The 227928-nt window shown below is 62.1% G+C and carries 215 protein-coding genes, 8 tRNA genes, 3 rRNA genes and 3 pseudogenes (2 of these 229 running past the window's edge); 86 read left to right on the plus strand and 143 right to left on the minus strand.

Going from position 1 to position 227928, the window contains the following annotated elements:
- The 3 genes from LOY33_RS22715 to LOY33_RS22725 all read left to right on the plus strand — a co-directional run.
- Positions 1–296: the final stretch of an XRE family transcriptional regulator gene (locus tag LOY33_RS22715; protein ID WP_054916333.1), read on the plus strand. The gene continues 415 nt to the left of window position 1, outside the view; only the last 296 of its 711 coding nucleotides appear in the window; its start codon lies beyond the left edge, outside the window; the stop codon is at positions 294–296.
- Between the two features lie 1366 nt (positions 297–1662).
- Positions 1663–2277 carry a hypothetical protein gene (locus LOY33_RS22720; protein WP_258660175.1) on the plus strand — a complete coding sequence of 205 codons (615 nt, stop codon included), beginning with the start codon at positions 1663–1665 and terminating at the stop codon, positions 2275–2277.
- Positions 2274–3767, plus strand: a complete 1494-nt coding sequence (locus LOY33_RS22725) for a hypothetical protein (protein ID WP_258660176.1) — start codon at positions 2274–2276, stop codon at positions 3765–3767. Before LOY33_RS22720 ends, LOY33_RS22725 begins: the two co-directional genes overlap by 4 nt.
- On the opposite strand, the gene LOY33_RS22730 is transcribed toward LOY33_RS22725, so the two are convergent.
- On the minus strand, positions 3753–4334 hold the full coding sequence (locus LOY33_RS22730) for a hypothetical protein (protein WP_258660177.1): 582 nt from the start codon (positions 4332–4334) through the stop codon (positions 3753–3755). The genes LOY33_RS22725 and LOY33_RS22730 overlap by 15 nt on opposite strands.
- Before the next feature lie 173 nt (positions 4335–4507).
- Between LOY33_RS22730 and LOY33_RS22735 the strand changes: the two genes are divergently transcribed.
- From LOY33_RS22735 to LOY33_RS22745, 3 genes are all read left to right on the plus strand, one after another.
- A complete protein-coding gene (locus LOY33_RS22735; RefSeq protein ID WP_258660179.1) occupies positions 4508–5224 on the plus strand; it encodes a hypothetical protein in 717 nt (238 codons plus the stop codon).
- Positions 5225–5275: 51 nt separating this feature from the next.
- Positions 5276–5701, plus strand: coding sequence for a hypothetical protein (locus tag LOY33_RS22740; RefSeq protein WP_258660181.1), 426 nt, complete (start codon positions 5276–5278; stop codon positions 5699–5701).
- Between the two features lie 148 nt (positions 5702–5849).
- Positions 5850–7000 (plus strand): IS3 family transposase gene (locus LOY33_RS22745; RefSeq protein ID WP_102063847.1). Its coding sequence is split into 2 segments (ribosomal slippage): positions 5850–6093 and positions 6093–7000, totalling 1152 coding nucleotides; the frame shifts between segments, so codons are not numbered across the junction.
- Between the two features lie 224 nt (positions 7001–7224).
- On the opposite strand, the gene LOY33_RS22750 is transcribed toward LOY33_RS22745, so the two are convergent.
- The 3 genes from LOY33_RS22750 to LOY33_RS22760 form a co-directional block, all read right to left on the minus strand.
- Complete coding sequence (locus LOY33_RS22750; protein ID WP_258660184.1) at positions 7225–9654, minus strand: TonB-dependent receptor; 2430 nt, start codon at positions 9652–9654, stop codon at positions 7225–7227.
- Positions 9655–9767: 113 nt separating this feature from the next.
- Positions 9768–10715, minus strand: coding sequence for a FecR domain-containing protein (locus LOY33_RS22755; protein WP_258660186.1), 948 nt, complete (start codon positions 10713–10715; stop codon positions 9768–9770).
- The gene (locus LOY33_RS22760; protein ID WP_043863930.1) at positions 10715–11215 is read right to left on the minus strand and encodes a sigma-70 family RNA polymerase sigma factor; all 501 of its coding nucleotides are present in this window, start codon (positions 11213–11215) and stop codon (positions 10715–10717) included. Before LOY33_RS22760 ends, LOY33_RS22755 begins: the two co-directional genes overlap by 1 nt.
- A 236-nt stretch (positions 11216–11451) precedes the next feature.
- Here LOY33_RS22760 and LOY33_RS22765 point away from each other — a divergent pair, with 236 nt between their 5' ends.
- The 6 genes from LOY33_RS22765 (at position 11452) to LOY33_RS22790 (ending at position 16678) form a co-directional block, all read left to right on the plus strand.
- On the plus strand, positions 11452–12030 hold the full coding sequence (locus LOY33_RS22765) for a TetR/AcrR family transcriptional regulator (protein WP_258660187.1): 579 nt from the start codon (positions 11452–11454) through the stop codon (positions 12028–12030).
- Between the two features lie 156 nt (positions 12031–12186).
- The gene (locus tag LOY33_RS22770) at positions 12187–13263 is read left to right on the plus strand and encodes an ABC transporter substrate-binding protein (RefSeq protein WP_052504310.1); all 1077 of its coding nucleotides are present in this window, start codon (positions 12187–12189) and stop codon (positions 13261–13263) included.
- Positions 13260–14093 carry an ABC transporter permease gene (locus tag LOY33_RS22775; protein ID WP_078481402.1) on the plus strand — a complete coding sequence of 278 codons (834 nt, stop codon included), beginning with the start codon at positions 13260–13262 and terminating at the stop codon, positions 14091–14093. Before LOY33_RS22770 ends, LOY33_RS22775 begins: the two co-directional genes overlap by 4 nt.
- Positions 14090–14857, plus strand: a complete 768-nt coding sequence (locus LOY33_RS22780) for an ABC transporter ATP-binding protein (RefSeq protein ID WP_043863934.1) — start codon at positions 14090–14092, stop codon at positions 14855–14857. The genes LOY33_RS22775 and LOY33_RS22780 overlap by 4 nt, the downstream gene beginning before the upstream one ends.
- 77 nt (positions 14858–14934) lie before the next feature.
- Entirely contained in the window at positions 14935–15489 is a 555-nt protein-coding gene (locus LOY33_RS22785) for an OsmC family protein (RefSeq protein ID WP_258660189.1), read from the plus strand.
- Positions 15482–16678 (plus strand): NAD(P)/FAD-dependent oxidoreductase, encoded by a 1197-nt coding sequence (locus LOY33_RS22790; protein ID WP_258660191.1) that lies wholly within the window; start codon positions 15482–15484, stop codon positions 16676–16678. The genes LOY33_RS22785 and LOY33_RS22790 overlap by 8 nt, the downstream gene beginning before the upstream one ends.
- Here the strand turns inward: LOY33_RS22790 and LOY33_RS22795 are convergent.
- Entirely contained in the window at positions 16621–17685 is a 1065-nt protein-coding gene (locus LOY33_RS22795; protein WP_116052311.1) for a D-cysteine desulfhydrase family protein, read from the minus strand. The genes LOY33_RS22790 and LOY33_RS22795 overlap by 58 nt on opposite strands.
- Before the next feature lie 126 nt (positions 17686–17811).
- On the opposite strand from LOY33_RS22795, the gene LOY33_RS22800 reads away from it, so the two are divergent.
- Complete coding sequence (locus tag LOY33_RS22800) at positions 17812–18708, plus strand: LysR substrate-binding domain-containing protein (RefSeq protein WP_258660193.1); 897 nt, start codon at positions 17812–17814, stop codon at positions 18706–18708.
- Between the two features lie 18 nt (positions 18709–18726).
- Here LOY33_RS22800 and LOY33_RS22805 read toward each other — a convergent pair whose 3' ends face one another.
- From LOY33_RS22805 to LOY33_RS22840, 8 genes are all read right to left on the minus strand, one after another.
- Positions 18727–19278, minus strand: a complete 552-nt coding sequence (locus LOY33_RS22805) for an NADAR family protein (protein WP_258660195.1) — start codon at positions 19276–19278, stop codon at positions 18727–18729.
- A gap of 105 nt (positions 19279–19383) precedes the next feature.
- Positions 19384–20484, minus strand: coding sequence for a cytochrome-c peroxidase (locus tag LOY33_RS22810; protein WP_043861868.1), 1101 nt, complete (start codon positions 20482–20484; stop codon positions 19384–19386).
- 1 nt (position 20485) lies between these two features.
- Positions 20486–23281 carry a TonB-dependent receptor gene (locus LOY33_RS22815; RefSeq protein WP_082405794.1) on the minus strand — a complete coding sequence of 932 codons (2796 nt, stop codon included), beginning with the start codon at positions 23279–23281 and terminating at the stop codon, positions 20486–20488.
- Positions 23282–23399: 118 nt separating this feature from the next.
- Complete coding sequence (locus LOY33_RS22820) at positions 23400–24407, minus strand: FecR domain-containing protein (protein ID WP_231390680.1); 1008 nt, start codon at positions 24405–24407, stop codon at positions 23400–23402.
- The gene (locus LOY33_RS22825; RefSeq protein ID WP_043861871.1) at positions 24400–24918 is read right to left on the minus strand and encodes a sigma-70 family RNA polymerase sigma factor; all 519 of its coding nucleotides are present in this window, start codon (positions 24916–24918) and stop codon (positions 24400–24402) included. The genes LOY33_RS22820 and LOY33_RS22825 overlap by 8 nt, the downstream gene beginning before the upstream one ends.
- Positions 24919–25015: 97 nt before the next feature.
- On the minus strand, positions 25016–25987 hold the full coding sequence (locus tag LOY33_RS22830) for a sensor domain-containing diguanylate cyclase (protein ID WP_258660202.1): 972 nt from the start codon (positions 25985–25987) through the stop codon (positions 25016–25018).
- Between the two features lie 4 nt (positions 25988–25991).
- Positions 25992–26999 carry a response regulator gene (locus LOY33_RS22835; protein ID WP_043861873.1) on the minus strand — a complete coding sequence of 336 codons (1008 nt, stop codon included), beginning with the start codon at positions 26997–26999 and terminating at the stop codon, positions 25992–25994.
- Between the two features lie 56 nt (positions 27000–27055).
- Complete coding sequence (locus LOY33_RS22840) at positions 27056–27967, minus strand: LysR family transcriptional regulator (protein WP_054916414.1); 912 nt, start codon at positions 27965–27967, stop codon at positions 27056–27058.
- 98 nt (positions 27968–28065) lie between these two features.
- Between LOY33_RS22840 and LOY33_RS22845 the strand changes: the two genes are divergently transcribed.
- On the plus strand, positions 28066–28971 hold the full coding sequence (locus LOY33_RS22845) for a DMT family transporter (RefSeq protein WP_210014654.1): 906 nt from the start codon (positions 28066–28068) through the stop codon (positions 28969–28971).
- On the opposite strand, the gene LOY33_RS22850 is transcribed toward LOY33_RS22845, so the two are convergent.
- Genes LOY33_RS22850 through LOY33_RS22870 form a run of 5 tightly spaced genes read right to left on the minus strand, consistent with a single transcriptional unit; the run spans position 28901 to position 33572 of the window.
- Positions 28901–29974, minus strand: a complete 1074-nt coding sequence (locus tag LOY33_RS22850) for a DUF6708 domain-containing protein (RefSeq protein WP_058541910.1) — start codon at positions 29972–29974, stop codon at positions 28901–28903. The genes LOY33_RS22845 and LOY33_RS22850 overlap by 71 nt on opposite strands.
- A gap of 4 nt (positions 29975–29978) precedes the next feature.
- Positions 29979–30290, minus strand: a complete 312-nt coding sequence (locus tag LOY33_RS22855) for a hypothetical protein (protein ID WP_043861876.1) — start codon at positions 30288–30290, stop codon at positions 29979–29981.
- A gap of 28 nt (positions 30291–30318) precedes the next feature.
- A complete protein-coding gene (locus LOY33_RS22860) occupies positions 30319–31116 on the minus strand; it encodes a nucleotidyltransferase domain-containing protein (RefSeq protein ID WP_043861877.1) in 798 nt (265 codons plus the stop codon).
- A gap of 50 nt (positions 31117–31166) precedes the next feature.
- Complete coding sequence (locus tag LOY33_RS22865) at positions 31167–32381, minus strand: RtcB family protein (protein ID WP_100634145.1); 1215 nt, start codon at positions 32379–32381, stop codon at positions 31167–31169.
- A 45-nt stretch (positions 32382–32426) separates the two neighbouring features.
- Positions 32427–33572 (minus strand): slipin family protein, encoded by a 1146-nt coding sequence (locus LOY33_RS22870; RefSeq protein WP_058541911.1) that lies wholly within the window; start codon positions 33570–33572, stop codon positions 32427–32429.
- Between the two features lie 611 nt (positions 33573–34183).
- On the opposite strand from LOY33_RS22870, the gene rtcR reads away from it, so the two are divergent.
- Together rtcR and LOY33_RS22880 are read left to right on the plus strand one after the other, a co-directional pair.
- Positions 34184–35767 (plus strand): RNA repair transcriptional activator RtcR, encoded by a 1584-nt coding sequence (gene rtcR, locus LOY33_RS22875; protein ID WP_123753517.1) that lies wholly within the window; start codon positions 34184–34186, stop codon positions 35765–35767.
- An 85-nt stretch (positions 35768–35852) separates the two neighbouring features.
- Entirely contained in the window at positions 35853–36938 is a 1086-nt protein-coding gene (locus LOY33_RS22880; protein ID WP_177346343.1) for a dienelactone hydrolase family protein, read from the plus strand.
- 244 nt (positions 36939–37182) lie between these two features.
- Here LOY33_RS22880 and LOY33_RS22885 read toward each other — a convergent pair whose 3' ends face one another.
- The 3 genes from LOY33_RS22885 to LOY33_RS22895 are packed head-to-tail and all read right to left on the minus strand — an operon-like array spanning position 37183 to position 40962.
- Positions 37183–38391: an SGNH/GDSL hydrolase family protein gene (locus LOY33_RS22885; protein WP_043861881.1), complete on the minus strand. Its 1209-nt coding sequence runs from the start codon at positions 38389–38391 to the stop codon at positions 37183–37185.
- 2 nt (positions 38392–38393) lie between these two features.
- A complete protein-coding gene (locus LOY33_RS22890) occupies positions 38394–39572 on the minus strand; it encodes an SGNH family hydrolase (RefSeq protein ID WP_258660205.1) in 1179 nt (392 codons plus the stop codon).
- Positions 39559–40962 carry an MBOAT family protein gene (locus tag LOY33_RS22895; RefSeq protein WP_258660207.1) on the minus strand — a complete coding sequence of 468 codons (1404 nt, stop codon included), beginning with the start codon at positions 40960–40962 and terminating at the stop codon, positions 39559–39561. The genes LOY33_RS22890 and LOY33_RS22895 overlap by 14 nt, the downstream gene beginning before the upstream one ends.
- Before the next feature lie 244 nt (positions 40963–41206).
- Here LOY33_RS22895 and LOY33_RS22900 point away from each other — a divergent pair, with 244 nt between their 5' ends.
- The 3 genes from LOY33_RS22900 to dxs all read left to right on the plus strand — a co-directional run bounded on the left by LOY33_RS22900 (position 41207) and on the right by dxs (position 44384).
- On the plus strand, positions 41207–41449 hold the full coding sequence (locus LOY33_RS22900) for an exodeoxyribonuclease VII small subunit (RefSeq protein WP_043861884.1): 243 nt from the start codon (positions 41207–41209) through the stop codon (positions 41447–41449).
- Positions 41446–42333 (plus strand): (2E,6E)-farnesyl diphosphate synthase, encoded by an 888-nt coding sequence (gene ispA, locus LOY33_RS22905; protein ID WP_043861885.1) that lies wholly within the window; start codon positions 41446–41448, stop codon positions 42331–42333. The genes LOY33_RS22900 and ispA overlap by 4 nt, the downstream gene beginning before the upstream one ends.
- A 152-nt stretch (positions 42334–42485) precedes the next feature.
- A complete protein-coding gene (dxs, locus tag LOY33_RS22910; protein ID WP_100634155.1) occupies positions 42486–44384 on the plus strand; it encodes a 1-deoxy-D-xylulose-5-phosphate synthase in 1899 nt (632 codons plus the stop codon).
- 62 nt (positions 44385–44446) lie between these two features.
- On the opposite strand, the gene LOY33_RS22915 is transcribed toward dxs, so the two are convergent.
- From LOY33_RS22915 to nrdR, 11 genes are all read right to left on the minus strand, one after another.
- Entirely contained in the window at positions 44447–44866 is a 420-nt protein-coding gene (locus tag LOY33_RS22915) for a hypothetical protein (RefSeq protein ID WP_043861887.1), read from the minus strand.
- Positions 44863–45480, minus strand: coding sequence for a GTP cyclohydrolase II (ribA, locus tag LOY33_RS22920; RefSeq protein WP_043861888.1), 618 nt, complete (start codon positions 45478–45480; stop codon positions 44863–44865). Before ribA ends, LOY33_RS22915 begins: the two co-directional genes overlap by 4 nt.
- A gap of 68 nt (positions 45481–45548) precedes the next feature.
- Positions 45549–46343, minus strand: coding sequence for an ABC transporter substrate-binding protein (locus tag LOY33_RS22925; protein WP_258660210.1), 795 nt, complete (start codon positions 46341–46343; stop codon positions 45549–45551).
- 13 nt (positions 46344–46356) lie between these two features.
- Complete coding sequence (locus tag LOY33_RS22930) at positions 46357–46860, minus strand: phosphatidylglycerophosphatase A (protein WP_043861890.1); 504 nt, start codon at positions 46858–46860, stop codon at positions 46357–46359.
- A 9-nt stretch (positions 46861–46869) separates the two neighbouring features.
- Positions 46870–47823 (minus strand): thiamine-phosphate kinase, encoded by a 954-nt coding sequence (thiL, locus tag LOY33_RS22935; protein WP_058541918.1) that lies wholly within the window; start codon positions 47821–47823, stop codon positions 46870–46872.
- A gap of 18 nt (positions 47824–47841) precedes the next feature.
- On the minus strand, positions 47842–48342 hold the full coding sequence (nusB, locus tag LOY33_RS22940) for a transcription antitermination factor NusB (protein WP_043861892.1): 501 nt from the start codon (positions 48340–48342) through the stop codon (positions 47842–47844).
- Positions 48339–48815, minus strand: a complete 477-nt coding sequence (ribE, locus tag LOY33_RS22945) for a 6,7-dimethyl-8-ribityllumazine synthase (protein WP_043861893.1) — start codon at positions 48813–48815, stop codon at positions 48339–48341. Before ribE ends, nusB begins: the two co-directional genes overlap by 4 nt.
- 90 nt (positions 48816–48905) lie before the next feature.
- A complete protein-coding gene (gene ribBA / locus LOY33_RS22950; RefSeq protein ID WP_043861894.1) occupies positions 48906–49997 on the minus strand; it encodes a bifunctional 3,4-dihydroxy-2-butanone-4-phosphate synthase/GTP cyclohydrolase II in 1092 nt (363 codons plus the stop codon).
- Between the two features lie 18 nt (positions 49998–50015).
- Positions 50016–50678, minus strand: a complete 663-nt coding sequence (locus LOY33_RS22955) for a riboflavin synthase (protein ID WP_043861895.1) — start codon at positions 50676–50678, stop codon at positions 50016–50018.
- Between the two features lie 43 nt (positions 50679–50721).
- Positions 50722–51858: a bifunctional diaminohydroxyphosphoribosylaminopyrimidine deaminase/5-amino-6-(5-phosphoribosylamino)uracil reductase RibD gene (gene ribD, locus LOY33_RS22960; RefSeq protein WP_043861896.1), complete on the minus strand. Its 1137-nt coding sequence runs from the start codon at positions 51856–51858 to the stop codon at positions 50722–50724.
- On the minus strand, positions 51855–52319 hold the full coding sequence (gene nrdR / locus LOY33_RS22965; RefSeq protein ID WP_043861897.1) for a transcriptional regulator NrdR: 465 nt from the start codon (positions 52317–52319) through the stop codon (positions 51855–51857). Before nrdR ends, ribD begins: the two co-directional genes overlap by 4 nt.
- Positions 52320–52426: 107 nt before the next feature.
- On the opposite strand from nrdR, the gene LOY33_RS22970 reads away from it, so the two are divergent.
- Genes LOY33_RS22970 through trxA form a run of 3 tightly spaced genes read left to right on the plus strand, consistent with a single transcriptional unit; the run spans position 52427 to position 54436 of the window.
- Positions 52427–52873, plus strand: a complete 447-nt coding sequence (locus LOY33_RS22970; protein ID WP_043861898.1) for a YbaY family lipoprotein — start codon at positions 52427–52429, stop codon at positions 52871–52873.
- The gene (locus LOY33_RS22975; protein ID WP_054916423.1) at positions 52870–53532 is read left to right on the plus strand and encodes a methyltransferase; all 663 of its coding nucleotides are present in this window, start codon (positions 52870–52872) and stop codon (positions 53530–53532) included. The genes LOY33_RS22970 and LOY33_RS22975 overlap by 4 nt, the downstream gene beginning before the upstream one ends.
- Positions 53533–53563: 31 nt before the next feature.
- A complete protein-coding gene (trxA, locus tag LOY33_RS22980; protein ID WP_100634159.1) occupies positions 53564–54436 on the plus strand; it encodes a thioredoxin in 873 nt (290 codons plus the stop codon).
- A gap of 79 nt (positions 54437–54515) precedes the next feature.
- Here trxA and LOY33_RS22985 read toward each other — a convergent pair whose 3' ends face one another.
- Positions 54516–54860 carry a hypothetical protein gene (locus LOY33_RS22985; RefSeq protein ID WP_054916440.1) on the minus strand — a complete coding sequence of 115 codons (345 nt, stop codon included), beginning with the start codon at positions 54858–54860 and terminating at the stop codon, positions 54516–54518.
- A 125-nt stretch (positions 54861–54985) separates the two neighbouring features.
- Between LOY33_RS22985 and LOY33_RS22990 the strand changes: the two genes are divergently transcribed.
- The 6 genes from LOY33_RS22990 (at position 54986) to LOY33_RS23015 (ending at position 60169) form a co-directional block, all read left to right on the plus strand.
- Positions 54986–55549 carry a DUF2796 domain-containing protein gene (locus tag LOY33_RS22990; protein ID WP_088514366.1) on the plus strand — a complete coding sequence of 188 codons (564 nt, stop codon included), beginning with the start codon at positions 54986–54988 and terminating at the stop codon, positions 55547–55549.
- Position 55550: 1 nt separating this feature from the next.
- Positions 55551–56270 (plus strand): ABC transporter ATP-binding protein, encoded by a 720-nt coding sequence (locus tag LOY33_RS22995; RefSeq protein WP_043861902.1) that lies wholly within the window; start codon positions 55551–55553, stop codon positions 56268–56270.
- Complete coding sequence (locus LOY33_RS23000; RefSeq protein WP_258660213.1) at positions 56270–57535, plus strand: ABC transporter permease; 1266 nt, start codon at positions 56270–56272, stop codon at positions 57533–57535. The genes LOY33_RS22995 and LOY33_RS23000 overlap by 1 nt, the downstream gene beginning before the upstream one ends.
- 11 nt (positions 57536–57546) lie before the next feature.
- Positions 57547–58059, plus strand: coding sequence for a DUF3299 domain-containing protein (locus LOY33_RS23005; protein WP_043861948.1), 513 nt, complete (start codon positions 57547–57549; stop codon positions 58057–58059).
- Positions 58060–58169: 110 nt separating this feature from the next.
- The gene (locus LOY33_RS23010; protein WP_043861904.1) at positions 58170–58853 is read left to right on the plus strand and encodes an OmpW family protein; all 684 of its coding nucleotides are present in this window, start codon (positions 58170–58172) and stop codon (positions 58851–58853) included.
- 96 nt (positions 58854–58949) lie between these two features.
- Positions 58950–60169 (plus strand): IS3 family transposase gene (locus tag LOY33_RS23015; protein WP_152644058.1). Its coding sequence is split into 2 segments (ribosomal slippage): positions 58950–59298 and positions 59298–60169, totalling 1221 coding nucleotides; the frame shifts between segments, so codons are not numbered across the junction.
- Between the two features lie 112 nt (positions 60170–60281).
- On the opposite strand, the gene LOY33_RS23020 is transcribed toward LOY33_RS23015, so the two are convergent.
- Both LOY33_RS23020 and LOY33_RS23025 read right to left on the minus strand, forming a co-directional pair.
- Positions 60282–61211 (minus strand): NAD-dependent epimerase/dehydratase family protein, encoded by a 930-nt coding sequence (locus tag LOY33_RS23020; RefSeq protein WP_054916426.1) that lies wholly within the window; start codon positions 61209–61211, stop codon positions 60282–60284.
- The gene (locus LOY33_RS23025) at positions 61204–62088 is read right to left on the minus strand and encodes a sugar nucleotide-binding protein (RefSeq protein ID WP_043861906.1); all 885 of its coding nucleotides are present in this window, start codon (positions 62086–62088) and stop codon (positions 61204–61206) included. The genes LOY33_RS23020 and LOY33_RS23025 overlap by 8 nt, the downstream gene beginning before the upstream one ends.
- Positions 62089–62342: 254 nt before the next feature.
- Here LOY33_RS23025 and LOY33_RS23030 point away from each other — a divergent pair, with 254 nt between their 5' ends.
- Positions 62343–63185 carry an alpha/beta hydrolase gene (locus LOY33_RS23030; protein WP_258660215.1) on the plus strand — a complete coding sequence of 281 codons (843 nt, stop codon included), beginning with the start codon at positions 62343–62345 and terminating at the stop codon, positions 63183–63185.
- A gap of 12 nt (positions 63186–63197) precedes the next feature.
- Here the strand turns inward: LOY33_RS23030 and LOY33_RS23035 are convergent, their stop codons facing one another.
- Positions 63198–64016: a helix-turn-helix transcriptional regulator gene (locus LOY33_RS23035; RefSeq protein WP_043861908.1), complete on the minus strand. Its 819-nt coding sequence runs from the start codon at positions 64014–64016 to the stop codon at positions 63198–63200.
- Between the two features lie 168 nt (positions 64017–64184).
- Here LOY33_RS23035 and LOY33_RS23040 point away from each other — a divergent pair, with 168 nt between their 5' ends.
- Positions 64185–65633: a sodium:alanine symporter family protein gene (locus tag LOY33_RS23040; RefSeq protein ID WP_078481653.1), complete on the plus strand. Its 1449-nt coding sequence runs from the start codon at positions 64185–64187 to the stop codon at positions 65631–65633.
- 79 nt (positions 65634–65712) lie between these two features.
- Positions 65713–66705 (plus strand): asparaginase, encoded by a 993-nt coding sequence (locus LOY33_RS23045; RefSeq protein ID WP_258660216.1) that lies wholly within the window; start codon positions 65713–65715, stop codon positions 66703–66705.
- Between the two features lie 14 nt (positions 66706–66719).
- Here the strand turns inward: LOY33_RS23045 and LOY33_RS23050 are convergent.
- From LOY33_RS23050 to fdnG, 7 genes are all read right to left on the minus strand, one after another.
- Positions 66720–66815: transfer RNA gene (locus LOY33_RS23050), tRNA-Sec, on the minus strand.
- 6 nt (positions 66816–66821) lie between these two features.
- Entirely contained in the window at positions 66822–68735 is a 1914-nt protein-coding gene (gene selB / locus LOY33_RS23055) for a selenocysteine-specific translation elongation factor (RefSeq protein WP_058541926.1), read from the minus strand.
- Positions 68732–70156 carry an L-seryl-tRNA(Sec) selenium transferase gene (gene selA, locus LOY33_RS23060; RefSeq protein WP_058541927.1) on the minus strand — a complete coding sequence of 475 codons (1425 nt, stop codon included), beginning with the start codon at positions 70154–70156 and terminating at the stop codon, positions 68732–68734. Before selA ends, selB begins: the two co-directional genes overlap by 4 nt.
- Before the next feature lie 102 nt (positions 70157–70258).
- Positions 70259–71179 carry a formate dehydrogenase accessory protein FdhE gene (fdhE, locus tag LOY33_RS23065; protein ID WP_058541928.1) on the minus strand — a complete coding sequence of 307 codons (921 nt, stop codon included), beginning with the start codon at positions 71177–71179 and terminating at the stop codon, positions 70259–70261.
- A complete protein-coding gene (locus LOY33_RS23070) occupies positions 71176–71829 on the minus strand; it encodes a formate dehydrogenase subunit gamma (protein ID WP_058541929.1) in 654 nt (217 codons plus the stop codon). Before LOY33_RS23070 ends, fdhE begins: the two co-directional genes overlap by 4 nt.
- Positions 71826–72773 carry a formate dehydrogenase subunit beta gene (gene fdxH / locus LOY33_RS23075; RefSeq protein ID WP_043861915.1) on the minus strand — a complete coding sequence of 316 codons (948 nt, stop codon included), beginning with the start codon at positions 72771–72773 and terminating at the stop codon, positions 71826–71828. The genes LOY33_RS23070 and fdxH overlap by 4 nt, the downstream gene beginning before the upstream one ends.
- Positions 72773–75838, minus strand: a complete 3066-nt coding sequence (gene fdnG, locus LOY33_RS23080; protein WP_146094976.1) for a formate dehydrogenase-N subunit alpha — start codon at positions 75836–75838, stop codon at positions 72773–72775. Before fdnG ends, fdxH begins: the two co-directional genes overlap by 1 nt.
- Before the next feature lie 193 nt (positions 75839–76031).
- Here fdnG and LOY33_RS23085 point away from each other — a divergent pair, with 193 nt between their 5' ends.
- Positions 76032–76604, plus strand: a complete 573-nt coding sequence (locus LOY33_RS23085) for a hypothetical protein (protein WP_052504272.1) — start codon at positions 76032–76034, stop codon at positions 76602–76604.
- A 174-nt stretch (positions 76605–76778) separates the two neighbouring features.
- Here the strand turns inward: LOY33_RS23085 and LOY33_RS23090 are convergent, their stop codons facing one another.
- Both LOY33_RS23090 and LOY33_RS23095 read right to left on the minus strand, forming a co-directional pair.
- Positions 76779–77294 (minus strand): single-stranded DNA-binding protein, encoded by a 516-nt coding sequence (locus LOY33_RS23090; RefSeq protein WP_043861918.1) that lies wholly within the window; start codon positions 77292–77294, stop codon positions 76779–76781.
- Positions 77295–77303: 9 nt separating this feature from the next.
- Positions 77304–78698 (minus strand): MFS transporter, encoded by a 1395-nt coding sequence (locus tag LOY33_RS23095; protein ID WP_054916437.1) that lies wholly within the window; start codon positions 78696–78698, stop codon positions 77304–77306.
- 129 nt (positions 78699–78827) lie between these two features.
- On the opposite strand from LOY33_RS23095, the gene uvrA reads away from it, so the two are divergent.
- Positions 78828–81662: an excinuclease ABC subunit UvrA gene (gene uvrA, locus LOY33_RS23100; RefSeq protein WP_043861920.1), complete on the plus strand. Its 2835-nt coding sequence runs from the start codon at positions 78828–78830 to the stop codon at positions 81660–81662.
- 99 nt (positions 81663–81761) lie between these two features.
- Here the strand turns inward: uvrA and bfr are convergent, their stop codons facing one another.
- The 56 genes from bfr to tyrS form a co-directional block, all read right to left on the minus strand.
- The gene (bfr, locus tag LOY33_RS23105; protein ID WP_043861921.1) at positions 81762–82226 is read right to left on the minus strand and encodes a bacterioferritin; all 465 of its coding nucleotides are present in this window, start codon (positions 82224–82226) and stop codon (positions 81762–81764) included.
- A gap of 155 nt (positions 82227–82381) precedes the next feature.
- A complete protein-coding gene (locus LOY33_RS23110; protein WP_258660223.1) occupies positions 82382–83830 on the minus strand; it encodes a catalase in 1449 nt (482 codons plus the stop codon).
- Between the two features lie 175 nt (positions 83831–84005).
- Entirely contained in the window at positions 84006–84392 is a 387-nt protein-coding gene (rplQ, locus tag LOY33_RS23115; protein WP_002555463.1) for a 50S ribosomal protein L17, read from the minus strand.
- Between the two features lie 43 nt (positions 84393–84435).
- Positions 84436–85437, minus strand: coding sequence for a DNA-directed RNA polymerase subunit alpha (locus tag LOY33_RS23120; RefSeq protein ID WP_003186012.1), 1002 nt, complete (start codon positions 85435–85437; stop codon positions 84436–84438).
- 22 nt (positions 85438–85459) lie between these two features.
- Positions 85460–86080 carry a 30S ribosomal protein S4 gene (rpsD, locus tag LOY33_RS23125; RefSeq protein ID WP_043861923.1) on the minus strand — a complete coding sequence of 207 codons (621 nt, stop codon included), beginning with the start codon at positions 86078–86080 and terminating at the stop codon, positions 85460–85462.
- Between the two features lie 15 nt (positions 86081–86095).
- Positions 86096–86485: a 30S ribosomal protein S11 gene (gene rpsK, locus LOY33_RS23130; protein WP_002555466.1), complete on the minus strand. Its 390-nt coding sequence runs from the start codon at positions 86483–86485 to the stop codon at positions 86096–86098.
- Between the two features lie 30 nt (positions 86486–86515).
- Positions 86516–86872 (minus strand): 30S ribosomal protein S13, encoded by a 357-nt coding sequence (rpsM, locus tag LOY33_RS23135; RefSeq protein WP_043861924.1) that lies wholly within the window; start codon positions 86870–86872, stop codon positions 86516–86518.
- A 131-nt stretch (positions 86873–87003) separates the two neighbouring features.
- Positions 87004–87120: a 50S ribosomal protein L36 gene (gene rpmJ / locus LOY33_RS23140; RefSeq protein WP_002555468.1), complete on the minus strand. Its 117-nt coding sequence runs from the start codon at positions 87118–87120 to the stop codon at positions 87004–87006.
- A 28-nt stretch (positions 87121–87148) separates the two neighbouring features.
- On the minus strand, positions 87149–88480 hold the full coding sequence (gene secY / locus LOY33_RS23145; protein ID WP_043861925.1) for a preprotein translocase subunit SecY: 1332 nt from the start codon (positions 88478–88480) through the stop codon (positions 87149–87151).
- Positions 88481–88915 carry a 50S ribosomal protein L15 gene (gene rplO / locus LOY33_RS23150; protein ID WP_010220318.1) on the minus strand — a complete coding sequence of 145 codons (435 nt, stop codon included), beginning with the start codon at positions 88913–88915 and terminating at the stop codon, positions 88481–88483. It lies immediately after the preceding gene.
- Positions 88916–88918: 3 nt separating this feature from the next.
- Positions 88919–89095, minus strand: coding sequence for a 50S ribosomal protein L30 (gene rpmD, locus LOY33_RS23155; protein ID WP_010220317.1), 177 nt, complete (start codon positions 89093–89095; stop codon positions 88919–88921).
- Between the two features lie 2 nt (positions 89096–89097).
- Positions 89098–89598 carry a 30S ribosomal protein S5 gene (gene rpsE / locus LOY33_RS23160; protein WP_043861926.1) on the minus strand — a complete coding sequence of 167 codons (501 nt, stop codon included), beginning with the start codon at positions 89596–89598 and terminating at the stop codon, positions 89098–89100.
- 3 nt (positions 89599–89601) lie between these two features.
- The gene (gene rplR / locus LOY33_RS23165) at positions 89602–89952 is read right to left on the minus strand and encodes a 50S ribosomal protein L18 (RefSeq protein WP_043861927.1); all 351 of its coding nucleotides are present in this window, start codon (positions 89950–89952) and stop codon (positions 89602–89604) included.
- Positions 89953–89962: 10 nt separating this feature from the next.
- The gene (gene rplF / locus LOY33_RS23170) at positions 89963–90496 is read right to left on the minus strand and encodes a 50S ribosomal protein L6 (protein WP_043861928.1); all 534 of its coding nucleotides are present in this window, start codon (positions 90494–90496) and stop codon (positions 89963–89965) included.
- A gap of 12 nt (positions 90497–90508) precedes the next feature.
- A complete protein-coding gene (gene rpsH, locus LOY33_RS23175) occupies positions 90509–90901 on the minus strand; it encodes a 30S ribosomal protein S8 (RefSeq protein ID WP_010220313.1) in 393 nt (130 codons plus the stop codon).
- Positions 90902–91109: 208 nt separating this feature from the next.
- A complete protein-coding gene (rpsN, locus tag LOY33_RS23180) occupies positions 91110–91415 on the minus strand; it encodes a 30S ribosomal protein S14 (protein ID WP_043861929.1) in 306 nt (101 codons plus the stop codon).
- 13 nt (positions 91416–91428) lie between these two features.
- Positions 91429–91968 carry a 50S ribosomal protein L5 gene (gene rplE / locus LOY33_RS23185; RefSeq protein ID WP_043861930.1) on the minus strand — a complete coding sequence of 180 codons (540 nt, stop codon included), beginning with the start codon at positions 91966–91968 and terminating at the stop codon, positions 91429–91431.
- Between the two features lie 20 nt (positions 91969–91988).
- Positions 91989–92303 (minus strand): 50S ribosomal protein L24, encoded by a 315-nt coding sequence (gene rplX / locus LOY33_RS23190; protein WP_008374158.1) that lies wholly within the window; start codon positions 92301–92303, stop codon positions 91989–91991.
- Positions 92304–92314: 11 nt separating this feature from the next.
- A complete protein-coding gene (rplN, locus tag LOY33_RS23195) occupies positions 92315–92683 on the minus strand; it encodes a 50S ribosomal protein L14 (RefSeq protein WP_002555479.1) in 369 nt (122 codons plus the stop codon).
- Between the two features lie 23 nt (positions 92684–92706).
- Entirely contained in the window at positions 92707–92973 is a 267-nt protein-coding gene (rpsQ, locus tag LOY33_RS23200; protein ID WP_008374160.1) for a 30S ribosomal protein S17, read from the minus strand.
- A 2-nt stretch (positions 92974–92975) separates the two neighbouring features.
- Entirely contained in the window at positions 92976–93167 is a 192-nt protein-coding gene (gene rpmC, locus LOY33_RS23205; RefSeq protein WP_002555481.1) for a 50S ribosomal protein L29, read from the minus strand.
- Positions 93167–93580: a 50S ribosomal protein L16 gene (gene rplP / locus LOY33_RS23210; RefSeq protein ID WP_003255479.1), complete on the minus strand. Its 414-nt coding sequence runs from the start codon at positions 93578–93580 to the stop codon at positions 93167–93169. The genes rpmC and rplP overlap by 1 nt, the downstream gene beginning before the upstream one ends.
- 12 nt (positions 93581–93592) lie before the next feature.
- Complete coding sequence (gene rpsC / locus LOY33_RS23215) at positions 93593–94279, minus strand: 30S ribosomal protein S3 (protein WP_010220308.1); 687 nt, start codon at positions 94277–94279, stop codon at positions 93593–93595.
- Positions 94280–94292: 13 nt separating this feature from the next.
- Positions 94293–94625 (minus strand): 50S ribosomal protein L22, encoded by a 333-nt coding sequence (gene rplV / locus LOY33_RS23220; protein WP_003103908.1) that lies wholly within the window; start codon positions 94623–94625, stop codon positions 94293–94295.
- Positions 94626–94636: 11 nt separating this feature from the next.
- Positions 94637–94912 (minus strand): 30S ribosomal protein S19, encoded by a 276-nt coding sequence (rpsS, locus tag LOY33_RS23225; RefSeq protein WP_002555486.1) that lies wholly within the window; start codon positions 94910–94912, stop codon positions 94637–94639.
- 16 nt (positions 94913–94928) lie between these two features.
- Entirely contained in the window at positions 94929–95753 is an 825-nt protein-coding gene (gene rplB, locus LOY33_RS23230) for a 50S ribosomal protein L2 (RefSeq protein ID WP_078481646.1), read from the minus strand.
- Between the two features lie 14 nt (positions 95754–95767).
- A complete protein-coding gene (rplW, locus tag LOY33_RS23235; RefSeq protein ID WP_009397515.1) occupies positions 95768–96067 on the minus strand; it encodes a 50S ribosomal protein L23 in 300 nt (99 codons plus the stop codon).
- Entirely contained in the window at positions 96064–96666 is a 603-nt protein-coding gene (gene rplD / locus LOY33_RS23240) for a 50S ribosomal protein L4 (RefSeq protein WP_010220305.1), read from the minus strand. Before rplD ends, rplW begins: the two co-directional genes overlap by 4 nt.
- 12 nt (positions 96667–96678) lie before the next feature.
- Positions 96679–97314: a 50S ribosomal protein L3 gene (rplC, locus tag LOY33_RS23245; RefSeq protein ID WP_043861931.1), complete on the minus strand. Its 636-nt coding sequence runs from the start codon at positions 97312–97314 to the stop codon at positions 96679–96681.
- Between the two features lie 81 nt (positions 97315–97395).
- Entirely contained in the window at positions 97396–97707 is a 312-nt protein-coding gene (rpsJ, locus tag LOY33_RS23250) for a 30S ribosomal protein S10 (RefSeq protein WP_003186070.1), read from the minus strand.
- A 143-nt stretch (positions 97708–97850) separates the two neighbouring features.
- Positions 97851–99044: an elongation factor Tu gene (gene tuf, locus LOY33_RS23255; RefSeq protein ID WP_043861932.1), complete on the minus strand. Its 1194-nt coding sequence runs from the start codon at positions 99042–99044 to the stop codon at positions 97851–97853.
- A gap of 30 nt (positions 99045–99074) precedes the next feature.
- Positions 99075–101222: an elongation factor G gene (gene fusA, locus LOY33_RS23260; protein ID WP_043861933.1), complete on the minus strand. Its 2148-nt coding sequence runs from the start codon at positions 101220–101222 to the stop codon at positions 99075–99077.
- A gap of 30 nt (positions 101223–101252) precedes the next feature.
- Positions 101253–101723: a 30S ribosomal protein S7 gene (gene rpsG, locus LOY33_RS23265; protein ID WP_008089143.1), complete on the minus strand. Its 471-nt coding sequence runs from the start codon at positions 101721–101723 to the stop codon at positions 101253–101255.
- A gap of 120 nt (positions 101724–101843) precedes the next feature.
- Positions 101844–102215 (minus strand): 30S ribosomal protein S12, encoded by a 372-nt coding sequence (gene rpsL, locus LOY33_RS23270; RefSeq protein ID WP_003186084.1) that lies wholly within the window; start codon positions 102213–102215, stop codon positions 101844–101846.
- Between the two features lie 203 nt (positions 102216–102418).
- The gene (gene rpoC, locus LOY33_RS23275) at positions 102419–106618 is read right to left on the minus strand and encodes a DNA-directed RNA polymerase subunit beta' (protein ID WP_054916698.1); all 4200 of its coding nucleotides are present in this window, start codon (positions 106616–106618) and stop codon (positions 102419–102421) included.
- A 64-nt stretch (positions 106619–106682) separates the two neighbouring features.
- On the minus strand, positions 106683–110756 hold the full coding sequence (rpoB, locus tag LOY33_RS23280; RefSeq protein WP_043861935.1) for a DNA-directed RNA polymerase subunit beta: 4074 nt from the start codon (positions 110754–110756) through the stop codon (positions 106683–106685).
- A gap of 219 nt (positions 110757–110975) precedes the next feature.
- A complete protein-coding gene (gene rplL / locus LOY33_RS23285; RefSeq protein ID WP_043861936.1) occupies positions 110976–111341 on the minus strand; it encodes a 50S ribosomal protein L7/L12 in 366 nt (121 codons plus the stop codon).
- A gap of 78 nt (positions 111342–111419) precedes the next feature.
- Positions 111420–111920, minus strand: coding sequence for a 50S ribosomal protein L10 (gene rplJ / locus LOY33_RS23290; RefSeq protein ID WP_043861937.1), 501 nt, complete (start codon positions 111918–111920; stop codon positions 111420–111422).
- A 200-nt stretch (positions 111921–112120) separates the two neighbouring features.
- Positions 112121–112816, minus strand: a complete 696-nt coding sequence (gene rplA / locus LOY33_RS23295; protein ID WP_043861938.1) for a 50S ribosomal protein L1 — start codon at positions 112814–112816, stop codon at positions 112121–112123.
- Positions 112816–113247, minus strand: coding sequence for a 50S ribosomal protein L11 (gene rplK / locus LOY33_RS23300; protein WP_028944937.1), 432 nt, complete (start codon positions 113245–113247; stop codon positions 112816–112818). Before rplK ends, rplA begins: the two co-directional genes overlap by 1 nt.
- Before the next feature lie 119 nt (positions 113248–113366).
- A complete protein-coding gene (nusG, locus tag LOY33_RS23305; RefSeq protein ID WP_043861939.1) occupies positions 113367–113900 on the minus strand; it encodes a transcription termination/antitermination protein NusG in 534 nt (177 codons plus the stop codon).
- A 9-nt stretch (positions 113901–113909) separates the two neighbouring features.
- Positions 113910–114278: a preprotein translocase subunit SecE gene (secE, locus tag LOY33_RS23310; RefSeq protein WP_043861940.1), complete on the minus strand. Its 369-nt coding sequence runs from the start codon at positions 114276–114278 to the stop codon at positions 113910–113912.
- A 45-nt stretch (positions 114279–114323) separates the two neighbouring features.
- Positions 114324–114399 (minus strand) — tRNA-Trp (locus LOY33_RS23315).
- 53 nt (positions 114400–114452) lie between these two features.
- The gene (gene tuf, locus LOY33_RS23320; RefSeq protein WP_100634181.1) at positions 114453–115646 is read right to left on the minus strand and encodes an elongation factor Tu; all 1194 of its coding nucleotides are present in this window, start codon (positions 115644–115646) and stop codon (positions 114453–114455) included.
- An 85-nt stretch (positions 115647–115731) separates the two neighbouring features.
- Positions 115732–115807 (minus strand) — tRNA-Thr (locus LOY33_RS23325).
- Between the two features lie 26 nt (positions 115808–115833).
- A tRNA-Gly gene (locus LOY33_RS23330) sits at positions 115834–115907 on the minus strand.
- A 23-nt stretch (positions 115908–115930) separates the two neighbouring features.
- Positions 115931–116015, minus strand: a tRNA-Tyr gene (locus LOY33_RS23335).
- Positions 116016–116158: 143 nt separating this feature from the next.
- A complete protein-coding gene (locus LOY33_RS23340) occupies positions 116159–116581 on the minus strand; it encodes a hypothetical protein (protein ID WP_043861942.1) in 423 nt (140 codons plus the stop codon).
- 7 nt (positions 116582–116588) lie between these two features.
- Positions 116589–117335, minus strand: a complete 747-nt coding sequence (locus LOY33_RS23345) for a pantothenate kinase (RefSeq protein ID WP_043861943.1) — start codon at positions 117333–117335, stop codon at positions 116589–116591.
- Positions 117325–118284 carry a bifunctional biotin--[acetyl-CoA-carboxylase] ligase/biotin operon repressor BirA gene (gene birA / locus LOY33_RS23350; RefSeq protein ID WP_043861944.1) on the minus strand — a complete coding sequence of 320 codons (960 nt, stop codon included), beginning with the start codon at positions 118282–118284 and terminating at the stop codon, positions 117325–117327. The genes LOY33_RS23345 and birA overlap by 11 nt, the downstream gene beginning before the upstream one ends.
- Positions 118285–118451: 167 nt before the next feature.
- A 5S ribosomal RNA gene (gene rrf / locus LOY33_RS23355) occupies positions 118452–118567 on the minus strand.
- Between the two features lie 138 nt (positions 118568–118705).
- Positions 118706–121595 (minus strand): 23S ribosomal RNA (locus LOY33_RS23360).
- 224 nt (positions 121596–121819) lie between these two features.
- Positions 121820–121895, minus strand: a tRNA-Ala gene (locus LOY33_RS23365).
- Between the two features lie 7 nt (positions 121896–121902).
- Positions 121903–121979: transfer RNA gene (locus LOY33_RS23370), tRNA-Ile, on the minus strand.
- An 84-nt stretch (positions 121980–122063) separates the two neighbouring features.
- Positions 122064–123600, minus strand: a 16S ribosomal RNA gene (locus LOY33_RS23375).
- Together the 16S, 23S and 5S rRNA genes with 2 tRNA genes alongside form the textbook arrangement of a ribosomal RNA operon.
- 558 nt (positions 123601–124158) lie before the next feature.
- On the minus strand, positions 124159–125358 hold the full coding sequence (gene tyrS, locus LOY33_RS23380) for a tyrosine--tRNA ligase (RefSeq protein WP_054915947.1): 1200 nt from the start codon (positions 125356–125358) through the stop codon (positions 124159–124161).
- Between the two features lie 210 nt (positions 125359–125568).
- Between tyrS and LOY33_RS23385 the strand changes: the two genes are divergently transcribed.
- Entirely contained in the window at positions 125569–126981 is a 1413-nt protein-coding gene (locus LOY33_RS23385; RefSeq protein WP_043859836.1) for a peptidoglycan DD-metalloendopeptidase family protein, read from the plus strand.
- 3 nt (positions 126982–126984) lie between these two features.
- Complete coding sequence (locus tag LOY33_RS23390; RefSeq protein ID WP_258660230.1) at positions 126985–128076, plus strand: anhydro-N-acetylmuramic acid kinase; 1092 nt, start codon at positions 126985–126987, stop codon at positions 128074–128076.
- Positions 128077–128131: 55 nt separating this feature from the next.
- Here the strand turns inward: LOY33_RS23390 and erpA are convergent, their stop codons facing one another.
- Both erpA and argC read right to left on the minus strand, forming a co-directional pair.
- A complete protein-coding gene (gene erpA, locus LOY33_RS23395) occupies positions 128132–128482 on the minus strand; it encodes an iron-sulfur cluster insertion protein ErpA (protein WP_043859834.1) in 351 nt (116 codons plus the stop codon).
- Positions 128483–128638: 156 nt separating this feature from the next.
- Positions 128639–129673, minus strand: a complete 1035-nt coding sequence (argC, locus tag LOY33_RS23400) for an N-acetyl-gamma-glutamyl-phosphate reductase (RefSeq protein ID WP_043859833.1) — start codon at positions 129671–129673, stop codon at positions 128639–128641.
- A 139-nt stretch (positions 129674–129812) separates the two neighbouring features.
- On the opposite strand from argC, the gene hemJ reads away from it, so the two are divergent.
- From hemJ to LOY33_RS23440, 8 genes are all read left to right on the plus strand, one after another.
- A complete protein-coding gene (hemJ, locus tag LOY33_RS23405) occupies positions 129813–130238 on the plus strand; it encodes a protoporphyrinogen oxidase HemJ (RefSeq protein ID WP_258660231.1) in 426 nt (141 codons plus the stop codon).
- A 22-nt stretch (positions 130239–130260) separates the two neighbouring features.
- Complete coding sequence (locus LOY33_RS23410; RefSeq protein WP_258660232.1) at positions 130261–131217, plus strand: nitronate monooxygenase family protein; 957 nt, start codon at positions 130261–130263, stop codon at positions 131215–131217.
- A gap of 27 nt (positions 131218–131244) precedes the next feature.
- Positions 131245–131706 (plus strand): DUF805 domain-containing protein, encoded by a 462-nt coding sequence (locus tag LOY33_RS23415; protein WP_058541845.1) that lies wholly within the window; start codon positions 131245–131247, stop codon positions 131704–131706.
- 72 nt (positions 131707–131778) lie between these two features.
- Positions 131779–132552 carry an SDR family oxidoreductase gene (locus LOY33_RS23420; RefSeq protein WP_043859830.1) on the plus strand — a complete coding sequence of 258 codons (774 nt, stop codon included), beginning with the start codon at positions 131779–131781 and terminating at the stop codon, positions 132550–132552.
- A gap of 73 nt (positions 132553–132625) precedes the next feature.
- Positions 132626–132964: a histidine triad nucleotide-binding protein gene (locus LOY33_RS23425; RefSeq protein WP_043859829.1), complete on the plus strand. Its 339-nt coding sequence runs from the start codon at positions 132626–132628 to the stop codon at positions 132962–132964.
- A 65-nt stretch (positions 132965–133029) separates the two neighbouring features.
- Positions 133030–133677, plus strand: coding sequence for a 2-polyprenyl-3-methyl-6-methoxy-1,4-benzoquinone monooxygenase (coq7, locus tag LOY33_RS23430; RefSeq protein WP_054915949.1), 648 nt, complete (start codon positions 133030–133032; stop codon positions 133675–133677).
- A complete protein-coding gene (locus LOY33_RS23435) occupies positions 133674–134714 on the plus strand; it encodes a DUF2157 domain-containing protein (RefSeq protein ID WP_258662923.1) in 1041 nt (346 codons plus the stop codon). The genes coq7 and LOY33_RS23435 overlap by 4 nt, the downstream gene beginning before the upstream one ends.
- Entirely contained in the window at positions 134711–135166 is a 456-nt protein-coding gene (locus tag LOY33_RS23440; protein WP_196931968.1) for a hypothetical protein, read from the plus strand. The genes LOY33_RS23435 and LOY33_RS23440 overlap by 4 nt, the downstream gene beginning before the upstream one ends.
- 34 nt (positions 135167–135200) lie before the next feature.
- Here LOY33_RS23440 and LOY33_RS23445 read toward each other — a convergent pair whose 3' ends face one another.
- Positions 135201–135623, minus strand: coding sequence for an OsmC family protein (locus LOY33_RS23445; RefSeq protein ID WP_043859826.1), 423 nt, complete (start codon positions 135621–135623; stop codon positions 135201–135203).
- A gap of 189 nt (positions 135624–135812) precedes the next feature.
- Here LOY33_RS23445 and crp point away from each other — a divergent pair, with 189 nt between their 5' ends.
- Complete coding sequence (gene crp / locus LOY33_RS23450; RefSeq protein WP_043859825.1) at positions 135813–136457, plus strand: cAMP-activated global transcriptional regulator CRP; 645 nt, start codon at positions 135813–135815, stop codon at positions 136455–136457.
- Here the strand turns inward: crp and LOY33_RS23455 are convergent.
- The 13 genes from LOY33_RS23455 to LOY33_RS23515 form a co-directional block, all read right to left on the minus strand.
- Positions 136454–137158: a lipoyl protein ligase domain-containing protein gene (locus tag LOY33_RS23455; RefSeq protein WP_058541841.1), complete on the minus strand. Its 705-nt coding sequence runs from the start codon at positions 137156–137158 to the stop codon at positions 136454–136456. The genes crp and LOY33_RS23455 overlap by 4 nt on opposite strands.
- Positions 137159–137210: 52 nt before the next feature.
- A complete protein-coding gene (gene trpC / locus LOY33_RS23460; RefSeq protein ID WP_054915953.1) occupies positions 137211–138047 on the minus strand; it encodes an indole-3-glycerol phosphate synthase TrpC in 837 nt (278 codons plus the stop codon).
- Complete coding sequence (gene trpD / locus LOY33_RS23465; protein WP_043863772.1) at positions 138044–139093, minus strand: anthranilate phosphoribosyltransferase; 1050 nt, start codon at positions 139091–139093, stop codon at positions 138044–138046. The genes trpC and trpD overlap by 4 nt, the downstream gene beginning before the upstream one ends.
- 12 nt (positions 139094–139105) lie before the next feature.
- Positions 139106–139699, minus strand: coding sequence for an aminodeoxychorismate/anthranilate synthase component II (locus LOY33_RS23470; RefSeq protein WP_043863771.1), 594 nt, complete (start codon positions 139697–139699; stop codon positions 139106–139108).
- A 62-nt stretch (positions 139700–139761) separates the two neighbouring features.
- Entirely contained in the window at positions 139762–141243 is a 1482-nt protein-coding gene (trpE, locus tag LOY33_RS23475) for an anthranilate synthase component I (RefSeq protein WP_078480903.1), read from the minus strand.
- Between the two features lie 70 nt (positions 141244–141313).
- Positions 141314–142129, minus strand: a complete 816-nt coding sequence (locus LOY33_RS23480) for a phosphoglycolate phosphatase (protein WP_043863769.1) — start codon at positions 142127–142129, stop codon at positions 141314–141316.
- On the minus strand, positions 142126–142800 hold the full coding sequence (gene rpe / locus LOY33_RS23485; RefSeq protein ID WP_043863783.1) for a ribulose-phosphate 3-epimerase: 675 nt from the start codon (positions 142798–142800) through the stop codon (positions 142126–142128). The genes LOY33_RS23480 and rpe overlap by 4 nt, the downstream gene beginning before the upstream one ends.
- Positions 142801–142960: 160 nt before the next feature.
- Entirely contained in the window at positions 142961–143788 is an 828-nt protein-coding gene (locus LOY33_RS23490) for an ABC transporter permease (RefSeq protein WP_043863768.1), read from the minus strand.
- 11 nt (positions 143789–143799) lie between these two features.
- Positions 143800–145047: an ABC transporter permease gene (locus tag LOY33_RS23495; protein WP_043863767.1), complete on the minus strand. Its 1248-nt coding sequence runs from the start codon at positions 145045–145047 to the stop codon at positions 143800–143802.
- A 65-nt stretch (positions 145048–145112) separates the two neighbouring features.
- The gene (locus LOY33_RS23500; RefSeq protein ID WP_054915954.1) at positions 145113–146144 is read right to left on the minus strand and encodes an ABC transporter substrate-binding protein; all 1032 of its coding nucleotides are present in this window, start codon (positions 146142–146144) and stop codon (positions 145113–145115) included.
- Between the two features lie 40 nt (positions 146145–146184).
- Positions 146185–147309, minus strand: coding sequence for an ABC transporter ATP-binding protein (locus LOY33_RS23505; RefSeq protein ID WP_043863765.1), 1125 nt, complete (start codon positions 147307–147309; stop codon positions 146185–146187).
- Positions 147310–147580: 271 nt separating this feature from the next.
- On the minus strand, positions 147581–148210 hold the full coding sequence (locus LOY33_RS23510) for a response regulator transcription factor (protein ID WP_043863764.1): 630 nt from the start codon (positions 148208–148210) through the stop codon (positions 147581–147583).
- A 2-nt stretch (positions 148211–148212) separates the two neighbouring features.
- Positions 148213–150615, minus strand: a complete 2403-nt coding sequence (locus tag LOY33_RS23515) for a PAS domain S-box protein (protein ID WP_210014435.1) — start codon at positions 150613–150615, stop codon at positions 148213–148215.
- Positions 150616–150709: 94 nt separating this feature from the next.
- On the opposite strand from LOY33_RS23515, the gene LOY33_RS23520 reads away from it, so the two are divergent.
- Complete coding sequence (locus tag LOY33_RS23520) at positions 150710–151714, plus strand: alpha/beta hydrolase family protein (RefSeq protein ID WP_258660238.1); 1005 nt, start codon at positions 150710–150712, stop codon at positions 151712–151714.
- Here LOY33_RS23520 and LOY33_RS23525 read toward each other — a convergent pair.
- The 3 genes from LOY33_RS23525 to LOY33_RS23535 are packed head-to-tail and all read right to left on the minus strand — an operon-like array spanning position 151711 to position 154170.
- Positions 151711–152475 (minus strand): TerB family tellurite resistance protein, encoded by a 765-nt coding sequence (locus LOY33_RS23525; RefSeq protein WP_043863761.1) that lies wholly within the window; start codon positions 152473–152475, stop codon positions 151711–151713. The two genes, LOY33_RS23520 and LOY33_RS23525, sit on opposite strands and share 4 nt — an antisense overlap.
- 1 nt (position 152476) lies before the next feature.
- Positions 152477–153148, minus strand: coding sequence for an N-acetylmuramate alpha-1-phosphate uridylyltransferase MurU (murU, locus tag LOY33_RS23530; protein WP_043863760.1), 672 nt, complete (start codon positions 153146–153148; stop codon positions 152477–152479).
- Positions 153145–154170 (minus strand): aminoglycoside phosphotransferase family protein, encoded by a 1026-nt coding sequence (locus tag LOY33_RS23535; RefSeq protein ID WP_196931969.1) that lies wholly within the window; start codon positions 154168–154170, stop codon positions 153145–153147. The genes murU and LOY33_RS23535 overlap by 4 nt, the downstream gene beginning before the upstream one ends.
- Before the next feature lie 130 nt (positions 154171–154300).
- Here LOY33_RS23535 and LOY33_RS23540 point away from each other — a divergent pair, with 130 nt between their 5' ends.
- From LOY33_RS23540 to LOY33_RS23590, 11 genes are all read left to right on the plus strand, one after another.
- A complete protein-coding gene (locus LOY33_RS23540; RefSeq protein ID WP_258660239.1) occupies positions 154301–157081 on the plus strand; it encodes an LPS-assembly protein LptD in 2781 nt (926 codons plus the stop codon).
- Positions 157062–158378: a peptidylprolyl isomerase gene (locus LOY33_RS23545; RefSeq protein ID WP_043863757.1), complete on the plus strand. Its 1317-nt coding sequence runs from the start codon at positions 157062–157064 to the stop codon at positions 158376–158378. Before LOY33_RS23540 ends, LOY33_RS23545 begins: the two co-directional genes overlap by 20 nt.
- The gene (gene pdxA / locus LOY33_RS23550) at positions 158375–159364 is read left to right on the plus strand and encodes a 4-hydroxythreonine-4-phosphate dehydrogenase PdxA (protein WP_054915959.1); all 990 of its coding nucleotides are present in this window, start codon (positions 158375–158377) and stop codon (positions 159362–159364) included. Before LOY33_RS23545 ends, pdxA begins: the two co-directional genes overlap by 4 nt.
- A complete protein-coding gene (gene rsmA, locus LOY33_RS23555) occupies positions 159361–160161 on the plus strand; it encodes a 16S rRNA (adenine(1518)-N(6)/adenine(1519)-N(6))-dimethyltransferase RsmA (protein ID WP_043863755.1) in 801 nt (266 codons plus the stop codon). Before pdxA ends, rsmA begins: the two co-directional genes overlap by 4 nt.
- 105 nt (positions 160162–160266) lie before the next feature.
- Positions 160267–160647 (plus strand): Co2+/Mg2+ efflux protein ApaG, encoded by a 381-nt coding sequence (gene apaG / locus LOY33_RS23560; protein WP_043863754.1) that lies wholly within the window; start codon positions 160267–160269, stop codon positions 160645–160647.
- Positions 160647–161522: a symmetrical bis(5'-nucleosyl)-tetraphosphatase gene (locus LOY33_RS23565; RefSeq protein ID WP_054915960.1), complete on the plus strand. Its 876-nt coding sequence runs from the start codon at positions 160647–160649 to the stop codon at positions 161520–161522. Before apaG ends, LOY33_RS23565 begins: the two co-directional genes overlap by 1 nt.
- 11 nt (positions 161523–161533) lie before the next feature.
- Positions 161534–161863: a thiosulfate sulfurtransferase GlpE gene (gene glpE / locus LOY33_RS23570; RefSeq protein WP_043863752.1), complete on the plus strand. Its 330-nt coding sequence runs from the start codon at positions 161534–161536 to the stop codon at positions 161861–161863.
- A 281-nt stretch (positions 161864–162144) separates the two neighbouring features.
- Entirely contained in the window at positions 162145–164067 is a 1923-nt protein-coding gene (locus LOY33_RS23575) for a PrkA family serine protein kinase (RefSeq protein WP_043863751.1), read from the plus strand.
- 123 nt (positions 164068–164190) lie between these two features.
- Positions 164191–165462: a YeaH/YhbH family protein gene (locus LOY33_RS23580; RefSeq protein ID WP_043863750.1), complete on the plus strand. Its 1272-nt coding sequence runs from the start codon at positions 164191–164193 to the stop codon at positions 165460–165462.
- Positions 165459–167021, plus strand: coding sequence for a SpoVR family protein (locus tag LOY33_RS23585; RefSeq protein ID WP_043863749.1), 1563 nt, complete (start codon positions 165459–165461; stop codon positions 167019–167021). The genes LOY33_RS23580 and LOY33_RS23585 overlap by 4 nt, the downstream gene beginning before the upstream one ends.
- Before the next feature lie 64 nt (positions 167022–167085).
- On the plus strand, positions 167086–168315 hold the full coding sequence (locus LOY33_RS23590; RefSeq protein WP_258660240.1) for a multifunctional CCA addition/repair protein: 1230 nt from the start codon (positions 167086–167088) through the stop codon (positions 168313–168315).
- Between the two features lie 48 nt (positions 168316–168363).
- Here LOY33_RS23590 and folK read toward each other — a convergent pair whose 3' ends face one another.
- Both folK and folB read right to left on the minus strand, forming a co-directional pair.
- Complete coding sequence (gene folK, locus LOY33_RS23595) at positions 168364–168873, minus strand: 2-amino-4-hydroxy-6-hydroxymethyldihydropteridine diphosphokinase (protein WP_043863747.1); 510 nt, start codon at positions 168871–168873, stop codon at positions 168364–168366.
- A complete protein-coding gene (folB, locus tag LOY33_RS23600; protein ID WP_258660241.1) occupies positions 168864–169217 on the minus strand; it encodes a dihydroneopterin aldolase in 354 nt (117 codons plus the stop codon). The genes folK and folB overlap by 10 nt, the downstream gene beginning before the upstream one ends.
- Positions 169218–169291: 74 nt before the next feature.
- Between folB and plsY the strand changes: the two genes are divergently transcribed.
- On the plus strand, positions 169292–169861 hold the full coding sequence (plsY, locus tag LOY33_RS23605; protein WP_043863745.1) for a glycerol-3-phosphate 1-O-acyltransferase PlsY: 570 nt from the start codon (positions 169292–169294) through the stop codon (positions 169859–169861).
- A 26-nt stretch (positions 169862–169887) separates the two neighbouring features.
- Here plsY and tsaD read toward each other — a convergent pair whose 3' ends face one another.
- Positions 169888–170913, minus strand: coding sequence for a tRNA (adenosine(37)-N6)-threonylcarbamoyltransferase complex transferase subunit TsaD (gene tsaD, locus LOY33_RS23610; RefSeq protein WP_054915962.1), 1026 nt, complete (start codon positions 170911–170913; stop codon positions 169888–169890).
- A gap of 202 nt (positions 170914–171115) precedes the next feature.
- Between tsaD and rpsU the strand changes: the two genes are divergently transcribed.
- The 8 genes and pseudogenes from rpsU (at position 171116) to LOY33_RS26155 (ending at position 182304) form a co-directional block, all read left to right on the plus strand.
- On the plus strand, positions 171116–171331 hold the full coding sequence (rpsU, locus tag LOY33_RS23615) for a 30S ribosomal protein S21 (RefSeq protein ID WP_002551877.1): 216 nt from the start codon (positions 171116–171118) through the stop codon (positions 171329–171331).
- A 321-nt stretch (positions 171332–171652) separates the two neighbouring features.
- The gene (dnaG, locus tag LOY33_RS23620; RefSeq protein ID WP_043863743.1) at positions 171653–173632 is read left to right on the plus strand and encodes a DNA primase; all 1980 of its coding nucleotides are present in this window, start codon (positions 171653–171655) and stop codon (positions 173630–173632) included.
- Positions 173633–173699: 67 nt separating this feature from the next.
- On the plus strand, positions 173700–175553 hold the full coding sequence (gene rpoD, locus LOY33_RS23625; protein ID WP_043863742.1) for an RNA polymerase sigma factor RpoD: 1854 nt from the start codon (positions 173700–173702) through the stop codon (positions 175551–175553).
- A 127-nt stretch (positions 175554–175680) separates the two neighbouring features.
- Positions 175681–179421 carry a bifunctional diguanylate cyclase/phosphodiesterase gene (locus LOY33_RS23630; RefSeq protein ID WP_258660244.1) on the plus strand — a complete coding sequence of 1247 codons (3741 nt, stop codon included), beginning with the start codon at positions 175681–175683 and terminating at the stop codon, positions 179419–179421.
- A 13-nt stretch (positions 179422–179434) separates the two neighbouring features.
- A tRNA-Ile gene (locus LOY33_RS23635) sits at positions 179435–179511 on the plus strand.
- Between the two features lie 126 nt (positions 179512–179637).
- Positions 179638–180700, plus strand: a pseudogene (locus tag LOY33_RS23640) (site-specific integrase).
- Between the two features lie 228 nt (positions 180701–180928).
- Positions 180929–181146: pseudogene (locus LOY33_RS23645) on the plus strand (DNA-binding protein).
- Positions 181147–182061: 915 nt separating this feature from the next.
- Positions 182062–182304, plus strand: a complete 243-nt coding sequence (locus tag LOY33_RS26155; protein ID WP_196305291.1) for a TraK family protein — start codon at positions 182062–182064, stop codon at positions 182302–182304.
- A gap of 783 nt (positions 182305–183087) precedes the next feature.
- On the opposite strand, the gene LOY33_RS23650 is transcribed toward LOY33_RS26155, so the two are convergent.
- The 3 genes from LOY33_RS23650 to LOY33_RS23660 are packed head-to-tail and all read right to left on the minus strand — an operon-like array spanning position 183088 to position 187468.
- On the minus strand, positions 183088–184251 hold the full coding sequence (locus LOY33_RS23650) for a hypothetical protein (protein ID WP_258660245.1): 1164 nt from the start codon (positions 184249–184251) through the stop codon (positions 183088–183090).
- Positions 184251–186446 carry an ATP-binding protein gene (locus tag LOY33_RS23655; protein WP_258660246.1) on the minus strand — a complete coding sequence of 732 codons (2196 nt, stop codon included), beginning with the start codon at positions 186444–186446 and terminating at the stop codon, positions 184251–184253. The genes LOY33_RS23650 and LOY33_RS23655 overlap by 1 nt, the downstream gene beginning before the upstream one ends.
- A 47-nt stretch (positions 186447–186493) precedes the next feature.
- Positions 186494–187468 (minus strand): DNA cytosine methyltransferase, encoded by a 975-nt coding sequence (locus tag LOY33_RS23660; protein WP_258660249.1) that lies wholly within the window; start codon positions 187466–187468, stop codon positions 186494–186496.
- Positions 187469–187555: 87 nt separating this feature from the next.
- Here LOY33_RS23660 and LOY33_RS23665 point away from each other — a divergent pair, with 87 nt between their 5' ends.
- Positions 187556–188746 (plus strand): restriction endonuclease, encoded by a 1191-nt coding sequence (locus LOY33_RS23665; RefSeq protein WP_258660252.1) that lies wholly within the window; start codon positions 187556–187558, stop codon positions 188744–188746.
- Between the two features lies 1 nt (position 188747).
- Positions 188748–189158, plus strand: a complete 411-nt coding sequence (locus LOY33_RS23670) for a very short patch repair endonuclease (protein ID WP_019471268.1) — start codon at positions 188748–188750, stop codon at positions 189156–189158.
- Positions 189159–189559: 401 nt separating this feature from the next.
- Here the strand turns inward: LOY33_RS23670 and prfH are convergent, their stop codons facing one another.
- The 3 genes from prfH to LOY33_RS23685 all read right to left on the minus strand — a co-directional run bounded on the left by prfH (position 189560) and on the right by LOY33_RS23685 (position 192518).
- Positions 189560–190180 (minus strand): peptide chain release factor H, encoded by a 621-nt coding sequence (prfH, locus tag LOY33_RS23675; protein ID WP_258660254.1) that lies wholly within the window; start codon positions 190178–190180, stop codon positions 189560–189562.
- A complete protein-coding gene (locus tag LOY33_RS23680; RefSeq protein ID WP_011531823.1) occupies positions 190180–191316 on the minus strand; it encodes an RNA ligase RtcB family protein in 1137 nt (378 codons plus the stop codon). The genes prfH and LOY33_RS23680 overlap by 1 nt, the downstream gene beginning before the upstream one ends.
- Before the next feature lie 410 nt (positions 191317–191726).
- On the minus strand, positions 191727–192518 hold the full coding sequence (locus LOY33_RS23685) for a helix-turn-helix transcriptional regulator (RefSeq protein ID WP_116052342.1): 792 nt from the start codon (positions 192516–192518) through the stop codon (positions 191727–191729).
- An 87-nt stretch (positions 192519–192605) separates the two neighbouring features.
- Here LOY33_RS23685 and panB point away from each other — a divergent pair, with 87 nt between their 5' ends.
- The 11 genes and pseudogenes from panB to LOY33_RS23740 all read left to right on the plus strand — a co-directional run bounded on the left by panB (position 192606) and on the right by LOY33_RS23740 (position 204225).
- Positions 192606–193427, plus strand: coding sequence for a 3-methyl-2-oxobutanoate hydroxymethyltransferase (gene panB, locus LOY33_RS23690; protein ID WP_043863699.1), 822 nt, complete (start codon positions 192606–192608; stop codon positions 193425–193427).
- Between the two features lie 77 nt (positions 193428–193504).
- Complete coding sequence (locus LOY33_RS23695) at positions 193505–193963, plus strand: Lrp/AsnC family transcriptional regulator (protein WP_258660256.1); 459 nt, start codon at positions 193505–193507, stop codon at positions 193961–193963.
- 247 nt (positions 193964–194210) lie between these two features.
- Positions 194211–195893 (plus strand): annotated as a pseudogene (locus LOY33_RS23700) (flavin monoamine oxidase family protein).
- 12 nt (positions 195894–195905) lie between these two features.
- The gene (locus tag LOY33_RS23705) at positions 195906–196706 is read left to right on the plus strand and encodes a carbon-nitrogen hydrolase family protein (RefSeq protein ID WP_043863696.1); all 801 of its coding nucleotides are present in this window, start codon (positions 195906–195908) and stop codon (positions 196704–196706) included.
- Between the two features lie 42 nt (positions 196707–196748).
- Positions 196749–199085: a pyrroloquinoline quinone biosynthesis protein PqqF gene (gene pqqF, locus LOY33_RS23710; protein WP_258660257.1), complete on the plus strand. Its 2337-nt coding sequence runs from the start codon at positions 196749–196751 to the stop codon at positions 199083–199085.
- Positions 199086–199205: 120 nt separating this feature from the next.
- Complete coding sequence (pqqA, locus tag LOY33_RS23715) at positions 199206–199277, plus strand: pyrroloquinoline quinone precursor peptide PqqA (protein ID WP_008365141.1); 72 nt, start codon at positions 199206–199208, stop codon at positions 199275–199277.
- 67 nt (positions 199278–199344) lie between these two features.
- Positions 199345–200256 carry a pyrroloquinoline quinone biosynthesis protein PqqB gene (gene pqqB, locus LOY33_RS23720; RefSeq protein ID WP_054915970.1) on the plus strand — a complete coding sequence of 304 codons (912 nt, stop codon included), beginning with the start codon at positions 199345–199347 and terminating at the stop codon, positions 200254–200256.
- Positions 200257–200264: 8 nt separating this feature from the next.
- Positions 200265–201020 (plus strand): pyrroloquinoline-quinone synthase PqqC, encoded by a 756-nt coding sequence (gene pqqC / locus LOY33_RS23725; protein ID WP_054915971.1) that lies wholly within the window; start codon positions 200265–200267, stop codon positions 201018–201020.
- The gene (pqqD, locus tag LOY33_RS23730) at positions 201017–201292 is read left to right on the plus strand and encodes a pyrroloquinoline quinone biosynthesis peptide chaperone PqqD (RefSeq protein ID WP_043863692.1); all 276 of its coding nucleotides are present in this window, start codon (positions 201017–201019) and stop codon (positions 201290–201292) included. The genes pqqC and pqqD overlap by 4 nt, the downstream gene beginning before the upstream one ends.
- On the plus strand, positions 201264–202424 hold the full coding sequence (gene pqqE, locus LOY33_RS23735; RefSeq protein ID WP_043863691.1) for a pyrroloquinoline quinone biosynthesis protein PqqE: 1161 nt from the start codon (positions 201264–201266) through the stop codon (positions 202422–202424). The genes pqqD and pqqE overlap by 29 nt, the downstream gene beginning before the upstream one ends.
- Positions 202390–204225 (plus strand): S9 family peptidase, encoded by a 1836-nt coding sequence (locus LOY33_RS23740; protein WP_258660259.1) that lies wholly within the window; start codon positions 202390–202392, stop codon positions 204223–204225. Before pqqE ends, LOY33_RS23740 begins: the two co-directional genes overlap by 35 nt.
- Positions 204226–204322: 97 nt before the next feature.
- On the opposite strand, the gene LOY33_RS23745 is transcribed toward LOY33_RS23740, so the two are convergent.
- From LOY33_RS23745 to LOY33_RS23755, 3 genes are all read right to left on the minus strand, one after another.
- A complete protein-coding gene (locus LOY33_RS23745) occupies positions 204323–204481 on the minus strand; it encodes a YqaE/Pmp3 family membrane protein (RefSeq protein ID WP_011063854.1) in 159 nt (52 codons plus the stop codon).
- A 163-nt stretch (positions 204482–204644) separates the two neighbouring features.
- Positions 204645–205916 (minus strand): aspartate aminotransferase family protein, encoded by a 1272-nt coding sequence (locus LOY33_RS23750; RefSeq protein WP_043863689.1) that lies wholly within the window; start codon positions 205914–205916, stop codon positions 204645–204647.
- Complete coding sequence (locus LOY33_RS23755) at positions 205913–206611, minus strand: MOSC domain-containing protein (RefSeq protein ID WP_058541823.1); 699 nt, start codon at positions 206609–206611, stop codon at positions 205913–205915. Before LOY33_RS23755 ends, LOY33_RS23750 begins: the two co-directional genes overlap by 4 nt.
- Positions 206612–206713: 102 nt before the next feature.
- Here LOY33_RS23755 and LOY33_RS23760 point away from each other — a divergent pair, with 102 nt between their 5' ends.
- Positions 206714–207634 carry a LysR family transcriptional regulator gene (locus tag LOY33_RS23760; protein WP_043863687.1) on the plus strand — a complete coding sequence of 307 codons (921 nt, stop codon included), beginning with the start codon at positions 206714–206716 and terminating at the stop codon, positions 207632–207634.
- Positions 207635–207863: 229 nt separating this feature from the next.
- On the opposite strand, the gene LOY33_RS23765 is transcribed toward LOY33_RS23760, so the two are convergent.
- The 9 genes from LOY33_RS23765 to bioB all read right to left on the minus strand — a co-directional run bounded on the left by LOY33_RS23765 (position 207864) and on the right by bioB (position 218198).
- Positions 207864–209642 carry an acyl-CoA dehydrogenase C-terminal domain-containing protein gene (locus LOY33_RS23765; RefSeq protein ID WP_258660261.1) on the minus strand — a complete coding sequence of 593 codons (1779 nt, stop codon included), beginning with the start codon at positions 209640–209642 and terminating at the stop codon, positions 207864–207866.
- A 122-nt stretch (positions 209643–209764) separates the two neighbouring features.
- Positions 209765–211048, minus strand: coding sequence for a GGDEF domain-containing protein (locus LOY33_RS23770; RefSeq protein ID WP_043863685.1), 1284 nt, complete (start codon positions 211046–211048; stop codon positions 209765–209767).
- A gap of 198 nt (positions 211049–211246) precedes the next feature.
- Entirely contained in the window at positions 211247–213052 is a 1806-nt protein-coding gene (locus LOY33_RS23775; protein ID WP_043863684.1) for a phenylacyl-CoA dehydrogenase, read from the minus strand.
- Between the two features lie 268 nt (positions 213053–213320).
- On the minus strand, positions 213321–213617 hold the full coding sequence (locus tag LOY33_RS23780; protein ID WP_258660262.1) for a pyrroloquinoline quinone biosynthesis protein PqqE: 297 nt from the start codon (positions 213615–213617) through the stop codon (positions 213321–213323).
- Between the two features lie 119 nt (positions 213618–213736).
- Positions 213737–214417 carry a dethiobiotin synthase gene (bioD, locus tag LOY33_RS23785; protein ID WP_043863682.1) on the minus strand — a complete coding sequence of 227 codons (681 nt, stop codon included), beginning with the start codon at positions 214415–214417 and terminating at the stop codon, positions 213737–213739.
- A gap of 1 nt (position 214418) precedes the next feature.
- Positions 214419–215243, minus strand: coding sequence for a malonyl-ACP O-methyltransferase BioC (gene bioC / locus LOY33_RS23790; protein WP_078480862.1), 825 nt, complete (start codon positions 215241–215243; stop codon positions 214419–214421).
- Positions 215236–215967, minus strand: coding sequence for an alpha/beta fold hydrolase (locus tag LOY33_RS23795; protein WP_058541820.1), 732 nt, complete (start codon positions 215965–215967; stop codon positions 215236–215238). Before LOY33_RS23795 ends, bioC begins: the two co-directional genes overlap by 8 nt.
- Entirely contained in the window at positions 215960–217132 is a 1173-nt protein-coding gene (gene bioF / locus LOY33_RS23800; RefSeq protein WP_255001554.1) for an 8-amino-7-oxononanoate synthase, read from the minus strand. Before bioF ends, LOY33_RS23795 begins: the two co-directional genes overlap by 8 nt.
- A 7-nt stretch (positions 217133–217139) precedes the next feature.
- Positions 217140–218198 (minus strand): biotin synthase BioB, encoded by a 1059-nt coding sequence (bioB, locus tag LOY33_RS23805; RefSeq protein ID WP_043863678.1) that lies wholly within the window; start codon positions 218196–218198, stop codon positions 217140–217142.
- A gap of 89 nt (positions 218199–218287) precedes the next feature.
- On the opposite strand from bioB, the gene LOY33_RS23810 reads away from it, so the two are divergent.
- The 4 genes from LOY33_RS23810 to rarD all read left to right on the plus strand — a co-directional run bounded on the left by LOY33_RS23810 (position 218288) and on the right by rarD (position 221932).
- On the plus strand, positions 218288–219025 hold the full coding sequence (locus LOY33_RS23810; protein WP_258660264.1) for a ComF family protein: 738 nt from the start codon (positions 218288–218290) through the stop codon (positions 219023–219025).
- A 59-nt stretch (positions 219026–219084) separates the two neighbouring features.
- Positions 219085–219840 (plus strand): TOBE domain-containing protein, encoded by a 756-nt coding sequence (locus LOY33_RS23815; protein WP_043863676.1) that lies wholly within the window; start codon positions 219085–219087, stop codon positions 219838–219840.
- A 166-nt stretch (positions 219841–220006) separates the two neighbouring features.
- The gene (locus tag LOY33_RS23820) at positions 220007–220981 is read left to right on the plus strand and encodes a serine/threonine protein kinase (protein ID WP_088514285.1); all 975 of its coding nucleotides are present in this window, start codon (positions 220007–220009) and stop codon (positions 220979–220981) included.
- 63 nt (positions 220982–221044) lie between these two features.
- Complete coding sequence (gene rarD, locus LOY33_RS23825; protein WP_054915981.1) at positions 221045–221932, plus strand: EamA family transporter RarD; 888 nt, start codon at positions 221045–221047, stop codon at positions 221930–221932.
- 15 nt (positions 221933–221947) lie between these two features.
- Here rarD and LOY33_RS23830 read toward each other — a convergent pair whose 3' ends face one another.
- Entirely contained in the window at positions 221948–222472 is a 525-nt protein-coding gene (locus LOY33_RS23830) for a glycine cleavage system protein R (protein ID WP_043863673.1), read from the minus strand.
- 302 nt (positions 222473–222774) lie between these two features.
- On the opposite strand from LOY33_RS23830, the gene LOY33_RS23835 reads away from it, so the two are divergent.
- Complete coding sequence (locus tag LOY33_RS23835) at positions 222775–224952, plus strand: malate synthase G (RefSeq protein ID WP_258660268.1); 2178 nt, start codon at positions 222775–222777, stop codon at positions 224950–224952.
- Between the two features lie 54 nt (positions 224953–225006).
- Here LOY33_RS23835 and LOY33_RS23840 read toward each other — a convergent pair whose 3' ends face one another.
- A complete protein-coding gene (locus LOY33_RS23840) occupies positions 225007–225459 on the minus strand; it encodes a response regulator (RefSeq protein ID WP_043863671.1) in 453 nt (150 codons plus the stop codon).
- 202 nt (positions 225460–225661) lie between these two features.
- Between LOY33_RS23840 and LOY33_RS23845 the strand changes: the two genes are divergently transcribed.
- Positions 225662–227596 (plus strand): DUF294 nucleotidyltransferase-like domain-containing protein, encoded by a 1935-nt coding sequence (locus tag LOY33_RS23845; protein WP_258660269.1) that lies wholly within the window; start codon positions 225662–225664, stop codon positions 227594–227596.
- A gap of 10 nt (positions 227597–227606) precedes the next feature.
- On the plus strand, positions 227607–227928 hold the 5' end (the start) of the coding sequence (locus tag LOY33_RS23850) for a PolC-type DNA polymerase III (RefSeq protein WP_043863669.1). 389 nt of this gene lie beyond the right edge of the window; 322 of the gene's 711 nt are visible here — the first part of the coding sequence; its start codon is at positions 227607–227609; its stop codon lies off the right edge, out of view.

The following is a 227928-nucleotide window of genomic DNA, read 5'->3' on the forward strand; positions in this document are numbered from 1 at the left end:
GCGTGAGCATGCCCGACTACAACATGAACCCCTTGCTGCAGTACGGCGCGACCTTGGCGATAGACCGCAGCCTGACCCGCGTGATCGAGGGCGAGATATACGCGCTGCTGCACAACGGGCGCTTGCGGGTGCACACCTTGAGCGAACGGGCCAATGGCGCGTTGCGTCTGCACAGCCATGACGGTGACGAATTTCCGAGCGAAACCTACAGCCTGTCGCAAATCCGCAACCAGGGTCTGGAGGTGCTGGGGTGGGTGTTCTGGTGGGCTCACCTGCGGGATGATCGCCCGCGCTAAAGCGGTTGCAGCGTTTTTTTTGCTGGGCATTGCGATCCATTCCCAGTATGCTGTGCCGCACTCAAGCCCCGGTTGCAGCCTTGCATCCTGAGGGCGTGGCGCGGCACACACTGCCCCCGCCACCCCCGGCCCCAGCGCCGGATCACGATTTGAAGGCGGTTGCGGCTTACCAAAAGTCAGCCAAGACTGTCCCCGAGAAGCCGGCCACAAGCCGGCTTTTTAATGCCTGAAAGGCCCGTAACGTGGGACCTTAAACAAAAAAATGTAAGTTTATTCCCCCATTAGTTCCCCCATTCCGCCGTCGCGTGATCACTCCTTCTCTTTTTACAGAAGAGAATATGAGCGCTACTCTCTCCTCAAAACGCACTTCCGACAGCCAAGGGTCTAATCGCGGTCGCAAGGCTAGTCGGAGAATAGCCGGACTGGCTTCGATCCTTTCGCGACTTAGGCCTGACTGACGTCAGACCATCGCCGGTTGCAGGTGAACTGCTCTTACATCGCTGGTGGTTATCGAATTTTTAGTGCGTATTTAGACTGTGGTGAAAAGTCGCTGTCTGCCCTACTACAGTAATGAGAAAGGAGACAGAAAGGGGCATAAAACCTAATGTTTCCCATCGCTGTGAACTTGATGCACGAGGTCAGTGATGAACCCGATTGGCGACACGCAAAGCCTCCCACCTACGCTTTCAACGGTCAGGCCGGTCTGCATCGAAAGAAGTAACCCCTTGTCTGCCCTCTGCGAAGAAAAACCAAAAGGAGCTTGCTGCACCAAGCCTGGCGGCTCTCGGCCGGCTCCCGTCTATCGTCACCGGCAGAGGCCGGCAGAACTGGCGCTCGTCCCAGAAACCCTTGCCTATATAGGTCTTGGGTGCCTGCAAATGAAGTGGGATCGTAAAGCGGGGATATTCTGGACAGAGCATATGCTAATGTGCCATCACGCGTTAGATTGACTAGGGACGATGCGCATGGGGCGGAAGGGAACATTGCGGTCGCTGCAAACGTCAGCAACAAAATCGGAGCGATGCGCCCATCGACGCCAACTTGATGCAGAGCGTCAAATTAGGGAGGACGTGCGCTACTATGGAAAAACTCAAGAAAGCCAAATAGGAAATAGAAAAACCGCATGGACTCGACCATTTCAATTTGTAATTTTTCATTTTAATTTTGATACTACGGACTAAGATTATTTGCACCCAGTGCACTATCTCAACATAAGCGGTTCCAGCAGGCACCTATATCAAACTGATTTTCACAGAGACAGTCCTAATAATCAAAGAAGCTTTATTTTGAGAGCGCATACCAATTGACAACTCACCAACAGTCAACGTTAGACAAACACAATCAACGTTAACATAAGAGGTAATATATGCTCATTGCTTTTGCAGGACTGCCGAGCTCGGGGAAGTCGTCTACAGCCAAAGCTCTAGGACGGCTAATTAACGCAGAGGTGCATCTTGAGCCGGAGGAGTCAGCATGGCCAGAGTTAGTTAAAGAACGAGCTACCGTTGGCGCCTTTACTGCTTTAACTTGGTTTCGAACAATACGAGTCCCTCAGCTATTCAAAGCTAACGACACGAGAAATAGGGGCGCCTTTTCCATTATAGATAGTTATTACGATGTCCTGGTAAATTATTATTTGGGAGAGGAGCCGTTCGAATGGTTGATATCTAAGAGCGATCCTTACTTCCCTACGGCGCAAAAAATGGCTCAAACGGACTGTGAAGAACTTCCGAAGCCAGACCTGCTAATTTTTCTTCGGCTTGATGAGAAGGTTTGGAATGAATTTATGGCACGACGTGATCGTGACTTTGATCGTGCAGCGGAATTATCGAAGCATTTTGCTATGCAAATAAAAATGGAGCAGGCATGCAGGAAGGCAGCAGAAGATCATGGAACACGCCTAGTTGTTATTGACCAGACGTCTTCAACTCCAGAATTTACTGCTCGTCGCGTAGCTGAAGCAATCGGAGTAGCCTTGTGAATACATCAGTAGCTCTAACCCTAGCCCAGACTACGGCAGCTATCCGCGAAGGTAAAGACGTGCCCGTTGCTCTTTCGTTGCCGCTAACTGCTGCTCAATCAGGCTGCGCTTTGAGACTTGGCGAATTCACCAGTCTAACCGTTGAGGGCGCAGCAGAGGATTCGTTACTAAATGCGAAGAGCGTAATCGGAAGGATATTCTGTAAGGGAAGTGAAGCAGCATCGATACTCAACAAAGCAGTACCATTGCATATCTTTGAAAAAGTTGCAGGAAACTGGTTCTCTTCCGGGAAGCGAGAAGAATATCAAGAGATAGCAGCTGGGTATTGGCTAGCAGATGCATTTATACGGGGAGTAGCACCATCAGAAGCAACAGGTCTTACACAGTTTCTAGCGGGCAAACCTCAAGCAGTCCAGCCTCGCAACACAGCATCTGTTAGGCGATATCCCACAGGTGGAATATCAGAAAAACAAGCACTGATTCTGCCTCCGATCATGCGAGCACTTGCTCGGGAATTTCGTTGGTGTTCGCCATTTCTAGTCGCTGGCAAACTGGCTCATACTGGAGGAACTCGAGATAAGCTCGCAATAATTCCAGGATTCAAGCTTGCCAGTATGGCTGATTTTTCCAACTGGAACGGGGCTGACCACCCTGTGCGCTATTTCTCAGCAGGCGCTGATTTATGTCCACGAGATGCGATAATGTACCGTCTTCGCGGCGAAACAGGGACCGTGGCGGATATGGGTTTGATGGCGTCCAGTATCATGTCCAAACAGATTGCTCTTCCAGCCGACGTAATCATTCTAGACATATTATTCGGCCCCACAGCCTTCCTAAAAAATCGCTCAGATGCTGAGAGTTTTGGAGAAATTTGCGCAACTATAGGTGAGTTAAGCAAAGTAAAAATCATTTCAAAGCTGAGGGCTTCAAAAAACATCCTTGGTCGCTCGATTGGATCAAGCACGGAAGTTGTAGAAGCAGCTGAAATTTTAAGAGGGGATATATGTGACACCTCAGGACGCGCAGAGATTTCTACCTCCATAAGTTTCCTTAGATGCTTTGCCGAGGAGCTTGGATTAGATCCAGAAGCTGTGTGTAAAAGGGCAGAAGCAGTGATTGATAACGGCGAAGCCTTCAATGCAATGCTCGGCCTGCTTTCAGATCATGGAGTAGATAATGATTACATCAAATCATTTTCGAGCGATCCAAGAAATACGGTTCTCGGGGGGCTTGAGAAAGCAACTGTACTTGCCTCGAGCTCCGGATCTTTATTGTGGGATGCTATGTCCGTTGCAGACATAGCAAACCATCAAATAAATTCATCCACAGATAGGAAGCTACCAATTGATACTATTAGCCCTGGAGGCATAGAGCTCCTTGCTGGAGACAAAAAACTAGTTAATAAAGGTGATCCGCTGGCTATAATCTACGGTGAGAACAAGACGGCTGTGGTTAGTTCCCTTTTAGCTGCGGCTTCAATCGTTGCTTAGCCGCTGGAGCTCCACTACACTTCCGAGCTTCCATAGCGCTTCAAAGTCCTCCATCTGCCTATCAAACAGCCACCCTCGCCCAAGCTTTAGAGTAAATGCTCTAGCGCTCTTAGCTGAGGCGGGGTACGGTCCAGTGAAAAGAATTCCATCAATTCTGTAAATCATCATTGAGAGATGTCGAGGACATAGCCGCACCTCAACGTCTGGTATATTTCCAAGCGATTTGAGCAACGAGTCTCGCGAACCAGAATATTGTCCTTCGGATTGATTCTCAGCTAATTGCATGATCTTAGACGATTCGGAGTCAGGATCAACCAGCAGAATCCGCACACGAATAGGTTTTTTTTGTTCTGCCCGCCTCCTAAGGACTTCCTCGTTCTGTTCACTGAAAGACTTAAGGGTATAGCCAGTAACATCAATGACCTTAGCATTTGCAACAAGAGCATCGTACTCTTCCGTAAGATTCCTGCGAGAATAAGCTGCGACCAGCCCCGTTTCGACCAGGTCCCTCACCCTAATCTCTTCCCCATTTCTTATCTGATCGATCCACAGCGTTGCGAGCGACATCAGAGCTCCAGCGATCAGCGATGTGCCGATAGAAAGCTGCACTGAGCTGCCGTTTAGGACTAGAATTATTCCTAGCACCATAAATGACAGAAATACCACGACAAGCGTTTTGCGTGATCTGAAAAACAAATGACGCGCATCGGCGTGAGCATATTTATCCGGAGTAGTTTTCAATGGCGTTCCCTTCAGAGGTTCAATCAGGTTTTCTAGTGATAATCGAGGGTGGTGATGGGCTTGGCAAGTCTACGCAGCTCAAAATCCTGAAGAGTCAGTTGGAGTCCCAAGGGCGAAAAACTGTGACTTACGACTTTCCCAACAAATCAGGTACGCCTATAGGACAACTGATTGGAGATTTTTTGAAAGGCGGTTTTGGACAGGTCACGCCGGAGTTCCTAGGCCTCGCATTTGCTGCTGACCGCCTTGTCTCGAGGAAAAGCATCATAGAAGCTCTCGATGCAGGCACAGTCGTGCTCTGTGACAGATATGTAGCATCCAACATCGCATTCCAAGGTGCCAAGATATCTGAAGACCAGCGGCGTGGAGAGTTAGACCTCCTCCTGCGTTGGCTTGAGTATGATATCTATGAGCTACCACGTCCGAACCTTGAGATTGTCTTAACATCTACTGACAGGCACTACGTTGAAGGCACGCATCTTATGCGAGCAAATGACCCGACCCGGGCCTACACCGAAGACCAAGCTGACATCCATGAAGCCTCCTCGGACCTTCAGCGAGCGGTAAATCTGTATTTTAGGCAATTGCCAGACACGGCAACGCTCAGAAAGGTTGACATCGAAGCCCCAAGCGGTGCCAGGCGGACTGTTGAGGAAATGTCAGCACTTATTTTTGGCATAGTAAAGGAAGCAATGGAGTCTAGCCAACAGGGCTGAATCTCCGCACAATGCATCTCCTACGACATCCACGACTATTCGGGAAACGCAATGAATCAGAAAATCGAGGATCTTATCCGCGACATCTGGCAGTCGGGGGATCCAATTCGCAAAGCCGAAGAGCTTGGTCTAGGATTAGGTGAGGATTCCCAAGCGGTCATCGGGGACGTTCTCAGTAAAATTCGCATGCGTGCGGCAGCTCGGGCGAGCCTTGCCTCTGATAGTGAAGGAGATAGCATCAGAGGTGGTGCTATCTCGAGTAACAGCCCGTCGAATTACCAATCGCTGCTCTTACTGTATTTCGCAATTTACGATTCAGACAGCCTAGCGGACTATCCTGTAGATATGAGAGAGCGCTGCCTGATGAGCTGGTCGAAGCAGACAGGATTCCCGATTAGAGTTGTTCGAGAGGCCGTTATTCTCGGCCAAAATGGGATTCAATCACTGATTCAAGCTTCTAGGCCGCCTCATGGATGAGGCATTCCGGCTGCGGTTTTTCCGGTCTTCAAATCTGAATCGCGCCGGATTTCCTAGCCGCCGCAGACTGGCTTCTTTTAGCAGGCTGAATCGCCCCGGGTTTCGTAGACACCTCTTTGCCTTAAACTGAGGCCAATTAGGAGGTGCCATGAGCAACCCGCGTTACCCCGAAGAATTCAAAATCCAAGCAGTCAATCAAGTGACCGAAAAGAAGCTGCCTGTCGCTGAGGTAGCGGCCCGTCTCGGCGTGTCGACGCATAGCCTCTATGCCTGGATAAAGCGCTACAGCAAACCTCAAGAAGAACGGCAGCAGGATGATGATCAGCACGCTGAGCTGCGTCGTCTGCGAGCGGAACTCAAGCGCGTCACTGAAGAGCGAGACATATTAAAAAAGGCCGCCGCGTACTTTGCCAAGGAGTGCGGCTGAAGTACGCCTTTATCAAGCAGCGCGCGGGCGACTATTCGATTCGACGGCTTTGCCTGACGCTGAAAGTCCATCCCAGCGGCTATTACGCCTGGCTGTCTGAGCCGCAATCTGTACGCGCCAAAGACGACCAGCGACTACTGGGTTTGATCAAGCATTCCTGGCTGGAGAGCGGCGGCGTTTATGGCTATCGCAAAATCCACGACGATCTGCGCGAGGTCGGTGAGGATTGTGGTCGTCATCGTGTGGCGAGGCTGATGCGTCTTGAAGGGCTGCGTTCTCAGACAGGTTATCGACGCCGCCCTGGAAAGTACGGCGGTAAGCCAGCGGTCGTCTCACCCAATTTGCTGAAGCGCCAGTTCGATGTTGTGGAACCCAACAAGGTTTGGGTAACCGACATCACGTACATTCGTACGTATGAAGGCTGGTTGTATTTGGCGGTGGTACTAGATCTGTTTTCTCGGCAGGTCGTTGGCTGGTCAATGAAGTCGCAGATGACCAGTGATTTGGCTATTGATGCGTTGTTGATGGCGGTTTGGAGGCGTAAACCGAAGCAAGAGGTGATGGTTCATTCCGACCAAGGCAGCCAGTACAGCAGCTCCGATTGGCGCAGCTTTTTGAAGGCAAACAATTTGGTTGCCAGCATGAGTCGCCGAGGCAACTGTCATGACAACGCCGTGGCCGAGAGCTTTTTCCAGCTTCTGAAACGGGAACGGATCAAGCGAAAAATCTATACCACGCGGGAAGATGCTCGGAGTGATGTGTTCGATTACATCGAGATGTTCTACAACGTAAAGCGCCGCCATGGTTTCAACAATCAGCTGTCACCGGTAGAGTTTGAAAAGCGTTACGCAATGAGCTTGCAAGGTGTCTAGAGAATCCGGGGCGATTCAAAGCCCCGAATCTACTAGCCATTACAGATAGGCACGAAAATCTGCGAACTGATAAAGCGCCGGCCACAAGCCGGCTTTTTAATGCCTAGAAAAAACCCGTCCCAACCCCTGAAGCCATTCCCAAACCTTGCATGGGGGACGGGTAAAGGCCGCCTGGGCATGGCACGCCATCGGGACTCTCCGAAAAGCCACGCCCAGGCCTTGCATCAGTATTGGTAGCGCAGCGTCATCGCAAAATTGCGCGGATCACCGTAGTACAGGCCGCCGAAGTTGTTCGAAGTGGGCAAGGACTGGTAGTAGACCTTGTCCAGAACGTTGTTGAGGTTGTACTGCACGCTGAACTGTTGGTTGATCTGATAGTGCGCATGCAGGTTGAGCAAGGTGTAGCCACCCTGCTTGATGTCGTACCCGGTCACGTCGGCGGCAGTGCGGCTCTGTGCATAGACATCGCCGCCCACACGCCATTGGTCGAGGACACCGGGCAAGCGGTAGTCGGTCGCCACCTTGAGCAGGCGGCGCGGGATCTTGCGATAGTAGTCCGAACCCTTGCTGGCGCCCGCCACATATTCGGGATCGCTATAGGTATAGCCAGCGCTGACATTCCAGTTCTCCAACGGCTCGCCGGACACCTCCAGTTCGAAGCCACGGTTACGTACTTTTGCGCCTGTTTCATAGCACTTGCTCGTCCCCGTCACACCACAGGTGGGTGACACCGGCAATGCCTCGGGCATGTTCTCCAAGCTGGTCTGGAAGATTGCCAGCGAGGTGTTCAGCCGACCATCGAAGTATTCACCCTTGATGCCGGTTTCGTAATTCTCGCCTTCGATCGGGTCAAGCAAGGTATTGCCGACACCGTAGTAACTCTGTGTCTTGTAGATCTCGGTGTAGCTGGCATACCAGGTGTGGTGCTTGTCCAGGTCCAGCACCAGCCCGGCATAGGGCACCAGCCGGCCATTCTCCCGGTATTGGTCATTGGTGTAGGGGCTGGCCACCTTGTAGTCCGACCAGCTCACCCGCGTACCGACGATCAGGCTCAGGTCATCGGTCAGGCTGAAGCGCGAGGCACCATACAGGCCGCGCTCCTTGCGGGTGTAGTTGTAGTCTGCGCCGATAGCATTGAGGATCGGGCTGGGCAGGGCACTGTAGTCGAAGTCGGTGATGTCGATCGTCGGGTTGTTGGTGGCGCTCTTGATCACCGCGTCGAACTCGTCCTTGCGCGTGTTGGCCCCGAGCATCAACTGGTGCTTGCGCCCGAACAGCTCGAAGGGCCCGGTAGCATAGAGGTCCAGGGCGAACTGGGTGTCTTCGTAATCGGCCTGGGAGACGGTCATGCGATAGTTGTCGCCCGCTACCCGGTTCGGGTACGCGGAGAGAAAGTCGGCGTTCGACCAGATCGCATTCATGGCCAGGGTCAACTTCCACTCGTTGTCGAAGGTGTGCGTGAGGTCGCTGAACAGCGTGTAGTTGTTGCGATCCAGATGGGCCCACTTGCCGTTGAGGTTGGTGGAACGCGAAAGCGGATAGAAGGAGCCGTCGCGACGAGTGTTCAAGCCGCCCCAGTCATAGCCGTTCTGGTTGTCTTTCTGGAGAGTGGCGCCCACCGTCAGTACGGTGGAATCGTTCAGATCCGCCTCCCCCACCAGGTACAGCAACTGGTTGTCACGCTCGGAGCCGTCGCGGTAGCTGTTGGCGTTGTTGTAGTAGGCCACTGCACGGCCGCGAACATTGCCCGTAGGGGTCAGTGGCCCGGAAACATCCACCTGGCCACGGTAGTTGTCCCAGGAGCCTGCCCCCAGCTCCGCGCCCAGACGAAAGTCCTGGGTCGGCCGTTTGCGTACCAGGTTGATCGCCGCCGACGGGTTGCCCGTGCCCTGCATCAGGCCATTGGCGCCGCGTACGACCTCGACGCGGTCATAGATGGCCATGTTCGAGGTGGACATGACGTCCATGGAGTAGTTTTCCGAGATGTTGGTCGGAATGCCGTCATATTGCAGGTCGCTGATCTCGAAGCCGCGCGAGTAATAGGTGGAGCGATCAGTGCCGATCTTGGTGAGGGTGATACCGGTCGCCGTGCGCGCGATGTCGTCCAGGCTCTGGATGTTCTGGTCGTCCATCCTCTTGCGGGTGATCACCGTCACCGACTGCGGCGTTTCCCGCAGGCTCAGGGCGAGCTTGGTCGCCGTGTTGGTCGAGCCCGTGGTGTACGAACCGGTGCCCTCGGTCGTGGCGCCCAGGCCCTGCCCGTTGACGGTGGTGGCGCCGAGCACGACCGCGTCCGAGGAACCGTCCTGGACCAGCAGATACCCACCATTGGCCTGGCGCTGAGCGCGCAAGCCGCTGTTGGACAGCAGCAGCGCCAGCCCCTCATCGACCCCATAGGCACCATCAAGGCCCGGGGTGGTCAGCGCGTGGATCTGCCGCGGATCGAAGGAAATCGTCACACCCGCCTGCACGCCGAACTGGGTCAGCGCGCTACCCAGCGGGCCTGCGCCGATGTGGTAGGCGATACGGCTCTGGGCGTGAGCCGCAGCAGGCATCAGCACCACCCCCGGCACACTCGCCATCGTCAGGCCGAACATCGCCAGGCGCACTGCGCGGGGCAATGAGATCGAGGGGGAGAAGCAAAGCTGGGGCATGAAATGATCCTTCTGTTGTCTTGGCAGAAATCCGCTGTCATCGCGGCTCCTGTCATTGACGGATGAGAATCATAATCAGCAAGGTGCTCCGCGTATTTTCTGTCAGTGACGGTTCAGACGGCTTCGACACTGACCCAGTAGCGGGTCAGGTAACGCAGCTTCACCGGCAAGGTCCGGGTCAGGTTTTCCAGGACCGCATCTGTATCGTCGATACGAAACGCTCCGGAAATGCTCAGGTCGCGAATCGCCCCGGCGCAGCGCAGCACGCCCGGGCGATAGCGCCCCAGCTCGTCGATGAACTCCCCGAGGCGCCACTCGTTGACACTCAGCATGCCCTGCACCCACGCGGTCGAACCCTGTGCCAAGACACCGGCAGGATCGGCGCGATCAGGATCGAACGCCGCCTGCTGACCGGCCTCCAGACGCACTGCCCGCTCCGGGTGACGGCGAGGACGGAGCTCGACCGCCGACTGCAGCACACCCACGCGGGTCCGGTCCGTCATCTGGCGCACGCTGAAGCGCGTCCCGAGCGCGTGGATGCGCCCGTCCTGGGTCTCGACGATAAACGGCCGCTGCCCAGGATCCTTGGCGGTTTGCACGAGGATCTCCCCGCGGTAAAGACGGATAAGCCGAAGTTGCCCGTCGAAGCTCGCATCCAGCGCGGTGTTGGCATTGAGTTCCAGCTGCGACCCGTCGTCCAGCCGCAGCGAGCGACGCTCGCGCGCGCCCGTGCTCTGCTGAGCGAACAGGCCATGGTTCGCCAGCGGTTTGCCGATCATCCAGCTGCTGCCCCCGACGGCCAGCAACACGCCGAGGATCTTCAATACCTCGCGGCGTTGCGCCTGGGCCGCATCCAGCCCTGACCGGGCGGCATGTGCGGGTACCGTTGCCCATTGCCGCTGGAACGCCTCGACCCGCGCCCATGCCTCGGCGTGCAAAGGATCTGCCCCCAACCATTGCTGCCAGGCCCGGGTGCAGGCCTCGTCCACCCCTGCATCGTTGAGCTGCACGTACCAGGTCGCAGCAGCTTCGAGGGTCCGACGATCGAGCGCCGCGCTCATCAGTTGTCCGCCAGCAGCAGGCACTCGGTCATGGCTCGCACCAGATGGTTCTTCACCGTGGTGACCGAGACCCCGAGGCGTTCGGCCACCGCCACATAGGTCTGCCCTTCCAGCTGCACCGACAGAAAGATCTCCCGGGTACGCTTGCCCAACCCGTCCAGCAGGCTGTCGACCGCCACCAGCATCTCGAGAATGGACAAGCGCACCTCAGGTGATACCTCGACCGGTTCAGGCTTCTGCGCCAGGGCCACCAGATATGCCTGCTCGATCGCCCGTCGCCTCGACTTGTCGATCAACAGCGAGCGCGCAATTGCAGTCAGGTAGCCCCGCGGCTCTCGGATCGGCGCGGCGTTGCGTGCCGTCATGACCCGCACGAAGGTGTCCTGGGCCAGATCCGCCGCATCGGCCGAATTGCCCAGGCGCATGCGCAACCAGCCTTTCAGCCAACCGTTGTGTTCGGAATAAAGCTGGTGAAGTGCCAAAGGCTCGAGTGCGGACATAAGGGGGCCATTAAATATGCAAATGGTAATTGATCGCATTATTTAGGGCGAGCGCCGTTCGTGCAAGGGGCAATCCGCCCGCCAGGTGTGCATCTGGCCTGATGATGCCCAGGGCAAACTACGCACCTGCCCCCTCCCCCTGCCCGCGAAAACCCAACCTCCAGCACTTTCCCTGATGACACCCCACCCATTAAGTTGCACTCTGCACCAAACTGATTCAGCCGGAACCGATTTTGATGGAAAGCACACCCCCGACCGTTGCCGCCGAGCGCCTGCTGGAAAGCGCGCGACGGCTGTTCTGCCGTGAAGGCATTCATGCAACGGGCGTTTCGCGCCTGCTCAGCGATGCCAAGGTCGCGCGGCGCACGCTGTACGAGACCTATGGCTCCAAGGAGAACCTGCTGCGTGCCGTGTTCGATCGCGAGGCAGCGATGTGGTTTGGCTGGTTTGACCAGGCACTGCCTCAGCGTACCGACGACCCGGAGCAACGCCTGATCCTTCTGTTCGACCTGCTCGAGGAATGGTTCGCCAGCGGGCGCTTCTTCGGCTGCCTGTTCACCAACGCCGTCGCCGAACACGACAAGTCTTCCAGCTGGGTACGTGACCTGGCCCAGGCACACTTCGATCGGGTGCATGACCGCATCGAGCAACTGGCCGCGGCCTGCGGGCTGCCGGAACCGGCCTGGGTCGCGCAGCAGATCTCGCTGCTGATCGACGGTGCCATCGCCACCGCGATGGTTTCGCGCAACGCCAGAAGCGCACAGGTTGCGCGCTCGATCCTGCTGACCCTGCTGCGCGAAGCGAAAGCCGCCTAGCCCGCCCCCTGCACCGCTGCCGGTGCAGGCCTCGGCGCCTATATGCTAATTAGGCATAAGCTAATCTTAAAATATTAGTTCTGCTTATATCGCAGATCTCACATACTTCACGCGCCTGCCGAGAACGATCGGTCTACCTGTTTTGGGATGCGTGTGATGAGAGATTTTTTCCAGCGATTGTTCTCCACCAGTGGCGCGCAAGCGACGCCCGCACTCCAGTCCAACCTGAGCCGCCGCTCGTTCATGTGCGCCTGTGGCTGCGGCATGCTGGCGCTGAGCGCCGCCGGCACCGCGCTGCTGGCAGCGGCCAGCAAGGTCGAAGCTGCCACCGGCGGGCCGCTGCTGCGTGTGGGGCACATGCCCGCCGGCTGCGTGTCGCACCTGCTGCTGGCAAAGCTGCGCGGCGATTTTGCGGCGGCCGGCCTGCAGGTGGAGCTGACGCAATTCAACAGCCCAAGCGATGCCCTGCAGGCCTTGTTGGCAGGTCGGCTGGAACTGATGCACGGGCCCTGGACCATGACCGCAGCCGCCTACGCCAAGGGCACCCAGGAGCTGCGCATCATCGGTGGCTCGGGGCAAGGCGGCATCGAACTGGTGGCGCGCAACGGCTCGGTGGCCAGCCTGGATGAATTCATCGCCGCCGCAGGCAGCGGGCTGCGCGTCGGCACCCTGCGCCTGGATACCCTGGAACTGGTGGGCTACGGCTCGATGGCGCGCCACGGCAAATCCTACAACGACTATCAGATGACCTTCTTCCCGAGCATGGCCGGGATGGGCGAAGCCATCGCCAACGGCCGCCTCGACGTGTGCACCCTGGCACAGCCCTATGCCCAGAACGTGGTCAGCACCACCGGCGCACGCTACCTGAGCGACTCCAACGCGGTGTGGGGCCCGGAGGCCGCCGACTGCGTGATCACCACGCAGGTGCGCACCAGCCAGGAACAGGGGCCGCTGCTCAAACGCTACCTGGAACTGCTGCAGGCATCGGCCACTGCGATGAAAGCCGACTTCGACAACGCCATCCAGCAATTGCAGCCGATCTACGGGGTATCCAACGAGGTGCTCAAGGTGGCCCTGGCACGCCAGGCGCCCAACCCGGTCATCAGCCCGGTAGGCGTGGCCGGCCTCAAGCGCGGCGCCGGCTACCTGGTCGAACTGGGCTACTTCACCGACAACCCGATCGATGCGGTTCTCGACCTGCGCCATCAACCTGCTGCCCAGGTGACGGGATGAACCAGGCCGTTCTGACCCTGAGCCGGCAGCCCGACGCACGCCGTGCCCCGCGTTATCTGGACGCGCTGCGCGACACGCTGTGGTTCCTGCTGGCGTGGGCATTGCTGATCGGCGCATGGGAGCTGGCGGTGCAGTCTGGCTGGCTGGATGGCCGCGTGCTCCCGCCCCCTAGCGTGACCCTGCCGTATGCGTTTTCCGGCGAAGCGGTGGTGGGTTTCGGGCAGCAGCGCAGCGGCTTGCTGGAGGCCTTGCTGGTGACCCTGCTGCGGGTCAGCGGCGGGTTGCTGGCTGGCAGCCTGGTGGCGCTGCTGCTGGCGGTGATCACCACCGAGGTTAAGCTGCTACGCCGCCTGATCCTGCCGCTGGTGCAGACCCTGGCGCCGATCTCACCGGTGGCCTGGGTCCCCTTCACCATCGCGGTGATCGGCATCGGCGGACAGGCCGCAGTGTTCGTGGTGTTCCTGGCCGTGCTGGGCACCATGACGCTGTCGCTGGTCGCCGCGCTGGATGCCATCGACCCGCAGTACCTGAACATCGCCCGCAACCTGAGGTGCACGCGCCAGCAGATCTGGCTGCGCGTGCGACTGCCGGCAATCGCCCCCAGCGCGATGACCAGCCTGCGCATGGCGTTCTTCGGCGCATGGATGGCGGTGCTGGCCGGGGAGATGGCGGGAATCAATTCCGGGTTGGGCTACATGATCATCATGGCCCAGCAGATGTACAACATGCCGTTGGTGATGGTGGGTGTGATGACCATTGGTGTCGTGGGTTTCGTGGTGGATCGCCTGATGCTGTTGCTCGGACGCCGCCTCACCGGGTGGGCGTCATGAGCCGGGGCGCCACGCTGAGTTTTCGTGGCCTGAGCAAGCAGTTCGAAGGCGGCACACGGGTCGAGGTGGGTGACCTGGATATCAAGGCCGCCAGTTTCACCGTGCTGCTGGGGCGCAGCGGGTGCGGCAAGAGCACCCTGCTCAACATCGCCGCGGGCCTGCAGCAACCCAGCACCGGGCACCTGCTGTACGACGGCCAGGCAGTGAGCGGCAACCAGCCCGACAGTGCGCTGATCTTCCAGCAGAACAACCTGTTCCCGTGGATGAGTGCGGTGGAAAACATTGCCATCGCCCTGCTCAACCGCGGGCTGGACCGTGAAGCGGCCACCCGGCGCGCCGAGCAGTTGCTTGCCGACGTGGGCCTGGCCGAATTCGCCCGGCACCGGCCGGCGGCATTGTCCGGCGGCATGTGCCAGCGCATCGCCCTGGCCAGGGCACTGGCCCTGGAGCCACGCCTGCTGCTGCTCGACGAGCCGTTTTCGGCACTGGACGCACAGACCCGGCGCCTGATGCAGGACCAGTTGCTGCGCGCCTGGAACACCAGCGGCGCCACGGTGCTGATGGTGACCCACGACCTGCAGGAGGCGCTGCTGCTGGCCGACCGTATCGTGCTGATGGCCAGCACGCCCCACGGCCGCATCGCCCAGATCCTGGAAATCGACCTGCCGCGCCCGCGCCAGGTGCGCTCGGCGCAACTGCTTGACCTGCAAGAACGGCTGGACGCGTTTCTGACCCACGAAACCCGGCTGGCCGAGCATTTCTAGTCGACACGGGACCTCCCGATTAACTGAATGGCACACGGTCATTCGACCGCCATGCCGCCCCTTGAAGAGCACAGACCATGAGTGAAACCACCCACCGCTTCACCATCAACGGCCTCCAGGCCAACGCCGGCCGAGCAGTTCGCGAACGCATCCGGGCCGATGGCGAGGGTGACATCGCACGCCCGCTCTACCACACCAGTGTGCAGTGGACCGAGGGCTACCAGACCCTCACCAAGGTCAAGTCCGGTGCCGTGCTGCACGGCGACGAGCCCTGCGCCTACGGTGGCGCCGGCCTGGGCGCCACGCCCCAGGAACTGTTGTTGGCGAGTATCGGCAACTGCCTGGCGGCCACCTACATCGGCGGCCTGTCGGCATCCGGGGTCAAGGTCAACAGCCTGGTGCTGGACGTGAGCGGCCGCGTGGATTTTCGCGCCGCATTTGGCGTGACCAGCGGCAACCCGGGCTTTGAAAGCATCCAGGTGCAGGTGTCGATCGATACCGAGGAATCACCCGAGCGCGTGGACGCATTGCTGGCCAAGCTGCTGCCGACCGCGCCGATCCCCGACACCATCATGCGTCCCGTGCCCCTGACGGTGGAGGTGCAACACACCGGCGGCGCCACCCATGGCTGACAACGCGCACAGGGTGCTGGTGGTGGGTGGCGGGCCGGCGGGGCTGTCCTGCGCCTACGAGCTGGTACGCGCCGGCCTGCGCCCGCTGGTGCTGGAGCGCACGCAGGCCGTGGGCGACGTGTGGCGCAACCACTATGACGGCCTGCGCCTGAACACCGGGCGCTGGTTTTCCGGGTTGCCGGGCGGGCGCTTTCCATGGGCGGCAGGCCGCTGGCCGAGCCGCGATGACCTGGCCCGGGTGCTGGCGTCACTGCCGGCCCGGGGCGGCTTCGAGGTGCTGACCGGGTGCGACGTGGAATCGGTCGGCTACCTTCAGGCGCAATCGATGTGGCAGGTGCGCTGTCGTGATGGCCGCGAGTGGCGCGCACCGGCGCTGGTGGTCGCCACCGGTACCTCGTGCGTACCGTCGATCCCGCAGTGGCCGGGGGCACAGCGCTTTGCCGGGCAGATCGTGCATGCTGCGCACTTCGGCAATGCACGTGCCTACGCCGGCAAGCACGTGGTGGTGGTCGGCAGCGGCAATTCGTCCTGCGAGATAGCCAGCCGCCTGGTACCCCATGCCGCGTCGGTCACGCTGTCGGTGCGGCGCGCGCCGCACTTTCTGCCCAAGAGCCTGTTCGGCGTGCCGCTGGCGGCACTGGGTACGTTGATCCGTCGGCTACCGCCCCGCGCGAGCGACGCGGTGCTGAGCTGGTTGTCGCGGCGCTGGGTCGGCGACCTGTCGGCCTACGGCCTGCCACCACCGGCACAGGGCGTGTCCGGGCTGGGCAGTGTCACGCCGACGCTGTTCATGCCGGTGATCGACGACCTGAAACAGCGCCGCATCAAGGTGGTCGGCCCGCTGCTGGAACTGAACGAGCAAGGCGCCGTGGCCCACACCGGCATCGACCGCACCGAGCGCTGCACGCTGCGCATGGACGTGATCGTTGCGGGCACCGGCTACACCACCGGCCTGGAGGCGCTGATCCAGTACCCCGAGGCGCTCACGGCGGACGGCAAGCCGACCATGGATGACGACGGCCAGTCGAGCGTTGCGCGGGGCCTGTTCTTCATCGGCTACCGCAACCCCCTGAGCGGGCAGCTGCGCGAAATCGGCCTGCAGGCGCCTGGCGTGGCAAGGGCGGTCAAGGGCTATCTCGACGCCACGCAACTGGCGCCTTGCACCGGCTCGGCGAAGGTTTCCCTGTAGGCGTAAAGCCCCGGGGTACCACCGGTCATGATGAACAGCACGTTATCGCCGCGGCGATAGCGGCCCTGTCGCAGGTCGGCCAGCAGCCCGGCGAAGGCCTTGCCCGAGTACACCGGGTCCACCAGCACACCTTCGCAGCGCGCCATCAGGCGCACCGCTTCGAGCATGGCCTGGGTCGGCAGCCCGTAGCCTTCGCCCAACTGGCTGCCATCGATGTTGATCGCACTCGCATCGAGGCTTGCAGCATGGCCCAGCAAGGCCAGCGCCTGGCGAGTCAGCTGCAGGGTCGTGGCCGCCGCGGCCTGCTGGTCGGCCAGCACCGACCAGGACCTGACGCTCGCCGCACCCCGCCCCAGTACCTCGAACCCCGCCGCAAGCCCGGCATGGGTGCCGGCGCTGCCATTGGGAACCACGACCTCGTCGAATCGCACGCCCATCGCGGTTTCCTGCTGCACAATCTCTTCGGCGCAACGGGCGTAGCCCAGGCTGCCAAGCGGCGTGGAACCGCCGGTGGGAATGACCAGCACCTTGCGACCTGCCGCACGTAACTGCTGCGCCCGCGCCTCGGCCGCTGCCAGTGCATCGGCGCCCCTGTCCAGCACCTGCACCCTGGCCCCGAACAGCTGGTCGAGCAGCACATTGCCATTGAGCTCGTAATCGCGATCGGCCCTGGGCACCGCACGGCTGAGGATCAGTTCGCATTCAAGCCCCAGCCGGGCGCACACGGCGGCCGTCAACCGCGCGTGGTTGGACTGAATGCCGCCCACGGTGATCAGGGTGTCGACGCCGTTCTTCAGCGCCTCGCCCAGGTGGAACTCCAGTTTGCGCAGCTTGTTGCCGCCACCGCCGACAAGCATGTGGTCATCGCGCTTGAGGTACAGGCCGACACCCATGGCCGGCAGGCCCAGATGGTGCTCGATACGCTCGGCGCGTTGTATGCCGGTGGCGCCCTGCAGCAGATCGGCGCGCGCGAATGCGCCCAGCGCCTGGCTCAGTACATGTCGCATGGGATGACACCTCGTGCTCTGGTTCAATGCCACGGACTATAGGGATAAACTAAAGCGCAATAAACGCACGCCAGGTTAGCAATTGGCTCACTCAACGTTAGTAATCATCACCTCTCGGATCACTCGATGAGCAAGCTCAGGCAGATGGAAGTATTTGTTGCCGTGGTCGAAGCCGGCAGCTTTGCCGGGGCGGCTGCCGCGCTGGGGATGTCGGCGGTGATGGTGGGGCGGCATGTCCAGAGCCTTGAGAAAACCCTGAACACCCGGCTGGTTCAACGCACCACACGCCGGCAGACCATAACCGGCGAAGGCCGCATCTTCTATGCCGAGGCCAGGACCGCCCTGGAGCAGGTCGCCTACGCCTACAACCGGGTAGAAGCCTCCAGCGACGCACCCAGTGGCCTGCTGCAGGTGACCGCGCCGATGACACTGGGGGTATCGCTGGTCGGCCCGCTGGTGACCGAGTTCATGCAGCGCTACCCGCAGGTTCAGGTCGAGCTGATCCTGAGCAACGAGGTGGTGGACCTCTACGAGAGTGCCTTCGACCTGGGCTTCAGGATCGCCGAGCTGGTTGACGCCAACCTGGTCTCGCAGCCCCTGCCGCCCTATCAGATGGTGATCTGCGCCGCCCCGAAATACCTCGAGAAGGCCGGCGAGCCGACAACACCGGAGGCGCTCCACGCCCACCGAATCCTCACCCACACCTCCTGGAACAACCGCTTTGCCTGGCCACTCAAGCAGGCTGGCAAAGAGGTGTTCTGGCCCGAGCAGGCGGTGCTTCGCAGCAACGATGGCCAGGTACTGCTGCAGGCCGCCATTGCCGGCAGCGGGATCCTGATGCAGCCGGACTTTCTGGTGGCCGCCGCGCTGGCGAACAAGGAGCTGGTGAGCATTCTGGGGGCGTATGTACCGGCCCACAAACCGGTGCAGATGGTGTATCCACGCTCGAAGAAGTCACTGCCCAAGCTCACTGCCTTCGTCGCGTTCATCCAGGCGCGGCTCGGCTTGCCGAGCCAGCCCTGAGCGCGGGCCGGCGGGCCCTCAGGCCTGCGCCGCGTCGCGCACCTGCATCAGCGCGAAGCCCAGCAGGTTCAGGCCGCGCCAGCGGTCCGGCCGGTGGGCGTTCTGGTCATCCTGTGCCAGGCCGATCCCCCACACCCGGTCCACCGGGCTGGCCTCCACGATCACCCGCGTGCCGGTGCCCTGCAGGAAGGCCCCCAGTTCCGCGTTCTGGGAAAACTTGGCCTGGTTGGCCCGCACCACGATCGCGAAGCGCTCCTGTGCCCACCGCGCCTCGTCGAACCCGCGCACCTGGCGTCCGAGTGCCTTGGCCGCATTGGGATCGGTCGCCTTGATGATCCGTGCCCGCGTCTGTTCATCACCAAACAGCGCCGCCTTCTCGGCCATCATGTAGTGCTCGGCCGACTGGTACGACTGCCCGTCCACCTCGAACGGCGCCACGTACCACTGGCTGAAACACGAGGCGGTGACACCCTTGCGGCTCACCTGATGGCCCCAGAAGAATACGAACTCGGGCCTTTCGCCGGCCAGGTAGCGGGACACCAGGTCCTCGAGCATCTGTGAATCGTTCACGCTGATTGCCTCTCCAATAACACCATTGCAACGGTCATCCGGCCGCAGCACCGAACGGTGCCTGCCGGCCAGGACGGTGATACTACCGCGTAATGCAGCACCCGCTCACAGCGCCTCCAGAAATGCCTTCAACGCCTTCAACTCCACCCGGTCCAGCCCCAGCGCCTCGAACTGTGCGGAGGTGACAGGAAACAGCGGATCGCCCTGCTGCCCAGCCTTCGGCACCGGCCGCGGCATGCCCACGTTGTAGAACGCCAGCACCTGATCGAGGCTGCTGGCGAAACCGTTGTGGAACCACGGGCCGGTGCGGCTCACCAGGCGCAGCGAAGGGGTGCGAAAACGCCCCACGTCCGCGGCCAGGCCGGTGACTTCATGGCGACCCAGGTCCTCGCGGCTGCGCCCGTAGAACGTCAGGCCGGCATTGTGAAAACGCTGGTCGCTCATTCCCGGCCCGAAGTGGCAGTTCATGCAGCGCGCCTTGGTGCGAAACAGGTGCAGCCCATGTAGCTGCTGGTCACTCAGCGCAGCAGTGCGGCCGCGCAGGAAGCGCTCGAACGGCGTGCGCTGCGCGACCCGCAACAGATCGCGCTGATAGGTCGCCAGGGCTGCGGCAATCTGCTCGGCACCCAGCGCCTGCCCGGGAAACGCCACGGCAAACAGTGCCGGGTAATCGGCGCTGGCACGCAACCGGGCCACCAGTTCGTCGACGCTGAAGGCCATTTCCGCCGGATCGACGACCGGCATCAGCGCCTGGGTTTCCAGGCTGTCGGCGCGGCCATCCCAGAACAGCTGTGGGGCCAGGCCACTGGTGACCACGCTCGGCGCATTGCGCCGGCCTGGCGCACGCCCATGCCCGAACGACACCCGGCGCCCATCGGCGAACGCCAGGTCCGGCTCGTGGCACGAGGCACAGGCGATCTGCCCCGACCGCGACAGGCGCGGGTCGAAGAACAGCGTGCGCCCCAGCGCTGCCTTCTGTTCGGTGTAGGGGTTGTGCGCAGGCGAGGGTGCACGCTCGGGCAGTGGCCCCAGCTCCTGCCAGGCCACGCCGGCGTCCACCTGCGGCGCCGGCCAGTGTGCCGGCGGGCGGCTGTAGGCCTCGCGCAGGCAGGCCGCATCAGCCGATGCACACAGGGGTGCGTGGTGCTGCGCCCACAGGGCCGGGCTGGCCAGCATGAGTGCGATGCCAATCAGGAACAGGCGCATCTCAGAAGGTGTACCCCACTTCCAGCCAGTACTGGCGACCCACTTCATAGGTCGACACCGAATTGCTGTTGACCGTGGCGTTGGCATTGACCGACTTCTTGTCGAGCACGTTGAACACGTCGACGTTGACGAAGATGGCCTGGTCCCGTGCGGTGGGGATACGCCAGCCCAGCCGCGTGTCCCAGGTCAGCGCCGCGTCGAATTTCTGCTCTTCCCACACATCCACCGAGGTGCCCCTGTAATCGACGTTGCGCCCGGTGTCGCCGATGCGCTTGTAGCCGGCCCGGTAGCGCCAGAAGTTGCTCCACTGCAGGTTGGCCTGGGGGATGTCGGTGATGGTGGTCAGGCGCGCCGTCCACGGTCGGTTGTAGTTGGTCGCCGGGCGGTCCTGGTAGTTGATGAAGCTGCCCTGGTACTGGATCACGTCATTCTGGTAGTAGGTGTCGTCGGCCTGCACGTAGCTGGGCGAGGAAGCCTTGCTGTCGGTCCAGTTAAGCGCCAGCTGGCCGCCGGTCTGCGTGCCCAGCAGCGTCCAGCGCTGCATCGGCGTCACGGTCAGGGTGTAGGTGTCGGTCTCGCTCTTGCCGTCGTTGGTGTAGGTGGTGTAGTTGCTGGCCAGGTCAGGGTCGGTGGACGGCTGCCCCAGGGTGCGCCCGGACACCTGTACCACCTGGTCACGGCCCTTGCGGTTGACGTACTTGAGGCCGTACTCGATGCCGGCCCACTGCTGCACCACGCCCAGCATCAGCTCGTCGTCATAGGGGATGTCGAGCTGATTGAACAGCGTCTGGTTGCTGCCGTTGGACTTGGTCACCCAGGGTTTGTCGAGGCTCGCGCGGGTTTCGTTGAAGCGCAGGCGGTTGCGCCCGTCCTGCAACTGCCAGCTGGTGACGCTGCGGCCGTAGTAGCGGTTGGCACCGGCACTGAGCAAGGTGGTGCGGTCACCGAACACGTCGTACTCCAGGGAGAAGCGCGGTGCCCAGGTGGTCTTGTCCATGTAGTCGTCACTGTCCACGCGCACGCCGGGGCGCAGGGTCAGCTTGCCCAGGGTGATCTCGTCCTGCACCCAGCTGCCCCAGGTGGTGGTGGTGAAATCGAATTCGCCGGGGGCATAGCGGGTGCGGCTCTTCATGTACTGGCCGGCCCAGCCACTGACGGTCTCGCCCATGTTGCAGGCAACGGTATCGGTCACCCCCGCGCTGTTGGTACAGCTGTTGGTGGCGGCCGGGGCCACATAGGTACTGCTGTCGGTGAGGCGCTCGTAGCGCACGTACTGGCGGGAGAACTCCAGGCCGGTCTGCGGGCGGTGAATGGCGCCCAGCCAGTCGAAGCTGCGCCAGTCGGCATTGAGCTTGTACTGCCAGGTGCGCTGCTGCTGTTCGATATCGCCCCAGCCCCCCTCCAGGGTGTTGGCGGTGGTCTTGCTGCCGATGCCCCAGTCCTTGGTGGTCGACTTGCGCCAGGTCCAGTAGTCGGCCGAGTCCGAGGTGCGGCTCTGTTCCTGGCGGCTCCAGGCCAGGGTCTGTTCGACGCGGGCCAGGTCGCCGTCCCACACGGTGCGCAGGTTCAACTGGGTACCGCCAACCTTGTTGTCATAGCCGGAGTTGGCGACGTTGGCCCGGAAGTAATGGCTCTCCTCGGGCGCGTGGGTCACGCTGGTCTCGACGGTGAGCCGGTCGCTGGCCTGCCACACCGACTTGAGGAAGTAGTTGTCGATGCGCCGCTCCTGCTTCTCCTTGTGATAGCCCATCTCTTCGACGTTGTTGTAGGAGTAGAGGCTCAGCGGAATGGTCGAGCGCTTCTGGCTGAAGTTGCCGATCAGGCCGAAGGTGTCGGTCAGGTGGCCTTGCAAGGTACCGCGCACGATGACCTTGTCGAACTCGGGCTGCTCGTCGGGCGAGCCGGAGTTCTCCATGCGCTGCTCTTCCGTCTCGTCGATGTGGTATTTGGTCCAGGCCGAGCGCGTGGTCTGTACCGAGAACTTGCCGTGCAGGGCCTTGGTCGGGGCGCGGGTCTGGGCGTCGATCACCCCACCGTTGAAGCCGCCATAGGCGGCCGGCACGTTGCTGTCCAGAACCGTGATGTTCTCCAGCAGGTCGGTGTCCAGCGCCAGGCCCTGGCTGCGCCCCGGCACCCTGTCCAGCAACTGCACGCGGTCTTCGGCCGGGTCGATGTCGTTGTTCATGTTGATACCGTCGACCAGGAAGGCGTTCTGGTAGAACGCCGCGCCGTTGATGCTGATGTTGGCCGGAGCGATTTCTCCGGGTGTCTTGCTGCTGAGCTGGTTGTCGTCGAACTGAACGTTGGGATGGCTGCGCAGCAGGCTGGTGATGTCGCCGTTGCCGGCCGGCATTGCCTCGATAAGCTCGCGATCGATATGGGTTTCACCCTGTGGCAGCAGCGCCCGTTCGCGGACCTTGGTGTTTTCCAGCTGGATCTGGTCGGCACGCGGACGCACCACCCGTTGCAGCAGCAGCGCGTCGTCGCCGATATGCACCCATTCCAGGTCGCTGCCCTTGAGCAGGATCGCCAGCGCCTGATCGGCGCTCAGCTCGCCACGCACCGGCGGGGCACTGAGGTTGCCCAGCAACTGGCTTTCGACACTGATCTGCAGGCCGGTCTGCTGCCCCAGCGCCATCAGCGCAGAGCCCAGCGGCTGGCGCGCGATATCGATGCTGTGGCGCGCCGGCTCGTCATCGGCCAGCACCGGCAGCGACACTGCCAGCCCCACTGACAGCAACAGCAGGCGCGCACTGCGCCGACGACCCTGCAACGACTCTTGGGTGCGAATGGACATGCTCTGGTGAACTCCCCGTGCGGCGCGAACTATACGCGCCTGTAAATGAGAATCTGTACGATTAACTCAGCGGGGCAATAAACGAACGGCGATGGGGAATTTCCAGAACTTCGTGAATTTATTTTTTCCCAGGCGGCGAAGCGCGCTCACGGATGACCGTGATGTACGGCCCCCATTGCGTCAGCTGCCCGCCCAGCGGGGCAATGGCCAGTTGCAGCGCGCTACCTGGCGACCGCAGGTTCAGCGACGCGGTGATGCGCCGCTGGCCCAGGGCACGGTCCTGCAGCAGCAACACGCCGGGGTAATACGCACGCAGTTGCTCGATGACTTCGGCCAATGGACGGTCGTTGACCAGCAACTGCCATTGGCGCCATGCCGCAACCTGCTCCAGCTGCACCCGGCTGCGCTGCGCCGGGCCCTGGTTCAGCCCCACGCGCAGGCTGTCGCCCGCACCCAGCGCCGGCACTGCCAGTTCGCCGCGCCTGTCACGCACCTGCACCGAGCCGCTCTGCACTGCTACCGACACCGCGCTGCGGCTCAGGTCCACATCGAACGCCGTGCCGGTGACGGTCACCTTCACGTCTTCGGCCTGCACCGTGAAGGGCCGCGCGGCGTCATGGCTGACCTCGAAGAATGCCTGGCCCTTGAGCAGCGTGACCGCACGCGCACCCGGCTCGAACGCCACGCGGATGGCGCTGTCGCTGCCCAGTTCGATGTGGCTGCCGTCGCTCAGGCGCACCTGCCGGTGCTCGCCCGCCGTGCTGCTGTAGTCGGCCGGCGGTGCACGCCCCACCAGCAACAGCACACAGGCCGCCAGCGCGCTCGCCGCCAGCGCCCGGCGTGGCCAACTGCGCCGGCGGGCTGCCATGCGCGGTGCGGCGGGCACCTGATGCGCCGTTGGTGGCTCCAGCGGGTCGATGCCGGCGCTCAGCATCCAGACCTTTTGCACCTTGCGCCAGGCCGCCGCATGGCGTTCGTCAGCGGCCAGCCAGCGCGCATGGGCCTGGTGCAGCAGCACGTTGTCCGGTTCGGCATTGCATTGCAGCAGCCAGTCCATGGCGGCCTGCCACACCGGGTCGTCCTTCAGCGAGCCGGGCGTTCGGCAAGACGGGGTGGTATCAGTCATCGGCCAGATGCTCCGCACAGTGGGTCAGTGCGTCACGCACCAGTTGGTGCGCCAGACTAGTCGAAATATTCAAGCGGGCGGCAATTTCCTGAAAAGTCATGTGCTGCAAGCGGTGCATGTGAAAGGCCTGCCGCGCCCGCTCCGGCAGCAGCGCCAGGGCGTCCTGCAGCACACGCAACTGATCGCGGTGCAGGGCCTGATGCTCCGGCGACGGTGCGCTCGACGGCAGCTCATCGAGCCGTTCGCCGCCATCGGGCTGGCGGTTTTCCAGGGTCGTGCGGCGCAGCAGGTCGAACGACAGGTTGCGCACGATGCGGTACAGGTACCCCACCGGATTGCCCAACTGCGCACCGGCGTCGGCCTGCCCGCAGAAACGCAGCCAGGCCTCCTGCACCACGTCCTCGGCCTGCGCACGGCAGCCGACGATGGGTGCCGAATAGTCGACCAGCGCAGCACGGTGGGAAAGGTACAACTGGAGTTTATCGCTGGGGCAGGACACGGCGACGACCATTGAAGGCAGGAGCGGGTTGGGAGGGCCGCTATTCTGCATTCAATTGCGAATGATTATCAACTGAAATATCAGGCCTGCTCCTGCGCCTTGAGGTGAGCTAGCCCGCCACCACCGCGGGTTCATGCACCGTCACCCGGTTGCGCCCGCCGTGCTTGGACAGGTACAGCGCATGGTCGGCCCAGGCGATCAGTTCGGCGTGGCTGCTGGAGGGATGGCTCAGATCGGCCACGCCCAGGCTGATGGTGAAACGGATGTCCTGCCCCTCATGGCTGACGCTCAGGCGTTCGACCGCCTTGCGCAGGCGCTCGGCAAAGATCAGCGCGCCGGCCTTGTCGGTGTCCGTCAGCACCACGCCGAACTCTTCGCCACCGTAACGGCCGGCCAAGTCGCTGTCGCGGATCTGCTCGCGAACCACCCTGGCCACCTGGCGAATGACGGCATCGCCCGCCGGGTGGCCATAGGTGTCGTTGACCCGCTTGAAATGGTCGATGTCGAACATCACCAGGCTGGTGGCGTTGCCATAGCGCTGATTGCGCGCATGCGCCAGTTGCAGGCACTCCTCCCAATGCCCGCGGTTGTACAGGCCGGTCAGGCAATCGGTGCTGGACAGCTTCTGCAACTGAGCGTTGGCGGCCTGCAACTGGTGGCGGTTGGTGGCCACATCGGTCACGTCGTAGATCACCAGGCAGATCTGGCGGATCTCGCTGTCGGTGGAGCGCAACGGCAGCAGCGTGGTGTTCTGGTACATGAAATCCACCTGGCCGGTGATCGGCTGGTAGTTCTTGAACCGCACCAGGTACGGGCGCTGCTCCCAGATGGTGAAAGCCGGGGTGCCCAGGGTCGCGACGCTGTCCACCTTGTGGCTGAACCATTGCCGGTCGACCTCGGGGAACAGGCTGAAGAAGCACTGGTTGTAGGCATCCCTGGGCTGCACCCCCGAGCGGTTTTCCATGAAGGTGTTCCACACCTGCACCCGATGTTCGCGGTCGAGCACCACCACGCCCACATCGATGCTCTGCACGATGCTCAGCAGCCAGTGAAATTCCTTCAGGTCGATAGGATCGCGCATGGGCTCAGTTCATCAGGTAGGCAAGTTTATGGGTCAAGCGCTCGATGGAGTCTTCGGTGAACAGCAACAGCAGGTCGAAACGGATATCGTGCCCTTCCAGGCTGTAGCTGATCTCGACCGCCAGGGTTTTCTGCCAGCGTTGGCCGTTGACCTGGATAAGCTCGTCGATGGTGCCGTGCTGCCCGAGGATCTGCGGGTGGCCCTGGGAGAACACCACGTCGATCTGCTCGGCAATGCTGCTCAGGCACGCACCGATCAATACGCTGGAGAAGTCCAGCAACAGCTCCATGTCGGAATACTCGATGCTCTGGTGGCGCATCAGCTTGGCCATGTCGGCGATTTCCGAATCGTGGAACATCAGCAGGGCCTCGCCGGCGATGCCGCTGCCGATGAAGCCCTGGCAGATTGCCGTGAGCCGCTGGCTGCTGCCCGCGTCGGCCAGCGCCATGTGCAACTCGCCCACCTCGAAGAGGTTGACGCTGGGCACCGGCAACTGCACGAACACGCCCAGCACCTTGGCGATCAGGGCCGCGGCGCGGCCGATGGCGACGTTGACCGTTTCGCTGAACACCTCGCGAAAGCCGATGACGGCAGTCGCCGCGCCGGCCAGCGGTGTCGCCGAGCGCTCACCCAGCAGCCCCAGCTGGGCCAGCAGGCGGCGCAGCTCGTCCTGGTCGAAGGGTTTTTTCAGAAACGCCAGCGCGCCCAGGTCCAGCACCCGGCGCACGGCCTCTTCCTGCACATCGCCCGAGATCACGATGACCTTGGGGCTCAGGCCTTCGTCACGCAGCGCAGCCAGCACCTGGTAGCCATCCATGGTGGGCATGGTCAGGTCCAGCAGCACCACCTGGCCCAGGCCGCGGCGTATGGCGTCCATGGCCTGGCGCCCGTCGCTGGCCTCGGTAACCGTTACCGGCCAGTTGGCGGGCAGCGCGCGCAGCACCTGCTTGCGGGCCACCATGGAGTCATCGCACACCAGCAAGGACATCGTTGACACAGACGGGGCGCTCATCGAGTGAATATCAATATAAAAAGTAATGGCATCATGCCATGATCCGACGCCAGGTTCTACGTACCCGCGGCGTCAGCGGTGCTGAGCGAATCCACTTGCACATTCCCTGCCAGGCCATCGCGCAGCATCTGCACGAATGCCTCCCGCGCCGGATGTCGCCCCGCCCCCTCGTGCCAGTAGAACAGGTTGTCGACCGCCTTCAGGTCGGCGAACTCGTGCCCGATCCACCCTGCGCCCTGGCGGTACTGCTCGTAGATGCCGCGCGGCACCAGTGACACCCCGGTGCCGGCGCTGACGCAGCTGACTATCGCACCGTAGCTGCCGATGCCCACGATGGGCAGCTTGTGCCCCTGGGCCTGCAGCCAGTGCTCCAGTGCCGCCCGATACGGACAGCCTTCAGGCCACATGAACACGGCCTTGCCCACCAGGTCCGCGGCGCTGCGCAGCGGCCCCAGTGACGGTGCGCCGATCAGCAGCAGGTCTTCCTGGTACATCAGGGTGCGGCGCAGGTGCGGGCGCTCGACATCCACCGCCACGATCGCACCATCGAGGCGGTGGTTGAGCACATCGTCGAGCATCTGCGACCAGGTGCCGGTGCTCAGCTCCAGCGTCACCTCGGGATAGCGCGCATGGTACTGCGCCAGAAACCGCGGCAGACGCCCGCTGGCCGAGGACTCGATGGCGCCGATGCGCAAGCGTCCGGATGGTTTGGCGGACGGCGCCAGCGCCTGCCTGGAGGCCTCGGCCAGGGCCAGCATCTGCGTGGCATAGGGCAAGAAGGTTTCCCCCGCCGGACTGATCACCAGCCCGCGCCCGCGGCGATGGAACAACGGCACGCCCAGCTCGGCCTCCAGCGCCTTGATCCGCGCCGTGATGTTGGACGGCACGTAGTGCAGCACCTCGGCCGCACGGGCAATGCTGCCGGTGTCGTGGACGGTCTTGAACATGCGGATCTGCATCAGCTCCATACATCACCCAAAGTGAACGATTGGCTCAGTATAAGTCGATTGTAGTGAGCAGTAGGCGTTCCGATACTGAGCGCACCCGCCCTTCGGAAGCCCACCCCATGACCCGCCCCAGCTCACTGAAAATTGCCTGCGCCGTACTCTTCGTGCTGCTGTGCTGGGCCTACTCGCCCACCGGCATCCGCCTGGGCTTGCAGGGCTATGCGCCCACGCATCTGGCGCTGGCGCGCTTTATCGTGGCGTCGCTGTTCATGGCGGTCATCGCGCTGCTGCGCGGCATCGCCCTGCCCCGGCTCAGGGACGTGCCCACCCTGCTGTTGCTTGGCCTGTTCGCGGTCAGCCTGCACCATGTGGCCATCAACTACGGCCAGCGTGGGGTCAGCGCCGGGGCGGCCAGTGTGCTGGCGCAGTCCACGCCGCTGTTCAGCCTGCTGATCGCGCACTGGGTGTTCAAGCAGGTGGCCGGGGCCTGGCATTGGGGCTGCCTGCTGCTGGGCATGGCCGGCGCGGTGATCGTGGTGGCCGGCGATCGCGGGCTCGGTCAGTTCGACCCGCACGGGTTGCTGATTCTGGTGGCGGCATTGTCGTGGAGCATCTATTTCGCCCTGCAGAAACACCACGGCCACCGCTACGACGCGCTGACCATCACCTGCTACACCGTATGGTCGGGCACTGCATTGCTGATGGTGTACCTGCCGGGGCTGCTCGACGACCTGGGCCACGCGCCGTCCCAGGCCAACACTGCGGTGCTGGTGCTGGGGGTATTTCCCAGCGCGCTGGCCTACCTGGCGTGGGCCTGGGTACTGCGCCACTGCGAGGTCACCCGGGTGACCCTGGCGCTGTACCTGATACCCGCCTTCGCCATGCTGATCGCCGCAGCGCTGCTGGGCGAGCGGCCCTCGGCTTCGGTGATGCTGGGCGGGCCGTTGGTGCTGATCAGCGTGCTGGCGCTGAACCTGAGGCCGCCTCGGCTGCCGGTTCAGCCGGGTCGCCAAACTTCACATTGAAGTAGTCGAGCAGGGTCTGGCCACGACGCAAGGTACTGCGCACCTCTTCGCTCTGCGCCAGCAGTTCGGCGCTGGGCCTGGCATGCTGTTCAGCCGGCAGCGGCGTCGACCACGCCTTCACCTCAGGAGGTATGCCCGCCTTGGGCCGGTTGTTGACCCAGTGCGAGATATGGCACGGCAAGGTCCAGCCGCCGAAGGCCTGCACAAACAGAAAGCCAAACCAGTGCTGCCACCACGGGAAGTTGTCGCGATAGCCCTGGCGGGCCATGTGGAAGAACGCCACGGTGCCCTCCTCGAACTCTTCATCGGGCGCTGGCGGCAGGCTCGCCGGGCCCTCTTCCATGTACACCCGGATCGCTTCCCATTCGGCAATCGCCGCGCCCAGGTGGCCGCTGGGCACGTTGATCCACAGCACATTGCCGGTGTCGGCCTGACGCAGGCAGAACATCAGGTTGAAGGCGGGCAGCACGGCGTACTCGGTGACGGTGCGCCCCGCGCTGACGCAGGCGATCACCGACTCCCACGGCACGAAGATCGGCGCCGCGCCCCGAGTGGGCACGAACGCCACCTCGCGGCGCTGGCGGTTGAAGCGTATCGGCGGGTGAATCGTCACCTCGCGCATCACCCGCCAGAACATCCCCGCATACAGCAACGACAGGCAGGCGATGAAGCCCCAGATGAACCCGTTGGCCATGAAGTCGGAGAAGGTGCTCCAGAACGGCTCCACATGGCGGCGTGCCCAGGAGCCGAGCAAGGCAGTGAGCATGAAGCAGGTAACCACGCCCATCACCGAGGCGATGCCGCAGCGCGCCATGAACTCGAAGTTGCCCTGGCCGATGGCAAAGTCCAGGTACACCTCGTTGGATTCGCGGTGCAGGTTGCGGCTGCTGTAGGCCGGCATGCCGGTGGGGATCGGCAGGGGCGAGAGGTAGACAATCTCGGTGCCGGCCACCCGCTCGAAGTCACCGGCGTGGGGCAGGCGTTCGTATTTGCTGTCGGTCATCGAGCTATTCCTCTTCCAGCGTCAATGGCCGCGCCATGTCTTTGATCCAGTGCCACAGGATGTAGAAGATGGGGCTTGCGCAGCAGACACCGATCAACAGCAGCCCGACAGCATTGTTGAGCAGCTGGCGCGGGTTGCACTCCAGGGGGCCGCTGTTGCCCTTGCCCATGCGCACACAGCCATGCTCCGGATAGGCCATGACATAGGCGCCCCAGGCAAACAGCGCGGCCAGCAGGGCGAACAGCAGCATCAGGCCCACCTCGGTATCGCGATTGCCCAGGCGCTCCCAGCGTTGCGCCAGCCGCAGGTTCAGCATGCGTCGACATCCTTGTTCATACAGGCTCCTATGAAAAACGGCGCACAGTATCACGCAAATAGTCGTCGAGCAGTTTTACATCGCCGTGGGGCCTGGGCAGTGCCGGGGCGGCTCCCCCTCGTGCCAGCTCGCTCTCGATGAACTGGTGCAGCAGTACGCGGCGAGGCCCGTAATCGGCTTCGCTGGCGATGCGCTTGACGCGAAGCAGCTCGTCCAGGTCGGCCAGCAGCAGCGGGTCGTGCAGGGTCGCCTCCACCAGTTGGGCGAACGCGGTGGGCGGCATGCCCAGGCCCTGTTCGATCCAGCGCACCGCCAGCAACGGGCGCAATACGTAGAGGTACTTCTTCAGGCGCACCTCTTCGCCCTGCAGGTAGATGCGAAAGTTCTTGGTGGCCATGGACAGGTAGTGGTGAAACGCCGCCTGCGGCGAATGGAACTGCCTGGCCAGGCCGCGCAAGGCTTGCAGCGCCCCCGGCTCGGCGCGGTACACCAGCGGCGAGTCGAGCCATTCGAGCAGGGTCGGGTTGGCATTGCGCAGCAGGCGCAGGGTCTTGCGCAGCTCCCAGCCACTGATGTCGAGTTCGTCGGTGAGCGGGCGCTCGATCACGTCGCGTGGCTCGTCGATGCGCAGGTACCAGTCCTGGCGGTGCACGTAGATGAAGCGCACGTCGAAGTCGCTGTCGGTGGAGGCAAAACCCCAGGCGCGGCTGCCGGATTCGCAGGCGTAGAGCACGCGCACGTCATGCTCGCGCTCGATGCGTTGCAGTTCTTCGAGTACCCAGCTGCGCATCGCACTGGGCAGGGGGTGACGGTCTTCCATGTTCATGTTCGAATCCTCGTTGTACCCCTTCGCCGGCACGGCCGGCGAAGAGGCCATCAGCCTTTCACACACACCACCTGACGCAACGTGTGCACCACTTCCACCAGCTCGCGCTGCGCCGCCATCACCGCATCGATGTCCTTGTAGGCCATCGGGATCTCGTCGATCACGTCCTTGTCCTTGCGGCACTCCACGTGCGCGGTGGCGCGTACCTGGTCCTCAAGGGTGAAGGCCTGTTTGGCCCGGGTACGGCTCATGATCCGCCCGGCACCGTGGCTGCAGGAGCAGAACGATTCCTCGTTGCCCAGGCCGCGCACGATGAAACTCTTGGCGCCCATCGAGCCCGGAATGATCCCCAACTGGCCCTTCTGCGCCGACACCGCGCCCTTGCGCGTCACCAGGATCTCCTGGCCGAAGTGCTGCTCTTTCTGCACGTAGTTGTGGTGGCAGTTGACCCCCTGCAGGTTGGCCTCGAACGGCTTGCGGATGACCTGGCGCGTTGCCTCGATCACCGCGTGCATCATCAGCGCACGGTTCTGCCGGGCAAAGTCCTGGGCCCACTCCACCGCCTGGACGTAGTCGTCGAAATGTCGGCTGCCTTCCTCGAAATACGCCAGTTCCTTGTCCGGCAGGTTGGCGATGTGCTGGCGCATGTCGGCCTTGGCCAGCTCGATGAACAGGTTGCCGATGGCATTGCCCACGCCCCGCGAGCCGCTGTGCAGCATGAACCACACGCGGTCGGCCTCATCCAGGCACACCTCGATGAAGTGGTTGCCGCCGCCCAGGGTGCCCAGGTGCTGGCGATTGTTGGTCTTCTGCAGTTGCGGGTACTTGTCGGTGATCGCCTTGAAACGCCCGGCCAGGGCCGACCACGCCTGATCGGCGGCGGTCGGTACGTGGTTCCACGCGCCCTGGTCGCGCCGGCCGAAGGTCTTGCCGTGGGGCACTGCCTTCTCGATGGCGCTGCGCAGCCCTTGCAGGTTGTCGGGCAGGTCGGCCGCCACCAGCGAGGTGCGCGCCGCGATCATGCCGCAGCCGATGTCCACGCCCACCGCCGCCGGGATGATCGCGCCCAGGGTAGGGATCACGCTGCCAATGGTCGAGCCCTTGCCCACGTGCACATCGGGCATCACGGCCAGGTGCTTGAAGATGAACGGCAGGCGCGCGGTGTTCATCAGTTGCTGGCGTGCGTCCTCGTCCACCGGCACGCCCTGGGTCCAGAGCTTGATCGGTTTGCCGTTGGCCACTTCGAGGATGTTCATGTGTTTCATCTCAATTGTCCTTGTAGCCCGCCAGGCCCGAAGGCCTGGCAGGTGTCATGCGGTTTTCAGGCTGACCAGCCCATTCAACACCTGATCCAGCCCGCCGAATACCGAAATCCGGTCGATGCGCTCGGCCACCCGCTCCAGGGTTTCCAGCTCCTTCAGGCGCAGGGCCGTCGGGTTGTCTTCCATGACCTTGGCGGTGTTGAGCAGCGAACGGGTCGCCGAGGTTTCCTCGCGGCGCCGGATCACGTTGGCCTGGGCCGCCTTCTCAGCCTCCACCACCTGCGCCAGCAGGGTCTTCATTTCACCCGGCAGGATGATGTCGCGCACGCCCAGGCCGCTGACCTCGATGCCGCTGCCCACCAGTTTCTCGGCCAGGTACTGGCTGACGGTGTCGTCGATCAGTTGCTTGTTCTCCAGCAGCTCGTCGAGGGTACGCGTGCCCACGGCCGCACGCAGGCCGAACTGCACCTCGCGGTACAGGTGCTCCAGCGGTTTGCTGAGGCTGGCGAAGGCCATCAGCACGTCGCTGTAGCGCCAGTTGGCCGCCAGGTTCAGGCGCAGGCTGACCTTGTCGCGGGTGAGGATCTCCTGGCCGCTGACCTCCAGCGACTGGATGCGCATGTCGACCATGTCGACGCTCACCTGGCGGTTGAAGCGCCAGAAGCCGTACTGACCGGCCGGCAGCAGCTCGACCACTGCGCCATCGACCTTGAGCACGCCCACATGGAAGGCCGGCACCGGCGCCAGCAGCACCGCATCCAGCCCGGCCAGGGTGCGACCGCGCAGCTTGGGCTGGCCGAGCTGGCCGAGCAGGGTCGGCTCCAGGCGATAGCTGTGGGTCAGGTCGATGCGCTGCAGGGTCTGCGCGCTCTGGCCCTTCCAGTACAACTGGCGGCTGCCCGGTGGCAGCAGTTCCGCCAGTGCGCCATCCTCGAAACGCAGGCCCACTTCGTGTTCGGCCAGGTCCATGCGCTCGAAGTACTGATCCACCACCGCCGGCTCGCTCTGGCGCAGGTAGCCGGCCAGGCGGTGCTCGAAGCGCGGGGTGTTGAGACTGAAGGTTTCCACCGTCAGCCGGTTATGCAGGTCAAGGCGCTGATGCACGCCCGGTTCCAGGATCGACACGAAGTCGCCCTCGCAGAACAGCAGGCCGCGTTCGTTCTTTTTCACGATGAAGCGCTTGAGCAGTTTCATTCTGTATTTCCCTTTCAATGAATTCCGTGGTGCCGGTGCTGCCGGTACGCCGAGCGCTGCAGGTGGGGCCCGGGGGGAGGTGCACGCGTCGGGACATCAGAGTCCTTTGCCGACCGAGTCCTTCGGTCCGACGTTGCGCCTTGCCCCGGGCCCGGCCAGCAGGCCGGGCGTACCAGCGGTGGCGGGGGCGTCCTTCGCGACAGTCAGCCATCCTGGCTGCAAGTGCGTTGCCCTCGCCTCACCGGCGGGTGTTACGGGTACAGCTACCGTGGAGGGTATGTAACGAGTTCTAGGCTCGTTGGCGGCCCCATCCGGGGTTGCGCCAGCGACCGGTCGTTGCGGCGGCGGCATGCACGACACCAACACCAGGGGTGGGCTCGTGCACCGGTGGGGTTGTGAACCCCGACCCGTTGGCCTGCTTGGCGATGCGGTCGAAAGAGTTATTGCGAGGGGCGTGCCAGGTTTCGTAAAAGCGCTAGAATTTATCTTCAACTCATTGATTTATAAGTGTTTTATTTTAATCTTCGTTAAATGAACCTGCGCACCGGGCAAATGCTTGAGGGCTTTTATGTATACTTTTATCTCTTCATTTATCCAAAAAGATAAACAGCATGCACAAGCGCAGCGTTGCCATCGGCTTCATCGGTACCACCCTCGACCGCAACGGAAAGGGTGCCGCGCGCTGGAACAAGTGGCGGCCCACCGTCGCGCTGTGCCAGCAGCCTGATCTTTCGATCGACCGCCTGGAGCTGATTCACGGCAAGAGCGAACGTGATCTGGGCCTGGCCGAGCGCCTGCGCGAGGATGTACTCAGCGTGTCGCCCCACACCGAGGTGCGCCTGCACCGCTTGGCACTGCACAACCCGTGGGATTTCGAAGAGATGTACGGCGCGCTGCATGACTTCGCCAGCAGCTACCACTTCGACACCGAGCACGAGGACTACCTGGTGCACATCACCACCGGCACCCACGTTGCGCAGATCTGCTGGTTTCTGCTGACCGAGGCGCGCTACCTGCCGGCGCGACTGGTACAGACCTCGCCGGCGCGCGGCAAGGAAGAAGAGCGTGACCCGGCCGGCACCAGCACGCTGATCGACCTCGACCTGTCGCGCTATGACCACATCGCTTCGCGCTTTCAGCGCGAGCAGGCGCACAGCCTGGCGTTTCTCAAGGCCGGCATCGCCACGCGCAACGTGGCGTTCAACCACTCCATCGAGCAGATCGAGCGCGTCGCCCTGCGCTCAACCGCCCCGATGCTGCTGGTGGGGCCGACCGGTGCCGGCAAGTCGTTCCTGGCCCGGCGCATCCATGAACTCAAGCGCACGCGCCACCAGCTGGAGGGCCGCTTCGTCGAAGTGAACTGCGCCACGCTGCGCGGCGACGGCGCCATGTCGAGCCTGTTCGGGCATATCAAGGGCGCCTTCACGGGTGCACAGAACGCCCGCGACGGCCTGCTGCGCGCCGCCGACGGCGGCATGCTGTTTCTCGACGAAATCGGCGAGCTGGGCGCCGACGAACAGGCCATGCTGCTCAAGGCCATCGAAGAGAAGCGCTTCTTCCCGATGGGCGCAGACAGCGAGGTGCAAAGCGACTTCCAGCTGATCGCCGGCACCCACCGTGACCTGCGCAAGCAGGTGGCCGAAGGGCTGTTTCGCGAAGACCTGTATGCGCGCATCAACCTGTGGACCTTCGAACTGCCGGGGCTGGCCGGGCGGCGCGAAGACATCGAGCCGAACATCGATTTCGAACTGCAGCGCCACGCCCGCGAACAGGGCCGCAACGTGCGCTTCAACCTTGAAGCCAAGCGCCAGTACCTGGCGTTCGCCCATTCACCGCAAGCACGCTGGGCCGGCAACTTTCGCGAGCTGTCGGCCTCGATCACGCGCATGGCGACCCTGGCCGACAGCGGACGCATCGACGAGCCCTTGGTCAGCGAAGAGATCACCCGGCTGCAACGGGCCTGGGGGGTTGCCGCGCCCACCGAGCCGTTGCTTGAAGGGCGTGAGCTGGACCTGTTCGACCGCCTGCAACTGGAGGCCGTGCTGCGGGTGTGTCGCGATGCCCGCTCGCTGTCCGACGCAGGGCGCCAGCTGTTTGCGGTGTCGCGCCAGGACAAGGAAAAACCCAACGATGCCGACCGCCTGCGCAAATACCTGGCGCGCTTCGAACTGGACTGGAACCAGCTGCGCAGCTGAGCTGCCATGCTAGAATCCGCGCCCCGGCCGTATTGGCCGGCACACTTTCCCTTCCACCGAAAAAGGACTCTCGGTCTTGTCGTTCATGACATCTCCTCGTCTGCACTTTGCCACCCTCAGCCTGTTCACCGCCCTGAGCCTTACCGCCACCGCCAGCTTCGCCGACGAAGACGAGGCCGTTGCCAAGGGCCGCTGGCAGGGCCTGGCCGGCATGGCCAACCTCTACCTGAACGATGCCGACGCACAGGAATTCATCGATGCCGGCGACAAGGAGAAAAGCGAGCACGACAACATGGCTGGCGCCCTGGCCTATTACCTGACGGCCGCACGCCTGGACCCGAAGAACGCCTATGCGTCCTACCAGGCCGGCGCCGCCCTGGCCTCGATGGAGAAGTTCGATCTGGCTGGCGACCTGCTCGACCAGGCCCGCGAGCGAGGCTTCTGGCAGGCCGTGATCCTGCGTGACGACGACGAGCTGGAGGGCATGAAGGACGCACCGGCCTACAAGAAACTACTGCAGAGCGCCGAGGCCAACTACGCCAAACAGGCCAAGGATGCCGGTGCGGCGGCGTTCAGCATCCCCGAAGGCAAGGCCCCGGCCGGCGGCTGGCCGGTGGTGGTGTGGCTGTCCGGCTACGGCACCGAAGGCAGCAAGGGCATTCGCATGCGTGAAGAGCTGGTGGGCGAACGCGCCGTACTGGTGGGCGTGAACGGCACGCTCAAGCGCGACGAGGGCCAGTTCATGTGGCAGCAACACACGGTCGAGCCGACCGAGAAAGCCGTGGCGGCCGCGCTCAAGGCCCTGGAAAAGCAGACCCGCATCGACCGCTCGAACGTGGCGCTGATCGGCTTTTCCCAGGGCGCCGAACATGCGGCGCACCTGATCGCCGAATACCCGCAACATTACAGCGGCGCAGTACTGCTGTCGCCAGGCGGCTTTCGCATTCCATTCGCCGTGCAGAAGGCCAAGGACAAGCGCATCGTGATCGTGCACGGCGCCAAGGAGCATTCGAGCAACCTGGAACTGACCGCAACCACGCAGAAGGCATTCGAAGGCAGCAACCCGGTGCAAAGCCACGAACACCCGGCCGGGCACACCTTCCAGGATGACTGGGAAACGGCGTATCGCGGGTACCTCGATTACGCGTTGGGGCTGACCCCGGCGGGCTGACTACAGCGCGGCTTTCGCCAGCAAGGCTGGCTCCTGCAGAGTGGGGATAAACGGCAGGAGTCAGCCTTGCTGACGAAGAACCCTTCGAGATCTGTCCAAAAGTCCTACAGCAGGCCCCAAAAAACCATTCTATGCTTGCACCTGAGTTCGACGCCCCTGTGGCTCGAAGCTGGGGGGCTGTTATCGATGCACCGGGGCGCCGCAAGCCAATCCCGACACCGATACAGCCCCTCTTTTTTTTGCCTCAGCGCAGCCCCAACTGCCCCCGCAGGTAGTCATACAGCCCCGACGCACTCTTGCGATAGCCATCGGCCGTCAGGTGCACCAGGTCGCCTCGCGCCAGCCCCTCTGCCTGCCACCGCGCAATCGAGCACTCCCCGCCCATGTAGGCCTGCCAGTCCCAGAACAGCACGTTGGCCTGGCGTGCCACCTGGCGCTGGATCTGCACCACCTGCGGCAACGACTGCGGGCGCCGCGTCGCGCAGGTGCGCGCGCCACGCTGCTTGATCGAGTCCGAAGGCCCCACCAGCAGGATCACCGCCCGTGGCTGCACCCGCTTGAGCTGGGCCACGGTACGGCGCAACTGGTCACGGTACTTGGCCATGTCCAGGGTGTTGTCGAACGCCTCGTTGGTGCCATAGGCCAGAATGATCAGGTCCGGGCGCAGGGCCTTGAGGTTTTCCTGCCAGCCAGCCTGCCATTTGTCCTGCACCTCCAGCCGCGCACCATTGATGCCCAGGGCCGAATAGGTCACCCCGGCGTTCTTCTGGCCCTGGATGTACCAGCCACCCAGCACCGTGCCCGGGTGGGCATTCAGGCTCATGTCCACCGGCAGGCTGATGCTGTTGAGCGGCGGGCTGAAGCGCCACTGCCCGTTGCTTGCGGCCAGCATCACGCGGCGCGCCGCGTTCTGCCCGCCACGGGCGGTAAGGCTGCTGTTCTCCCGCGCCTGGTACAGGGCCGAGATACGGTAGCGCTGGGCACTGGGTTCGCGCGCCTCCAGGCGCACGCTCGGGTTTGCTGCCAGCGGTACCGACAGGTAGCCCCCCAGCGGGAACTGGGTGCTTTGCTGGTTGCGCGCCGACACCAGCTCCCACTGGCGCCTGGCCGTCTTGAGGATCAGGTTGTCGTAGCGCGTGCCAGGTACCGGTGTCGCCGCCACAAAGCCTATGCCGCCATCGCCGTACTGCGACTGCAGCAAGCGACGCATCTCGCCGCTGAACAGGTCGGCGGCAGTGTGCGAATCTCCGAATTGCACGATATTGACCGGTGTGCGACTGGAGGTGCGCAGCTTGCCGGCCAGCACCGCAAGGTTGCCGTCACGGCTGCCGGTCGCCTTCTGCTGCACGGCGAGGGGGCGCGCGGCCGGCGCGTTGACCGCCGCCACCGGGCTGCAGCCCGGCAGCGCGCAGATAAGCGCCGCCAGCACCAGGATGTTGTGCGCTCGGCGCATGCTCAGTGTCCCGTTACGGTCAGGCCCGGGAAGACGATCATCGACAGTACCTGCTCGGCGATCAGCTTCTGGCCCGTGGTGGTGAAGTGGATGCCGTCGTCGACACGGGTCTTGACCCGTTTGCCCTGGCTATTCTGCAGGGTATAGGAGAACTCGTCGGCCTGGTAACCGAGCACGCCGTTGGCCGACACGTAATGCTGCTGGTACAGCTGCGCCTGGCTTTCATACAGCCCGCTGAGATAGGCCATGGCCGTCGACAACTTGGGCTTTTGCATGTTGGGCGGGCCGACCCAGATCACCTGCACATTGTGCGCACGGGCCTCGTCCAGGATCCGGTCGATGCGCTTGCGGTACAGCGCCTCCCACTCAGGCGATTTGAAACGCAGGAACGGCTTGCCCTTGGACTCGGGCATGTCCCACGGGTCGTTCGGACCCAGGAACACCACCATCAGGCGGATGTTGGGGTGATTCTGCAGCGTGTCGGACACCGTCTGCGGCCAGTTGAAAAAACCGGGGTACGCCAGGCCCGTGCTCTGGCGGCTGAGGTTGACGCTCTTGATCTGGTAGCGCTTGAGCAAGGTGTTGGCCAGGTGCGGCGCCACGCCCTGCATCAGCGAGTCGCCCACCAGGAACACTTCGTCGCCAGCCGCCAGGCTCACGGCCTTGGGCGGCTGCCCCGGCACCAGCGGTTGCGCCGCCACCTTGACCGGTTGCACGGCGGGCTGCGCGGCGGGCGCCTGTGCCACAACCGGCTGCACTGCCGCTGGCTGCACTGCAGGGGGCCTGGCCGCAGGTGTCGGCGCCACCACCGGTACCTTGGCAGGCGCCGGCGCCTTGGCATGCGGCTGCGCCAGGTCGACCAGCACCACCGGCATACTGGGCGGCAGCTCGACCGTCGGCATGCCCTCGGCCTGGGCCAGCAGCGTCTGGCGCTCCAGGCTGTCGATGAAGCTGCTGCGCGCATCCCCCAGGGCCTGGGTCAGGTTGCCGCCCAGGCGCCACGCCTGGCTCTGCCCTACCCAGGGCAGCTCGCAGCTCTGGTGGTACTTCTGCTGGCAGTACAGGCTGATGGAGTTCTGGTTCAGCCAGAACAGCAGCAAGGTGGTGACCAGGATCGCGTACAGCACCTTGGCCGCGCCCATTTGCGCCTTGAACAGCTGACCGGTACTAGAAGCTTGCATAGATGAACCCCGGCACGCCCGATTGCGAAGCGAAGATGACCAACGACACGAACAACCCCAGCGGGATCGGGTAGAGCTGCCAGGGCAGCCGGCTGCTGGCGGCAAAACCCTGGCGCAGCAGCGCCAGCACCTGCGGGTACACCGCGATGTACAGCACGCAGCCCAGCAACAGCAGGCCGGTGGTGCTCAACAGCCCGCCCAGGCTCAGGCCGGCGATGCCGCCGAGCATGTCCAGCGCATCATCCAGGCTCGCGCAGCGAAAGAAGATCCAGGCGAAGGCGACGTAGTGGAAGGTCAGCAGGCGCGCCAGCACATCCGCGCCCGGCCAGCGCATCGGTTGTGGCAGCACGTAGGTGGAGGCCTTGTACAGCGCCAGCCCCACGCCGTGCAGCGCACCCCAGATGATGAAGTTGAGGCTCGCGCCGTGCCACAAGCCGGAAACCAGCATCGCCAGCAGCATGTTCAGGTTGCCGCGCCACACGCCCTGGCGGTTGCCGCCCAGCGGGATGTACACGTAGTCGCGAATGAAGGTCGACAGGCTGATGTGCCAGCGCCCCCAGAACTCCTTGAGGTTGCGGGCCGCGTAGGGCGCATTGAAGTTGGCCGGCAGGCGAAAGCCCAGCAGCAGCGCCACGCCGGTCACCAGGTTTGTGTAGCCGCTGAAGTTCAGGTAGATCAGCAGGCTGTAGCCGTACACGCTCAGCAGCAGTTGCTCGGCGCTGAAGCCGCTTGGGGTCTCGAACACCGGGTCGACCCACTCGCTGCCCAGCCAGGCACTGAAGAAGAACAGCTTGACCACCGCCAGCGCAATCAGCCCCAGCGCCCGCTGCGGCTCCAGCACCTGGCGGATCTGCGCCGGGCGAATCTGCGGCAGCATGTGCGCGGCGCGGTTGACCGGGCCGGCCACCAGGCTGGGGAAGAAGGCCAGGTACAGGGCCAGGTCCAGCGGCGCGGCCGAGGCCATTTCACCGCGGTTGATCGACACCAGGTAGCTGACCGAATGGAAGGTATAGAACGACAGCCCGATCGGCAGCAGCACCTCCAGCACCGGCAGCGAGACGTCCAGGCCCAGGTCGGCCAGCGCGGCCTGCACGCCCCCCACGAAGAATTCCTGGTACTTGAAGACATAGAAGCAGCCCAGCACCAGCAGCAACACCATCAGGTAGGTGAAGCGCCGTCCGGGATATCGCGCGCTGAACAGCCCCAGCAGGTAGACCAGCAGGGTGTAGCCGAGCAGGATGTACAGCGAATCGAGGCTGAAGCTTGCGACCAGCGCATAGCTGCCCGCCAGCAGCAGGACGTTCTGCAGGCGAACGCTCCAGCAAAGGCTCCAGTAGACCGCGAAAAACAGAGTGAAGCAGAGGCCGAACTCGATCGAAAGAAAGCTCACAACGTAGTCCATTACGCGACATGGAAGGGGGGGCCCTGACCCGGATACAACCCGCGGCGCAGAGCGGGCGCGATTATGGCAGACAGCAGTGAGCCCCCACAATGCAAGCGGTGCAGGAAAATCAAGCCTGCTCCCACGGCATTTATGCAACAGAATGCGACGAAAGATCACAGGCGCTGATTTGCTCCCCCTGCCCTGCTCTGCTAGTGTCGCGCCGTTCAAACCGCCACCAGAGACAGCCGCCATGGCCCGAAAAAAAGCTGCCATTGACTTCGAGCAATCCCTTGCCGACCTGCAAGCGCTGGTCGAACGCCTGGAGAACGGCGAACTGTCGCTGGAAGACTCGCTGACCGCCTTCGAGCAAGGCATCGGCCTGACCCGCGATTGCCAGAGCGCCCTGACCCAGGCCGAGCAGAAGGTCCAGGTGCTGCTGGAGCGCGACGGCGAGTTGCGCGCCGAGCCGTTCGACGCGGAACAGCCGGAATGATCGCCGCCTACCAGGCCCGTTGCCAGGCCCAGGTGGATGCCGCGCTGGAAACCCTGTTCCACGCCCCCTCGAGCGAACTCGAGCGCCTGTATGCCGCCATGCGCTACAGCGTGATGAACGGCGGCAAGCGGGTACGCCCGCTGCTGGCCTATGCCGCCTGCGAGGCGTTGGGTGGCGCCAGCAGCGATGCCGACGGCGCCGCCTGCGCAGTCGAGCTGATCCACGCCTATTCGCTGGTGCATGACGACCTGCCGGCAATGGACGACGACGACCTGCGTCGCGGCCAGCCCACCACCCACAAGAAATTCGACGAGGCCTGCGCGATCCTGGCCGGCGACGGCTTGCAGAGCCTGGCCTTCAGCGCCCTGCTCGACCCGCGCCTGAGCCCGCAGAGCGATGCCATTCGTCTGGCCATGGTGCAGGCCGTGGCCCAGGGCGCCGGCCCCGCCGGCATGGTCGGTGGCCAGGCCATCGACCTGGGCTCGGTGGGGCTCAAGCTCGATCAGACCGCGCTCGAATACATGCACCGGCACAAGACCGGCGCGCTGATCGAAACCAGCGTCAAGGTCGGCGCCCTGGCCAGCGCGCGGGCTGATGCCCAGACGCTTGCGGCCTTGCAGCAGTATGCCCAGGCCATCGGCCTGGCGTTCCAGGTGCAGGACGACATCCTGGATGTCGAGAGCGATACCGCGACCCTGGGCAAGCGCCAGGGCGCAGATATCGCCCGCGACAAGCCGACCTACCCGGCATTGCTGGGGCTCGAAGCCGCCAAGGCCTACGCGCTGGAACTGCGCGACCAGGCGCTGGCAGCGCTGGCTGGGTTCGATGACAAGGCCGAGCCGCTGCGGGCGCTGGCGCGGTACATCGTCGAACGCCGCAGCTGACCGCAGCGGCCCTTCGCCGGCAATGCCGGCTCCTGCATCGAACCCTGTAGGAGCCGGCATTGCCGGCGAAACGCACACCACATACCTCAATGGGCAGCCTTCACCGCAATAAGGTAAACTGCCGCCTCATCACACCTATAACGATTCGCCTGATGCCCACGACGTTTCAAGAGATCCCCCGCGAACGCCCGGTCACGCCGCTGCTTGACCGTGCCGATACGCCAGCCGGCCTGCGTCGTCTGGCCGAAGCCGACCTGGAGAAACTGGCCGACGAACTGCGCCAGGAGCTGCTCTATAGCGTCGGCCAGACCGGCGGGCACTTCGGTGCCGGCCTGGGCGTCATCGAACTGACGATCGCCCTGCACTACGTCTTCGACACTCCGGACGACCGGCTGGTGTGGGACGTGGGCCACCAGGCGTATCCGCACAAGATCCTCACGGGTCGGCGCGAACGCATGCACAGCCTGCGTCAGAAGGACGGCCTGGCCGCCTTCCCGCGCCGCGTCGAGAGCGAGTACGACACCTTTGGCGTCGGGCACTCCAGCACCTCGATCAGCGCCGCGCTGGGCATGGCCATCGCCGCCCGCCTGCAGAACCAGGCACGCAAGTCGATTGCAGTGATCGGTGACGGCGCGCTCACCGCCGGCATGGCCTTCGAGGCGTTGAACCACGCCCAGGAAGTCAACGCCGACATGCTGGTGATCCTCAACGACAACGACATGTCGATTTCGCGCAATGTCGGCGGCCTGTCCAACTACCTGGCCAAGATCCTCTCCAGCCGCACCTATGCAAGCATGCGCGAGGGCAGCAAGAAGGTGCTGTCGCGCCTGCCCGGCGCCTGGGAGATCGCCCGCCGCACCGAAGAGTATGCCAAGGGCATGCTGGTGCCCGGCACCCTGTTCGAAGAGCTGGGCTGGAACTACATCGGCCCCATCGACGGCCACGACCTGCCTACCCTGATCGCCACCCTGCGCAACATGCGCGACCTCAAGGGGCCGCAGTTCCTGCACGTGGTGACCAAGAAGGGCAAGGGTTTCGCCCCGGCCGAGGTCGACCCGATCGGCTACCACGCGATCACCAAGCTCGAACCGCTGGACGCCCCGGCCACCGCGCCGAAAAAGGCCGCCGGGCCGAAGTACTCGGCGGTGTTCGGCCAGTGGCTGTGCGACATGGCCGCCGCCGACCAGCGCCTGGTGGGCATCACCCCTGCCATGAAGGAAGGCTCGGACCTGGTGGCGTTCAGCGAACGCTACCCCGAGCGCTACTTCGACGTGGCGATTGCCGAGCAGCACGCGGTGACGCTGGCGGCGGGCATGGCCTGCGAGGGCGCCAAGCCGGTGGTGGCGATCTATTCGACCTTCCTGCAGCGCGCCTACGACCAGCTGATCCATGACGTGGCGGTGCAGAACCTCGACGTGCTGTTCGCCATCGACCGCGCCGGCCTGGTGGGCGAAGACGGCCCGACCCACGCCGGCAGCTTCGACCTGTCGTTCCTGCGCTGCATCCCCGGCATGCTGGTGATGACCCCCAGCGACGAGAACGAGCTGCGCAAGATGCTCAGCACCGGGCACCTGTACAACGGCCCTGCCGCCGTGCGCTACCCGCGTGGCAGCGGGCCGAACGCGACGATCGACGGCGACCTTGAGCCGCTGGAGATCGGCAAGGGCGTGATTCGCCGCCAGGGCAGCAAGGTCGCCCTGCTGGTGTTCGGTGTGCAACTGGCCGAAGCGCTGAAGGTGGCCGAAAACCTGGATGCCACCGTGGTCGACATGCGTTTCGTCAAGCCGCTGGATGAAGCGCTGGTGCGCGAGCTGGCCGGCAGCCATGACCTGCTGGTGACCATCGAAGAGAACGCCATCATGGGCGGCGCCGGCTCTGCGGTCAGCGAGTTCCTGAGCGCTGAAGGCGTGCTCAAGCCGATGCTGCACCTGGGCTTGCCGGATGTGTACGTCGAGCATGCCAAGCCGGCGCAGATGCTGGCCGAATGCGGGCTGGATGCTGCCGGGATCGAGGCTTCGGTGCGTCAGCGGATGCAACTGCTGGGTCTTTAGACCCTTTCGCCAGCCAGGCTTGCTCCTGCCTGCAGGAGCCAGCCTGGCTGGCGAAGGGCGCATCAGCCCAGCTGACGCGGTACCCGGTACAGGTAAAGGATCACCACGCTGGCGATGGCCAGCAGAATCTGCGGCACTCCCTCCAGGCCCACGAACACCGACAGTGCGGCCACCCACGCCGGCAGGCAGGCAAACAGCATCGACACACGGCGAACCCGCGCCAGCTCTATCCAGGCCGCCGGCTCTTCAGCGCTGTTCAGCGCCTTTTCAGTGGCAATCAAGGCACGCTTGTAGGCGCTGAAACGCGGCAGGCTGAAGAACATCGAGGCCAGCCCGGCCAGAAACACCGGCATCACCAGCAGCGGGACACGCGCCACACTGCCTCCGAACGCCCAGCCGAACACCAGCAGCGGCGCCAGGGCAATCGCGAAGAACTGCCACCAGGCGAACGCCAGCCGCCGCTTGACCTGGCCGCGGGTCACGCCCGACCGGCCTCGCCCTGGTGCTCGTTGCCCATCATGTGGCCGAGCTTGCCGGCCTTGGTGGCCAGGTAGTGCTTGTTGTGCGGATTGTGCCCGGTGTGCAGCGGCACGCGCTCGGCTACCGCAATGCCCATGGCGGTGAGGGCTTTTACCTTGCGCGGGTTGTTGGTCATCAGGCGCAATGACGTGACACCCAGGTGCTCGAGCATCGGCTGGCACATGGCGTAGTCACGCTGGTCGGCGGCAAAGCCCAGGCGCTCGTTGGCCTCGACGGTGTCGGCGCCGCCGTCCTGCAGTTCGTAGGCGCGAATCTTGTTCAGCAGGCCGATGCCACGACCCTCCTGACGCAGATACAGCAGCACGCCACGGCCTTCGCGGGCGATGGCCTGCAGAGCGGCCTCCAGCTGCGAACCACAGTCGCAGCGCTGGCTGAACAGCGCATCGCCGGTCAGGCATTCGGAATGCAGGCGCCCCAGTACCGGCTCGCCATCGGCTACATCACCCAGGCTGAGCACAACGTGCTCGCGGCCGGTGGCTTCGTCGAGAAAACCATGCATGGTGAACGTGGCAAAGGGGGTGGGCAGCTTGGAAGCGGCAACAAAGACGACGGGCACCTTGTGCTCCTGATCAATAACGTGAAATTTGATGTGCGCCGATTGTAACAGCAGCGTAAGGCAGGTGCTTAGGCTGAATTCTTGGGCAAACAGATCGAGAAGTTAGATGCTGGCACGCGCGCCCTGCCCGGAATCGGGAACGGATACGGCTGCTGCCAGCGCTCGAAGATCTCGCGCAATTCGCCGCTGGCGATCAGTTCGTCCATGCGCCGATCGAACAGCGCCCGGAGCGCACAGGCCTGCTCGGTCCTGGCAAAGGCCAGGTACAACGGTAACTCGGCGATGTGGGTGCGGCGGAACCGGGCCTTGTCACGGGCCTGGTTGTACACGTAGTCCACCTCGGTCTGGGCATCGATGTAGAAGTCCACGCGCTTGAGTTCGAGCATCGGCAGGATGCCGTCGCGCCGCTGCACCTCGCGAAACTCCTTCACATCGGGCAGGTAGCGCTGGTACTCGTAGCCACGCACCCAGGAGAGCTTGTAGCGGCCGATGGTGGCGGCGCTCGGCACCGGCAGGCTGGCCAGGCCCAGGGCGTAGATATGGTCCTGGTCGAAGGCGTTGCGCGGGTAAAGGTAGTCGTTGCTTTCCTGCTCGTAGGAGCCGACCCAGGCATCGGCCTCGGCGCGTTTGACCAGGCCCACTGCGCGGCTGTAGGGCACGCTGATGGCGAGCACCTTGACCCCCGCCGGCTCGAACACCTTGCGCAACACGTCCCAGGCCATGCCGCGCCCTTCGACGTCGGTGTAGTCCGGCCAGATCTCGCTGGCCAGGCGCACCTCCTGCGGCAACGCGGTCGGCTCGCCAGCCCAGGCGATGCCGCCACCCAGCGCCAACACCAGCAGCAACACTCGCCATGCGCGCATCAGGCCACTCCCTTCAGGTGAAACTCCACACCAGCGCCTGCATGCCCAACCAGGCGAACACGCCGGCCAGCACGTCATCGAACATGATGCCGAAACCGCCATGCACATGCCGGTCGATCCAGCGGATCGGCCACGGCTTGAGTATGTCGAAGAAGCGGAACATCAGAAAGCCTGCCAACAACCATAGCCAACCTTCCGGTACCAGCCAGAGGGTTATCCACATGCCGACCATCTCGTCCCAGACGATGCCCTCGTGGTCATGCACGCCCAGGTCGTCGGCGACCTTGCCGCACAACCATACGCCGAACAGCATGGTCAGCCCCAGCATCAGCCAGTAGCCCCAGTCGGGCAGCATCTGCCACAGCGGGATGAACGGCACGGCCACCAGCGAACCCCAGGTGCCCGGCGCCTTGGGCAGGGTGCCGGAGCCGAAGCCGAAGGCCAGAAAATGCCAGGGGTTGCGCCAGACTGAAGGCGGCACGTTTTCTGCCGGCACCTGATTGGGGTGATCGGTCACGGTGTCTCCCTAAAAATGTTGATAACCCCGCGTGCGCGGGGTGATGTCCGCCCCGGCGTGGTCACGCAGGCTGACGCCGCTGCCCGCCTCCACCCGACCGACCACGTGCACCGGCCAGCCGGCAGCCTGCAGGCCGGCCAGGTGCGCGGGGGGCAAGGTGAAGGCAATCACGTAGTCGTCGCCACCGGTGAGCGCGGCCTGTCGCGCACCTTCCAGGCCCAGCAGGCCCTGCAGCGCCGCACCCAGCGGCAGCTGTTCGAGCGACAGCACAATCGACACGCCCGAGGCCGTGGCAATGTGTCCGCAATCGGCCAGCAGGCCATCGGAGATATCCAGCGCCGCGCTGGCCTTGCCTCGCAGCGCCTGACCCAGCGCCAGTTGCGGTGGCGGCGACCAGTAGTGCGCCAGCAGCGGCTCGGCCAGCGCCACCGCCGCCTCGCGTTCGCCAAGCACCAGCGGCAAGGCCCCGGCAGCGTTGCCCAGCTCACCGCCGACACACACCAGGTCACCAGGCTGCGCACCGCTGCGCGTCAGGGCCTGGCCGGCAGGCACGCGGCCGAACACGGTCATGGTCAGGCTCAGCGGCCCATGGGTGGTGTCCCCGCCTACCAGGCTCAGGCCGCATTGTCGGGCCATCAGGTTCAGACCCTGGGCATAGGCCTTCAGCCAATCGGCGTGAACCGTCGGCAGAGTCAGGGCAAGGGTAAAGGCCACGGGGGTGGCGCCCATGGCTGCCAGGTCACTGGCAGCCACCGCCAGCGAGCGCTGGCCGAGCAGGAACGGGTCGCACACAGCCGGGAAATGCACCCCGGCCACTAGCGTGTCGGTGGACACGGCCAGTTGCTCGCCGGCCGGCAGCGCCAGCAGGGCGCAATCGTCGCCGATCCCCAGGGCGACCCCGTCGCCGGCCTGCGCACAGGGCGCGGCGGCGAAGTAGTGGCGGATCAGCTCGAATTCACCCATGGGCAGGCAGCGCCGCAATCAGCGCTTGAACGCCTTCACTTCGGCTTCGCGCAGCCGCGGTGCGAGCTTGTCGAGCACACCGTTGACGAACTTGTGCCCGTCAGTGGCGCCGTACACCTTGGCCAGCTCGATACCTTCGTTGATGACCACGCGATAAGGCACGTCGACCCGCTTGATCAGCTCCCAGGTGGACAGGCGCAGCACCGACAGCTCGACCGGATCGAGCTCTTCGAGCACGGTGTCCAGGCAAGGCGCAAGGGCCTTGTCGATTTCTTCCTTGATCGCCGGCACGCCGTGCAGGATCTCGCGGAAGTAGGCACCGTCGACATCGGTGAAATCGTTATCGACCCGGAACTGCGCTTCGATCTCGTTCAGCGAGTGCTTGGCCATGTGCCACTGGTACAGCGCCTGGGTCGCGAGCTTGCGGGCTTCGCGACGCTTGGCACTCTTGGAGGGCTTGCCAGCATCCGCAGGTTTTGGATCGCGCGGGTTGAAACGATCGCTTTCGTCGCTAATCACTTGGCCTCCAACTGCGCCAGCAGGCTGACCATTTCCAGGGCGGACAGGGCCGCTTCGGCGCCCTTGTTGCCGGCCTTGGTGCCGGAACGCTCGATGGCCTGTTCGATCGAATCGACGGTCAGGACACCGAAGGCAACCGGCACGCCGAACTCCATGGACACCTGGGCCAGGCCCTTGGTGCATTCGCCCGCCACGTATTCGAAGTGCGGGGTGCCACCACGGATCACGGCGCCCAGGGCGATGATCGCGGCGTATTCGCTCTGCTGGGCGACCTTCTGTGCCACCAGCGGAATCTCGAACGCACCCGGTGCACGGATGATGGTGATGTCGCTTTCGCTCACGCCGTGGCGAACCAGGGCATCAACGGCACCGCTTACCAGGCTTTCGACGACGAAGCTGTTGAAGCGGCCAACCACCAAAGCATAGCGACCTTTGGGGGCAATGAAGGTACCTTCGATGGTCTTCAGGGACATTGCGGGGTTCTCATCTTAAAGAGCCAGGCCGCAACGGTGCGGCCTGTGGGAGTTTTGTTCCGGATCAACAGCGGGAAACCAGCCCCTGCTTTATTCGGAGGGCACGTATTCTACAACTTCCAGATCGAATCCGGATATCGCATTGAACTTCATTGGCGAACTCATCAGGCGCATCTTGCGTACGCCCAGGTCGCGCAGAATCTGCGAACCGGCACCCACGGTGCTGTAGGTGGTGGGTGTCTTGACCTGGCTGCTGTCGGCGCTTTCGCGGATATGCGCCAGCAGCACGTCGCCGTCCAGCGGGTGTCCGAGCAGCAGCACCACGCCGCTGCCGGCCTCTGCCACGGCGCTCATCGCGGCGCGCAGGCTCCAGCGGCCGGGCTGCTTGACCAGCAGCAGGTCGCGCAGCGGGTCCATGTTGTGCACCCGCACCAGGGTCGGTTCCTCGGCGCAGATCTTGCCCAGGGTCAGGGCCATGTGCACGTCGCCTTCGACCGAATCGCGGTAGGTCACCAGGTTGAACTGACCCAGTTCGCTGTCCAGCGGCTGCTCGGAAATCCGCTGAATGGTACGTTCGTGGATCATGCGGTAGTGGATCAGGTCGGCGATGGTGCCGATCTTGATGTTGTGCTCGGCGGCGAACACTTCCAGCTCGGCGCGACGCGACATGGTGCCGTCGTCGTTCATCACCTCGCAGATCACCCCGCTCGGCTCGAAACCGGCCATGCGCGCCAGGTCGCAGGCCGCCTCGGTGTGGCCGGCACGGGCCAGGGTACCGCCGGGCTGGGCCATCAGCGGGAAGATGTGGCCCGGGCTGACGATGTCTTCGGCCTTGGCGTCCCGGGCGGCGGCGGCCTGCACGGTGCGCGCGCGGTCGGCGGCGGAGATGCCGGTGGTGACGCCTTCGGCAGCTTCGATCGAAACGGTGAACTTGGTGCCGAAGCCCGAGCCGTTGCGCGGGGCCATCAGCGGCAGCTTGAGCAGCTCGCAGCGCTCGCGCGACATCGGCATGCAGATCAGGCCACGGGCGTGCTTGGCCATGAAGTTGATGTGTTCGGCCTTGCAGCACTCGGCGGCCATGATCAGGTCGCCTTCGTTCTCGCGGTCTTCGTCATCCATCAGGATGACCATTTTGCCCTGGCGAATGTCTTCGACCAGTTCTTCGATGCTGTTGAGCGCCACGCGGCACCCCCTTCTAAATCAGGATTTCAGGTAGCCGTTGGCGGCCAGGAAACTTTCGGTGATGCCACCCTTGCCCGGCTCGGCGGCCTTGTCGCCCAGCAGCAGACGCTCCAGGTAACGGGCCAGCAGGTCGACCTCAAGGTTAACCCGACGCCCGGTGCGGTAGTCGGCCATGATGGTTTCAGCGAGGGTGTGCGGCACGATGGTCAGCTCGAACTCGGCGCCATCGACCTGGTTGACCGTGAGGCTGGTGCCATCGACGGTGATCGAGCCCTTGTGGGCGATGTACTTGGCCAGCTCGGCCGGCGCGCGCAGGCGGAACTGGATGGCGCGGGCGTTATCGCTGCGCGAGATGACTTCGCCGACACCGTCGACGTGGCCGCTGACCAGGTGGCCGCCCAGGCGGCTGCTGGGGGTCAGGGCCTTTTCCAGGTTGACCCGGCTGCCTACCTTGAAGTCGGCAAAGGCGGTGCAGTCGAGGGTTTCGCGGCTGACGTCAGCCCAGAAACCGTCGCCAGGCAGTTCGACGGCGGTCAGGCACACGCCGTTGACGGCGATGCTGTCGCCCAGTTTCACGTCGCCCAGGTCGAGCTTGCCGGTTTCGACATACACGCGTACGTCGCCGCCTTTGGGGGTCAGTGAACGGATGCTGCCGATGGATTCGATGATGCCGGTGAACATGAGTCCTCCTTCAGAACGGGTCGCGCAAGGCGCAGGCCGCGAATTATACGCCGGGCGCAGGCACAGGAATGGCAGTGACTCGCCAGTCATCGCCTACGGCGCGCATGTCGGTGATTTTGAGGGCCTGCGCTTCGCTCATTCTGGCCAGGGGCCAATCGAGCAATGGGCGGGCACTGGAGCCGAGAAACTTGGCAGCGATGAAGAGCTGGTATTCGTCCACCAGGCCCTGTTGCGCGAAGGCACCGGCCAGGCCCGGGCCGGCCTCCACCAGCACCTCGCTGGCACCACGCCGGGCCAGTTCGCGCAGCAGCGCGGGCAGGTCGACGTGCCCGTCGGTGCCGGGCAGGCTCAGCAGGTCATGGCCGGCCTGGGCGTACTGCGCAACTGGCGCGGCGGCCGTCACCACCAGCACCGGGCCGGCCTGGAAGAACGGCGCCGTCAGCGGCAGGCGCAGGCGCCCGTCGATGAGCACGCGCAACGGTGGGCGGGCCATCGCCAGGGCGGTGCTGTCGGCGTCCAGCCCAAGCTCGTCAGCGCGCACGGTCATGCGCGCGTTGTCGGCGAGCACGCTCTGGGCGCTGGTCAGCACCACGCTGGAGCGCGCGCGCAGACGCTGCACCGCCGAGCGTGCGGCCGGGCCGGTGATCCACTGGCTCTCGCCACTGGCCATGGCGGTGCGCCCGTCCAGGCTCATCGCCAGTTTGACCCGCACAAAGGGCAGGCCGTGTTCCATGCGTTTCAGAAAGCCCGGGTTGAGTGCGCGGGCCTCGGCCTCCAGCACACCGCTGGCAACCTCGATACCGACGTCGGCCAGGCGCTTGAGCCCCTGCCCCGCCACTTGCGGGTTGGGGTCCTGCATGGCCGCCACCACCCGCGCCACACCGGCCTTGACCAGCGCCTCGGCACACGGCGGCGTGCGCCCGTGGTGGCTGCACGGCTCCAGGGTCACATAGGCACAGGCGCCACGGGCCAGCTCGCCGGCCTGGCGCAGCGCGTGCACCTCGGCATGCGGTTCGCCGGCGCGTACGTGCCAGCCTTCGCCGACCACCTGCCCGTCACGCACGATCACGCAACCGACCCGCGGGTTGGGATGGGTGGAATAGAGACCCTTGCGCGCCAGTTCCAGCGCACGGGCCATGTAGTGGGCGTCGAGCACGTCGCGTTCGCTGGGCAGGCTCATTGCTTGGAAGGCTCGCGCGCCAGGCGGTCGATTTCTTCACGAAATTCGTCCAGGTCCTGGAAGCGGCGGTACACCGAGGCGAAGCGGATGTAGGCCACTTCGTCGAGCTTTTGCAGCTCGGCCATCACCAGTTCGCCGACGACCAGCGACTTGACCTCGCGCTCGCCGGTGGCGCGCAGCTTGTGCTTGATGTGGGCCAGCGCCGCTTCGAGGCGCTCGACGCTCACCGGGCGTTTTTCCAGCGCGCGCTGCATGCCGGCGCGCAGTTTTTCTTCGTCGAAGGGCTGGCGGCTGCCGTCGGTCTTGATCAGGCGCGGCAGCACCAGTTCGGCGGTTTCGAAGGTGGTGAAGCGCTCACCGCAGGCCACGCATTCGCGGCGACGGCGCACTTGTTCGCCCTCGGCAACCAGTCGCGAGTCGATGACCTTGGTGTCGTTGGCACCGCAGAAGGGACAGTGCATGGTGGCAGGCAACAAAAAAAGGGAGGGTCATGGTAGCGCATCCCACTGGCAAGACAAGCCAAAGCAGTTACCATCCAGTGAGGAAATATCCCCCGAAGGAATTGATCATGCCCTTTAGAGCGCTCGTTGTGCTCAGTTTTGCCGCCCTGCTGGCCGCCTGCAGCAGCGATGAACCCAAGCCGGTGCTGGCCCCCAAGGCCCCGGTAGCGGCCAAGCAACCTGTGGCCCTGGGCCCGCTGCCGGCCTACCAGCGTGAAATCAGCGGCACCCTGCTTGGCATCCCGTCGGGCGCCGAGGTCGAGCTGGCGCTGCTGGTGGTCGACCCGCGCGGCCGCCCGCAACGCCTGCTGGCCAGCAGCAACCTGGACGCCAACGGCCAGGACCTGCCGTTCCAGCTGCGTTTCAACCCCGAGGCGTTCCCTGCCGGTGCGCGGGTGGAGCTGCGCGGGCGTGCCAGCCAGTCCGGGCAGTTGATCCTGCACCTGCAACCTGTGGCGGTCAGCAGCCCGCAAACCCAGGCCACCGGCCCGCTGCGCCTCGAAAAAGCGCCGTGACCGCGCCGATCCACCTGCAACAGGCGTTGAGCGGGCTGCTGGGGGACGCACGGCTGGTGGTCAGCGAGCTGCCGGCCTGCGACCTCAAGCTGTGGCTGATCGATGCGCACAACATGGACCGCGCGTTCAGCCCCGAAGAAACCCGGCGCATCCTGCACGAGCCGCCCTACTGGGCCTTCTGCTGGGCCAGCGGTCTGGCCATGGCGCGCTACCTGGCCGCCCGCCCCGAGTGGGTGGCCGGCAAACGCGTGCTGGACTTCGGCGCAGGCTCGGGCATTGCCGGCATCGCCGCCGCCCGCGCCGGGGCGCTTGAAGTGGTGGCCTGCGACCTCGACCCGCTGGCGCTGCAGGCAAGCCGCGCGAATGCCGCGCTCAACCAGGTGCAGTTGGGCTACTCCAGCGATTTCTTCGCCGAGGCCGACCGCTTCGACCTGGTGCTGGTGGCCGATGTGCTCTACGACCGCGCCAACCTGCCGCTGCTCGATGCGTTTCTCAGCCGCGGGCACCAGGCGCTGGTGGCCGACTCGCGGGTGCGCGACTTCCGTCACCCCCTGTACCGCCAGCTCGACACCCTGCACGCCCTGACCCTGCCAGACCTGGCCGAACCCCACGAATTCCGCCAGGTGAGCCTGTACCACGCCAGCCGCAGCGCTTTATAGTGTTGCCATTCAAGGATTTGCGAGAGTCGCGATGAGCCAGGAAACCCCGTACATCTTCAATGCCACCAGCGCCGACTTCGACCAGTCGGTGATCCAGAACTCCTACGTCAAACCCGTGCTCGTCGACTTCTGGGCCGACTGGTGCGCGCCGTGCAAGGTGCTGATGCCGCTGCTGGAGAAAATCACCGCCGAATACCGGGGTGAGCTGCTGCTGGCCAAGGTCAACTGCGATGTGGAACAGGACATTGTCGCGCGCTTCGGTATCCGCAGCCTGCCGACGGTGGTGCTGTTCAAGGATGGCCAGCCGGTCGACGGCTTTGCCGAGGCACGCCCGGAATCGGAAATCCGCGCAATGCTCGAACCGCATGTGCAACTGCCGCCACCGGCAGCGGCCGACCCGCTGGTAGTGGCCCAGGGGCTGTTTGCCGAGGGACGCTTCAGCGAGGCCGAGGCGCTGCTCCAGGCCCTGCTGACCGAAGACAACAGCAATGCCGCGGCACTGATCCTGTATGCCCGTTGCCTGGCCGAGCGTGGCGAGCTGGGCGAAGCGCAGACCGTGCTCGATGCGGTCAAGAGCGATGAGCACAAGGCTGCACTGGCCGGTGCCAAGGCGCAGCTGACGTTCCTCAAGCAGGCCGCCAGCCTGCCGGACGTGGCCGACCTGAAGTCACGCCTGGCACAGAACGCCGAGGATGACGAGGCGGCGTATCAGCTGGCAGTGCAGCAGCTGTCGCGCCAGCAGTACGAGGCGGCGCTGGACGGGCTGCTGAAACTGTTCAAGCGCAACCGCGGGTATGAAGGCGGCCTGCCGCACAAGACCCTGCTGCAGGTGTTCGACCTGCTGGGCAACGAGCACCCGCTGGTGCTGGATTACCGCCGCAAGCTGTTTGCTGCGTTGTACTGAGGTCAACCGCCCGCTCCCACAAGGTTACCTACCCGCGCTGTGGGAGCGGGCTTGACCCGCGATGGGATCAACGCGGTGTTCAGCCGACCCAGTGATAGACCGGCGCATCCGCCCCGCTTTCCACCCTCACCTCGCTGCTATGGCGCAAACGCACCAGCAGGCGCTTGCCGGCCGCCGTATTGCCCGCCAGCCCCTCCAGCGCCTCCAGCAACTGGGGCCCGTTCAACTGACCGGCCTTGCGCAACACCTCGCGCGCCGCCTGCCACACTGCATCGTCCGGTCGAACCGGCGCCGTCGGTACAGCAGCGGCAACCGCCGGCACCCCGGCCGCCTGCAACTGCCCGCCCAACTGCGCCCACTCATGGGGCTCCAGCTCCACGCTCAAATCCACCGGCCATTCGCCGATGTGTCCACGAATACGCACGTTCGCACCCTCCACTCGATCAGGCGCCCATGCTCCCACGAAGTTTCATCCAGCGACACTGGTACGCAGCCGACAAGTTGTTATAACATTTCGAAACTCTTTCAGCGCCTTCCGGAGTTCCGCCCATGCGTCGTCTGCTGCTTGCCTTGCCGTTTGCCCTGCTGCCCCTGAGTCTGGTTTACGCCCATGACGACCATGACCATGAACATGGCAGCCTGGGCGCCCATGAACATGGCGTGGCGCACCTGAACGTCGCACTCGACGGCAATGCCCTGGAGCTGGAATTCGACAGCCCGGCGATGAACCTGGTGGGCTTCGAACATGCCGCCACTTCTGCCACCGACAAGGCCAAGGTCGCGGCCGTGCGCGCCCAGCTCGAAACACCCCTGGCGCTGTTCGGCCTGAACAAGGCAGCCGGTTGCAGCGAAACCGACCAGGACCTGCAAAGCCCGCTGTTCGGCGACAAGCCGGTGCATGACGAGGATGGCGACGCCCACGATCACGAACACAGCGACATCAACGCCCATTACAAACTCGAATGCACCACCCCGGCACAGCTCACCCGCCTGGACCTGGCGCCACTGTTCAAGGCCTTCCCCGCCACCCAGAAGATCCAGCTGCAACTGGTGGGCCCCAATGGCCAGAAGGGCGTGGACCTGACCCCGACCCGCAGCGCGATCGACTTCTGACATGGGCCAGGCACTGATCGAACTGTCCCGGCTGGGTTTCGCCTGGCCCGGCCAGCCTGAGCTGCTGGACATCCCGGCGTTGCGCCTGCAGGCCGGCGAGTCGCTGTTCCTCAAGGGCCCCAGCGGCAGTGGCAAGACCACCCTGCTGGGCCTGCTGGGCGGGGTACAGAAGGCCGACCGCGGCAGCATCCGCCTGCTCGGCCAGGAGCTGGGCGCGCTCAGCCAGGGCCAGCGCGACCGTTTTCGCGTCGATCATACCGGCTACATCTTCCAGCAGTTCAACCTGCTGCCGTTTCTGTCGGTGCGCGAAAACGTCGAGCTGCCGTGCCGTTTCTCGCGCAGCCGGGCGCAACGCGCCGGCCAGCGCTACGGCAGTGTGGACAAGGCCGCCGCCAGCCTGCTCGCCCATCTGGGCCTGAAGGACCCGGCACTGCTGGCACGGCGCGCCGACAGCCTGTCGATCGGTCAGCAGCAACGGGTGGCCGCCGCCCGCGCGCTGATCGGCCAACCCGAGCTGGTGATTGCCGACGAGCCGACTTCGGCGCTCGATGCCGACACCCGTGAAGCCTTCATCCGCCTGCTGTTCGCCGAATGCCGCGCAGCCGGCTCCAGCCTGTTGTTCGTCAGCCACGACCAGAGCCTGGCACCGCTGTTCGATCGCCAGCTGTCGCTTGCCGAACTCAACCGCGCCGCGCGCCCTGCCAGCGACCTGGAGGCCTGATGTACCTGCTCCGCCTTGCCCTGGCGAGTCTCGCCAACCGCCGCTTCACTGCCCTGCTCACCGCCTTCGCCATCGCCCTGTCGGTGTGCCTGCTGCTGGCGGTGGAGCGGGTACGCACCGAGGCCCGCGCCAGTTTTGCCAGCACCATCAGTGGCACCGACCTGATTGTCGGTGCGCGCTCGGGCTCGGTGAACCTGCTGCTGTACTCGGTGTTTCGCATCGGCAACGCCACCAACAACATCCGCTGGGACAGCTTCGAGCACTACGCCAGCAACCCGCGGGTGAAGTGGGCCATCCCGATCTCGCTGGGCGACTCGCACCGCGGTTACCGGGTGATGGGCACCACCGAAGCCTACTTCGAGCATTACCAGTACGGGCGCAAGCAGCACCTGCAGCTGGCCAGCGGGCGTGCCTTCGCCAGCGACCCGTTCGAGGTGGTGCTGGGCGCCGAGGTGGCCGACGCGCTGCATTACAAACTCGGCGACAAGCTGGTGCTGGCCCATGGCGTGGCCGCCATCAGCCTGGTCAAGCATGACGACAAGCCGTTCACCGTGGTGGGCGTGCTGCAACGCACCGGCACCCCGGTGGACCGCACCCTGCACATCAGCCTTGGCGGCATGGAGGCGATCCACGTCGACTGGCACAACGGCGTGCCCGCCCGCGGCGCCGGCCGCGTCAGCGCCGAACAGGCCCGAAGCATGGACCTCACACCCAAGGCCATCACCGCGTTCATGCTGGGCCTGAACAACAAGATCAGCACCTTCACCCTGCAACGCGAGATCAACGAGTTTCGCGGCGAGCCGCTGTTGGCGATTCTGCCCGGCGTGGCCCTGCAGGAGCTGTGGAGCCTGATGGGCACCGCCGAACAGGCGCTGTTCGTGGTGTCGCTGTTCGTGGTGCTGACCGGCCTGATCGGCATGCTCACGGCGATCCTCACCAGCCTCAACGAGCGCCGCCGCGAAATGGCCATCCTGCGCTCGGTGGGTGCACGCCCCTGGCATATTGCAGGGCTGCTGGTGATGGAGGCGTTCACCCTGGCGCTGGCGGGGATTGCCGCCGGGCTTGGCCTGCTCTACCTTGGCATCGCCCTGGCCCAGGGCACGGTGCAGGCCAACTACGGCCTGTACCTGCCGCTGGCGCTGCCCAGCGCCCACGAGTGGAGCCTGCTGGGGATCATCCTCGGCGCCGCCGTGCTGATGGGCAGCATTCCGGCCTGGCGGGCCTACCGCCAGTCGCTGGCCGACGGTTTGTCCATTCACCTGTGAGAACGCCCGTGATACGTCGTGCCCTGCTGTTGTTGCTGTTGATTGCCCCGCCCCTGTGGGCGGGTGAGCCGCGCACGCTGGAATGGCCGCAATTGATCCCCGAGGGCGCACCGGTGATCGTGCCGCAGATGACCCCACTGCACGACCTTTCGCAGTTGAGCAACGCGCTGGCCGGCGAAAGCGGCCCGGCGGCGCAGCAGCAGGCGCCCGACGCGCCGGTGGTGAAGGCACTGGATGGCCAGCAGGTGAAGCTGCCGGGCTACATCGTGCCACTGGAAGTCAGCGAGGAAGGCCGTACCACCGAGTTCCTGCTGGTGCCGTACTACGGCGCGTGCATTCACGTGCCGCCCCCACCGTCGAACCAGATCGTGCACGTGTTCAGCGAAATCGGCATCAAGGTCGAGGAGCTGTACCAGCCCTACTGGATCGAGGGGCCGATGCAGGTCAAGGCTTCCAGCAGCGAGCTGGCCGAGGCCGGCTACCAGATGGAAGCCGAGAAGATCTACGCCTATGAACTACAATAGAAGCCCCGCGCCAGGGCGTTTGCGGTTTCATTGAGCTGCGTCAAGAATCACCGCCTGTCAGCTCCTTACCATTGGACACATTAAATTCTAAACGTCCTTTGGGAGCTTCCATGAACAAGTCCTTGCTCAGCGCCTCGCTCATTGCCCTCGCGCTTGCAGCCCCTGTTGCCCACGCCCACCAGGCGGGCGATTTCATTCTGCGTGCCGGTGCGATCACCACCGCACCGAACGAAGACAGCGGCGATATCAAGCTCGACGGCACCAAGGTTGGCGGCACCAAGGCCACCCTGGACAGCGACACCCAGCTGGGCCTGGCCTTTGCCTACATGCTGACCGACCATATCGGCCTGGAACTGCTGGCAGCCACCCCGTTCCAGCACGAAGTGGGCGTCAAGGGCCTGGGCGCGGGCCTGGACGGCAAGCTGGCGAACATCAAGCAACTGCCACCGACCCTGTCGCTGCAGTACTACCCGATGGAGCCGACCTCCAAGTTCCAGCCTTACGCCGGTATCGGTCTTAACTACACCCTGTTCTTCGATGAAGACCTGAGCAGCAGCCGCAAGGCCCAGGGCTTCAGCAACATGAAGCTCAAGGACTCGGTCGGCCTGGCCGGCCAACTGGGCATGGACTACATGCTGACCGACAACCTGCTGGTCAACGCCGCGGTCTGGTACGTGGACATCGACACCAAGGCCACCATCGACGGCCCAAGCGCGCTGGGCGTGGGCAAGACCAAGGTGAGCGTGGATGTGGACCCATGGGTCTACATGGTGGGTGTGGGTTACAAGTTCTGACCATGAAAAAGCCCCGATCATTCGGGGCTTTTTTTTGGCTGCTGTCCCGTCCTGAATAAGGTTTACACCTCCCATCCCGAATTTCCGGAGAGTCAGATGGAGCAAGGTGTAAAGCGCACACAGCGTGATTACTCACTGTCTTTTAAATTGGCGGTGGTTGATCAGATTGAAAAAGGCGAACTGACCTACAAGCAGGCCCAGGTGCGGTATGGCATCCAGGGACGGTCGACGGTTCTGGTATGGTTGCGTAAGCACGGTCGGCAGGATTGGAGCCAGGGGGCCTCGATCCGCGACGAGAGGAGCTGCGCGATGTCTGACCCCAAAACGCTCACTCCAGAGCAGCGGATCAAAGAGCTTGAGCAGCAGCTTGAGCTGATGAGCCAGAAGGCCCAGTTCTTTGAAACGGTCGTTGATGTTCTGAAAAATGACTATGGTGTCTCGGTCGTAAAAAAGCGATCCGGCAAGTCCTCTCGCAAGGTCAAGTCGCAGGACTGAGCATTGCCAGGGCTTGTCAGTTTCTAGGCATCAGTCGACAGGCTTACTACAAGCGCAACCGAGCTGCTGATGGCAAAGAGCGCCAGGCAGATCGGGTGGTTCAGTTTGTTCAGCAAGTCCGGCTGCGCCAGCCCCGTCTGGGTACCCGTAAGCTGCACTATTTGCTGCATTGCCAACCTGACAAACGATTCCAGGTCGGCCGAGATAGACTGTTTCAGGTCTTGGGAGAGCGCCGTTTGCTGGTACTGCCCAAGCGGGCATACCACAAGACAACACAGAGCTTTCATCGCTTCTACCGCCATCCCAACTTAATCAAGCCCGGTCCAAGCCAAGTCGTTCCGACAAGGCCGGAGCACGTCTGGGTTGCCGACATTACTTATCTGCCCGCACGCAACGGCCCGCTGTACCTGAGCCTGGTAACGGACGCGTACTCCAGGAAAATTGTTGGTCACCACGTCCATGAAAGCCTGCATGCCGAGTCAGTAGCGCAAGCCTTCAAGCAGGCCTTACGAAAGCGACGTCGTCGCCAGCCATTAGTCCACCATTCGGATCGAGGCATCCAATATTGCTCGGCGCTATACCAGTCACTGCACCAACGGCACGGCGTTCAGTGCTCCATGACTGATGGGTATGACTGCTACCAGAACGCGCTGGCTGAGCGAATCAACGGAATCCTCAAGATGGAGCTGCTGTTGAGTAGCCCTGAAGATCTGGAGCAAGCGAGGCAGATGGTTGATGAGGCAGTACAGATCTACAACACAGAACGGCCCCATATGGCCCTGAAAAACAAAACGCCCGATGCGGTGCATCGGGCGTTTTGAGGCCTATCGGCCTACCTGAACAGGTGTAAACCTATTTCAGGACTAGACATGCGATTCCCGCCAGGGAGATACCGCCTGCAGGAGCCGGCGTTGCCGGCGAAGCTTTTTACGTTCAGCGCCCCAGCAGGTGCGCCAACCCATCGGCCAGTGGCGTCGGCTCGGGCAGGTCGAAGCGCGCCAGCAGCCGCGCATTGTCGGCCCGCGAATGACGGATATCACCCGCGCGCGCCGGCCCGTGATTGACCTCGGGCAACGGCCCTACCACCTTGCGCAGTGCGTCGAGCAACTGGTTCAGCGTGGTGGCGCGGTTCAGCCCCACGTTCACCGCGCCCTCCTGCACCTGCGCCTGTTCCAGCGCCTGCACCAGCACCGCCACCAGGTCGGCCACATACAGGAAGTCACGGGTCTGCTCGCCATCGCCAAACAGGTTGATCGGCGTGCCGTTGAGGGCGCGCTCGCAGAAGATGCTGATCACTCCCGAATACGGCGACGACGGGTCCTGGCGCGGGCCGAAAATATTGAAGAAGCGGAACACCACCGGCTCCAGCCCATGCTGGCGACGATAGAAGTCCAGGTACTGCTCGCTGGCCAGCTTGTCCACCGCATAGGGGGTCAGCGGCGCCTTGGGCGTGTCCTCGTCGATGGCCTGGCCTTCACCGTTGTTGCCGTACACCGCAGCGCTGGAGGCGAACAGCACGCGCTTGATGCCGGCCACACGCATCGCCTCGCACACGTTCAGCGTGCCGATGAAGTTGCTCTGGTGGGTCCTGACCGGGTCTTCCACAGAGGCCTGCACCGAGGCCACCGCCGCCAGGTGCACCACGGCCTGGCAGCCCTCGGCGGCCCGGGCCACCAGGGCGGCATCGGCCACGTCGCCCTCGATCAGTTGCAGACGCGGGTTGTCCAGCTGCAGGTTAAGACGCCGACCGGTAGACAGGTCGTCGAGCACGCGCACCGCGTACCCCTTGGCCAGCAGCGCGTCGCTCAGGTGGGAGCCGATGAAGCCGGCCCCCCCGGTAATCAGGATAGGAGCATCAGCCATGACGATAGAACCGGTCCAGTAGGGTCGGCAGGCCGGCGCGCCAGGCACGCGGCTTGATGCCGAAGGTGTGGAGGATTTTCTTGCAGGCCAGCACTGCGTGCTGGGGTTCTTCGGCAGCATCCGGGCGGGCGGCGTGGGCCTGCGCAGTGGGCGCTTCGACGGCCAGCTGACGCAGTTGCCCGGCTTCGCTGAGGATCGCCTGACCCAGCGCCAGCGGGGTGGTCGCCTCGTTGCCGGCGTAATGGTAGGTGCCCCACAGTGGCGCGCCACAGTCCAGTTGCTTGAGCACCGCCAGGATCACCCGCGCTGCATCGTCGACCGGGGTCGGGTTGCCACGCCGGTCGTCGGCCAGCAGCAGTTCCTGCGAGTGCTCGGCGCGGGTCAGAAAACGCCCCAGCACGCCGTCGACGCTGTCGTCGAGCACCCAGCCAAAGCGCAGCAGCACGTGCTGCGGGCAGGTCGCGCGCACGCTCTGTTCGATGCGCCACAACGCCTGGCCACGTTGGCCGAGCGGTACCGGCTCGTCCTTTTCGCTGTAGGCCGTGGCCCGCGAACCGTCGAATACCCGGTAGCTGGAGGGTTGCAGCAAGATGATGTTGTGGTGCTGGCACAGTTCGGCCAGGCGCTCGACCGCACGCTCCTGCGAAGCCAGGCGCTGCTCGCTCACCGATTCGGCCTGGAACCAGTCGAAATAGTAGGCCAGATTGATCAGCGCATCGGGGCGGGTGTCATCGAGCAGCTGGGTCAGGCTCGCGGCATCCCAGCCCTGGTCAGGTGGGCGCGGCGCCAGAAAGCCGATATCTTCCTCGGCCCCGAGGCGAATCAGCGCTTGCCCAAGGGCATTTCCACCACCCAACAGCATCAGGCGCATTCGCATAGAGTCAGCAGGTCCGGTCAGATAAATTGAGGGAAAGCGGATATTTTGCGGCTTCCAGCAGGCGAAGTCCAACGCGGGGCCGACTGGCGCCAAAGTCTAGAGTGTGTCAGCGCAAAGTGTGACGGGTTCAACGTAGTTCAAGAAATAACCTGCGCGCCCACCAGAAATGCCCGACTGCATCTACTGTAAAAGCGTCAGCCTCGCTGGTTCATGTCGACTTGTCGACCCTTCACCCCGGGCAAGAGGACCGCTTCATGCCGATCAAGACGGCCGCACACGGACGTGAGCGTTGGCAATTCGACGAACCCAGCCCGGGCCGCGAGTGCCTGGTGGTCGAAACGTTCGACGGCTACAGCCAGGAAGGTCGCCTGCTGATCCCCGATATCGAGCACGCGCCGCCGCTGTTCATGCTCGGCGGCGCACGCAGCGACTTCACCCACCTCAACCCGCTGCTGTACCGCCTGCAGGCCCTGGGCATCGGCTCGCTGACCGGCAACCTGTCGGGGCACAGCCTGGCCAGCCTGCCGGGGGCCCGGGCGCCCTCGCTGCACACCAACCTGGCCGAGGCGCTGCGCTTCTTTCGCCACGTCGAGCATCGCTGTAACACCGTGATCGGCCACAGCCTGGGCGCAGCGCTGGCGCTGAAAGTGGCAGCGCACCATGCACGCCAGGTGAACAAGCTGGTGCTGCTGTGCCCGGCGGTCTATGCCGACAGCGCCTACGATGCACCCTTCGGCCCGGCCTTCACCCGCGCCATCAGCACCCCCCACGGGTTTCTCGACAGCGACAGCTACAAGTTCCTGCGCAGCTATCGCGGCCAGGTGCTGCTGGTGCTGGGACAATACGATGGCCTGCTGGCCGCCCACCACGGGCGAACCCCGGGCACGTCGGCAGGCCATGTGGAAATCGACGGCATGCTGCGCTACAGCCCGATCCCGGCCGAAGTCATCCAGGCGCTGAGCGACACCCTACCCCCCGGGCATTTCGAACAGCTGACCCTGCCCGACTGCGACCACGGCATCGCCGCCCACCTGCGCGCCCATCCCCCACAGGCCGGGGCCCTGGCGCAGCAGATGGCGGCATTCATTCGCCGCTGAGCACGGCGCCCTTCACTCGATCTCGAACAGGCCGTTGCGAATCGGCCCGACGTTGAGCCGTGCGCGCACATCGTCATCGATGCGCGGGTCATCCGGGCGGTACAGCCGGACCTGGCGGTAGGCATTGATGCGGTTGATTTCCGGGCCCAAGTATTCCCACACCACGCGGGTACACGCCGGAGTGCGCCGGTCACCGCTGGAGACGCCGGTCTTGAGGCCGTTGAGCCGGGTGATGCGGCTCTTGAAGCTGGGAATCAGGATGGTCTGGCTCATCTCGTTGACCGTCAGCGATTCGTAGTCGATCAGAAACACCCGGTCCTGCAACTGAAAGGCCGCGCCCAGATAGCGGCAGCGCACCCAGTCTTCGGCCTGCACGTCGGTGCTGCTGGAGCGCTCCTGGCGTTCCTGTCGCTCGAACAGGAACGTGCCGCGTTCTTCGCGCAGGTGCACCAGCGACAGCAGGATGCTGCCCGGCACCGACATGCAGTTGGAATATTCGAAGTAGTAGCCGCAGTAGCGCGACAGATTGCCCTCGTGCTCGCGCAGCGGGCGCAGAAGTTCCAGCAACGGGTCGGCCTGGGCCGGGCTGGCAAGCGCCGAGCTGCGCGCACCGATCAGGCGCGCGAACTGTTCTGGCGGCAGGCCCAGTTCGTAGTCCTCGACGCCGAAGAAGTCGCCGATGCGCTTGAGGTTGTACGCCGTCGGCTGGCTCTGCCCGCTCAGGTACTTGTTGAACTGCGCCCGGTTGATCGACAGCTGCCGGCAAACCTCGGAAATAGAGCGGTAATGGCTGCACGCCAGCTTGAGGTTGGGGCCCAGGTGTTGACTCATTGATCAGGTACCGATTGATGCGATAGGCGCCAGTTTAGCATCAGGTCGCATCAATTCAGAGCAACCCGCGAAATTGTAACGACGTTTGTCATGACCAACCATGCGCCCCCAGGCAAACGGCGCACGCCGTCAGCCACTGTCATTCAGAACAAGAACCGAGGTCACGCCATGCTCGAAGTGCTCAACGATTTCCTTTCGGGGAAGCTCCTTATTGTGCTTATCGTCGGACTGGGAAGCTATTTCACCCTGCGCTCGCGATTTGTGCAGTTTCGCCATTTCATCCATATGTTCGGCGTATTCAAGGAATCGTTGCGCGGCCAGGCGGGCCAGTTGAGTTCGTTCCAGGCACTGATGCTGAGCCTGGCCGGGCGCGTGGGTGCCGGCAACATCGCCGGTGTCGGTATCGCCGTGACCCTGGGCGGCCCGGGCGCGGTGTTCTGGATGTGGGTGACGGCGCTGGTGGGCATGTCCAGCAGCTTCTTCGAATGCACCCTGGCGCAGGTCTACAAGCGCGCCGACGGTGATGGCCTGTACCGCGGCGGCCCGGCCTACTACATCCTGCACGGCCTCAACCTGCGCGCCATGGCAGTGGTGTTCTCGGTGTTGCTGCTGGTGACCTACGGCTTCGCCTTCAACGGCCTGCAGTCGTACACCGTGACCCACTCGCTGCAGAACGCCTTCGGCTTCGCCCCGGAGCACACCGGGATTGCCCTGGCCGTACTGCTGGCCATCGTGTTCCTGGGCGGGATCAAGCGCATCGCCTCGGTGTCCGACCTGCTGGTGCCGGTCAAGACCCTGGCCTACATCGGCGTTACCCTGTACGTGATCGGCAGCCAGATCGAACACGTGCCGGCCATGCTCGAAACCATCTTCAAGAGCGCCTTCGGCCTGGACCCTGCCTTCGGTGGCCTGCTGGGCAGTGCCATCGTGATGGGCGTCAAGCGTGGCGTGTTCGCCAACGAAGCGGGCCTTGGCAGTGCGCCCAACGTGGCCGCCGTGGCGGCAGTGAAACACCCGGGCGCCCAGGGCGTGGTGCAGGCATTCAGCGTGTTCCTCGATACCTTCGTGATCTGCACCTGCACCGCGCTGCTGATTCTGCTGTCGGGCTTCTACACCCCGGGCTTCGAAGGTGACGGCATCGTGCTGACCCAGAACTCGCTGGCTGCCGTGGTCGGTGACTGGGGTCGCCTGTTCGTCAGCGTGGCGCTGTCGCTGTTCGTGTTCACCTGCATCCTCTACAACTACTACCTGGGCGAAAACAGCCTGCAGTTTCTGACCCGCAACCGTGCGGTGCTGATGGTCTACCGTGCCCTGGTGCTGGCGCTGATCGTGTGGGGCTCGGTCCAGAACCTGTCGACCGTGTTCGCCTTCGCCGACATCACCATGACGTGCCTGGCCTTCGTCAACCTGATCGCCCTGGCGCTGCTGTTCAAGATCGGCCTGCGCGTGATGCGCGACTACGACGACCAGCGCAAGGCAGGCATCAAGCAGCCGGTATTCGACTCGGCCAGGTTCCCCGACCTGGACCTGGACACCCAGGCCTGGCCTGCTGTCCAGCCCGCTGAAAGCGCACGCCCTGCCAGCGTGGGCGAAGCTCAAGCTCAAGCGCAACGCTGAGCAACCCTGTGCCGCCGCCCCGTTCGCGGGCGGCAGCCGATTCGCGATGCCCCTTTCTCACCTGCCTGGAATGCTCACCATGCGCGCGGTCAAGAACCTTCTCGTCCTCTACACCGGCGGCACCATCGGCATGCTGCAAACGCCCCATGGCCTGGCGCCGGCCGGTGGCTTCGAGGCACGCATGCGCGCCTGGCTGGACACGCACCCGACGCCACCCCGGGTGCACTGGCGCCTGCAGGAGATGTCACCGCTGCTCGACAGCGCCAACATGCAGCAGGCCAACTGGCTGGCCATGCAGGCGGCCATCGTCACAGCGGTGACGCGTGATGGCCACGACGGCATCCTGCTGCTGCACGGCACCGACACCCTGGCCTACAGCGCAGCAGCGTTGTCGTTCCTGCTGCTGGGGCTGGATGTGCCGGTAGTGCTCACCGGCTCGATGCTGCCGGCCGGCGCACCGCATAGCGACGCCTGGGACAACCTGCACGGCGCCCTGGCCCTGCTCGAAAGCGGCCTGCAAAGCGGCGTGCAGCTGTATTTCGCAGGCCAGCTGCTGCACGGCGCACGGGCCAGCAAACTGCGCAGCGAGGCCTTCGATGCGTTTGCCGCGCCGGCGCGCCACCGCGAAGGCAGCCGCGCCAGCGCGTTGCCCGCGGTACTCGGCTATGCCCAACCGCGGGTGCCGGTGAAACTGGCGGTGCTGCCGGTGTACCCCGGCTTGCAGGCCGAGCAGGTGCAGGCACTGGTGGCGAGCGGCGTGCGCGGCCTGCTGCTTGAATGCTATGGCAGCGGCACCGGCCCATCGGAAGATGCAGCATTGATGCAGGCGTTGCAGGAGGCGCGCCAGGGTGGCGTGCTAATTGCCGCCATCAGCCAGTGCATCGAGGGCAGTGTGCTGTTCGATACCTACGCCGCCGGCAGCCGCCTGCGCGAGACCGGCCTGGTATCGGGCGGCGGCATGACCCGCGAGGCGGCGCTGGGCAAGCTGTTCGCCCTGCTGGGCGCGGGGCTGGACATCGACACCGCCGAGCACTGGTTCGCCCTGGACCTGTGCGGTGAACGGGTGGCCTGAGGCCCCGCGAAAAATGGCGGAAGGCAGCCGGAGTCGAACCTGCCCGGGAACGGCTGCCGTCCCCAACCGGGTTTGAAGCCCGGCCGCGCCACCGGGCGCGATTGCCTTCCTTGAATTCAGTTGTCGCCCGGTTGAGCCAGGGCATTGTCGCGGCGAATGCGGCGCTGGTCGCCCAGGCGCCGGGTCAGGCCGATGCGATCGAAGTATTCCAGCACCTGGATGCTGCGCTTGCGCCCGATACCCAGCGCATCACGAAAAACCGTCACCTGCACCTCATCACCCGCCATGCGCAACAGCATAGCCGCCATTTGCCGCACTGTGGCCTCGGGATAGAACAGATCGCGCACCACCTGGTGCACCTGGCCCAGACGCGCCATCTTGCGCAGCAGCAGCCGTACCTCGGCTTCTTCGCTGCCGGTGGCGCGGGCCAGGTCGCGCACCCAGGGCGGATCGAAACGCGCCGCCAGCAGCAACGGTTGCACCTGTTGCCAGAGCGCCGTGTCGGCCTCGTTCAGGCGCGCCTGGTGCGTGGGCAGGTGCAGCCACGGGCCGCTGCTGGCAATCGCCTGCTCGCCCAGCAACTCGTCCACCAGGCTGATGAACGCCGGCCGCTCCAGTGCCAGGCTGGCGAAACGGCGCAGGCGGTCGCGGTCAGGGCCGAGCTGGTCGGGTTCGAGCTCGTGAAAGCGCGCCAGTTGCGCCAGCACCCGGGCCTTGAGCGCCTGCCATTGCGTCGTGTCGAACAGCAGCGGCCCCTGCCGCGTGGCCACCACCTGCACCTGCGCATCCAGCCGCCAGTGGCTGCGCAAGCGATTGAACTGGCGCTCCAGGCGCTGCGGGTCGAGCCCGCCCGTGCCTTGCGCAAGCAGCGCCGGCAAGGCCTGTTCCAGGCTGTCGGCCGCCGCCAGTGCCTGCAGCTGCGCCAGCCGCTGCGGGCTGCGGCGCTGGCGGGCCGGGGCGAATGGATCGAGTACGCGCCCGCCGCCAAGGGTGCGCTGGGCACTCTGGTCGCGCAGCACCACGGGGTCGCCATGCACCGCCTGCACCGGCGCGTTGACCAGCAACTGCGCGAACATGCGCGCCCCGGGCGCCAGCCGCTCGCCTTCCAGCAATGCGACGCGGGCGGTGACGTCCTGGGTGCCCAGGTGCAGGTGCACCGGGCTGAAATGCTCGAGTGCACGGGCTTCCCCGGCCAGCAGGTGCAGTTCGATATCCAGCCGCTGAGTAGGCGCATGCAGCCACTCGGCCAGCAGCCAGTCGCCGCGGTGGATATGCTCCAGCGCCAGCCGCTCGGCGCTGATGTTCAGGGCCACGCGCTGCCCGGCGAAGGCCTGGGTCGCGACCTGGTTCTGCGCGTGCAAGCCGCGCACCCGCACCGGTTTGCCCGCCTTGCCCAGCAGCAGGCTGTCGCCCACCTGAACCTGCCCGGACAACGCGGTGCCCGTGACCACGATACCGGCCCCGGCCACACTGAAGGCCCGGTCGATGGCCAGGCGAAAAGCGCCACCCTGGCTACGCGGCTGCAGGGCGTGCTGCGCGGCGAGCAATGCCTGACGCAGTGCCTCGATACCCTGGCCGCTGGCACTCGACACCGCGAACTGCGCCGCCCCGGCATACGGTCCCGGCGCAAGCAGCCCGCGCACCTGGGCCTGCACCGCCTGCACCCGCGCCGGCTCGACCCGGTCACATTTGGTGATGGCCACCAGCGCCTGCGCGATGCCCAGCAGTTCGACGATGGCCAGGTGCTCGCGGGTCTGGGGCATCACCCCGTCGTCGGCCGCCACCACCAGCAGCACCAGGTCGATACCCTGGGCGCCGGCCAGCATATTGTGGATAAACCGCTCGTGGCCCGGCACGTCGACAAAGCCGGTCAACGGCGCATCCGCCGCCAGCGCTGCATAACGGTAGCCAAGGTCGATGGTGATGCCGCGTTCACGTTCTTCGCGCCGATGGTCGCCAGCCTGGCCGGTGAGGGCTTCGAGCAGCGCGGTCTTGCCATGGTCGATGTGCCCGGCGGTGCCGACGATCACGTGGGCAGTACCGCCAGTTGCGCCAGCTGCGCCAGCCACGCGGGTTCGTCATCCAGCTGGCGCAGGTCGAGCCACAGCGCGTCGTCGTCCAGGCGCCCGAGCACCGGGATGGGCAACGCGCGCAAGGCCGCTTCCAGCGCCAGCAGGCTGCGCCCGCGCAGGCGCTTGGACACCTGTGGGCGCATGCACAGCGCAGCACTGGGCAGGCGTGCCACCGGCTGGCTGCCGCTGCCGATCATGCCCAGTGCAGGCAGCGCGGCAACGCTCCACGACGCGCCCAACGCCTGTGCCATGCGCGGCGCCAGGCGTTCGGCCTGGGCCAGGATCTCGGCTTGCGGCCGGGTCAGCAGGCGCAGGCTGGGCAGGCGCTCGGCCAGGCGGTCGGGGTCGCGGTACAGGCCCAGCACCGCTTCCAGCGCGGCGAGGGTCAACTTGTCGACCCGCAGGGCACGCTTGAGCGGGTTCTTCTTGATGCGCGCGATCAGCGCCTTGCTGCCCACGATGATCCCGGCCTGCGGACCGCCGAGCAGCTTGTCGCCGCTGAAGGTGACGATATCGGCGCCATCGGCCAGGGCCTGACGCACCGTGGGTTCGGCGGGCAGGCCCCAGCGGGTCAGGTCGATCAGGCTGCCGCTGCCCAGGTCTTCGAGCAGCGGCAGGCCGTGCTGGTGGGCCAGTTGCGCCAGCTCGGCGGTGGGCACATGGCTGGTGAAGCCTTCAATGCTGTAATTGCTGCAATGCACGCGCATCAGCAGGCCGCTGCGCGGGTTGATTGCCGCTTCGTAGTCGCGGGCGTGGGTGCGATTGGTGGTGCCCACCTCGTGCAGCCTGACCCCGGCGCGGGCCATGATGTCGGGGATGCGGAATGCACCACCGATCTCGATCAGTTCGCCGCGCGAAATGATGCCCTCCTTGCGCGCGCCCAGGCTGTTGAGCGCCAGCAGCACGGCGGCGGCATTGTTGTTGACCACGGTCACGGCCTCGGCGCCGGTGAGCTCGCGGATCAGGCCTTCGATCAGGTCGTCACGGTCGCCGCGCTTGCCGCTGTCCAGGTCGAACTCGAGGTTGAGGGGGTGGCGCGCGGCAAGCTGGACGGCCTCGATGGCGGCTTCGGGCAGCAGCGCGCGGCCCAGGTTGGTGTGCAGCACGGTGCCGGTGAGGTTGAACACCCGGCGGATGTGGCTGCGGTGCCGGGCGGCGAGGCGTTCGTTGGTGCGGCCGGCGAGCACCTCGGGCGCCAGTTCGGCAGCGCCGAGCTGGCCGTGGCGGGCGGGCTCGCGCAGGTCATCGAGCAGTTGGCGCAAGGTGGCGAGCACGGCGTCGCGGCCGTAGCGGTCCACCAGGGGAACGCAGGCAGGGCTGCGCAGGAGGGTGTCGATGGAGGGTAGACGGTGGGTGCACTGAGTGACGTTGGAGGACATGCAAAAACGCTCCGGCCTATGTAGGAGCCGGCCTTGCCGGCGAATGGAACACCGCGCAGGGTCGGATCCCACAGTGTAGTGCGCCCTTCGCGCAAGGCCGCCCTACAGGCCCGGGGCCAGCAACAGGTTCGGCGCCAGGCGCTGGTAGCCCTCCTGATCCAGGCGCATGTCCAGTGCCAGGCTGGCCAGGTCTGCCGACAGGGCCTCCGATTGCGCATCGCTTTCAAGGTAGACCAGCTTCAGGTAACTGTGGCATTCGAGGCAGCATTCGGCCCGCAACGGCGCCTGCCCGGCGACATGGCGGTCATCCTCCAGGCTGAAGTACTGCAAGCCCTTGCTTTGCTCGCAATACACGCACTTGACCCGCACCGCATGCCATTCACAGGCACACAACGCACACACCAGGTAGCGCAGGCCGTTGTACTTGCCGCGGTGGCGGATTACCCCGGCCATCGCCGGCGAACCACATGCCGGACACTGCCCCAGGCTGTCGCCGGGCTTGAGTTCGACGCCGGGCATGGCCAGCAGCCAATGGCTCCACGCCGCCTGCAGCGCGGCCCCCAGAAACGGCACCAGCGCCGCCGGCACCGCGCTGTACTGCCCGCCCAGCAGTGCCAGCGCCCACACCATGCGCTGCCCTGCCCCGGCCTCGCGCAATTGCGTCTGGGCCTGATGCGCCAGCGGCGAAGACGCCTCGTAGCGTTGCAACAGGACATCCAGCCAGCCCTGCCAGGCGTCCTCGCGCACCAGGCTGTCGGCGGCCAGTGGCGCCAGGCCGTGGGTCACGCACAGCTGCAGGCGCTGCGGGTCGGGCATGGCCGCTGCCGGCGGGCTGTCCAGCAACCCCTGCTGCACGCGGCACAACCCGGCCACGAAGCGCAGGTAGTCGCCCAGCGCATGCCCCTCGGCCAGCAGGTCGAGGCGTTCGGCACGCAGCGCAAACAGCTGGGGCGGTGGCGGGTGCAGAAACGGCGGCGAACTGGCCGACGCCTGGATCTGATCGGGTTCCATCACGGTACTCAAGGCTTGGCTCCTTTGTGCGTGTCGGGCCGCTCGTCCCGAGTGACCTCCCGGTACCATAGCGCATGGTGCTTGCGCGCCCACGCGCGGCTGACCCAGCCATGCAGCATGGCGCTGACCGAGCCCTTGATCCAGATGCCGGCATAGATGTGCACGATGATGCTCAGCACCAGCACGAAGCCGGCCAGGGCATGCAGCAGGGTGGCCAGGCGAATGGTGTCGATACCGAAGTACGCGCTGAAGTAGGCACGCCAGATCACCACGCCACTCACCAGCAGCACCAGCATGCACGCCAGCAGGGTCCAGAACAGCAGCTTCTGCCCGGCGTTGTACTTGCCCACCGGTGGTACGCCCTCCTCCTCGTTGCGGATCACCCGGTCGACCCGGCGCAGCCACTGCCGGTCGGTGGCGGTGATGAAGTTGGCCCGCCAGAAGCGCAGCACCAGCCCCAGGAACAGCACGAACATCAGCACGCCCATGAACGGGTGCAGGATGCGTGCCCACGGCCCGCCGCCGAACAGGTGGCTGAGCCAGAACAGCGCCGGGTGAAACAGCGCCAGCCCCGACAGTGCCGCCATGAAGAACAGGATCGCCACCAGCCAGTGGTTGGTGCGCTCGTTGGCGGTGTAACGCAGTATCGGCTTGTGCTTCATGGCCGTTGCTCCCCTGGTGCGGTGGGCTTGCCCGGGTCATACACATGCACCGACGGGTCGACCTGATGCACGCTGGTGTCAGGATGCTCGTCATCCTCTTCCTCGACCCGCTGCGGGCCGATGCGCACGTAGTGGAAGAACCCGGCCAGCACCGCCGCCCCCATGGCCAGCAGCGCCAGCGGTTTGCTCACGCCCTTCCATAGCCCGACCAGCGGGCTGATCACCGGGTTGTCGGGCAGCCCCGCGTACACGCGCGGCGTGTCGGCGTGGTGCAGCACGTACATCACATGGGTGCCACCCACGCCGTCCGGGTCGTACAGACCGGCATGCTCGAAGCCCCGCGACTTGAGGTCGACGATGCGTTCGGCGGCGTGCTCCTGCATGTCGGTCTTGCTGCCGAACACGATGGCGCCGGTGGGACAGGTCTTCACGCAGGCCGGCTCCAGCCCCACGGCCACGCGGTCGGAACACAGGGTGCACTTGTAGGCCTTGTGATCCTTCTGCGAGATGCGCGGGATGTTGAACGGGCAGCCGGTGATGCAGTAGCCGCAGCCGATGCAGTGGTCCTGGTTGAAGTCGACGATGCCGTTGGCGTGCTTGATGATCGCCCCCGGGCTGGGACAGGCCTTGAGGCAGCCGGGGTCGGCGCAGTGCATGCAGCCGTCCTTGCGGATCAGCCACTCCAGGTTGCCGTCGGCGGTCTCGTGCTCGGTGAAGCGCATCAGCGTCCAGCTTTCAGCACTGAGGTCCTGCGGGTTGTCATAGGTGCCGTGGTTGTGACCCACCTCGTCGCGCAGCTCGTTCCATTCCGAACACGCCACCTGGCAGGCCTTGCAGCCGATGCACTTGGTGGTGTCGATCAGCTTGGCGACCTGCTCCTGCTGGCGCACCGAGGGGGGCAGCGTGGTGGTGGCCGAACGGGCAATGATGTCTTGGCTGGCCATCAGATTTTCTCCACGTTGACCAGGAACGACTTCGATTCCGGGGTCTGTGTATTGCCATCGCCGAGGAACGGCACCAGGGTGTTGGTCAGGTAGCCATGCCGCGTCAGCCCGGTGAAGCCCCAGTGCAGCGGGATACCGACCTGGTGCACGGTCTGGTTGTTGACCTGCAGCGGACGAATCCGCTTGGTGACGACCGCCACCGCCTCGATATGCCCACGCTTGCAACTCACCCGCACCCGGTCGCCGGCCTGGATACCCTTCTGCTGCGCCAGCACTTCACCGATCTCGACGAACTGCTCGGGCTGGGCGATGGCGTTCAGGCGCGCATGCTTGCTCCAGAAGTGAAAGTGCTCGGTCAGCCGGTAGGTGGTGGCCGCGTAGGGGTAGTCCTTGGCCTGGCCGAGGGTGTCCCACACCGAGTCGAAGATGCGTCCGGCCGGGTTGCTGGTGGCCTTCTTGTTGGTGGGGTGCAGCGGGTTGATCCCGATCGGCGTCTCGAAGGGTTCGTAGTGCTCGGGGAACGGGCCTTCGGCCATCTTGTCGACGGCGAAGAACCGGGCCACCCCTTCGGGGTTCATGATGAACGGGTTCATGCCCGCCTCGGGGGGCACGTCGGCCTTGTAGTCCGGGGTGTCGGTGCCGGTCCAGGCCTTGCCGTTCCACCATACCAGGCGTTTTTTCGGGTCCCAGGGCTGGCCTTGCGGAGTGGCCGAGGCACGGTTGTAGAGGATTCGCCGGTTCATCGGCCAGGCCCAGGCCCAGCCCAGGTTCTGCTTCATGCCATACGGGTCGCTGTTGTCGCGCCGAGCCATCTGGTTGCCCTGCTCGGTCCAGCTGCCGCAGAAGATCCAGCAGCCGGACGCGGTACTGCCATCGTCCTTGAGCTGGGCGAACCCCGACAGTTGCTGGCCGCCCTTGAGCGCGGCGCCGGTGGCATCGACCTGATCGGTCACGGCCACGCCGTTGAGCTCCCTGGCCAGCTCTTCGGGGGAGGGTTCATCGGCGACCTTGTACGGCCAGCTGAGGTTGAGCAGCGGTTCGGCAAACGCGCCACCCTCGGCGCGGTAGCGTTCACGCAGGCGCAGGAACAGGTCGCTCATGATGCGCACGTCGGTACGGGTTTCGCCCGGGCCGTCGGCGCCCTTCCAGTGCCACTGCAGCCAGCGGCTGCTGTTGACCAGCGAACCGTCCTCCTCGGCGAAGCAGGTGGTGGGCAGGCGGATGACCTCGGTGGCGATGTCGGCCGTGCTGACGTCGTTGTACGGCCCTGCGTTGCGCCAGAACTCCGAGGTTTCGGTGGCCAGCGGGTCCATCACCACCAGCCACTTGAGCTTGCTGAGCGCGGCAGTGACGCGGTTCTTGTCGGGCAGCGCAGCAATCGGGTTGAAGCCCTGGCACATGTAGCCGTGCACCTCGCCCCTGCCCATCATGTCGAACATCTTGAGCACGTCGTAGCCTGGGATGTCGAGCTTGGGCAGCCAGTCGTAGCCCCAGTGGTTCTCGGCAGTGGCGTTGGCGCCATACCAGGCCTTCATCAGACTGACGTGGAACTTGCCGTAGTTCTGCCAGTACGACAGCTGCCCTGGGCGCAGCGGCTTGAGGGCGCGCTTGGCGATGTAGCCGTCGTAGTCCTGCTCGGCATCACCGGGCAGGGTCAGGTAGCCCGGCAAGGAGTTGGACAGCAGGCCCAGGTCGGTCAAGCCCTGGATGTTGGAGTGCCCGCGCAGGGCGTTGACCCCGCCACCCGGCATGCCGACGTTGCCCAGCAGCAGTTGCACCATCGCCGCGCTGCGGATGATCTGCGCACCGATCGAATGCTGGGTCCAGCCCAGGGCATAGAGGATGGTCATGGTCTTGCCGGGTGTGGAGCAGGTGGCGATCTCTTCCCAGATCTTCTGCATGCTGGCCTGGGGCATGCCGCAGGTCATGCTGGCGAGCTCCGGGGTGTAGCGGCTGTAGTGCTGCTTCATCAGCTGGTAGACGCAGCGCGGGTCCTGCAGGGTCGGGTCGACCTTGGCGAAACCGTCTTCACCCAGTTCGTAGCCCCAGCCGGACTTGTCGGCATAGGTACGCTTGGCCGCATCGTAGCCACTGAACAGCCCGTCCTCGAAGCCGAAGCCGGCTTTGACGATGAACGACACGTCGGTGTAGTTGCGCACGTACTCGTGCTGGATCTGGTCAGTGCTGAGCAGATAGTTGATCAGGCCGCCCATGAAGGCGATGTCGCTGCCGGTGCGAATCGGCGCGTAGTAATCGGCCACCGAGGCGGTACGGGTAAACCGTGGGTCGACCACGATCAGCCGCGCCTGGTTGTGCGCCTTGGCTTCGGTCACCCATTTGAAACCGCACGGGTGCGCTTCTGCTGCGTTGCCGCCCATCACCAGGATCAGGTTCGCGTTGGCGATATCGGTCCAGTGATTGGTCATGGCACCACGGCCGTACGTCGGGGCAAGACTTGCCACCGTCGGGCCGTGTCAGACACGCGCCTGGTTGTCGAACCCCAGCATGCCCAAACTGCGAATGACCTTGTGGGTCAGGTAGCCGGCTTCGCTGGAAGCCGCCGAGGCCGCGAGGAACCCGGTGCTGAGCCAGCGGTTGACGGTCTGGCCCTGGGCGTTCTTCTCGATGAAGTTGGCGTCGCGGTCGGCCTTGACCAGCTCGGCCACGCGGTCCATGGCCTCATCCCAGCTGACGCGCGTCCACTCGTTGCTGCCCGGCTTGCGCACCTGCGGGTACTGCAGGCGACTGGGGCTGTGGATAAAGTCCAGCAGGCCTGCACCTTTGGGGCACAGGGTGCCGCGGTTGACGGGGTGATCGGCGTCGCCTTCAACGTGGATGATGCTCTGCGCCACGTTCTTGCCCGCATCGCCCTGGCTGTACAGGATCAGGCCGCAGCCGACCGAGCAGTAGGGGCAGGTGTTGCGGGTCTCCTTGGTGCGGGCCAGCTTGAAGTGGCGTATCTGTTCGGCGAAGGCCGGCGTGGGGGCCATGCCCAGCGCCGCCAGGCTCGAACCTCCAAGGCCGATGGCGGCGACCTTGAAAAATTGCCGACGGTTGAGATCCATCGTGCACTCCTGATCAGGTGGTGGACGCGCGGAGCATTGCCGGCGTCTCGTGAACAGTCACGGTGGCGGCCACTGGGTGGTCGTCAATATTCACTCTAGCCAAGATCGGGCCAAGCACCATTAAAACGGATTATCGATGCGCGCAACGGGTGCATAATCGCCAGCCTGACCACCATCGCCAAGGGACTGCATGATGCAATTGGACAAGAACGGGTTGCCGCTGCTGGAGCAGTTTGGCGAAGAAGGTTTTGTGGACTGCGTGTTTCAGGTGCAGCACCTGATGCAGGATGACGTGCACTACCACTTTGACCTGCGTGCCGCGTTCGCCGGGCACTCGGTGGGTGTGCGGGCGCGGCTGCGGCGCGACGTGCAGCCGGGGTTCGATGGCGAGATGAACGTGATACAGGCGCACTTCTACAGCGACGGGCTCGAGATCTCGTCGCTGGGCCTGGAGACCGAGCGGTTCATCGAGGCGCTGGCACAGCTGTATGAAATCGAGCTGGTCGATGGCCCCGGGGCGGTCGGCGAGCGCTTCAGCGTGATTGCGCTGCACCAGGCGGACACCGGGCTTGAAGCGGGTGCGGTGCGCCTGAAGGTGTTCGGCAACGACCGTTCGGATTCGGCGCCAGGCAGCTACTACGAAAGCTTCTTCAATGTCGACCTGCCAGCCGGTCATGTGTACTGGAACGAGAAGGACGTGGAGTATCGCGCACCGATGCTCAATGCACTGGCGGGGCTGGTGGGCCAAGGCGTGGCCGCGGCGTGAGTGCTCACGGGCCGCTTCACCTCCTGGCGGCCCGCTAGAGGTACCGCGAGGCCCGCACGTACGCTGAACATCGCAAGCGTGTCAGGGCCACCGCCCACCGAGGTTTCCCCAGAACGCAAAACGCCCGATGCAGTGCATCGGGCGTTTGTCTTGAAGCGCGGCGTTGGCCAGGGCTCAGAACGGGATGTCGTCATCGAAGCTGTCGAAGTCGGCAGCCGGCTGCGGCGCAGGCTGTTGCGGCGCAGGGCGCTGCTGAGGGGCCTGCTGCGGACGCTGCTGAGGCGCCTGCTGACGCGGGGCCTGGTTGTAGTTGTTGCCACCCTGCTGCGAACCGTCCTGGTTCTGCGGACGACCACCCAGCAGCTGCATGGTGCCCTGCATGTCGACGATGATCTCGGTGGTGTAACGCTTGATGCCGTCCTTTTCCCACTCGCGGGTCTGCAGCTTGCCCTCGATGTACACCTGCGAACCCTTGCGCAGGTACTCGCCGGCAATCTCGGCAACCTTGCCGAACATCGACACACGGTGCCACTCGGTACGCTCGACCTTCTGGCCGGTCTGCTTGTCGGTCCACTGCTCGCTGGTGGCCAGGCTGAGGTTGGTCACCGCGTTGCCGTTGGGCAGGTGGCGAACTTCAGGGTCCTGGCCGCAAGTGCCGACCAAAATGACTTTGTTAACCCCACGGGCCATAACGTTCTCCTAGGCTTGGCACGCCGCGGGCGCCGGGTTTACCAGCAGCTCCAGGGCCGTACGATCCAAAATTTGTGTATCCAGTTTGATATAGATGGCGGCTTCCTCTGCCACCACCACTGCGTCGGTCACACCCGGCACGGCCTTGAGGCGCTCGGTCAAGCCCGCTTCGCGCATCGCTTCTGGCGACAACGGCAAGCGCAGGCTCGTCACGTAAGGTGGTTCGCGCATAGTAACAGCTATGGCCAACCAAAGGGCACAGAGGCCTGCGCACCCCAGGAAAACCACGCTCAAGCCGCCATGCTGGAACAACCAGCCACCCATGATCCCGCCCAGCGCCGCCCCCAGGAACTGGCTGGTGGAATACACCCCCATCGCCGTGCCCTTGCCACCGGCCGGCGACACCTTGCTGATCAGCGAAGGCAACGAGGCTTCGAGCAGGTTGAAGGCGGTGAAGAAGATCACCGTGCCGATCACCAGTGACTGCAGGCTGTTGCCCAGCTCCCAGAAAAACAGCTCTGTGAGCATGAGCACACTGACCGCGCCCAGCAGGACACGTTTCATCTTGCGCTTTTTTTCACCGTAGATGATGAACGGAATCATTGCGAAGAATGAAACCAGCAAGGCGGTGAGGTAGACCCACCAGTGCTCCTCTTTCGGCAACCCGCCACGCTCCACGAACGCCAGCGGCAAGGCGACGAAGCTGGCCATGAGGATGGCGTGCAGCACGAAGATGCCGACGTCCAGGCGCAGCAGGTCGGGGTGACGCAGTGTCGGCCCCAGGGCCTGCTTGGCCACGCCCGACTCGCGGTGCGCCAGCGGGCCGTTGGAGGCCGGCACCACGAAGGCGATCAGGCCGATGCCCACCACCGCCATCGCCGCGGTGGCCAGGAACAACCCCGACAGGCCGAAGGCCCGCGTTACCAGAGGCCCCACGACCATCGCCACGGCGAACGACAGGCCGATGCTCATGCCGATCATGGCCATGGCCTTGGTGCGGTGCTGTTCGCGGGTGAGGTCCGAGAGCAACGCCATGACTGCCGCGGAGATGGCGCCCGCACCCTGCAGGATGCGCCCGGCGATCACGCCCCAGATCGAGTCGGCCTGCGCTGCCAGCACGCTGCCCAGGGCAAAGATCACCAGCCCCAGGTAGATCACCGGCCGACGGCCGATGCGGTCGGAAATGACCCCGAACGGAATCTGCAATACGGCCTGGGTCAGGCCATAGGCACCGATGGCCAGGCCGATGAGCGCCGGCGTGGCGCCCGCCAGGTCCATGCCATAGGTGGCCAGTACCGGCAGCACCATGAACATGCCCAGCATACGGAAGGCGAACACCAGGGCCAGGCCGCCTGCGGCGCGGGTCTCGCTGCCGCTCATGCGTTCGCTGTGGGGATCGTGCATGGATAAACCTCGTGTGAACCGGCGGCGATTCTACCAGTCGGATCGGTTAACGGCATATACGCGACGCTTTGCCGCGTGGTGGCAGCGCGCCGTATACTCCTCCGTTTATGCCCGCCAAGCGAGGCCGCAGTGGACAAGATCCTGATACGTGGGGCACGTACCCACAACCTTAAGAACATCGACCTGACCCTGCCCCGGGACAAACTGATCGTCATCACCGGTCTGTCCGGGTCCGGCAAGTCATCGCTGGCGTTCGACACCCTCTACGCCGAAGGCCAGCGTCGCTACGTGGAATCGCTGTCGGCGTATGCCCGCCAGTTCCTGTCGATGATGGAAAAGCCAGACGTCGACACCATCGAGGGGCTGTCGCCGGCCATCTCGATCGAGCAGAAGTCGACCTCGCACAACCCGCGCTCGACCGTGGGCACCATCACCGAGATCTACGATTACCTGCGCCTGCTGTATGCCCGTGTGGGCACCCCACGCTGCCCCGACCACGACATCCCGCTCGAAGCCCAGACTGTCAGCCAGATGGTCGACCTGGTGCTGGCCCAGCCCGAGGGCAGCAAGCTGATGCTGCTGGCTCCGGTGATTCGCGAGCGCAAGGGCGAGCACCTGGCGGTGTTCGAAGAGCTGCGTGCCCAGGGCTTCGTGCGCGCCCGGGTCAACGGCAAGCTGTACGAGCTGGACGAGTTGCCCAAGCTCGACAAGCAGAAGAAGCACAGCATCGATGTGGTGGTCGACCGCTTCAAGGTGCGCGACGACCTGCAGCAGCGCCTGGCCGAATCGTTCGAGACGGCCCTTAAGCTGGCCGATGGCATCGCCCTGGTGGCGCCGATGGACGACGAGCCGGGTGAAGAGATGATCTTCTCGGCGCGCTTCGCCTGCCCGATCTGCGGCCACGCGATCAGCGAGCTGGAGCCCAAGCTGTTCTCCTTCAACAACCCGGCCGGCGCCTGCCCGACCTGCGACGGCCTGGGCGTGAAGCAGTTCTTCGACATCAAGCGCCTGGTCAACGGCGAGCTGACCCTGGCCGAGGGCGCGATTCGCGGCTGGGACCGGCGCAATGTGTATTACTTCCAGATGCTCGGCTCGCTGGCCGCGCATTACGGGTTCAGCCTGGAGGTGCCGTTCAACGAGCTGCCGGCCGACCAGCAGAAGGTGATCCTGAACGGCAGTGGCAAGCACAACGTCGACTTCAAGTACCTCAACGACCGGGGCGATATCGTCAAGCGCTCGCACCCCTTCGAGGGCATCGTGCCGAACCTGGAGCGGCGCTACCGCGAGACCGAATCGGCCACCGTGCGTGAAGAGCTGGCCAAGTTCCTCAGCACCCAGCCCTGCCCCGACTGCCGCGGCACCCGCCTGCGCCGCGAGGCGCGCCATGTGTGGGTGGGCGAGAAGACCCTGCCGGCGGTTACCAACCTGCCGATCGGCGATGCCAGCGACTACTTCGGCGGCCTCAAGCTGACCGGGCGCCGTGGCGAGATCGCCGACAAGATCCTCAAGGAAATCTGCGAACGCCTGCAGTTTCTGGTGAACGTGGGCCTGGACTACCTGACGCTGGATCGCAGCGCCGATACCCTGTCGGGCGGCGAGGCCCAGCGTATCCGCCTGGCCAGCCAGATCGGCGCCGGCCTGGTGGGGGTGATGTACATTCTCGACGAGCCATCCATCGGCCTGCACCAGCGCGACAACGATCGCCTGCTGGGCACCCTCAACCACCTGCGCGACATCGGCAACACGGTGATCGTGGTGGAGCACGACGAGGACGCCATCCGCATGGCCGACTACGTGGTGGATATCGGCCCGGGCGCGGGCGTGCATGGCGGCCAGATCGTGGCCGAGGGCACCCCGGCCGAGGTGATGGCGCACCCGGACTCGCTGACCGGCAAGTACCTGTCGGGCCGCGTGAAGATCGCCGTGCCGGCCAAGCGCACCCCGCGCAACAAGAAGCTGTCGCTCAAACTCAAGGGCGCACGCGGCAACAACCTGCAGAACGTCGACCTGGAGATCCCGATCGGCCTGCTGACCTGCGTGACCGGCGTGTCCGGTTCGGGCAAGTCGACGCTGATCAACAACACCCTGTTCCCACTGGCGGCAACCGCGCTCAACGGTGCCAGCACGCTGGAAGCTGCGGCCCACGACAGCTGCGATGGCCTGCAGCACCTGGACAAGGTGGTGGACATCGACCAGAGCCCGATCGGGCGTACACCGCGCTCCAACCCGGCGACCTACACCGGGCTGTTCACGCCGATCCGCGAGCTGTTCAGCGGCGTGCCGGAGTCGCGCTCGCGCGGCTACGGGCCGGGGCGTTTCTCGTTCAACGTCAAGGGCGGGCGCTGCGAGGCGTGCCAGGGCGATGGCCTGATCAAGGTCGAGATGCACTTCCTGCCCGACATCTACGTGCCGTGCGACGTGTGCAAGAGCAAGCGCTACAACCGCGAAACGCTGGAGATCAAGTACAAGGGCAAGAACATCCACGAGGTGCTGGAAATGACCATCGAGGAAGCCCGCGAGTTCTTCGATGCGGTGCCGGCACTGGCGCGCAAACTGCAGACGCTGATGGACGTGGGCCTGTCGTACATCAAGCTGGGCCAGTCGGCGACCACGCTGTCCGGTGGTGAGGCGCAGCGGGTCAAGCTGTCACGCGAGCTGTCCAAGCGCGATACCGGCAAGACGCTGTACATCCTCGATGAGCCGACCACTGGCCTGCACTTTGCCGATATCCAGCAACTGCTGGACGTGCTGCATCGCCTGCGTGACCACGGCAACACCGTGGTGGTGATCGAGCACAACCTGGACGTGATCAAGACCGCCGACTGGCTGGTGGACCTTGGGCCGGAAGGCGGCTCCAAGGGCGGACAGATCATCGCCTGCGGCACGCCGGAGGAGCTGGCCGAGATGAAGCAGTCGCACACGGGGTATTACCTCAAGCCGCTGCTGGCGCGCGACCGGGCCTGAACTGCAGGAGCCGGCCTTGCCGGCTCCTGCACAGCGGCATGCGGGCACAAAAAAAGGCCATCGGGTACGCCCCGATGGCCTTTTTCGTTGCGCGGCGGATTACATCTGCGATTGCAGGTAGTTCTCCAGGCCCAGCGACTTGATCAGACCCTGCTGCTTCTCCAGCCAGTAGGTGTGATCTTCTTCGGTGTCGGCCAACTGCACACGCAGGATGTCACGGCTGACGTAGTCCTTGTGCAGCTCGCACAGCTCGATGCCTTTGCACAGCGCAGCGCGCACCTTGTACTCAAGGCGCAGGTCGGCGGCGATCATCTCGGGCACGGTGGTGCCGATGTCCAGGTCGTCCGGGCGCATGCGCGGGGTGCCTTCGAGCATGAGAATGCGGCGCATCAGGGCGTCGGCGTGTTGTGCCTCTTCTTCCATCTCGTGGTTGATACGCTCGTAGAGCTTGCTGAAGCCCCAGTCTTCGTACATGCGCGAGTGGATGAAGTATTGGTCACGTGCCGCCAGTTCGCCCGTCAGCAACGTGTTGAGATAATCGATTACGTCCGGGTGACCTTGCATTGCCCTGACTCTCCCTGTGTGAAAGCCATAGTTTGAACCAGGATGACTGTAAGGTCACTGCAAATTGCGCTAAAACCGCTAAAAAAGTGGGTAAACAGTAGTCAATTGCATTGAAAAACCGCCCAGATGAGGGCGGTTCTTCTTATCACTTCGACTTAGGCCAGATTGAGACCCAATGCCTTTGCGATTCCCCCTCCGTAGGCCGGATCGGCCTTGAAGAAGTGCTGCAGCTGACGCTCCACGACATCGCGCGAGACGCTGGCCATGGTGCCGGCGATGTTGGCGATCAGCAGGGCCTTCTGCTCATCGTTCATCAGGCGGAACAGCGCACCGGCATGGCTGTAGTAGTCGGTGTCTTCACGATGATCGTAACGGTCTGCTGCGCCACCGAGGGCCAGTGCAGGCTCAGCGTACTGCGGGGCCTGCTTGGGTGCGTCGGCGTAGCTGTTGGGCTCGTAGTTGGGCGCCGCGCCGCCGTTGCTGCCAAAGGCCATCGAACCATCGCGCTGGTAGCTGTTCACCGGGCTGCGTGGGGCGTTTACCGGCAGTTGCTGGTGGTTGGTACCCACACGGTAACGGTGAGCGTCTGCGTAGGCGAATACGCGGCCCTGCAGCATGCGGTCTGGCGACAGCCCCACACCGGGGATCATGTTGCTGGGGCCGAACGCGGCCTGCTCGACTTCGGCAAAGTAGTTGAGCGGGTTGCGGTTGAGCTCCAGTTCGCCCACCTCGATCAGCGGATAGTCCTTCTGCGACCAGGTCTTGGTCACGTCGAACGGGTTCTCGGCACGGCTGGCGGCCTCGGCTTCGCTCATTACCTGGATGCACACGCTCCATTTCGGGAAGTCACCGCGCTCGATCGCTTCGAACAGGTCGCGCTGGGCGTAATCCGGGTCGGTACCTGCCAGGCGGGCCGCCTCGGCAGGCACCAGGTTCTTGATGCCCTGCTTGGTCTTGAAGTGCCACTTGACCCAGGTACGCTGGCCCTGTGCGTTGATCAGGCTGTAGGTGTGGCTGCCGAAACCGTGCATGTGACGGTAGCCGTCCGGAATGCCGCGGTCGGAGAACAGGATGGTGACCTGGTGCAGCGATTCGGGCGAATGCGACCAGAAGTCCCACATCATCTGCGGGCTTTTCAGGTTGCTTTGAGGGAGGCGCTTCTGGGTGTGGATGAAGTCCGGGAACTTCAACGGATCACGGATGAAGAACACCGGCGTGTTGTTGCCCACGATGTCCCAGTTGCCTTCCTCGGTGTAGAACTTGAGTGCAAAACCCCGAGGGTCACGCTCGGTATCGGCCGAACCCCGCTCGCCACCCACGGTGGAGAAACGCAGGAAGGTCTCGGTCTGCTTGCCGACGCTGCTGAACAGCTTGGCGCAGGTGTACTGGGTGATATCGCGGCTGACGGTGAACGTGCCATAGGCACCCGACCCCTTGGCGTGTACACGGCGCTCAGGGATGTTCTCGCGGTTGAAGTGCGCAAGCTTTTCAATCAGGTGGAAGTCTTCCAGCAACAACGGACCCCGCGGGCCTGCCGAACGCGAGTTCTGGTTGTCGGCGACCGGCGCGCCACTGGCGGTGGTCAGCGTTTTGTTCTGGCTCATGCACTCTCTCCTTAATCAGACTTTTGCGGCCGGCTAATCGGCGTAGACAGAAGTATCGACCAGGAACATGACACCATCAAATTCATTACATGACTGAGATCAATAGATTATTTCAATTCATGCAGAAACAAAAAACCGGGCACTGGGCCCGGTTCCTTGTTACAGACTGTTCGCCTTACTCAGCAGCTTCAACCGAGCCACCAACAGGACGATCAACCAGCTCGACGTACGCCATAGGTGCGTTATCGCCAGCGCGGAAACCGCACTTGAGGATACGCAGGTAGCCGCCCTGACGGGTGGCATAGCGCTTGCCCAGATCGTTGAACAGCTTACCGACGATTTCTTTCGAACGGGTACGGTCGAAAGCCAGACGACGGTTAGCAACGCTGTCTTCCTTGGCCAAGGTGATCAGCGGCTCGGCAACGCGGCGCAGTTCCTTGGCTTTTGGCAGAGTAGTTTTGATCAGCTCGTGCTCGAACAGCGACACCGCCATGTTCTGGAACATGGCCTTACGGTGAGAGCTGGTACGGCTCAGGTGACGTCCACTTTTACGATGACGCATGGGTTCATTCCTTACCAAACACTACGTTCGGTGATTACGACGATCAGGCAGTCGCCTTGTCGTCCTTCTTAAGACTTGCAGGCGGCCAGTTGTCGAGGCGCATGCCGAGGGACAGACCACGGGAGGCCAGAACGTCCTTGATTTCGGTCAAGGATTTCTTGCCCAGGTTCGGAGTCTTCAACAGTTCTACTTCGGTACGCTGAATCAGGTCACCGATGTAGTAAATGTTCTCCGCCTTAAGGCAGTTGGCCGAACGCACGGTCAATTCCAGATCGTCAACCGGACGAAGCAGGATCGGATCGATCTCGTCTTCCTGTTCGACTACCACTGGTTCGCTGTCACCCTTGAGGTCGACGAATGCAGCCAACTGCTGTTGCAGGATGGTTGCAGCACGACGGATTGCCTCTTCAGGATCCAGAGTACCGTTGGTTTCCAGATCAATAACCAGCTTGTCCAGGTTAGTACGCTGCTCGACACGGGCGTTTTCCACCACGTATGCGATACGGCGAACCGGGCTGAACGAAGAGTCGAGCTGCAAGCGACCAATGCTGCGGCTTTCGTCTTCATCGCTCTGACGCGAATCGGCCGGTTCATAACCACGACCACGAGCTACGGTGAGCTTCATGTTCAAGGCGCCATTGGACGCCAGGTTAGCGATTACGTGATCGGGGTTAACGATCTCGACATCATGATCCAGCTGAATATCGGCAGCGGTAACCACCCCCGAACCCTTCTTCGACAAGGTCAGCGTAACTTCGTCACGACCGTGCAGTTTGATAGCCAGGCCTTTCAGGTTCAACAGGATTTCAATGACGTCTTCCTGAACACCTTCGATGGCGGAGTACTCGTGGAGTACACCGTCGATCTCGGCCTCGACTACTGCACAGCCAGGCATGGAGGACAACAGGATGCGGCGCAGCGCGTTGCCCAGGGTATGGCCAAAACCACGCTCGAGAGGCTCGAGAGTGATTTTAGCGCGGGTTGGACTGACGACCTGCACATCGATGTGGCGGGGCGTCAGGAACTCATTTACCGAAATCTGCATGGATGCACCTATTTTCTAGCCCTTACTTGGAGTAGAGCTCGACAATCAGGCTTTCGTTGATGTCGGCAGACAGATCACTGCGAGCAGGAACGTTCTTGAAAACGCCCGACTTCTTCGCGGTGTCTACATCTACCCACTCAACGCGGCCACGCTGGGCGCACAGTTCAAGGGCTTGAACAATGCGCAGCTGGTTCAGCGACTTCTCGCGAACCGCGACCACGTCACCCGGACGAACTTGGTAGGACGGAACGTTTACAGTCTTGCCGTTAACGCTGATCGCTTTGTGCGAAACCAGCTGACGGGATTCGGCACGAGTAGCGCCAAAGCCCATACGATAAACGACGTTATCCAGACGGCATTCGAGCAGTTGCAGCAGGTTCTCACCAGTAGCGCCCTTCGAGGAGGCCGCTTGCTTGTAGTAACCGCTGAACTGACGCTCGAGCACGCCGTAGATACGACGGACTTTTTGCTTTTCACGCAGCTGGGTGCCGTAGTCGGACTGACGACCACGGCGCTGACCGTGAATACCTGGGGCTGCTTCGATGTTGCACTTCGATTCCAGAGCGCGAACGCCGCTCTTCAGGAACAGATCGGTGCCTTCACGACGAGACAGTTTGCATTTTGGACCAATGTAACGTGCCATTTATCTGTCTCCTGATTACACGCGGCGCTTCTTCGGCGGACGGCACCCGTTATGCGGGATTGGCGTCACGTCGGTGATGCTGGCGATCTTGTAGCCACAGCCGTTCAGAGCACGAACAGCGGACTCACGACCTGGACCTGGACCCTTGACGTTGACGTCGAGGTTCTTCAGACCATATTCCAGCGCAGCTTGACCAGCACGCTCAGCAGCTACTTGAGCAGCGAACGGGGTGGACTTACGGGAACCGCGGAAACCCGAACCGCCGGAGGTAGCCCAGGACAGGGCGTTACCTTGACGATCGGTAATGGTCACGATGGTGTTGTTAAAGGACGCATGGATGTGGGCGATGCCATCAACCACTGTCTTTTTAACTTTTTTACGAGGACGAGCAGCAGGTTTTGCCATGTCTATATTCCTGTCGATTCGCTGGTGCGATTACTTGCGGATCGGCTTACGCGGACCTTTACGGGTACGCGCGTTGGTCTTGGTACGCTGACCGCGTACTGGCAGACCCCGACGATGACGCAGGCCGCGGTAGCAACCCAGGTCCATCAACCGCTTGATTTTCATGTTGATGTCGCGACGCAGGTCACCTTCAGTGGTGAACTTCGCAACTTCGCTACGCAGCTGTTCAATCTGCTCGTCGCTCAGATCTTTGATCTTCACGGCTGGGTTGACCCCAGTGTCTGCACAGATTTTCTGTGCAGTTGTGCGACCGACACCATAGATGTAGGTCAGCGAGATAACAGTGTGCTTGTTATCTGGAATGTTAACGCCTGCAATACGGGCCATTCAGTGGGACTCCAATTGACAGCTACCTACGCCCCGGAAGCCAAGAAATAGGGCGCGAGATAATATCGCTGTAGAAACAAATAATCAACCCAGCAGCGCACTAGCTGCTGGGTTTGAAGCACAGATCACACTCAGCCTTGGCGCTGCTTGTGACGTGGTTCCGCGCTGCAAATCACTCGCACAACACCTTCGCGGCGAATAATTTTGCAGTTACGGCACAGCTTTTTCACCGATGCACGAACTTTCATCACCAACTCCTCGAACCTTAAGGGTCTCTCAGCGCAGCATTCCGCTGCCACCGTAGCCTTTCAGGTTGGCTTTCTTCATCAGGGATTCGTACTGGTGCGAAACGAGGTGCGATTGTACTTGGGACATGAAGTCCATCACAACCACTACCACAATCAGCAACGAGGTCCCGCCAAGGTAGAACGGAACGTTTGCCGCTACCACCAGGAACTGGGGCAACAGACACACGGCCGTCATATAAAGAGCACCGAACATGGTCAAGCGGGTCAGAACGCCATCAATGTAGCGCGCCGACTGCTCGCCTGGACGGATGCCCGGAATAAAGGCACCGGACTTCTTCAGGTTTTCCGCTACGTCTTTCGGATTGAACATCAACGCCGTATAGAAGAAGCAGAAGAAAATAATCCCTGCACTAAACAGCAGAATATTCAACGGCTGACCAGGAGCGATCGACTGCGAGATGTCCTGCAGCCAGCCCATACCTTCAGACTGACCAAACCAGGCACCCAGCGAAGCCGGGAACAGCAAAATGCTGCTTGCGAAGATGGCTGGGATGACCCCGGCCATGTTCACCTTCAGCGGCAAGTGGCTAGTCTGCGCAGCGAAGACCTTGCGGCCCTGCTGACGCTTGGCGTAGTGAACGGCGATTCGACGCTGACCACGCTCAATGAACACCACAAAACCGATAATCGCTACTGCCAGCAAACCGATAGCGACCAGAGCGAAAATGTTGATATCGCCCGTACGTGCAGACTCGAAAGACTGCCCGATTGCTCTCGGAAGACCGGCGACGATACCTGCGAAAATCAACATCGAGATACCGTTGCCTACACCGCGCTCCGTGATTTGCTCACCCAGCCACATCATGAACATCGCACCTGCCACAAACGTGGAGACAGCGACGAAATGGAAGCCAAAGTCAGCAGAAAACGCTACACCCTGACCGGCCAGGCCGATGGACATGCCAACAGCCTGGACCAGCGCCAGGATAACGGTGCCGTAGCGGGTGTACTGGCTGATCTTGCGACGGCCAGCTTCACCTTCCTTCTTCAACTGCTCCAGCTGCGGGCTGACGGCGGTCATCAGCTGCATGATGATCGATGCCGAAATGTACGGCATGATCCCCAGTGCAAAGATGCTCATCCGTTCCAGCGCGCCACCGGAAAACATGTTGAACAAGCTAAGAATGGTCCCCTCATTCTGTCGAAACAGTTCCGCCAGCCGGTCCGGGTTGATGCCTGGAACTGGGATGTGTGCGCCTATCCGATAGACGATGATCGCCAGAAACAGAAAACGCAGACGAGCCCAAAGTTCAGACATCCCGCCTTTACCGAGCGAAGAGAGAGCACCTTGCTTAGCCATTTATTCCTCGAACTTGCCGCCAGCTGCTTCGATAGCCGCACGCGCACCTTTGGTGGCTGCGATACCCTTGATGGTGACCGCGCGAGTAACTTCGCCGGACAGCATGATTTTCACACGCTGTACGTTTTGGTTAATCACGTTGGCATCCTTCAAGGATTGCACGGTGACAACGTCGCCTTCCACTTTGGCCAGCTCGGACAGACGCACTTCTGCGCGGTCCATGGCTTTCAGGGAAACGAAGCCGAATTTCGGCAGACGACGGTGCAGCGGCTGTTGACCGCCTTCAAAGCCTGGAGCGATGGTGCCACCGGAGCGGGAGGTCTGACCTTTGTGGCCGCGGCCACCGGTCTTGCCCAAACCACTACCGATACCACGACCCGGACGATGCTTCTCGCGACGGGAACCCGGCGCTGGACTCAGATCATTGAGTTTCATCGATTAACCCTCGACGCGCAGCATGTAGTAAGCCTTGTTGATCATCCCGCGATTCTCGGGAGTATCCAGGACTTCTACAGTGTGACCGATGCGGCGCAGACCCAGACCCTTAACACACAGTTTGTGGTTAGGGAGACGGCCGGCGGTGCTTTTGATCAGCGTTACTTTGACGGTAGCCATGATCAGCGGATCTCCTCGACGCTCTTGCCGCGCTTGGCAGCAATGGATTCAGGAGATTGCATAGCCTTCAGACCCTTGAAAGTGGCATGAACCACGTTCACTGGGTTGGTCGAGCCGTAGCACTTGGCCAGGACGTTCTGAACGCCAGCAACTTCCAGGACAGCACGCATCGCGCCACCGGCGATGATACCGGTACCGTCGGAAGCAGGCTGCATGTACACCTTCGAAGCGCCGTGGGCGGACTTGGTGGCGTACTGCAGAGTGGTGCCGTTCAGGTCTACCTGAATCATGTTGCGACGGGCAGCTTCCATGGCTTTCTGGATCGCAGCAGGTACTTCGCGCGATTTGCCACGGCCGAAACCAACGCGACCCTTGCCATCACCTACCACGGTCAACGCGGTGAAGGTGAAGATACGGCCGCCTTTTACGGTTTTGGCTACGCGGTTAACTTGAACCAGCTTCTCGATGTAGCCTTCGTCGCGCTTTTGATCGTTATTTGACATAACTTAGAACTCCAGTCCGCCTTCACGAGCACCATCTGCCAGCGCTTTAACGCGGCCGTGGTACTTGAAGCCAGAACGGTCAAAGGCAACTTGAGATACACCGGCGGCTTTCGCGCGCTCAGCTACCAGCTTGCCAACCTTAGTGGCCGCGTCGATGTTGCCAGTGGCGCCATCACGCAGGTCTTTGTCCAAAGTCGAGGCGCTGGCCAGGACTTTGCTGCCGTCGGCCGAAATGACCTGGGCATAGATGTGCTGCGAGGAGCGGAACACGCAGAGACGCACGACTTCGAGTTCGTGCATTTTCAGGCGTGCTTTGCGAGCGCGACGCAGTCGAGTAACTTTTTTGTCGGTCATTTGCTATGCCCTACTTCTTCTTGGCTTCTTTACGACGGACGACTTCGTCCGCGTAACGCACACCCTTGCCTTTGTACGGCTCTGGTGGACGGAAGTCGCGGATTTCAGCGGCCACCTGACCTACCAGCTGCTTGTCGATACCCTTGATCAGGATGTCGGTCTGGCTAGGGGTCTCAGCGGTGATGCCCTCAGGCAGTTCATAATCCACTGGGTGCGAGAAGCCGAGCGCCAGGTTCAGCACGGTGCCCTTGGCTTGCGCCTTGTAACCAACACCGACCAGCTGGAGCTTGCGCTCGAAGCCTTGGCTTACGCCCTGGACCATGTTGTTCACGAGTGCACGGGTAGTGCCGGCCATTGCGCGAGTTTGTTGGTCGCCGTTGCGAGCAGCGAAACGCAGCTCACCAGCTTCTTCAACAACTTCAACGGACGAGTGAACGTTCAGTTCGAGAGTGCCCTTGGCACCCTTCACCGAAAGCTGTTGGCCGACGAATTTGACTTCGACACCGGCTGGCAGCTTAACGGGGTTCTTAGCGACGCGAGACATGCTTATCCCCCCTTAGAACACTGTGCAGAGTACTTCGCCGCCGACACCGGCAGCGCGCGCAGCACGATCAGTCATCACACCTTTGTTGGTGGAGACGATAGACACGCCCAGACCGCCACGTACTTTCGGCAGTTCTTCGACGGACTTGTACTGACGCAGGCCTGGACGACTTACGCGCTTGACTTCCTCGATGACCGGACGGCCTTCGAAGTATTTCAGCTCGATGGACAGCGAAGGTTTGACTTCACTGCTGACCTGATAACCCGCGATGTAACCTTCGTCTTTCAGAACTTTGGCTACAGCCACCTTCAGGGTCGAGGACGGCATGCTTACGACGGACTTTTCAGCCATCTGGGCATTACGGATTCGAGTTAGCATGTCCGCTAACGGGTCCTGCATACTCATGGGCTAGACGCTCCTGATACAAGTAAAATTAGCCTTTCGGCTACTACAGTCACCTGAACACAACGGGCAAAAAACCCGGGCTCAGGTGAGCCGGTCATTCTAGACACATCCCAGAAACGAAACAAGCCCCATAAGGGGCTTGTTTCGTTGCAAGATCACCGGCGGTCGGAAGATCACTCCCCCGCCGCCAGGGCCCTGCCGGTACGTCTTACCAGCTGGCTTTGACCAGACCTGGAACGTCACCGCGCATTGCTGCTTCACGCAGCTTGTTACGGCCGAGGCCGAACTTGCGGTAAACGCCGTGTGGACGACCGGTGATGCGGCAGCGGTTACGCATGCGCGAGGCGCTTGCGTCACGTGGCTGCTTCTGCAGAGCGATCGAGGCTGCCCAACGTTCTTCTGGAGTTGCATTCAGATTAACGATGGTAGCTTTGAGCTCAGCACGCTTCTTGGCGTATTTAGCAACCGTGAGCTGACGCTTCAGCTCGCGGTTTTTCATGCTCTTCTTGGCCATTTTCCTACTCCAATCAGTTGCGGAACGGGAATTTGAAAGCGCGCAGCAGAGCGCGACCTTCGTCATCCGTACGAGCAGTGGTGGTCAGGGTAATGTCCAGACCGCGCAGAGCATCGATCTTGTCGTAGTCGATTTCCGGGAAGATGATCTGCTCTTTCACGCCCATGCTGTAGTTGCCACGACCGTCGAAGGACTTGGCATTCAGGCCGCGGAAGTCGCGAACCCGAGGCAGGGAGATCGCCAGCAGGCGGTCCAGGAATTCGTACATACGATCACGGCGCAGAGTGACTTTGACGCCGATCGGCCAGCCCTCACGGACTTTGAAGCCCGCGATGGATTTCCGAGCGAAAGTCACAACGGCTTTTTGACCGGTGATCTTCTCGAGGTCAGCTACAGCGTGCTCGATGACTTTCTTGTCGCCGACAGCTTCGCCCAGACCCATGTTCAGGGTGATCTTGGTAACGCGCGGAACTTCCATCACGTTCGCCAGCTTAAGTTCTTCCTTAAGCTTGGGAGCAATTTCCTTCCGGTAAATCTCTTTCAGTCGTGCCATGGTCTTCTACCTAGCAGTGTTCAAGCATCAACCGCTTTTTGGGTCGACTTGAAGACACGAATTTTTTTGCCTTCTTCTACTTTGAAACCAACGCGGTCAGCCTTGTTGGTTTCGCCGTTGAAGATGGCGACGTTGGAAGCGTGCAGTGGCGCTTCTTTCTCGACGATACCGCCTTGTACGCCCGACATAGGGTTAGGCTTGGTATGACGCTTCACCAGGTTGATCCCACCAACGACCAGACGGTCGTCAGCGAGAACCTTGAGCACCTTACCGCGCTTACCTTTGTCTTTGCCGGCGATCACGATGATCTCGTCGTCACGACGAATCTTTTGCATGTCGGATCTCCTTACAGCACTTCTGGGGCGAGCGAGACGATCTTCATGAACTTCTCAGTACGAAGTTCACGGGTCACTGGCCCAAAGATACGGGTGCCGATCGGCTCTTGCTTGTTGTTCAGCAGAACAGCAGCATTGCCATCAAAGCGGATGATGGAGCCGTCAGCACGACGGACACCGTGGCGAGTGCGGACTACAACAGCAGTCATCACCTGGCCTTTCTTCACTTTACCGCGAGGAATTGCTTCCTTGACGGTTACCTTGATGATGTCACCGATACCGGCGTAGCGACGGTGCGAACCGCCGAGCACCTTGATGCACATGACGCGACGAGCGCCGCTGTTATCGGCCACATCGAGCATGGATTGAGTCTGAATCATAAAATTTCTCCGACCCCTAGCCCTTAGACTTCAACAGCGCGTTCGAGAACTTCAACCAGTGCCCAGGACTTGGTCTTGGCCAGCGGACGAGTCTCGCGGATGGAGACCTTGTCGCCGATGTGGCACTGGTTGGTTTCGTCGTGCGCGTGCAGCTTAGTCGAACGCTTAACGTATTTACCGTAGATCGGGTGCTTTACGCGACGCTCGATCAGTACGGTGATGGTTTTGTCCATCTTGTCGCTGACGACACGGCCAGTCAGCGTACGGACGGTTTTTTCAGCTTCAGCCATGATCACTTACCTGCCTGCTGGTTGAGCACAGTTTTCACGCGAGCGATGTCACGCTTAACTTGCGAGAGCAGGTGCGACTGCCCCAACTGGCCAGTTGCCTTCTGCATACGCAGATTGAACTGGTCGCGCAGCAAGCCGAGCAGTTGCTCGTTCAGCTGCTGTGCTGATTTTTCACGAAGTTCATTCGCTTTCATCACATCACCGTCCGCTTAACAAAGGAGGTGGCGAGAGGCAGCTTTGCAGCCGCCAAGGCGAATGCCTCACGCGCCAGCTCTTCAGAAACACCCTCGATCTCGTACAGGACCTTGCCTGGCTGGATCTGGGCAACCCAGTACTCCACGGAACCCTTACCTTTACCCATCCGCACTTCGAGAGGCTTCTTGGAGATCGGCTTGTCCGGGAATACACGGATCCAGATCTTGCCGCCACGTTTTACGTGACGGGTCAGGGCACGACGTGCCGATTCGATCTGGCGAGCGGTGAGACGACCGCGAGCAACAGCTTTCAGAGCAAACTCGCCGAAGCTGACTTTGCTACCGCGCAGTGCCAGACCACGGTTGTGGCCAGTCATCTGCTTGCGGAATTTTGTACGCTTTGGTTGCAACATTTGGCGTACCCCTTACTTAGCAGCTTTTTTACGAGGCGCTGGTGCTTGTGGTTTCAGTTCTTCTTGGCGACCACCAATAACTTCGCCTTTGAAAATCCAAACCTTCACACCGATCACACCGTAAGTGGTGTGAGCTTCGTAAGTGGCATAGTCGATGTCGGCACGCAGGGTGTGCAGTGGCACACGACCTTCGCGATACCATTCAGTACGTGCGATTTCAGCACCGCCGAGACGACCGCTCACCTGGATCTTGATGCCCTTGGCACCAATACGCATGGCGTTCTGTACGGCGCGCTTCATGGCGCGACGGAACATCACACGACGCTCCAGCTGCTGAGCTACGCTCTGAGCTACCAGCATACCGTCGAGTTCCGGCTTGCGGATCTCTTCGATATTGATGTGCACAGGCACACCCATTTGCTTGGTCAGGTCCTGACGCAGTTTCTCAACATCTTCACCTTTCTTCCCGATAACGATACCTGGACGAGCGGTGTGGATGGTGATGCGTGCAGTTTGAGCCGGACGATGGATATCGATACGGCTAACGGACGCGCTTTTTAGTTTGTCTTGGAGGTACTCACGCACATTCAGATCTGCGAGCAAATAGTCCGCATAAGTCCGACCGTCTGCGTACCAGACGGAGGTGTGCTCCTTGACGATTCCCAGGCGAATGCCAGTGGGATGTACTTTCTGACCCATCTGATCGACTCCGTTACTTGTCCGCAACCTTGACAGTGATATGGCAAGACCGCTTGACGATGCGATCAGCGCGGCCTTTGGCACGCGGCATGATGCGCTTCAGCGAACGCCCTTCGTTGACGAAAACGGTGGAGACCTTCAGGTCATCAACGTCTGCGCCTTCGTTATGCTCGGCGTTGGCTACGGCCGACTCGAGGACTTTCTTCATGATTTCAGCGGCTTTTTTGCTGCTGAAGGCCAACAGGTTGAGCGCTTCGCCCACCTTCTTCCCGCGGATCTGGTCGGCGACCAAGCGGGCTTTCTGGGCGGAGATGCGAGCGCCCGACAACTTAGCGGCTACTTCCATTTCCTTACCCCTTAACGCTTGGCTTTCTTGTCAGCCACGTGCCCGCGGTAGGTGCGGGTACCGGCGAACTCGCCCAGTTTATGGCCGACCATGTCTTCGTTCACGAGAACTGGGACGTGTTGGCGACCGTTGTGTACCGCGATGGTCAGACCGACCATTTGTGGCAGGATCATCGAACGGCGCGACCAGGTCTTAACTGGTTTGCGATCGTTCTTTTCCGCCGCCACTTCGATCTTCTTCAGTAGGTGAAGATCGATAAAAGGACCTTTTTTCAGAGAACGTGGCACTGTCGTATCCCTCTATTTACTTGCGACGACGGACGATCATTTTGTCGGTACGCTTATTACCACGAGTCTTCGCGCCCTTAGTCGGGAAGCCCCATGGCGATACCGGATGACGACCACCGGAGGTACGACCTTCACCACCACCATGTGGGTGGTCAACCGGGTTCATGGCAACACCACGAACGGTTGGGCGAACGCCACGCCAGCGTTTGGCACCAGCTTTACCCAGCGAACGCAGGCTGTGCTCGGAGTTCGAGACTTCGCCCAGGGTCGCACGGCACTCAGCCAGGACTTTACGCATTTCACCAGAGCGCAGACGCAGGGTCACATAGACACCTTCGCGAGCGATCAGCTGAGCCGAAGCACCAGCGGAACGAGCGATCTGTGCACCTTTGCCCGGCTTCAGTTCGATGCCGTGAATGGTGCTACCCACTGGAATGTTGCGCAGTTGCAGGGAGTTGCCTGGCTTGATTGGAGCCAGAGCACCTGCGATCAGCTGGTCGCCAGCACTCACGCCTTTAGGGGCGATGATGTAGCGGCGCTCGCCGTCTGCGTAGCAGAGCAGTGCGATGTGAGCAGTACGGTTCGGGTCGTATTCGATACGCTCGACAGTGGCGACGATGCCGTCCTTGTCGTTGCGACGGAAGTCGACCATACGGTAATGCTGCTTATGACCACCACCTACGTGACGCGTAGTGATGCGGCCATTGTTGTTACGACCACCAGACTTCGATTTCTTCTCGAGCAGCGGTGCGTGAGGAGCGCCTTTATGCAGCTCCTTGTTGACCACCTTGACCACGAAACGGCGGCCAGGGGAAGTCGGTTTGCATTTAACGATTGCCATGATGCACCCCTTCCTTACTCAGCACTGCTGCTGAAATCGAGATCTTGGCCGGGTTGAAGGGAGATGATCGCCTTCTTCCAGTCATTACGCTTGCCCAGACCGCGAGCGGTACGCTTGGTCTTACCCAGAACGTTCAGGGTAGTCACGCTTTCCACTTTCACGCTGAACAGGCTTTCGACGGCCTTCTTGATTTCCAGCTTGGTTGCGTCGGTAGCAACCTTGAAAACGAACTGGCCTTTCTTGTCAGCCAGAACCGTGGCCTTCTCGGAAACGTGCGGGCCAAGTAGAACTTTAAATACGCGTTCCTGGTTCATCCCAGCAGCTCCTCGAATTTCTTCACGGCCGACACGGTGATCAACACCTTGTCGTATGCGATCAGACTGACCGGATCGGAACCCTGTACGTCACGTACGTCGACGTGCGGCAGGTTGCGAGCAGCCAGGTACAGATTCTGATCAACAGCATCAGAAACGATCAGTACGTCGCTCAGACCCATGCCGTTCAGTTTGTTCAGCAGGTCTTTGGTTTTCGGTGCTTCAACAGCGAAGTCCTGAACCACGACCAGACGGTCGGTACGCACCAGCTCGGCGAGGATGGAACGCATTGCTGCGCGGTACATCTTCTTGTTGAGCTTCTGCGAGTGGTCTTGAGGACGAGCTGCGAAAGTGGTACCGCCGCCACGCCAGATTGGGCTACGGATAGTACCGGCACGAGCGCGGCCAGTGCCTTTCTGACGCCATGGGCGCTTGCCGCCACCAGCAACGTCGGAACGGGTTTTCTGCTGCTTGGTGCCCTGACGGCCGCCGGCCATGTAGGCCACGACTGCTTGGTGTACCAGCGTCTCGTTGAATTCGCCGCCGAAAGTCAGTTCGGAAACTTCGATCGCTTGAGCGTCATTTACATTTAGTTGCATGTCAGCTTCCCCTTAACCGCGAGCCTTGGCAGCCGGACGCACAACCAGATTGCCGCCAGTAGCGCCAGGAACGGCACCCTTGACCAGCAACAGATTGCGTTCAGCGTCGACGCGCACTACTTCGAGGGACTGAACGGTCACGCGCTCGGCGCCCATGTGACCGGACATTTTTTTGCCCTTGAATACACGACCAGGAGTCTGGCACTGGCCGATAGAGCCCGGGACGCGGTGGGAAACGGAGTTACCGTGGGTATTGTCTTGACCGCGGAAATTCCAACGCTTGATGGTACCGGCAAAGCCTTTACCTTTCGACTGACCGGTAACGTCTACCATTTGGCCAGCAGCGAAGATTTCTGCATTGATCAAGTCGCCAGCCTGGTACTCGCCTTCTTCAAGACGGAATTCCCAGACACCGCGACCAGCGGCAACGTTCGCTTTAGCGAAGTGACCTGCTTGAGCAGCAGTCACACGCGAAGCGCGACGCTCGCCAACAGTGACTTGCACTGCGCGATAGCCATCAGTTTCTTCGGTTTTGAACTGGGTGACGCGATTCGGCTCGATCTCAATGACCGTGACCGGAATGGAGACACCTTCTTCGGTGAAAATACGGGTCATACCGCATTTACGACCGACTACACCAATAGTCATGTTGTAAACCTCATGAGTGTACGGGGCTTTCACCCGCTATGGCCGCCCATTTCAGAGCGTTACACGACTAAGACCCGAGTCTTAGCCGAGGCTGATCTGCACTTCCACGCCTGCCGCAAGATCGAGCTTCATAAGAGCATCAACGGTTTTATCCGTTGGCTGGACGATGTCCAGTACGCGCTTATGAGTACGGATCTCGTACTGGTCACGCGCGTCTTTGTTGACGTGCGGGGAGACCAGAACGGTGAACCGCTCTTTACGGGTAGGCAGTGGAATTGGACCACGCACTTGAGCACCAGTACGTTTCGCGGTTTCCACGATTTCCTGGGTGGATTGGTCGATCAGGCGATGGTCAAAAGCCTTCAACCTGATACGGATTTGCTGATTTTGCATTGGATTTCAGACTCCAGGCTGCTATTCCCACCGGGCGCACTACGCCCGTTAAAAGGAGGCGTGATTCTATAGACACCCCCACTGAGTGTCAACCCAATAAAAAAGCCCCCGCAAAAGCGGGGGCCTTTCTAAACGATCAACGATTACTCGATGATTTTGGCTACGACGCCGGCGCCGACGGTACGACCGCCTTCACGGATAGCGAAGCGCAGACCGTCTTCCATCGCGATGGTCTTGATCAGAGTGACAGTCATCTGGATGTTGTCACCTGGCATTACCATTTCAACGCCTTCTGGCAGCTCGCAGTTACCAGTCACGTCAGTAGTACGGAAGTAGAACTGTGGACGGTAGCCTTTGAAGAACGGAGTGTGACGGCCGCCTTCTTCCTTGCTCAGAACATAGACTTCTGCGGTGAACTTGGTGTGCGGCTTGACCGAACCTGGCTTGACCAGAACCTGGCCACGCTCAACGTCGTCACGCTTGGTGCCGCGCAGCAGCACGCCGCAGTTCTCGCCAGCACGACCTTCGTCCAGCAGCTTGCGGAACATCTCAACACCGGTGCAGGTGGTGGTGGTGGTGTCACGCAGACCAACGATTTCCAGGGCGTCTTGAACGCGGACGATGCCACGCTCGATACGACCGGTAACAACGGTACCACGACCCGAGATCGAGAATACGTCTTCGATTGGCATCAGGAACGGCTTGTCGATAGCGCGCTCAGGCTCTGGGATGTAGGTATCCAGAGTCTCAACCAGCTTCTTGACAGCGGTGGTGCCCATTTCGTTGTCGTCTTTGCCTTCCAGCGCCATACGAGCCGAACCGATGATGATCGGGGTATCGTCGCCTGGGAAGTCGTAGGTGGACAGCAGGTCGCGAACTTCCATCTCGACCAGTTCCAGCAGCTCAGCGTCGTCTACCAGGTCAGCCTTGTTCAGGAAGACCACGATGTACGGAACGCCAACCTGACGGGACAGCAGGATGTGCTCACGGGTTTGTGGCATCGGACCATCGGCAGCCGAGCAAACCAGGATCGCGCCGTCCATCTGGGCAGCACCGGTGATCATGTTCTTCACGTAGTCAGCGTGACCTGGGCAGTCGACGTGAGCGTAGTGACGAATGGTCGAGTTGTACTCAACGTGAGCGGTGTTGATGGTGATACCGCGAGCTTTCTCTTCTGGAGCGCTGTCGATCTTGTCGAATTCAACGACTGCGGAACCGAAAACTTCGGAGCAGACGCGAGTCAGAGCTGCGGTCAGAGTGGTTTTACCGTGGTCAACGTGACCGATGGTGCCAACGTTGACGTGCGGAAGGGAACGATCAAATTTTTCTTTAGCCACGACAATTAACTCCTAGCCTAAAGGACTGAATCAGCCTTGTTTTTTAACGAGCGCTTCGACGATGTTCGACGGAGCCTCAGCGTATTTGGAGAATTCCATGGAGTAGCTCGCGCGACCCTGGGACATGGAACGAACGTCGGTCGCATAACCGAACATCTCTCCGAGCGGAACTTCAGCACGGACAACCTTGCCGGACACCGAATCTTCCATACCCTGGATCAGACCACGACGACGGTTCAGGTCACCCATCACGTCACCCATGTAGTCCTCAGGGGTCACAACTTCTACCTTCATGATCGGCTCAAGCACCTTACCGCCGCCTTTGGCTGCGAGTTGCTTGGTCGCCATGGAGGCCGCCACCTTGAACGCCATCTCGTTAGAGTCGACGTCGTGGTAGGAACCATCAAACACGGTTGCCTTCAGGCCGATCAGCGGATAGCCGGCAACGATGCCGTTCTTCATCTGCTCTTCGATACCCTTCTGGATCGCCGGGATGTATTCCTTCGGAACCACACCACCCACAACCTCGTTGGTGAAAACCAGGCCTTCGGTGATGTTGCCGTGTGCGTCCACGTCTGGCTGCGAGAAGCGGATCCAGCAGTGACCGAACTGACCGCGACCACCGGACTGACGAACGAACTTGCCTTCGATTTCGACGTTGTCTTTGGTGATCTGCTCGCGATAGGAAACCTGCGGCTTACCGATGTTGGCTTCGACGTTGAATTCGCGCTTCATGCGGTCAACGAGGATGTCCAGGTGAAGCTCGCCCATACCCGAGATGATGGTCTGGCCGGTTTCTTCGTCGGTCTTGACGCGGAACGACGGGTCTTCCTGAGCCAGCTTGCCCAGTGCGATACCCATCTTTTCCTGGTCCTGCTTGGTTTTCGGCTCGACAGCTACCGAAATCACAGGCTCAGGGAAGTCCATACGCTCGAGGATGATCGGCTTGTCGGCGTTGCACAGGGTGTCACCAGTGGTGACGTCCTTCATGCCGATCAGAGCAGCGATGTCGCCGGCCAGTACTTCCTTGATTTCTTCACGCTGGTTGGCGTGCATCTGCACCATACGACCAACGCGCTCTTTCTTGCCCTTGACCGAGTTGATCACGGAGTCGCCGGACTGCAGCATACCCGAGTAAACACGGACAAAAGTCAGAGTACCAACGAACGGGTCGGTGGCAATCTTGAACGCCAGAGCCGAGAACGGCTCGTTGTCGTCGGCATGACGCTCGTCGTAGTCGGCGTCGACCAGCTCTTCCTTTGGCTTCTCGATCAGGTCAGGGTGGATACCCTTGATCGCAGGAATCTCGGTAGGAGCAGGCAGGAAGTCGATAACGGCGTCGAGAACCAGGGGAACGCCCTTGTTCTTGAACGACGAACCACAGACAGCCGGAACGATCTCGCTGGCCAGGGTACGCGCGCGCAGACCGGCTTTGATTTCTTCGACGGTCAGCTCTTCGCCTTCCAGGTACTTGTTCATCAGCTCTTCGCTGGACTCGGCAGCCGCTTCAACCATGTTGGAGCGCCACTCTTGAGCCAGCTCCAGCATATCGGCAGGAATTTCTTCCTCGCGATAGGTGGTGCCTTTGTCGTCTTCGTTCCAGTAGATAGCCTTCATCTTGATCAGATCGACCTGACCCTGGAAGTTCTCTTCCGAACCGATGGCCAGCTGAACAGGAACCGGGGTGTGACCCAGACGGTTCTTGATCTGACCTACGACGCGCAGGAAGTTGGCACCGGCACGGTCCATCTTGTTCACGTATACAACACGTGGAACGCCGTACTTGTTGGCTTGACGCCATACGGTTTCGGACTGTGGCTCAACGCCGGAGGTACCGCAGAACACAACGACAGCGCCGTCGAGTACACGCAGCGAACGCTCAACTTCAATGGTGAAGTCAACGTGGCCGGGGGTATCGATGACGTTTACGCGGTAGTTGTCATACTGACCCTTGGAGCCTTTCCAGAAGGTAGTGACAGCAGCGGAGGTAATGGTGATACCCCGCTCCTGCTCCTGCACCATCCAGTCGGTGGTCGCGGCGCCATCATGCACCTCGCCCAGTTTGTGGCTCAGGCCTGTGTAGAACAGGATCCGCTCGGTAGTAGTGGTCTTGCCCGCGTCAACGTGCGCGCAAATACCAATGTTACGGTAGCGGTTGATTGGTGTAGTACGAGCCATAGAGCCCTCGCAAAAATAGTGATGCCTGAATTAGAAGCGGTAGTGCGAGAACGCTTTGTTGGCTTCGGCCATACGGTGTACGTCTTCACGCTTCTTGACTGCAGCACCTTTGCCTTCAGCAGCATCCAGCAATTCGCCGGCCAGGCGCAGGGCCATAGACTTCTCGCCGCGCTTGCGCGCGTAGTCTACCAACCAGCGCATTGCCAGGGCGTTACGACGGGACGGACGAACTTCGACCGGAACCTGGTAAGTAGCACCGCCAACACGGCGCGACTTCACTTCGACCAGCGGAGCGATGGCGTCGAGAGCTTTCTCGAAGATTTCCAGGGGATCGCTGTTCTTGCGTTCTTTGACCTTGTCCAGCGCACCGTAAACGATACGCTCGGCAACGGCCTTCTTGCCGCTTTCCATCACGTGGTTCATGAACTTGGCGAGAATCTGCGATCCGTATTTTGGATCGTCCAGAATCTCACGCTTGGCTGCTACACGACGTCTTGGCATTGATAAGCCCTCAAACGGTCTTCAGGTTAGCTCGGGACAGGGAACCCAGAGGTTGCGTGCCCGACCTTACTCTTATCGACTCAATAAAATTGATAACTGCAAATTGCTGCAAACGGCCGATTACTTCGGACGCTTGGTACCGTACTTCGAACGACCTTGGTTACGACCTTTGACGCCGGAGGTATCCAGGGAGCCGCGAACGGTGTGGTAACGAACACCTGGCAAGTCTTTTACACGACCGCCGCGGATCAGTACCACGCTGTGCTCTTGCAGGTTGTGGCCTTCACCACCGATGTACGAGGAAACCTCGAAACCGTTGGTCAGACGCACACGGCATACTTTACGCAGTGCCGAGTTAGGTTTTTTCGGCGTGGTGGTGTACACACGGGTGCACACGCCACGACGTTGCGGGCAGTTCTGCAGCGCAGGAACGTCGGATTTCTCGACGATACGCTTACGCGGCTGACGTACCAGCTGGTTGATAGTTGCCATCTACTAGCTCCACTGTTGTCTTGCGACGCTATTGTCTTGCAAGAAAAGCAAAATGGCAGGACGAAGTCCCACCAAATTTAGGGGTACAAGAGTCTAAAGAGGATCTTGCCCCTCGTCAAGGCAAGGCCCCGACATCCCCCACCCTCCCCTTCGCAACAGATTATGTCGCGAAGATCGGGTGAGGGCCGCCAGGGCCCTACGCTTTAGTTGCCGCTGGAGTTCAGCGCTTCGGTCAGTGCAGCTTCCACTTCACTGGCGCTAACACGCAACGGCTTGTCGGCATCACGGCGACGCTTGCGCTCGCTGTGGTAGGCCAGACCGGTACCGGCCGGGATCAGACGACCCACGACCACGTTTTCTTTCAGGCCGCGCAGGTAGTCGCGCTTGCCGGTTACCGCCGCTTCGGTCAGTACGCGGGTGGTTTCCTGGAAGGAAGCCGCCGAGATGAACGATTCGGTGGACAGCGAGGCCTTGGTGATACCCAGCAGTACACGAGTGAACTTGGAGACAAACTTGTCTTCCGCGCCAAGGCGCTCGTTCTCTACCAGTACCTGGGTCAGTTCCATCTGGTCGCCCTTGATGAAGCTGGAGTCACCCGACTCGGCAATCTCGACCTTACGCAGCATCTGACGCAGGATGGTCTCGATGTGCTTGTCGTTGATCTTCACGCCTTGCAGACGGTAAACGTCCTGGATCTCGTTGACGATGTACTTGGCCAGCGCGCTAACACCCAGCAGACGCAGAATGTCGTGCGGATCGCTAGGACCGTCCGAGATGACTTCGCCGCGGTTCACTTGTTCGCCTTCGAAGACGTTCAGGTGACGCCACTTCGGAATCAGCTCTTCGTACGGATCGCTGCCATCGTTCGGGGTGATGACCAGACGGCGCTTGCCCTTGGTCTCTTTACCGAAGGCGATGGTACCGCTGACTTCAGCCAGAATCGAGGCTTCTTTCGGACGGCGCGCTTCGAACAGGTCGGCAACGCGCGGCAGACCACCGGTGATGTCACGGGTCTTGGACGTTTCTTGCGGGATACGCGCGATAACGTCACCAACACCGATCTGTGCACCGTCAGCCACACCGACCAGGGCGTTGGCTGGCAGGAAGTACTGAGCCGGTACGTCGGTACCTGGCAACAGCAGATCCTTGCCGCTGGCGTCGACCATCTTGATTGCAGGACGGATTTCCTTGCCTGCAGCCGGACGGTCTTTGACGTCCAGAACCTCGATGTTGGTCAGGCCGGTCAATTCGTCGGTCTGACGCTTGATCGTGATGCCTTCTTCCATGCCCACGAAGGTCACGGTACCTTTCATTTCGGTAACGATCGGGTGGGTGTGCGGGTCCCACTTGGCGACGATGGCGCCAGCGTCGACCTTGTCGCCTTCCTTCACCGAAATCACGGCGCCGTAAGGCAGCTTGTAACGCTCGCGCTCACGACCGAACTCGTCGGCAATCGCCAACTCGCCGGAACGCGATACGGCAACCAGGTTGCCGTCGGCACGCTCAACCTGCTTGAGGTTGTGCAGACGAACCATACCGCCGTTCTTCACCTGGACGCTGTCGGCAGCCGAGGTACGGCTTGCAGCACCACCGATGTGGAACGTACGCATGGTCAGCTGGGTACCCGGCTCACCGATCGACTGTGCAGCGATAACGCCGACAGCTTCACCGATGTTCACCTGGTGACCGCGAGCCAGGTCGCGACCGTAGCACTTGGCGCAGATGCCGTAGCGGGTTTCGCAGCTGATCGGCGAACGCACGATCACTTCGTCGATGCTGTTCAGCTCGATGAACTCGACCCACTTCTCGTCGACCAGAGTACCGGCCGGAACGATGACGTCGTCGGTGCCAGGCTTGAACACGTCACGGGCGATTACACGACCCAGTACGCGCTCACCCAGCGGCTCTACAACGTCGCCGCCTTCGATGTGCGGGGTCATGACCAGACCCTGCTCGGTGCCACAGTCGATCTCGGTAACCACCAGATCCTGCGCCACGTCTACCAGACGACGGGTCAGGTAACCGGAGTTCGCGGTTTTCAACGCGGTATCCGCAAGACCCTTACGCGCACCGTGAGTCGAGATGAAGTACTGCAGTACGCTCAGACCTTCGCGGAAGTTCGCGGTGATCGGCGTCTCGATGATCGAGCCGTCCGGCTTGGCCATCAGACCACGCATACCGGCCAACTGACGAATCTGAGCTGCCGAACCCCGGGCACCGGAGTCAGCCATCATGTACATCGAGTTGAAGGACTCCTGCTCGACTTCGTTGCCTTCGCGGTCGATGACCTTCTCTTTCGAGAGGTTGGCCATCATCGCCTTGGACACTTCGTCGTTCGCCTTGGACCACAGGTCGATGACCTTGTTGTACTTCTCGCCCTGGGTTACCAGGCCGGAGGCGTACTGGCTCTCGATCTCTTTCACTTCGTCGGTGGCAGCACCGATGATGCGGGCTTTTTCATCCGGGATAACGAAGTCGTTAACACCGATGGAAACGCCGGAGATGGTCGAGTAGGCAAAACCGGTGTACATCAGCTGGTCAGCGAAGATGACGGTCTCTTTCAAACCAACCACGCGGTAGCACTGGTTGATCAGCTTGGAGATCGCCTTTTTCTTCATCGGCTGGTTGACCACGTCGTACGACAGACCTGGCGGTACAACCTGGAACAGCAGTGCACGGCCGACAGTGGTGTCGACGATGCGGGTGTTCTTGACGCTGCCGCCATCACGATCGTTCACGGTTTCGTTGATACGAACCTTGATCTTGGCGTGCAGGGCCGCTTCGCCGGCGCGGAATACGCGGTCGACTTCCTGCAGGTCGGCGAATACGCGACCTTCGCCCTTGGCATTGATGGCTTCGCGGGTCATGTAGTACAGACCCAGTACAACGTCCTGCGAAGGAACGATGATCGGCTCACCGTTGGCTGGCGACAGGATGTTGTTGGTCGACATCATCAGCGCGCGCGCTTCGAGCTGGGCTTCCAGCGTCAGCGGCACGTGCACGGCCATCTGGTCACCGTCGAAGTCGGCGTTGTACGCGGCACAGACCAGCGGGTGCAGCTGGATGGCCTTGCCTTCGATCAGTACCGGCTCGAACGCCTGGATACCCAGACGGTGAAGGGTCGGTGCACGGTTGAGCAGTACGGGGTGTTCGCGAATCACTTCGGCAAGAACGTCCCACACCTCTGGCAACTCGCGCTCGACCATCTTCTTGGCGGCCTTGATGGTGGTCGCCAGACCACGCATTTCCAGCTTGCCGAAAATGAACGGCTTGAACAGCTCGAGGGCCATTTTCTTCGGCAGACCGCACTGGTGCAGACGCAGGGTCGGACCTACGGTAATTACCGAACGACCCGAGTAGTCAACGCGCTTACCGAGCAGGTTCTGACGGAAACGACCTTGCTTACCCTTGATCATGTCGGCCAGGGATTTCAGAGGACGCTTGTTCGAGCCGGTGATGGCGCGGCCGCGACGGCCGTTGTCGAGCAGTGCGTCGACCGCTTCCTGCAGCATGCGCTTTTCGTTGCGCACGATGATGTCAGGCGCAGACAGGTCGAGCAGGCGCTTCAGACGGTTGTTACGGTTGATCACCCGACGGTACAGGTCGTTCAGGTCGGAGGTCGCGAAACGACCGCCATCCAGCGGAACCAGTGGACGCAGGTCTGGCGGCAGAACCGGCAGAACGGTCAGGACCATCCACTCAGGCAGGTTGCCCGAGCCCTGGAAGGCCTCCATCAGCTTCAGTCGCTTGGACAGCTTCTTGATCTTGGTTTCCGAGTTGGTCTGCGGAATCTCTTCGCGCAGGCGGCCAATCTCGTGTTCCAGGTCGATAGCGTGCAGCAGTTCGCGGACGGCCTCGGCACCCATGCGGGCGTCGAAGTCATCGCCGAACTCTTCCAGCGCCTCGAAGTACTGCTCGTCGTTCAGCAGCTGGCCTTTTTCCAGGGTGGTCATGCCCGGGTCGATAACGACATAGCTCTCGAAATAGAGAACGCGTTCGATATCACGCAGGGTCATGTCCATCAGCAGGCCGATACGCGACGGCAGCGACTTCAGGAACCAGATGTGGGCAACAGGCGAGGCCAGCTCGATGTGCGCCATGCGCTCACGACGAACTTTTGCCAGCGCGACTTCAACACCGCACTTCTCGCAGATCACGCCACGGTGCTTCAGGCGCTTGTACTTGCCGCACAGGCACTCGTAGTCCTTGACTGGGCCAAAGATCTTGGCGCAGAACAGGCCGTCACGCTCAGGCTTGAACGTACGGTAGTTGATGGTTTCCGGCTTTTTTACTTCACCGAACGACCACGAACGGATCATCTCAGGCGAGGCCAATCCGATACGGATGGCGTCGAACTCTTCGACTTGACCCTGGTTTTTCAGCAAATTCAGTAGGTCTTTCAAGGCCTTTCCTCCTGGCGGAGCAGGGAGCGGGCTTTTCAGCCGCGCTCCCGATTCGCGTCACGTGTTATTCGGTTTCCAGATCGATATCGATACCGAGCGAACGAATCTCTTTGATCAACACGTTGAAGGACTCGGGCATGCCCGGCTCCATACGGTGATCGCCGTCCACGATGTTCTTGTACATCTTGGTCCGACCGTTCACATCGTCCGACTTCACTGTGAGCATTTCTTGCAGGGTGTATGCCGCGCCGTATGCTTCCAGCGCCCACACTTCCATCTCCCCGAAACGCTGACCACCGAACTGCGCCTTACCACCCAGCGGCTGCTGGGTAACCAGGCTGTAAGAACCAGTGGAACGCGCGTGCATCTTGTCGTCCACCAAGTGGTTCAGCTTGAGCATGTACATGTAACCAACGGTCACTGGACGCTCGAACTTGTTGCCGGTACGACCGTCGAACAGCTGCATCTGACCGCTTTCCGGCATGTCTGCCAGTTTCAGCATGGCCTTGATTTCGCTTTCCTTGGCACCGTCGAAGACTGGAGTGGCCATTGGCACACCGCCTTTGAGGTTCTTCGCCAGGTCGAGGATTTCCTGGTCGGAGAAGTCTTCCAGGCTTTCCTGACGACCACCGATCTCGTTGTAGATCTCGGTGAGGAACTTGCGCAGCTCGATGACCTTGCGCTGCTCTTCGAGCATGCGGTTGATCTTCTCGCCCAGGCCCTTGGCCGCCAGGCCCAGGTGGGTTTCGAGGATCTGACCGACGTTCATACGCGAAGGTACACCCAACGGGTTGAGTACCACGTCCACCGGCGTACCGTTGGCGTCGTGCGGCATGTCTTCGACCGGCATGATCACGGAGACCACACCCTTGTTACCGTGACGACCGGCCATCTTGTCGCCCGGCTGGATGCGACGACGGATTGCCAGGTAGACCTTGACGATCTTCAGTACGCCCGGTGCCAGGTCATCGCCCTGCTGCAGCTTGCGCTTCTTGTCTTCGAACTTGTCGTCCAGCAGACGGCGACGATCAACGATGTAGGCCTGGGCCTTCTCGAGTTGCTCGTTCAGCGCGTCTTCGGCCATGCGCAGTTTGAACCACTGGCCGTGCTCCAGACCGTCCAGCACTTCGTTGGAGATGACCGAACCTTTCTTCAGGCCGGCACCACCTTCGACGACCTGACCGTTCAGGGCGCTGCGCAGACGTTCGAAGGTTGCGCCTTCAACGATGCGGAACTCTTCGTTCAGGTCCTTGCGGATCTCGTCCAGCTGCATCTTCTCGATGGACAGCGCACGGCTGTCGCGCTCGACGCCATCGCGAGTGAAGACCTGTACGTCGATGACAGTACCCTTGGTGCCGGTCGGCACACGCAGGGAGGTGTCTTTGACGTCGCTGGCCTTCTCGCCGAAGATCGCACGCAGCAGTTTTTCTTCTGGCGTCAGCTGGGTCTCGCCTTTTGGCGTGACCTTGCCGACCAGAATGTCGCCAGCGCCGACTTCAGCACCCACGTAGACGATACCGGCTTCGTCCAGCTTGTTCAGCGCAGCCTCACCCACGTTCGGGATGTCCGCGGTGATTTCCTCTGGGCCAAGCTTGGTGTCACGGGCCACACAGGTCAGTTCCTGGATGTGGATCGTGGTGAAGCGATCTTCCTGAACCACACGCTCGGACAGGCAGATGGAGTCTTCGAAGTTGAAGCCGTTCCACGCCATGAACGCGATGCGCATGTTCTGACCCAGAGCCAGCTCACCCATGTCGGTGGACGGGCCGTCGGCCATGATGTCGCTACGCTGAACCACATCACCCTTGCTCACCAGCGGACGCTGGTTGATGCAGGTGTTCTGGTTCGAGCGGGTGTACTTGGTCAGGTTGTAGATATCGACACCAGCTTCGCCGGTTTCAACTTCGTCATCTGCAACACGCACCACGATACGGCTGGCGTCGACGGAATCGATCACACCGCCACGACGAGCCACGACGCAAACGCCGGAGTCACGCGCAACGTTGCGCTCCATGCCGGTACCTACCAGCGGTTTGTCGGCGCGCAGAGTCGGTACAGCCTGACGCTGCATGTTCGAACCCATCAACGCACGGTTGGCGTCGTCGTGCTCGAGGAACGGAATCAACGATGCGGCAACAGAAACTACCTGCTTTGGCGAAACGTCCATCAGGGTGACGTCTTCCGGCGCCTTGACGGTGAATTCGTTCAGGTGACGGACCGCTACCAGTTCGTCGATCAGTTGCTTCTTCGCGTCCATCGTGGCCGAAGCCTGTGCGATGACGTGATCAGCTTCTTCGATCGCCGACAGGAACACGATGTCGTCGGTAACCACACCCTCTTTCACCACGCGGTACGGGCTCTCAAGGAAGCCGTACTGGTTGGTGCGGGCATAGGCCGCCAGGGAGTTGATCAGACCGATGTTCGGACCTTCAGGGGTCTCGATCGGGCACACGCGGCCGTAGTGGGTCGGGTGTACGTCACGGACTTCGAAGCCTGCGCGCTCACGGGTCAGACCACCAGGGCCGAGTGCCGAGACACGACGCTTGTGGGTGATCTCGGACAGCGGGTTGTTCTGGTCCATGAACTGGGACAGCTGGCTCGAACCGAAGAACTCCTTCACCGCCGCCGCTACCGGCTTGGCGTTGATCAGGTCTTGCGGCATCAGGCCTTCGCTTTCAGCCATGGACAGACGCTCTTTGACCGCGCGCTCTACACGCACCAGGCCAACGCGGAACTGGTTCTCGGCCATTTCGCCGACACAGCGCACGCGACGGTTACCCAGGTGGTCGATGTCGTCGACGATGCCTTTGCCGTTACGGATGTCGACCAGGGTCTTGAGGACCTCGACGATATCTTCCTTGCTCAGCACGCCCGAACCTTCGATCTCGGTACGACCGATACGACGGTTGAACTTCATGCGACCAACAGCCGACAGGTCGTAACGCTCGGCGCTGAAGAACAGGTTGTTGAACAGGGTCTCTGCGGCATCCTTGGTTGGCGGCTCGCCAGGACGCATCATGCGATAGATCTCGACCAGCGCTTCCAGTTGGTTGCTGGTGGAGTCGATCTTCAGGGTATCCGAGATGAACGGACCGCAGTCGATGTCGTTGGTGTACAGGGTCTCGATGCGAACGACCTGAGCCTTGGCGATCTTCACCAGTGCTTCGGTGGTCAGCTCGGTGTTGCATTCGGCCAGGATTTCACCGGTAGCCGGGTGCACGATCGCCTTGGCGGTGGTGCGGCCCAGAACGTATTCCAGCGGCACGTCCAGGGATTTGACACCAGCCTTTTCCAGCTGGTTGATGTGGCGAGCGGTAATACGACGACCCTGCTCGACAATCACCTTGCCGCTGTCGTCATGGATGTCCATGACCGCGATTTCACCACGCAGGCGTTGTGGCACCAGTTCCAGGCTGAGCTTTTCGCCCGCCACGTGGAATACGTTGGTGGTGTAGAACGCGTTCAGCACTTCTTCGGTGGTGTAGCCCAGCGCGCGCAGCAGTACGGAAGCCGGCAGCTTGCGACGACGGTCGATACGGACGAATACACAGTCTTTCGGATCGAATTCGAAGTCCAGCCACGAGCCGCGGTAAGGAATGATCCGCGCCGAGTACAGCAGCTTGCCCGAGCTGTGCGTCTTGCCACGGTCGTGGTCGAAGAACACGCCTGGCGAGCGGTGCAGCTGGGAAACGATAACACGCTCGGTACCGTTGATTACGAAGGTACCGTTTTCAGTCATCAGGGGGATTTCACCCATGTAGACTTCTTGCTCTTTGATGTCCTTGATCGCTTTGTTCGACGATTCTTTGTCGAAAATGATCAGGCGGACTTTCACGCGCAGCGGTACCGCGTAGGTTACCCCGCGCAGTACGCATTCTTTGACATCAAAGGCCGGTTCGCCCAGACGATAGCCAACGTACTCCAGGGCAGCATTGCCGGAGTAGCTGATGATCGGGAAAACCGATTTGAAGGCCGCATGCAGGCCCACGTCGCGGAACTGATCTTTAGTCGCTCCCGCCTGCAAGAATTCACGATACGAATCCAGCTGGATGGCCAGGAGGTAAGGCACATCCATGACGTCCGGCAACTTGCTAAAGTCCTTGCGGATACGTTTTTTCTCAGTGTATGAGTAAGCCATCAGCGTTCCCCAGCTTGGTCACCTGCTTGTTTGGCTCCTCCCGACGGGAGCAGCCAGAAAATCGTGCAAACCCCATGGTTTGCGCCACCGTCATCGGTGGTTACCGCTCGTCATCGGCGCCGACCTGATCGGCTGCCAATAACGGAAAAAGGCCGGTGGCAAAAGCCACCAGCCATCAGCCTTTCGCTTGTCGCTCGGGCTGGAGACGCACAGTCGAAATTACTTCAGTTCGACGGTAGCGCCTGCTGCTTCCAGGTCAGCCTTGGCTTTGTCAGCGGCTTCTTTCGAAACGCCTTCAGCAACGACTTGAGGAGCGGTATCAACCTTTTCCTTGGCTTCTTTCAGGCCCAGGCCGGTCAGTTCACGAACAGCCTTGATCACGTTTACTTTCTTGTCGCCAGCGGCAACCAGAACAACGTTGAACTCGGTTTGTTCTTCAACAACGGCAGCGGCAGCAGCTGGGCCAGCAGCGGCAACAGCAGCGGTAACGCCGAAGGTTTCTTCCATTGCTTTGATCAGCTCAACAACTTCCAGAACGGTTTTCTGGCCGATTGCTTCGATGATTTGCTCGTTAGTCAGAGACATGACTTAAATCCTGTATTGGGGTGACAGCCTACGCAGCCATCAAATTAAACGTATGATTTCGAAAGGGCTTGCGGTGCCTTAGGCAGCAGCAGCTTCTTTCTGGTCGCGAACGGCTGCCAGAGTACGAGCCAGCTTGCTGGTCGCGCCTTGGATCACGCTCATCAGCTTCGCAATGGCCTCGTCGCGGGTCGGCAGGGAAGCCAACACGTCGATCTGGTTTGCGGCAAGGAACTTGCCGTCGAACGCAGCTGCCTTGATCTCGAACTTGCTCTGACCCTTGGCGAACTCAGCGAACAGACGAGCAGCAGCGCCCGGGTGTTCGTTGGAGAACGCGATCAGGGTAGGGCCGGTGAACACGTCGTTGAGGACACTGAATTCAGTGTCGGCAACAGCGCGCTTGAGCAGGGTGTTACGTACAACACGTACGTAAACGCCAGCTTCACGAGCCTCTTTACGGAGTCCGGTCATTGCGCCTACAGTCACACCACGGGCATCAGCCACGACAGCGGACAGAGCGACTTTGGCAGCCTCGTTGACTTCAGCGACGATGGCCTTCTTGTCTTCGAGTTTAATTGCCACGGGTAAAACTCCTGCTTGTTACCGTTTCATCCAGCCGAAGCCGAATGTCGTTTTGGTGTCTGACTCGGTAAGGAATCAGGGGCACCATCTGCGTAGGCTTGAGGTTTAAGGCTTGCGCCGCCTACGGTCTTGGATAGCCCCCGCCAGGCAGGGACCCCAATTTTTGCTGACGGGCGCAATTGCTCGCGCCCATCGCGGTCTTACGCGTTCAGGGAACCTTGATCGATTACCAGACCTGGGCCCATGGTGGTGCTCAGGGTAACGCGCTTGACGTAGATACCTTTCGAGGAAGCTGGCTTGATACGCTTCAGATCAGCGATCAGGGCTTCAACGTTTTCCTTCAGCTTGACGGCTTCAAAGCCGATCTTGCCAACGGAAGTGTGGATGATGCCGTTTTTGTCGGTACGGTAGCGAACCTGACCAGCCTTGGCGTTTTTGACCGCGGTGGCTACGTCTGGAGTTACGGTGCCAACTTTAGGGTTAGGCATCAGGCCGCGAGGACCCAGAACCTGACCCAGCTGACCTACAACACGCATTGCGTCCGGGGAGGCAATAACGACGTCATAGTTCAGGTCGCCGCCTTTCATTTCGGCAGCCAGATCGTCCATGCCTACACGGTCAGCGCCGGCAGCCAGAGCGGCTTCGGCAGCTGGACCCTGGGTGAACACGGCAACACGTACGGTCTTGCCAGTGCCGTGTGGCAGCACGGTAGCGCTACGAACGACCTGGTCGGATTTACGTGGGTCAACGCCCAGGTTAACGGCTACGTCGAAGGACTCGCTGAACTTCACGGTAGACAGTTCGGCCAGCAGCACTGCTGCTTCTTCGAAGTTGTAGACTTTGCCCGCTTCGATTTTCGAAGCGATAGCCTTTTGGCGCTTGGTCAGCTTAGCCATTACACACCCTCCACGTTGAGGCCCATGCTGCGAGCGGAACCGGCGATGGTACGCACGGCCGCTTCCATGTCAGCAGCGGTCAGATCAGCATTTTTGGTTTTTGCGATCTCTTCCAGCTGAGCACGGGTCACAGTACCGACTTTGACGGTGTTCGGACGCGCAGAACCGCTGGTCAGGCCAGCTGCTTTCTTCAGCAGAACCGAAGCAGGGGTGCTTTTGGTTTCGAAAGTGAAGCTACGGTCACTGTATACAGTGATGATCACAGGAGTCGGCAGGCCGGCTTCTTGACCCTGGGTACGGGCGTTGAAGGCCTTGCAGAATTCCATGATGTTCACACCGTGTTGACCCAGTGCTGGGCCGACGGGTGGACTTGGGTTGGCCTGGCCGGCCTTTACTTGCAGCTTGATGTAAGCCTGAATCTTCTTAGCCATGAGCTACTCCAATATCGGGTACAAGCGCCAGAAGGCTCCCCGGATTACTTGCGTTTTATCCCAGTGACGACAAAACCCCGCAGCACATAGGGCTGCGGGGTATGGGATGCGTCGTTCTGCTAGACCTTTTCGACCTGGCTGAACTCAAGCTCCACCGGAGTAGAGCGACCGAAGATGAGCACCGCTACCTGGAGCCGGCTCTTCTCGTAGTTAACCTCTTCGACCGTGCCGTTGAAATCAGCAAACGGACCATCTACAACACGAACCACTTCACCTGGCTCGAACAGCGTTTTCGGCTTCGGCTTGTCGCTGCCATCGGCAACGCGACGCAGAATGGCCTCGGCTTCTTTATCGGTGATGGGTGCAGGCTTGTCTGCGGTACCACCAATGAAGCCCATGACACGAGGGGTGTCCTTGACCAAGTGCCAAGTCCCTTCGTTCATGTCCATCTGAACCAGCACGTAGCCCGGGAAGAACTTACGCTCGCTTTTGCGCTTCTGGCCATTGCGCATTTCAACCACTTCTTCAGTGGGGACCAGAATCTCGCCGAAGCCATCTTCCATGCCAGCCAGCTTTACGCGCTCGATGAGCGAGCGCATCACATGCTTCTCGTAACCCGAGTAAGCATGCACAACATACCAACGCTTAGCCACAGGACACCCTTAGCCAACAATCAAGGAAATCAACCAGCCGAGCAGGGAATCGAGCCCCCACAACAGCAGCGCCATGACCAGGACAACAGCCACCACAATAAGGGTGGTCTGCATGGTCTCTTGGCGGGTTGGCCATACGACTTTACGAATCTCGGTGCGAGCTTCCTTTGCCAGCGCAAAGAACGACCTGCCCTTTGCAGTCTGCAAGGCAACAAAGCCAGCAACAGCAGCAAGAGCGAGGAGTGCAATAACGCGATACAGAATCGGCGAAGCGGAGTAATATTGATTTCCGACCACGCCTACCACCACCAAAGCGACAACAGCCAGCCACTTGAGCAGATCAAAACGAGAGTCTTGGGCTTCAGACTTGGGAGTCATCTAGGAGGATCCTGTGAAAAGAAAGCCAGACACACAAGGTGAATCTGGCAGGTCAGGAGGGAATCGAACCCCCAACCTACGGTTTTGGAGACCGTCGCTCTGCCAATTGAGCTACTGACCTAAAAGCTTATCAGGCCGACCATTATGCCGGCCTGATCGAGAGAAATCAACTACTTATTCAATAACCTTTGCTACTACACCCGCACCGACGGTACGACCGCCCTCACGGATAGCGAAGCGCAGACCGTCTTCCATCGCGATGGTCTTGATCAGAGTGACAGTCATCTGGATGTTGTCACCTGGCATTACCATTTCAACGCCTTCTGGCAGCTCGCAGTTACCAGTCACGTCAGTAGTACGGAAGTAGAACTGTGGACGGTAGCCTTTGAAGAACGGAGTGTGACGGCCGCCTTCTTCCTTGCTCAGAACATAGACTTCTGCGGTGAACTTGGTGTGCGGCTTGACCGAACCTGGCTTGACCAGAACCTGGCCACGCTCAACGTCGTCACGCTTGGTGCCGCGCAGCAGCACGCCGCAGTTCTCGCCAGCACGACCTTCGTCCAGCAGCTTGCGGAACATCTCAACACCGGTGCAGGTGGTGGTGGTGGTGTCACGCAGACCAACGATTTCCAGGGCGTCTTGAACGCGGACGATGCCACGCTCGATACGACCGGTAACAACGGTACCACGACCCGAGATCGAGAATACGTCTTCGATTGGCATCAGGAACGGCTTGTCGATAGCGCGCTCAGGCTCTGGAATGTAGCTATCCAGGGTTTCGACCAGACGCTTGACAGCGGTGGTGCCCATTTCGTTATCGTCTTTGCCTTCCAGCGCCATACGAGCCGAACCAATGATGATCGGGGTATCGTCGCCTGGGAAATCATAGGTGGACAGCAGATCGCGAACTTCCATCTCGACCAGCTCCAGCAGCTCAGCGTCGTCTACCAGGTCAGCCTTGTTCAGGAAGACCACGATGTACGGAACGCCAACCTGACGGGACAGCAGGATGTGCTCACGGGTTTGCGGCATCGGACCATCAGCGGCCGAGCAAACCAGGATAGCGCCATCCATCTGAGCAGCACCGGTAATCATGTTTTTTACATAGTCGGCGTGACCCGGGCAGTCAACGTGCGCATAGTGACGAATGTTCGAGTCATACTCGACGTGCGCAGTATTGATGGTGATGCCACGTGCTTTTTCTTCCGGGGCGCTGTCGATCTTGTCGAAGTCAACCTTGGCAGAACCGAAAACCTCGGAGCAAACGCGAGTCAGCGCGGCGGTCAACGTCGTCTTACCATGGTCAACGTGACCAATGGTGCCGACGTTCACGTGCGGCTTGTTACGTTCGAACTTTTCCTTAGCCATCGAGACTGTCCCCCGGTAGAAGTAATAAGCAGATCAAACCGACCATTAAAACAAAGGCAGATATTTTCATATCTGCCTTGTCATATGGAGCTCTTGAGCGGATTTGAACCGCTGACCTCACCCTTACCAAGGGTGTGCTCTACCAACTGAGCTACAAGAGCGTAACACTGTGCAACAACAGCAAACCTGGAGCGGGTAGCGGGAATCGAACCCGCATCATCAGCTTGGAAGGCTGAGGTTCTACCACTAAACTATACCCGCGGAGCTTGCAGCTCTCGCTAAACTGGTGGAGGGAGAAGGATTCGAACCTTCGAAGTCGTAGACGTCAGATTTACAGTCTGATCCCTTTGGCCGCTCGGGAACCCCTCCAATGTGGCCGGCATTTTCTACTCTTGCCGCCCTGCTGTCAAGCTTTTTCTCATTAAAATCTTGAGGTTAGCTACTTTGACAACTGCTTCACTGCGTTACCACCTAGTGGTCATCGCTGTGGAGCGGGCGCCATTCTATGCAAACTATTCGATAGTTGCAACGCCTTCGCACAACATTATTTTATCTTTTAAGTCTTTGAAATCATGGGAAAGTCCGGCGAGCACCGTTGCGTCCAGCAAGCGACGGCTTTCAGGCGCTATCTGCAGCCACCACCCCTGACTGTCGGGCAGCCTCCCCACTACCTTGCGCGCCCGGATATCCAGGCTGATCAGACGCTGACGAAGGCTATTCAGTAGCTCGGGGCTAGCCAATGCCCCAAGGTAGAGACACTCATCGTCCTTCTGCGATGGCGCCTCGCGAGACTCGCTGAGTAGACGAATACCCTGCTGACTTCCCTTGTAGAGCGACAGCGATGTCACCTCTTTCGCCCTCAACGGTGCCTCCTGCTGGTGCCAGACGTAGTAGACGACATTGAGGACCAGCAATAACAGAAACAACCAGCGCATACACACCTCACTCCAGCGGACAGGCCATCGCCAGGCCTACGAACACCAGGTCGGGAACGATTCGGGCTTGCGGTACCACCTGGTGCAACAGGCCTGCGTCGCCACCGGTAATGAACAGGGTAAAATCCTCACCCCACAATGAGCGCGCCTGCTCGAGCTGAGTCAACACAAATCCATGCAGCATGAGCGTACAGCCGCGCTCTACCGCCTCGACGGTAGAGCGCCCAGGCTGCAGACTCGACAATGCACGCTCGGCGGACTCGTCGTCATAGCGGATACGCCGGGTATGGGTACGCAATTGATTGCGCATCAATGGCATCCCAGGGCAGATGAAACCTCCCAGGTGTTCCCCCTGCGCCGATACGAAATCCGATGTGACAGCAGTCCCCAGATCGATGACCACGCATGCCCTTCTGGCCAGATGGTACCCGCCAAGCAAAGCCAGCCACCGATCGAGCCCAAGACGCTCGTAATCGTCATAGCCATTGGTAACCCCGGCCAATGCAGTTGCCGAGCGCGCGCGCACTATCGACAGCCCGAACGCCTTCACCAGGGCATCACCAAGATGATCGGTCTCTTCTTCTGTACGCACACTGACCAGGCGGCAACGGGCCGGGGTATCGCCCGCAAGCGCCTCAACAGCCTCGATCAGCGCCTGGTTAGTATCGACGATGCCGCCGCCAACAACCGATGCGTCGGTGCGGATAACCCGCCACTTGATAAAACTGTTACCGCAATCGAGCTCAAGAATCATCGCGTAACCTCAAACTGAGCTCACCACCACTAAAGCTCTTCTCAACACCTTCGACCTGAAGACGCAGCGCGCCCTGACGATCGATACCGAGCACAACGCCGTCGACCCTGGTGACGCCGGCTATCAACGATACTGCACACCCCTGCCACAGGTGCCCTTGCTCCCACTCCGCCTGCAAGTCGGTAAAACCCGACTGACGATGTCGCTCCAGGTAAACCTGCAGATTCTCATTGAGCAGCGCAACCAGCTGGTTGCGATCAACCTGCTGCCCTGTCTCGAGCCGGACGGATGTCCATGCCTGATCGACCTCGCTGTTGGTCTGCATATTCACGTTCACGCCAATACCCAGCACCACATGACAGACATCAGCGGGATCCCCCACAAGCTCAAGAAGAATACCTGCGATCTTGCGACCGTTGGCCAGCACATCATTTGGCCACTTCAAGCCCGCAGCATTCACTCCGACGGACTGAAGGGTACGCATGACCGCCAAACCCACCACAAGGCTCAGGCCTTCCAGTTGCCGCATGCCACCGTCGATACGCAGCACTAGGCTGTAATAGAGATTCTGCGCAAAGGGGCTTGACCAGTTTCTGCCACGGCGACCGCGCCCTGCGCTCTGATGCTCAGCCAGAACCAGAAAGGGTGCCTGGCGACCGGCACTGATCGCGCGCAACGCTTCGGCATTTGTCGAGTCAATCTCTTCATGGATGTGCATTGGCCAGAGCCGGCCTGTACCGGCACTCTCGATGGCGCTGACATCCAACAGCGACAAGGGCGCAGCCAATCTGTAGCCCCGCCCTCGCACCTTGTACACCGGCAGACTCAATTCAGCCTCGAGATGCTGCAATTGCTTCCACACGGCGCTGCGGCTGATGCCCAGGGCAGCACCCAAGGCCTCGCCGGAATGGAATCGACCATCCTTGAGGAGTTTCAACAACTTCAGCATGCCAATCTCGACTCACAATGAGGCACGCATGATAGCTATGCGCTGAAGGATTGCATACCTGTTGTAGGACGCGTCCTTACGGAGAAATAGCTGCGTGATCGCAGCTTTTTCAGCCCACAAAAACAAAACCCCTACCTGCAGATGCAGATAGGGGTTTCGGAATTTAATCTTGACGATGACCTACTCTCACATGGGGAAACCCCACACTACCATCGGCGATGCATCGTTTCACTACTGAGTTCGGGATGGGATCAGGTGGTTCCAATGCTCTATGGTCGTCAAGAAATTCTGTTGCCAGAAGGTCTTGTTCAGACACTCCAGCGAATCGGGTATGTGATGTTCGTGAGGTACAAATCTTCGGCTTACTGTGTCTTCACAACACCGCAATCTGGTCGTTCGACGCAAATTGCTTGGGTGTTATATGGTCAAGCCTCACGGGCAATTAGTATTGGTTAGCTCAACGCCTCACAGCGCTTACACACCCAACCTATCAACGTCGTAGTCTTCGACGGCCCTTCAGGGAGCTCAAGGCTCCAGTGAGATCTCATCTTGAGGCAAGTTTCCCGCTTAGATGCTTTCAGCGGTTATCTCTTCCGAACATAGCTACCCGGCAATGCCACTGGCGTGACAACCGGAACACCAGAGGTTCGTCCACTCCGGTCCTCTCGTACTAGGAGCAGCCCCTCTCAAATCTCAAACGTCCACGGCAGATAGGGACCGAACTGTCTCACGACGTTCTAAACCCAGCTCGCGTACCACTTTAAATGGCGAACAGCCATACCCTTGGGACCGGCTTCAGCCCCAGGATGTGATGAGCCGACATCGAGGTGCCAAACACCGCCGTCGATATGAACTCTTGGGCGGTATCAGCCTGTTATCCCCGGAGTACCTTTTATCCGTTGAGCGATGGCCCTTCCATACAGAACCACCGGATCACTAAGACCTACTTTCGTACCTGCTCGACGTGTCTGTCTCGCAGTCAAGCGCGCTTTTGCCTTTATACTCTACGACCGATTTCCGACCGGTCTGAGCGCACCTTCGTACTCCTCCGTTACTCTTTAGGAGGAGACCGCCCCAGTCAAACTACCCACCATACACTGTCCTCGATCCGGATAACGGACCTGAGTTAGAACCTCAAAGTTGCCAGGGTGGTATTTCAAGGATGGCTCCACGCAGACTGGCGTCCACGCTTCAAAGCCTCCCACCTATCCTACACAAGCAAATTCAAAGTCCAGTGCAAAGCTATAGTAAAGGTTCACGGGGTCTTTCCGTCTAGCCGCGGATACACTGCATCTTCACAGCGATTTCAATTTCACTGAGTCTCGGGTGGAGACAGCGCCGCCATCGTTACGCCATTCGTGCAGGTCGGAACTTACCCGACAAGGAATTTCGCTACCTTAGGACCGTTATAGTTACGGCCGCCGTTTACCGGGGCTTCGATCAAGAGCTTCGCGTTAGCTAACCCCATCAATTAACCTTCCGGCACCGGGCAGGCGTCACACCCTATACGTCCACTTTCGTGTTTGCAGAGTGCTGTGTTTTTAATAAACAGTCGCAGCGGCCTGGTATCTTCGACCGGCATGAGCTTACGGAGCAAGTCCTTCACCCTCACCGGCGCACCTTCTCCCGAAGTTACGGTGCCATTTTGCCTAGTTCCTTCACCCGAGTTCTCTCAAGCGCCTTGGTATTCTCTACCCAACCACCTGTGTCGGTTTGGGGTACGGTTCCTGGTTACCTGAAGCTTAGAAGCTTTTCTTGGAAGCATGGCATCAACCACTTCGTCGCCTAATGGCAACTCGTCATCAGCTCTCGGCCTTAAGATCCCGGATTTACCTAAGATCTCAGCCTACCACCTTAAACTTGGACAACCAACGCCAAGCTGGCCTAGCCTTCTCCGTCCCTCCATCGCAATAACCAGAAGTACAGGAATATTAACCTGTTTTCCATCGACTACGCTTTTCAGCCTCGCCTTAGGGACCGACTAACCCTGCGTCGATTAACGTTGCGCAGGAAACCTTGGTCTTTCGGCGTGGGAGTTTTTCACTCCCATTGTCGTTACTCATGTCAGCATTCGCACTTCTGATACCTCCAGCAAGCTTCTCAACTCACCTTCACAGGCTTACAGAACGCTCCTCTACCGCATCACCTAAGTGATACCCGTAGCTTCGGTGTATGGTTTGAGCCCCGTTACATCTTCCGCGCAGGCCGACTCGACTAGTGAGCTATTACGCTTTCTTTAAAGGGTGGCTGCTTCTAAGCCAACCTCCTAGCTGTCTAAGCCTTCCCACATCGTTTCCCACTTAACCATAACTTTGGGACCTTAGCTGACGGTCTGGGTTGTTTCCCTTTTCACGACGGACGTTAGCACCCGCCGTGTGTCTCCCATGCTCGGCACTTGTAGGTATTCGGAGTTTGCATCGGTTTGGTAAGTCGGGATGACCCCCTAGCCGAAACAGTGCTCTACCCCCTACAGTGATACATGAGGCGCTACCTAAATAGCTTTCGAGGAGAACCAGCTATCTCCGAGCTTGATTAGCCTTTCACTCCGATCCACAGGTCATCCGCTAACTTTTCAACGGTAGTCGGTTCGGTCCTCCAGTCAGTGTTACCTAACCTTCAACCTGCCCATGGATAGATCGCCCGGTTTCGGGTCTATACCCAGCGACTAAACGCCCTATTAAGACTCGCTTTCGCTACGCCTCCCCTATTCGGTTAAGCTCGCCACTGAATATAAGTCGCTGACCCATTATACAAAAGGTACGCAGTCACCTAACAAGTAGGCTCCCACTGCTTGTACGCATACGGTTTCAGGATCTATTTCACTCCCCTCTCCGGGGTTCTTTTCGCCTTTCCCTCACGGTACTGGTTCACTATCGGTCAGTCAGTAGTATTTAGCCTTGGAGGATGGTCCCCCCATATTCAGACAAAGTTTCTCGTGCTCCGTCCTACTCGATTTCATGACTAAGAGATTTTCGCGTACAGGGCTATCACCCACTATGGCCGCACTTTCCAGAGCGTTCCGCTAATCTCAAAGCCACTTAAGGGCTAGTCCCCGTTCGCTCGCCACTACTAAGGGAATCTCGGTTGATTTCTTTTCCTCAGGGTACTTAGATGTTTCAGTTCCCCTGGTTCGCCTCTTGCACCTATGTATTCAGTACAAGATACCTGACTTATGCCAGGTGGGTTCCCCCATTCAGAGATCTCCGGATCAAAGTCTGTTTGCCGACTCCCCGAAGCTTATCGCAGGCTACCACGTCTTTCATCGCCTCTGACTGCCAAGGCATCCACCGTATGCGCTTCTTCACTTGACCATATAACCCCAAGCAATCTGGTTATACTGTGAAGACAACATTCGCCGAAAACTTGTAATTACTCACAAATTTTACCTTAGCCTGAACACACACCAGTGAAAGTGCTGTCCAGTCTATCTTTCTATCACATACCCAAATTTTTAAAGAACGATTCTGATAAAGTTCAGAAATCAATATTCGATGCGAATATTCATTTCTAAGCTTTGACAAACTAGCAAGCGGGGTGGTGGAGCCAAGCGGGATCGAACCGCTGACCTCCTGCGTGCAAGGCAGGCGCTCTCCCAGCTGAGCTATGGCCCCAGCAAATTGGTGGGTCTGGGCAGATTCGAACTGCCGACCTCACCCTTATCAGGGGTGCGCTCTAACCAACTGAGCTACAGACCCAATCGAAGGTTGCTAACCTAATCGTCTTCTTCAATGAATCAAGCAATTCGTGTGGGAGCTTATGAGACAGCTGATGTCGTCGATTAAGGAGGTGATCCAGCCGCAGGTTCCCCTACGGCTACCTTGTTACGACTTCACCCCAGTCATGAATCACACCGTGGTAACCGTCCTCCCGAAGGTTAGACTAGCTACTTCTGGTGCAACCCACTCCCATGGTGTGACGGGCGGTGTGTACAAGGCCCGGGAACGTATTCACCGCGACATTCTGATTCGCGATTACTAGCGATTCCGACTTCACGCAGTCGAGTTGCAGACTGCGATCCGGACTACGATCGGTTTTGTGAGATTAGCTCCACCTCGCGGCTTGGCGACCCTCTGTACCGACCATTGTAGCACGTGTGTAGCCCAGGCCGTAAGGGCCATGATGACTTGACGTCATCCCCACCTTCCTCCGGTTTGTCACCGGCAGTCTCCTTAGAGTGCCCACCATAACGTGCTGGTAACTAAGGACAAGGGTTGCGCTCGTTACGGGACTTAACCCAACATCTCACGACACGAGCTGACGACAGCCATGCAGCACCTGTCTCAATGTTCCCGAAGGCACCAATCCATCTCTGGAAAGTTCATTGGATGTCAAGGCCTGGTAAGGTTCTTCGCGTTGCTTCGAATTAAACCACATGCTCCACCGCTTGTGCGGGCCCCCGTCAATTCATTTGAGTTTTAACCTTGCGGCCGTACTCCCCAGGCGGTCAACTTAATGCGTTAGCTGCGCCACTAAAATCTCAAGGATTCCAACGGCTAGTTGACATCGTTTACGGCGTGGACTACCAGGGTATCTAATCCTGTTTGCTCCCCACGCTTTCGCACCTCAGTGTCAGTATGAGCCCAGGTGGTCGCCTTCGCCACTGGTGTTCCTTCCTATATCTACGCATTTCACCGCTACACAGGAAATTCCACCACCCTCTGCCCTACTCTAGCTCGCCAGTTTTGGATGCAGTTCCCAGGTTGAGCCCGGGGATTTCACATCCAACTTAACGAACCACCTACGCGCGCTTTACGCCCAGTAATTCCGATTAACGCTTGCACCCTCTGTATTACCGCGGCTGCTGGCACAGAGTTAGCCGGTGCTTATTCTGTCGGTAACGTCAAAACAGCAAGGTATTCGCTTACTGCCCTTCCTCCCAACTTAAAGTGCTTTACAATCCGAAGACCTTCTTCACACACGCGGCATGGCTGGATCAGGCTTTCGCCCATTGTCCAATATTCCCCACTGCTGCCTCCCGTAGGAGTCTGGACCGTGTCTCAGTTCCAGTGTGACTGATCATCCTCTCAGACCAGTTACGGATCGTAGCCTTGGTGAGCCATTACCTCACCAACTAGCTAATCCGACCTAGGCTCATCTGATAGCGCAAGGCCCGAAGGTCCCCTGCTTTCTCCCGTAGGACGTATGCGGTATTAGCGTTCCTTTCGAAACGTTGTCCCCCACTACCAGGCAGATTCCTAGGTATTACTCACCCGTCCGCCGCTGAATCGAAGAGCAAGCTCCTCTCATCCGCTCGACTTGCATGTGTTAGGCCTGCCGCCAGCGTTCAATCTGAGCCATGATCAAACTCTTCAGTTCAATACTGCTTGGGTTTTGAGAAAACCCTAAACTTGGCTCAGCATTCTCAAATGACTTACTTTCAAATCTTTCGATTTTCGTGCAGTCACTTGTGATGCTGATAATCTTTCTGACTATCAGTCTGAGCTCACAAGCACCCACACGAATTGCTTGATTCAATTGTTAAAGAGCGGTTGGTCAAGAACTTTTCGTCTCAACCGAGGCGCGCATTCTACGCTTTCCTCAGAGTCTGTCAAGCGTTTATTTTGAAGTTTTTCGTTTCACTTCAAACACTTGACTCGCCTCGATCTCTCGTAGCGGGATGCGAATTCTACAGCGTTACAACCTGCTGTCAACCACCTTTTTCACCGCTGCCGATCTTTCGATCGAAGCACCTCCAGCCTGACCTGAAACGTCCAACTCGTTGATATTCAAGGAGTTTTTCGTTCCGACTGCGCCGGAAGTGGGGCGAATTATAGAGAGATTAAATCGTGCGTCAAGGGCTAATTTGAAACTTTCGCAAAACAAAGCAAACCAGCCCTTCTCTATATAGGAAGGGCGGCTTACGCCGCCCTCTCTTTATTCAGCCTTCAGACTGATACGTGCAAACGCCTTCTTGCCCGCCTGACACACATGGGTGGAGCCCAGCTCGAAGACGAAGCCACGATCAACGACCTCACCATCGACCTTCACGCTTCCTGCCGCCAGCAGATCACGGGCTGCCGCCGAGTTCTTGACCAGGCCCGCCTTGTTCAGCACAGCAGAAATCGGCATGGCCTCGGCAGCCAGCACGTCGATCTGCGGCAGGTCCTCCGGCAGCTCGCCATCCTTCATGCGATTACCCGCTGCGCGGTGGGCATTGGCCGCAGCCTCCTCACCATGGAAGCGTGCCACGATCTCTTCAGCCAGCTTGATCTTGATATCCCGCGGGTTGGCACCAGCAGCCACTTCAGCACGGAACCCATCGATCTCTTCCATGGAGCGAAAGCTCAGCAGCTCGAAGTAACGCCACATCAACGTATCAGGGATCGACACCAGCTTGCTGTACATCACCCCTGGTGCTTCCTGGATACCTACATAGTTACCCAGCGACTTGGACATCTTCTTCACGCCATCCAGCCCTTCTAGCAATGGCATGGTGACGATGTTCTGCGCCTCCTGGCCGTAGCCACGCTGCAGCTCGCGCCCCATCAGGAGGTTGAACTTCTGGTCGGTACCGCCCAGCTCGACATCGGCCTTCAGCGCCACCGAGTCATAGCCCTGCACAAGCGGATAGAGGAACTCGTGAATCGCGATCGGCTGGTTGCTGGTATAGCGCTTGTCGAAGTCGTCGCGCTCGAGCATGCGCGCCACAGTGTACTGTGAAGCCAGGCGAATGAAGTCGGCCGGGGTCAGCGCGTCCATCCAGGTAGAGTTGAACGCAACCTCGGTCTTGGCCGGATCAAGAATCTTGAACACCTGCTGCTTGTAGGTCTCGGCGTTCTCCAGCACCTGCTCGCGGGTCAGCGGCGGGCGCGTGGCGCTCTTGCCGCTCGGGTCACCGATCATGCCGGTGAAGTCGCCGATCAGGAAGATCACCTGATGCCCCAGTTCCTGGAACTGGCGCAGCTTGTTAATAAGGACGGTGTGCCCCAGGTGCAGATCCGGCGCAGTCGGGTCGAAACCCGCCTTGATCCGCAGCGGTTGCCCGCGCTTGAGCTTCTCGACCAGTTCGGCCTCGACCAGTACCTCTTCCGCACCACGCTTGATCAGCGCTAGCTGCTCTTCAACCGACTTCATAACAGACCCGCAAGGCTCAGATTCAAAGGGCCCCAACCATACAAGATCAGCCATCAAATACAAGTTTTTGCCCCGGATGTGACCGCACACCCGACTGATGACGTCTGCGCGCTTGCGCTGAAGGGGATTTGGTTATATTTTATACAGTTATTTCATCTTCATCATGTCATTCATCTTTTCCAATCCATCTTTTTCAAAGTCAATCTACCTATGACCAACGAACCGACTAAAGCGCCTCCGCTTTATCCGAAGAGCCACCTGTTGGCCGCCAGCGGTATCGCCGCCCTGCTCAGCCTGGCCTTGCTGGTGTTCCCCTCCAGCGAGGTCGAAGCCAAGAAAACCACCCTTAACCTCGAGCTGGAATCCCCTGCCGAGCAGCTGAAGCAACAGGAAACCACCCAGGCCGACGTCCGCGAAGAAACCACCGCCTCGCCGTTCGCCCAGATTGACACTGCCCCCGCGCCCACCGAAGAAACCGCCAAGACCGAACCCACCCCAACTGCCGAACCCGCCAAGGATCCAAGCCACCGCGAAGTCACCGTGGCCCGTGGCGACACCCTGTCGACACTGTTCGCCAAGGTCGGCCTGCCGGCCAATGTGGTGCACGAGGTGCTTGCCAGCAACAAGCAGGCCAAGCAATTCAGCCAGCTCAAGCATGGCCAGGTACTGGAAATCGAACTGGACAAGGACGGCCAACTGGCCAGCCTGCACAGCAAGGTCAGCGATCTCGAGACCATCCGCCTGACCAAGGGCGACAAGGGCTATGCCTTCAACCGTGAAATCACCAAGCCTGTGGTTCGCTCGGCCTACGTGCACGGCGTCATCAAGAGTTCGCTGTCGGCTTCCGCGCAGCGTGCCGGCCTGAACCATTCGCTGACCATGGACATGGCCCGCATCTTCGGCTACGACATCGACTTCGCCCAGGACATCCGCCAGGGTGACGAATTCGACGTGATCTACGAACAGAAAGTGGTCAATGGCAAGGTGGTCGGCAACGGCAACATCCTGTCGGCACGCTTCACCAACCGCGGCAAGAGCTTCACTGCGGTGCGCTATACCAACAAGCAGGGCAACACCAGCTACTACACCGCCGACGGCAATAGCATGCGCAAGGCGTTCATTCGTACCCCGGTGGACTTCGCCCGCATCAGCTCGCGCTTCTCGGCAGGTCGCAAGCACCCTATCCTGAACAAGATCCGCGCCCACAAGGGCGTCGACTATGCAGCGCCGCGCGGCACGCCGATCAAGGCCGCCGGTGACGGCAAGGTACTGCTGGCCGGTCGTCGTGGAGGCTACGGCAACACCGTGATCATCAAGCACGGCAATACCTACCAGACCCTGTACGGGCACATGCAGGGCTTCGCCAAGGGCATCAAGACCGGCGGCACGGTCAAGCAGGGCCAGGTGATCGGCTACATCGGCACCACGGGGCTGTCCACCGGGCCGCACCTGCACTACGAGTTCCAGGTCAATGGCGTGCACGTCGACCCGCTCGGACAGAAGCTGCCAATGGCCGATCCGATCGCCAAGGCTGAACGCCAGCGCTTCCTGCAGCAAAGCCAGCCGCTGATGGCGCGCATGGAACAAGAGAAGGCCACCATGCTGGCCTCGGCCAAGCGCTAAGCCATGGCCCTGTATCTGGGAGTGATGTCCGGCACCAGCCTCGATGGCCTGGACATCGCCTTGATCAGACAGGAGCAGCGTCTCACGCTGCTCGCCACCCATTACATTCCGATGCCCCAGGCGCTGCGCGACGACTTGCTCGCGCTGTGCGCCAGCGGCCCCGACGAAATTGCCCGCGCCGCCCTGGCCGAGGCTGCCTGGGTGAGACTGGCCGCCGAGGGCATTCAGCAATTGCTGGCCGAACAGCACCTGCAGCCTGCAGATATCCGCGCTATTGGCAGCCACGGACAGACCATTCGCCACGAGCCTGCCCAGGGCTTCACCGTGCAGATCGGAAACCCGGCGCTGCTGGCAGAGCTGACCGGGATTACAGTGGTCAGCGATTTTCGCCGCCGCGACGTGGCTGCCGGCGGCCAGGGGGCCCCCTTGGTGCCGGCCTTTCACGAAGCGCTGTTCGACAATCAGGGCGAGCGCCTGGCAGTACTCAACGTCGGCGGCTTCAGCAACCTGAGCCTGATCGAGACCGGCAAGCCGGTCAGCGGCTTCGACTGTGGCCCGGGCAACGTACTGCTGGATGCCTGGATCAACGAAAAACTAGGTCACGGCTATGATGCCGACGGCGCCTGGGCGGCCACAGGCCACGTCATCCCCGGGCTGCTCGCCAGCCTGCTCAGCGATCCGTTCTTTGCCGGCACCGGTCCCAAGAGTACCGGCCGCGAGGTGTTCAACCTGACATGGCTGCGCAAGCACCTGGCCGGCCAGCCCCCCGGCAGCGATGCCGACGTGCAGGCCACCCTGCTCGAACTTACCGCCCATAGCATCGTCAGCTCGCTGCAGGCGGCGCAGACAGCCACCCAGGCGCTGCTGGTCTGTGGCGGCGGCGCCCACAACGGCACACTGATGAAGCGTCTGGCCTGCCTGCTGCCCAACGCCCGGGTCAGCAGCACTGCCATCAACGGCGTCGATCCAGACTGGGTGGAAGCCATGGCCTTCGCCTGGCTGGCACACTGCTGCCTGGAGGGCATCGCCGCCAACCGCCCCAGTGTTACTGGCGCCAAGGGCCTGCGCGTTCTGGGCGCGATCTACCCCGCCTGAACGCACACAGCAAAACGCCGCGCAGAGGCGCGGCGTCAGCAGTACTGCCTGTAACTCAGATCGAGAACGAAGAGCCGCAACCGCAGGTGGTGGTGGCGTTCGGGTTCTTGATGACGAAACGCGAACCTTCCAGACCTTCCTGGTAGTCCACTTCCGCGCCCGCCAGGTACTGGAAGCTCATCGGGTCGACCACCAGGGCAACACCCTCGCGCTCGACGATGGTGTCGTCTTCAGCCACATCTTCGTCGAAGGTGAAGCCGTACTGGAAGCCCGAGCAACCGCCACCGGTCACGAACACGCGCAATTTGAGGCGATCATTGCCCTCTTCATCGACCAGGGTCTTCACCTTGTGCGCGGCACCCTGCGTGAATTGCAAAATCGTGGGGGTGAAGGATTCGACGCTCATGCTGACTTTCTCCCGGCGCTGTTGCCGCCTTAATGCGTGATGACGCGCATTATCCGCTTCTCCGAGAAAATCGGTCAACAATAGAAGCAGCGGCAGGCCGCAAGCGACAAGCGGCAAATGCCGCCCTATGCCCGCTTGCAGTCTGCCGGTTGCGCCTTAAGGCAGCAGCCCGGCGTGGGACAGGCCCATACGCTCGTCCAGACCGAACAGAATGTTCAGGTTCTGTACCGCCTGGCCCGAGGCCCCCTTCACGAGGTTGTCGATTACCGACAACACCACCACCAGATCACCCCCTTGCGGGCGATGCACGGCAATGCGGCATACGTTGGCCCCGCGCACGCTGCGGGTTTCCGGGTGGCTGCCGGCTGGCATCACGTCGACGAACGGCTCATTGGCGTAGCGTTTTTCGAACAGCGCCTGCAGGTCGACCGAGGTGTCGGCGACGGTGGCATACAAGGTCGAATGAATACCGCGGATCATCGGCGTCAGGTGAGGCACGAACGTCAGGCCCACATCACCACCGGCTGCCCGGCGCAGGCCCTGACGGATCTCGGGCAGATGGCGGTGGCCTTTCACCGCGTAGGCCTTCATGCTTTCACCGGCTTCACAGAACAGCGAGCCAACGCTGGCACCGCGGCCCGCACCACTGACCCCAGACTTGCAGTCGGCAATCAGGCGCGAGGCATCAGCAATGCCCGCTTCCAGCAACGGCAGGAACCCCAGCTGGGTCGCGGTGGGGTAGCAACCCGGCACGGCGATCAGGCGGGCGCTGCGGATCTGCTCGCGATTCACTTCCGGCAGGCCATACACCGCATCCTTGAGCAGCTCTGGCGCGCCGTGGGGCTGGCCGTACCACTGCGCCCACTCATCGGCGTCCTGCAGTCGGAAGTCGGCCGACAGGTCGATGACCTTGGTGCCGGCTGCCAGCAACTCGCCGGCCAGGGCATGGGCCACGCCGTGCGGGGTGGCGAAGAACACCACGTCACAGGCCGCCAGGGTCTTGGTGTCCGGCACGCTGAAAGCCAGGTTGTCGTAGTGGCCACGCAGGTTCGGGTACATTTCGGCCACCGGCAGGCCCGCTTCGGAACGCGAGGTGATGACTGCCACTTCAGCCTGTGGATGCTGTGCCAACAGACGCAGCAGCTCGACACCGGTGTAACCCGTGCCGCCGACGATACCGACCTTGACCATATACCTGCCCCTTTCAACGAACCGACTGGAAAACCACGGATAATATGGGCCCACAGCCTTGGTAACAACCGTTCGGGTGACGCCTGCACACACAAGCCACTACTATCTGACGACCGTGAACCTGAAGGACTACCTAAAAATGCTGTTTCTCTGGATCAAAGCCCTGCACATCGTCAGTGTCGTCTGCTGGTTTGCCGGCCTGTTCTACCTCCCTCGCCTGTTCGTCTATCACGCCCAGAGCCAGGACACCATCAGCCAGGAACGCTTCGCCACCATGGAGCGCAAGCTGTACCGCGGCATCATGGGCCCGGCAATGATCGCGACTTTCGTGTTCGGCATCTGGCTGCTCAGCCTCAACCCCGACTTCCTCAAGCAGGGCTGGATGCACGCCAAGCTGACCCTGATCATTCTGCTGACCGGCTACCATCACATGTGCGGCGCCAACGTGAAGCGCTTCGCGCGCGGCGAAAACACCCGCAGCCATGTGTACTTCCGCTGGTTCAATGAAGTGCCTGTGGTCATCCTGTTGCTCATCGTCATCCTGGTCGTGGTCAAACCGTTCTGATCCTCCACTCCGAGAGCCCGCCATGTCATTGCCCGCCCTGCTTGAACAACGCCTGCGCCTGCCCGTGGTGGTAGCGCCGATGTTCCTGATTTCCAATCCACAGCTGGTCCTGGCCTGCTGCAGCAATGGCGTGGTGGGCAGCTTCCCGGCGCTCAACCAGCGTGACAGTGCCGGCTTCAGGGCCTGGCTGGAGCAGATAGAGGCGGGCCTGGCCGGGCTCGACAACCCCGCGCCCTATGCGGTGAACCTCATCGTGCACCCCAGCAACCCGCGCCTGCAGGCCGATCTTGCGATCTGCATCGAGCACCGCGTGCCCATCGTCATCACCAGCCTGGGTGCGGCAAAGGAAGTGGTCGATGCCGTCCACGGCTATGGCGGCCTGGTGTTCCATGACGTCACCACCCGGCGCCATGCCGAGAAAGCCGCCGAGGCCGGCGTGGACGGCCTGATCGCCGTGGCGGCGGGCGCCGGTGGTCACGCCGGTACGTGGAGCCCTTTTGCCCTGATTGCCGAAATTCGCCAGTTCTTCGACAAGACGCTGCTGCTGGCAGGCTGCCTGAACCGCGGCCACGAAGTTCTGGCCGCGCAACTGCTGGGCGCGGATCTCGCGTACATGGGCACCCACTTCATTGGCAGTACCGAAAGCCAGGCGCCTGACGCCTACAAACAAATGCTGCTGGATGCCAAGGCAGCCGATATCATCCACACCGCCGCAGTGTCCGGGGTGCCGGCCAGCTTCATGCGTCAGAGCCTGGAAAATGCCGGGTTCGACCTCAACGCTCTGGGCAAGTCGGGCGAAAGCCGGCTCAAGCCACTGGATGACGAGGCCAAGGCCTGGAAGACCGTATGGTCCGCTGGCCAGGGCGTCGGCGCCATCGACACCCTGGGCACGGTTGATCAACTGATCGCTCGACTCGACCACGAATACCGCCAGGCCCAGGCCGCGGCGATCCAGCTGGGCCAGCACCTGCCTGGCTGAACCACTCTCAACGGCAAAGGAAGCCCGATGCGCGACACCTACATCAACCCCCTTCAACTGAACAACGAAAAACTCAGGGTCATGAGCGTGCGCGGCCGCATTGGCAGGGTGCGGCTACTGGCCTGGAGCCTGGTGCTGATTGGCGCAGTGTTCGGGACAGTGCTGCTGGTCGCACTGATGTCCTCGCTCTCCAAAGACCTGGCCGCCGCCATCGTGCCGATGTTGCTGGCCGCCAAGATCTTCAGCCTGGTGTTCATCGCCCGGCGCCTGAACGACCTGGGCTTCAATGGCTGGTACAGCCTGTTGACCCTGATCCCCTATTACATCGGCAACCTGGTTTTCCTGGCCCTGCTGTTGATTCCCGGCAACCCCGCCAGTAATCGTTACGGGCCGCCACCGCCCCCCAACACCAAGGCGGTTATCGTGGTGGCCTCGCTGTGGATACCGTTCATGGCGTGGGGTATCTACATGACTGCCCTCAACGGCTGACCGCAGCCTTTACCTGCTCCAGTCTGTAAACTAGGCGCCAGCCGCACCGCCCCCTGCCGATTGGAGAACTGCATGACCCGTTACGCCATGATCACCGGCGCCTCCAGTGGCCTGGGCCTGGCATTGGCCGAGGCCCTCGCGCGCCGGGGGCGCAACCTGATACTGGTGGCCCGGCAGCGCGATCTGCTGGAAAGCATCGCCCTGGAACTGACCCAGCGCTTCGGCGTGGAAGTGCTACTGCGCGCCTGCGACCTGGGCGAGCCATTGCGCCTGTCCGGCTTTCTGCTGGAGCTCGAGGAAGGCGACAGACAGATCGACCTGCTGGTCAACTGCGCCGGCATCCGCACCTACGGGCACTTCCTGGCCCAGGAATGGGGCGACGAGCAGGACATCATCGAGGTCAACATCCTCGCCCTCACCCGCCTGTGCCATGCGCTGGGCAACGCGATGGCGGTGCAGGGTGGCGGGCAGATCCTCAATGTCGCGTCGCTGGCCGCCTTCGCCCCCGGCCCCTGGATGACCACCTATGCGGCGAGCAAGGCTTATGTGCTGCATTTTTCCGAAGGCCTGCGCGAGGAACTCAAGCAGACCGGTATCAAGGTTTCGGTGTTATGCCCCGGCCCGGTTCGATCGCCGCTGCGGCGCATCCCCCGGCTGGACAACGGCAACCGCTGCATGAGCCCCGAGGAAGTGGCCCTGTACACCGTGCGCGCACTGGAAAAGAACCGCGCACTGATCATCCCCGGTCGGCGCAACCGCTGGCTGGCCGCCAGCCCGCGTTGGCTGTCGCGCTGGCTTGCGCGCAAGCTGGCCGGCGCAATCAACCGGGCCTACTGCCCACGCTGAAGCGAATCGGCACTGGGCGAGCAAGCGGCGCCTGAGTACACTCAAGCCCGAACCCCACCATGGAGCAAGCGTTGTGGAAACTCTGTTCACCAAGATCATCAACCGGGAGATTCCGGCCAGGATCATCTACGAGGACGACCAGGTTCTGGCCTTCCACGATATCGCCCCCCAGGCGCCGGTGCACTTTCTGGTCATCCCGAAAAAGCCGATCCGCACCCTCAACGACCTCACCGAAGAAGACAAAGGTCTGGCCGGTCATATCCTGTTCACCGCCCAGCGACTGGCCAAGGAACTGGGTTGCGAGGACGGTTTCCGCGTGGTGATGAACTGCAACGAGCAGGGTGGGCAGACCGTCTACCACATCCACATGCACGTGCTCGGCCAGCGCCAGATGACCTGGCCGCCGGGCTGATCCAACGCAAGCCCTGTCATCTGGATTGGGTTAAACTGTCGGGCACATTCTTGCGGAGGTGCCCGATGGCTACCGAACGTCACTATTCGCCGCTCGACCGCTTGTTGCTGCAGGCCGATACCGCCATGCGCACCTTGCTCCCCTTCAGCGGCCAACCGTCCCGCCCGTCGCCTGCGATCATCCAGCCAGACGCCGACCTGAGCGACGACCAGACCCGCCACGTCGCCGGCCTGATGCGCATCAACCACACCGGTGAAGTCTGTGCCCAGGCGCTGTACCAGGGCCAGGCCCTGACTGCCAAGCTGCCGCAGGTACGCAAGGCGATGGAACATGCCGCCGAGGAAGAAATCGACCACCTGGCCTGGTGCGAGCAGCGCATCCGCCAACTGGGCAGCCACCCGAGCGTTCTCAACCCGCTGTTCTATGGCATGTCGTTCGGCATCGGCGCTGTCGCCGGCCTGATCAGCGACAAGGTCAGCCTCGGTTTCGTCGCGGCTACCGAGCACCAGGTGTGCAAGCACCTGGACGAGCACCTGGAACAGATCCCGGCCGAGGACGAAAAGTCCCGCGCAATCCTCGAACAGATGCGCGTTGATGAAGAGCAGCACGCCGAGTCGGCACTGGATGCCGGCGGCTTTCGCTTCCCCGCACCGGTCAAGTTCGGCATGAGCCTGATGGCCAAGGTCATGACCAAGAGCACCTATCGAATCTGATGGAACACTTCGATGCCAGGGACCTGGCCCGCGCCGTCGATGCCGGCGTACTGAACCCGGGCCAGGACAAGGCCCTGCTTGAATTCCTCAAGCGCCAGCCCGCACAACGGCCCAGCTTCCAGCTGGCCCATGTCGCGTTCTACTTCGGCGCCCTGCTGATCATGGGGGCCATGGGCTGGCTGCTGAGCGAGGCCTGGATGCGCATCGGCGACAGCGCACTGCTGCTGATCGCGCTGGCCTACATGGCCGTGTTGACCGGCGGTGGCCTGGCACTTCAGCGACGCGGCCAGCGTATTCCTGCCGGTCTGCTGGCAGCGGTGGCGGTCAGCATCGTACCGCTGGCGGTGTTCGCCCTCGAGCGCCTTACCGGCTTCTGGCCCCTGGACGATACCCAGACTCACTACCACAGCTACTACACCTACGTGCAGGGCGGCTGGCTGCTGATGGAAGCGGCCACCGTGATCGCCGGCCTGCTGATGCTTCGCCTGATCCCCTTCCCGTTCATCGTGATGCCCATCGCCGTGGCGCTGTGGTTCATGTCGATGGACCTGACCGAGTGGATCTACGGCGAGCCGTTCAACTGGGCGCAACGCCAGAAGGTTTCGCTTTGGTTCGGCCTCGGTCTGTTGCTGGTGTTCCTCGGCATCGATGGCCGAACCCGCGAGGACTATGCGTTCTGGGGTTATCTGGCCGGGCTGCTGGCCTTCTGGGGCGGGCTGACCTCGATGGACAGTGACAGCGAGTTCGGCAAGGCGCTGTACTGCCTGATCAACCTGGGGCTGATGGCGGTCGCCGTGCTGCTGCGCCGGCCATTGTTCATGGTGTTCGGGGCCATGGGCGTTTCGGCCTACCTTGGCTACCTGTCGTATGACGTATTCGCCAACTCGCTGCTGTTCCCGGTAGTGCTGAGCATGATCGGCCTGGGGGTCATCGGCCTTGGCCTGCTCTACCAGAAGCATCGCGAACGTCTGAGTACAAACCTTCGCGCACTGCTGCCGAACGGCCTGCTCGACCTGTTGCCGGGGCTTCGTCGATGAGGGTGCGCCTGCTGCTGATTCGAGCGCTGCAAAGCATGGGGTTGGTGCTGGTGGGCTACCTGTTCATCTTGGCGATGACCGCAAGCCTGCGCGAAACGCCCTTCAGCATGTCGCTGCCCTATCTCGGCGATTCCGACAACAGCGCGCTGGATCTGGCGCTGTTCTGTGTACCAGGAATGCTGCTGTTCGTGTTGCTGGGCAGCATCATCCGCCGGCGCCGCGTATTGGGCGGCGTGTTTGCTGCCGTTGCGGCCGTCAGTGCCTGGCTGCTGTGTGAGTTGTTCTCCACCGCGTTCGGCAATACCTGGAGCACAAGCGAAGTACTCGGGCTGCTGGTGCTGAACCTGCACTGGTGGTTGCTGGCGCTGGTACCGGGGCTGATGCTGCTGTTTGCGCTGGAGCGCTTCGCCAGCAAGGCTGGCTCCTACAAGGGAAGCGGCATCCGCCTGTAGGAGCCGGCGTTACCGGCGAATGGCCACGCAACGATCAACCCAGCTCGACAATCTCGTAGGCGTGGGTGATCTCGACCCCGGCGCGCCCCAGCATGATCGATGCCGAGCAGTACTTCTCGGCCGACAACTCCACCGCGCGCTTGACTTGGGCCTCCTTCAGGCCGCGGCCCTTGACCACAAAGCGCAGATGAATCTTTGTGAACACCTTGGGGTCCTCGTCGGCCCGCTCGGCCTCGAGAAACGCCTCGCAACTCTCTACCGCCTGGCGCGATTTCTTCAGAATGCTCACCACGTCGAAATTGCTGCAGCCACCCAGGCCCAGCAGGAGCATCTCCATCGGCCGCACGCCCAGGTTGCGCCCACCACTCTCGGGTGGACCATCCATGACCACTACATGGCCACTGCCCGATTCGCCAAGAAACATGGCTTCGCCTGCCCACTGGATACGCGCCTTCATCACCCGGATTCCCTTGCTTTGAAAAAGGCTGTCAGCTTAGACCTTGCGCGCACGTGCGAAAAGGCTAAGCGTTCGAGTAAATATGCCGATACACCTACAGGCGTCTGATAAGCTGGCGCCAAACTGCTGGCACCCGCGCCCAGCGGTCGACAAGAATGCCCACGCGTCGCGTCTTTCCAGGATTCAGCCATGGTTGCAACAACCCTTCCAGCCAAGATCAAGAACATCGACAAGTTGCTCGCCCACTGCCAGCGTCGCCGCTTTGCAGCCAAGAACAACATCATCTGCGCTGGTGATCGGGCCGATACCCTGTCGTTCATCGTCAAGGGCTCGGTGACCATCCTGATCGAGGACGAGGAAGGCCGCGAGATGATCATCGCCTACCTCAACAGTGGTGATTTTTTCGGTGAGCTGGGCCTGTTCGAACCTATCGGCAAGGAACACCAGCGCAGCGCCTGGGTACGCGCCAAGACCGAATGCGAAGTGGCTGAAATCAGCTACGAGAAATTCCGTGAACTGGCCCGCCAGGACCAGGACATCCTTTACGCCCTGGGCAGCCAGATGGCCCAGCGCCTGCGCAACACCACGCAGAAGGTCGGCGACCTGGCGTTTTTCGACGTGACCGGTCGGGTGGCCCGCTGCCTGCTGGAGCTGTGCAAGCAGCCCGATGCCATGACCCACCCCGACGGCATGCAGATCAAGATCACCCGCCAGGAAATCGGCCGCATCGTCGGCTGCTCGCGAGAGATGGTCGGCCGCGTGCTAAAGGACCTCGAAGAACGTAACCTGGTGCATGTCAAAGGCAAGACCATGGTGGTCTTCGGCACCCGTTAATCGCGCTCGATCGCCGCGATCACCTGCGAGTAGGCCTGTTCCAGGCGCGCCAGCAGCGGTGCCTGGGGCACCACTTCATGCAGGGCGATATGACTGTCGGCGCGGCAGCGCTGCTCAAGCTCGCAACATTCATTGAAGCGATTGACTGCCGCCACCATCGACTCGCGCTCGTTGTCCAGCAGCAAGGCGCCATGCACCAGCACCACCGGGCGCTTGCCGCCCAGGCCCTGACGCCAGCGCTGCGCCGTGCCGACCAGCTTGCGACCATTGAGGTTGACGTTGTAGCGCCCATCGCAGAACGCCCCCTCGATCTCCCCCACCGACGCCAGCCCGCCCCATTCGCGCAGCACCTCGCAAAGCGGCAGGCACAGCCGCTCGTAGGCCTTCTCGATACGACCGTGATCACCCTCGCTGCGCGGCGCCACATACACCAACGCGATATTGATTGTCGCAGCCGACTGCGGCACTGGCTCACCGCCGGTCTCGCGCAGCAGCACCGGCCAGCCGGCAACGGCCAATTCGGTGCAGGCGGCCTCGAAACCTTCCAGCCGGCTCATGCGCCGCGGCATCACCAGCGCGCGGTCCGTCGGCTGCCAGAACAGCAGGCCATGTTGCTTTTCGCCCTTGCACACAGCCGCCAGCAGGTCCTGCTCGGCCTGCAGGCCCGCCTCCACCGTCACCGCAACAGCTTGTTCAGTCATCACACCCACCTTGTCGATACAAAAAAGCCGGCAACGCCGGCTTCAGTGTGGATCAGTCCAGGCCTTGCGCCGGGTTGTGCACCACGCGCTCGGGGAAGAACAGGCGCTGCAGTTCCAGCCCCGGGTGCTCGGCACGCATGAACGCTTCGCCCACCAGGAACGAGTAGACCTCGTTGATCTCCATCAGCTCGACGTCTGCCCGATTGAAAATGCCACTTTCGGTGATTGCCAGGCGATCACGCGGGATGCGCGGCAGCAGGTCGAGGGTGGTTTCCAGGCTCACCTCGAAGGTGTGCAGGTTGCGGTTGTTCACGCCCACCAGCGGTGTATCCAGGGTTTTCAGCGCACGCTCCAGCTCGTCGCCGTCGTGCACTTCGACCAATACATCCAGCCCTACGCTCTTCGCCGTGGCCGCCAGCTCGGCCATCTTCACGTCATCCAGTGCCGAGACGATCAGCAGCACGCAATCGGCACCCAGCGCACGGGCCTCGACGATCTGATAAGGATCGATCATGAAGTCCTTGCGGATCACCGGCAACGTGCACGCGGCGCGCGCCTGCTGCAGGTATGCATCGGCGCCCTGGAAGTAATCGATATCGGTAAGCACCGACAGGCAGGTGGCCCCGCCCTTTTCATAACTGACGGCAATGTCGGCCGGCACGAAGTCTTCGCGAATCACGCCCTTGCTCGGCGATGCCTTCTTGATCTCGGCGATCACTGCCGGCTGCTTGCGCTTTGCCTGCTCGATCAGCGCATTGGCGAACCCGCGCGGCGCATCGGCGACGGCCGCCAGGCGCTCGAGTTCAGCCAGGCTGACGCGGGCACTGCGCTCGGCCACTTCCTGAACCTTGCGCGCCAGGATGTTTTCCAGAACCGTCGGTACGCTCACTCTTCATTCTCCTGCTTGAATACCGCGGTAAAGGCGCCCAGCTCTTCGAGCTTTTCTCGCGCCAGCCCGGTGTGCAGTGCATCGTGGGCCAGCTCGACGCCTTGCTTGAGGCTCATGGCATGGTCGGCGGCATACAGCGCAGCGCCGGCATTGAGCACGATCATTTCTGCCGCCTTCTGACCGTTTTCGGTCTTGCGGCGCCCCAGGGCATCGCGAATCAGCTCCAGCGACGCGGCCGGGCTGTCTACCGCCAGGCCGTGCAGGCTCTGGCTCTTCATGCCCAGGTCTTCGGGTTCTACCCAGTACTCGGTGATTTCGCCGTTCTTCAGTTCCGCAACGAAGGTCGGTGCGGCCAGGCTGAATTCGTCCAGGCCGTCCTTGGAGTGCACCACCAGCACATGCTTGCTGCCCAGGCGTTGCAGCACCTCGGCCAGCGGCCGGCACAATGCCTGGGTGAACACGCCGACCACCTGGTGCCTGACCCCGGCCGGATTCGTAAGCGGGCCGAGCATGTTGAACAGCGTGCGCAGCCCCAGGTCACGACGCGGGGCGGCGGCATATTTCATCGCCTTGTGGTGGGTCTGGGCGAACATGAAGCCGATACCGACGCTGTCGATGCAACGCGCGACCTGCACCGGCGTCAGGTTCAGGTAGATACCGGCGGCCTCGAGCAGGTCGGCGCTGCCGCTCTTGCCCGATACCGCACGGTTGCCGTGCTTGGCCACGGTGCAGCCGGCAGCGGCCACGACAAATGCCGAGGCGGTGGAAACGTTGAAGATATTGGCGCCGTCGCCTCCGGTACCGACCACATCGACCACCTGGTCCAGGGTCTGCAGTTGTACCTGGTCGGCCAGCTCGCGCATTACCGATACCGCACCGACGATCTCGTCGATGCTTTCGCTCTTCATGCGCATGCCCATCATGAAGGCGCCGATCTGCGCCTCGCTGCACTGGCCGGTCATGATCTCGCGCATCACATCGCGCATTTCCTCGGTGCTCAGGTCCAGGTGACCGACGATGCGGCCCAGCGCGCTCTTGATATCCATGGTGTCAAATCCTTAGCGGCGGCCGCCGGTCTGCTTGAGGAAGTTGGCGAACAGCTCGTGGCCCTGCTCGGTGAGTATCGACTCGGGGTGGAACTGCACCCCTTCGATGTTCAGTGTCTTGTGACGCAGGCCCATGATCTCGTCGACCGAGCCGTCGTCCAGGGTGGTCCAGGCAGTCACTTCCAAGCACTCGGGCAGCGTTTCGCGCTTGACCACCAGGGAATGGTAGCGGGTCACCGTCAACGGGTTGTTCAAGCCTGCGAACACACCCTGGTCGATGTGCGACACGGGGCTGGTCTTGCCGTGCATCACCTGGCGCGCCCGTACCACATCACCGCCAAAGGCCTGGCCGATGGACTGGTGGCCCAGGCACACGCCCAGGATCGGCAGCTTGCCGGCAAAGTGCAGGATGGCTTGGAGCGATACACCGGCCTCGGTCGGGGTGCACGGGCCAGGAGACACCACAATGCGCTCGGGTTGCAGTGCCTCGATCTGGGCGATGGTCAGTTCGTCATTGCGAATGACCTTGACCTCTGCACCCAGCTCGCCGAAGTACTGCACGACGTTGTAGGTAAAGGAGTCGTAGTTGTCGATCATCAGTAACATCTGGGTCAACCTCTTGAGTCTGGCGACTCTGAATTCTGTGTTGCGCCGCAGCGGCGCCCTTCTCAGCTGAGCGGTGTCTGTTCAGCCAAGGCTACCGCGCGGAACATCGCCCGACGCTTGTTGATGGTTTCTTCCCACTCCAGCGCCGGCACCGAGTCGGCGACGATGCCGCCACCAGCCTGCACATGCAGCTCACCGTCCTTGATCACGGCGGTGCGGATGGCAATGGCGGTGTCCATGTTGCCGTTCCAGGCCAGGTAGCCGACGGCGCCGCCGTACACGCCACGCTTGACCGGCTCCAGCTCGTCGATGATTTCCATGGCGCGGATCTTCGGCGCCCCCGACAGGGTACCGGCGGGCAGAATGGCGCGCAGCGCGTCCATCGCGCTCAGGCCCTGCTTGAGCTGGCCGGTGACGTTGGACACGATGTGCATCACGTTGGAGTAACGCTCGATCACCATCTTCTCGGTGACCTTGACCGAACCGGTCTCGGAAACGCGACCGGTGTCGTTGCGGCCCAGGTCGATCAGCATCAGGTGCTCGGCGATCTCCTTGGCGTCCGACAGCAGGTCCTGCTCCAGCGCTCGGTCGGCCTCCTCGTTGGCACCACGCGGCCGGGTGCCGGCGATCGGGCGCACGGTGACCAGGTTGTCTTCGACCCGCACCAGCACTTCCGGCGAGCTGCCCACCACATGGAAGTCGCCGAAGTTGAAGAAGTACATGTACGGCGTGGGGTTGAAGCAGCGCAACGCGCGGTACAGGTCGATGGGCGCGGCCTTGAAGTCGATGGACATGCGCTGCGAGGGCACCACCTGCATGCAGTCGCCGGCCAGGATGTACTCCTTGACGGTATCGACGGCGCGTTCGTAGTCGGCTTGGGTGAAGCTTGAGCGAAACTCCGGCTCAGCAGCCAGAGGGCCACCCAGGGCCAGGCCGCGACGCGGGGCGATCGGCTGGCGCAGTTGTTCGAGCAGTTCTTCAAGACGCGCCAGGCCATTCTCGTAGGCGTTGTCCTGGGCGGGGTCGGCCAGCACGATGGCGTGCATCTTGCCGGCCAGGTTGTCGAACACCACCACGGCGTCCGACACCATCAGCAGAATGTCCGGCACGCCCAGCGGATCGGGATTCGGGCACTTGCCCAGGCGCTTCTCTACATAGCGCACGCAGTCGTAGCCGAAATACCCCACCAGGCCACCGTTGAAGCGCGGCAGGCCGTCGATGGTCGGTACGTTGTAGCGTTCCTTGAACGCCTCGACGAAGGCCAGCGGGTCTTCGACTTCATGCTGCTCGATCTCGACACCGTCATGGGTGATGCGCACCTGATGGTCATGCACGCGCAACACGGTGCGACATGGCAGGCCGATGATCGAATAACGCCCCCACTTCTCGCCGCCCTGCACCGACTCGAGCAGGTAGGAGTTGGGCTGGTCGGCCAGTTTCAGGTAGATCGACAGCGGCGTGTCGAAGTCGGCCAGGGTTTCGCAGGCCAGGGGAATGCGGTTGTAGCCGGCAGCGGCCAGGCGCAGGAATTCTTCGCGGGTCATGATAGCCTCGTGGCAATGGGGCAATAGGTCGTACAGGCAAACGCGCCGGATCAGGCCGGCCAGAAAAAAGTCAGGCGCGCCAACGCCAACGGGCCAGGGCCTTGATGACTTTCATCCAGAGTTTGCCGGGTGCCACCACGATGGAATCTCTATCAGGGGGGGATTGATCGTCCGACATTAGCTCAGTGGCCGAATCTAAGCAACCAGGCAGCAGCGCGCGCAGGTCATCGATCACCAGCGCGGGCGACTCCTCGCTGATCGGGCGGCCATGGTTGTAGCCGTAGCTGAGCGCCACGCATTGCACCCCTGCCGCCCGGGACGCCAGCACATCACTGCGCGAGTCGCCCACGAACAGCGCCTGGGCCGGCGCCACGTTGGCCATCTGCATCACGAACAGCAATGCGGCGGGGTCGGGTTTCTTCTGCGGCAGGGTGTCGCCGCCGATGATCCAGCGAAAGTATCGCCCGATCTTCATCTGGTCCAGCAAGGGAGCGACGAAGCGCTCCGGCTTGTTGGTGATCAGGGCCATTTCCACGCCCTGCTTGTGCAGCCACTTGAGGGTGTCACGCACGCCGGGGTAGACCACCGTCAATTCATGGTTGTCGGCATAGGCCTGCATGAACAGCTCGAGCCCGCGCGCGGCCTCATCGTCGTCCACCCCGGCATGCTCGATGCTGCCGGCCAGGGCGCGGCGCACCAGCACCTGCACGCCATTACCGACCCATTCGCGCACGGCGGCGACACCGGCGGGCTGGCGCCCCATTTCGAGCAGCATGTGATCCACGGCGGCCGCCAGGTCCGGCACCGAATCGATCAGGGTGCCATCCAGGTCGAACATCACCAGCTTGGGCAGGCCCCCGGGGAACAGCTGCTCGAAGCCGCTCATGGGCGGGCCAGGGCCAGTTCGGCGTGCATCCTGGCGATCACCTCTTTGTAGTCCGGGGCATTGAAGATCGCCGAGCCGGCCACGAAGGTGTCGGCGCCAGCAGCGGCGATTTCACGGATATTGTTGACGTTGACCCCACCGTCGATCTCCAGACGGATATCACGCCCGCTGGCATCGATCAGCGCGCGGGCTTCGCGCAGCTTGTCGAGGGTGGCCGGAATGAACTTCTGGCCGCCAAAGCCCGGGTTGACGCTCATGAGCAGGATCATGTCGACCTTGTCCATCACGTACTTGAGCGCATCCAGCGAGGCAGCCGGGTTGAACACAAGGCCCGCCTTGCAGCCGCCGTCACGGATCAGCTGCAGCGAGCGATCGACGTGAAGGGTGGCGTCGGGGTGGAAGGTGATGTAGGTGGCGCCGGCTTCGATGAAGTCGCCGATGATGCGGTCCACCGGGGTGACCATCAGGTGTGCGTCGATCGGCGCGGTCACGCCGTACTTGCGCAGGGCGCTGCACACCATCGGACCGATGGTCAGGTTGGGAACGTAGTGGTTGTCCATCACGTCGAAGTGGACGATGTCGGCGCCGGCTTCGAGCACCTTGTCGACTTCTTCGCCCAGGCGGGCAAAGTCGGCTGAGAGGATGGAGGGGGCAATAGCGTAGGGCTGCATGGCGCACCTGTTGGGCAGAATCACGGTGGCGCGCATTGTACCTCAGGCAAACCGTCAGGGGCTGACTGGCATCAAGCCTGGATCAGGATCGGTGGTGCCCACTTCGCCGGCAAGGCCGGCTCCTACAGGAGCCAGCCCTGCCGGCGAAGGGTCGTCTGTTTCAGCCCGGCTGTTGGGTACGCAGCTTCTCGCCACGCCCGCGCAGCCATTCCAGGGTCAGCAACAGCACCACCGAGAACGCGATCAGCAAGGTCGCCGCTGCAGCAATGGTCGGGCTCAGGTTCTCGCGGATACCGCTGAACATCTGGCGTGGCAGCGTGGCCTGCTCCGGCCCGGCGAGGAACAGCGTCACCACCACCTCGTCGAACGATGTCGCGAAGGCGAACAGGGCCCCCGAGATCACACCCGGGGCGATCAGCGGCAGGGTCACCCGGCGGAACGTGGTGACCGGCGAGGCGCCCAGGCTGGCCGCAGCCCGTACCAGGTTGTGGTTGAAGCCTTGCAGGGTGGCCGACACCGTGATGATCACGAACGGTACACCCAGCACCGCATGCACCAGAATCAGCGAGGTGAAGCTGTTGCCCAGGCCCAGCGGGGCGAAGAACAGGTAGCTGGCCACACCGATGATCACCACCGGTACTACCATCGGCGAGATCACCAGCGCCATCACCAGCGATTTGCCGGGGAAGTCGCCACGGGTCAGGCCGATCGAGGCCAGGGTGCCGAACACCATCGCCAGCAGCGTCGCCGCCGGGGCCACGATGATGCTGTTCTTGAGGGCGCGCATCCACTCGGCCGAACCGAAGAAGTCTTGGTACCACTGCAGCGAGAAGCCTTGCAGCGGATACACCAGGAAGCTCCCCGAGTTGAACGACAACGGGATGATCACCAGTACCGGCAACACCAGGAACAGCAGCACCAGCCCGCAAAGGATGCGCAAACTGTAGTACCAGACCCGTTCGACGGGCGACATGTAAGGGCTCAGCATGACAACGCTCCTCAGCTCAGACGCAGGCGGCTTGCGCCAACCAGCCAGCTATAGATCAGGTACAACAGCACGGTGGCCAGCAACAGCAACCCGCCCAGCGCGGTGGCCATGCCCCAGTTGATGCTGGTGTTGGTGTAGAAGGCGACAAAGTAGCTGACCATCTGGTCGTTCGGGCTGCCCAGCAGTGCCGGGGTGATGTAGTAGCCGATCGCCAGGATGAACACCAGCAGGCAACCTGCGCCGACGCCGGCATAGGTCTGCGGCAGGTACACCCGCCAGAAGCTGGCGAACGGATGGCAACCCAGGGAGATCGCCGCACGCATGTAGGTCGGGGAAATGCCCTTCATCACGCTGTAAATCGGCAAAATCATGAACGGCAGCAGAATGTGGACCATCGAGATGTACACGCCGGTACGGTTGAACACCAGTTCCATCGGCTTGTCGATCAGCCCCAGCGCCATCAGGCCGCTGTTGATCAGCCCCCCGGACTGGAGCAGCACGATCCACGCCGCCACCCGCACCAGGATCGAGGTCCAGAACGGCAGCAACACCAGGATCATCAGCAGGTTGCTCTGCCGGGTCGGCAGGTTGGCCAGCAGGTAGGCCAGCGGGTACGCCAACGCCAGGCAGATGACGGTGATCACCAGGCCCATCCACAGGGTGCGGGCAAAGATGTCGAGGTAGATGGCCTGGTCCGGGGTGGTCGGCGCCAGCTCGCCCAGGTCATCGATACGGTGGTCCACCGAGGCCAGCAGGTAGAACGGCGTCACGCTGCTGGTGTTGCGGCGGATCGCCTGCCAGTAGGCCGGGTCGCCCCAACGCTCGTCCAGCTCCTGCAACGCATCCTTGTAGGATTGCGGCTCGGTCTTGAACGGCAGGGCCCGGGCAGTCTTGGCCAGCAGGCTGCGGTAGCCGGCCAGCTCCATGTTCAGACGCTTGGAAACATCGCCCAGGGTCTGGTTCTTGCGCGATTCGGCGAGGTCTTCGCTGAGGGCCTTGTACACGTCCTCGCCAGGCAGGCTCTTGCCGTCCCATTCAGCCACCGCGGCGACGGTGCGCGGCAAGCCGCCAACCACCTCGGGGTTGCCGACGCTCTTGTACAGCAGCGCGGCGATCGGCACGATGAAAACCAGCAGCAGAAACACTGCCAGCGGTGCGATCAATGCTTTTGCCTTCCAGCGGTTGACGCGTTCAGCACGCGCCAGGCGCTTCTTGAGGTTGGAACCTGCGCCTTCGTTCAGGGGCACTGCGATGGCCATAGCGAACTCCGAAAATCTTGGAAACAAGAGGCGTCAGCACGATGCCGACGCCCCATTGGCACGGCTTACTTGGCCGCCCAGGCGTTGAAGCGTTGTTCCAGCTGCTCGCTGTTGTCAGCCCAGAACACCACGTCGATCTGCACCTGATTGGCGATGTTCTCCGGCGTGGTCGGCATGTCCTTCTTGACCTCGTCCGTCAGCAACGCCACGGCCTTGCTGTTGGCCGGACCGTAGGCGATGTTCGAGGAGAACACCTTCTGCTGCTCGGGCTGGATCGAGAAGGCGATGAACTTCTTGGCGTCCTCGAGGTTTTTCGCGCCCTTCGGAATGGCCCAGGCATCGAAGTCGTAGATACCGCCGTTCCATACCACCTTCAGGTTGCTTTCCTTCTGCACCGCAGCGATGCGACCGTTGTAGGCCGAGCTCATCACCACGTCGCCCGAGGCCAGGTACTGCGGCGGCTGTGCACCTGCTTCCCACCACTGGATGTTTGGCTTGAGGGCGTCGAGCTTCTTGAAGGCGCGGTCCTGGCCTTCCTTGGTGCCCAGCACCTTGTAGACGTCTTTAGGTGCCACACCGTCGGCCATCAGCGCGAATTCCAGGGTGTACTTGGCACCCTTGCGCAGGCCGCGCTTGCCCGGGAATTTCTGGGTATCCCAGAAATCCGCCCAGCTGGTGGGCGCAGTCTTGAGTTTGTCGGCGTTGTAGGCCATGACGGTCGACCACACGAAGAAGCCCACGCCACACGGCTGGATGGCGCCGGCCACATAGTCGGACTCATCGCCGAACAGGGCCGGGTCGAGCTGCTCGAACATGCCTTCGTCACAACCGCGGGCCAGTTCCGGCGACTCCACCTCCACCAGGTTCCAGCTCACGCTCTTGGTGTCGACCATGGCCTTGACCTTGGCCATTTCACCGTTGTAGTCGGCGGGGATGATCTTGCCGTTGCCGGCCTTTTCCCACGGCTCGTAGAACGCCTTGACCTGGGCGGCCTTGTTGGCCCCCCCGAATGCGACCACGGTCAGGTCGGCGGCGATGGCCTGGCTTGCTGCGAACAGGCCCAGGGTCAGAGCGGTCAGCTTCAAGTGTTTGTTCATTATTGTTCTCTCCGCGTTGCTGGGATGGGTGAGGCGATCCTCACTGGGCTTCCAGAATAGGATCGAGTGCGCGACCGTGCTCGACCTCCCAGCCCAGTGGCACCACATCGCCCACGGCCAGGGCCGGGTCGAGTTCGGCGATGGGTTGCTTCACGAAGAAGTCCGCCTTGCCGCACACTTCCAGACGCACCCGCACGTGGTCGCCCAGGTAGATGAATTCGGCCACCCGCCCAGAGAAGCGGTTGACGCAGCTTTCGCTGTGACCGTTCAGGCGCACGCGCTCCGGACGGATCGACAGGGTGACCGGCTCGCCCGGCTGGCCGACGTTGACGGCCAGTGCCTCGACCTTCTCGCCACGGGGCAGCGCCACCAGGCAGCGATCGCCGGTCTGGCTGAGCAGGCGCCCGTTGATACGGTTGTTCTCGCCGATGAAGTTGGCCACGAAGGTATTCTTCGGCTCTTCATACAGGGTGCGCGGGTCGGCGATCTGCTGGATCTCGCCCTGGTGGAACACGGCCACGCGGTCGGACATGGTCAGCGCTTCGCCCTGGTCGTGGGTCACGTAGACCACGGTCACGCCCAGACGCTGGTGCAGGTGCTTGATTTCCATCTGCATGTGTTCGCGCAGCTGCTTGTCGAGGGCGCCGAGGGGTTCGTCCATCAGTACCAGTTGCGGTTCGAACACCAGGGCGCGAGCCAGCGCAACACGCTGCTGCTGGCCGCCGGAAAGCTGGCCGGGGTAGCGCTGGGCGAAGGTTTCGAGCTGCACCATGTTCAGCACGCGCTTGACCCGCTCGCTGATGTCGGTCTTGCTCAGGTTGCGCACGCTCAGCGGGAAGGCCAGGTTCTCGGCCACGGTCATGTGCGGGAACAACGCATAGTTCTGGAACACCATGCCGATGTCGCGCTTGTGCGGCGGCACGTTGTTGATCGAACGCCCGTCCAGCAGGATCTCGCCGGCGGTAGGGGTTTCGAACCCTGCCAGCATCATCAGGCTGGTGGTCTTGCCCGAGCCCGAGGGGCCGAGCAGGGTCAGGAACTCGCCTTTGCGAATATCCAGATTCAGGTCTTTGACGATCAGCGACTCGCCGTCGTAGCTCTTCTGCACACCACGGAAGCTGACCAGCACTTCGCCGGTTGCAGCGTTCGAATTCACCTCACTCATACCTGCACCTTCTTGTTGGATGACTGCTGTGACCCAAGACTAGAGAAGGCAGAAGGTGGCGCAAATCGGGGGTGCTGAGAGAATGCCATCAGCCGGATGGAAACTTGCGGGTAGGGATTGTCCTACAAGGGTGGCGTTTTCAGACAACGTTGATAGCCGTGCTGCCCCCTTCGCTGGCAAGCCAGCCCCCACAAGGTTTGTCGGTACACGCCGAACCTGTGGCGGCTGGCTTGCCAGCGAAGGGATCAACCCGATGTCGTTTTTGGAACACTCACACCAGCTTGTGCTCCATCGCATACTTCACCAGCTCCGCCAGCGAAGTCACATTCAGCTTCTGCATCAGGCGCGCCTTGTGGGTGCTGATGGTCTTGTTGCTCAGCGCCAGCTGCTGGGCAATGTCGTTGACGTTCGCCCCCTGGGCCAACCGTTCGAACACCGAGAACTCGCGCTCCGACAGCATCGAGTGCAGGGGGCGCGAATCCGTCAGCCCCACCTCGAACACCATGCGGTCGGCCAGGTCCGGATCGATGTAGCGCCCGCCCCCCGCCACCCGGCGAATCGCGGTCAGCAGCAGCGCCGGATCACTGTCCTTGGTCGCGTACCCCGCCGCGCCGATCTTCAGCGCCCGCGCCGCCATCTGCGCTTCGTCATGCATCGACAGCACCAGGATCGCCGGCGGCGCGCTCAACGCGCGAATTCGCGGTATCGCCTCCAGCCCGTTCACCCCCGGCATCGAGATATCCAGCAACACCACCTCGCATTCGGTGTGGCGCAAGGCTTCGAGCAACTGCTCGCCATTGCCGGCCTCGCCCACCACCTGCATGTCCTTGGCCAGGCCGATCAACTGCTTGATGCCCTCACGCACGATGGTGTGGTCTTCGGCAACCAATACTCGAATCACTGTCAGCTCCTGTCGTTGTTCAGGGGGATGCGTACGCTCAACGTGGTGCCCTCGCCCGGTTCGCTGTCCAGGCGCATGCTGCCGCCCAGCATCAGCACGCGCTCGCGCATGCCCACCAGGCCGAACGAGGTCGGGCGCTGGTCACTCTGCACGAAACCCACGCCGTCGTCGCTGATGGTCAGGCACAGCATCGCACCGTCCAGGCCCAGGTTGATCTGCACAGTATGCGCGTGGGCGTGGCGCATAACGTTGGTCAGGGCCTCCTGCAGAATGCGGAACAGGCTGGTGGCCTTGGCGTCGCTGAGCGGCGGCAGGTTGTCCGGTACCTCGACCAGGCACGGGATCTGCGTGCGGGCCTCGAAACGTCGGGCCTGCCACTCGATGGCCGAGGCAATGCCGGCATCCAGAATCGGCGGGCGCAAGGCCGTGGCGACGTCGCGCACCAGCTGGAACAGCTGCGCGATCAGGCGCTTCATGCTGCCCAGGCGCTCGTTCAGGCCCGGGTCCAGCCCGGCATAGGCCAGCTCGCACATCGAGGTTTCCAGCTTGAGCACGGTCAGCATCTGCCCGAGCTCATCATGCACCTCGCGGGCGATCCGCGCTTTCTCTTCCTCGCGCACGCTCTCCAGGTGCGCCGACAGTTCGCGCAGTTGCTCCTGGGAGCGCGCCAGTTCCAGCTCGGCGCGCTTGCTCTGGCTGATGTCCCATACCACCCCGTCCCACACCACGCGGCCGTCGCGCAGATTGCGGGTACTGGCCTTGATGTCGGCCCAGCGCTGCTCACCCTGGCGCGTGACGATGCGGCCCTGCCACGACCAGTCCTGGTCGGTGGCCAGCGCCTGGTCCTGCACGCGGTGATAGTCGGCGCGGTCTTCGCTGTGCACCAGGTTGCGCAAGCCCATGTCCGGGTGCTGCAGTTCGATGGGCGAGTAGCCGACCAGGGCCTCGCTGCCTTCGCTGATATAGGGGAACTCCAGGTCGCCGATCGCCGGGTTGCGCTCCAGCCGGAACACCAGCCCCGGCACGTTGCCTGCAATGCCCTTGAGCCGCGCCTCGCTCTCGCGCAGCGCCGCCAGGGCACGGCGGCGCTCGGTGACGTCATTGATGAACACCACCAGGTATTCGGCATCGCGAAAGCGCAAGAAGCTCAACGACACATCCACCGGTACCAGGCTGCCATCGGCGCGCAGGCACTGGGTCTCGAAGCGCTGCGCCGCCTCGTCGCTGGCCCGTGCGCGCTTCCACAGGTCCAGCCAGCGGTCCATGTGCAGGTTGGGCTCGATATCGATCAGCGGGCGATCGTTCAGCGCCCCCGAGGTATAGCCGAGCATGCTTTCGACCGCGCGGTTGGCGTAGCGCACATGGCTGTCCCAATGCACCCACAGGATGCCCACGGTGCTCTGGTCGAGGGAGAACTGGCTCAGGCGCAGCGCCTCTTCGCGGGCCAGGCGCTTGGCGATGTTTTCCCGCGCAGCCAGCAGGTTCAGCTCCAACTGCTGTTGCTGGCGTCGCTGCCAGATCACGATGAAGACGCAACTGAAGAACAGCGCCGCGAACAGCAACGCCAGGTTCTGCCAGAACCCCGGTGACTCGCTCAGGCGCGGGTAGCGGGGTTGCAGCCAGCGGTTGTGCAATTGCTCCAGGTCCTTGGCCGGGATGGCCTGCAGGCCGACCTCGATGATGTCGGCCAGTATCGGCCAGTCACGCCGCGAGCCCACCCGCAGCAACTGCGGCAAACCGATGTCGCCCACCACCACCAGATCGCTGAATTCGTTCTCGCGCGACAACCGGCTCAACTGCGCTTCATCCAGCACCGCGTAGCGCACCTGCTCGCTGAGCAACAGCTGCAAGGCCTGGCGCTCGGCCGGCACGCCTTGAAGATTCAGGTTGGAATAGGTCGCGCGCAGATAGTCGGCCAGTGAACTGGGCATGCGCACTGCCACCCGCTCGTTTTCGGCAAGCCGCTCCAGGTCCACTGCCATTGAGCCGTTGCGCGGGCCCACGATCAACTGCGGTACGCGCATGTAGGGGTCGCTGAACAACCAGCGACGCAGGCTGGCCGGGGTCTGGGTCAGCCCTGGCGCCAGGTCGATCTCGCCGCCGGCCAGGGCATGTTCGAGCGCGGCCTGGTCGGGGAAGTTGCGCCACGTCAGGTCCAGGTCCAATGCCCTGCCCAGCCAGTTCATCAGCTCGACGTTGACACCCGACAGCTGCTGCAGGCGTCGGTCGAACTGCGCGAACGGGGCCTGCAACACCAGGCCCACCCGCAAGCTGCGGTGCTGGTCGAGCCATTGCTGTTGCGCCGGGTCCAGGCGTACCGCAGCCGGTACGGATGCCTGCTCCGCGTTCGCCATAAAGGGCCAGCACAAGCAGCCGATAAACAACAGGCAGCGCAAACGCATCATCTTGAATCTCGTCAATGAAGGGACCGCCATCGAACATGGCCGTCGTCGACAAATACCATTAGGCTGCCGGTATCACTCTGGCCTGGATCGATCAATGTTCGTACTCAAACGCACGGCGCTTTCGGCGCTATGCCTGTCCTTGATACTACCTTGTACCGCACAAGTTCTGGCGCAGGAAACGCCGGCCGCCGACGCCGATGCCGCGCCGGCCACGCGCCAGGCGCTGCCCGAGCGCAGCCAGGAAGACGCCCAGGCCCTGGAGCGGCAAGTGCCCAAGGACGAGCAGCAAACCCTGCAGGCCGGCAGCGACAGCTTCCTGGCCCTGTGGAAACCTGCCAACACCCCGGCACCCGAAGGCGTGGTGATCATCGTCCCGGGTGCCGGCGAGAGCGCCGACTGGCCACGCACCGTCGGCCCCCTGCGGCGCAAGTTCCCCGATGCAAAGTGGGCCAGTCTGAGCCTGAGCCTGCCGGATCTGCTGGCCGAGAGCCCGGTGGCCCGCAAGGAAACCCCGGCACCGCCCCCGCAACCGGACAAGGACGTGAAGGGCGCACCGGCCAAGGCCACGCCGGCCGATGCCAATGCCAACATCGCCCAGGCCACCGCAGCAGAAACCGAAAACAGCGAAAGCGCCGAAGCGCCCGCCAGTACCGATCCGGCGGCCAGTGAAAAGGCCGACGCCGAGCGCATCTTCGCCCGCCTGGATGCCGCCGTCGCCTACGCACAGCAGCAGAACGCACGCAGCGTGGTGCTGCTGGGCAGCGGCAGCGGTGCCTACTGGTCAGCCCGTTACATCAGCGAACGGCAACCGCCGCAGGTGCAAAAGCTGGTGATGGTCGCTTCGCAGAACCCGGCCCGCGTCGAACACAGCCTCGACAGCCTGGCCGCCACGCTCAAGCTGCCGATCGCCGACTTCTACTATGCCAACCAGGCCGGCGCCAGGCAGGCGGCCGTGAACCGCCTGCAGGCCAGCAAGCGACTCAAGGACAGCAGCTACCACCAGGTCGCCCTGACGGCCATGCCCGGCAACCAGGCTGCCGAGCAGGAGCAACTGTTCCGCCGCATTCGCGGCTGGCTGAGCCCGCAAGCGGTCGACTAGAAGCCGCGCCGCTTGCGTACCACCGCGTAGGCCTGATGCAGGTCCCGGGTACGCTCGGTGGCGTCGCGCACCTGCGCCGGACTCGCGCCGCTACCCACCAGCTTGTCCGGATGATGCCGGCTGAGCAGGCGCCGGTAGGCCTGCTTGACCTGTACAGGCTCGGTCTCGGGTAACACCCCCAGCAAGCGCAGGGCCTCGGGATAGCTGATGCCCTGATTGCCCAGGGCCGCCCGGTGCGGCTCGTAGTCGCTGGCCAATGCCTGCACCCGGGTCGTCGACCAGCCCAGCTGCTGCCCCCACTGCATCAGCAGTTCGCGCTCGTGACGCCCTACCCGGCCATCGGCCCAGACCATGCGCCAGCAGGCACGCAGCAAGCCTTCGGCAGCATGGGGTTGCTGCTTGAGGCGACGCAGGTGCGGATGCAGGCGCTCGCTGCCGCTCTTGCCCCGGTTGAATGCGGCAATCGCGCGCAGACGTGCCGGTTCGCTCATCTCCAGGCGCTGCATTTCCTGACGCGCCTGCTGGATATGTCCGTCGACCACCCGCCCTTCACTCTTGGCCAGGCGCCCAAGCAGCACGAACAGCACTTCGTCGTCGCGCAGCACCGCGCGCCCGCCCAGACGCTCGCGCAGGTGCGCCCAACTGTGCAGTTGCAGACGGCGGTCCATCGCCTGACCGAGCAATGCCCCCAGCAACGCCCCTGGAATGCTGGCGATGGCAAAACCCGCTCCGGCACCAATCACTGTGCTCGGCCACAACATGTCAGCGGCGCTCGGCGAGCAGGCGCTCGACTTCGGCAAGGCGTTCAAGGGTACCGACATCCACCCACTGGCCAGTGAAATGCTCCCCACTGACCAGGCCCTTGGCCATCGCCTGGCGAAACAGCGGTGCCAGCTTGAAGGCGCCGGCCTGGCAACCGTCGAACAGTTCCGGGTGCAGCACGGCGATCCCGCTGTAGGTCAAGGTCGGCGAAACCGCGTCGGCATCCTTGACCTGCCCGGCCTGCAGGCGGAAATCACCTTTGCCGTGATGGCCCGGGTTGTCCACCAGCACCAGGTGCGCCAGCCCGGACAGCGACGCAGGCAGGCGGCTGAAGTCGTACTCGGTCCAGATGTCGCCGTTGATCAGCGCAAAAGGCGCGTCGCCAAGCAGCGGCAGCGCCTTGTAGATCCCGCCACCGGTTTCCAGTGGTTCGCCTTCGGCGGAATAGCGGATGCTCAGGCCCAGTTGCGCGCCATCGCCCAGGTGCTCTTCGATCTGCTGCCCCAGCCAGGCATGATTGATCACCACCTCGGTGAAGCCCGCCCTCGCCAGGGCGCGCAGGTGATACTCGATCAACGGCACGCCGGCCACCGGCACCAGTGGCTTGGGTGTATGCAGGGTCAGCGGGCGCATGCGCTCGCCCTTGCCTGCGGCCAGAATCATCGCCTTCATGCGCGCGCCCCGCCTGCGGCCTGCAGGCTGTCGATCAGTTCATCCAGCTCGGCCAGCTCAGGGCGGCGGGCGATCACTTCATCTATATAAGCAAAGAACCGCGGCACATCGGCCAGGTAGCGCGGCTTGCCGTCACGGTGGCAGATGCGCGCGAAGATGCCGATCACCTTGAGGTGGCGCTGCACGCCCATCAGGTCGCTGGCACGCTGGAAGTCCTCGAAATCGGCCTGCACCGGTACGCCCAGAGCCTGCGCCCGCTGCCAGTAGTCCTTGAGCCAGCCCTCTACCCGTGCCTGCGGCCAACTGAGGAAGGCGTCCTTGAACAGACAGGTGATGTCGTAGGTCACCGGGCCGTACACCGCATCCTGGAAATCCAGCACGCCCGGGTTGGGCACACTCTGCATCAGGTTGCGCGGCATGTAGTCACGGTGCACCAGCACCTTGGGCTGGGCCAGGGCGCTGTCGATCAGCAGGCTGCTGATGCGTTGCCAGGCCGCCTGCTGCTCATTATTCATCTGCAGGCCCAGTTCACGGCCCACGTACCACTCTGGGAACAGCTCCAGCTCGCGGCGCAGCAGGGCCACGTCATAACTGGGCAACGGCGCCTGCATCGGCAGTTGCTGGAAGGCCAGCAGCGCCTGAATGGCATCGTCGAACAGGCCATCGGCGTTGTCGCTGGTGATCACATCGAGGTAGGTGTGGTTGCCCAGATCACTCAGCAGCAGGAAGCCGCGCTCGAGATCCTGAGCGTGAATTTGCGGCACATTGACCTCGGCGCTGGCCAATAAATGAGCAATTTCCACAAAAGGCCGGCAGTTTTCCTGCGGCGGCGGGGCATCCATCACAATAAAACTGCGTCCTTCGGCGGCCCAGCGGAAGTAGCGGCGAAAGCTCGCGTCGCTGCTGGCAGCGGTCAGGCAGCCCGCTGGAACCGGACCCCAGCCCTGTTTATGGAAAAGATTTGCCAGCTGTTCGGCCAGCCATACATTCAGGTGTTGCAGGCGTACATCATGTTCGGGCATTACATGGGTCTCCGACGGCCCTAGCCGTCAAGCGGGTCATGCTTTATTATCCAGCATCTTTTTCAGACCATCGAGAGGCGTGCGGCCCCACACGCGGGCAGATGGCACGCAGGAAGCCCGGACTAATAAGATGGCATTGAAATCCCCCGCGTTTCGTAAAAAATTCCCGTTGCTCGTCACCGGCGGTCTGCTGGCGATGCAACCCCTGGCCACGTCGTACGTGGTGGCTGCCGAGCAGTTCGACTGCCAAGTTTCCGCTGCCGGAGGTTGGGACTGCAAGCCCAAGACCAGCACCGCGAACCTGCCACCACGCCCTGTGCATGACGGTGCGGCGGTCAGCTCGACCGGCGAAACGCCTGCCCAGAGCGCCGACGGCAGTGCCGAAGCGGCGGGCAAGGGCCCAGCACTCGTCACCGAAACCAAGGGGCGCGGCCTGAAGGCACGCAGCGCCGACTACAGCCATCTGGACTGGGTACCACGCGATCAGCTGACCCCTGCCCAGCTCGCCGAAGCCGGCCCGTATTGCTCCGGTGCCTACATCGAGCCAACCCGTCCGGGCATGGATGACACCACGCCCAAGGACGAGGCGCCGACCTTCATCGGTGCCAAGGTATCGCGCTACCAGCAGGAGCAGCAGATCGCCACCCTCGCCGGTGACGTGGTGATGCGCCAGGGCAGCATGCAGGTCGAGGCCGACGAGGCCAATCTGTATCAGGCCGAGAACCGTGGCGAACTGAGCGGCAACGTGAAGATCCGCGACAATGGTTCGCTGGTGGTTGGCGATCACGCCGACATCCAGCTCGACACCGGTGAAGCCAAGGTCGACAACGCCGAGTACGTGATGCACAAGTCGCGTATCCGCGGTAACGCGCTGTACGCCAAGCGTGCCGAAAACGCGATCATTCGCCTCAAGGACGGTACCTACACCACCTGCGAGCCGAACAGCAACGCCTGGCAGCTCAAGGGCAACAACATCACACTGAACCCGGCCACCGGCTTCGGTACCGCGACCAACGTCACCCTGCGGGTCAAGGATGTACCGGTGTTCTACACCCCGTACATCTACTTCCCGATCGATGACCGTCGCCAGTCCGGCTTCCTGCCGCCATCGTTCAGTACCAGCAGCGACACCGGCTTCATGCTGGTCACGCCGTACTACTTCAACCTGGCACCGAACTACGACGCCACCTTGTATCCACGCTACATGGCCAAGCGCGGCCTGTTGATGGAAGGCGAGTTCCGCTACCTGACCAAGTCCAGCGAAGGGCAGTTCGGTGGTGCGTGGCTGAATGACGAGGAGGACGAGCGCAAGCGCCAGTCCGACTACAAAGAAAAGCGCTGGATGATCAACTGGCAGCACAAGGGTGGCCTGGACGAGCGCCTGATGACCGAGGTCGATTACACCAACATCAGCGATCCCTACTACTTCCAGGACCTGGAAACGGATCAGCTCGGCGTAGAAAGTACCGACTATATCAACCAGCAGGGTGCGTTGACATATCGGGGAGACAGTTATACTGCGCGGCTGAATATGCAGGACTACAAACTGGCGACTATCAGCCAGATCACTCCGTATGGCCGTCTGCCCCAGGTTACTTTTGGCGGCAGGCTACCCTACCATCCCGGGGGCTTGGACTTTGCCTACAGTACCGAGTTCGTACGTTTCGATCGCGACTTGCGCGAGGGTAACTTCGTAGACAAGGACGACCGCTCCACGCCGTGGTATGACACTCGAGTATCCGGTCTGGCGCGTGCCAACGGTGACCGGATCAATCTCGCTCCCAACATGAGCTTGCCGCTGAACGCCTCTTATGGCTACGTCAGACCTTCGCTGACATATGTCTACACCAATTACCAGCTGGATCTGGACCAACGCGGCAAACAGACACTCGCAGCAGATGAACAATTCAATAGTTCGCAAGACCGAAGCGTGCCCATTTTCAGCGTCGACAGCGGTCTGTACTTCGACCGCGACACGCAGTGGTTCGGCAAGGACTACCGCCAGACACTGGAACCGCGCCTGTTCTATCTGTACGTCCCATACAAGGACCAGACGGACATTCCGGTTTTCGATACCGGCGAATCGACTTTCAGCTATGCATCATTGTTCCGCGAAAACCGCTTCAGTGGGACAGACCGTATCGGCGACGAAAACAAGCTGTCGTTGGGTTTGACAAACCGCTGGATCGAAGACAACGGTTTCGAACGTCAACGTTTGAGCGTTGGCCAAGCGCTGTACTTCAAGGATCGCAAGGTTCAGCTGCCGCGTATCGATTACCGCACACGCAACGACTCGCAATCCGACGTCTCGCCCTACGCGCTGGAATACCAGTTCCGCTTCAACCGCGACTGGCGCGTGAATTCCGACTTCAACTGGGACCCGGATACCCGCAGTACGCGTTCCGGCAGCGCCATGTTCCACTACCAACCGGAAGACAACGTCAACAAGATCGTCAACCTGGGTTATCGCTATCGCAACGACGGGGTTCGCTACGATCAAAGCACCGGTCGCTGGCAGGTGGGTGGTGGCGACTACGGCACCCCGGGACAACCTGGCTATGTGAAGGACTACTACAAGATCCAGCAACATGACTTCTCCGTCATGTGGCCAATCGTTCCGCAGTGGACTGCAATCGCCCGCTGGCAGCACGACTACAACCGCAACCGCACCCTGGAAGCCATGGGCGGTTTCGAGTACGACAACTGCTGCTGGAAGCTGCGTCTGATCAACCGCTACTGGATCGATTACGACGAATACAGCCAGGACGCACCCTCCAACGAAAAAGGCGACCATGGGATCTTCCTGCAGATCGTGCTGAAAGGCCTCGGTGGTGTAGTAGGTAAAAAGGTCGAAACTTTCCTCGATCAAGGCATTCAAGGTTACCGTGCACGTGAAGACCAAGCTTATTGATTGTCTGCGCCCGCTGATGCTGGGCGCTGTACTACTGAGCAGCACCGCGCACGCCGCGGTGCAGACCCTGGACAAGGTGGTGGCCATCGTCGACAACGACGTGGTCATGCAAAGCCAGCTGGACCAGCGCGTGCGCGAGGTCGAACAGACCATCGCCAAGCGCGGCGGCGCCACACCTCCGCCCGGCGTGCTCGACCAGCAGGTGCTGGAGCGCCTGATCGTGGAAAACCTGCAACTGCAGATTGGCGATCGTTCCGGCATCCGCATCACCGACGAAGAACTCAATCAGGCCATGGACACCATTGCCCAGCGCAACGGCATGAACATGAGCCAGTTCCGTGCGGCCCTGGCCCATGACGGCCTGTCGTTCGATGACGCCCGCGAGCAGGTCCGTCGCGAGATGATCATCAGCCGCGTGCGCCAGCGCCGGGTAGCCGAACGCATCCAGGTTTCGGAACAGGAAGTGAAGAACTTCCTCGCCTCGGACCTGGGCAAGATGCAGTTGTCCGAAGAGTTCCGCCTGGCCAACATCCTGATCCCGACCCCGGAAAGCGCCAACTCGGCGGCTATCCAGGCGGCTGGCCAGCAAGCGGCCGCGATCTACCAGCAGCTCAAGCAAGGCGCCGACTTCGCCCAGCTGGCGACTGCCCGTTCGGCCAGCGAGAACGCACTGGAAGGTGGCGAGATGGGCTGGCGCAAGGCCGCCCAGCTGCCACCTCCTTTCGATCGCCTGCTCAGCACCATGGCTGTGGGTGACGTCACCGAGCCTGTACGCACACCGGGTGGCTTCATCATCCTGAAGCTGCAGGAAAAGCGCGGCGGCCAGACACAGCTGCGCGACGAAGTGCATGTTCGCCACATCCTGATCAAGCCAAGCGAAGTGCGCAGCGAAGCCGCCACCCAGCAACTGGCGGAAAAGCTCTATGAACGCATCAGCGCCGGCGAAGATTTCGCCGAGCTGGCGAAGAGCTTCTCCGAAGATCCGGGTTCAGCGCTCAATGGCGGCGACCTCAACTGGGTCGATCCGAACGCACTGGTACCCGAGTTCCGCGAAGTCATGGCCAGCACCCCTCAGGGTCAGCTGTCCAAGCCGTTCCAGACCCAATACGGCTGGCACGTACTGGAAGTCCTGGGCCGTCGCTCCACCGACAGCACCGAACAGGCACGCGAGCAGCAAGCCATGAACGTGCTGCGCAACCGCAAGTACGACGAAGAGCTGCAAAGCTGGCTGCGTCAGATCCGCGACGAAGCCTATGTTGAAATCAAGCTTCCTGGCGCCGACCAGGCAGCCCAGTGAAACACCAGCGCTTCGCCCTGACACCCGGCGAGCCGGCCGGCATAGGACCTGACCTGTGCCTGCTGCTCGCCGAGCACGCCCAGCCCCACCCCCTGATCGCCATTACCAGTCGTGACCTGCTCGTCGAGCGGGCCGCGCAACTGGGCGTGGCCGTCACGCTGCTGCCTGTCAGCCCCGACGCCTTCCCGGATGCGCCTGCCCCTGCGGGCAGCCTGTACGTGTGGGACACGCCGCTGGCAAGCCGGGTAGTCGCCGGGCAGCTGGACAAACGCAACGCCGCCTTCGTACTGCAAACCCTGACCCGTGCGGGCCAGGGCTGCCTTGACGGGCACTTTGCCGGGATGATCACCGCGCCCGTGCACAAGGGCGTGATCAACGAAAGCGGCATTGCGTTTTCCGGGCATACCGAATTCCTCGCCGAGCTGACCCACACTGCGCAAGTGGTGATGATGCTTGCCACCCGCGGGCTGCGCGTGGCCCTGGTGACCACGCACCTGCCGCTGCGCGCAGTGGCCGACGCCATCACCGCCGAACGCCTGGAGCGGGTCACGCGGATCCTGCATGCCGACCTGCAGAGCAAGTTCGGCATCGCCCAGCCACGCATCCTGGTGTGCGGGCTCAACCCGCATGCGGGTGAAGGCGGCCACCTGGGCAGCGAAGAAATAGACATCATCGAACCGACATTGGCGCGCCTGCGCAGCGAAGGCATGGACCTGCGCGGCCCGTTGCCTGCCGACACCCTGTTTACCCCCAAATATCTGGAGCACTGCGACGCAGTGCTGGCGATGTACCACGACCAGGGCCTGCCGGTGCTCAAGTACAAGGGCTTCGGCGCCGCCTTGAACGTTACCCTGGGCCTGCCGATCATTCGCACATCGGTGGACCACGGCACTGCCCTGGACCTTGCCGGCACCGGCAGGATCGACACCGGCAGCCTGCAGGTAGCACTGGAAACCGCCTACCAGATGGCCGAGACCCATTTATGACCGAGCAATACCAACACAAGGCGCGCAAGCGCTTCGGCCAGAACTTTCTGCACGACGCCGGCGTCATCGACCGCATCCTGCGCTCGATCAGCGCCAAGGCAGGTGAGCGCCTGCTGGAAATCGGTCCGGGCCAGGGCGCCCTGACCCAGGGCCTGCTCAACAGCGGCGGCCAGCTGGATGTAGTGGAACTGGACAAGGACCTGGTACCGATCCTCAACCAGCAGTTCGCCGGCCGTGACAACTTCCGCCTGCACCAGGGCGATGCGCTCAAGTTCGACTTCACCAGCCTGGGCGCCGCCCCGCGCAGCCTGCGGGTGGTCGGCAACCTGCCGTACAACATCTCCACCCCACTGATCTTTCACCTGCTGGCCAACGCCGAGCTGATCCGCGACATGCACTTCATGCTGCAGAAGGAAGTGGTCGAGCGCCTGGCCGCCGGCCCGGGCGGTGGCGACTGGGGCCGCCTGTCGATCATGGTGCAGTACCACTGCCGCGTGGAACACCTGTTCAACGTCGGCCCGGGGGCGTTCAACCCACCGCCCAAGGTCGATTCGGCCATCGTGCGCCTGGTACCCCACACCACCCTGCCGCACCCGGCAAAGGATCATCGCCTGCTCGAGCGCATCGTGCGCGAAGCGTTCAACCAGCGCCGCAAGACACTGCGCAACACCTTGAAGGCCCTGCTCAGCAGCGACGAGATCGCCGCCGCCGGTGTCGATGGCAGCCTGCGCCCCGAGCAACTGGACCTGGCCGCCTTCGTGCGCCTGGCCGACAAGCTGGCCGAACAGCCGCAGTAACACCTGATAACGGCCGGTCATGCCCGCATGACTGGCCGGCAACCCCGCCGATAGCCTAGACTGATGCCATTGCCGTATTCGCGTCTGTTGCCAAGGCCCTCTTGAATGTCCGATCCCCGCTATCAGGTCGACGTCGACGTCGTCACCCGCTTCCTCAAAGAACATTCCGATCCCGAAAACGACCGCTTTGCCTTTGCCTATACCATTACCGTGCACAACAACGGTTCGGTGGCGGCCAAGCTGATGTCGCGTCACTGGCTCATCACCAATGGCGATGGCCAGGTGGAAGAGGTCAAGGGCGCCGGGGTGATCGGCCAGCAGCCTCTGATCGAGCCTGGCCAGAGCCACACCTACAGCAGTGGTGCCGTGCTAAGCACCCAGGTGGGCACCATGGAAGGCAGCTATCAGATGTTCGCCGAGGATGGCATCCGTTTCGAGGCCCCGATCAAGGCGTTCCGCCTGGCCGTACCCGGGTCGCTGCACTGATGGCGGTGTATGCCGTCGGCGATCTCCAGGGCTGCCTGCAACCGCTCAAATGCCTGCTCGAGCGGGTGAACTTCAACCCGTCGGTCGACCGCCTGTGGCTGGTCGGCGACCTGGTCAACCGCGGCCCCGAGTCGCTGGAAACCCTGCGCTATCTGTACGCCATGCGCGACTCGCTGGTGTGCGTGCTGGGCAACCACGACCTGCACCTGCTGGCCGCCTGGCACAACATCGAGCGCCTGAAGAAAAGCGACACCCTGCGCGAGATTCTCGACGCCCCGGATGCCGACGAACTGCTCGACTGGCTGCGCCGGCAAAAGCTGCTGCATTACGACGAGCAGCGCGGCGTGGCGATGGTGCATGCCGGCATTCCACCGCAGTGGACCCTGGGCAAGGCGCTGGAGCTGGCTGGCGAGGTCGAAGAAGTGCTACGCGATGACAATCGGCTCAAGCTCTATCTGGACGGCATGTACGGCAACGAGCCGAACAAGTGGAGCAAGAACCTGGGCGGGGTCGAACGCCTGCGGGTCATCACCAATTATTTCACCCGCATGCGCTTCTGCACCGCCGAGGGCAAACTGGACCTCAAGGGCAAGGAAGGCGCCGACACCGCCCCACCCGGCTACAAACCGTGGTTCGCCCACAAGGGCCGTCGCTCGCGGCACGTGAAGATCATCTTTGGACACTGGGCAGCCCTCGAGGGCCGCTGCACCGAGCCAGGCGTGTACGCACTGGATACCGGCTGCGTGTGGGGCGGTGCGATGACCCTGTTCAATGTCGATACCGGCCAGTACCACCGCTGCGAGTGCACCGAAGAAGGCACCGTACGCCCGCTGGCCAGCCCCGTGCAACCGGCTAGAATAGCCGATCAATCCTGAAGGACCCGCCCATGAGCGAATTCAAACGTATCCCTCCAGAGCAGGCTCAGGCGCTGCGTGCGCAAGGCGCCGTGGTGGTCGATATCCGCGACCAGCCCACCTTTGCCAACGGCCACATCACCGGCGCCCGCCACCTGGACAACCAGTCGGTCGCCGATTTCATCCGCGGCGCCGACCTCGACGCCCCCACCGTGGTGGTCTGCTACCACGGCAACTCCAGCCAGAGCGCGGCCGCGTATCTGGTCAGCCAGGGTTTTTCCGACGTCTACAGCCTCGACGGCGGCTTCGAGCTGTGGCGCGCCACCTTCCCGGCAGAAACCGCCCAGGGCTCTGCCGAATAATTTTTTTGTTGGCCTGCAGCCCGCGCCCTGCGCGGGCTCGCGCCAGACCAGACGAACGGTCGTGGCGAACTAATCGCCCAACCGCCCTTGACCTCGCCGATTACCAACTATCCTTAAGCCCAGGCCATCCAAAAAGGGGAGAGCCGGTACACCGGCGTGCGGGTCATCGGTAAGGTTCCAAGGGTGTTCTGGGGGGTATACAGCAGGCGGCAGTGCCGTCTGCATGCCAGCATCAACTGATCGATCCGACGTCGGCTCCACGTATCGAGCGAGGTGACGTCATGAGTATTTTTAGCCACTTCCAACAACGTTTCGAGTCCACCCGTCAGGAAGAGCTCTCGCTGCAGGAGTATCTTGAGCTCTGCAAGCAGGACCGTAGTGCCTATGCGTCGGCGGCCGAACGCCTGTTGATGGCTATTGGTGAGCCGGAACTGGTCGACACGTCGAACAATTCGCGGCTGTCGCGGATCTTCTCCAACAAGGTGATCCGGCGCTACCCCGCCTTCGAAGACTTCCATGGGATGGAAGAATGCATCGACCAGATCGTTTCCTACTTCCGCCATGCCGCACAGGGCCTGGAGGAAAAGAAACAGATCCTCTACCTGCTCGGCCCGGTGGGTGGCGGCAAGTCGTCCCTGGCTGAAAAACTCAAGCAACTGATGGAAAAGGTGCCCTTCTACGCCATCAAGGGCTCGCCGGTGTTCGAGTCCCCGCTGGGGCTGTTCAACGCCACCGAGGACGGCGCCATCCTCGAAGAGGACTTCGGCATCCCGCGCCGCTACCTGAACACCATCATGTCGCCCTGGGCGACCAAGCGCCTGGCCGAGTTCGGCGGCGACATCAGCCAGTTCAAGGTGGTCAAGCTCTACCCCTCGATCCTCAACCAGATCGCCGTGGCCAAGACCGAGCCGGGCGACGAGAACAACCAGGACATCTCGGCGCTGGTGGGCAAGGTCGATATCCGCAAGCTCGAGGAATTCCCGCAGAACGACGCCGACGCCTACAGCTATTCGGGCGCACTGTGCCGGGCCAACCAGGGCCTGATGGAATTCGTCGAGATGTTCAAGGCACCAATCAAGGTCCTGCACCCGCTGCTCACCGCCACCCAGGAGGGCAACTACAACAGCACCGAGGGCCTCGGCGCCATCCCCTACTCCGGGATTCTGCTGGCCCACTCCAACGAATCGGAATGGCACAGCTTTCGCAACAACAAGAACAACGAGGCGTTCATCGACCGGATCTACATCGTCAAGGTGCCGTACTGCCTGCGCGTGAGCGACGAGATCAAGATCTACGACAAGCTGCTGTTCAACAGCTCCCTGGCCAAGGCCCACTGCGCACCCGACACCCTGAAGATGCTGGCCCAGTTCACGGTGCTGTCGCGCCTCAAGGAGCCGGAGAACTCGAACATCTACTCCAAGATGCGCGTGTATGACGGCGAGAACCTCAAAGACACCGATCCGAAGGCCAAGTCGATCCAGGAGTACCGCGACTCGGCCGGTGTCGACGAAGGCATGAACGGTCTGTCGACCCGCTTCGCCTTCAAGATCCTGTCCAAGGTGTTCAACTTCGACCCCCATGAAATCGCGGCCAACCCGGTGCACCTGCTGTACGTGCTGGAGCAGCAGATCGAACAGGAACAGTTCCCGGCCGAGGTGCGCGAGCGCTACCTGCGCTACCTCAAGGAATACCTGGCACCGCGCTACATCGAGTTCATCGGCAAGGAAATCCAGACCGCCTACCTGGAGTCCTACAGCGAATACGGGCAGAACATCTTCGACCGTTATGTGCTGTACGCCGACTTCTGGATTCAGGACCAGGAGTACCGCGACCCCGAAACCGGCGAGATCCTCAACCGCATCGCCCTCAACGAGGAGCTGGAGAAGATCGAGAAACCGGCTGGCATCAGCAATCCGAAGGATTTCCGCAACGAGATCGTCAACTTCGTGCTGCGCGCCCGGGCCAACAACAACGGCAAGAACCCGACCTGGCTGAGCTACGAAAAACTGCGGGTGGTGATCGAGAAGAAAATGTTCTCCAACACCGAAGACCTGCTGCCGGTCATCAGCTTCAACGCCAAGGCGAGCAAGGAGGACCAGCAGAAGCACAACGACTTCGTTACGCGAATGGTCGAACGCGGCTACACGGACAAACAGGTCCGGCTGCTCTCGGAATGGTACCTGCGGGTCAGGAAATCGCAATAAGCGGCAAGCGTCAGGCTGTCAGCGGCAAGCCCGGAGTACGCGCCGGGCCTGCAGCGACAGCGCTGCCCATCTTGAAGTTAGAAGCTTGAAGCTTGCAGCTACTGCCTACTCCCGGAGGGGCCTATGAGCTATGTGATCGACCGACGCCTGAACGGCAAGAACAAGAGCACGGTCAACCGCCAGCGCTTTCTGCGGCGTTACCGTGACCACATCAAGAAGGCCGTCGAAGAGGCCGTGAGCCGTCGCTCCATCACCGACATGGAGCATGGCGAGCAGATCAGCATTCCTGGCCGGGATATCGACGAACCGGTACTGCACCATGGACGCGGCGGCAAGCAGACCGTCGTACACCCGGGCAACAAGGAGTTCACCGCCGGCGAGCATATCGCGCGTCCGCAGGGCGGCGGTGGAGGCGGCGGCAAGGGCAAGGCCGGCAATTCCGGCGAAGGCATGGACGAGTTCGTCTTCCAGATCACCCAGGAAGAATTCCTCGAGTTCATGTTCGAAGACCTCGAGCTGCCCAACCTGGTCAAGCGTCACCTGACCGGCACCGACACCTTCAAGACCGTGCGCGCGGGCATCAGCAATGAAGGCAACCCCTCGCGCATCAATATCATCCGCACCCTGCGCTCAGCCCATGCGCGGCGCATTGCGCTGTCGGGCAGCAGCCGCGCCAAACTGCGCGCCGCCCAGGAAGAACTTGCACGTCTGAAGCGCGAAGAGCCGGACAACTTCGGCGATATCCAGGAAATCGAAGGGGAAATAGAACGTCTGAGTGCACGTATCCACCGCGTACCCTTTCTCGACACCTTCGACCTCAAGTACAACCTGCTGGTCAAGCAGCCCAACCCCAGTTCCAAGGCCGTGATGTTCTGTCTGATGGACGTGTCCGGCTCCATGACCCAGGCCACGAAGGACATCGCCAAGCGCTTCTTCATCCTGCTGTACCTGTTCCTGAAGCGAAACTACGACAAGATCGAGGTGGTGTTCATCCGCCATCACACCAGCGCGCGCGAAGTGGATGAGGAAGAGTTCTTCTATTCCCGCGAGACGGGCGGCACCATCGTCTCCAGCGCCCTGAAACTGATGCAGGAAATCATGGCCGAGCGCTATCAGGCCAGCGAATGGAACATCTACGCGGCCCAGGCTTCGGACGGTGACAACTGGAACGACGACTCGCCCATCTGCCGCGAGATCCTCACCAAGCAGATCATGCCGTTCGTGCAGTACTACACTTATGTCGAGATCACCCCTCGCGAGCACCAGGCCTTGTGGTTCGAATACGAACGCATCGGCGAAGCCTTCGCCGATACCTTCGCCCAGCAGCAGCTGGTGTCGGCCGGCGATATCTACCCGGTCTTCCGTGAACTCTTCCAGCGCAGGTTAGCCACATGACCGCCAGAGAGCAGAAGCGCCAACCCCTTTCCACCGGGTCCGAGTGGACGTTCGAGCTGATCCAGGCATACGACCGCGAAATCAGTCGCCTGGCCGAGCGCTACGCCCTGGACACCTACCCCAACCAGATCGAGGTGATTACCGCCGAGCAGATGATGGACGCCTATGCGTCGGTCGGCATGCCGCTGGGCTATCACCACTGGTCCTACGGCAAGCATTTCCTGAGCACAGAAAAATCGTACAGCCGCGGCCAGATGGGCCTGGCCTACGAAATCGTGATCAACTCCGACCCCTGCATCGCCTACCTGATGGAGGAGAACACCATCTGCATGCAGGCGCTGGTGGTGGCGCACGCGTGCTACGGGCACAACAGCTTCTTCAAGGGCAACTACCTGTTCCGCACCTGGACCGACGCCAGCTCGATCATCGACTACCTGGTATTCGCCAAGCAGTACATCACCCAGTGCGAGGAGCGCCACGGCATCGACGCGGTGGAAGACCTGCTGGACTCCTGCCATGCCCTGATGAACTACGGCGTCGACCGCTACAAGCGGCCCTACCCGATCTCCGCCGAAGAAGAGCGTCGCCGCCAGAAGGACCGCGAAGAACACCTGCAAAAGCAGATCAACGACCTGTGGCGCACCATTCCCAAGGGCACCGACAAGTACAACGAGAAAGACAACGCGCGCTTCCCGGCCGAACCGCAGGAAAACATCTTGTACTTCATCGAGAAGCACGCCCCGCTGCTCGAACCCTGGCAACGCGAGATCGTGCGCATCGTGCGCAAGATCGCACAGTACTTCTACCCGCAACGCCAGACCCAGGTGATGAACGAAGGCTGGGCGACCTTCTGGCACTACACCCTGATGAACGACCTGTACGACGAAGGCCTCGTGACCGAGGGCTTCATGATGGAGTTTCTGCAGTCGCACACCAGCGTGGTGTTCCAGCCAGGCTTCGACAGCCCCTATTACAGCGGCATCAACCCCTATGCCCTGGGTTTTGCCATGTACCGCGACATCCGGCGCATGTGCGAGCACCCCACAGAGGAAGACCGCCGGTGGTTCCCCGAGATTGCCGGCAGCGACTGGCTGTCGACCATCAAGTTCGCCATGAGCAGCTTCAAGGACGAGAGCTTCATCCTGCAGTACCTGTCGCCCACGGTGATTCGCGACCTCAAGCTGTTCAGCATCCTGGACGACGACCAGAAGGACGACCTGCTGGTACCGGCCATCCACGACGAAGCAGGCTACCGCACCATCCGCGAGATCCTGGCCGCGCAATACAACCTGGGCAACCGCGAACCCAACGTGCAGATCTGGAGCATAGACCGGCGTGGTGACCGCTCGCTGACGCTGCGTCACCAGCAACATGACCGCAAACCGCTGGGCGACTCCACCGACGAGGTGCTCAAGCACCTGCACCGCCTGTGGGGCTTCGACATCCATCTGGAGACCCTGCAAGGCGACCAGGTGATGAAGACCCACCACGTCCCCCCAAAGGGCGAACACGGCGAAGGTGACTACGGACGGCTGGACCTGGCTGTCGTCCACCTGTAGCCGCCCGCGCCAACCTCCGTTGTGGCCAGACAGGGTATCCTGTGGCCTCAACGGAGGTTTTTTCATGCAGATCTATAAAGTCGGTGGTGCCGTGCGCGACCGCCTGCTGGGCAGACCGGTCACCGATATCGACTGGGTGGTGGTGGGTACGACGGTCGAGCAGATGCAGGCCCAGGGCTACCGTCCGGTGGGGGCCGACTTCCCCGTCTTCCTTCACCCTCACAGCGGTGAAGAATATGCACTGGCGCGTACGGAGCGCAAAAGCGGGCGCGGCTATGGCGGCTTCACCTTCCATGCCAGCCCCGAGGTCACACTGGAAGAAGACCTGGTGCGGCGCGACCTGACCATCAATGCAATGGCCGAGGACGAACAAGGCCGGATCACCGACCCGTACAAGGGCCAGCAGGATCTCCAAGACCGGATTTTACGCCACGTTTCCCCCGCGTTCGCCGAAGATCCCCTGCGTGTGCTGCGCGTAGCGCGTTTCGCTGCGCGTTATGCCGGGCTGGGTTTCCAGGTAGCCCCCGAAACTCTCTCACTGATGCGCGAGCTGAGCGAGTCGGGTGAACTGCAAGCCCTTACCGCCGAGCGCAGCTGGAAGGAAATCGCCCGCGCCCTGATGGAAGAACAACCCCAGGTGTTCATTCAGGTGCTGCGTGATTGCGGGGCACTGAAGCAGTTGATGCCCGAACTCGACGTGCTGTTCGGCGTTCCGCAACCTGCGGCGCATCATCCTGAAATCGACACCGGCGTGCATACCCTGTCGGTGCTGGAGCAGGCCGCCCGTCACAACCAGCCGCTGACGGTACGCTGGGCCTGCCTGCTGCATGACCTGGGCAAAGGCCTGACCCCCGAAGAGGAGTGGCCGCGGCATATCGCCCATGAGCACCGCGGGCTGAAGGCGATCAAGGCGGTCAACCAGCGCTTCAAGGTACCGCGCGACTGCCAGGAACTGGCCTTGCTGGTGGGCGAGTACCATACCCATGGCCACCGGGCCCTGGAGCTGAAGGCATCGACCTTGCTGGAGTTGCTGCAGCGCTTCGACGTGTACCGGCGCCCGCAACGCTTTGAAGAGTTCATCGCCGCGTGCGAGATGGACGCGCGCGGGCGACTGGGGTTGGAGGAGCGTGATTATCCACAGGCCGCCTACCTGAGTGGCGCAGCAGACGCCGCGCGGGCAGTGGCGGTGCGGCCACTGGTAGAGAAGGGCTTCACCGGCCAGGGCCTCGGCGAGGCGATCAAGCGCGAGCGGCTGAGTGCGCTCAAGGACTACAAGGAAAGCGCCAAACCCTGAATCGATAGGCCGGCAAGGGCGGCGATTCCTGATTGCCGCCCCTGACCGTCAGTCCAGCGGCAGCGCCTTGCCATTCCAGGTGAATGGCACCGGTTCGAGCACCTGGTCGATCTGCGCCTGCTGCCACAGCTGGGCCATGCTCTTGCCTGCTCCCGGGTGCACCAGTTCCGGCGCGATCAACGACAATGGCCACAAGACGAACGCATTCTTGAGAATTTCGGCCCTTGGTAGCACCAGGCCGTCGAAACTGCCGTGCAGGTCACCGTACATCAGCACGTCGATATCCAGCGGCAGCCCCTTGCGATCCGGGGCATAACGGCCGTTGTCGGCCTCGATGAACTTCAGGCGACGGTCCAGTTCAAGCAATGGCAGGTCGGTCAGGCCGGTGACCACCAGATTGAAAAACGGCCCGCTCTTGATGCCCACCGCCTGGCTTTCGAACACCGTCGAGCAGCGCATGTCCCTGAGCATCGCAGCCAGCGCATCGAGCCCGGCGCCGAGGTGCCGCTCGCGCTCGATGTTGCTGCCAAGGCCTAGGTATACCGGGGTCAGAGACATCCGCGCTCGATCTCCACGCCCACACCGCTTGCCGCCGCGATGGCGCCAGGCTTGGTCAGCTTCAGTTGCAGCCAGGGAATCTGGAACTCGTCCATCAGCACCTTGGCCAGGCGTTCGGCGAACGTCTCGACCAGCTCATAGCTGGCCTGTTCGGCAAATGCCTGGATACGTGCCGTGACGCTGGCATAGTCCAGGGCCAGGCTCAGGTCGTCGCCGGCCGCTGCCAGGCGATTGTCCCAGGCGAACCGCAGGTCCAGGCGCAGGCACTGGCGAATACCGCGTTCCCAGTCATAGGCGCCGATCACGGTGTCGACTTCCAGTCCTTCGATGAACACTCTGTCCAAGCACTTCTCTCCACAGCACGACAAGGGCGCCTTGCGCCGCTAGAATCAGGGCGTCCTCGCCCGGAATAGTTAGCATGTTTTGGTTACTGGCGTCGCTCGCCTACCTGCTCGGCTCGCTGTCCTTCGCCATCGTTCTCAGCCGCCTGAGCGGCAGCCCCGACCCGCGTGCCTGCGGCTCAGGCAATGCCGGCGCCACCAACATGCTGCGTCTGGCAGGCCGCAAGCTGGCGATCCTGACCCTGCTTGGCGACCTGTGCAAGGGCCTGTTGCCCGTGCTCATCGCCAGCCTGGTCGGCCTCAACGAGCAGCAGCAGGCCTGGATAGGCCTGTGCGCGGTGGTCGGCCACCTGTTTCCGCTGTACTTCCGCTTTCGCGGCGGCAAGGGCGTGGCCACTGCCGCCGGCGTGCTGCTGGGGCTCTACCCCCCGGCCGCCCTGCTGGCCATCAGCGCATGGCTGCTGACCTTCTACCTGACCCGCACCAGCTCGCTGGCCGCCTTGATCGCAACGCCCCTGGCCCTGCCCCTGCTGGCCTGGCGCGAGCCCGAGGCGCTGCTGCCGATGAGCGTGCTGACCGTGCTCATCGTATGGCGCCATCGCGGCAATCTACGCGACCTTTTTGCCGGGCGCGAACGGCATTTCTGAGGCGTTCACATGAGCGGCGCTCATGCTCACAGCCCCTGCAACTGCTCCATCGGCCAGCGTGCCTGCACGCTGATCGCCAGGGTTTCCCGCTGCCCGGCCGCCAGACGCTGGCACCCGGCATAGGCGATCATCGCGCCGTTGTCGGTGCAGAACTCGGGGCGCGCGTAGTACACATTGCCCTTGAGCCCGGCCAGCATCTCCTCCAGCGAGGCACGCAGGGCCTTGTTGGCACTCACCCCACCTGCGATCACCAGGCGCTTGAGCCCGGCCTGCTTGAGGGCGCGCTTGCACTTGATGGTCAAAGTCTCCACCACCGCCTGCTGGAACGCCAGAGCGATGTCGCAACGGGTCTGCTCGGTGTCGTCCCCGGTACGCTGGCACTGCTGCCAGGTGTTCAGGGCAAAGGTCTTCAGGCCGCTGAAGCTGAAATCCAGGCCCGGACGATCGGTCATCGGCCGCGGGAACACGAACCGACCCGGCACGCCCTGCAGCGCCAGGCGCGCGATCTCCGGGCCACCGGGATAGTTCAGGCCCATCATCTTGGCCGTCTTGTCAAACGCTTCGCCGGCCGCATCGTCGAGGGACTCGCCAAGCAGTTCGTACTGGCCGATGCCATCCACACGTACCAACTGCGTATGGCCGCCCGACACCAGCAAGGCGACGAACGGAAACTCCGGCGGTTGTGCCTCGAGCATCGGTGCCAGCAGGTGGCCCTCCATGTGATGCACGCCCAGGGCCGGGATGCCCCAGGCAAAGGCCAGCGCCTGGGCGCACGAAGCCCCCACCAGCAGCGCCCCGACCAGGCCAGGGCCTGCCGTGTAGGCGATGGCGTCGATCTCGGTGGCCACGCAGTCGGCCTCGGCCAGCACCTGGCGGATCAACGGCAGCATGCGCTTGACGTGATCACGCGAGGCCAGCTCCGGCACAACCCCGCCATACGCGCGGTGCAGGTCGATCTGACTGAACAGTGCATCGGCCAGCAGGCCGCGTTCGCTGTCGTATAATGCGACACCAGTTTCGTCGCAGGATGTTTCCAATCCCAGTACTAGCATGGGTTTGCGCCTTGTTGGGGCTGAATTCGAAGGCGCGCATGATAGTCCTCGCTCCCGGTGCCGACCAGCGGTTTTCGATCAGAGGCTTTGCATTCAGGCGAGCTAAGGGTTAACATCCGCAACCCTTAAAAACCGACGTTCTCCAGTGCACATATTTGCCACGAGTTCGTTGACCCCCGGTAATGAATGAAGGTAGCTCTGGATGCCAGCCGTCAAAGTTAAAGAGAACGAACCCTTCGACGTAGCTCTGCGTCGTTTCAAGCGCTCCTGCGAAAAAGCCGGTGTACTGGCTGAAGTTCGTAGCCGCGAATTTTACGAGAAGCCAACTTCCGAGCGTAAGCGCAAGGCAGCAGCCGCTGTCAAACGCCACGCCAAGAAAGTTCAGCGCGAACAGCGCCGCGCCGTTCGTCTGTACTGATACAGACGTTCGTCGCCAGCTTCTGCCATGCCCGGTGCAAGCCGGGCTGTCGGCAGTTGATGCTGTTTCCTCTGGCCTGGACCTTCGGGTCGAGCGCCTGAGATGCCCAAACTGCTATGCAGCAAGGGCAAGCCTGCCTTACACGTCAGACCTGGCCTTACCGCCAGCAGTGCACGTCACCCCTGACGAGCCTTCACCGGCTGCAGACGAGCACACCCCCTTTCCTTTTTTGTGTCACGTCATTCGAGCTTGCATCGAATGCGTCGCTGTTCCCGCAGCATTAGCGATTACACTTGATTGTCGCCTGATGACGAGAGTGCCATGGCCGGGCTGATTCCCCAGAGTTTTATTGACGACCTCCTCAACCGCACCGACATCGTCGACGTGGTGAGTTCGCGTGTAAACCTGAAAAAGTCCGGCAAGAATCACACGGCCTGCTGCCCGTTCCACAAGGAGAAGACCCCCTCCTTCAGCGTCAGCCCCGACAAGCAGTTCTACTACTGCTTCGGTTGCGGCGCCGGCGGCAATGCCCTGGGCTTCATCATGGACCACGACAACCTGGACTTCCCCCAGGCTGTCGAAGAGCTGGCCAAGGCCGCCGGCATGGAAGTGCCGCGCGAAGAGAGCAGCCGCGGGCAAAAGCCCCGCCAGCCCACCGATTCGCCGCTGTACCCGCTGCTCGAAGCCGCTGCCGAGTTCTATCGCCAGGCCCTGAAGAACCACCCGACACGCCGCTCGGCCGTCGAATACCTCAAGGGCCGCGGCCTGTCCGGCGAAATCGCTCGCGACTTCGGCCTGGGCTTCGCGCCGCCGGGCTGGGACAACCTGTTCAAGCACCTGAGCAGCGACGCCCTGCAGCAAAAGGCCATGGTCGACGCCGGCCTGCTGATCGAGAATGCCGAGACCGGCAAGCGCTATGACCGCTTCCGCGACCGCGTGATGTTCCCCATCCGCGACAGCCGTGGCCGGGTCATCGCCTTCGGCGGGCGGGTGCTGGGCGACGACAAGCCCAAGTACCTGAACTCCCCCGAAACCCCTGTGTTCCACAAGGGCCAGGAGCTCTACGGGCTGTACGAGGCACGCAAGTTCAACCGCAACCTCGACGAGATCATCGTGGTCGAGGGCTACATGGACGTCATCGCCCTGGCCCAGCAAGGTTTGCGCAATGCCGTGGCCACCCTTGGCACCGCCACCAGCGAAGACCACCTCAAGCGCCTGTTCCGCGTGGTACCCAGCGTGCTGTTCTGCTTCGACGGCGACCAGGCCGGCCGCAATGCCGCCTGGCGCGCCCTGGAAGCCACGCTGTCGAGCCTGCAGGACGGGCGCAAGGCGCGCTTTCTGTTCCTGCCCGAAGGCGAAGACCCGGACACCCTGGTGCGTGCCGAGGGCACCGACGCCTTCCGTGCGCGCATCAACCAGCATGCCCAGCCGCTGGCCGATTACTTCTTCCAGCAACTGACCGAAGAAGCCGACCCGCGGTCGCTCGAAGGCAAGGCGCACATGGTGACCCTGGCCGCGCCGTTGATCGACAAAGTGCCCGGTGCCAACCTCAAGGCCCTGATGCGCAACCGCCTGCGCGAAATAACCGGCCTGGACCTGCACCAGGTCGAACAGCTCGCCCACAGCGCCCCCAGCGAGGCGCCACCGGCGTACGACCCGGGCATCGACTACGATGCGATTCCCGACTACAGCCCGGATTACAGCGACTTCCACCAGCCCGAGCATTTCCAGCCGCAGCAGCAACAATGGACACCAAGCCAGGGCGGGCAGAAGAAGAAGTGGGAAGGCAAGCCCTGGGACAAGAAGGGCAAGCCGTGGGACAAGAACGGCAAACGCGACTTCCAGCCACCGCCGCGGGTGCCGACGTCGGTGGAACCGCCGACCTTGAGCGCCCTGCGCACCCTCATGCACCACCCACAACTGGCCAAGAAGGTCGAGGATGCCAGCCATTTCGCCGCTGAAGAGCATGTGTATGCCCAGTTGCTGGTGGCGTTGCTCGAAGCCTTGCAAAAGAATCCTGAGCTACGCTCCTTACAGCTGATCGCGCGTTGGCACGGCACCGAACAGGGCCGATTGTTGCGCGCATTGGCAGAAAAGGAATGGCTGATCGATGCCGACAACCTTGAACAACAGTTTTTCGACACCATAACTAGCTTGTCCGCTCGCCAACGCGAGCGCAGCCTGGAACATCTGCTCAGGAAAGCACGTCAAAGTGAGTTGAGCGCAGACGAGAAAAATCAGCTGCGTGACCTGTTAAGCCGGAATGTTCCCGCACAAACCCCGACCTCAACTGGCGCGTGAGGTCCTAGCTCGGGTATAATCCTCGGCTTGTTTTTTGCCCGCCAAGACCTTCAGTGGATAGGGTGTTATGTCCGGAAAAGCGCAACAGCAGTCTCGCATCAAAGAGTTGATCACCCGCGGTCGTGAGCAGGGCTACCTGACTTACGCGGAGGTCAACGACCACCTGCCAGAGGATATTTCAGATCCGGAGCAGGTGGAAGACATCATCCGCATGATCAACGACATGGGGATCAACGTATTCGAGAGTGCTCCGGATGCGGATGCCCTTTTGTTGGCCGAGGCCGATACCGACGAAGCCGCCGCCGAAGAAGCTGCCGCAGCGTTGGCGGCCGTGGAGACCGATATCGGTCGCACGACAGACCCGGTGCGCATGTACATGCGTGAAATGGGTACCGTCGAGCTTCTGACCCGCGAAGGCGAAATCGAAATCGCCAAGCGTATCGAAGAAGGTATCCGTGAAGTGATGGGCGCCATTGCGCACTTCCCGGGCACCGTCGACTACATCCTCGGCGAATACGACCGCGTCACCACCGAAGGTGGCCGTCTGTCCGACGTGCTCAGTGGCTACATCGACCCGGATGACGGCATCGCGCCGCCGGCCGAAGTACCGCCGCCTGTCGATCCAAAAGCCCCGGCCAAGGCCGATGCGGACGACGACGAGGAAGAAGAGAAGGAAGGCGCCAGCGATGAAGAGGACGAGGTCGAAAGCGGCCCCGATCCGGTCGTCGCCCAGCAGCGTTTCGGCGCTGTCGCCGACCAGCTGGAAGCAACCGCCAAGGTCCTGAAGAAGCACGGTCGCCACAGCAAGCAAGGCATTGCCGAGCTGCTGCAACTGGCCGAGCTGTTCATGCCGATCAAGCTGGTGCCCAAGCAGTTCGAAGTACTGGTGGAGCGCGTGCGCAGCGCCCTGGAGCGCCTGCGCGCCCAGGAACGCGCCATCATGCAACTGTGTGTGCGTGATGCCCGCATGCCACGTGCCGACTTCCTGCGTCTGTTCCCGAGCAACGAAGTGGACACCACCTGGAGCGGCGATCTGTCCAAGCGCAGCGCCAAGTGGGCCGAAGCACTGGGCCGCCTGGACGCCGATATCGTGCGTTGCCAGCAAAAGCTGATCGACCTGCAGGAAGAGACCGGCCTGACGATCGCCGAGATCAAGGACATCAACCGTCGCATGTCGATCGGTGAGGCCAAGGCCCGCCGCGCGAAGAAAGAGATGGTCGAAGCCAACTTGCGTCTGGTGATCTCCATCGCCAAGAAGTACACCAACCGTGGCCTGCAATTCCTCGACCTGATCCAGGAAGGCAACATCGGCTTGATGAAAGCGGTGGACAAGTTCGAATACCGTCGTGGCTACAAGTTCTCGACCTATGCCACCTGGTGGATCCGTCAGGCGATCACTCGCTCGATCGCCGACCAGGCCCGCACCATCCGTATTCCGGTGCACATGATCGAGACGATCAACAAGCTCAACCGCATTTCCCGGCAGATGCTGCAGGAAATGGGTCGTGAACCGACCCCGGAAGAGCTGGGTGAGCGCATGGAGATGCCTGAGGACAAGATCCGCAAGGTACTGAAGATCGCCAAAGAGCCGATCTCCATGGAAACCCCGATCGGTGACGACGAAGATTCGCACCTGGGTGACTTCATCGAGGACTCGACCATGCAGTCGCCAATCGATGTGGCCACGGTCGAAAGCCTGAAGGAAGCGACCCGGGACGTGCTCTCCGGCCTGACCGCACGTGAAGCCAAGGTGCTGCGCATGCGTTTCGGTATCGACATGAACACCGACCACACGCTCGAAGAGGTAGGCAAGCAGTTTGACGTGACCCGCGAGCGGATCCGTCAGATCGAGGCCAAGGCGTTGCGCAAGCTGCGCCACCCGACGCGAAGCGAGCATCTGCGCTCCTTCCTCGACGAGTAATGACGAACCCCGGCAAATGCCGGGGTTTTTCTTTTTCAGGCCCTGACGTTTTAACCCCTGCGTTCTTCGCCCTTCGGTCAAACCCCCGTCTACACTCGAATCTATCCACTTGAGTGACGAGGCCGCTATGCCCAGACTGCCGGCCCTCGTGCTGCCCCTCCTGCTGATGTGGAGTGCAGCGGCCGGCGCCTTGACCCTGAACGACGAAGAGAAAGCCTGGCTCAGTGCGCATCCGCAGCTGCGCCTGGGCGTCGACGCATCCTGGCCACCCTTCGAATACCGTGACCAGGACGGCAAGTACCAGGGATTGGCCGCCGACTACATTGCGTTGATCCAGGAGCGCCTGGGTGTTGTATTCACGCCGATCGAGCCGAGCAGTTGGTCGGCCGTGCTCGAACAGGCCCGGCAGGGCCAGCTGGACCTGCTGCCCGGCATCATGTCCACCCCCGAACGCCAGGGCTACCTGGCCTTCACCCGCCCTTACCTCGACTTCCCCATCGTGATCCTGGCCCACGAAGGCGGGCCCAGGCCACGTGACCTCAAGGAGCTGTACGGCCTGAAAGTCGCCGTGGTGGAGAACTACGCCCCACACGAACTGCTGCGTACCCACCACCCCGACCTCAACCTGGTGGCGCTGCCCAATGTCAGCTCGGCGCTTCAGGCCCTGGCCACCGACGAAGTCGATGCCGTGGTCGGCGACCTCGCCTCCAGCGTCTGGAGCCTGCGCCAGCTAAAGCTCGAAGGGCTCTACGTCAGCGGCGAAACCCCTTACCGCTACCAGCTGGCCATGGCGGCCCCGCGCCAACAGAAGATGCTGATCGGCATCCTCGACAAGGTGATTGCCGACATGAGCCCGGCCGAGCTCAATCATATCCAGGAGCGCTGGGTCGGCAAAGTGCTGGAAAACAGCAACCGCTGGCGCGACCTGCTGCTCTACGGCCTGCCCGGCATCCTGCTGCTGGTGGCGATACTGGCGGCGGTGATGCGCGTCAACCGCCGGCTAAGCTCGGAAATTTCCCGGCGCATAGCCCTGGAACAGGAGCTGCGCAGCAGCGAGTACCACTACCGCGGCCTGGTCGAGAGCCTCTCGGCGATTGCCTGGGAAGCCGATGCCAACAACTTCACCTACAGCTACGTCTCGCCCCACGCCGAAGACCTGCTCGGCTACCCGATCAGCCAATGGCTCAAGCCCGGCTTCTGGCGCGACATCCTGCACCCGGACGACGCCCTCTGGGCACAGGCCTACTGCGACAGCGAAACCGCCGCCGGCCGCGACCACAGCCTGGACTACCGGGTGATCCGCGCCGATGGCAGGGTGCTGTGGGTACGCGACATCGTCAGCCTGATCGAGCATGGGCACACCCCGGTGATGCGCGGGCTGATGATCGACATCAGCGAAACCAAGAACACCGAGCAGGCCCTGCGTCTGTCGGAGCAGAAGTTCGCCTCGGTGTTCCAGCAATGCCCCGACATCCTGCTGATCGCCCGGGTCAGCGATGGCTGCCTGCTGGAGGTCAACGAAGCCTTCGAGGACCAGATCGGCCTGAGCCAGGACCAGGTGATCGGCCGCACCGCCGCCGAGCTCAACCTGTGGGGCATCGAAGACCAGGGGCCAGCCCCGCTGCAGCGCCTGCAGGGCGGCAATATCCGCAACCTCGAAATGCCTTTTCGGCGCAGCAACGGCCAGCTGTTCACCGGGCTCACCTCGGCGGAGATATTCGACCTGGACAGCACCCCGGCGCTGGTGGTGGCGGTGCGCGACATCAGCCAGCTCAAACAGACCCAGGAGCAACTGCAGACCTCCGAAGAAAAGTTCGCCAAGGCCTTCCACGCCTCGCCTGACGGCCTGCTGCTGTCGCGCCAGAGCGACGGGCTGCTGATCGAGGTCAACGACGGGTTCTGCCGCATCACCGGCTTCGATAGCCAGGTACTGGACCACAGCACCCTGGAGCTGGGCATCTGGGTAGACCTCAACGAGCGCCGGCAACTGCTCGAGCTGCTGAACCGAAACGGCTTCGTACGCGACTTCAGCTGCCACATCCGCCGCGCCGACGGGCAGATCCGCCTGTGCGAGGTCTCGGCGCGGCCGCTGCCGATTGCCGGCGTGGACTGCATGCTGACCATCGCCCGCGACATCACCGAGCGCCATCTGATGCAGGAAAAACTGCAACTGGCGGCCACTGTGTTCGAAAACACGGCCGAAGGCGTACTGATCACCGACATCGACCAGCACATCAGTGCGGTCAACCGCGCGTTCAGCGAAATCACCGGCTACAGCGAGTTCGAAGCGCTGGGCCAGACCCCGCGCCTGCTCGCCTCGGGCCAGCACGACAGCGCCTTCTACGCCGCCCTGTGGCATCAGCTGACCGCCGAGGGCCACTGGCAGGGCGAAATCCAGAACCGGCGCAAGAGCGGCGAGCTCTACCCTGCGTGGCTGACCATCAGCGCCGTGCGCAATCACGAGCGTGAGATCACCCACTTCGTCGCCGTGTTCGCCGACATCTCCAGCCTCAAGCATGCCCAGGCCGAGCTCGACTACCAGGCCCACCATGACCCCCTCACCGGCCTGCCCAACCGCACCCTGTTCGAAAGCCGGCTGCAGGCCGCACTCAGCAGCCCACAGCCTTCGGGTCGCCAGGGCGCGGTACTGTTCCTCGACCTGGACCGCTTCAAGCACATCAACGACAGCCTCGGCCACCCGGTCGGCGACCTGCTGCTCAAGGCAATCGCGCAGCGCCTGAAAGAACAGGTGCGCGACAACGACACCGTGGCACGCCTGGGCGGGGACGAATTCATCATCCTGCTGCCCGGCCTGCACCAGCCAAGCGATGCCGAGCATATCGCCAACAAGCTACTGGCCTGCTTTGGCGCACCGTTCCAGGCCGGCGAACACGAGTTCTTCACCAGTGCCAGTATCGGCACCAGCCTGTACCCCCAGGACGGCACCGACGTGGCCTCGTTGATCCGCAACGCCGATGCGGCCATGTACCGCTCCAAGGCCAAGGGGCGCAACCGGGTCGAGAGCTACACCCGCGACCTGACCGCCCAGGCCGCCGAGCGCATCGCGCTGGAGCACGAACTGCGCCGCGCCATCGAGCGCAAGGAACTGAGCCTGAGCTACCAGCCCAAGTTCAGCCTCAAGACCCAGAGCCTGGTGGGCGCCGAGGCCCTGATTCGCTGGCGCCACCCGACCTTCGGCGACGTACCGCCGGAGCACTTCATCTCGCTGGCTGAAGAAAATGGCATGATTCTGCAGCTGGGCGACTGGGTGTTGGAGCAGGCGTGCCGGCAGATGCAAGCGTGGAAGCACAGCTACCTTGCGTTCGGGCCGCTGTCGGTCAACCTGGCGGGCGCGCAGTTGCGTCAGCCGTTGCTGGTACAGCGCATCGAGCAATTGCTGCGCACTCACCAGCTCAAGGCGGGTGACCTGCAGCTGGAGATCACCGAGAACTTCATCATGAGCCAGGCCGAGGAGGCGCTGGCCATCCTGCACCAGCTCAAGCGCATCGGTGTGCAACTGGCCATCGACGACTTCGGCACCGGCTACTCCTCGCTCAGTTACCTCAAACGCCTGCCTCTGGACATCCTCAAGATCGACCAGTCGTTTATCCGCGGCCTGCCGGATGACCCGCACGATGCGGCGATTGCGCGGGCGATCATTGCGCTGGGGCGCAGCATGCAGTTGACCATCATCGCCGAGGGCGTGGAGAACCAGGCGCAGCAGCAATTTCTGGCGGCCGAGGGTTGCGAACAGATCCAGGGCTACATCGTCAGCCTGCCGCTGGCGGCGCCTGAATTCGCCGCGACCTTTCTACGCCGGGCAGTTTCGGATCTTTCGGATAGCACAGCCTCGAAACCCTCGCTATAATCCGCGACCACTGGGGCCTATAGCTCAGTTGGTTAGAGCAGAGGACTCATAATCCTTTGGTCCACGGTTCGAGTCCGTGTGGGCCCACCAAACTCAAAGCCGCGCATTGCGCGGCTTTCGTGTTTTTGGCGGAACCACCTCAGATACAGTCCTATGGTCTAAAGGTACAAATTAGGTACAGTGCGGCTTCGCTTGCACGCCTTTGGAGTCCTTCAGATGGCTACAATCGTCAAAACCCCTGCCGGCACCTGGAAGGCCGTTATCCGCAAGACCGGATGGCCGACCAACGCCAAAACCTTCCGCACCAAACGCGACGCTGAGGACTGGTCACGACGCACCGAAGATGGTGCGCGGTGTGTACATCCAGCGCAGCGGCTCTGAGCGCATGACGCTGGAAATAGCGCTCAAGCGCTACCTGACCGACATTACACCCACAAAGAAGCCTACGACTCAACGCGGTGAGATCTCCAAGGCTAAAAAGCTAACGGAACATCTGGGCAAGTACTCTCTCGCAGCCCTTTCCGCTGAAACCATTGCCAACTATCGCGACAAGCGCCTTAACGAGCCAGGCCGCGCAGGCACGACCAGCAACAACACCGTTCGCCTGGAGCTGGCTCTACTGAGCCACGTTTTCACGGTCGCGATCCAGGAGTGGGGGCTGGGCCTGACGTTTAACCCCGTGTTGAATATACGCAAGCCAAGCCCCGGGGAGGGTCGCAATCGTAGGCTCTCGCCGGATGAGGAACGGCGGCTGTTCGCAGAGGTGAATCGGCATAGCAATCCAATGCTTGGGTGGATCGTTGGCATCGCTCTGGAAACTGGCATGCGCTCAGGTGAAATCGCTTCGCTACGCAGACCTCAGGTGGATATAGAGCGACGCATCGTAAGACTGGTTGACACGAAAAATGATGGTCAACGAACTGTGCCACTGAGCAAGCGAGCCACAGAGCTTTTCAGAGCCGCGATGATGAATCCAGCTCGCCCTAGCGAGTGCAACCTGGTGTTTTTCGGTGAGCCCGGTAGAGATGGAAAGCGCCGCCCCTATGCGTTCACAAAAATCTGGGGGCTGTTGGTTAAGAAGCTCCAGCTATCCGACTTTAGATTTCACGACTTGAGGCATGAGGCTGTCAGCCGCTTGGTGGAAGGTGGTCTTTCCGACCAAGAGGTATCAAGCATTAGTGGCCACAAATCGATGCAAATGTTGAAAAGATACACACATCTACGCTCCGAAGATCTAGTAGCCCGGCTGGACAACATGTCAAAAAACAAAAAAGTTTAGCTAAAAATTCAAAACAGTTTAGCTAAACCCCAGCACTATAGCCGCACCACACCAAGTGAAGTTAAAATTTAGCGGCTAAAACAGCTACGACTCTAAATAAGTTGAGCTAAAACAAGAACGGAGAACTATAGCTAAACTATCCAGCTGTCAAGCCAATATTCAAAAAGTTCTTTATAAATTTGCGCTAGGTGTCATAGGATATGCGAAATTAAGCGGAGGACACCTAGCATGACCACTGAAGAATATATACGCGACTTATTCTCTGGGGCTCCACTTTTGTCCCTCGAACAGCTTGCGGAGGTGCTACACAGAAGCAAGGATGGCTTGAGGATCAGTCTGAGTGGCGACAATGAGGTATCGAGAAAATTCCTCCCCTGTAAGGTGAGAATTGGCAGGAGGATTTATTCAGAACCGCAGATGTAGCCAAGGTGCTTGAGCAGGGCTGACGAAGATGTCTATATCCCTAGTTGTAAAAGAAAGGTATCCAGCCATTTCACAATTATCCCTAACGATGTAATAAGCGACTCAAACCTGAGTTGGAAATCGTTGGGCCTACTTGTGAAATTACTATCACTACCTCCAGGCTACCCATACCTGACGGTGGAATCGCTATCTAAGAAAAACGGCACTGGCACAGCCGCAACCAGGAGCGGATTGCAGGAGTTGGAGGACGCAGGCTACTTGAGCATCAAGCGCACCCATGACTCCCGCGGACGATTCGCAAAAACGGTATGGCATATATCTGACGAGCCCCATAGCCAAGCCTCCGCTGCACCATATTGCGATAACCCGAACATGGATAAACCGCACACGGAGCAGCCGCACCAGGGAAAACAAGCACATATAAATACTAACAAAACAATAAAACCAAGAAATAAGAAAACTACTACGTCCCTCGACGATGTACCGGTAGCCGATGGTCCGCCGCTGCGGTTGACGGCATTGGTATCAGCTGAAACGAGAAGCCAAATTTTCAAGGCGCTGGAGCAGGTTGCTCCCGTTGACCAGCAACGCATGCTGGACGAACTGTCGGCTGCGATCAAAGCGGGATCTATCAAAACTACAGCAGTCCGGTGGTTTCACGGAATCATCAAGCGATATCGAGATGGCAGCTACAACTTCAAGGACCGAGCACCTGCGGGGAAACCTACGCGTGACGATAACGCACCTCACTTTACCTCGGCAGACAACCCGGAAATAGGCCCGTCAAGTGTCAAGAACGAGAACCGGTCGACCGTAGGAAAGGAGTACTTGAAGAAGTTAAGGACAAATAGGTCTAGCTCTGGCATATCACCAGTCCGAATTTTGACAAATGAGAAACCAGGCCCTAGCTCTGAGGTTTAGTCATCCATGAGGTTGAGATGAAACCCCTTACCATACGGATCGCAGAACGAGTAATCGCGACCTACCCTCCTTCAGACCCGAGTACCAATTTGGCCAAGTTCATCTTGCTACGCGAGGAAATTCTGCAAGCGATTGAAGGTGGTTGGTCCTTACTAGGGATCTGGAAGACTTTGCATGATGAAGGATCTATCGACTTTGGCTATCAAGCTTTTCGTCGTTACGCCAGGAAATTACTACCCATAAACTGCGGTGTTCATTAGCTATTGAGCACCGTTGCTTAGCCGAACAATCGTTGTTCTAGAGTTCAACAACCGACCATTTCCGTTGTTCAAGCGATCAGCTCATAATTAAACGCTCTAGCGCACATGTTGCTTGCCTGAGTTCACTACTGACGCTCATCTCAGCTACACGAATATTCAGGGCAAGACAGGTGAAGTTAGCTAACCGACAAGTCGGCTAGCTAACTTCACTTGCGTATTCGCGCCTGTAGCACTCAAAGCAGGGAGTCGCTGCCGCGACTTTCTGAGCACCACAAGCCTCATCATGCCCTGCATCAAAATTAGGATGTAGCATCTTGAAGGCCGCCGCAACGTACCGTGCTAGGGGCCAGTGCAAAAATAGGCCTTCATTAAGAACCACTCCTCTGTCAGCTCTTCAAGGCCCATCCCAACCGCTAAGGAGTCTGGCTGGCCAGACCTGAATCTACCCGAGCCCGAGAAGACGAACGGCCACTCAGATTGACCATGGCAGCTTATCTGGGAGTAGAAGAGGTCTAAGACTACCGCAAATTCACGATGACCCACTTGGGCAGGGATAAGGATGCGAGGGGAATCGCGACTTACATTTGATGCCCGCGGAAGGCGCTGTAGTCGCAAACGGGCAGTCGGCCACGACTGAAAGCCAATATTAGCCTCACCGATCACCTTGCGCGGCAGTTCAATGTCACTGAGCCAAATTACACAATGAACAATAAGCTAGAACGCTTAATTAATGCCAAAAGCTGCCCCCTCAGCAGAGAGCTTCAGGAGCAACTCTCAAAGTTCTTATGCGGTATGAGCCATACCCTTTTGATCCGCCTCAATCTCGGCGATCAACATAGCTACTAACCTCTCGGAGTCGATATCCGGGACACCGAAACGTCCGTAATACCTTGCAAATTTAGCCTGTATTGCCTCTGCAAACGGCGTATCAACAGTCGCAACCCGATTATATCTTTCGAAAGCTTCGAGTTCGCCGTACTGCACCTGAGACAACATTTGAAAATCGGCAACCAAATGCGGAAGGAACGAGGTTCCAGGCAAATACTTATATCTTTCCGGCTGCAATCCTGCCAACTTTCTATTATCAGCCAGAATACCTTTCAACTCAGTTCTTTTTGTTTTGCTGACTGCCGAATTTTGCATTATTAATTCCCTAATGCTCGAAAGCTCAGGAATTTCCTTGAGGGGGGTGCAGCGCACCAACAAAACATTATCAACTTTCCCTTGGGCGAAATCACACGCAGGGTTAACAACTAAGTAAAACCCGCCCTGCTCGGAATCTACAACAATATCTCCTAGCCCAATTCCATAGCTCACTGGAGGATATATATAGTATTCAACAGGGTGGATTTTTTCCAGGCCAAGGTCATGTTCCGGATTGAAAAATTTTCTTATTGAACTTGAACTCAATGAGCTAGCAAGTCGTCTCGCTAGAAGATATGCAACCTCACCGTCTTCGCTCAAGTCATCAGCCGAAATTCCACCATTCTCGACATGATCCCAGAGGTACTTCCTCTGCTGCTCTTTGATGTACCTTATCAGGCTTGGTAGTTTTGTATCGAAGGAATATTTAACTGCCGCACTAAGCTCTTCATGGGCGCCCTTTCTGACAACCTTAACAAAACGACCTTCAAGATCCTTGATTTTTTCAGCGTAGCCAGTATGAAAAACAACAGGGGTAAATTGATGCTGCTTCAAGCTTGCAAGAATTCTTTCACCTCCGTAACTCTCAGAACTTGCATCATCCTCTGCGTCATCTTGAAGATCGAGAACTAAAAGATCAAAGCTGCTGTTTTCGACCAACACAAGCGCTTCGTTAAAGCTTTTTGCAGTCACGCACGAGACAACGGAGTCTCCCAGAAAACCTTCAGATTCGAAAGTCTCCTTGAGCATTTCCAGTATTTCTTCGTCGTCGTCTACGATCAAAAAATTCCATTTATTACTCATTAAACTCTCCTGCGCAAAGTAATTCTAAATGCAGCGCCGCCCAGCGAATTGCTCTCCATCAGTTCCAGGCTTCCGCCGTAGTAGTCGCTCACAATATCGCCAACTATAGATAACCCAAGCCCGACTCCATCACTTTTGGTGCTAAAGTATGGTTCGAATATGGACTCTCGATTTTCCCAAGCCACGCCTGGGCCACTATCAGCAAGGATTATCTCAACCGAAGTGTCAGCGTTTCGTTTCACGGTAGCCGCAACGATGCGGGAATTATCTGGGACCAAGCTCAGCCAATACAAACTGTTCTGCATAAGATTAACGAATACTTCTTGCAGCTCAGCGGGGTCTACTTTAACGAGTGTCTGAGTATCTGAAATGGTGAATTTAATCTTCAGCCTCGTAAAATCATCACTTAACAACTCCTGAGAGTCTTTGATTATTTGCTCCATGTATAGCTGGGCCGGACGCCCTCGCCTTCGACCGCCAAAAGGTTCTATCCGTTTAAAAACACCATCAAGGACCTGGCCCTGTTTCAGTATTTTTTCAAAGCGATCTAGTAGAGATGTTAAGTTCGGTCTTTCTATAGACTTGGATATTTCCCGAGCAACACTATCGTACCCCAACTTAGCATAGCCCACAATTTTTGATAAAGGGTGCCGACCTTGATGTAGCAGCCCATCAATTAGCTGACCTAAGGTCGCCAAGCCGTGATACCTGGCGACTACCAGCTTGAGCTCACCTAATCTACTGGCAAAATCTTTCTCGACTTTCTGAACCATTTCAAATGCAACTTTGTCAGACGGGTGATTATCTGACAAATGAGACTTAATCTGGTCAAAATCTATTGGATCAAAAAGACTTGGCTTGTTTGTTTGTTCGGTCTTAGACCCACCCGGATCTGCTTTCTTTTTGTACTGTCGTCTGTACGTCTCCATCCGAGAAAGTATCGTAATCATGATCTCTCGCAAATCATAATAAGCTTGACTTTCCCTCAACCCTTCCCGGTTCGACTGATCTTTTAACTCCGGGTTTCCATCCGCAGTTATTTGAACATACCCAAATATTTGGTTATTGGACAGTCTAAGTGTTGGATTTTGTACACGACGCAAATCTAACCTTAACCAGTCATTGTTTGGTTCGCCGTAAGGGAGAACTCGAAAGCCATCCCTATAAATGTTTACACCCGCAAAAGAGTCTAGATCTTTCCTTACATTCGAAATCGAGCTTTTTACCATCTGCACAATGTTGCCAAGATCATCCCTATCCCAAATCCTAAGTTCAATGTCTAGCGGGCCACACTCTGGTGATCGGAAATTTTCTTTGTCGGGCAGAGCTGACTCTCCGACCAGCTCCCAACGCCCATCAGATGTAGGAACTAATCGGCCTGTCAGTGGTATAGGGTCTCCATTAGCAACAACAGTATAAACCAGCTTGAAACTACCGTCGGCGTTGACTCTTCCCGAGACCGTGTAATGTGGGTATTTTATTGATTGAGGCGGCTCGATATTTTTCGAGAATTTACTATGCGAGCTAGGGGCAGATATTCTTATCTTAAATCCATCTACTTCTGAAAAAGGGGAAACCAAACGTGACAATCCTCGCTGCAAAGCAAGAAAAGTCATTTCATCCCAAGTATTTCGCAGCCCCCTCATCCTCAAAATTGTTCCTTGAGGTTGACTATTTACATCAAAAAAATCATTCGGCAATATTTCTTTTGGCGCACGCACATCAGTTTGTATTTTTATTTCATCAAGAAATTTTTCTTCATCATCAAACTGGGTCCAATCGAAGAACGCATACGCTTCATTGGGACTTGCAGATTTTTTGCTAATCAGTTCAAGCGAGTTTGCCAGTCTCGACGCGGCAAAGCGGCCAACACCTTTCTCTCCTAATACTCTCCGCGAGCCATTAGGGCTACTCTTATCTTTTTTCTTTGTAGGTGTTGCTGGCTCCATCCAAGCGTTTCGGATGGTGTTGATATCCATGCCGGCGCCATTATCGATTACCTCAACAAAACCTTTACCTTCCTCAACATTATCGTCAAACTTTATGAGTACGTCTTTTGCGTCCGCGTCATAAGCATTTTTTACTAACTCTATTATGGCAACGGTATCATTACTAATCAGCTCCTCACCTAAAGTCTTCATTATCCTTGCTCTAGGACGAAATATTGAAGGAGGTGATTTTTGATTGTCATTCATAAAAAATCCTTTTCGACATAAAAGACAGTTAAGCCCGAGCCAAATAATTAAGCCGCCTTGTGCTCTTGAGCACCCTTAAGGAGCGATGCAACTATCGCCTCCATTACAGGAGAGCAAACAGCGTTCCCCATTAATTTAACTTTTTCACGCCTAGTCACGTCGGGAAATTTATAATTATCAGGAAACCCCATGGCTTTGCGAAGTTCATCCGGCTGAAGCATACGCATCATATGCCCACTGGGGGTAGGAGTTACATAAGCGAAACGGTCGATGGTGGTAACCGTACGTAGCGGCTCATCCATCCGTTGCCAGCCGCCTCCACCGTCGGAACCGTAGTAGACGATGAGGAACGCTTTGTTCTCTCCCAGCTCGGCTATAGCCCTATCAGCTCGTGCAAGCGTGTCTTTAGCGCGCCGCGGGGTTCTGAGCGGAGTCATCTTATATGTGCCTTCCGGCGCCAAAATGTCCCAGACGTTACGATAAAACGGATTCAGGGGTTCTATCGCCTCAGGTTGACCTCGCAGTTCAGCAATCATGAACAGCCGCCTTCTGCGTTGGGCAACGCCGTAGTGGGAGGCATCAATGATCTGCTCATGCACGTTGTACTTGAGCTTCTCCAGTGCTTTCTTCAGCTCACCATAGCGCGACCAAGGTTTCATATGCACAACGTTTTCCAGGGTGATCCAGCGAGGCTTCATTACCTTCGCATATCGGATGACCTGGAAAGCAGTATCACGACTCTCATCCGAACGTGGCTTGTTACCACGGGCGCAGGTGTGGTGGGTGCACTCAGGGGAGGAGATCAGCAGATCTATAGGCCCTGTCTTGGCTAGAACCTGCTTTGGAGTGAGCTTGCGAAGATCCTGTTCGAAGACGTGGGCTTCGGGGAAATTGAGACGAAACGATTCGACTGCCGGCCCCCAAAGATCAACCCCCCCGACGATTGTGGCGCCGCCTTCACGGGCACCTAGGCTGGCACCGCCAGCACCGCAGAACATATCAAATGCGCGTATCTGATCCATTGGAAAACGTTCCATTTTATCGTTGTAGCCAGGTTACCAGGTTACCGGCACCATTCAAGTCCTTACGGCTAAGGGGCAGTCTAAAAAATGAGCAGCAACCAGGTTTTTTCTTTGAGCGAGCTGGAGGGTGCCGACCTACTGATTGACGCCTGCTACGCCGGCAGTCGGAAAGGCAACGCAGGCGACGAACCACTGACGCATTTACTGAAGGTCAGCAATGAAGGCGGTTTCCGCATCAGAGGGAAGCGAGACGATCCGTTGCTCATCACATTGGTGTCCAGTCTGCAGGATCCTGACTGGCCTGATGAGTTAGATCTCTCAACGGGTACCTTCACCTATTACGGTGACAACAAGGAGCCTGGCCGCAAACTGGACCAGACCAAGCGCTACGGAAACAACCTACTCGAGCTGATCTTTGAAAGTCTGCATTCCGGCCAGCGAGAGCGTATACCTCCCATTTTGGTGTTCACCAAAGCCGGAAATTATCGAGACAAAATCTTCCGCGGCTTGGTCGTTCCAGGAACCATCGGGAGTACCCATAACGATGACCTGATCAGCGTCTGGCACACCAGTGAGGGGCAGCGCTTTCAGAACTATCGAGCGACCTTCACTATCCTGGACATCTCCAAAATTCCCCGTGCATGGCTCAGCGACATTATCAATCATTCAATCCGTGGGATCGACAGCAAACACGCTCCGAAGGAGTGGATAGACTGGACCAAGAGTGGACGTTTCAAGCCACTGATTAGTAAGCGCACCCAGCCAATACGGTCGAAAGCAGAGCAGTTACCCTCCTCAGCTTCAGAATTTCGGATGCTACAGACTCTGCATAGCTACTTCCAAGCAGACCCATATGCCTTCGAGGTCTGCGCAGCTCACTTGGTCAGGCAATGCCTGCCAGATACGGTCGAGCTCGATCTGACCAGACGCTATCGGGACGGAGGACGCGATGGTATTGGCAAATTACGCATTGGACGGCCAGAGTCATCGGTTCTGGTTGACTATGCGATTGAAGCAAAGTGCTACCAGCCTGAAATTTCGGTAGGTGTCAGCAAGGTTTCACGATTGATATCACGGCTCCGGCATCGGCAGTTCGGGGTTCTGATCACCACCTCGTGGGTGAACTCTCAAGCCTACAAGGAGATCGTAGAAGATGGACATCCCGTAATGATTCTTTCGGGAAGGGATATTGTTGAGTTACTCAAGGAGGCTGGATTGCAGAGTGCAACCGAGCTGACCAAGTGGCTCAAGACTAGCTTCCCCATCGAGCAGGCCTAAAATGTGCGCGGACATCGTCTCACCAGCTCAACGCTCCAGCATCATGAGGCGAATCCGTGGCAAAGATACGAAGCCGGAGATCATCGTGCGTTCGACTTGCCATGCGATGGGTTTACGTTTCAGATTACATCGCAGAGATCTCCCCGGTTCGCCTGACTTGGTATTTCCGAAGTTCCATCTGTGCCTTTTTGTACATGGCTGCTTTTGGCATCGTCACCCCAATTGCAGATATGCCTACACACCAAAATCTAGATCTGAATTTTGGCTGTCAAAGCTCTCCAGAAATGCGGAGCGGGATCTAGAGGTTCAAAAAGCCTTGCGGTCTCTAGGTTGGAGCACAGAGGTGGTCTGGGAATGCGAGACCAAAGACCTGGAGCGGCTACACAGAAGACTCGAATCAATCTTTTCCTGAAAGCATGGCCTTGCTCTTTTGGGGCGTCACAGCCCAGTACACCAGCGGTACAGTGCCCAGTTCGGACTTTCTCTGTTAAATTACGCTAAACACCAGCAACGATGGTGCTTTCAGCTTACTGTACATGCGCTATGCTATGGTCGATTTCACCGGGCTTGCAGTGTTTCTTGGCAACTCATAATCCTTTGGTCCACGGTTCAAGTCCGTGTGGGCCCACCATACTCAAAGCCGCGCATTGCGCGGCTTTTGCGTTTTTGGCGGGATCGCCTCAGATACGCAGTGCTCATTTGCAACTCGTAAACCCGAGTGCGAGCCGGGTCCTTTCCTCATCCGTTTTTGTGAGGCCGGCATCGCCTACGCCGCCCGGCCTGACTTTTGCTCGACGACTATTCGCACACAATCTACTCGTCAGCCGGCTCGAAGCGCTCGCCGCGAAACACCCGACGTGGATTGCCACGCTCGATGCGGTGATGGAACAACCGCCGCTCCGCGCGCAGTTCGCTGTCGACCTGCTCTGCCTGTTGCGCCAGGCGTTGCCCGATGAGCAGCAGCGCCAAGCGTTTGTTGGCGTGCTGGCTACGCTCGCTCTGTACCTTGACGCTGACGCCGCTGGCCAGGTGCGTTGCGCGCACTGCCGAATCGGTGGTGTTGACATGCTGACCACCCGGCCCGGACGAACGCAAGGTCTCGAAGTGGATCTCGCTCGCCAATTCCGGTGCCGGTGGCGCAAACCGTGCGCCCCCAAAGAACCAGTTCTTGCGCGCATGCCCCGGCCGGTACGGACTGCTGCACGTCCATTGCAGCGAGCCCGTCCAGTGATCCGCCAGGCGCTCGGCCTGCTCGCCATCCAGTGCCAGCAACACCGAGCGCAAGGTACCGCGCCGCGACCCCGGCTCTTCTTCGAGTATCCGTACCGCCACGGCCTGGGCATCCGCTTCGGCCTGCAGCCTGAGCAATGCCTTGGCCACTGCCAGGGCACATTCTTCCGGCCCCTGAGCCGCCGAGAGTTGCAGCAGGATCATCAGCAGCACCCTCCGCGCGTCTTGTAGGTCAGCACCGGTTTCAGTCGTGCCAGCACGCGAACCAACCCCGCTTCACGCAAGGCACCCACCACCGAGTCGATAGCCTTGTAGGCCTCCGGCGCTTCCTCGTAGATCAGCGCCCGGTCGGCGCAGATCACGCGGCTGCCTAGTGCCGTACGACTCAGTTGCTCGACGCTGTAGCGCGAGGCGAGGCGGTCCTTGCACTCGCTGCGCATCCATTTGCGTCCGGCGCCATGGGCCAGGGATAACAGGCTGCGCTCGTCGGCGATCGGCTGTACCAAGTAGCTGTAGTCGCCGCGCGAACCAGGGATCACCACCGCCCCCTGATCCGACGGTGTGGCGCCTTTGCGATGCAGCCAACCATCGAGCCCGTCGACCTGCGCTGGCGACACCAGGTTGTGGTTGATGTCGAGCAGTACATCGCCATCGGCACGCAAGCGGTCGAGCATGCGCCGGGCAATCAACTGACGGTTGGCTTCGGCAAAACGCAGCGCGCCGTCGTGCCGGCCCAGGTAATGAGTGCTGGCCTCGCTGCCCGCCTCCAGCCCGTGATGACCGAACAGGTCGACCTGCTCACGCAAGATCGCCTCGCCCAAACCACGCGAGCCGCTGTGCACCAGCAACAGCAGGTGTTTGCGCTCGATGCCCAAGGCTGCCAGGGCCGCATCGTCGTAGTTTTCATCAAGTTGCTGCAGCTCGGCGAAGTGGTTACCACCACCAATGGTGCCTAGAGAACGCTCGTGTCCCGTGGCAGGCAAACCGAAGCTGGCGACGGCCTCCTGCCACGTCTCGTCGAGCGGCAGGTCGAGGTTGCCAAGGCGTTTCTCCAGCTTGTCCAGATGCAGCTTGGCGGTCGGGATGTCCGTGCGCCACAGCGCCATGCCACAGCCGATGTCATTGCCGACCAGCGCCGGGTACAAACGCCCCACGGAAAAGAATGCCGCGCCGACCGGATAGCCACGCCCCGGATGCAGGTCCGGCATGCCGGCCACCCGATGCATGCCCCCTAGGCGAGCGGTGGTTTCGAGTTGTTGGATCGCTTTTCCTTCGATCCAGGTGTCGTCCGCGGCGACCAATACGGCGCCGTCGGACAAATTGCGAATGCAAGTGCCCATAGTCCAATCCTGATGGGTTGAAACAAAAAGATGTTCGGATTGGCAGGCCAGAGGCCGGGCGTTGCGGTACCGCTAACGAATAGCGGCGAATGCGTTCAAGCCAGGCGCGACCTGCAAAGGGTGATCAACTGTTGCATGATGTACCTCCTTTGCTGTCGGGTGAGAGAAGGCGGGCATCTTAGGTGTGTAATTGCCACCCTGCAACAACCTTGATCACATTTTTACCAGGAGAACAACGTCATGGCCGAAAAACCTGACCGCTCCGCGGTACAAAAAACATACCCTGGCGGTACAGTGCTCAGCTTCCAACCATTTCGCCAATTACGCTAAACACTAGTCCGTGTGGGCCCACCATACTCAAAGCCGCGCATTGCGCGGCTTTTGCGTTTCCGGCCCTCAGAGCTTCACAATCACGTCCCCAAACTGGCCGCATACACCCCCGGCGTCTTCCCATAGTGGCGCTGAAACAACCCGATGAACGCCGACACCGAGTCATACCCCAGTTCATTCGCCAGCCGAGTCACGCTCATGCCCTGCGCCAGCAACGGCAATGCGGCCAGCAAGCGCAGGCGCTGGCGCCATTCACGGAATGAAAGCTGGGTCTGCGCCTGAAACAGGCGCACCAGGGTGCGCCGCGATGCCCCCACCTGCTGCGCCCATTGCTCGATGGTGCGGTTGTCCCCAGGCTCGGCCTGCAGTGCATCGGTGATCCGGCGCAGGCGCGGGTCGCTGGGCAGCGGCAGGCTGAACGGTGCTTCGGCCAGCCCCTGCAACTCGTCCACCAGCACCTGCAGCAGGCGCGCCTGCGGCCCGTCGTCAGGGTAGTCGGCGGGAAAGTGGCTGACCCGTTCGATCAGCTCGCGCACCAGCGGCGTCACCTGCAGTACCGCGCAGTCACGGCGAGCGCCCGGCAGCACCGCGGCATCCAGGTACAGCCCGCGAAACGCCAGCGCCTGCTCACTGAACGCCGTGTGCTGCACCCCTGGCGGAATCCACAACGCGCACTGCGGCGGCAGCAGATAGCTGTGGCGCTCGGTCAGCACCTGCATGATCCCGGCGCTGGCATAGGTGAACTGCACCCAGTCATGGCTGTGCATCTGCACTTCATAACCTGCCGGTATGCCGAACATGCGCCGCTGCACCGGGCGCGAAAGCGCCAGCGGTACGGGCGGCACCTGCGGTATCTGTCCCGCTTGCGGCATCAGCTGTCCCCTTTGCTCAAGTGAGCCAAAAGTGCCGATGGTAGCCTGCGCCGCGACCCGTTGCACAACCTGATCGGAGACTTGTCGATGAGCACCCATGTACGTCAAAACCGCCTGACCATTCCCGCCATCCAGCAGCGCAAGGGCGCCGGCAGCCTGGTGGTGCTGACCGCCTACAGCCTGCCCATGGCCCGCTGGGTGGATGCCCATGCCGACCTGATCATCGTCGGCGACTCGGTGGGCATGGTGCTGTACGGCATGCCCAGCACCCTGGGCGTGACCCTGGACATGATGATTGCCCATGGCCAGGCGGTGATGCGCGGGGCAGAGCGCGCCTGCGTGGTGGTCGACCTGCCGTTCGGCTGCTATCAGGCCTCGCCGGAGCAGGCATTTGTCAGCGCCGCCCGGGTGCTGCGCGAAACCGGTGCACAGGGCATCAAGCTCGAAGGCGGCGCCGAAATGGCCCACACCGTCGAATTTCTGGTGCGCCGTGGCATTCCGGTGATGGCGCACGTGGGCCTGATGCCGCAGCAGGTCAACAGCATGGGCGGCTTCAAGGCCCAGGGGCGGGATGAACAAAGCGCAACCAAGGTGCGCGACGATGCCTTGGCCATGCAGGCGGCGGGGGCGTTCTCGGTGGTGCTCGAGGGCATCGCCGAGCCGCTGGCCCGCAGCCTGAGCGAAGCGTTGCACATCCCCACCATCGGCATTGGCGCATCCCCTGCGTGCGATGGGCAGGTGCTGGTGACCGAGGACCTGCTGGGCCTGTTCGGCGAGTACCAGCCGCGCTTCGTCAAACGCTATGCCGAGCTGCAACCGCAGATCGAACAGGCACTGGAGCACTACGCCCGCGAGGTGCGCAGCGGGGAGTTCCCGGGGCTGGAGCACTGCTTCAAGGCCGCGCCCTGATAGCACCGGCGTGGACAGTGGGTCGATTAGCTGCCTTAATCGGCCCACTTCCCAAGCGAAAGAAACGATCCCTGTCCATGCCCACCCGCCCTGTCGCCCTCGATGAAATCGACCGTCAACTGATCGCCGCCCTGCAGATCAACGCCCGCGAAAGCGTGGCCATGCTTGCCCGGCAACTGGGCATTGCCCGCACCACCGTGACCTCGCGCCTGGCGCGCCTGGAGAAAACCAACGTCATCAGCGGTTACGGCGTGCGCCTTGGCCAGCGCGTGATCGACGGCGGCCTGCAGGCCTATGTGGGCATCACTGTGCGCCCCCGCTCGGGCAAGGAGGTGGTACGCCGCCTGAGCGCCATGGGGCAGATCCAGAAGTTGTGTGCGGTCAGTGGCGAGTTCGACTATGTGGCGTGGCTGCGCAGCGATTCGCCCGAACAACTGGACCAGTTGCTCGACCAGATCGGCAGTGTCGAGGGCGTGGAGAAAACCACCACCTCGATCATCCTCAGCAGCAAGGTGGACCGCGGCCAACCGGTTTGACATGGGTTAGCGGGGAACAGATAGGGCCCTTCGCTGGCAAGCATGCTAACGGTGCTCGCAAACCTGTAGGAGCCGGCCTTGCCGGCGAAGGCATCACTCTGCTCAAGCATCCCGTCACAATGACAAAAATCCCCACAAAACGACGACACTCTGCATCTTAATAACCAACACCCTCCCCTCGTAGAATGACCGCCAGCATTTCCTATACTCAAGCTCCGCTCCCCGCGCAGCCCTGGCAAGGTCTCCCATGAACAAGAACAATCGCCACCCCGCCGACGGCAAAAAAACCGGTCACCATCTTCGGCCCGGACTTCCCCTTCGCCTTCGACGACTGGATCGAGCACCCGGCCGGCCTGGGCAGCATTCCCGCCGAGCGCCACGGTGAGGAGGTGGCCATCGTCGGTGCCGGCATCGCCGGCCTGGTGGCCGCCTACGAGCTGATGAAGCTGGGCCTCAAGCCGGTGGTGTACGAGGCGTCGAAAATGGGCGGGCGCCTGCGCTCGCAGACCTTCTCCGGCGCCGAAGGCATCGTCGCCGAGCTGGGTGGCATGCGCTTCCCGGTGTCTTCCACGGCCTTCTATCACTACGTCGACAAGCTGGGCCTGGAGACCAGACCCTTCCCCAACCCGCTGACCCCCGCCTCCGGCAGCACGGTGATCGACCTCGAGGGCCAGACCCACTACGCCGAAAAACTCAGCGACCTGCCGGCACTGTTCCAGGAAGTGGCCGATGCCTGGGCCGATGCGCTGGAGGATGGCGCACGCTTCGGCGACATCCAGCAGGCAATCCGCGATCGCGACGTGCCGCGCCTGAAGGCACTGTGGAACACCCTGGTGCCGCTGTGGGACGACCGCACCTTCTACGACTTCGTCGCCACCTCCAAGGCCTTCGCCAAGCTCAGCTTCCTGCACCGCGAAGTGTTCGGCCAGGTGGGCTTTGGCACCGGCGGCTGGGACTCCGACTTCCCCAACTCGATGCTCGAGATCTTCCGCGTGGTGATGACCAACTGCGACGATCACCAGCACCTGGTGGTGGGCGGTGTCGAGCAGGTGCCCCTGGGCATCTGGCGGCATGTGCCGCAACGCTGCGCCCACTGGCCGCAAGGCACCAGCCTCAGCTCATTGCACCGTGGCACGCCACATTCAGGGGTGAAAAGCATCGCCCGCGCCGACGATGGGCGCCTGGCCGTTACCGACACCTGGGGCGTCACCCGCCATTACGCCGCGGTGCTCACCACCTGTCAGAGCTGGCTGCTGACCACCCAGATCGAGTGCGAGGAGTCGCTGTTCTCGCAGAAGATGTGGATGGCCCTGGACCGCACCCGCTACATGCAGTCGTCCAAGACCTTCGTGATGGTCGACCGCCCGTTCTGGAAGGACAAGGACCCGCAGACCGGCCGCGACCTGATGAGCATGACCCTCACCGACCGCCTCACCCGCGGCACCTACCTGTTCGACAACGGCGACGACAGGCCGGGGGTGATCTGCCTGTCGTACTCGTGGATGAGCGATGCGCTCAAGATGCTGCCGCACCCGGTGGAAAAACGCGTGAAACTGGCGCTGGACGCCCTGAAGAAGATCTACCCAAGGTCGATATCGCCGGGCACATCATCGGCGACCCGATCACCGTGTCGTGGGAAGCCGACCCGCATTTCCTGGGGGCGTTCAAGGGCGCCCTGCCCGGCCATTATCGTTACAATCAGCGCATGTACGCGCACTTCATGCAGCAGGACCTGCCTGCCGAGCAGCGCGGCATCTTTATCGCAGGCGACGACGTCTCCTGGACCCCGGCCTGGGTCGAAGGCGCGGTGCAGACCTCGCTCAACGCGGTATGGGGCATCATGAACCACTTCGGTGGCCGCACCCACGCCGACAACCCCGGCCCTGGCGATGTATTCAACGAGATCGGCCCGATCGCCCTGGCCGACTGAAAGGAGAGACCCATGCGCATAGCCCTGTACCAGGGCCAGCCCCACCCGATGGACGTGGCCGGCAACCTCGAGCGCCTGCACCAGCAGGCGCAGCTGGCGGCAGCACGCGGCGCCGAACTGCTGGTGTGCCCCGAGATGTTCCTCAGCGGCTACAACATCGGCAGCGAAGCGGTCGCACGCCTGGCCGAGCCGCAGGACGGCGCATCGGCCATGGCCGTGGTGGAAATTGCCCAGGCCAACCGCATCGCCATCGTCTACGGCTACCCCGAGCTTGGCGAGGACGGCCAGGTGTACAACAGCGTGCAGTTGATCGACGCCCACGGCAGCAGCCTGGCCAACTACCGCAAGACCCACCTGTTCGGCGGGCTGGACCGCGCCATGTTCAGCCCCGGCCCCGACCATTTCCCGGTGGTCACGCTCAATGGCTGGCAGCTGGGCCTGTTGATCTGCTACGACATCGAGTTCCCGGAAAACGCCCGCCGCCTGGCCCTGGCCGGGGCCGAGCTGATCGTGGTGCCGACAGCCAACATGCAGCCCTACGATTTCATCTGCCAGTTCACCGTGCGCGTACGCGCCCAGGAGAACCAGTGCTACCTGGTGTATGCCAACTACTGCGGCGCCGAGGAGCAGATCCACTATTGCGGCCAAAGCAGCATCATCGGCCCGGACGGCAGCCTGCTGGCCATGGCCGGGCATGAGCCCACGCTGCTGGTGGCCGACCTCGAGCTGCAACGGGTGCACGAAGGCCGCGCCAGCACACCGTACCTGCACGACCTGCGTGTGGAACTCCACGGCGGCCCGCGCAAGCACTGATTTATCCGCTAGCATGACGGTTCGCACGTTACCGGAGCCGTCATGTCCTGCGCCCACCTCACCCTGCCCAACGGCCTGCACGTCACCCTGCGCCATGCACCGCGGCTCAAGCGCTGTGCAGCGGCAGTGCGGGTGCGCGCCGGCAGCCACGATGCTCCCAACGCCTGGCCGGGGCTGGCGCACTTTCTCGAACACCTGTTCTTTCTCGGCAACCCGCGCTTTGCCATCGACGACGCCCTGATGCGCTACGTGCAGCGCCAGGGCGGCCAGGTCAATGCCAGCACGCGGGAGCGCACCACCGACTTCTTCTTCGAAGTGCCGGCTGCCGCCTTCGAGGGGGGCATCGAGCGCTTGTGTGAAATGCTCGCCAACCCCCAGGCCGACCGTGCGCAACAGCTGCGCGAGCGCGAAGTGATCCATGCCGAGTTCATTGCCTGGGCGCGCAACCCCGAAGCGCAGCGTCAGCACGCACTGCTGCAGAGCGTGTCGGCGCAGCATCCGCTGAGCGGTTTTCACGCTGGCAACCGCTACAGCCTGCCGGTACCCGACGCGGCCTTCCAGAGCGCCCTGCAAGCCTTTCACCAACGCTACTACCAGGCCGGGCAGATGACCCTGAGCCTGGTTGGCCCACAGCCGCTGGCCACCCTTGAAGCCCTGGCCATGCAGTACGGCGCCGTCTTGGCACCCGGGCAGGCCATCGAACAAGGCCCGGCACCGGCGCTGCAGCTTCGCGCTGCGCGGGTTGAACAGCTGCCCGGGCAACGGGATGTGCTGCTCGGCTATGAACGGCTGCCCGCCGGCGCTGCCCAGGCGATCGCCTTTCTCGACACCTGGCTTTCGGACACCCGCCCGGGCGGGCTGCTGGCCGCTTTGCGCGAACGGCGCTGGCTGGAGGATTTCAGTTTTTCGGCATTGCATCAGTTCGCCGCACAGGCACTGCTGCACGCGCGCTTCAAGCTCAATGACGCGGCACCTGCCGAGCAGGTCGAAGACCTGTTCCGGGACTGGCTGAGCTTCTTGCGCGATGCCGACCTGACGGCGCTGAACAGCGAATATGCACGTATCCAGCAGTCACGCGCGCTGGCCGCCGGCGCCCTGGAACTGGCGCGCCGCGACAGCAGCGGCCAGCCATTCAGTGCACTCGACGCCCAGGGACTGGCGGCACTGCAAGGCCTGCTCGAACCCTTCACCGAGCAAGCCCGCCAGCCCTGGCGACTGCCACCTGCCGAGCCCTTGCTGGCCGTCGGGTTCAGCGATGCACCCGCCACGCCGACACCCGCCGGGGTTATCCACAGCCCGGCGCTGCCGGCCGTGCGGCAGTACGGCGTGATCTACCTGCGCTGGCAGGTGCGCTCGGCGTTGCGCGCGCGGCTGTGGCGCGTACTCGAAGGTGCCCTGCGCCCACTGGTCGAGCGCGCCACCCGCGCCTCGGTGGAGCTGCAATGGAGCGAGTGCGAGCACCTCTGGCAACTGCGCTGCGCCGGGTCACCGCCCGCCATTGTCGCAGTCGTCGAGCAGGCATTGGCGCTGCTGCGCCTGCCTGCCGCCCAGGACTGGAGCGCAGGCTCAGGCACCGAGCCGGCGCTGATCCCGATCCGCCTGCTGCTAAAGCAGTTGCCGGGCTATATCGTCGGGCGTGACCCGGGGCCATTGCCGACCTGCCTGATCGCCCAGCCCGAGCTGGATGCGCTCTGGCAGCATGCCCGCTGGCAGGGCATGACCTGCGGCTTCACCGAAGCGGTGCAGCCGGCGCTGAATGCGCTGCTGGCCCAGGTACCGGGACAGCCGGGCATGGCCGAGCCGATAACCGGCGATGCCACAGGGCCCTGGCAGCATGTGCCGCTGCCCGAAGGCGAGCACGCACTGCTGGTGTTCTGCCCCGCCCCGCCCGGCAGCGAGGCGGTGTACCGGCTGCTGGCACATCGACTGCAAGGGCCCTTCTACCAGCGCCTGCGGGTGGAGCTGCAACTGGGCTATGCAGTGTTCAGCGCATTGCGCCAGGTGCAGGGCCATACCGGCCTGCTGCTGGGCGTGCAGTCGCCCAAGGCCGACCCGGCACAGATCCTCGAGCACATGCGCTGCGTGGTCGCAGGCTTCACCCATGACCTGACCGATGATGCCGAGGCGCGTCAGGCCCTGGCGGCGCAGTTCCACGAACCGGACATGGGCAATGCCGATGTCGCCGAATGGGCCTGGCAGGCCCGGCTGGCCGGCAGCGACGCCCCCAGCCTGGACACGCTGCGACAACAGCTGCTGGCCGTCACCGCACAGCAGCTCGAACACGCCGCCCGGCACCTGTTCGACAACGCCCTGTACCTGGCCAGCGCCGCACAGGGCGGATTGTTACCGGCAACGCAACAGCCTTTCTCGCAGGTTTAACCAAACTGTCCATTAATTTTAGTAAGATGGCGCTACCCGGGCCGTTGTAACCCCTTGTTTCAAAGGGGGGCCTAAATATGTAGCCACCCGCCCCCAGACCTATCCGGAAGGAGTACTCCCATGTGGACCAAACCTGCTTACACTGACCTGCGTATTGGCTTTGAAGTGACCATGTATTTCGCAAGTCGCTGAGTCTGCTTGCGGTACAACGCCTCGGTCAGCCGGGGCGTTTTCATTTTTGGACGCAGCAGGAGTGGCCATGTACATCCAGATTCTAGGTTCCGCCGCCGGCGGCGGTTTCCCGCAGTGGAACTGCAACTGCGACAACTGCAAGGGCTTTCGCGACGGCACCTTGCGCGCCAGCGCACGCACCCAGTCCTCGATCGCGCTGTCCGACGACGGGGTGCACTGGGTGCTGTGCAACGCCTCGCCGGACATCCGCGCGCAGCTGCAAGGCTTCGCCCCCATGCAGCCGGCCCGCGCCCTGCGCGACACCGGGATCAACGCGATCATCCTGCTCGACAGCCAGATCGACCACACCACCGGCCTGCTCAGCCTGCGCGAAGGTTGCCCGCACCAGGTGTGGTGCACCGACATGGTCCACCAGGACCTGAGCACCGGCTTCCCTCTGTTCACCATGCTCAGCCACTGGAACGGTGGCCTGCAGTGGAACCGCATAGAGCTCGAAGGCAGCTTCGTGATCGAGGCGTGCCCGAACCTGCGCTTTACCCCGTTCCCGCTGCGCAGCGCCGCGCCGCCCTACTCGCCGCACCGCTTCGACCCGCACCCGGGCGACAACCTGGGGCTGATGGTCGAAGACCTGCGCACCGGCGGCAAGCTGTTCTACGCCCCGGGTCTTGGCCAGTTCGACGACAAGCTGCTGCAACTGATGCACGACGCCGATTGCCTGCTGGTCGACGGCACGCTGTGGGAGGATGATGAGATGCAGCGCCGCGGTGTCGGTACCCGCACGGGCCGCGAGATGGGTCACCTGGCACAGAATGGCCCCGGCGGCATGCTCGAGGTACTCGAAGGCTTCCCCGACCAGCGCAAGGTACTTATCCACATCAACAACACCAACCCGATTCTCGATGAAGACTCCGCCGAGCGCGCCGAACTGGCCCGCCGCAACGTCGAAGTGGCCTTCGACGGCATGAGCATCGAGCTGTAGGAGCCCCCATGAGCGAAGCCGTACCGCTTTCCCCCGCCGCGTTCGAGCAGGCCTTGCGCGCCAAGGGCGCCTACTACCACATCCATCACCCCTACCACGTGGCCATGTATGAAGGCCGCGCCAGCCGCGAGCAGATCCAGGGCTGGGTCGCCAACCGCTTCTACTACCAGGTCAACATCCCGATGAAGGATGCGGCGATCCTGGCCAACTGCCCGGACCGCGAGATCCGCCGTGAGTGGATCCAGCGCCTGCTCGACCACGACGGCGCCCCCGGCGAAGACGGCGGCATCGAAGCCTGGCTGCGCCTGGGCCAGGCCGTGGGCCTGGACCCCGACCAGCTACGCTCGCAGGAGCTGGTGCTGCCCGGCGTGCGCTTCGCGGTCGACGCCTACGTCAACTTCGCCCGCCGTGCCAGCTGGCAGGAAGCGGCCAGCAGCTCGCTGACCGAACTGTTCGCACCGCAGATCCACCAGTCACGCCTGGACAGCTGGCCACAGCACTATCCCTGGATCGACCCGGCCGGCTACGAGTACTTCCGCACCCGCCTGGGCCAGGCCCGGCGCGATGTGGAGCATGGCCTGAGCATCACCCTGCAGCACTACACCACGGTGCAGGGTCAACAACGCATGCTGGAGATTCTTCAGTTCAAGCTCGATATTCTGTGGAGCATGCTCGACGCCATGAGCATGGCCTATGAACTGAACCGCCCGCCCTACCACAGCGTCACCAGCGAGCGGGTGTGGCACAAGGGGATCACCTTATGAGTTTCGACCGTTCGAAGACGCCGCACTGGCGCCCCGGCTACCGCTTCCAGTACGAACCGGCGCAGAAGGGCCATGTGCTGCTCTACCCCGAAGGCATGATCAAGCTCAACGAAAGCGCCGCGCTGATCGGCGGGCTGATCGACGGCAAGCGCGATGTGGCCGCGATCATTGCCGAGCTGGACGTTCAATTCCCCGGTGTACCCGAACTCGGTGACGACATCGAGCAATTCATGGAGGTCGCCCGTGAGCAACACTGGATCGTCCTTGAGTGAGGTACCGGCCAAGCCCGCAGTCGGCCTGCCGCTGTGGCTGCTGGCCGAGCTGACCTACCGCTGCCCGCTGCAATGCCCGTACTGCTCCAACCCGCTGGACTTCGCCGAGCAGGGCAAGGAGTTGAGCACCGAGCAGTGGTTCAAGGTGATGGCCGAGGCGCGTGAAATGGGCGCCGCGCAGCTGGGCTTTTCCGGCGGCGAGCCACTGGTGCGCCAGGACCTGGCCGAGCTGATCGGCGAGGGGCGCCGCCTGGGCTACTACACCAACCTGATCACCTCCGGCATCGGCCTGACCGAACAGAAGATCGCCGACTTCAAGCGCGCCGGGCTGGACCACATCCAGATCAGCTTCCAGGCCAGCGACGAACAGGTCAACAACCTGCTGGCCGGCTCGAAGAAAGCCTTCGCGCAGAAGCTGGAGATGGCCCGCGCGGTCAAGGCCCACGGCTACCCGATGGTGCTGAACTTCGTCACCCACCGGCACAACATCGACAAGATCGACCGCATCATCGAGCTGTGCATCGCCCTGGAAGCCGACTTCGTCGAGCTCGCCACGTGCCAGTTCTACGGCTGGGCCAAGCTCAACCGCGCCGGCCTGCTGCCCACCCGCGCGCAGCTGGAGCGCGCCGAACGCATCACCAACGAATACCGCGAGAAGCTGCAGGCTGCGGGCAACCCGTGCAAGCTGATCTTCGTCACCCCCGACTACTATGAAGAGCGGCCCAAGGGCTGCATGAACGGCTGGGGCAGCATCTTCCTCACCGTCACCCCGGACGGCACCGCACTGCCGTGTCATGGCGCACGCCAGTTGCCGGTACAATTCCCCAACGTGCGCGAACACAGCATGCAGCACATATGGTATGACTCGTTCGGTTTCAATCGTTTTCGCGGCTACGACTGGATGCCCGAGCCGTGCCGCTCCTGCGACGAGAAAGAAAAGGACTTCGGCGGCTGCCGCTGCCAGGCCTTCATGCTGACCGGCGACGCCAGCAATGCCGACCCGGTTTGCGCCAAATCGGCGGACCACGGGATCATCCTCGCTGCTCGGGAGGAGGCCGAAACCGCCACCCAGACCATCGACCAGATGACCTTCCGCAATGATCGAAACTCCCGTCTCATCGCCCGCGGCTGAGCGTTTCAGCGCACAACAGGCGGTTGCCGCCGGCACCGACTACGCCGAACTCAAGCGCAGCCCGCTGGGGCTGTTCTGGAACGAGTTTCGCCCCCAGGACGGCGGTTGCCGCATCTGGCAGTGGCGTGACGGCCAGGCCCGCTGCCTGACCCCCGACGGCTTCAGCGTGCGCAGCCGCGTCTACGAGTATGGCGGCGGCGGTTTCTGCCTGAGCGACGACGGGCTGGTGTTCGTCAACGAAGCCGACCAGCAGCTCTACAGCCAGGGGCTCGGCGGCGGGCAGCCGCAGCCGCTGACCCACGGCCAGTGCCGCTACGGTGACCTGCGCTGGGGCGCCGGCCAGGTGCTGGCGGTTGAAGAAGACGCCGATGTGCACCGGCTGGTATCGATCGCCGCCGGCACCCGCACGGTACTGGCCGAAGGCGCCGACTTCTATGCCGCTCCCACCCTCAGCGCCGACGGCCAGCGCCTGGCCTGGATCGAATGGAGCCGCCCGCACCAACCCTGGACTGCCACCCGCCTGCTGTGCGCCGAACGCCGCGATGCACACACCTGGGAAGCGCCGCGCTGCATCGCCGGCAGCGAGGCGCAACCGGAATCGCTGCAGCAGCCGCGCTTCGATGCCGACGGTCGCCTGTACTGCCTGTCGGATCGTGACGGCTACTGGGAACCCTGGGGCGAAACCCCGCAGGGCTGGGCAGCACTGCCGGCCGAGCGCGCCGACCATGCCGGCGCACCGTGGCAACTGGGCGCCAGCACCTGGCTGCCCCTGGACGGCGGCGGGTATCTGGCGAGCTGGTTCGAGGGCGGCTTCAGCCGCCTGGGCGTGCATCATGCCGATGGCACCCTGGAAGACTTCAGTGACGTCTACACCCGCTTTCGCTGCCTGGAGATCGACGACCGGTACCTGTATGCCATCGCCGCCTCTGCCATCAGCACGCCCGCCGTCATCGCCATCGACCGCCACAGCCATGCCGTTCAGGTGCTGGCCGGCGGTGCGATGCCCTTGCCCAGCGAACAGGTCAGCCAGCCGCGCAGCATCACCTACCCCAGCGGCGATGCCCAGGCGCACGCCTTCTTCTACCCGGCCATGAATGGTGTCGAGGCGCCGCCGCTGGTGGTGTTCGTGCATGGCGGACCGACCTCGGCGTGCTTCCCGGTGCTCGACCCGCGCATCCAGTACTGGACCCAGCGCGGCTTTGCCGTGGCCGACCTCAACTACCGTGGCAGCAGCGGCTATGGCCGCGCCTATCGCCAGGCCCTGCACCTGCGCTGGGGCGAAGTGGACGTGCAGGATGCCTGCGCGGTGGTCGACTTCCTGGCAGGGCAAGGGTTGATCGACCCGACGCAGGCGTTCATCCGCGGGGGCAGCGCCGGGGGCTACACCACGCTGTGTGCGCTGGCGTTCCAGAATGTGTTCCGTGGCGGGGCGAGCCTGTACGGGGTCAGCGACCCGCTGGCGCTGACGCGCGCCACGCACAAGTTCGAAGGCGATTACCTGGACTGGCTGATCGGCGACCCGCAGCAGGATGTGCAGCGTTATCAGGCGCGCACGCCACTGCTGCATGCCGCGCAGATCAAGGTGCCGGTGATTTTCTTCCAGGGCGAACTGGATGCGGTGGTGGTACCGGAGCAGACCCGTTCGATGCTGGCGGCGCTGAAGGCCAACGGGGTGCGTGCCGAAGGGCATTTCTACCCGACCGAGCGGCACGGGTTCCGGACGGCAGCGAACCTGGCGCATGCGCTGGAAGAAGAGTGGAAGTTCTACCGGGAGGTTCTGTCACGGCCATTGCCATTGTAGGAGCCAGCCTTGCTGGCGAATGTCCCAGCGCGGTCTGAACCGTACAGGCCCATTCGCCGGCAACGCCGGCTCCTACAGGCGATGGCCGCGACGCGGTCTAGCGCTTGGCGATGATGTACACCGCGTGCACGATCCCCGGAATGTAACCGCACAAGGTGAGCAGGATGTTCAGCCAGAAGGCGCCACCAAAACCCACCTGCAGGAACACGCCCAGCGGCGGCAACAGAATGGCGAAGATAATTCGGATCAGGTCCATCGGGCAGCTCCTTGTCTAAAGTCCTAACTACAGACTGCAAGCACCCCCCACTGGTTCAAATAGCCATCCCCCATAAAAAAACGCCCCAGGCCAAAAGGATCAGGCCCGGGGCGATGCGCAGGAACGCGAGACGGTTCGTTGAATTCGGTACGGCGCTACCGGGTCAGGCACGCCGCTGGTTGAGTTGCGCCGTGTGCACACGGGCAAAGGCACGCGCCAGGCGCAGCAGCATTTCGTCGATGTTGCCGCGGCTGACGGTCAGCGCCGGCGAAAAGCGCAGCACATTGGCCTGCGCCGCATTGAGCAGCAGCCCTTCCTGCAGCGCCGCCTTGACCAGGGCTGCGGCCGAGTCGTCGCTCAGCTCCAGGCCCCACAGCAAGCCCTGGCCGCGCACCTCGCCCTGGCCATAACGCCCCGCCAGGTGGCTCAGGCCATCACGCAGGTGCCGCCCCGACGCCTGCACCTGCTCCATGAAGCCCGGCTCCAGCACGGCATCGAGAATCGCCAGGCCCGCCGCACTCATCAGTGCATTGCCATGGTGACTGCCTTCCAGCTCGCCGGCCTCGGCGCAGCAGGCCGTACCCCGCGCCAGCAGGGCGGCCAGCGGCACACCGCCGCCCAGGCCCTTGCCCAGGGTGATGATGTCGGCGCGCACACCGTAGGTCTGCTCGGCCAGCAGCGCGCCGCAACGGCCTACGCCGGTCTGCACCTCATCCAGGATCAGCAGGATGCCCAGTTCGCGGCACAGGCGCTCGACACCCTTGAGGTACTGCTGGGTGGCCGGGATCACCCCGGCCTCGCCCTGGATCGGCTCGAGCATGATCGCCACGGTACGCGAGTCCACTGCTGCATGCAGCGCGGCCAGATCGTTGAACGGCACCTTGCTGAAACCCGGCAGGCCCGGCTCGCAGCGGTTGCACGCCGACGGGTCGGAGGCCGACAGCGCCCCCAGGCTGCGCCCGTGGCAGCTCTGGCGCGCAGTGATGATGTGGTAGGCGCCATTGCGATGCAGCTGGCCCCACTTGCGCGCCAGCTTGATCGCACCTTCGCAGGCTTCGGCACCACTGTTGAGCAGGTAGGCCTGATCACTGCCGGTGCTCTGGCACAGGCGGTTGACCAGGCTCAACAGGCCACGGTTATGAAAGCCGGCGCCGGGGTTGATCAATGCCTGGGCCTGGCTGCTCAGTGCCTGCACCAGCGCCTTGGGGCTGTGCCCGAGGCTGTTCACCGCGCAACCCTGGGTGAAATCCAGATAGGCGCGGCCTTCGTTGTCCCACAGCCATGAACCCTGGCCGCGCACGAACACCTGTGGCGCACGCTCGGTGGCCGGCATCAGGCATTCCCGCGACAGCTGCTCGGCCTGGGCCAGTGCCACCGGCGCCGGTGCCTGCTCGGCAGCGCGCGCCGCCTGGCGACGCAGATTGAACAGGTTCATGCGCGCAGCCCTTCCAGCGGCAGGCCAAGCAGGCGCGCGGCCCAGTCCTCGACCTGGCCGCTGCGCAGGCGCTTGATCGCGATGTCGCGCCAGCGTGACGAGAGGGCCGGACAATCCACCAGCTTTTTCAAACCCGCATGCTCCAGAGGTTCACGGTAAAAAGTATGCAGTGCCCAGGCCACGGTCAGGCCCGGATAGCTGCGTTGTATCAGTTCGAACGGCTCGTCGGCGCTGACGAAGCCAGGCTTGAGCACCCGGTAGAACCAGCCGCAGCGCAGCGCGTCCTGCGCCTGTTGCGGCAGGTTCGGCAAGCCCCAGCGATGGCTCAGGCGGTAGCACGGCGAGCGCGGCTGGCTGACCTGCAGCAGCGCCCCGCCCCAGCGGAACATGTCGCCCAGGCAGACGTGCTCTTCGGTAAGGCCGCGGGTCGAGAGGTTTTCGCCAAAACCCGGCGCGCACCAGTCGATCTGTGGATAACGTCGCCGCCACCAGGCGTAGTGCTCGGCCGGATAGTGGTGCAAGGCCCGCTCGGGGCCGGTATGGAAGCGCGGGTCGCCGTGTTCGTCGCTGCCCAGCCCCTGTGGCCATAACCACAGCCTTCTTGCAACCTGTTCCTTATCGATATCGGTGAGTAACCCATAACCGACATTTTTTGCCTTGCCTATGTAAACGCCATCCACATACACGGTATTCATCGCGCCTTCTGGCCCTGTAAACCTTGTGAATACGGGATAGACTAGGCTTCTCGCGGGCCTTCGGCCATTTCGTTTTTCGAGCTTTTTTGATAAGTATTGCTTATGGATTTTCGCCAACTGCGTTATTTCGTCGCGGTGTACGAAGAAGGCCATGTGGGCCGGGCCGCCGAACGCCTTTCACTGTCGCAGCCAGCGCTGTCGCAGCAGATCCGCCAGCTCGAACACAGCCTCGATGTGAGCCTGTTCGAACGGGGCAACAAGCGCCTGTTGCCAACCCTGGCCGCACACACACTGTACAACCACGCCCTGCCCCTGCTCGACGGCCTGCAACGCGCCCGCGAGGCGTTGCGCAACTTCCGCGGGCAGGCCTTGCGTACCCTGGCCATCGGCGTGCTGCAGACGGTACGGCCGAGCCTGGTGCCGCAACTGCTCGACCGCCTGCGCAAGGCGCAACCACACCTGGTGGTGCAGATCTACGAACTGTCGGGGCTGGAGATCGAACGGCGCCTGCTCAACGGCACCCTGGACATCGGCATCAGCTACCTGCCGCCGCGCCAGCCGGGCCTTCACGGCCTGCTGCTGTACGAAGACGAGCTGCAACTGGTGATCCCGCACACGCACCCGCTGCGCGAATTCAAGAAGGTCTCGCTCAAGCAGGCCGCCGAACTGCCCATGCTGATGCTGGGCGAAGAGTTCCAGGTACGCCAGATCTGGCAGGCGCAACTGGCCAACCTCGGGCGCCGCCCGCAGGTGCAGGCCGAGATGAACAACATGGGCGGGATTCTCGACAGCCTGGCGCATACCTCGCTGGCAACCGTGTTGCCGGGGCGTGCGCGCGACGCCACGGACGATCCAGAGCTGCTCTGGAAGCCGCTGAGCGAGCCGCGGGTGCCACTGAAGGTAGGCCTGGTGTTTCGCGATGCGCAGCGCCAGCAGGCGTCGGTGGAGTTGCTGCGCAATCTGCTGGAGGAAGAGATCGACCCTCGCCAGATCGGCGGTTCACCTCTGGATGTGCTCGGCTAGAAAAAACCCGGGCAAAAGAAAACCCCGCCGAAGCGGGGTTTTGCAGACTGTTTCCCTGACATCCTTTTCGTCCCGCCGTCCTGGCAGGAAATCCTTCCGTGTCCCTGTTATGTACTGTGCGCATCCTGCGCGACGTCCATGAGGTGAAGATTAGCTGTGGATCCAATCTTACGGAAGAGGCCAAACGTCACCACGTCATGTAAGCAAATGCTTACATGACGCCGTCAGATCAAAACTGTTCCGCGTCGAGCAGGTACAACGACTCGCTGCCCGCCTTCACCGAAGCGCTGAGCGAGTGAATACGCGGCAGCAGGCGGGCGAAGTAGAAGCGCGCGGTGCCCAGTTTGCTGGCGTAGAAGTCGTCCTCACCCTGTTTGGCCAGGGCCGTGCGGGCCATCAGTGCCCACATGTAGGCATAGGCGGTGTAGCCGAAGGCGTGCAGGTACTCCACCGACGCCGCGCCGATTTCGTTGGGGTTCGCCTTGGCGCGGTCGAGCACCCAGGCGGTCAGGTCGTCGAGGCTGTCCAGCGCCGTCTCCAGCGGTTTGACGAACTCGCCCAGCGCCGTGTCGGCGGTGGCGATGAAATGGCGGATCTCGTCGGCGAACAGCTTGTAGAACGCCCCGCCGCTGCCCACCACCTTGCGGCCCATCAGGTCCAGGGCCTGGATGCCGTTGGTGCCTTCGTAGATCTGGGTGATGCGCACGTCGCGCACCAGTTGCTCCTGGCCCCACTCGCGAATGTAGCCATGGCCGCCAAACACCTGCTGGCCATGCACGGTCACTTCCAGGCCCAGGTCGGTGAGAAACGCCTTGGACACCGGCGTCAGCAGCGCCACCAGGTCTTCGGCGCGCTTGCGGGCCTCGCGGTCTTCGCTGAACTTGGCGGTATCGAGCTGCATCGCAACATAGGTGGAGAAAGCCCGGCCGCCTTCGTTCAGTGCCTTCATGGTCAGCAGCATGCGCCGCACGTCGGGGTGCACGATGATCGGGTCGGCAGTCTTGTCCCTGGCCTGGGGCCCGGTAGGTGCACGGCTCTGCAGGCGGTCGCGGGCGTATTCGATGGCGTTCTGGTAGGAACGCTCGGCCGATGCCAGGCCCTGGATGCCGACCCCCAGACGCTCGTAGTTCATCATGGTGAACATCGCTGCCAGGCCCTTGTTCGGCTCGCCGACCAGGTAGCCCACGGCGCTGTCGAAGTTCATCACGCAGGTGGCCGAGGCCTGGATGCCCATCTTGTGCTCGATGGAGCCACAGGTGGCCGGGTTGCGCTCGCCCAGGCTGCCATCGGGGTTGACCAGGAACTTGGGCACCAGGAACAGCGAGATGCCCTTGGGCCCGGCCGGGGCGTCAGGCAGCTTGGCCAGCACCAGATGGATGATGTTCTCGGTCAGGTCGTGTTCGCCGCCGGTGATGAAGATCTTGGTGCCGGTGACCTTGTAGCTGCCGTCGGCCTGCGGCTCGGCGCGGGTACGGATGATGCCAAGGTCGGTACCGGCGTGGGGCTCGGTCAGGCACATGGAGCCGGCCCAGACCCCGGCGTACATGTTGGGCAGGTACCGCGTCTTGAGCTCTTCGCTGGCATGGGCGTTGATCGACAGGCAGGCACCGGCGGTCAGCATCGGGTACAGGCCGAAGGCCAGGCTCGAGGAGTTGACCATTTCTTCGACCTGGGCAGAGATCACCTTGGGCATGCCCATGCCGCCATAGGCAGGGTCGCCGCCCACGCCCACCCAGCCGCCATCGGCGTAGGTGCGGTAGGCATCGATGAAGCCGGCCGGGGTGCGCACGGCGCCGTTGTCCCAATGGCAGCCCTCTTCGTCGGCGCTGCGGCTCAGCGGAGCGATGCGCTGGCTGGTGACCTTGCCGGCTTCCTCGAGCACCGCCAGTGCGGTTTCTTCGTCGACCGCCTCGGCCAGCCCGGGCAGTTGTGCCCACAGCCGGGATACTTCGAAGACTTCGTTGAGGACGAAGCGCATATCGCGCAGGGGCGCTTTATAGTCAGCCATGGCAACCTCTCACACCTTGAGTCGGGACGGCCCCGCAGGGCCGCTACACAGTTGCGAGCCAGTGTAACCTAACAACTTTTGTGACACATAGGGTCATCTGGCGACCATATAGTCACTTCTGGTCACGCCGTGCGCACCGCTCCACGCTTGCTCTGGTGGCCGTAGGTCATGGTGCAGTTACGCCCCGCTCCCTTGGCACTGTACAGCGCCTGGTCGGCCGACTTGAGCACCTCATCGGGGCTGCGGTGCTCGGGCAAGCGCTCGGCGGCACCGATGCTGATGGTCACCGACACGCTGCTGGCTCCGGCCGCCCCACGACGTTGTCGCCCCTGCTGGTCGTCCTGGGGGCGGCTGTCCTGGTTGCGCAGCTGGATATTGTAGTTGGCGATCACCTCGCGCACCGCCTCCAGGTGCGGCAGGCATTCCTCGATGGTCTTGGCCGCGAACACCAGGGCGAACTCCTCGCCGCCATAGCGGTAGGCGCGGCCCCCGCCGGTGACCTTGGACAGTTTGCTGGCCACCAGGCGCAGCACCTGGTCGCCGACGTCGTGCCCGTGGGTATCGTTGAATTTCTTGAAGTGGTCGACGTCGGTCATCGCCAGCACATAGTTGCGCCCCAGACGCTGCATGCGCTCGTTGAGCGCGCGGCGCCCCGGCAGGCCGGTGAGCTCGTCGCGAAATGCCATCTGGTAGGCCTCGTGGGAGACCGCGGCGGCGATCATCAGCATCACCTGGCTGCACATGATGTTCAGGGTGAAGGGCAGGATGAAGGTCTGCGGCAGCATCCAGAAGATCCCCATCAGACCGATCACCTGCGCCGCATGCAGCGGGCGCGGTTCGCGCAGGTACTGCACCACCAGCAGGATGAAGGCGAGCAGAAACACCGGGTAGGCCAGCTGGATCAGGCTCATCCACTGACCGTGCAGCGCCGGCCAGCGGATTTCCGCGAGCCAGTTGAGCAGCGCCTGCGGGTAGCTCTGCTCCAGCCCCAGCGCCGTGCTGCCGACCGCCAGCAGCACGGCAAAGCGCGCCACCATGTCCTGGAACAGGTGCGTGCGTTCCTGCCAGGCGCCGTACAGCGCAAACAGGATGGGCAGCAACAGGCACACCAGGTGGAACACCACGGCGGCGTCCTGGCGTACCACGCCATTGTCGCGGTAGTAGTCGGTCTGGGTGTCGAGCAGGAAGTAGGCGATATACACCGTGACCATCAGGAACAGTTCACGCTGACGGCGGTAGACCGTGCAGTAGGCCCCGCCCAGCAGCAGCACCAGGGTTGGCAGCACGTTGAACAGCGAGGTGAAGAAGACGTTGAGGTCTCTGACATAAGCAGCGGCGAGCCCCGACACCAGCAGAAACAGTGACGGCAGAAAATGGCTCAGTCGTACAGCGGATAAACGAAACAAGGGAATCTCCGACCCGGCAGATCAAGTAATGGCATTGTGCCTTTAATGTGTCGGCAGCGCACATGAATAGATGAATATGCCGGCAGCACTTGTAACGGCAGGGTGGGAGCAGGGCTTAGCACGTATTCGTATCAGGTTCTGACTGGCGCATAAAAAAACCCGCCGGTAAGGGCGGGCTTTCTTGCTTCAGGCGATGACTCAGTACGAGAGGCCGAAGTGCTCTTCGTTCATGTCCATCAGGTTGCTCGCGCCCGACAGCATGGTTTCCACATGCGTGCGGGTCCGCGGCAGGATGCGCTGGAAGTAGAAGCGAGCGGTCTGCAGCTTGGCGGTGTAGAACGCCTCTTCGCTGGTGCCGGCAGCCAGTTTCTCGGCGGCCAGGCGCGCCATGTCGGCCCAGAAGTAGGCCAGGCAGGCGTAACCGGAGTACATCAGGTAGTCCACCGAGGCGGCACCGACTTCTTCGCGGTCCTTCATCGCGGCCATGCCGACCTTCATGGTCAATTCGCCCCACTCCTTGTTCAACTTGGCCAATGGCGCGACGAACTCGCTGATGGCCTCGTTGCCTTCGTTGTTCTGGACGAACTTGTGCACGATCTTGGTGAAGCCCTTGAGCGCCTCGCCCTGGGTCATCAGCACCTTGCGGCCCAGCAGGTCCAGCGCCTGGATGCCGGTGGTGCCTTCGTACAGCATCGAGATGCGGCTGTCGCGAACGTTCTGCTCCATGCCCCACTCGGCGATGAAGCCGTGGCCGCCATAGATCTGCACGCCGTGGTTGGCCGACTCGAAGCCGACTTCGGTCATGAACGCCTTGGCGATCGGGGTCATGAAGGCCAGCAGTGCGTCGGCCTTCTTCTTCTCTTCTTCGTCCTGGCTGTACTTGACGATGTCGACCTGCTTGGCGGTGAAGTACACCATCGCGCGGTTGCCTTCGGCGAAGGCTTTCATGGTCAGCAGCATGCGACGCACGTCCGGGTGGACGATGATCGGGTCAGCCGCCTTGTCCGGCGCCTTGGGGCCGGTCAGCGAACGCATCTGCAGGCGGTCGCGGGCATACTTCAGGCCGCCCTGGAACGCCACTTCGGCGTGGGCCAGGCCTTGCAGCGCGGTACCCAGGCGAGCGGTGTTCATGAAGGTGAACATGCAGTTCAGGCCCTTGTTGGCCGGGCCGATCAGGTAGCCGGTGGCGGCGTCGAAGTTCATCACGCAGGTGGCGTTGCCGTGGATGCCCATCTTGTGTTCGATGGAGCCACAGGAAACGGCGTTGCGCTCGCCCACACCGCCTTCGGCGGTCGGCAGGAACTTGGGCACGATGAACAGCGAGATGCCTTTGGTGCCGGCAGGTGCATCGGGCAGGCGCGCCAGCACGATGTGCACGATGTTGTCGGCCATGTCGTGTTCACCGGCCGAGATGAAGATCTTGGTGCCGGTGACCTTGTAGGAACCGTCGGCCTGAGGTTCGGCCTTGGTGCGCAGCATGCCCAGGTCGGTACCGCAGTGCGGTTCGGTCAGGCACATGGTGCCGGTCCATTCGCCGGATACCAGCTTGGTCAGGTAGGTGTTCTGCTGCTCGGCGGTGCCGTGCTCGGAGATGGTGTTCATCGCGCCGTGCGACAGGCCTGGGTACATGCCCCACGACCAGTTCGACTCGCCGACCATTTCGCTGACCGCCAGGCCCAGCGACTCGGGCAGACCCTGGCCGCCGTGATCGACGTCATGGGCCAGGCTCGGCCAGCCGCCTTCGACGAACTGCTTGTAGGCTTCCTTGAAGCCGGTGGGGGTCTTAACGCCCGACTCGCTCCAGGTGCAGCCTTCCAGGTCGCCCACACGGTTCAGCGGGGCCAGTACCTGTTCACAAAACTTGGCGCCTTCCTCGAGGATCGCATCGACCATGTCGGGGGTGGCGTCCTGGCAAGCCGGCAGGCTCTGATAGTGCGCTTCGTAGCCCAGCAGTTCATCGCGAACGAAACGAATATCACGCAAGGGGGCTTTGTAATCAGGCATAGCGATGAACCTCTGCTGATGGATCCTTGAATAGGGAGACCGCGACATACACCGACCAGCTCTAGGCGGCTTTCGGTCAAACAGTTGTTTGAAACATACGTTTACGCCGAAACCTTGTCAAGCACCCCCATGAGGGCATTTCTGCCATGGCAGGCTACGCTCCGGCCCCGCTCGCCAGAACGCAGGCACGACAAGGCGCCCGGCCTTGGGCCAGGGCGTCGAGTCAGTATGTAGGGGTAAAACCGGGGAGGTGCGAGGGCCTGCTGGCTCAGGCGTAGGTATCGATCAGCGTGCCGAGCATTTCGTCGGAGGCCTTGGCCACTTTGACACCCAGCTCGACCTGATGCTTGCCCAGGGCAAGTTCGACGGTGCTGGTGGCCAGGTCCATCTGCTGGCTGCGGTCGACCGAGCGCAGGCGTTCGGCCTGGTAGTCGCTGGACTGGCTGGTGGCAGCACGTTCGACAGTGGTGTTGGCGATCTGGCTGGCGGCCTGATCGATGCGGTTCTGGCCGCTCTGAATGGCGCCCAGGCCGGCATAGAATGCGGAACTGCCCGAGATTTCCATTTCAAACTCTCCAGGTGACGGAAGGCACAGATGATATCAACGGCCCCTATTGAAGCAGACAACCCGGCAAAAGGCCCGTCAAAAACACTAATGGCACAGTGCCCTTCAATAGACTCAGCCTAGTCGAGCAAATCCAGCTGCAGGTATGCGGCCACCGCCTCGGCGCTGGCCACCTTGAGTTTTGGCACCCGGCCCAGGCAGGGGGCCGGCAGGCGTTCGGCAAGCGAAGCCAGGTTCTCCTCCAGGCGCGAGGTGCGCGGCTCGATGATGTTCGCCACCCAGCCGGCCAGTTGCAGGCCATCGCGGGCAATCGCCTCGGCACTGAGCAGCGCATGGTTGATGCAACCCAGGCGCACGCCTACCACCAGGATCACCGGCAGCTTGAGCGCAATCGCCAGGTCCGACAGATTGGCCTGATCGGACAACGGCACCCGCCAGCCACCCGCGCCTTCGATCAGGGTGAAATCGGCGTTGTGCGCCAGCACCGTGCGCATCGGCGCAAGCAACGCCTGCACGCTCAGCGCAACACCCGCTTCGCGGGCCGCCAGGTGCGGGGCGATGGCGGGCTCGAAGGCAAACGGGTTGAGCTGCGCATAGGGCAGCGTGAGGCTGCTTTGCGCGATCAGGGCCAGTGCATCGGCGTTGCGCAGGCCCTTGGGGGTCACCTCGCAGCCCGACGCTACCGGCTTGGCCCCGAGGGTACTCAGGCCGGCCAGACGTGCCGCATGCAGCAGGCCGGCGGCAATGGTGGTCTTGCCCACATCGGTATCGGTGCCGGCGATGAAATAGGCAGCATGCATCTCAATCCCCCTGGTGCTGCGGCTTGTGCAGTACCGCATAGACTACCTGATAGGTGGCGGGCAGTCCCTGCGGCTGGCGAAAGCGCTCGTAGGCCTGCAGCAGGCCCTGCATGCGTGCCCTGCCGGTCAGGCCGGCGGGGCGACCGGGGTTGAGGTTGTGTGCGCCCAGCGCCTTGAGCTCATGGGTCAGGCTGCGCACATCGGGGTAATGCAGTACATGGGGCCGGGCCTCCAGCCCGAGCACCTGCAGCCCGCTGTCGGCACACAGACGCTGGTAGTCCGCCAGAGGGCGGAAGCGATTGACGTGCACCAGCCCGTCCACCGCCTGCCAGCTTTCACGCAGCTCGAACAGCGTGCCCACGCACAGGCTGGCGAACGCCAGCACGCCCCCAGGCTGCAGAACCCGCTGCGCTTCACGCAGCACCGCAGCCAGGTCGGCGCACCACTGCACCGCCAGGCTGGAGAAGATCAGCCCGGCGCTGCCATCACGCAGCGGCAGACGCTCGGCATCGCCCGCCACATGGTAATGCGCGCCCCCCAGCTCACGGGCATGCAGCAGCATGCCTTCGGCGATATCCACCGCCACACCCAGCCCTTGTGGATAACGTTGCTGCAAGTGCCGGCTGAAATGCCCGGTGCCACTGCCCAGATCGATCCAGCAACGCGGTTGCAAATCGGCGGGCAGCTGCGCCAGCAGATGAGCGCCCACCGCCCGCTGCAACGCGGCGACACTGTCGTAGCTGGCCGCAGCACGGGAAAACGAGGCCGCCACCTGGCGCTTGTCGGGCAAGGCGCCGGGCAGCCTGGGCAGGGAAAGATCAGTCATCGCCACTCTCGTGCAGGAAGGTCTTGATAAAGGTCGCCAACGCCTGGGCGTGCTCCAGCAGGAAGGCGTGGGCGCTGTCCTCGACAATGCCCACCTCGACGTCCTGCAGCAGTTCGAACAGCGCCTTGGCCGCCTCGACCGGCACCAGCGCGTCGCTGCCTGCGAACAGGTGCAACTGCGGGCCGCCGAAGTTGCTCAGCGCAGCCCGGGTATCGAGTTTCCGCAATACCTCCAGGCCCGTGGCCAGGTACAGCGGGTCGGTTGCCGGCACCCCCACCTCCAGCAACCTCGCCAGGCTGCGCGGCGCCTGGGCGCCCTGACTGCACAGCGACTTGAAGCGCTTGAGCGTCACTTGCGTATGGCTACGGCAACCGTCGAGAAAGGTATTGAAGGTGTCGGTCGGCATGCCATGGGGCCAGTCCGCACGGGCCACGAAGCTGGCGTTGCTGCCCAGCGTCACCAGCCCGCAGCAGTGATCGCCGCGTCGCGCCGCCAGCTCGGCGGCGAGCATGCCGCCCAGCGACCAGCCTCCCAGCCAGGTGTCGGTAGGCAACGTGCGGTCCAGGTGATCCAGCCATACAGGCACGTCACTGCCATCCAGCTCCGGCAGAGGCACCAGCTCCACGTGCAGCTTGGCATCCAGGGCGCGCAAGCTCGCGGCCAGCGGCTCCAGTGCAGCGGTACCCAGGCCCCAGCCCGGCAACAGAATCAGTCGATCACGCATCAGCAGGCTCCAGCAGCGAATGACACTCGGCCAATGCATTCAACAATAGCTGTACCTGCGCGGCGCTGTGGGCGGCGGTCAGGGTCACGCGCAGCCGGGCACTGCCGGCCGGCACCGTCGGTGGACGGATCGCCGTGACCATCAGCCCGCGCTCGCGCAACATCGCCGACAGCCGCATGGCCCTTGCGGCATCGCCGATCAGAATCGGCTGGATCGGCGTGAAACTGTCCATCAGGTGCAGGCCGATCTGCTCGGCGCCCTGACGGAACTGGCGGATCAGCGCCGCCAGGTGCTCGCGGCGCCAGTGCTCGTCACGCAGCAGTTGCAGGCTCCTGAGCGTGGCGCAGGCCAGGGCCGGTGGCTGGCTGGTGGTATAGATGTACGGGCGGGCGAACTGGATCAGGCACTCGATCAGTTCCTCACTGCCGGCGACGAACGCACCGGCGGTACCGAAGGCCTTGCCCAGGGTGCCGACCAGCACCGGTACCTGCCCCATGTCCAGGCCGAAATGCTCCACCACGCCACCGCCGTGGCGGCCCAGGGTGCCGAAGCCATGGGCATCGTCGACCATCAGCCAGGCGCCCCTGGCCTGCGTCTGGGCAGCCAGTGCTGGCAGGTCGGCGATGTCGCCGTCCATGCTGAACACGCCATCGGTGACCACCAGCGCATTGCCGGTGGCCTTGTCCAGGCGCTTGCCGAGGCTGTCGGCATCGTTGTGCAGGTAGCGGCTGAAGCGCGCGCCACTGAGCAACCCGCCATCCAGCAGCGAAGCATGGTTGAGGCGATCCTGCAGCACGCTGTCGCCCTGCCCCACCAGCGCGGTCAACGCACCCAGGTTGGCCAGGTAGCCGGTGGTGAACAGGAGAGCGCGCGGGCGACCGGTAAACTCGGCCAGGGCCAGTTCCAGTTCATGGTGCGGCGAGCTGTGGCCGATCACCAGGTGCGACGCCCCGCCGCCCACGCCCCAACGCTCAGCGCCGGCACGCCAGGCGTCGATCACCTCGGGGTGGTTGGCCAGGCCCAGGTAGTCGTTGCTGCAAAACGCCAGCAACGGCGTGCCGTCCACCATCACCTGCGGCCCCTGCGGGCTCTGCAGCAGGGGGCGCTGGCGATACAGCGCCGCAGCGCGCCGTTGTTCCAGGCGCGCACTCAGATCAAAGCTCATGGCGACCTCAGGCGGAGGCGGCGTCGTAGAACAGCTCGCTGCTCTTCTGCTCGATCAGCGCCTGCTCGATGGCCGCCTGGTGCACCTCGTCGGCGTGCTCTTCGCGCGCTTCAGGCTGGATGCCCAGGCGCGCGAACAGTTGCATGTCCTTGTCGGCCTGCGGGTTGGCGGTGGTCAGCAGCTTCTCGCCGTAGAAGATCGAGTTGGCCCCGGCGAAGAAGGCCAGTGCCTGCATCTGTTCGTTCATCGCCTCGCGCCCGGCCGACAGGCGCACATGGGACTGCGGCATGAGGATGCGCGCCACTGCCAGCATGCGGATGAAGTCGAACGGGTCGACGTCTTCGGCATTCTCGAGCGGCGTGCCCGCCACCTTCACCAGCATGTTGATCGGCACCGATTCGGGGTGCTCCGGGAGGTTGGCCAGCTGGATCAGCAGCCCGGCGCGGTCGTCCAGCGATTCGCCCATGCCCAGGATCCCGCCCGAACAGATCTTCATCCCGGCATCGCGCACATAAGCCAGGGTCTGCAGGCGCTCGCCGTAGGTGCGGGTGGTGATGATGCTGCCGTAGAACTCAGGCGAGGTGTCCAGGTTGTGGTTGTAGTAGTCCAGGCCGGCCTGGGCCAGGGCCACGGTCTGCTCCTGGTCGAGCTTGCCCAGGGTCATGCAGGTTTCCAGGCCCAGCGCCTTGACCCCTTTGACCATCTGCAGCACGTAGGGCATGTCCTTGGCCGACGGGTGCTTCCACGCCGCGCCCATGCAGAATCGCGTGGAGCCGATGGCCTTGGCCCGGGCGGCCTCCTCCAGCACCTTCTGCACCTCCATCAGCTTCTGTTTTTCCAGGCCGGTGTTGTAGTGGCCGGACTGCGGACAATATTTGCAATCTTCCGGGCAGGCGCCGGTCTTGATCGACAGCAGGGTCGAGACCTGAACGCGGTTGGCGTCGAAATGCGCGCGGTGAACGGTCTGCGCCTGAAACAGCAGGTCGTTGAACGGTAGCTGGAACAGTGCTTTGACTTCGGCCAGGGACCAGTCGTGACGAAGCGTTGCAGTTGTGCTGGCGCTCATGGGTGTTTCCTTGTTTAGGCTTGTACTGGCGCCGGGACAGGAAAGCCCGCCAGCGCATCACGGATAGCTCGCATAGTTAAGGAAGCGCCATGCACTGTCAACCACACCTTAAACAACTGGTTTACAACTGGCTAAATATCAACCAAGCGTGTTTGCTGTGCGATGAACCTGCCCAGCAGTCACACCCCATTTGCGTGGCCTGCGAGGCCGAACTGCCCTGGCTGGAAGAATGCTGTCGAACCTGCGCGCTGCCCTTGCCGATGCGGGGCCTGACCTGCGGCCAGTGCAGCCGCCGCCCACCCGCCTTCACCCGGGTCGAGGCGCCCTGGCACTACGGCTTCCCCGTGGATGCACTGATCACCCGCTTCAAGCACCAGCGCCAGTGGCCGCTGGGCCGATTGCTGGCGCAACTGCTGGGCAACTGGCTTGCCTACCGCTTTGCCGAAGACCTGCCGCGGCCCGGCCTGCTGTTGCCGGTACCGCTGGCGCGCCGGCGCCTGCGCGAACGCGGCTTCAACCAGGCTGCGATGCTTGCCCAGTGGTTGGCCGGGCAGTTGGAGATCGCCTGCGAGCCACGTCTGCTCCAACGCCCGCAAGAAACGGCGGCCCAGCAGGGGCTGACGGCCAAGGCGCGCAAGCGCAACCTGCGCCACGCCTTTGCCCTGGCCGATTCGGCGGCGATCAGGGGGCAGCATGTGGCGATCGTCGACGATGTGCTCACCACCGGCGCCACTGCGCAGGCACTGGCCAGCCTGTTGCGGGCGGCGGGTGCCACGCGGGTGGACGTATACTGCCTGGCACGCACGCCCAAGCCCGGCGGCGCTTGACTTGCGCCGGGGCGGCGGGCACTTTCTGGGCCATCCCTGCCCCGACTGCGTGCCCGCCCATGTCCCTGCCTGCCCTGTTGACCCAACATATCGTCCGTCGCCCGCAACGCATCGCCCTGCTTGCCCACATCGCCGAGCAGGGGTCGATCACCCGGGCGGCCAAGAGCGCCGGCATCAGCTACAAGGCCGCGTGGGATGCCATCGACGAGCTCAACAACCTGGCCGCCAGCCCGCTGGTAGAACGCAGCGTGGGCGGGCGCGGGGGCGGTGGGGCGAAACTGTCGCTGGAGGGGCAGCGGGTGTTGCGCCTGTACCAGAAGCTGCAACTGTTGCAGGCGCAGGTGCTGGAAGCGGCCGAAGACTCCGACGATCTCGACCTGCTCGGGCGCCTGATGCTGCGCACCAGTGCGCGCAATCAGTTGCATGGGCGGGTCAGCGCCATTCGCGCGCAGGGCCGCATCGACACCGTGGAGCTGACCCTGGCCGGGGGGCTGCGCATCGAGGCGCAGATCACCCATGACAGCACCTTGCGCCTGGAGCTGGAACCGGGCACGCCGGTGGTGGCGCTGATCAAGGCAGGCTGGCTGGAGGTGGCGATGCCCGGGCCGGCGCAGGTCAACCAGTTGAGCGCCGTGGTACAGGAACTGATCGATGACCCGCAAGGGACTACCGAGGTGCGCCTGAGCCTGAGCAACGGCCAGACGCTGTGCGCATTTGCCGAGCCGCAGTGGCTGCTGGACAACCGGGTGGCGGTAGGCAGTGAAGTGGCAGTGCGGTTCTCGCCGGCGTATGTGCTGCTGGGTACGCCGCTCTAGATTATTGGGGCTGCAGCACAGCCCATCGCGGGTCAAGCCCGCTCCCACAGGTTCAGCGATTTCCTTGTGGGAGCGGGCTTGACCCGCGATGGGGCATGCAGCGTCCCCGGGGTGCTGTACCATGGCTCTCATACGCCCGGCCACCCGTCGCGCTGCAGGAGTTCCCATGTCACACCCCTTCGATACCCTTACCCCCGACCTGGTCCTGGACGCTGTCGAAAGCATCGGCTTTCTCAGCGACGCTCGTGTTCTGGCACTCAACAGCTACGAGAACCGTGTCTACCAGGTGGGCATCGAAGACGCCGAACCGCTGATCGCCAAATTCTATCGCCCCGGCCGCTGGAGCAACGCGGCGATTCTCGAGGAGCACGCCTTCACCGCCGAACTGGCCGACTGCGAAGTCCCCGTGGTCGCCCCGCTGGTGCACAACGGCCAGAGCCTGTTCGAGCATGCAGGCTTTCGCTTCACACTGTTCCCGCGCCGTGGCGGCCGCGCGCCGGAGCCGGGCAACCTCGACCAGCTGTACCGCCTCGGCCAGTTGCTCGGTCGCCTGCACGCGGTCGGCGCCACGCGCCCGTTCGAACACCGTGAAGCGCTGGGCGTGGCCAACTTCGGTCACGCCTCCCTCGCCACCCTGCTCGAAGGCAACTTCGTGCCGCGCAGCCTGCTGCCGGCCTACGAGTCGGTGGCCCGCGACCTGCTCAAGCGCGTGGAGGACGCCTACGCCCGCACCCCGTACAAGAGCATCCGCCTGCACGGCGACTGCCACCCGGGCAACATGATGTGCCGCGATGAGGTGTTCCACATCGTCGACCTGGACGACTGCCGCATGGGCCCCGCCGTGCAGGACCTGTGGATGATGCTCGCCGGCGATCGTCACGAGCGCCTGGGCCAGCTGGCCGAACTGATGGATGGCTACAACGAGTTCCATGATTTCGACCCCCGCGAACTGGCCCTGATCGAACCGCTGCGCGCCCTGCGCCAGCTGCACTACAGCGCCTGGCTGGCGCGCCGCTGGGACGACCCGGCGTTCCCGCGCAGCTTCCCGTGGTTTGGCAGCGAACGCTACTGGGGCGACCAGGTCCTGGCCCTGCGTGAGCAGACCGCCGCACTGGCCGAAGAGCCGCTGAAATTGTTCTAGAACCTGCTGCCAGTCTGTCTACAATAGCCGGGTTTTAGATAGCTGCCTAAGCAAGGAATCAGCATGCAAGCCGCCAACCCGCGCCGCGGGTACATACTGGGCCTGACCGCCTACATCATCTGGGGCTTGTTCCCCATCTATTTCAAAGCCCTGCAGAACGTGCCCGCCGTGGAAATCATCGTGCATCGGGTGCTGTGGTCGGCCCTGTTCGGCTCGATCCTGCTGCTGTTCTGGAAGCACCCGGGCTGGTGGCGCGAACTGCGCGACAACCCGCGGCGCCTGGCAATCCTGGCCCTGAGCGGATCGCTGATCGCGGGCAACTGGCTGACCTATGTGTGGTCGGTGAACAACGGGCGCATGCTCGAGGCGAGCCTGGGTTACTACATCAACCCGCTGGTCAACGTGCTGCTGGGCATGTTGCTGCTGGGCGAGCGTCTGCGCCGCCTGCAGTGGGTGGCGGTAGGCCTGGCGGCAGTGGGGGTGGCGCAGCAGGTGTGGCAGGTGGGCAGCCTGCCATGGGTGTCGCTGGTACTGGCGCTGAGCTTCGGCTTCTACGGGCTGATCCGCAAGCAGGCGCCAGTGGCGGCGTTGCCGGGACTGGTGGTGGAAACCTGGATGCTGGTACCGCTGGCCATCGGCTGGCTGCTGCTCAACCCCATGGCCCACAGCGCCCAGGCCAGCTTCTACAGCACCAGCGACGCGCTGTGGCTGGCCGCCGCCGGGCCCGTCACGCTGATACCGCTGGTGTGCTTCAACGCCGCCGCGCGGCACCTGCCTTACACCACTCTGGGCTTTCTGCAGTACCTGGCGCCGACCCTGGTGCTGCTGCAGGCGGTGCTGCTGTTCGACGAACATCTGTCGAGCAGCACACTGGTGGCGTTCATGTTCATCTGGGCCGGCCTGGCACTGTACAGCGTGGATGCCTGGCTGAGCATTCGCCGGCGCACCTGAGCGCTACGCCACCCCCTACGCCGACTCTTCGGGGCGCAGCTTGAGCTCCACCATCAGGTCGTCGGCCAGGGCCTCCAGGCGCTGTTGCAGGTCATCCAGCGACAGCGTCAGCGGCAGGGCCAGCAGCGCATCGGCGTGAAATAGCGGCTCGCTGCTCATCGGCGCGGGCCGCACGTCGGTACTGAAGCGCTCCAGGTTCACCCCCTGTTCGGCCAGCAGCCGGGTGATGTCGCGCACGATGCCGGGGCGATCGTTGCCCACCAGCTCCATCGCGATCGGCTTCCAGGTGCACGACGGCTCGATGCCGCTTTCGGCGATCAGCACGCGAATCCCGTGCTTGCCCAGCGCCTGCAACGCCTCCACCAGTTCGTCATAGGATTCGGCCGGTACCGCGACGCGCAGGATGCCGGCGAATTGCCCTGCCATGCGCGACATGCGACTCTCCAGCCAGTTGCCGTTATGCTCGGCGATGCATTCGGCCACCCGCTCCACCTGGCCGGCGCGGTCAGGGGCAATCACGGTCAAGACAAGATGATCCACGCGCCAGTCCTCTCTCCAGCCCCCGAATACCGGGGGCGCCGATCAAGTATAGGCAAGGCGCGGCAACCTGCCGCAGCGGGCTCGAACAACAAATCGTGTACTGTTTTTAGATTTATCTGGAACAATTCACTCGATTTTTGAGAACATGCCCGCTCCCAGAACGACGTTTTGCGACCAAATGGTCGCAAAACGGCGTATTTAGTCTGATTTTCCCAAGCGCAGCGCTTCATGTAGTATGCCGCGACGCGCACTACAAAAATGTTGAAACAAGAGCTGAATAGCTGAGCAGAGTGAGGCAAGCAATGACTGAACACGTTCAAGTCGGTGGCCTTCAGGTCGCCAAAGTCCTGTTCGACTTCGTGAACAACGAAGCCATTCCCGGAACCGGCGTCAACGCCGAGCAGTTCTGGATCGGGGCAGAGAAGATCATCAACGACCTCGCTCCAAAGAACAAAGCCCTGCTGGCCAAGCGTGACACCCTGCAGGCGCAGATCGACGCCTGGCACCAGGCGCGCAAGGGCCAGGCCCACGATGCTCCGGCTTACAAGGCCTTCCTCCAGGAGATCGGCTACCTGCTGCCAGAAGCGGCGGACTTCCAGGCCTCCACCCAGAATGTCGATGACGAGATCGCTCGCATGGCCGGCCCGCAGCTGGTAGTGCCGGTGATGAACGCACGCTTCGCCCTCAACGCCTCCAACGCCCGCTGGGGCTCGCTGTACGACGCGCTGTACGGCACCGACGCCATCAGCGAAGCCGGTGGCGCCGAGAAGGGCAAGGGCTACAACAAGGTACGCGGCGACAAGGTCATCGCCTTCGCCCGCGCCTTCCTCGACGAGTCTGCGCCACTGGCGGCCGGCTCCCACGTCGATGCCACCCGCTACAGCATTGCCGATGGCAAGCTGGTGGTCATCCTCAAGGGTGGCAGCAACAGCGGCCTGCGCGACGACGCGCAACTGGTCGGCTACCAGGGCGATGCCACGGCCCCTGTCGCCGTGCTGCTGAAAAACAACGGCCTGCACTTCGAGATCCAGATCGATGCCAGCACCCCGGTCGGCCAGACCGACGCCGCCGGGGTCAAGGACGTGCTGATGGAAGCCGCCCTGACCACCATCATGGACTGCGAAGACTCCGTGGCCGCGGTGGATGCCGACGACAAGGTGGTGATCTACCGCAACTGGCTGGGCCTGATGAAGGGCGACCTGGCCGAAAGCGTGAGCAAGGCCGGCCAGACCTTCACCCGCACCATGAACCCGGACCGCGAGTACACCGCGCCCAATGGCGGCTCGCTGAGCCTGCATGGCCGTTCGTTGCTGTTCGTGCGCAACGTCGGTCACCTGATGACCATCGACGCGATCCTCGACAAGGATGGCAACGAAGTGCCCGAAGGCATCCTCGATGCGCTGGTCACCAACCTGGCTGCGGTGCACAACCTCAACGGCAACACCACCCGCAAGAACAGCCGTACCGGCTCGGTGTACATCGTCAAGCCGAAGATGCACGGCCCTGAAGAAGCCGCCTTCACCAACGAGCTGTTCGGCCGCGTCGAAGACGTGCTGGGCCTCAAGCGCAACACCCTGAAGGTCGGCATCATGGACGAGGAGCGCCGTACCACGGTCAACCTCAAGGCTTGCATCCAGGCCGCCAGCGAGCGCGTGGTGTTCATCAACACCGGCTTCCTCGACCGTACCGGTGACGAGATCCACACCTCCATGGAAGCGGGCGCCGTGGTGCGCAAGGGCGCCATGAAAACCCAGAAGTGGATCGGTGCCTACGAGAACAACAACGTCGACGTGGGCCTTGCCACCGGCCTGCAGGGCCGCGCGCAGATCGGCAAGGGCATGTGGGCCATGCCTGATCTGATGGCCGACATGCTCGAGCAGAAGATCGCCCACCCACTGGCCGGTGCCAACACCGCCTGGGTGCCGTCGCCGACCGCCGCCGCGCTGCACGCGCTGCACTATCACAAGGTCGACGTTTTCGCCCGCCAGGCGGAGCTTGCCAAGCGTGCGCCGGCCTCGGTCGACGATATCCTGACCATTCCGCTGGCCACCGACACCAACTGGTCGGACGAAGAGATCCGCAACGAACTGGACAACAATGCCCAGGGCATTCTTGGCTATGTAGTGCGCTGGATCGACCAGGGCGTGGGTTGCTCGAAAGTGCCGGACATCAACGATGTGGGCCTGATGGAAGACCGCGCCACCCTGCGGATTTCCGCGCAGTTGCTGGCCAACTGGCTGCGTCACGGCATCATCAGCGAGGCGCAGGTGATCGAAGGCCTCAAGCGCATGGCGCCGGTGGTCGACAAGCAGAACGCCAACGACCCGCTGTACCGCCCGATGGCACCGGACTTCGACAGCAACATCGCCTTCCAGGCGGCGGTCGAGCTGGTGATCGAGGGTGCGAAGCAGCCGAACGGTTATACCGAGCCGGTACTGCATCGCCGTCGTCGCGAGTTCAAGGCGCGCAACGGGCTGTAAGCTCGTTACAGCACTGCCTGACGCACCCCTTCGCTGGCAAGCCAGCGAAGGGTTTCAGCCGATGCCCAGCTCATGCCTCACCAGCTTCACCAGCTTTTCCAGCTTCTCCTGGTCGAGCGGCTTGAGCAGAAAGTCGACCACGCTCAGGTGCATTGCCGCAATCGCGTCCTGCACCTTGGCATCGCCCGACACGATGATGATCGGCAACGCGGCCTGGTCCGACTCACGAATCTGCTTGATGAACTCGATGCCCCCCACCGGCTGCATGCGCAGGTCGGTAATCAGCAGCCCGATTCTGGGTTCGCGCTTGAGGTAGTCGAACGCCACCGTGGTGTTTTCTGCGGCAAGGCAACGAATGCCATGGGCCTTCAAGTAACTCGCCAGCGCTTCGCGCGACCCTTTGTCGTCTTCGACGATCAGCACCTTGGGCAGCGCGGTCCCGCGCGCAGTCACGCTCGCCAGCGCCTTGCGCTCGGCTTCGCTCAGTATGTCGTCGGCTTCGGGCATGGCTGTTCCATCGTAAAAATATCCGTTGAATCAAGTTCAGACCGCAAACGCATGTGCCGCAACCCGCCTTTCGTCGGATAATTGACGCTTACCCACTTTAGACAAACGTCCAATGGGCACTGCGCACCCCGCGGCCGACCATGCAGCACGATAAAAACAAATGCTCGGCCCTCGGCGCCGACGCACAGATGCGGTAAAGCTCATGAGCAAGATGGACGCCTTCGACCAGGCCGGCAAAACCGCAGTACTGCAGAATATTCACGGCACCATGCAGTTCCTGCAACGCTTTCCTCCCTTCAACCAGATGGAAAACGCCCACCTGGCGTACCTGGTGGAACAATGCCAGCTGCGCTTCTACGCCAGCGGTGAGAGCATCATCAAGCCTGCCGACGGACCCGTCGAGCACTTCTACATCGTCAAGCAGGGACGCGTGGTGGGCGAGCGCAACCATGCCGCCACCGGCACCGAGACCACCTTCGAGATCACCGGAGGCGAGTGCTTCCCGCTGGCCGCCCTGCTGGGCGAGCGCGCCACCCGTACCGAACACCTGGCCGCCGAAGACACCTTCTGCCTGCAACTGAACAAGGCGGCGTTCATCCGCCTGTTCGCACTCTCAGAAGTGTTTCGGGATTTTGCCCTGCGGGGTGTCAGCAGCCTGCTCGACCAGGTCAACCAGCAGGTCCAGCGCCGCGCAGTTGAAACCCTCGGCAACCAGTATTCGCTCAATACCCGCCTGGGTGAGCTGGCCATGCGTCATCCGGTCACCTGCGCGCCTGATACGCCCGTACGCGAGGCCGTACGCCTGATGCACGAGCAGCAGGTGGGCAGCATCGTGATCGTCGACGAGCAGCGCGCACCGGTCGGCATCTTCACCCTGCGCGACCTGCGCCAGGTGGTGGCCGATGCCAGTGCCGACTTCGCCGCACCGATCGCCGCGCACATGACCGCCGCGCCTTTCTACCTCAGCCCCCAGGCCAGCGCCTTCGACGCCGCCATCGCGATGACCGAGCGCCATATCGCCCATGTGTGCCTGGTACAGGACCAGCGTCTGTGCGGGGTGGTCTCCGAGCGCGACCTGTTCTCGCTGCAGCGGGTCGACCTGGTACACCTGGCACGCACCATCCGTCACGCCGCGCGGGTCGAGAACCTGGTGTCGCTGCGCGGCGAGATCGGCCAGCTGGTCGAGCGCATGCTCGCCCATGGCGCCTCGTCCACCCAGATCACCCACATCATCACCCTGCTCAACGACCACACCGTGTGCCGGGTGATCGAACTGGCGATCCAGGACAAGGGCAACCCCGGCGTGCCGTTCAGCTGGCTGTGCTTCGGCAGCGAAGGCCGCCGCGAACAGACCCTGCACACCGACCAGGACAACGGCATCCTGTTCGAGGCACGCGACGCGGCCCAGGCTGCCGAAATTCGCGCCCGCCTGCTGCCGCTGGCGCAGCACATCAACCAGGGCCTGGCGCAGTGCGGCTTCACCCTGTGCAAGGGCAACATCATGGCCGGCAACCCCGAGCTGTGTCTGTCGAGGGCCGAGTGGGCACGGCGCTTTGCCGCGTTCATCCGCGAAGCCACCCCCGAGAACCTGCTGGCCTCGAGCATCTATTTCGACCTGCGCGTGGTGTGGGGCGACGAACAGGCGTGCGAACAACTGCGCCAGGGCATCCTCGACCAGGTCGCCGACAACCGCCTGTTCCAGCGCATGATGGCCGCCAACGCCCTGCGTCAGCGCCCGCCCGTGGGGCGCTTTCGCGAGTTCGTGCTGACCCGCAGCGGCAACGACAAGGCCGCCACCCTCGACCTCAAGGTGCAGGGCCTCACGCCCTTCGTCGACGGCGCGCGCCTGCTGGCGCTGGCCAATGGCGTGCACGCCAACAACACCCTGGAGCGCCTGCGCCAGCTGGTAGGCAAGGAAGTGATCGACCCGCTCGATGGCGGCGCCTATGAAGAGGCCTACCACTTCATCCAGCAGACCCGCATGCAGCAGCACCAGTTGCAGACCCGCCAGAACCTGCCCTACTCCAACCGCGTCGACCCCGACAGCCTCAACGACCTGGACCGGCGCATCCTGCGCGAATCGCTGCGCCAGGCCCAGCGTCTGCAAAGCAGCCTGGCCCTGCGCTACCAACTATGAGCGACCTGTCATGAGCCTGTTCGCCTGGCTGCGCCCCAGCCAACCCGCACTGGACGCCGCCCAGCAGCAGCGTCTGGCCCAACTGCCCGGCCCCGCCCCGCTGCAGGACCACACCCTGCGCGCCCAGCGCTGGGTGGTGCTGGACCTGGAAACCACCGGCCTGAACCTGAACCGCGACCAGGTGCTGTCGATTGGCGCGGTGGTGATCGAGGACGGCGCCATCGACTTCAGCCAGCAGTTCGAGCGCACCCTGCACCGGCATGACCACAAGCCGGGCCCCAGCGTGCTGATCCATGGCCTGGGGCCCAGTGCGATTGCCGCCGGCTGCGTGC

This window comes from Pseudomonas sp. B21-036, assembly GCF_024748925.1.
Taxonomy (GTDB): Bacteria; Pseudomonadota; Gammaproteobacteria; order Pseudomonadales; family Pseudomonadaceae; genus Aquipseudomonas; species Aquipseudomonas palmensis.

Excerpts from the sequence above, each read along its gene's own strand:
- rplK (WP_028944937.1), bottom strand. The coding sequence starts at position 113,247 with ATGGCTAAGAAGATTCAGGCTTACATCAAGCTGCAAGTAAAGGCCGGC.
- rpsU (WP_002551877.1), top strand. The coding sequence starts at position 171,116 with ATGCCAGCCGTCAAAGTTAAAGAGAACGAACCCTTCGACGTAGCTCTG.
- LOY33_RS23590 (WP_258660240.1), top strand. The coding sequence starts at position 167,086 with ATGCAGATCTATAAAGTCGGTGGTGCCGTGCGCGACCGCCTGCTGGGC.
- LOY33_RS23090 (WP_043861918.1), bottom strand. The coding sequence starts at position 77,294 with ATGGCCCGTGGGGTTAACAAAGTCATTTTGGTCGGCACTTGCGGCCAG.
- plsY (WP_043863745.1), top strand. The coding sequence starts at position 169,292 with ATGTTTTGGTTACTGGCGTCGCTCGCCTACCTGCTCGGCTCGCTGTCC.
- rpsL (WP_003186084.1), bottom strand. The coding sequence starts at position 102,215 with ATGGCAACTATCAACCAGCTGGTACGTCAGCCGCGTAAGCGTATCGTC.
- ispA (WP_043861885.1), top strand. The coding sequence starts at position 41,446 with ATGATCGCCGCCTACCAGGCCCGTTGCCAGGCCCAGGTGGATGCCGCG.
- rpsH (WP_010220313.1), bottom strand. The coding sequence starts at position 90,901 with ATGAGTATGCAGGACCCGTTAGCGGACATGCTAACTCGAATCCGTAAT.
- rplP (WP_003255479.1), bottom strand. The coding sequence starts at position 93,580 with ATGTTGCAACCAAAGCGTACAAAATTCCGCAAGCAGATGACTGGCCAC.
- pqqF (WP_258660257.1), top strand. The coding sequence starts at position 196,749 with ATGTCCTGCGCCCACCTCACCCTGCCCAACGGCCTGCACGTCACCCTG.
- LOY33_RS22995 (WP_043861902.1), top strand. The coding sequence starts at position 55,551 with ATGGGCCAGGCACTGATCGAACTGTCCCGGCTGGGTTTCGCCTGGCCC.
- LOY33_RS22840 (WP_054916414.1), bottom strand. The coding sequence starts at position 27,967 with ATGGAGCTGATGCAGATCCGCATGTTCAAGACCGTCCACGACACCGGC.
- fusA (WP_043861933.1), bottom strand. The coding sequence starts at position 101,222 with ATGGCTCGTACTACACCAATCAACCGCTACCGTAACATTGGTATTTGC.
- rplW (WP_009397515.1), bottom strand. The coding sequence starts at position 96,067 with ATGAACCAGGAACGCGTATTTAAAGTTCTACTTGGCCCGCACGTTTCC.
- rtcR (WP_123753517.1), top strand. The coding sequence starts at position 34,184 with ATGCACAAGCGCAGCGTTGCCATCGGCTTCATCGGTACCACCCTCGAC.
- LOY33_RS23390 (WP_258660230.1), top strand. The coding sequence starts at position 126,985 with ATGGCCCTGTATCTGGGAGTGATGTCCGGCACCAGCCTCGATGGCCTG.
- murU (WP_043863760.1), bottom strand. The coding sequence starts at position 153,148 with ATGAAGGCGATGATTCTGGCCGCAGGCAAGGGCGAGCGCATGCGCCCG.
- rpoD (WP_043863742.1), top strand. The coding sequence starts at position 173,700 with ATGTCCGGAAAAGCGCAACAGCAGTCTCGCATCAAAGAGTTGATCACC.
- rplC (WP_043861931.1), bottom strand. The coding sequence starts at position 97,314 with ATGACTATTGGTGTAGTCGGTCGTAAATGCGGTATGACCCGTATTTTC.
- secY (WP_043861925.1), bottom strand. The coding sequence starts at position 88,480 with ATGGCTAAGCAAGGTGCTCTCTCTTCGCTCGGTAAAGGCGGGATGTCT.
- LOY33_RS23020 (WP_054916426.1), bottom strand. The coding sequence starts at position 61,211 with ATGGCTGATGCTCCTATCCTGATTACCGGGGGGGCCGGCTTCATCGGC.
- rplL (WP_043861936.1), bottom strand. The coding sequence starts at position 111,341 with ATGTCTCTGACTAACGAGCAAATCATCGAAGCAATCGGCCAGAAAACC.
- LOY33_RS22730 (WP_258660177.1), bottom strand. The coding sequence starts at position 4,334 with ATGTCGCTCGCAACGCTGTGGATCGATCAGATAAGAAATGGGGAAGAG.
- LOY33_RS22790 (WP_258660191.1), top strand. The coding sequence starts at position 15,482 with ATGGCTGACAACGCGCACAGGGTGCTGGTGGTGGGTGGCGGGCCGGCG.
- rpsG (WP_008089143.1), bottom strand. The coding sequence starts at position 101,723 with ATGCCAAGACGTCGTGTAGCAGCCAAGCGTGAGATTCTGGACGATCCA.
- LOY33_RS23835 (WP_258660268.1), top strand. The coding sequence starts at position 222,775 with ATGACTGAACACGTTCAAGTCGGTGGCCTTCAGGTCGCCAAAGTCCTG.
- LOY33_RS22860 (WP_043861877.1), bottom strand. The coding sequence starts at position 31,116 with ATGAACATGGAAGACCGTCACCCCCTGCCCAGTGCGATGCGCAGCTGG.
- LOY33_RS22720 (WP_258660175.1), top strand. The coding sequence starts at position 1,663 with ATGCTCATTGCTTTTGCAGGACTGCCGAGCTCGGGGAAGTCGTCTACA.
- LOY33_RS23420 (WP_043859830.1), top strand. The coding sequence starts at position 131,779 with ATGACCCGTTACGCCATGATCACCGGCGCCTCCAGTGGCCTGGGCCTG.
- pqqB (WP_054915970.1), top strand. The coding sequence starts at position 199,345 with ATGTACATCCAGATTCTAGGTTCCGCCGCCGGCGGCGGTTTCCCGCAG.
- rpsC (WP_010220308.1), bottom strand. The coding sequence starts at position 94,279 with ATGGGTCAGAAAGTACATCCCACTGGCATTCGCCTGGGAATCGTCAAG.
- LOY33_RS22870 (WP_058541911.1), bottom strand. The coding sequence starts at position 33,572 with ATGAAACTGCTCAAGCGCTTCATCGTGAAAAAGAACGAACGCGGCCTG.
- rpsK (WP_002555466.1), bottom strand. The coding sequence starts at position 86,485 with ATGGCAAAACCTGCTGCTCGTCCTCGTAAAAAAGTTAAAAAGACAGTG.
- trpE (WP_078480903.1), bottom strand. The coding sequence starts at position 141,243 with ATGACCCGCGAAGAATTCCTGCGCCTGGCCGCTGCCGGCTACAACCGC.
- LOY33_RS23705 (WP_043863696.1), top strand. The coding sequence starts at position 195,906 with ATGCGCATAGCCCTGTACCAGGGCCAGCCCCACCCGATGGACGTGGCC.
- rpsJ (WP_003186070.1), bottom strand. The coding sequence starts at position 97,707 with ATGCAAAATCAGCAAATCCGTATCAGGTTGAAGGCTTTTGACCATCGC.
- LOY33_RS23845 (WP_258660269.1), top strand. The coding sequence starts at position 225,662 with ATGAGCAAGATGGACGCCTTCGACCAGGCCGGCAAAACCGCAGTACTG.
- ribE (WP_043861893.1), bottom strand. The coding sequence starts at position 48,815 with ATGTCCCTGAAGACCATCGAAGGTACCTTCATTGCCCCCAAAGGTCGC.
- coq7 (WP_054915949.1), top strand. The coding sequence starts at position 133,030 with ATGGCTACCGAACGTCACTATTCGCCGCTCGACCGCTTGTTGCTGCAG.
- LOY33_RS23585 (WP_043863749.1), top strand. The coding sequence starts at position 165,459 with ATGACCGCCAGAGAGCAGAAGCGCCAACCCCTTTCCACCGGGTCCGAG.
- LOY33_RS23010 (WP_043861904.1), top strand. The coding sequence starts at position 58,170 with ATGAACAAGTCCTTGCTCAGCGCCTCGCTCATTGCCCTCGCGCTTGCA.
- rpmD (WP_010220317.1), bottom strand. The coding sequence starts at position 89,095 with ATGGCTACCGTCAAAGTAACGCTGATCAAAAGCACCGCCGGCCGTCTC.
- LOY33_RS22835 (WP_043861873.1), bottom strand. The coding sequence starts at position 26,999 with ATGAGCGCCCCGTCTGTGTCAACGATGTCCTTGCTGGTGTGCGATGAC.
- LOY33_RS22760 (WP_043863930.1), bottom strand. The coding sequence starts at position 11,215 with ATGTCCGCACTCGAGCCTTTGGCACTTCACCAGCTTTATTCCGAACAC.
- LOY33_RS22770 (WP_052504310.1), top strand. The coding sequence starts at position 12,187 with ATGAGAGATTTTTTCCAGCGATTGTTCTCCACCAGTGGCGCGCAAGCG.
- LOY33_RS23820 (WP_088514285.1), top strand. The coding sequence starts at position 220,007 with ATGTCACACCCCTTCGATACCCTTACCCCCGACCTGGTCCTGGACGCT.
- rpmJ (WP_002555468.1), bottom strand. The coding sequence starts at position 87,120 with ATGAAAGTTCGTGCATCGGTGAAAAAGCTGTGCCGTAACTGCAAAATT.
- LOY33_RS23780 (WP_258660262.1), bottom strand. The coding sequence starts at position 213,617 with ATGGAAATCTCGGGCAGTTCCGCATTCTATGCCGGCCTGGGCGCCATT.
- LOY33_RS23630 (WP_258660244.1), top strand. The coding sequence starts at position 175,681 with ATGCCCAGACTGCCGGCCCTCGTGCTGCCCCTCCTGCTGATGTGGAGT.
- LOY33_RS23575 (WP_043863751.1), top strand. The coding sequence starts at position 162,145 with ATGAGTATTTTTAGCCACTTCCAACAACGTTTCGAGTCCACCCGTCAG.
- ribD (WP_043861896.1), bottom strand. The coding sequence starts at position 51,858 with ATGAGCCTGCCCAGCGAACGCGACGTGCTCGACGCCCACTACATGGCC.
- LOY33_RS23680 (WP_011531823.1), bottom strand. The coding sequence starts at position 191,316 with ATGGGCACTTGCATTCGCAATTTGTCCGACGGCGCCGTATTGGTCGCC.
- LOY33_RS23095 (WP_054916437.1), bottom strand. The coding sequence starts at position 78,698 with ATGCACGATCCCCACAGCGAACGCATGAGCGGCAGCGAGACCCGCGCC.
- LOY33_RS22795 (WP_116052311.1), bottom strand. The coding sequence starts at position 17,685 with ATGCGACATGTACTGAGCCAGGCGCTGGGCGCATTCGCGCGCGCCGAT.
- rpsD (WP_043861923.1), bottom strand. The coding sequence starts at position 86,080 with ATGGCACGTTACATTGGTCCAAAATGCAAACTGTCTCGTCGTGAAGGC.
- LOY33_RS22775 (WP_078481402.1), top strand. The coding sequence starts at position 13,260 with ATGAACCAGGCCGTTCTGACCCTGAGCCGGCAGCCCGACGCACGCCGT.
- LOY33_RS23085 (WP_052504272.1), top strand. The coding sequence starts at position 76,032 with ATGCAATTGGACAAGAACGGGTTGCCGCTGCTGGAGCAGTTTGGCGAA.
- rpsQ (WP_008374160.1), bottom strand. The coding sequence starts at position 92,973 with ATGGCTGAAGCTGAAAAAACCGTCCGTACGCTGACTGGCCGTGTCGTC.
- rpsM (WP_043861924.1), bottom strand. The coding sequence starts at position 86,872 with ATGGCCCGTATTGCAGGCGTTAACATTCCAGATAACAAGCACACTGTT.
- rpsN (WP_043861929.1), bottom strand. The coding sequence starts at position 91,415 with ATGGCCAAGAAGAGCATGAAAAACCGCGAGCTGAAGCGTCAGCTCACG.
- LOY33_RS23755 (WP_058541823.1), bottom strand. The coding sequence starts at position 206,611 with ATGAATACCGTGTATGTGGATGGCGTTTACATAGGCAAGGCAAAAAAT.
- LOY33_RS23540 (WP_258660239.1), top strand. The coding sequence starts at position 154,301 with ATGGCATTGAAATCCCCCGCGTTTCGTAAAAAATTCCCGTTGCTCGTC.
- apaG (WP_043863754.1), top strand. The coding sequence starts at position 160,267 with ATGTCCGATCCCCGCTATCAGGTCGACGTCGACGTCGTCACCCGCTTC.
- LOY33_RS23660 (WP_258660249.1), bottom strand. The coding sequence starts at position 187,468 with ATGGATCAGATACGCGCATTTGATATGTTCTGCGGTGCTGGCGGTGCC.
- LOY33_RS22865 (WP_100634145.1), bottom strand. The coding sequence starts at position 32,381 with ATGAAACACATGAACATCCTCGAAGTGGCCAACGGCAAACCGATCAAG.
- LOY33_RS23495 (WP_043863767.1), bottom strand. The coding sequence starts at position 145,047 with ATGGCCATCGCAGTGCCCCTGAACGAAGGCGCAGGTTCCAACCTCAAG.
- LOY33_RS23440 (WP_196931968.1), top strand. The coding sequence starts at position 134,711 with ATGAGGGTGCGCCTGCTGCTGATTCGAGCGCTGCAAAGCATGGGGTTG.
- LOY33_RS23120 (WP_003186012.1), bottom strand. The coding sequence starts at position 85,437 with ATGCAGATTTCGGTAAATGAGTTCCTGACGCCCCGCCACATCGATGTG.
- rplF (WP_043861928.1), bottom strand. The coding sequence starts at position 90,496 with ATGTCTCGCGTCGCTAAGAACCCCGTTAAGCTGCCAGCCGGTGTCGAA.
- LOY33_RS22755 (WP_258660186.1), bottom strand. The coding sequence starts at position 10,715 with ATGAGCGCGGCGCTCGATCGTCGGACCCTCGAAGCTGCTGCGACCTGG.
- prfH (WP_258660254.1), bottom strand. The coding sequence starts at position 190,180 with ATGATCCTGCTGCAACTCTCGGCGGCTCAGGGGCCGGAAGAATGTGCC.
- rplQ (WP_002555463.1), bottom strand. The coding sequence starts at position 84,392 with ATGCGTCATCGTAAAAGTGGACGTCACCTGAGCCGTACCAGCTCTCAC.
- bioC (WP_078480862.1), bottom strand. The coding sequence starts at position 215,243 with ATGACTGATCTTTCCCTGCCCAGGCTGCCCGGCGCCTTGCCCGACAAG.
- dnaG (WP_043863743.1), top strand. The coding sequence starts at position 171,653 with ATGGCCGGGCTGATTCCCCAGAGTTTTATTGACGACCTCCTCAACCGC.
- LOY33_RS22990 (WP_088514366.1), top strand. The coding sequence starts at position 54,986 with ATGCGTCGTCTGCTGCTTGCCTTGCCGTTTGCCCTGCTGCCCCTGAGT.
- LOY33_RS22820 (WP_231390680.1), bottom strand. The coding sequence starts at position 24,407 with ATGACTGATACCACCCCGTCTTGCCGAACGCCCGGCTCGCTGAAGGAC.
- LOY33_RS22785 (WP_258660189.1), top strand. The coding sequence starts at position 14,935 with ATGAGTGAAACCACCCACCGCTTCACCATCAACGGCCTCCAGGCCAAC.
- fdxH (WP_043861915.1), bottom strand. The coding sequence starts at position 72,773 with ATGGCCAGCCAAGACATCATTGCCCGTTCGGCCACCACCACGCTGCCC.
- LOY33_RS23470 (WP_043863771.1), bottom strand. The coding sequence starts at position 139,699 with ATGTTACTGATGATCGACAACTACGACTCCTTTACCTACAACGTCGTG.
- LOY33_RS22880 (WP_177346343.1), top strand. The coding sequence starts at position 35,853 with ATGACATCTCCTCGTCTGCACTTTGCCACCCTCAGCCTGTTCACCGCC.
- LOY33_RS22810 (WP_043861868.1), bottom strand. The coding sequence starts at position 20,484 with ATGCGCCTGTTCCTGATTGGCATCGCACTCATGCTGGCCAGCCCGGCC.
- LOY33_RS23385 (WP_043859836.1), top strand. The coding sequence starts at position 125,569 with ATGACCAACGAACCGACTAAAGCGCCTCCGCTTTATCCGAAGAGCCAC.
- LOY33_RS23035 (WP_043861908.1), bottom strand. The coding sequence starts at position 64,016 with ATGAGTCAACACCTGGGCCCCAACCTCAAGCTGGCGTGCAGCCATTAC.
- LOY33_RS23045 (WP_258660216.1), top strand. The coding sequence starts at position 65,713 with ATGCGCGCGGTCAAGAACCTTCTCGTCCTCTACACCGGCGGCACCATC.
- LOY33_RS23580 (WP_043863750.1), top strand. The coding sequence starts at position 164,191 with ATGAGCTATGTGATCGACCGACGCCTGAACGGCAAGAACAAGAGCACG.
- LOY33_RS23040 (WP_078481653.1), top strand. The coding sequence starts at position 64,185 with ATGCTCGAAGTGCTCAACGATTTCCTTTCGGGGAAGCTCCTTATTGTG.
- LOY33_RS22830 (WP_258660202.1), bottom strand. The coding sequence starts at position 25,987 with ATGCGCGATCCTATCGACCTGAAGGAATTTCACTGGCTGCTGAGCATC.
- LOY33_RS23505 (WP_043863765.1), bottom strand. The coding sequence starts at position 147,309 with ATGAGTGAGGTGAATTCGAACGCTGCAACCGGCGAAGTGCTGGTCAGC.
- LOY33_RS23765 (WP_258660261.1), bottom strand. The coding sequence starts at position 209,642 with ATGGCTGACTATAAAGCGCCCCTGCGCGATATGCGCTTCGTCCTCAAC.
- LOY33_RS23795 (WP_058541820.1), bottom strand. The coding sequence starts at position 215,967 with ATGCGTGATCGACTGATTCTGTTGCCGGGCTGGGGCCTGGGTACCGCT.
- LOY33_RS22735 (WP_258660179.1), top strand. The coding sequence starts at position 4,508 with ATGGCGTTCCCTTCAGAGGTTCAATCAGGTTTTCTAGTGATAATCGAG.
- LOY33_RS23415 (WP_058541845.1), top strand. The coding sequence starts at position 131,245 with ATGCGCGACACCTACATCAACCCCCTTCAACTGAACAACGAAAAACTC.
- birA (WP_043861944.1), bottom strand. The coding sequence starts at position 118,284 with ATGCTGAAGTTGTTGAAACTCCTCAAGGATGGTCGATTCCATTCCGGC.
- rplX (WP_008374158.1), bottom strand. The coding sequence starts at position 92,303 with ATGCAAAAGATTCGTCGTGACGACGAGATCATCGTGATCGCCGGCAAA.
- rplA (WP_043861938.1), bottom strand. The coding sequence starts at position 112,816 with ATGGCTAAGCTGACCAAGCGCCAAAAGGCTATCGCTTCGAAAATCGAA.
- LOY33_RS23025 (WP_043861906.1), bottom strand. The coding sequence starts at position 62,088 with ATGCGAATGCGCCTGATGCTGTTGGGTGGTGGAAATGCCCTTGGGCAA.
- rplB (WP_078481646.1), bottom strand. The coding sequence starts at position 95,753 with ATGGCAATCGTTAAATGCAAACCGACTTCCCCTGGCCGCCGTTTCGTG.
- LOY33_RS22845 (WP_210014654.1), top strand. The coding sequence starts at position 28,066 with ATGACCCGCCCCAGCTCACTGAAAATTGCCTGCGCCGTACTCTTCGTG.
- LOY33_RS23670 (WP_019471268.1), top strand. The coding sequence starts at position 188,748 with ATGTGCGCGGACATCGTCTCACCAGCTCAACGCTCCAGCATCATGAGG.
- rpoB (WP_043861935.1), bottom strand. The coding sequence starts at position 110,756 with ATGGCTTACTCATACACTGAGAAAAAACGTATCCGCAAGGACTTTAGC.
- rarD (WP_054915981.1), top strand. The coding sequence starts at position 221,045 with ATGCAAGCCGCCAACCCGCGCCGCGGGTACATACTGGGCCTGACCGCC.
- rpmC (WP_002555481.1), bottom strand. The coding sequence starts at position 93,167 with ATGAAAGCGAATGAACTTCGTGAAAAATCAGCACAGCAGCTGAACGAG.
- LOY33_RS23775 (WP_043863684.1), bottom strand. The coding sequence starts at position 213,052 with ATGCCTGATTACAAAGCCCCCTTGCGTGATATTCGTTTCGTTCGCGAT.
- LOY33_RS23810 (WP_258660264.1), top strand. The coding sequence starts at position 218,288 with ATGCACTGTCAACCACACCTTAAACAACTGGTTTACAACTGGCTAAAT.
- LOY33_RS23455 (WP_058541841.1), bottom strand. The coding sequence starts at position 137,158 with ATGACTGAACAAGCTGTTGCGGTGACGGTGGAGGCGGGCCTGCAGGCC.
- trpD (WP_043863772.1), bottom strand. The coding sequence starts at position 139,093 with ATGGATATCAAGAGCGCGCTGGGCCGCATCGTCGGTCACCTGGACCTG.
- LOY33_RS22850 (WP_058541910.1), bottom strand. The coding sequence starts at position 29,974 with ATGACCGACAGCAAATACGAACGCCTGCCCCACGCCGGTGACTTCGAG.
- rplR (WP_043861927.1), bottom strand. The coding sequence starts at position 89,952 with ATGACCGACAAAAAAGTTACTCGACTGCGTCGCGCTCGCAAAGCACGC.
- LOY33_RS22890 (WP_258660205.1), bottom strand. The coding sequence starts at position 39,572 with ATGCAAGCTTCTAGTACCGGTCAGCTGTTCAAGGCGCAAATGGGCGCG.
- rpe (WP_043863783.1), bottom strand. The coding sequence starts at position 142,800 with ATGCAGCCCTACGCTATTGCCCCCTCCATCCTCTCAGCCGACTTTGCC.
- selA (WP_058541927.1), bottom strand. The coding sequence starts at position 70,156 with ATGTCCTCCAACGTCACTCAGTGCACCCACCGTCTACCCTCCATCGAC.
- bioB (WP_043863678.1), bottom strand. The coding sequence starts at position 218,198 with ATGAGCGCCAGCACAACTGCAACGCTTCGTCACGACTGGTCCCTGGCC.
- LOY33_RS22925 (WP_258660210.1), bottom strand. The coding sequence starts at position 46,343 with ATGCGCGCATGGCGAGTGTTGCTGCTGGTGTTGGCGCTGGGTGGCGGC.
- LOY33_RS23520 (WP_258660238.1), top strand. The coding sequence starts at position 150,710 with ATGTTCGTACTCAAACGCACGGCGCTTTCGGCGCTATGCCTGTCCTTG.
- panB (WP_043863699.1), top strand. The coding sequence starts at position 192,606 with ATGAGCACCCATGTACGTCAAAACCGCCTGACCATTCCCGCCATCCAG.
- LOY33_RS23685 (WP_116052342.1), bottom strand. The coding sequence starts at position 192,518 with ATGCCGCAAGCGGGACAGATACCGCAGGTGCCGCCCGTACCGCTGGCG.
- hemJ (WP_258660231.1), top strand. The coding sequence starts at position 129,813 with ATGCTGTTTCTCTGGATCAAAGCCCTGCACATCGTCAGTGTCGTCTGC.
- tsaD (WP_054915962.1), bottom strand. The coding sequence starts at position 170,913 with ATGCTAGTACTGGGATTGGAAACATCCTGCGACGAAACTGGTGTCGCA.
- LOY33_RS23750 (WP_043863689.1), bottom strand. The coding sequence starts at position 205,916 with ATGAACCTGTTCAATCTGCGTCGCCAGGCGGCGCGCGCTGCCGAGCAG.
- dxs (WP_100634155.1), top strand. The coding sequence starts at position 42,486 with ATGCCCACGACGTTTCAAGAGATCCCCCGCGAACGCCCGGTCACGCCG.
- folK (WP_043863747.1), bottom strand. The coding sequence starts at position 168,873 with ATGTCTCTGACCCCGGTATACCTAGGCCTTGGCAGCAACATCGAGCGC.
- glpE (WP_043863752.1), top strand. The coding sequence starts at position 161,534 with ATGAGCGAATTCAAACGTATCCCTCCAGAGCAGGCTCAGGCGCTGCGT.
- rplD (WP_010220305.1), bottom strand. The coding sequence starts at position 96,666 with ATGCAACTAAATGTAAATGACGCTCAAGCGATCGAAGTTTCCGAACTG.
- LOY33_RS23695 (WP_258660256.1), top strand. The coding sequence starts at position 193,505 with ATGCCCACCCGCCCTGTCGCCCTCGATGAAATCGACCGTCAACTGATC.
- LOY33_RS22750 (WP_258660184.1), bottom strand. The coding sequence starts at position 9,654 with ATGCCCCAGCTTTGCTTCTCCCCCTCGATCTCATTGCCCCGCGCAGTG.
- bioD (WP_043863682.1), bottom strand. The coding sequence starts at position 214,417 with ATGCATGCTGCCTATTTCATCGCCGGCACCGATACCGATGTGGGCAAG.
- LOY33_RS23515 (WP_210014435.1), bottom strand. The coding sequence starts at position 150,615 with ATGATGCGTTTGCGCTGCCTGTTGTTTATCGGCTGCTTGTGCTGGCCC.
- LOY33_RS23030 (WP_258660215.1), top strand. The coding sequence starts at position 62,343 with ATGCCGATCAAGACGGCCGCACACGGACGTGAGCGTTGGCAATTCGAC.
- LOY33_RS22825 (WP_043861871.1), bottom strand. The coding sequence starts at position 24,918 with ATGGTCGTCGCCGTGTCCTGCCCCAGCGATAAACTCCAGTTGTACCTT.
- LOY33_RS23655 (WP_258660246.1), bottom strand. The coding sequence starts at position 186,446 with ATGAATGACAATCAAAAATCACCTCCTTCAATATTTCGTCCTAGAGCA.
- LOY33_RS22815 (WP_082405794.1), bottom strand. The coding sequence starts at position 23,281 with ATGTCCATTCGCACCCAAGAGTCGTTGCAGGGTCGTCGGCGCAGTGCG.
- LOY33_RS23480 (WP_043863769.1), bottom strand. The coding sequence starts at position 142,129 with ATGAGCGGCTTCGAGCAGCTGTTCCCCGGGGGCCTGCCCAAGCTGGTG.
- LOY33_RS23000 (WP_258660213.1), top strand. The coding sequence starts at position 56,270 with ATGTACCTGCTCCGCCTTGCCCTGGCGAGTCTCGCCAACCGCCGCTTC.
- LOY33_RS23565 (WP_054915960.1), top strand. The coding sequence starts at position 160,647 with ATGGCGGTGTATGCCGTCGGCGATCTCCAGGGCTGCCTGCAACCGCTC.
- LOY33_RS22765 (WP_258660187.1), top strand. The coding sequence starts at position 11,452 with ATGGAAAGCACACCCCCGACCGTTGCCGCCGAGCGCCTGCTGGAAAGC.
- LOY33_RS23525 (WP_043863761.1), bottom strand. The coding sequence starts at position 152,475 with ATGTTGTGGCCGAGCACAGTGATTGGTGCCGGAGCGGGTTTTGCCATC.
- bioF (WP_255001554.1), bottom strand. The coding sequence starts at position 217,132 with ATGAGCTTTGATCTGAGTGCGCGCCTGGAACAACGGCGCGCTGCGGCG.
- LOY33_RS23345 (WP_043861943.1), bottom strand. The coding sequence starts at position 117,335 with ATGATTCTTGAGCTCGATTGCGGTAACAGTTTTATCAAGTGGCGGGTT.
- pqqC (WP_054915971.1), top strand. The coding sequence starts at position 200,265 with ATGAGCGAAGCCGTACCGCTTTCCCCCGCCGCGTTCGAGCAGGCCTTG.
- LOY33_RS22780 (WP_043863934.1), top strand. The coding sequence starts at position 14,090 with ATGAGCCGGGGCGCCACGCTGAGTTTTCGTGGCCTGAGCAAGCAGTTC.
- pqqD (WP_043863692.1), top strand. The coding sequence starts at position 201,017 with ATGAGTTTCGACCGTTCGAAGACGCCGCACTGGCGCCCCGGCTACCGC.
- LOY33_RS22800 (WP_258660193.1), top strand. The coding sequence starts at position 17,812 with ATGAGCAAGCTCAGGCAGATGGAAGTATTTGTTGCCGTGGTCGAAGCC.
- LOY33_RS23665 (WP_258660252.1), top strand. The coding sequence starts at position 187,556 with ATGAGCAGCAACCAGGTTTTTTCTTTGAGCGAGCTGGAGGGTGCCGAC.
- thiL (WP_058541918.1), bottom strand. The coding sequence starts at position 47,823 with ATGGGTGAATTCGAGCTGATCCGCCACTACTTCGCCGCCGCGCCCTGT.
- tyrS (WP_054915947.1), bottom strand. The coding sequence starts at position 125,358 with ATGAAGTCGGTTGAAGAGCAGCTAGCGCTGATCAAGCGTGGTGCGGAA.
- tuf (WP_100634181.1), bottom strand. The coding sequence starts at position 115,646 with ATGGCTAAGGAAAAGTTCGAACGTAACAAGCCGCACGTGAACGTCGGC.
- LOY33_RS23070 (WP_058541929.1), bottom strand. The coding sequence starts at position 71,829 with ATGAAGCACAAGCCGATACTGCGTTACACCGCCAACGAGCGCACCAAC.
- LOY33_RS23445 (WP_043859826.1), bottom strand. The coding sequence starts at position 135,623 with ATGAAGGCGCGTATCCAGTGGGCAGGCGAAGCCATGTTTCTTGGCGAA.
- LOY33_RS23650 (WP_258660245.1), bottom strand. The coding sequence starts at position 184,251 with ATGAGTAATAAATGGAATTTTTTGATCGTAGACGACGACGAAGAAATA.
- LOY33_RS23490 (WP_043863768.1), bottom strand. The coding sequence starts at position 143,788 with ATGCTGAGCCCTTACATGTCGCCCGTCGAACGGGTCTGGTACTACAGT.
- LOY33_RS23840 (WP_043863671.1), bottom strand. The coding sequence starts at position 225,459 with ATGCCCGAAGCCGACGACATACTGAGCGAAGCCGAGCGCAAGGCGCTG.
- rplE (WP_043861930.1), bottom strand. The coding sequence starts at position 91,968 with ATGGCACGACTGAAAGAGATTTACCGGAAGGAAATTGCTCCCAAGCTT.
- LOY33_RS23760 (WP_043863687.1), top strand. The coding sequence starts at position 206,714 with ATGGATTTTCGCCAACTGCGTTATTTCGTCGCGGTGTACGAAGAAGGC.
- rsmA (WP_043863755.1), top strand. The coding sequence starts at position 159,361 with ATGACCGAGCAATACCAACACAAGGCGCGCAAGCGCTTCGGCCAGAAC.
- LOY33_RS22885 (WP_043861881.1), bottom strand. The coding sequence starts at position 38,391 with ATGCGCCGAGCGCACAACATCCTGGTGCTGGCGGCGCTTATCTGCGCG.
- rplV (WP_003103908.1), bottom strand. The coding sequence starts at position 94,625 with ATGGAAGTAGCCGCTAAGTTGTCGGGCGCTCGCATCTCCGCCCAGAAA.
- LOY33_RS23410 (WP_258660232.1), top strand. The coding sequence starts at position 130,261 with ATGTCATTGCCCGCCCTGCTTGAACAACGCCTGCGCCTGCCCGTGGTG.
- LOY33_RS23340 (WP_043861942.1), bottom strand. The coding sequence starts at position 116,581 with ATGCGCTGGTTGTTTCTGTTATTGCTGGTCCTCAATGTCGTCTACTAC.
- nrdR (WP_043861897.1), bottom strand. The coding sequence starts at position 52,319 with ATGCACTGTCCCTTCTGCGGTGCCAACGACACCAAGGTCATCGACTCG.
- argC (WP_043859833.1), bottom strand. The coding sequence starts at position 129,673 with ATGGTCAAGGTCGGTATCGTCGGCGGCACGGGTTACACCGGTGTCGAG.
- LOY33_RS26155 (WP_196305291.1), top strand. The coding sequence starts at position 182,062 with ATGAAACCCCTTACCATACGGATCGCAGAACGAGTAATCGCGACCTAC.
- crp (WP_043859825.1), top strand. The coding sequence starts at position 135,813 with ATGGTTGCAACAACCCTTCCAGCCAAGATCAAGAACATCGACAAGTTG.
- rplN (WP_002555479.1), bottom strand. The coding sequence starts at position 92,683 with ATGATTCAGACTCAATCCATGCTCGATGTGGCCGATAACAGCGGCGCT.
- LOY33_RS23740 (WP_258660259.1), top strand. The coding sequence starts at position 202,390 with ATGATCGAAACTCCCGTCTCATCGCCCGCGGCTGAGCGTTTCAGCGCA.
- LOY33_RS22740 (WP_258660181.1), top strand. The coding sequence starts at position 5,276 with ATGAATCAGAAAATCGAGGATCTTATCCGCGACATCTGGCAGTCGGGG.
- LOY33_RS22955 (WP_043861895.1), bottom strand. The coding sequence starts at position 50,678 with ATGTTCACCGGCATCATCGAATCCATCGGCAGCATCCGTTCACTGACC.
- erpA (WP_043859834.1), bottom strand. The coding sequence starts at position 128,482 with ATGAGCGTCGAATCCTTCACCCCCACGATTTTGCAATTCACGCAGGGT.
- LOY33_RS22900 (WP_043861884.1), top strand. The coding sequence starts at position 41,207 with ATGGCCCGAAAAAAAGCTGCCATTGACTTCGAGCAATCCCTTGCCGAC.
- LOY33_RS23500 (WP_054915954.1), bottom strand. The coding sequence starts at position 146,144 with ATGAACAAACACTTGAAGCTGACCGCTCTGACCCTGGGCCTGTTCGCA.
- LOY33_RS22855 (WP_043861876.1), bottom strand. The coding sequence starts at position 30,290 with ATGCTGAACCTGCGGCTGGCGCAACGCTGGGAGCGCCTGGGCAATCGC.
- LOY33_RS23745 (WP_011063854.1), bottom strand. The coding sequence starts at position 204,481 with ATGGACCTGATCCGAATTATCTTCGCCATTCTGTTGCCGCCGCTGGGC.
- rpsE (WP_043861926.1), bottom strand. The coding sequence starts at position 89,598 with ATGTCAAATAACGATCAAAAGCGCGACGAAGGCTACATCGAGAAGCTG.
- rplO (WP_010220318.1), bottom strand. The coding sequence starts at position 88,915 with ATGAAACTCAATGATCTGAGTCCAGCGCCGGGTTCCCGTCGCGAGAAG.
- LOY33_RS22970 (WP_043861898.1), top strand. The coding sequence starts at position 52,427 with ATGCCCTTTAGAGCGCTCGTTGTGCTCAGTTTTGCCGCCCTGCTGGCC.
- LOY33_RS23815 (WP_043863676.1), top strand. The coding sequence starts at position 219,085 with ATGTCCCTGCCTGCCCTGTTGACCCAACATATCGTCCGTCGCCCGCAA.
- bfr (WP_043861921.1), bottom strand. The coding sequence starts at position 82,226 with ATGCAAGGTCACCCGGACGTAATCGATTATCTCAACACGTTGCTGACG.
- LOY33_RS23535 (WP_196931969.1), bottom strand. The coding sequence starts at position 154,170 with ATGCCCGAACATGATGTACGCCTGCAACACCTGAATGTATGGCTGGCC.
- trxA (WP_100634159.1), top strand. The coding sequence starts at position 53,564 with ATGAGCCAGGAAACCCCGTACATCTTCAATGCCACCAGCGCCGACTTC.
- secE (WP_043861940.1), bottom strand. The coding sequence starts at position 114,278 with ATGACTCCCAAGTCTGAAGCCCAAGACTCTCGTTTTGATCTGCTCAAG.
- LOY33_RS23110 (WP_258660223.1), bottom strand. The coding sequence starts at position 83,830 with ATGAGCCAGAACAAAACGCTGACCACCGCCAGTGGCGCGCCGGTCGCC.